This window comes from Alteribacter populi, assembly GCF_002352765.1.
Taxonomy (GTDB): domain Bacteria; phylum Bacillota; class Bacilli; order Bacillales; family Salisediminibacteriaceae; genus Alteribacter; species Alteribacter populi.
In genome coordinates, this window is sequence record NZ_KZ293963.1 from 3,756,615 (window position 1) to 3,987,300 (window position 230,686).

195 protein-coding genes and 3 pseudogenes (2 of these 198 only partly in view) are annotated in these 230,686 nt (G+C 40.5%); 131 read left to right on the top strand and 67 right to left on the bottom strand.

Features of this window, described 5'->3' with window-relative positions:
• The 3 genes from neuC to CDZ94_RS17385 form a co-directional block, all read left to right on the top strand.
• On the top strand, positions 1–193 hold the end of the coding sequence (gene neuC, locus CDZ94_RS17375; RefSeq protein ID WP_096440966.1) for a UDP-N-acetylglucosamine 2-epimerase. The gene continues 926 nt to the left of window position 1, outside the view; 193 of the gene's 1,119 nt are visible here — the last part of the coding sequence; its start codon lies off the left edge, out of view; its stop codon occupies positions 191–193.
• 626 nt (positions 194–819) lie between these two features.
• The gene (locus tag CDZ94_RS17380) at positions 820–1,959 is read left to right on the top strand and encodes an NRAMP family divalent metal transporter (RefSeq protein WP_096440968.1); all 1,140 of its coding nucleotides are present in this window, start codon (positions 820–822) and stop codon (positions 1,957–1,959) included.
• A 441-nt stretch (positions 1,960–2,400) separates the two neighbouring features.
• Positions 2,401–3,804 carry a sodium:solute symporter family protein gene (locus CDZ94_RS17385; protein ID WP_096439223.1) on the top strand — a complete coding sequence of 468 codons (1,404 nt, stop codon included), beginning with the start codon at positions 2,401–2,403 and terminating at the stop codon, positions 3,802–3,804.
• 349 nt (positions 3,805–4,153) lie between these two features.
• Here CDZ94_RS17385 and CDZ94_RS17390 read toward each other — a convergent pair whose 3' ends face one another.
• Both CDZ94_RS17390 and CDZ94_RS17395 read right to left on the bottom strand, forming a co-directional pair.
• Positions 4,154–4,528 (bottom strand): hypothetical protein, encoded by a 375-nt coding sequence (locus CDZ94_RS17390; protein ID WP_096439225.1) that lies wholly within the window; start codon positions 4,526–4,528, stop codon positions 4,154–4,156.
• A gap of 401 nt (positions 4,529–4,929) precedes the next feature.
• On the bottom strand, positions 4,930–5,652 hold the full coding sequence (locus CDZ94_RS17395) for a sigma-70 family RNA polymerase sigma factor (RefSeq protein WP_096439227.1): 723 nt from the start codon (positions 5,650–5,652) through the stop codon (positions 4,930–4,932).
• A 513-nt stretch (positions 5,653–6,165) separates the two neighbouring features.
• Between CDZ94_RS17395 and CDZ94_RS21435 the strand changes: the two genes are divergently transcribed.
• The 5 genes from CDZ94_RS21435 (at position 6,166) to CDZ94_RS17420 (ending at position 15,035) form a co-directional block, all read left to right on the top strand.
• Positions 6,166–8,721 (top strand): S8 family serine peptidase, encoded by a 2,556-nt coding sequence (locus tag CDZ94_RS21435; RefSeq protein ID WP_100832242.1) that lies wholly within the window; start codon positions 6,166–6,168, stop codon positions 8,719–8,721.
• A gap of 357 nt (positions 8,722–9,078) precedes the next feature.
• Entirely contained in the window at positions 9,079–10,773 is a 1,695-nt protein-coding gene (locus CDZ94_RS17405) for a glycerol-3-phosphate dehydrogenase/oxidase (protein WP_096440970.1), read from the top strand.
• 504 nt (positions 10,774–11,277) lie between these two features.
• Positions 11,278–12,129, top strand: coding sequence for an MIP/aquaporin family protein (locus CDZ94_RS17410; RefSeq protein ID WP_096439229.1), 852 nt, complete (start codon positions 11,278–11,280; stop codon positions 12,127–12,129).
• A 12-nt stretch (positions 12,130–12,141) separates the two neighbouring features.
• The gene (glpK, locus tag CDZ94_RS17415) at positions 12,142–13,650 is read left to right on the top strand and encodes a glycerol kinase GlpK (protein ID WP_096439231.1); all 1,509 of its coding nucleotides are present in this window, start codon (positions 12,142–12,144) and stop codon (positions 13,648–13,650) included.
• Between the two features lie 218 nt (positions 13,651–13,868).
• Complete coding sequence (locus tag CDZ94_RS17420) at positions 13,869–15,035, top strand: DUF418 domain-containing protein (protein WP_096439233.1); 1,167 nt, start codon at positions 13,869–13,871, stop codon at positions 15,033–15,035.
• 57 nt (positions 15,036–15,092) lie between these two features.
• On the opposite strand, the gene CDZ94_RS17425 is transcribed toward CDZ94_RS17420, so the two are convergent.
• The gene (locus tag CDZ94_RS17425; RefSeq protein WP_096439236.1) at positions 15,093–16,139 is read right to left on the bottom strand and encodes an NAD(P)/FAD-dependent oxidoreductase; all 1,047 of its coding nucleotides are present in this window, start codon (positions 16,137–16,139) and stop codon (positions 15,093–15,095) included.
• Positions 16,140–16,446: 307 nt separating this feature from the next.
• On the opposite strand from CDZ94_RS17425, the gene CDZ94_RS17430 reads away from it, so the two are divergent.
• From CDZ94_RS17430 to CDZ94_RS17450, 6 genes are all read left to right on the top strand, one after another.
• Positions 16,447–17,289, top strand: a complete 843-nt coding sequence (locus CDZ94_RS17430; RefSeq protein WP_096439238.1) for an ABC transporter ATP-binding protein — start codon at positions 16,447–16,449, stop codon at positions 17,287–17,289.
• Positions 17,243–18,145, top strand: a complete 903-nt coding sequence (locus CDZ94_RS17435) for an iron-hydroxamate ABC transporter substrate-binding protein (protein WP_096439240.1) — start codon at positions 17,243–17,245, stop codon at positions 18,143–18,145. The genes CDZ94_RS17430 and CDZ94_RS17435 overlap by 47 nt, the downstream gene beginning before the upstream one ends.
• Before the next feature lie 110 nt (positions 18,146–18,255).
• Positions 18,256–19,266 (top strand): FecCD family ABC transporter permease, encoded by a 1,011-nt coding sequence (locus CDZ94_RS17440; protein ID WP_096439242.1) that lies wholly within the window; start codon positions 18,256–18,258, stop codon positions 19,264–19,266.
• Positions 19,263–20,270, top strand: a complete 1,008-nt coding sequence (locus CDZ94_RS17445) for a FecCD family ABC transporter permease (RefSeq protein ID WP_096439244.1) — start codon at positions 19,263–19,265, stop codon at positions 20,268–20,270. The genes CDZ94_RS17440 and CDZ94_RS17445 overlap by 4 nt, the downstream gene beginning before the upstream one ends.
• A gap of 587 nt (positions 20,271–20,857) precedes the next feature.
• Entirely contained in the window at positions 20,858–21,013 is a 156-nt protein-coding gene (locus CDZ94_RS21440; protein ID WP_157812045.1) for a hypothetical protein, read from the top strand.
• 5 nt (positions 21,014–21,018) lie between these two features.
• The gene (locus CDZ94_RS17450) at positions 21,019–22,254 is read left to right on the top strand and encodes an amidohydrolase (protein ID WP_096439246.1); all 1,236 of its coding nucleotides are present in this window, start codon (positions 21,019–21,021) and stop codon (positions 22,252–22,254) included.
• A 295-nt stretch (positions 22,255–22,549) separates the two neighbouring features.
• Here the strand turns inward: CDZ94_RS17450 and CDZ94_RS17455 are convergent, their stop codons facing one another.
• The 5 genes from CDZ94_RS17455 to xylE form a co-directional block, all read right to left on the bottom strand.
• On the bottom strand, positions 22,550–23,095 hold the full coding sequence (locus CDZ94_RS17455; protein ID WP_096439248.1) for a class D sortase: 546 nt from the start codon (positions 23,093–23,095) through the stop codon (positions 22,550–22,552).
• A 59-nt stretch (positions 23,096–23,154) separates the two neighbouring features.
• Complete coding sequence (locus tag CDZ94_RS17460; RefSeq protein ID WP_096439250.1) at positions 23,155–25,038, bottom strand: M14 family metallopeptidase; 1,884 nt, start codon at positions 25,036–25,038, stop codon at positions 23,155–23,157.
• A gap of 395 nt (positions 25,039–25,433) precedes the next feature.
• Complete coding sequence (locus tag CDZ94_RS17465; RefSeq protein WP_096439252.1) at positions 25,434–26,120, bottom strand: FadR/GntR family transcriptional regulator; 687 nt, start codon at positions 26,118–26,120, stop codon at positions 25,434–25,436.
• Positions 26,121–26,930: 810 nt separating this feature from the next.
• On the bottom strand, positions 26,931–27,989 hold the full coding sequence (locus CDZ94_RS17470) for a M14 family zinc carboxypeptidase (RefSeq protein ID WP_096439254.1): 1,059 nt from the start codon (positions 27,987–27,989) through the stop codon (positions 26,931–26,933).
• Between the two features lie 514 nt (positions 27,990–28,503).
• Positions 28,504–29,904 (bottom strand): D-xylose transporter XylE, encoded by a 1,401-nt coding sequence (gene xylE / locus CDZ94_RS17475; protein WP_096439256.1) that lies wholly within the window; start codon positions 29,902–29,904, stop codon positions 28,504–28,506.
• 690 nt (positions 29,905–30,594) lie between these two features.
• Between xylE and CDZ94_RS17480 the strand changes: the two genes are divergently transcribed.
• Positions 30,595–32,196 carry an AMP-binding protein gene (locus CDZ94_RS17480; protein WP_096440972.1) on the top strand — a complete coding sequence of 534 codons (1,602 nt, stop codon included), beginning with the start codon at positions 30,595–30,597 and terminating at the stop codon, positions 32,194–32,196.
• A 64-nt stretch (positions 32,197–32,260) separates the two neighbouring features.
• Here CDZ94_RS17480 and CDZ94_RS17485 read toward each other — a convergent pair whose 3' ends face one another.
• Positions 32,261–33,613, bottom strand: a complete 1,353-nt coding sequence (locus CDZ94_RS17485) for a Na+/H+ antiporter NhaC family protein (protein WP_096439258.1) — start codon at positions 33,611–33,613, stop codon at positions 32,261–32,263.
• Positions 33,614–33,898: 285 nt separating this feature from the next.
• Here CDZ94_RS17485 and CDZ94_RS17490 point away from each other — a divergent pair, with 285 nt between their 5' ends.
• Together CDZ94_RS17490 and CDZ94_RS17495 are read left to right on the top strand one after the other, a co-directional pair.
• Positions 33,899–35,668: a M4 family metallopeptidase gene (locus tag CDZ94_RS17490; protein ID WP_096439260.1), complete on the top strand. Its 1,770-nt coding sequence runs from the start codon at positions 33,899–33,901 to the stop codon at positions 35,666–35,668.
• Positions 35,669–36,063: 395 nt separating this feature from the next.
• Positions 36,064–37,077, top strand: coding sequence for a sigma 54-interacting transcriptional regulator (locus tag CDZ94_RS17495; RefSeq protein WP_096439262.1), 1,014 nt, complete (start codon positions 36,064–36,066; stop codon positions 37,075–37,077).
• 88 nt (positions 37,078–37,165) lie between these two features.
• On the opposite strand, the gene CDZ94_RS17500 is transcribed toward CDZ94_RS17495, so the two are convergent.
• From CDZ94_RS17500 to adh, 3 genes are all read right to left on the bottom strand, one after another.
• On the bottom strand, positions 37,166–38,815 hold the full coding sequence (locus CDZ94_RS17500; protein WP_096439265.1) for an acyl-CoA dehydrogenase family protein: 1,650 nt from the start codon (positions 38,813–38,815) through the stop codon (positions 37,166–37,168).
• A 74-nt stretch (positions 38,816–38,889) separates the two neighbouring features.
• On the bottom strand, positions 38,890–39,240 hold the full coding sequence (locus CDZ94_RS17505; protein WP_096439267.1) for a DUF779 domain-containing protein: 351 nt from the start codon (positions 39,238–39,240) through the stop codon (positions 38,890–38,892).
• Positions 39,241–39,272: 32 nt separating this feature from the next.
• Entirely contained in the window at positions 39,273–40,793 is a 1,521-nt protein-coding gene (gene adh, locus CDZ94_RS17510) for an aldehyde dehydrogenase (RefSeq protein ID WP_096439269.1), read from the bottom strand.
• A 251-nt stretch (positions 40,794–41,044) separates the two neighbouring features.
• Here adh and CDZ94_RS21750 point away from each other — a divergent pair, with 251 nt between their 5' ends.
• The 17 genes from CDZ94_RS21750 (at position 41,045) to CDZ94_RS17595 (ending at position 62,291) form a co-directional block, all read left to right on the top strand.
• Complete coding sequence (locus tag CDZ94_RS21750; RefSeq protein ID WP_245415755.1) at positions 41,045–42,382, top strand: hypothetical protein; 1,338 nt, start codon at positions 41,045–41,047, stop codon at positions 42,380–42,382.
• 204 nt (positions 42,383–42,586) lie between these two features.
• A complete protein-coding gene (locus CDZ94_RS17520) occupies positions 42,587–44,317 on the top strand; it encodes an ABC transporter ATP-binding protein (RefSeq protein WP_096439271.1) in 1,731 nt (576 codons plus the stop codon).
• The gene (locus tag CDZ94_RS17525; protein ID WP_096439272.1) at positions 44,310–46,160 is read left to right on the top strand and encodes an ABC transporter ATP-binding protein; all 1,851 of its coding nucleotides are present in this window, start codon (positions 44,310–44,312) and stop codon (positions 46,158–46,160) included. Before CDZ94_RS17520 ends, CDZ94_RS17525 begins: the two co-directional genes overlap by 8 nt.
• Positions 46,161–46,623: 463 nt before the next feature.
• Positions 46,624–47,346 carry a GntR family transcriptional regulator gene (locus CDZ94_RS17530; protein WP_096439274.1) on the top strand — a complete coding sequence of 241 codons (723 nt, stop codon included), beginning with the start codon at positions 46,624–46,626 and terminating at the stop codon, positions 47,344–47,346.
• A gap of 350 nt (positions 47,347–47,696) precedes the next feature.
• On the top strand, positions 47,697–48,836 hold the full coding sequence (gene ald, locus CDZ94_RS17535) for an alanine dehydrogenase (protein ID WP_096439276.1): 1,140 nt from the start codon (positions 47,697–47,699) through the stop codon (positions 48,834–48,836).
• Between the two features lie 47 nt (positions 48,837–48,883).
• Positions 48,884–50,242 (top strand): aminotransferase, encoded by a 1,359-nt coding sequence (locus tag CDZ94_RS17540; protein ID WP_096439278.1) that lies wholly within the window; start codon positions 48,884–48,886, stop codon positions 50,240–50,242.
• A gap of 182 nt (positions 50,243–50,424) precedes the next feature.
• Positions 50,425–51,906, top strand: a complete 1,482-nt coding sequence (locus tag CDZ94_RS17545) for an APC family permease (RefSeq protein ID WP_096439280.1) — start codon at positions 50,425–50,427, stop codon at positions 51,904–51,906.
• A 384-nt stretch (positions 51,907–52,290) separates the two neighbouring features.
• The gene (locus tag CDZ94_RS17550) at positions 52,291–53,490 is read left to right on the top strand and encodes a YeiH family protein (protein WP_245415756.1); all 1,200 of its coding nucleotides are present in this window, start codon (positions 52,291–52,293) and stop codon (positions 53,488–53,490) included.
• 254 nt (positions 53,491–53,744) lie between these two features.
• Positions 53,745–55,508: a sulfoacetaldehyde acetyltransferase gene (xsc, locus tag CDZ94_RS17555; RefSeq protein ID WP_096439282.1), complete on the top strand. Its 1,764-nt coding sequence runs from the start codon at positions 53,745–53,747 to the stop codon at positions 55,506–55,508.
• Between the two features lie 99 nt (positions 55,509–55,607).
• The gene (locus tag CDZ94_RS17560) at positions 55,608–56,525 is read left to right on the top strand and encodes a selenium metabolism-associated LysR family transcriptional regulator (RefSeq protein WP_096439284.1); all 918 of its coding nucleotides are present in this window, start codon (positions 55,608–55,610) and stop codon (positions 56,523–56,525) included.
• A gap of 463 nt (positions 56,526–56,988) precedes the next feature.
• Positions 56,989–57,228 carry a BhlA/UviB family holin-like peptide gene (locus tag CDZ94_RS17565; protein WP_096439287.1) on the top strand — a complete coding sequence of 80 codons (240 nt, stop codon included), beginning with the start codon at positions 56,989–56,991 and terminating at the stop codon, positions 57,226–57,228.
• 234 nt (positions 57,229–57,462) lie between these two features.
• Positions 57,463–58,419 (top strand): nucleoside hydrolase, encoded by a 957-nt coding sequence (locus CDZ94_RS17570; RefSeq protein ID WP_096439289.1) that lies wholly within the window; start codon positions 57,463–57,465, stop codon positions 58,417–58,419.
• A gap of 141 nt (positions 58,420–58,560) precedes the next feature.
• Positions 58,561–59,496, top strand: a complete 936-nt coding sequence (locus CDZ94_RS17575; RefSeq protein ID WP_096439291.1) for a ring-cleaving dioxygenase — start codon at positions 58,561–58,563, stop codon at positions 59,494–59,496.
• Positions 59,497–59,506: 10 nt separating this feature from the next.
• Positions 59,507–60,121: an alpha/beta hydrolase gene (locus CDZ94_RS17580; RefSeq protein ID WP_096439293.1), complete on the top strand. Its 615-nt coding sequence runs from the start codon at positions 59,507–59,509 to the stop codon at positions 60,119–60,121.
• Between the two features lie 5 nt (positions 60,122–60,126).
• Entirely contained in the window at positions 60,127–60,735 is a 609-nt protein-coding gene (locus CDZ94_RS17585; RefSeq protein ID WP_096439295.1) for a flavin reductase family protein, read from the top strand.
• Positions 60,736–61,081: 346 nt separating this feature from the next.
• The gene (locus tag CDZ94_RS17590) at positions 61,082–61,861 is read left to right on the top strand and encodes a class I SAM-dependent methyltransferase (RefSeq protein WP_096439297.1); all 780 of its coding nucleotides are present in this window, start codon (positions 61,082–61,084) and stop codon (positions 61,859–61,861) included.
• 142 nt (positions 61,862–62,003) lie between these two features.
• Positions 62,004–62,291, top strand: a complete 288-nt coding sequence (locus tag CDZ94_RS17595; RefSeq protein ID WP_096439299.1) for a VOC family protein — start codon at positions 62,004–62,006, stop codon at positions 62,289–62,291.
• Positions 62,292–62,640: 349 nt separating this feature from the next.
• Here CDZ94_RS17595 and CDZ94_RS17600 read toward each other — a convergent pair whose 3' ends face one another.
• The 8 genes from CDZ94_RS17600 to CDZ94_RS17635 form a co-directional block, all read right to left on the bottom strand.
• On the bottom strand, positions 62,641–62,955 hold the full coding sequence (locus tag CDZ94_RS17600; protein WP_096439301.1) for a hypothetical protein: 315 nt from the start codon (positions 62,953–62,955) through the stop codon (positions 62,641–62,643).
• A 110-nt stretch (positions 62,956–63,065) separates the two neighbouring features.
• A complete protein-coding gene (locus CDZ94_RS21755) occupies positions 63,066–63,320 on the bottom strand; it encodes a DUF4871 domain-containing protein (protein ID WP_232735811.1) in 255 nt (84 codons plus the stop codon).
• Between the two features lie 20 nt (positions 63,321–63,340).
• Positions 63,341–63,550: a hypothetical protein gene (locus CDZ94_RS21760; protein WP_232735810.1), complete on the bottom strand. Its 210-nt coding sequence runs from the start codon at positions 63,548–63,550 to the stop codon at positions 63,341–63,343.
• A 21-nt stretch (positions 63,551–63,571) separates the two neighbouring features.
• Positions 63,572–64,012: a GNAT family N-acetyltransferase gene (locus CDZ94_RS17610; protein WP_096439303.1), complete on the bottom strand. Its 441-nt coding sequence runs from the start codon at positions 64,010–64,012 to the stop codon at positions 63,572–63,574.
• An 805-nt stretch (positions 64,013–64,817) separates the two neighbouring features.
• Complete coding sequence (locus CDZ94_RS17620) at positions 64,818–65,096, bottom strand: hypothetical protein (RefSeq protein ID WP_096439307.1); 279 nt, start codon at positions 65,094–65,096, stop codon at positions 64,818–64,820.
• 65 nt (positions 65,097–65,161) lie between these two features.
• Entirely contained in the window at positions 65,162–65,350 is a 189-nt protein-coding gene (locus tag CDZ94_RS17625; protein ID WP_096439309.1) for a hypothetical protein, read from the bottom strand.
• A 438-nt stretch (positions 65,351–65,788) separates the two neighbouring features.
• A complete protein-coding gene (locus tag CDZ94_RS17630; RefSeq protein ID WP_096439311.1) occupies positions 65,789–67,489 on the bottom strand; it encodes a hypothetical protein in 1,701 nt (566 codons plus the stop codon).
• 658 nt (positions 67,490–68,147) lie between these two features.
• Positions 68,148–69,059: an EamA family transporter gene (locus CDZ94_RS17635; protein WP_342587635.1), complete on the bottom strand. Its 912-nt coding sequence runs from the start codon at positions 69,057–69,059 to the stop codon at positions 68,148–68,150.
• Between the two features lie 415 nt (positions 69,060–69,474).
• On the opposite strand from CDZ94_RS17635, the gene CDZ94_RS17640 reads away from it, so the two are divergent.
• Both CDZ94_RS17640 and CDZ94_RS17645 read left to right on the top strand, forming a co-directional pair.
• Entirely contained in the window at positions 69,475–70,863 is a 1,389-nt protein-coding gene (locus tag CDZ94_RS17640) for a YjiH family protein (protein ID WP_096439313.1), read from the top strand.
• 26 nt (positions 70,864–70,889) lie between these two features.
• Entirely contained in the window at positions 70,890–72,206 is a 1,317-nt protein-coding gene (locus CDZ94_RS17645; RefSeq protein WP_096439315.1) for an aspartate aminotransferase family protein, read from the top strand.
• 262 nt (positions 72,207–72,468) lie between these two features.
• On the opposite strand, the gene CDZ94_RS17650 is transcribed toward CDZ94_RS17645, so the two are convergent.
• On the bottom strand, positions 72,469–73,134 hold the full coding sequence (locus tag CDZ94_RS17650; RefSeq protein ID WP_096439317.1) for an SIMPL domain-containing protein: 666 nt from the start codon (positions 73,132–73,134) through the stop codon (positions 72,469–72,471).
• A 172-nt stretch (positions 73,135–73,306) separates the two neighbouring features.
• On the opposite strand from CDZ94_RS17650, the gene CDZ94_RS17655 reads away from it, so the two are divergent.
• Positions 73,307–74,968 carry a M20/M25/M40 family metallo-hydrolase gene (locus CDZ94_RS17655; RefSeq protein WP_096439319.1) on the top strand — a complete coding sequence of 554 codons (1,662 nt, stop codon included), beginning with the start codon at positions 73,307–73,309 and terminating at the stop codon, positions 74,966–74,968.
• 170 nt (positions 74,969–75,138) lie between these two features.
• Positions 75,139–75,585, top strand: coding sequence for a PaaI family thioesterase (locus tag CDZ94_RS17660; RefSeq protein ID WP_232735809.1), 447 nt, complete (start codon positions 75,139–75,141; stop codon positions 75,583–75,585).
• Between the two features lie 166 nt (positions 75,586–75,751).
• Here the strand turns inward: CDZ94_RS17660 and recQ are convergent, their stop codons facing one another.
• On the bottom strand, positions 75,752–77,899 hold the full coding sequence (gene recQ / locus CDZ94_RS17665) for a DNA helicase RecQ (protein ID WP_096439321.1): 2,148 nt from the start codon (positions 77,897–77,899) through the stop codon (positions 75,752–75,754).
• Between the two features lie 38 nt (positions 77,900–77,937).
• Entirely contained in the window at positions 77,938–79,494 is a 1,557-nt protein-coding gene (locus CDZ94_RS17670; RefSeq protein WP_096439323.1) for an ABC-F family ATP-binding cassette domain-containing protein, read from the bottom strand.
• Between the two features lie 112 nt (positions 79,495–79,606).
• Here CDZ94_RS17670 and CDZ94_RS17675 point away from each other — a divergent pair, with 112 nt between their 5' ends.
• A complete protein-coding gene (locus CDZ94_RS17675; RefSeq protein WP_198520889.1) occupies positions 79,607–80,737 on the top strand; it encodes a DEAD/DEAH box helicase in 1,131 nt (376 codons plus the stop codon).
• An 87-nt stretch (positions 80,738–80,824) separates the two neighbouring features.
• On the opposite strand, the gene helD is transcribed toward CDZ94_RS17675, so the two are convergent.
• Positions 80,825–83,158: an RNA polymerase recycling motor HelD gene (helD, locus tag CDZ94_RS17680; protein ID WP_096439326.1), complete on the bottom strand. Its 2,334-nt coding sequence runs from the start codon at positions 83,156–83,158 to the stop codon at positions 80,825–80,827.
• A gap of 513 nt (positions 83,159–83,671) precedes the next feature.
• Positions 83,672–83,890: a hypothetical protein gene (locus CDZ94_RS17685; RefSeq protein WP_096439328.1), complete on the bottom strand. Its 219-nt coding sequence runs from the start codon at positions 83,888–83,890 to the stop codon at positions 83,672–83,674.
• Between the two features lie 514 nt (positions 83,891–84,404).
• Here CDZ94_RS17685 and desB point away from each other — a divergent pair.
• Entirely contained in the window at positions 84,405–85,523 is a 1,119-nt protein-coding gene (gene desB, locus CDZ94_RS17690) for a Delta(10) desaturase DesB (RefSeq protein WP_483414907.1), read from the top strand.
• A 157-nt stretch (positions 85,524–85,680) separates the two neighbouring features.
• Here the strand turns inward: desB and CDZ94_RS17695 are convergent, their stop codons facing one another.
• Complete coding sequence (locus CDZ94_RS17695) at positions 85,681–86,208, bottom strand: hypothetical protein (RefSeq protein WP_096439330.1); 528 nt, start codon at positions 86,206–86,208, stop codon at positions 85,681–85,683.
• On the bottom strand, positions 86,198–86,551 hold the full coding sequence (locus CDZ94_RS17700; RefSeq protein ID WP_096439332.1) for a PadR family transcriptional regulator: 354 nt from the start codon (positions 86,549–86,551) through the stop codon (positions 86,198–86,200). The genes CDZ94_RS17695 and CDZ94_RS17700 overlap by 11 nt, the downstream gene beginning before the upstream one ends.
• 120 nt (positions 86,552–86,671) lie before the next feature.
• Between CDZ94_RS17700 and CDZ94_RS17705 the strand changes: the two genes are divergently transcribed.
• On the top strand, positions 86,672–89,704 hold the full coding sequence (locus tag CDZ94_RS17705; protein WP_096439334.1) for an efflux RND transporter permease subunit: 3,033 nt from the start codon (positions 86,672–86,674) through the stop codon (positions 89,702–89,704).
• A gap of 453 nt (positions 89,705–90,157) precedes the next feature.
• Here CDZ94_RS17705 and CDZ94_RS17710 read toward each other — a convergent pair whose 3' ends face one another.
• A complete protein-coding gene (locus tag CDZ94_RS17710; protein ID WP_096439336.1) occupies positions 90,158–91,444 on the bottom strand; it encodes a TraB/GumN family protein in 1,287 nt (428 codons plus the stop codon).
• 392 nt (positions 91,445–91,836) lie between these two features.
• Here CDZ94_RS17710 and CDZ94_RS17715 point away from each other — a divergent pair, with 392 nt between their 5' ends.
• Together CDZ94_RS17715 and CDZ94_RS17720 are read left to right on the top strand one after the other, a co-directional pair.
• Positions 91,837–93,753, top strand: a complete 1,917-nt coding sequence (locus tag CDZ94_RS17715; protein ID WP_096439338.1) for an ABC-F family ATP-binding cassette domain-containing protein — start codon at positions 91,837–91,839, stop codon at positions 93,751–93,753.
• 530 nt (positions 93,754–94,283) lie between these two features.
• On the top strand, positions 94,284–97,529 hold the full coding sequence (locus tag CDZ94_RS17720) for a DEAD/DEAH box helicase (RefSeq protein ID WP_096439340.1): 3,246 nt from the start codon (positions 94,284–94,286) through the stop codon (positions 97,527–97,529).
• A 250-nt stretch (positions 97,530–97,779) separates the two neighbouring features.
• Here the strand turns inward: CDZ94_RS17720 and CDZ94_RS17725 are convergent, their stop codons facing one another.
• A complete protein-coding gene (locus CDZ94_RS17725) occupies positions 97,780–99,177 on the bottom strand; it encodes a Glu/Leu/Phe/Val family dehydrogenase (protein ID WP_096439342.1) in 1,398 nt (465 codons plus the stop codon).
• Positions 99,178–99,325: 148 nt separating this feature from the next.
• Here CDZ94_RS17725 and CDZ94_RS17730 point away from each other — a divergent pair, with 148 nt between their 5' ends.
• Together CDZ94_RS17730 and CDZ94_RS17735 are read left to right on the top strand one after the other, a co-directional pair.
• A complete protein-coding gene (locus CDZ94_RS17730; protein ID WP_096439344.1) occupies positions 99,326–99,571 on the top strand; it encodes a hypothetical protein in 246 nt (81 codons plus the stop codon).
• Between the two features lie 8 nt (positions 99,572–99,579).
• Positions 99,580–99,876 carry a spore germination protein gene (locus CDZ94_RS17735; RefSeq protein ID WP_096439346.1) on the top strand — a complete coding sequence of 99 codons (297 nt, stop codon included), beginning with the start codon at positions 99,580–99,582 and terminating at the stop codon, positions 99,874–99,876.
• Here CDZ94_RS17735 and CDZ94_RS17740 read toward each other — a convergent pair.
• Both CDZ94_RS17740 and CDZ94_RS17745 read right to left on the bottom strand, forming a co-directional pair.
• Entirely contained in the window at positions 99,864–100,193 is a 330-nt protein-coding gene (locus tag CDZ94_RS17740) for a hypothetical protein (protein WP_096439348.1), read from the bottom strand. The two genes, CDZ94_RS17735 and CDZ94_RS17740, sit on opposite strands and share 13 nt — an antisense overlap.
• Before the next feature lie 10 nt (positions 100,194–100,203).
• A complete protein-coding gene (locus CDZ94_RS17745; protein ID WP_157911779.1) occupies positions 100,204–100,419 on the bottom strand; it encodes a spore germination protein in 216 nt (71 codons plus the stop codon).
• Between the two features lie 75 nt (positions 100,420–100,494).
• On the opposite strand from CDZ94_RS17745, the gene CDZ94_RS17750 reads away from it, so the two are divergent.
• Entirely contained in the window at positions 100,495–101,028 is a 534-nt protein-coding gene (locus tag CDZ94_RS17750) for an Hsp20/alpha crystallin family protein (protein ID WP_096439352.1), read from the top strand.
• A gap of 6 nt (positions 101,029–101,034) precedes the next feature.
• On the opposite strand, the gene CDZ94_RS17755 is transcribed toward CDZ94_RS17750, so the two are convergent.
• Positions 101,035–101,499 (bottom strand): Hsp20/alpha crystallin family protein, encoded by a 465-nt coding sequence (locus CDZ94_RS17755; protein WP_096439353.1) that lies wholly within the window; start codon positions 101,497–101,499, stop codon positions 101,035–101,037.
• Positions 101,500–101,766: 267 nt separating this feature from the next.
• Here CDZ94_RS17755 and CDZ94_RS17760 point away from each other — a divergent pair, with 267 nt between their 5' ends.
• The 7 genes from CDZ94_RS17760 to CDZ94_RS17790 all read left to right on the top strand — a co-directional run bounded on the left by CDZ94_RS17760 (position 101,767) and on the right by CDZ94_RS17790 (position 107,832).
• Positions 101,767–102,093 carry a hypothetical protein gene (locus CDZ94_RS17760; RefSeq protein ID WP_096439355.1) on the top strand — a complete coding sequence of 109 codons (327 nt, stop codon included), beginning with the start codon at positions 101,767–101,769 and terminating at the stop codon, positions 102,091–102,093.
• A 286-nt stretch (positions 102,094–102,379) separates the two neighbouring features.
• Entirely contained in the window at positions 102,380–103,930 is a 1,551-nt protein-coding gene (locus CDZ94_RS17765) for a glycine betaine uptake BCCT transporter (RefSeq protein ID WP_096439357.1), read from the top strand.
• A gap of 169 nt (positions 103,931–104,099) precedes the next feature.
• Entirely contained in the window at positions 104,100–104,324 is a 225-nt protein-coding gene (locus CDZ94_RS17770) for a hypothetical protein (RefSeq protein ID WP_096439359.1), read from the top strand.
• A gap of 157 nt (positions 104,325–104,481) precedes the next feature.
• A complete protein-coding gene (locus CDZ94_RS17775; RefSeq protein ID WP_096439361.1) occupies positions 104,482–104,706 on the top strand; it encodes a hypothetical protein in 225 nt (74 codons plus the stop codon).
• Positions 104,707–104,774: 68 nt separating this feature from the next.
• Positions 104,775–105,791 carry a WD40/YVTN/BNR-like repeat-containing protein gene (locus tag CDZ94_RS17780; RefSeq protein WP_096439363.1) on the top strand — a complete coding sequence of 339 codons (1,017 nt, stop codon included), beginning with the start codon at positions 104,775–104,777 and terminating at the stop codon, positions 105,789–105,791.
• A gap of 264 nt (positions 105,792–106,055) precedes the next feature.
• On the top strand, positions 106,056–106,655 hold the full coding sequence (locus CDZ94_RS17785; RefSeq protein ID WP_096439365.1) for a DUF4352 domain-containing protein: 600 nt from the start codon (positions 106,056–106,058) through the stop codon (positions 106,653–106,655).
• A 178-nt stretch (positions 106,656–106,833) separates the two neighbouring features.
• Positions 106,834–107,832 carry a helix-turn-helix transcriptional regulator gene (locus tag CDZ94_RS17790; protein ID WP_096439367.1) on the top strand — a complete coding sequence of 333 codons (999 nt, stop codon included), beginning with the start codon at positions 106,834–106,836 and terminating at the stop codon, positions 107,830–107,832.
• 25 nt (positions 107,833–107,857) lie between these two features.
• Here CDZ94_RS17790 and ytvI read toward each other — a convergent pair whose 3' ends face one another.
• Together ytvI and CDZ94_RS17800 are read right to left on the bottom strand one after the other, a co-directional pair.
• The gene (gene ytvI, locus CDZ94_RS17795) at positions 107,858–109,000 is read right to left on the bottom strand and encodes a sporulation integral membrane protein YtvI (protein WP_096439369.1); all 1,143 of its coding nucleotides are present in this window, start codon (positions 108,998–109,000) and stop codon (positions 107,858–107,860) included.
• A 333-nt stretch (positions 109,001–109,333) separates the two neighbouring features.
• Positions 109,334–110,131 (bottom strand): hypothetical protein, encoded by a 798-nt coding sequence (locus CDZ94_RS17800; RefSeq protein ID WP_096439371.1) that lies wholly within the window; start codon positions 110,129–110,131, stop codon positions 109,334–109,336.
• A gap of 251 nt (positions 110,132–110,382) precedes the next feature.
• Between CDZ94_RS17800 and CDZ94_RS21890 the strand changes: the two genes are divergently transcribed.
• Positions 110,383–110,484, top strand: a complete 102-nt coding sequence (locus CDZ94_RS21890; RefSeq protein ID WP_280951887.1) for an RAxF-45 family protein — start codon at positions 110,383–110,385, stop codon at positions 110,482–110,484.
• A 137-nt stretch (positions 110,485–110,621) separates the two neighbouring features.
• Positions 110,622–112,493 carry a ribosomal protection-like ABC-F family protein gene (gene abc-f, locus CDZ94_RS17805; protein ID WP_096439373.1) on the top strand — a complete coding sequence of 624 codons (1,872 nt, stop codon included), beginning with the start codon at positions 110,622–110,624 and terminating at the stop codon, positions 112,491–112,493.
• Positions 112,494–112,558: 65 nt separating this feature from the next.
• Here the strand turns inward: abc-f and CDZ94_RS17810 are convergent, their stop codons facing one another.
• The 3 genes from CDZ94_RS17810 to CDZ94_RS17820 form a co-directional block, all read right to left on the bottom strand.
• Positions 112,559–112,936 carry a hypothetical protein gene (locus CDZ94_RS17810; RefSeq protein ID WP_096439375.1) on the bottom strand — a complete coding sequence of 126 codons (378 nt, stop codon included), beginning with the start codon at positions 112,934–112,936 and terminating at the stop codon, positions 112,559–112,561.
• Positions 112,937–113,052: 116 nt separating this feature from the next.
• Entirely contained in the window at positions 113,053–114,180 is a 1,128-nt protein-coding gene (locus tag CDZ94_RS17815; protein ID WP_096439377.1) for a glycerate kinase, read from the bottom strand.
• Between the two features lie 18 nt (positions 114,181–114,198).
• Positions 114,199–114,717 carry an NUDIX hydrolase gene (locus CDZ94_RS17820; RefSeq protein ID WP_157812042.1) on the bottom strand — a complete coding sequence of 173 codons (519 nt, stop codon included), beginning with the start codon at positions 114,715–114,717 and terminating at the stop codon, positions 114,199–114,201.
• A gap of 287 nt (positions 114,718–115,004) precedes the next feature.
• Between CDZ94_RS17820 and yjcZ the strand changes: the two genes are divergently transcribed.
• From yjcZ to CDZ94_RS17935, 22 genes are all read left to right on the top strand, one after another.
• Complete coding sequence (gene yjcZ / locus CDZ94_RS17825) at positions 115,005–115,136, top strand: sporulation protein YjcZ (RefSeq protein ID WP_096439381.1); 132 nt, start codon at positions 115,005–115,007, stop codon at positions 115,134–115,136.
• 328 nt (positions 115,137–115,464) lie between these two features.
• Complete coding sequence (locus CDZ94_RS17830; RefSeq protein WP_096439383.1) at positions 115,465–116,136, top strand: hypothetical protein; 672 nt, start codon at positions 115,465–115,467, stop codon at positions 116,134–116,136.
• Positions 116,137–116,242: 106 nt separating this feature from the next.
• Positions 116,243–117,040, top strand: a complete 798-nt coding sequence (locus tag CDZ94_RS17835) for a DUF2935 domain-containing protein (RefSeq protein WP_096439385.1) — start codon at positions 116,243–116,245, stop codon at positions 117,038–117,040.
• Positions 117,041–118,030, top strand: coding sequence for a nucleoside hydrolase (locus CDZ94_RS17840; protein ID WP_096439387.1), 990 nt, complete (start codon positions 117,041–117,043; stop codon positions 118,028–118,030).
• 829 nt (positions 118,031–118,859) lie between these two features.
• The gene (locus CDZ94_RS17845) at positions 118,860–119,213 is read left to right on the top strand and encodes a DUF192 domain-containing protein (protein WP_096439389.1); all 354 of its coding nucleotides are present in this window, start codon (positions 118,860–118,862) and stop codon (positions 119,211–119,213) included.
• On the top strand, positions 119,207–119,899 hold the full coding sequence (locus CDZ94_RS17850; RefSeq protein ID WP_096439391.1) for a hypothetical protein: 693 nt from the start codon (positions 119,207–119,209) through the stop codon (positions 119,897–119,899). Before CDZ94_RS17845 ends, CDZ94_RS17850 begins: the two co-directional genes overlap by 7 nt.
• Entirely contained in the window at positions 119,900–120,661 is a 762-nt protein-coding gene (locus CDZ94_RS17855) for a hypothetical protein (RefSeq protein ID WP_096439393.1), read from the top strand. It begins immediately after the preceding gene.
• A 38-nt stretch (positions 120,662–120,699) separates the two neighbouring features.
• Positions 120,700–121,416, top strand: coding sequence for a Flp pilus assembly protein CpaB (gene cpaB, locus CDZ94_RS17860; RefSeq protein WP_096439395.1), 717 nt, complete (start codon positions 120,700–120,702; stop codon positions 121,414–121,416).
• Between the two features lie 21 nt (positions 121,417–121,437).
• Positions 121,438–122,700, top strand: coding sequence for a CpaE/TadZ family protein (locus tag CDZ94_RS17865; protein WP_157812041.1), 1,263 nt, complete (start codon positions 121,438–121,440; stop codon positions 122,698–122,700).
• The gene (locus CDZ94_RS17870) at positions 122,697–124,088 is read left to right on the top strand and encodes a TadA family conjugal transfer-associated ATPase (protein WP_096439399.1); all 1,392 of its coding nucleotides are present in this window, start codon (positions 122,697–122,699) and stop codon (positions 124,086–124,088) included. Before CDZ94_RS17865 ends, CDZ94_RS17870 begins: the two co-directional genes overlap by 4 nt.
• Entirely contained in the window at positions 124,085–124,993 is a 909-nt protein-coding gene (locus CDZ94_RS17875) for a type II secretion system F family protein (RefSeq protein ID WP_096439401.1), read from the top strand. Before CDZ94_RS17870 ends, CDZ94_RS17875 begins: the two co-directional genes overlap by 4 nt.
• A 12-nt stretch (positions 124,994–125,005) precedes the next feature.
• Positions 125,006–125,890, top strand: a complete 885-nt coding sequence (locus CDZ94_RS17880; RefSeq protein WP_096439404.1) for a type II secretion system F family protein — start codon at positions 125,006–125,008, stop codon at positions 125,888–125,890.
• Between the two features lie 29 nt (positions 125,891–125,919).
• Positions 125,920–127,914: a phage tail tape measure family protein gene (locus CDZ94_RS17885; RefSeq protein ID WP_096439406.1), complete on the top strand. Its 1,995-nt coding sequence runs from the start codon at positions 125,920–125,922 to the stop codon at positions 127,912–127,914.
• A gap of 12 nt (positions 127,915–127,926) precedes the next feature.
• The gene (locus tag CDZ94_RS17890; protein WP_096439408.1) at positions 127,927–128,643 is read left to right on the top strand and encodes a hypothetical protein; all 717 of its coding nucleotides are present in this window, start codon (positions 127,927–127,929) and stop codon (positions 128,641–128,643) included.
• Between the two features lie 23 nt (positions 128,644–128,666).
• On the top strand, positions 128,667–128,834 hold the full coding sequence (locus tag CDZ94_RS17895; RefSeq protein WP_096439410.1) for a Flp family type IVb pilin: 168 nt from the start codon (positions 128,667–128,669) through the stop codon (positions 128,832–128,834).
• Positions 128,835–128,858: 24 nt separating this feature from the next.
• Complete coding sequence (locus CDZ94_RS17900; RefSeq protein ID WP_096439412.1) at positions 128,859–129,347, top strand: prepilin peptidase; 489 nt, start codon at positions 128,859–128,861, stop codon at positions 129,345–129,347.
• Positions 129,347–129,748: a TadE/TadG family type IV pilus assembly protein gene (locus CDZ94_RS17905; RefSeq protein ID WP_157812040.1), complete on the top strand. Its 402-nt coding sequence runs from the start codon at positions 129,347–129,349 to the stop codon at positions 129,746–129,748. Before CDZ94_RS17900 ends, CDZ94_RS17905 begins: the two co-directional genes overlap by 1 nt.
• Positions 129,749–129,761: 13 nt before the next feature.
• A complete protein-coding gene (locus CDZ94_RS17910) occupies positions 129,762–130,166 on the top strand; it encodes a TadE/TadG family type IV pilus assembly protein (RefSeq protein ID WP_096439416.1) in 405 nt (134 codons plus the stop codon).
• Positions 130,167–130,199: 33 nt separating this feature from the next.
• Positions 130,200–131,765, top strand: a complete 1,566-nt coding sequence (locus CDZ94_RS17915; RefSeq protein ID WP_096439418.1) for a hypothetical protein — start codon at positions 130,200–130,202, stop codon at positions 131,763–131,765.
• A gap of 13 nt (positions 131,766–131,778) precedes the next feature.
• Complete coding sequence (locus CDZ94_RS17920) at positions 131,779–132,288, top strand: hypothetical protein (RefSeq protein ID WP_096439420.1); 510 nt, start codon at positions 131,779–131,781, stop codon at positions 132,286–132,288.
• Positions 132,289–132,870: 582 nt separating this feature from the next.
• A complete protein-coding gene (locus tag CDZ94_RS17930; RefSeq protein ID WP_096439424.1) occupies positions 132,871–133,176 on the top strand; it encodes a hypothetical protein in 306 nt (101 codons plus the stop codon).
• A gap of 8 nt (positions 133,177–133,184) precedes the next feature.
• Positions 133,185–134,315: an OmpA family protein gene (locus tag CDZ94_RS17935; RefSeq protein ID WP_096439426.1), complete on the top strand. Its 1,131-nt coding sequence runs from the start codon at positions 133,185–133,187 to the stop codon at positions 134,313–134,315.
• A 66-nt stretch (positions 134,316–134,381) separates the two neighbouring features.
• Here CDZ94_RS17935 and CDZ94_RS17940 read toward each other — a convergent pair whose 3' ends face one another.
• From CDZ94_RS17940 to CDZ94_RS17955, 4 genes are all read right to left on the bottom strand, one after another.
• Positions 134,382–135,851 carry an aldehyde dehydrogenase family protein gene (locus CDZ94_RS17940; protein ID WP_096439428.1) on the bottom strand — a complete coding sequence of 490 codons (1,470 nt, stop codon included), beginning with the start codon at positions 135,849–135,851 and terminating at the stop codon, positions 134,382–134,384.
• Positions 135,852–135,913: 62 nt separating this feature from the next.
• A complete protein-coding gene (locus CDZ94_RS17945) occupies positions 135,914–137,026 on the bottom strand; it encodes a class II histone deacetylase (protein WP_342587636.1) in 1,113 nt (370 codons plus the stop codon).
• Positions 137,027–137,089: 63 nt separating this feature from the next.
• Positions 137,090–138,475: an aminotransferase family protein gene (locus tag CDZ94_RS17950; RefSeq protein ID WP_096439432.1), complete on the bottom strand. Its 1,386-nt coding sequence runs from the start codon at positions 138,473–138,475 to the stop codon at positions 137,090–137,092.
• A gap of 144 nt (positions 138,476–138,619) precedes the next feature.
• Positions 138,620–139,201 carry a TetR/AcrR family transcriptional regulator gene (locus CDZ94_RS17955; RefSeq protein WP_096439436.1) on the bottom strand — a complete coding sequence of 194 codons (582 nt, stop codon included), beginning with the start codon at positions 139,199–139,201 and terminating at the stop codon, positions 138,620–138,622.
• A gap of 260 nt (positions 139,202–139,461) precedes the next feature.
• Between CDZ94_RS17955 and CDZ94_RS17960 the strand changes: the two genes are divergently transcribed.
• The 11 genes and pseudogenes from CDZ94_RS17960 to nhaC all read left to right on the top strand — a co-directional run bounded on the left by CDZ94_RS17960 (position 139,462) and on the right by nhaC (position 151,283).
• Positions 139,462–139,788, top strand: a complete 327-nt coding sequence (locus CDZ94_RS17960; RefSeq protein ID WP_096439439.1) for a thioredoxin family protein — start codon at positions 139,462–139,464, stop codon at positions 139,786–139,788.
• Positions 139,789–139,855: 67 nt separating this feature from the next.
• Positions 139,856–140,062 carry a hypothetical protein gene (locus CDZ94_RS17965; RefSeq protein ID WP_096439441.1) on the top strand — a complete coding sequence of 69 codons (207 nt, stop codon included), beginning with the start codon at positions 139,856–139,858 and terminating at the stop codon, positions 140,060–140,062.
• Positions 140,063–140,153: 91 nt separating this feature from the next.
• A pseudogene (locus CDZ94_RS17970) lies at positions 140,154–141,220 on the top strand (nitric oxide synthase oxygenase).
• 372 nt (positions 141,221–141,592) lie between these two features.
• Complete coding sequence (locus CDZ94_RS21090) at positions 141,593–141,733, top strand: lmo0937 family membrane protein (RefSeq protein WP_106408551.1); 141 nt, start codon at positions 141,593–141,595, stop codon at positions 141,731–141,733.
• A gap of 719 nt (positions 141,734–142,452) precedes the next feature.
• A complete protein-coding gene (locus CDZ94_RS17975; RefSeq protein WP_342587637.1) occupies positions 142,453–144,135 on the top strand; it encodes a SulP family inorganic anion transporter in 1,683 nt (560 codons plus the stop codon).
• A gap of 34 nt (positions 144,136–144,169) precedes the next feature.
• A complete protein-coding gene (locus CDZ94_RS17980) occupies positions 144,170–144,802 on the top strand; it encodes a carbonic anhydrase (RefSeq protein ID WP_096439445.1) in 633 nt (210 codons plus the stop codon).
• Positions 144,803–144,817: 15 nt separating this feature from the next.
• Positions 144,818–145,381 (top strand): class I SAM-dependent methyltransferase, encoded by a 564-nt coding sequence (locus tag CDZ94_RS17985; protein WP_096439447.1) that lies wholly within the window; start codon positions 144,818–144,820, stop codon positions 145,379–145,381.
• 294 nt (positions 145,382–145,675) lie between these two features.
• Positions 145,676–146,764 carry a YheC/YheD family endospore coat-associated protein gene (locus tag CDZ94_RS17990; RefSeq protein ID WP_096439449.1) on the top strand — a complete coding sequence of 363 codons (1,089 nt, stop codon included), beginning with the start codon at positions 145,676–145,678 and terminating at the stop codon, positions 146,762–146,764.
• Entirely contained in the window at positions 146,765–147,877 is a 1,113-nt protein-coding gene (locus CDZ94_RS17995) for a YheC/YheD family endospore coat-associated protein (RefSeq protein ID WP_096439489.1), read from the top strand.
• Between the two features lie 297 nt (positions 147,878–148,174).
• Entirely contained in the window at positions 148,175–149,323 is a 1,149-nt protein-coding gene (locus CDZ94_RS18000; protein WP_157812039.1) for a YheC/YheD family protein, read from the top strand.
• 514 nt (positions 149,324–149,837) lie between these two features.
• Positions 149,838–151,283, top strand: a complete 1,446-nt coding sequence (nhaC, locus tag CDZ94_RS18005; RefSeq protein ID WP_425352546.1) for a Na+/H+ antiporter NhaC — start codon at positions 149,838–149,840, stop codon at positions 151,281–151,283.
• Positions 151,284–151,684: 401 nt separating this feature from the next.
• Here nhaC and mreBH read toward each other — a convergent pair whose 3' ends face one another.
• Positions 151,685–152,692 carry a rod-share determining protein MreBH gene (gene mreBH, locus CDZ94_RS18010; protein ID WP_096439494.1) on the bottom strand — a complete coding sequence of 336 codons (1,008 nt, stop codon included), beginning with the start codon at positions 152,690–152,692 and terminating at the stop codon, positions 151,685–151,687.
• 261 nt (positions 152,693–152,953) lie between these two features.
• On the opposite strand from mreBH, the gene CDZ94_RS18015 reads away from it, so the two are divergent.
• The gene (locus CDZ94_RS18015; protein WP_096439496.1) at positions 152,954–154,129 is read left to right on the top strand and encodes an acyl-CoA dehydrogenase family protein; all 1,176 of its coding nucleotides are present in this window, start codon (positions 152,954–152,956) and stop codon (positions 154,127–154,129) included.
• A gap of 226 nt (positions 154,130–154,355) precedes the next feature.
• Here the strand turns inward: CDZ94_RS18015 and CDZ94_RS18020 are convergent, their stop codons facing one another.
• On the bottom strand, positions 154,356–154,637 hold the full coding sequence (locus CDZ94_RS18020; RefSeq protein ID WP_096439498.1) for a DUF3221 domain-containing protein: 282 nt from the start codon (positions 154,635–154,637) through the stop codon (positions 154,356–154,358).
• A 177-nt stretch (positions 154,638–154,814) separates the two neighbouring features.
• Here CDZ94_RS18020 and CDZ94_RS18025 point away from each other — a divergent pair, with 177 nt between their 5' ends.
• Positions 154,815–155,465: an MOSC domain-containing protein gene (locus CDZ94_RS18025; RefSeq protein WP_096439500.1), complete on the top strand. Its 651-nt coding sequence runs from the start codon at positions 154,815–154,817 to the stop codon at positions 155,463–155,465.
• 57 nt (positions 155,466–155,522) lie between these two features.
• On the opposite strand, the gene CDZ94_RS18030 is transcribed toward CDZ94_RS18025, so the two are convergent.
• Positions 155,523–156,737, bottom strand: a complete 1,215-nt coding sequence (locus CDZ94_RS18030) for a NupC/NupG family nucleoside CNT transporter (protein WP_096439502.1) — start codon at positions 156,735–156,737, stop codon at positions 155,523–155,525.
• A 246-nt stretch (positions 156,738–156,983) separates the two neighbouring features.
• Here CDZ94_RS18030 and CDZ94_RS18035 point away from each other — a divergent pair, with 246 nt between their 5' ends.
• From CDZ94_RS18035 to CDZ94_RS18065, 7 genes are all read left to right on the top strand, one after another.
• Entirely contained in the window at positions 156,984–157,283 is a 300-nt protein-coding gene (locus CDZ94_RS18035) for a YhdT family protein (RefSeq protein ID WP_096439504.1), read from the top strand.
• Positions 157,280–158,725, top strand: coding sequence for a sodium/pantothenate symporter (panF, locus tag CDZ94_RS18040; RefSeq protein WP_096439506.1), 1,446 nt, complete (start codon positions 157,280–157,282; stop codon positions 158,723–158,725). The genes CDZ94_RS18035 and panF overlap by 4 nt, the downstream gene beginning before the upstream one ends.
• A 29-nt stretch (positions 158,726–158,754) precedes the next feature.
• Positions 158,755–159,069, top strand: a complete 315-nt coding sequence (locus CDZ94_RS21590) for a hypothetical protein (protein WP_198520873.1) — start codon at positions 158,755–158,757, stop codon at positions 159,067–159,069.
• Positions 159,070–159,245: 176 nt separating this feature from the next.
• Positions 159,246–160,241 carry a DUF4003 family protein gene (locus CDZ94_RS18050; protein ID WP_096439508.1) on the top strand — a complete coding sequence of 332 codons (996 nt, stop codon included), beginning with the start codon at positions 159,246–159,248 and terminating at the stop codon, positions 160,239–160,241.
• A 439-nt stretch (positions 160,242–160,680) separates the two neighbouring features.
• Entirely contained in the window at positions 160,681–161,007 is a 327-nt protein-coding gene (locus CDZ94_RS18055; protein WP_096439510.1) for a nucleoside triphosphate pyrophosphohydrolase, read from the top strand.
• The gene (locus CDZ94_RS18060) at positions 161,000–163,447 is read left to right on the top strand and encodes a DEAD/DEAH box helicase family protein (protein ID WP_096439512.1); all 2,448 of its coding nucleotides are present in this window, start codon (positions 161,000–161,002) and stop codon (positions 163,445–163,447) included. The genes CDZ94_RS18055 and CDZ94_RS18060 overlap by 8 nt, the downstream gene beginning before the upstream one ends.
• A 368-nt stretch (positions 163,448–163,815) precedes the next feature.
• The gene (locus CDZ94_RS18065) at positions 163,816–165,096 is read left to right on the top strand and encodes a helix-turn-helix transcriptional regulator (RefSeq protein WP_096439514.1); all 1,281 of its coding nucleotides are present in this window, start codon (positions 163,816–163,818) and stop codon (positions 165,094–165,096) included.
• Positions 165,097–165,291: 195 nt separating this feature from the next.
• Here CDZ94_RS18065 and CDZ94_RS18070 read toward each other — a convergent pair.
• The 4 genes and pseudogenes from CDZ94_RS18070 to queC all read right to left on the bottom strand — a co-directional run bounded on the left by CDZ94_RS18070 (position 165,292) and on the right by queC (position 168,727).
• Positions 165,292–166,846: pseudogene (locus tag CDZ94_RS18070) on the bottom strand (IS3 family transposase).
• A gap of 97 nt (positions 166,847–166,943) precedes the next feature.
• Entirely contained in the window at positions 166,944–167,432 is a 489-nt protein-coding gene (gene queF / locus CDZ94_RS18075) for a preQ(1) synthase (protein WP_096439516.1), read from the bottom strand.
• A complete protein-coding gene (locus tag CDZ94_RS18080) occupies positions 167,422–168,078 on the bottom strand; it encodes a queuosine precursor transporter (RefSeq protein WP_096439519.1) in 657 nt (218 codons plus the stop codon). Before CDZ94_RS18080 ends, queF begins: the two co-directional genes overlap by 11 nt.
• Entirely contained in the window at positions 168,071–168,727 is a 657-nt protein-coding gene (queC, locus tag CDZ94_RS18085) for a 7-cyano-7-deazaguanine synthase QueC (RefSeq protein ID WP_096439521.1), read from the bottom strand. The genes CDZ94_RS18080 and queC overlap by 8 nt, the downstream gene beginning before the upstream one ends.
• Before the next feature lie 366 nt (positions 168,728–169,093).
• Here queC and CDZ94_RS18090 point away from each other — a divergent pair, with 366 nt between their 5' ends.
• The 3 genes from CDZ94_RS18090 to CDZ94_RS18100 all read left to right on the top strand — a co-directional run bounded on the left by CDZ94_RS18090 (position 169,094) and on the right by CDZ94_RS18100 (position 173,066).
• On the top strand, positions 169,094–171,076 hold the full coding sequence (locus tag CDZ94_RS18090; RefSeq protein ID WP_096439524.1) for a bifunctional 2',3'-cyclic-nucleotide 2'-phosphodiesterase/3'-nucleotidase: 1,983 nt from the start codon (positions 169,094–169,096) through the stop codon (positions 171,074–171,076).
• Between the two features lie 241 nt (positions 171,077–171,317).
• A complete protein-coding gene (locus CDZ94_RS18095) occupies positions 171,318–172,259 on the top strand; it encodes an alpha/beta hydrolase (protein ID WP_096439526.1) in 942 nt (313 codons plus the stop codon).
• A gap of 18 nt (positions 172,260–172,277) precedes the next feature.
• Positions 172,278–173,066 (top strand): DUF4037 domain-containing protein, encoded by a 789-nt coding sequence (locus CDZ94_RS18100; protein WP_096439528.1) that lies wholly within the window; start codon positions 172,278–172,280, stop codon positions 173,064–173,066.
• 495 nt (positions 173,067–173,561) lie between these two features.
• Here the strand turns inward: CDZ94_RS18100 and CDZ94_RS18105 are convergent, their stop codons facing one another.
• The 5 genes from CDZ94_RS18105 to hutU form a co-directional block, all read right to left on the bottom strand.
• Positions 173,562–174,290, bottom strand: coding sequence for a coiled-coil domain-containing protein (locus CDZ94_RS18105; protein ID WP_096439530.1), 729 nt, complete (start codon positions 174,288–174,290; stop codon positions 173,562–173,564).
• A 342-nt stretch (positions 174,291–174,632) separates the two neighbouring features.
• Positions 174,633–175,904 carry a YjiH family protein gene (locus CDZ94_RS18110; protein ID WP_232735842.1) on the bottom strand — a complete coding sequence of 424 codons (1,272 nt, stop codon included), beginning with the start codon at positions 175,902–175,904 and terminating at the stop codon, positions 174,633–174,635.
• Positions 175,905–175,996: 92 nt separating this feature from the next.
• Positions 175,997–176,986, bottom strand: coding sequence for an agmatinase family protein (locus tag CDZ94_RS18115; RefSeq protein WP_096439534.1), 990 nt, complete (start codon positions 176,984–176,986; stop codon positions 175,997–175,999).
• The gene (gene hutI / locus CDZ94_RS18120) at positions 176,983–178,254 is read right to left on the bottom strand and encodes an imidazolonepropionase (RefSeq protein ID WP_096439536.1); all 1,272 of its coding nucleotides are present in this window, start codon (positions 178,252–178,254) and stop codon (positions 176,983–176,985) included. The genes CDZ94_RS18115 and hutI overlap by 4 nt, the downstream gene beginning before the upstream one ends.
• A gap of 2 nt (positions 178,255–178,256) precedes the next feature.
• Entirely contained in the window at positions 178,257–179,924 is a 1,668-nt protein-coding gene (hutU, locus tag CDZ94_RS18125) for a urocanate hydratase (protein WP_096439538.1), read from the bottom strand.
• A gap of 252 nt (positions 179,925–180,176) precedes the next feature.
• Between hutU and CDZ94_RS18130 the strand changes: the two genes are divergently transcribed.
• The gene (locus CDZ94_RS18130; RefSeq protein WP_096439540.1) at positions 180,177–181,118 is read left to right on the top strand and encodes a nucleoside hydrolase; all 942 of its coding nucleotides are present in this window, start codon (positions 180,177–180,179) and stop codon (positions 181,116–181,118) included.
• A 107-nt stretch (positions 181,119–181,225) separates the two neighbouring features.
• On the opposite strand, the gene CDZ94_RS18135 is transcribed toward CDZ94_RS18130, so the two are convergent.
• Complete coding sequence (locus tag CDZ94_RS18135) at positions 181,226–181,738, bottom strand: GNAT family N-acetyltransferase (RefSeq protein WP_232735808.1); 513 nt, start codon at positions 181,736–181,738, stop codon at positions 181,226–181,228.
• 52 nt (positions 181,739–181,790) lie between these two features.
• Positions 181,791–183,272, bottom strand: coding sequence for a helix-turn-helix domain-containing protein (locus tag CDZ94_RS18140; RefSeq protein ID WP_198520872.1), 1,482 nt, complete (start codon positions 183,270–183,272; stop codon positions 181,791–181,793).
• A 200-nt stretch (positions 183,273–183,472) separates the two neighbouring features.
• On the opposite strand from CDZ94_RS18140, the gene CDZ94_RS18145 reads away from it, so the two are divergent.
• The 5 genes from CDZ94_RS18145 to CDZ94_RS18165 all read left to right on the top strand — a co-directional run bounded on the left by CDZ94_RS18145 (position 183,473) and on the right by CDZ94_RS18165 (position 188,830).
• On the top strand, positions 183,473–184,207 hold the full coding sequence (locus tag CDZ94_RS18145; protein WP_096439546.1) for an SIS domain-containing protein: 735 nt from the start codon (positions 183,473–183,475) through the stop codon (positions 184,205–184,207).
• A gap of 12 nt (positions 184,208–184,219) precedes the next feature.
• Positions 184,220–185,392 carry an N-acetylglucosamine-6-phosphate deacetylase gene (gene nagA / locus CDZ94_RS18150; RefSeq protein WP_096439548.1) on the top strand — a complete coding sequence of 391 codons (1,173 nt, stop codon included), beginning with the start codon at positions 184,220–184,222 and terminating at the stop codon, positions 185,390–185,392.
• Positions 185,393–185,394: 2 nt separating this feature from the next.
• Positions 185,395–186,141, top strand: a complete 747-nt coding sequence (nagB, locus tag CDZ94_RS18155; protein WP_096439550.1) for a glucosamine-6-phosphate deaminase — start codon at positions 185,395–185,397, stop codon at positions 186,139–186,141.
• A 186-nt stretch (positions 186,142–186,327) separates the two neighbouring features.
• A complete protein-coding gene (gene nagE, locus CDZ94_RS18160) occupies positions 186,328–187,701 on the top strand; it encodes an N-acetylglucosamine-specific PTS transporter subunit IIBC (RefSeq protein ID WP_096439552.1) in 1,374 nt (457 codons plus the stop codon).
• 211 nt (positions 187,702–187,912) lie between these two features.
• Positions 187,913–188,830 carry a DUF7916 family protein gene (locus CDZ94_RS18165; RefSeq protein WP_096439554.1) on the top strand — a complete coding sequence of 306 codons (918 nt, stop codon included), beginning with the start codon at positions 187,913–187,915 and terminating at the stop codon, positions 188,828–188,830.
• A gap of 275 nt (positions 188,831–189,105) precedes the next feature.
• Here CDZ94_RS18165 and CDZ94_RS18170 read toward each other — a convergent pair whose 3' ends face one another.
• Together CDZ94_RS18170 and CDZ94_RS18175 are read right to left on the bottom strand one after the other, a co-directional pair.
• On the bottom strand, positions 189,106–189,480 hold the full coding sequence (locus CDZ94_RS18170) for a cytochrome-c oxidase (protein WP_096439556.1): 375 nt from the start codon (positions 189,478–189,480) through the stop codon (positions 189,106–189,108).
• 116 nt (positions 189,481–189,596) lie between these two features.
• Positions 189,597–190,421 carry an aldo/keto reductase gene (locus tag CDZ94_RS18175; protein WP_096439558.1) on the bottom strand — a complete coding sequence of 275 codons (825 nt, stop codon included), beginning with the start codon at positions 190,419–190,421 and terminating at the stop codon, positions 189,597–189,599.
• Positions 190,422–190,721: 300 nt separating this feature from the next.
• Here CDZ94_RS18175 and hutH point away from each other — a divergent pair, with 300 nt between their 5' ends.
• The 5 genes from hutH to CDZ94_RS18200 all read left to right on the top strand — a co-directional run bounded on the left by hutH (position 190,722) and on the right by CDZ94_RS18200 (position 197,822).
• Positions 190,722–192,203: a histidine ammonia-lyase gene (gene hutH, locus CDZ94_RS18180; RefSeq protein WP_096439560.1), complete on the top strand. Its 1,482-nt coding sequence runs from the start codon at positions 190,722–190,724 to the stop codon at positions 192,201–192,203.
• A 260-nt stretch (positions 192,204–192,463) separates the two neighbouring features.
• Complete coding sequence (locus tag CDZ94_RS18185; protein WP_096439562.1) at positions 192,464–193,408, top strand: ornithine cyclodeaminase family protein; 945 nt, start codon at positions 192,464–192,466, stop codon at positions 193,406–193,408.
• Positions 193,409–193,752: 344 nt separating this feature from the next.
• A complete protein-coding gene (locus tag CDZ94_RS18190) occupies positions 193,753–195,537 on the top strand; it encodes a sensor histidine kinase (protein WP_096439564.1) in 1,785 nt (594 codons plus the stop codon).
• Entirely contained in the window at positions 195,509–196,249 is a 741-nt protein-coding gene (locus CDZ94_RS18195) for a LytR/AlgR family response regulator transcription factor (protein WP_096439566.1), read from the top strand. The genes CDZ94_RS18190 and CDZ94_RS18195 overlap by 29 nt, the downstream gene beginning before the upstream one ends.
• A gap of 127 nt (positions 196,250–196,376) precedes the next feature.
• Entirely contained in the window at positions 196,377–197,822 is a 1,446-nt protein-coding gene (locus CDZ94_RS18200; protein WP_096439568.1) for a carbon starvation CstA family protein, read from the top strand.
• Positions 197,823–198,069: 247 nt separating this feature from the next.
• On the opposite strand, the gene CDZ94_RS18205 is transcribed toward CDZ94_RS18200, so the two are convergent.
• Entirely contained in the window at positions 198,070–198,627 is a 558-nt protein-coding gene (locus CDZ94_RS18205; protein ID WP_096439570.1) for a hypothetical protein, read from the bottom strand.
• 168 nt (positions 198,628–198,795) lie between these two features.
• On the opposite strand from CDZ94_RS18205, the gene CDZ94_RS18210 reads away from it, so the two are divergent.
• Positions 198,796–199,914, top strand: coding sequence for an alanine racemase (locus CDZ94_RS18210; RefSeq protein ID WP_096439572.1), 1,119 nt, complete (start codon positions 198,796–198,798; stop codon positions 199,912–199,914).
• Between the two features lie 75 nt (positions 199,915–199,989).
• Here the strand turns inward: CDZ94_RS18210 and CDZ94_RS18215 are convergent, their stop codons facing one another.
• Together CDZ94_RS18215 and CDZ94_RS21895 are read right to left on the bottom strand one after the other, a co-directional pair.
• Positions 199,990–200,490 (bottom strand): small multi-drug export protein, encoded by a 501-nt coding sequence (locus tag CDZ94_RS18215; RefSeq protein WP_096439574.1) that lies wholly within the window; start codon positions 200,488–200,490, stop codon positions 199,990–199,992.
• A 25-nt stretch (positions 200,491–200,515) separates the two neighbouring features.
• Positions 200,516–201,103, bottom strand: a complete 588-nt coding sequence (locus CDZ94_RS21895) for a TetR/AcrR family transcriptional regulator (RefSeq protein ID WP_157812038.1) — start codon at positions 201,101–201,103, stop codon at positions 200,516–200,518.
• A gap of 208 nt (positions 201,104–201,311) precedes the next feature.
• Here CDZ94_RS21895 and CDZ94_RS18225 point away from each other — a divergent pair.
• The 3 genes and pseudogenes from CDZ94_RS18225 to CDZ94_RS18235 all read left to right on the top strand — a co-directional run bounded on the left by CDZ94_RS18225 (position 201,312) and on the right by CDZ94_RS18235 (position 204,814).
• Positions 201,312–202,498: pseudogene (locus CDZ94_RS18225) on the top strand (MATE family efflux transporter).
• 306 nt (positions 202,499–202,804) lie between these two features.
• Positions 202,805–203,296, top strand: a complete 492-nt coding sequence (locus CDZ94_RS18230) for a M50 family metallopeptidase (RefSeq protein WP_096439579.1) — start codon at positions 202,805–202,807, stop codon at positions 203,294–203,296.
• Between the two features lie 144 nt (positions 203,297–203,440).
• A complete protein-coding gene (locus CDZ94_RS18235) occupies positions 203,441–204,814 on the top strand; it encodes an aldehyde dehydrogenase (RefSeq protein WP_198520871.1) in 1,374 nt (457 codons plus the stop codon).
• 327 nt (positions 204,815–205,141) lie between these two features.
• Here the strand turns inward: CDZ94_RS18235 and CDZ94_RS18240 are convergent, their stop codons facing one another.
• Both CDZ94_RS18240 and ade read right to left on the bottom strand, forming a co-directional pair.
• Positions 205,142–206,341, bottom strand: coding sequence for a GNAT family N-acetyltransferase (locus CDZ94_RS18240; RefSeq protein ID WP_198520870.1), 1,200 nt, complete (start codon positions 206,339–206,341; stop codon positions 205,142–205,144).
• Between the two features lie 222 nt (positions 206,342–206,563).
• Entirely contained in the window at positions 206,564–208,315 is a 1,752-nt protein-coding gene (gene ade, locus CDZ94_RS18245; protein ID WP_096439583.1) for an adenine deaminase, read from the bottom strand.
• Positions 208,316–208,713: 398 nt separating this feature from the next.
• On the opposite strand from ade, the gene CDZ94_RS18250 reads away from it, so the two are divergent.
• Positions 208,714–210,033 (top strand): lysine N(6)-hydroxylase/L-ornithine N(5)-oxygenase family protein, encoded by a 1,320-nt coding sequence (locus CDZ94_RS18250; protein ID WP_096439585.1) that lies wholly within the window; start codon positions 208,714–208,716, stop codon positions 210,031–210,033.
• Positions 210,034–210,128: 95 nt separating this feature from the next.
• Here CDZ94_RS18250 and CDZ94_RS18255 read toward each other — a convergent pair whose 3' ends face one another.
• Positions 210,129–210,782 (bottom strand): hypothetical protein, encoded by a 654-nt coding sequence (locus tag CDZ94_RS18255; RefSeq protein WP_096439587.1) that lies wholly within the window; start codon positions 210,780–210,782, stop codon positions 210,129–210,131.
• Between the two features lie 46 nt (positions 210,783–210,828).
• Positions 210,829–211,101 (bottom strand): acylphosphatase, encoded by a 273-nt coding sequence (locus CDZ94_RS18260; RefSeq protein ID WP_096439589.1) that lies wholly within the window; start codon positions 211,099–211,101, stop codon positions 210,829–210,831.
• Between the two features lie 153 nt (positions 211,102–211,254).
• Between CDZ94_RS18260 and CDZ94_RS18265 the strand changes: the two genes are divergently transcribed.
• Positions 211,255–212,001 (top strand): lysophospholipid acyltransferase family protein, encoded by a 747-nt coding sequence (locus tag CDZ94_RS18265; RefSeq protein WP_096439591.1) that lies wholly within the window; start codon positions 211,255–211,257, stop codon positions 211,999–212,001.
• Between the two features lie 155 nt (positions 212,002–212,156).
• Complete coding sequence (locus CDZ94_RS18270) at positions 212,157–212,486, top strand: SCP2 sterol-binding domain-containing protein (RefSeq protein ID WP_096439593.1); 330 nt, start codon at positions 212,157–212,159, stop codon at positions 212,484–212,486.
• 79 nt (positions 212,487–212,565) lie between these two features.
• On the opposite strand, the gene CDZ94_RS18275 is transcribed toward CDZ94_RS18270, so the two are convergent.
• Complete coding sequence (locus tag CDZ94_RS18275; RefSeq protein WP_096439595.1) at positions 212,566–212,727, bottom strand: FbpB family small basic protein; 162 nt, start codon at positions 212,725–212,727, stop codon at positions 212,566–212,568.
• A gap of 177 nt (positions 212,728–212,904) precedes the next feature.
• Here CDZ94_RS18275 and CDZ94_RS18280 point away from each other — a divergent pair, with 177 nt between their 5' ends.
• The 7 genes from CDZ94_RS18280 (at position 212,905) to CDZ94_RS18310 (ending at position 222,202) form a co-directional block, all read left to right on the top strand.
• Entirely contained in the window at positions 212,905–213,384 is a 480-nt protein-coding gene (locus tag CDZ94_RS18280; protein WP_096439597.1) for a ferritin-like domain-containing protein, read from the top strand.
• Positions 213,385–214,143: 759 nt separating this feature from the next.
• Complete coding sequence (locus tag CDZ94_RS18285; RefSeq protein ID WP_157911781.1) at positions 214,144–215,118, top strand: MBL fold metallo-hydrolase; 975 nt, start codon at positions 214,144–214,146, stop codon at positions 215,116–215,118.
• Between the two features lie 123 nt (positions 215,119–215,241).
• Entirely contained in the window at positions 215,242–215,703 is a 462-nt protein-coding gene (locus tag CDZ94_RS18290) for a hypothetical protein (RefSeq protein WP_096439601.1), read from the top strand.
• Between the two features lie 1,056 nt (positions 215,704–216,759).
• Positions 216,760–218,418, top strand: coding sequence for an ATP-binding protein (locus tag CDZ94_RS18295; RefSeq protein WP_245415757.1), 1,659 nt, complete (start codon positions 216,760–216,762; stop codon positions 218,416–218,418).
• Positions 218,411–219,109 carry a response regulator gene (locus CDZ94_RS18300; RefSeq protein ID WP_096439603.1) on the top strand — a complete coding sequence of 233 codons (699 nt, stop codon included), beginning with the start codon at positions 218,411–218,413 and terminating at the stop codon, positions 219,107–219,109. The genes CDZ94_RS18295 and CDZ94_RS18300 overlap by 8 nt, the downstream gene beginning before the upstream one ends.
• A 248-nt stretch (positions 219,110–219,357) precedes the next feature.
• Positions 219,358–220,689, top strand: a complete 1,332-nt coding sequence (locus tag CDZ94_RS18305) for a CitMHS family transporter (protein WP_096439605.1) — start codon at positions 219,358–219,360, stop codon at positions 220,687–220,689.
• Positions 220,690–221,407: 718 nt separating this feature from the next.
• Positions 221,408–222,202 (top strand): VLRF1 family aeRF1-type release factor, encoded by a 795-nt coding sequence (locus tag CDZ94_RS18310; protein WP_096439607.1) that lies wholly within the window; start codon positions 221,408–221,410, stop codon positions 222,200–222,202.
• A 303-nt stretch (positions 222,203–222,505) separates the two neighbouring features.
• On the opposite strand, the gene CDZ94_RS18315 is transcribed toward CDZ94_RS18310, so the two are convergent.
• On the bottom strand, positions 222,506–223,711 hold the full coding sequence (locus CDZ94_RS18315; RefSeq protein WP_280951870.1) for an MFS transporter: 1,206 nt from the start codon (positions 223,709–223,711) through the stop codon (positions 222,506–222,508).
• Positions 223,712–223,880: 169 nt separating this feature from the next.
• Between CDZ94_RS18315 and CDZ94_RS18320 the strand changes: the two genes are divergently transcribed.
• The 3 genes from CDZ94_RS18320 (at position 223,881) to CDZ94_RS18330 (ending at position 226,590) form a co-directional block, all read left to right on the top strand.
• Positions 223,881–224,264, top strand: coding sequence for an OsmC family protein (locus CDZ94_RS18320; protein ID WP_096439609.1), 384 nt, complete (start codon positions 223,881–223,883; stop codon positions 224,262–224,264).
• Between the two features lie 49 nt (positions 224,265–224,313).
• Positions 224,314–225,666 carry an MATE family efflux transporter gene (locus CDZ94_RS18325; RefSeq protein WP_280951871.1) on the top strand — a complete coding sequence of 451 codons (1,353 nt, stop codon included), beginning with the start codon at positions 224,314–224,316 and terminating at the stop codon, positions 225,664–225,666.
• 114 nt (positions 225,667–225,780) lie between these two features.
• Positions 225,781–226,590, top strand: a complete 810-nt coding sequence (locus CDZ94_RS18330) for a YfkD famly protein (RefSeq protein ID WP_096439611.1) — start codon at positions 225,781–225,783, stop codon at positions 226,588–226,590.
• Between the two features lie 223 nt (positions 226,591–226,813).
• Here CDZ94_RS18330 and yfkAB read toward each other — a convergent pair whose 3' ends face one another.
• The gene (gene yfkAB, locus CDZ94_RS18335; RefSeq protein ID WP_096439613.1) at positions 226,814–227,944 is read right to left on the bottom strand and encodes a radical SAM/CxCxxxxC motif protein YfkAB; all 1,131 of its coding nucleotides are present in this window, start codon (positions 227,942–227,944) and stop codon (positions 226,814–226,816) included.
• Between the two features lie 162 nt (positions 227,945–228,106).
• Between yfkAB and CDZ94_RS18340 the strand changes: the two genes are divergently transcribed.
• The 3 genes from CDZ94_RS18340 to CDZ94_RS18350 all read left to right on the top strand — a co-directional run.
• Positions 228,107–228,298 carry an SE1561 family protein gene (locus tag CDZ94_RS18340; RefSeq protein ID WP_096439615.1) on the top strand — a complete coding sequence of 64 codons (192 nt, stop codon included), beginning with the start codon at positions 228,107–228,109 and terminating at the stop codon, positions 228,296–228,298.
• 1 nt (position 228,299) lies between these two features.
• The gene (locus CDZ94_RS18345) at positions 228,300–228,938 is read left to right on the top strand and encodes a histidine phosphatase family protein (RefSeq protein ID WP_096439617.1); all 639 of its coding nucleotides are present in this window, start codon (positions 228,300–228,302) and stop codon (positions 228,936–228,938) included.
• 397 nt (positions 228,939–229,335) lie between these two features.
• Positions 229,336–230,686 carry the 5' portion of a fumarate hydratase gene (locus CDZ94_RS18350; protein WP_425352570.1) on the top strand. Its footprint extends 167 nt past the window's final position, so 1,351 of the gene's 1,518 nt are visible here — the first part of the coding sequence; the start codon lies at positions 229,336–229,338; its stop codon lies beyond the right edge, outside the window.

Consider the following 230,686-nt stretch of genomic DNA (forward strand, 5'->3'; position numbering starts at 1 on the left):
TATTAGCGTGGGAAGTCGTCAGCAAAGCCGCGAACAAGGAGGAAACGTTATCAACGTTCCATATGATGCCACCGTCATCGAAGAAACGATAAAAGACACGCTTCAACAAGAGAAACAAAAGATCGAAAATCCCTATGACGTATTAGACTCTCCAGCTGAAGAAATCGTAAAGCAGTTGAAGCGGTGGTTGTAGTAGGGAGATGTCACCCTTGAAAGATCCCGAAGTCGACTAAAATCCGGGCCTGTTAACAGGTTCGGATTTTTCATTGAAAGATAAGGGTTTATAAGTGGACAGCTACCTTTACGCTGCTCTCCTCAAAGGCAAAGCATCCTTGAGACTGTAAAACATACGGTGGAAGCTACCGCTGTTCTTAATAAAAGACCGCTATGCGTTTTTTCTTAAAGAAAGTTTAACTTCTCTAAAGGGATAAAGTATAGGCGCACTAAGTCTTGGCGGTAAGCTAAGTTTTCTTTAAGGGAAAGTATAGAAATCTAGGTTTCGATGTCTAGCTCCAGGCGCCAACAGCTCGTGTCATATAACTTGCTCGATTAAAAGTAAAAAGCACTTTTTATCGGGCAGAACATTTGCATTTCGCTGATAAGCGGGCGCCTTATGCTTTTCTTATTTTATACATAAAGAGCTGCCAAAGGTTGAAAGGAAAAAAGAGGTAAAAGCCTAAACTTTGGATATCCTAAGTTTAGCCATTTAAACAATTGACACGAAAGGATGACTCACTTTTGAAAAATGACTCACTTGAAGACAAACAACAACTGACGCCGAAACAGCGCTTGAGTGCTGCTACCGGCGCTGCTTTTTTAATGGCCACATCTGCTATTGGTCCAGGTTTCTTAACACAAACAGCCGTTTTTACCGAGGAATTATTAGCTAGCTTTGCTTTTATTATTCTTGCATCGATTGTTTTGGATGTTGGTGCTCAGGTCAATATTTGGCGGATTATCGCAGTCTCAAAAATGCGCGGGCAGGAAATTGCCAATGCCGTCTTTCCAGGCTTAGGATTTGTTGTTGCTTTTTTTATCGTATTGGGTGGACTGGCATTTAATATTGGTAACGTGGCTGGAGGTGGATTAGGCGTCAATGCCTTACTCGGGTTTGACCCGCGAGTAGGTGCCGTGATGACGGGTGTCATTTGTATTATTACGTTCTTATTTAAAGAAGCCAATGTAGCGATGGATAAGATTGTCCGTTACTTAGGAGCCATGATGATTCTCTTAACAACCTACGTCATGATCGTCAGCAGTCCGCCGTATGGGGAAGCGGCGATTCGTACAGTGGCTCCGCTAGAAATTGATTTTTTAGCGATTATTACAGTTGTCGGTGGAACCGTCGGAGGATATATTACGTTTGCTGGAGGTCATCGTCTTTTAGATGCTGGGGTATCTGGGCGTGAAAACCTTCGTCATGTTACGAATACGGCGGTTACAGGAATTGTCGTTGCTTCTATTATGAGGTTTATCCTGTTTTTAGCTGTTTTAGGTGTAGTGTCAGCAGGCTTTGCGTTAAATGCTGATAACCCTACTGCCTCTGTGTTTCAGATTGCTGCAGGAGAGGTAGGATTTCGGATGTTTGGTCTAGTCCTCTGGGCGGCTGGAATTACATCGGTCATTGGGGCAGCGTACACATCCGTATCATTTTTAACTACCTTTCACCCAAATATCGAAAAGAATAAGAATTACTGGACCATTGGATTTATTACGTTCTCGACCATTGTTTTTGCCGTCATTGGCGAACCTGTCTTGCTGTTAATACTAGCAGGAGCATTCAACGGACTCATCCTCCCGCTAACATTATCTTGTATTTTACTGGCCGCTCATCGCTCTAATATTGTTGGCGAGTATAAACACCCGATGTGGATGACGATTTTTGGTACATTTGTTGTTTTATTAACGATCTATTTAGGAGTACGTACGCTTATCCAAATGATTCCGCAAATTTTTTAAAAAGGGTTAATGCAGATTTTCTTTTTTGCAGAATCGTCTTATTACGAGGCCATTTATACCTGATAATATCACCTATTTAAGCACTGTGTTTAGGACTTTCGACTTATTTTTGTGAAATAAAATGCCCTTCATATGCGGCCATTGTCGAAATGTTCATAAGAATGGTGCAATATGGCGATCGTATGACTTAATGGGGAAAAAGCTACTTTGTGAATACTTGAATAAGTGTTAAAACCCTTATTAATTCTGGGAAAAGTCAGCTTTGTGGTGATTTTAAATATTTTCTGAAGTGTGATAGGTTTAATAACGTTGTACTGAAACGGAAGCAAGTAAAACGTGTGTCGTGTCTTTGTATAGTGGAATGATTTTAGGTGACACTATTGTTTGAAAACTTCTAAGTACCGTACAGCGTATGAAATAACTAGGAGCTGATTTTTTGTAATGGAACTTCAACACGATCCGACGTTATTATGGTTTATTGCTGCTTATGCCGTCGTTATGATTGGTATCGGGATCTTCATGTCGAAGAAGGTTTCAGGCAGTGAGGACTTTGTCCTAGCAGGTAAAAGTCTTGGCCCCTTTGTATTAATGGGGACACTCCTTGCCACGTGGGTAGGGAGCGGCAGTATTTCCGGCGGAGAAACTTCCATGGCTTATACCTATGGGATTATTCCAGCATTATTATTGATGCTGCCAACCTTAGTTGGGATTCTCGTTCTCTATGTGATCGCACCAAAAATCCGTGAATTCGGAAAGTTCACCGTATCGGGAATTCTAGAATCGAAATACGGGACAACCTCTCGTAACATTGCTAGTGTGATTATTATTCTTGCTTACGTAGGAATTGTTTCTTACCAAATGCAAGGTTTGGGCTTCATTTTAAATTTAACAACAGGGATGGCAGTCGAAACAGGCACGATTATCGGTGCTGCAATGATTATCTTTTTAGCGATGATCGGCGGTCTTCGATCTGTATCCCAAACGGATGCTATTAGTGGGTTCTTAATGGTCGGTGGACTTATTATTGCCGTTCCAACGATCTTAGTAGTAGCAGGCGGTTGGGACCAAATTGTTGCCAATGTGCCTGAAGCTCACATGACAACGACTGGAGGCCTTACAACCTTACAGCTGCTCGGGTACTTGTTGCCATCATTATTCCTATTGCTCGGTGACCAGAATATGTACCAGCGTCTTGCATCCTCTAAAGGAGATCGTTCTGCTAAGAGCGGTCAAATTGGTTGGTTTGTTGCGATGCTAATTATTTCACCAGCAATTGGCTTCATTGCTTTTGCCTCACGCTCCATTTTCCCAGACATTGATCCGGGAATGGCGTTAATGGCAACAACATTGGTTATGCCAGTAGTCGTAAGTGGCCTCTTATTAGCCGCAGCTGCATCTTTCATTATCACAACAGGAAACTCATTCTTGTTATCTGCAGCAACAAACTTAACGTACGATGTCTATAATAACTATATTAATAAAGACGCCTCTGATGCTAGACAGCTTTGGATGACGCGGATGTTCATTGTTGTGTTAGGTGTGCTTTCATTTATTTTAATTAACTTTTTCCCAACAGTATTAAGCGTACAAATGTATGCCTACACCGTTTACGGTGCTGGTGTAACACCTGCAGTATTGGCCGTTTTCTTCTGGAAAAAGGTTAATGCGATCGGCGGAATATCTTCAATGGTTGCCGGTGTTGTTACAACACTTACTTGGGAAATTATATTGGGACAGCCATTTGAATTAAATGCCGCAGTTATTGCCGTTCCAGTTGCGTTTATCGTACTAATTGTCGTGACACTTATGACACAAGGTCGTGGACAAAACAACAGCGGAAAGTAATCTGTTGTTAAATATAGTTAGAGAGAGGCACAGGGCACAAGCTCTGTGTCTTTTGTCATAAAAGTGAAAAAGGCAGATGAGAATAGCAGAAGTAGCGAAAACCAACTCAGACGTCTAGTTAATAGTAAAGGAAAGTGTGAACCCTCTTCCTACTCGAAATATCGTTCTCTTTCCATAATAAACGCTTGTTCCTTTCGGTACGGGTTTATTTGAGAGGTTCAAAATAATTAAACACAGACTAAAACGCAAGCAAAATCACAGTATAATTCACATTAAAAGAAGGCATGGAGAGTTTCCATGCCCTTCATTTAGTTGTAATGGGATTTTTTATTTCTTTCTGTATTTCGATTTATGCATAACGTAATATAGCTTTACTCGTAAAAATGTTCACATGGAAAAATAGCCAAAATCCTATCCCGCCAAATAATAATAATTTATTAATATTCATAACGGATGTCCCTAAAAATAAAAAAATGAAGACGCCAGTAATTAAAGCGCCACCAACTATATAAAGTACATTTGCAATTATGTATTGATTGGATTTGATTTTTTTAATTAGCAGTACATCTATAAGCTTTGAATAAGGTAAAACAACTGTCCAAAATACTAGTAACGAAAACCAAAGTATTGAAAAAAACGACCAACTAGCAACCGTAAAAGATAATACAAGTGACGTGATCGTTGCACAAATTATACCTGTAATTATTTTTTCTAAAAACCTCATTATTTCCTCCTTTTATCATCACTATTTTGACATTATTCTCCCACTTTAGCACAAAATCAAATTGATATAGAGTATTTTTTCCATAATTCTACTTGTACTAATCGCTCTATAGAACCGCAAAAGAGGAAGAATCTGTAATGCATTTCATTCCACAGGTCATAGAGGCGGAAACAATACGTGTCGATATATCTTTTTTGCAGGCTGTTTAGAGAGGATAAAAATTCACGAAGTATTGAAGGGCGCTGTTGAATAGGGCTTCCTATTAATATATGTTTTCTTTGAGACACTGTTTGAAACCTCCTCGAGCGATATTTTCACGCCGGTGGCTGGTAAACAGTATATGCTCAGTATTTTGCTATATGGCTTTCTTTTAAGAAAGGTGTACCTGTTGATTATTAAGTTTAGACAGACTCCGAGTGGTAGGTTCTCTTAACAAAATGCCGTAGTGGATAAAGCTCTTTCTCAGTCAAAATGAGCAAATAGGCAATAATAAAAAGCCGGTGGTTTTCAATCGTCTTTCTAGGAACGTTGGTAAGCTCTGCGATTTTATGGATTGGTAATCGTCTTCTCTGCTGTTTATAGGAAACGATCGCTTGGTTTTTAATGGTTTCTTCAATAATAAAGGCTAACATTTCTTTTGTGTCACGGTGCTGTGGACTTTTCTCTGCCAAAACATGAGGTTCAATCTTATAGTGATTTAACTTTTCAAGGAAGACCTCAAAAGCATGATGTATTCTCTCATTTTCTTTCTGAGCAAACCATTCTTGCTGCGCTTTTTCATAATCGGCCGGTGAAAAGCTGTCACCGTCTTCTCCTGCAATTTCATATGGACTATGAAGATGTTTACTTTCTCTTTTTACATAATCCAATAACCTAAACCTGATATGCGTTTTGCAAAAGCTGTAAAAAGAGGTGCCGAGGGTAGGGTTGTATTTATCAATCGTTTCGTTAAATGCGACTAACGCTTCGCTATACAAATCATGACTTGAGTCAACGTACTGCTTAAGAAAATGTTGAACAGTAGACAAAATAAAAGCTTGATGAAGCATGATAAACTGATTGCGCTTTTCGATGTCTCCTCTTTGAGCTCCAAGTAACAATGTTTTTACCTTAGTAGATAGCACAAATTTCACCTCAAAGCTTTATCGGTTCTTTGGTGTAGTCCTGTGAAAGGGATGATTAGAGGATAGTTTATCATAGAAAAAAGTCGTTTTATCATAAAAAGGAAAAGTCAATTCATTTAGCGTACTCCTTATAGTAATAAAGTTTTAACAATGTAGTTCTAAAGAAATATTTAATGTTGCTTACTCTTTAGATTTAAGTGGTATTTGAATCACTTTCATAATTCATTTGTTTAAAAAAGCACACAACTTCAAAATAATATTCTCTCGCATTTTTTTGATTATTACTTATTGTAAAAAGAGTAACTTTATGTAGCTCCGTAGGGGGCTAAAAGACTTTCTTGTCGTACACTAGACGTGAATACGGGACATATGACCTAAAATAACATTTCGAAAGGTACATCCATATGACTAATTGTGTGAAAATTTAAAAAGTGGCAGGATCCCCCTGAAAATGAGTGGGGATTTTCTTATGAATGAATGTAAGCATACAAATGATTAAATGGAGGGAATTGAATGAGAAAGGCTAAAATCTTATTAAGTTTCGTATTAGTCATGGCTTTATTTGTTTCATTTTTGCCAGGACAAGCAATCGGCTCTCTATTAGGGGATACGACTAAATCACTTAAAGAGACGTTGCAAGAGGTAGGTGTAGAAACAACAGTTGACCCATTATTAGATGAAGCCTTGAAGGCAGCGGAGGGTCCGGTGGAAGTTATCGTTACATTTAATAGTGACGAAGGGCCTGGAGCATCAGAAATCGGTTTATTAGAACAGTTAGGGATTGAAACAGGGGTTGCTTTAGAATCTTTACCTATTGCAGGTGTTTTAGCAACAAAAGAGCAGGTGATAGATTTAACTCAATTGGACGAAGTGCGTTCGGTTTATTTAAACAGTGAACTTGAATATGAAAACTTTGACTCGACAGCGCTAACAGGCGTTGACCGCATGCGTACAGACAACACAATCCGTACAAGAAATGGTGGGGTTCCTGTTTCAGGACAAGGTGTAGGTGTCGTGGTTAATGATAGTGGGATTGATGGCACCCACGAGGATCACAAATTTGGAAATAACCTTGTTCAGAATGTCATGGCAGCAACGAACCTAAATGCGCTCAGCAGTTTGTTGCCAGTTTCCTATGTTGAAGATGTTCCGAATACAGATTCAGACTCTGGTCATGGAACTCACGTTGCCGGAACCGTTGGAGGAACGGGGAAAAAGTCCAGTGGTAAATACGAAGGGGTTGCGCCGGGCGCAAATTTGATCGGATATGGTTCTGGTGCCGGCTTATTCATTCTTGATACTTTAGGTGGCTTTGATTACGCGATTACTCACCAAAATGACTATAACATTCGTGTCATTACAAATTCTTGGGGCTCTCCAAGCGATGTAGGAACTGATTTTGATCCTGACCATCCTACAAATATTGCCACTAAGGAAGCAGCAGGACGAGGAATTACCGTTATTTTCTCCGCTGGTAACTCCGGTCCTGGTGAAGATACAATTACAGGTAACTTTAAAAAAGCACCTTGGGTTATTACAGTTGCTGCCGGTGATCGCAATGCCAATCTTGGAAGCTTCTCATCACGAGGATTGGAAGTACGCGGTGGCACGGTTGATTTTTGGGGTGAGGAAGTGACGTGGGAAGACCGCCCGACTGTAACAGCACCAGGCGTGAATATTGTTTCCACGCGTACGACAGATCCATTATCGGTCGCAAATGCAACGGATGATGCAGAAGTGATCGAAACAGGCCACCTTCCTTATTATACGATTAAAAGCGGAACATCAATGGCAGCTCCGCACGTAGCAGGTATTGTCGCTCTTCTTCTGGAAGTGGACCCTTCTTTATCGCCTATAGAAATTCAGGAGATTTTAGAAGAGACAGCGACGAATATGCCAGGGTACAGCCCATCTGAAGTAGGGGCAGGATATGTCAATGCCTATGCAGCAGTAGATCAAGCTTTTGAAAGACGTGACTATGGTGAAGTATTAAATATGAATCGGGAATTTAATAGTGAAGTGCATGTCGATTCACAAACAGAAGAGATTACGATTGACTATAATCCTGCCGCGTCTGCTGAAGATAACCAATATACTTTTGATGTGGAAGAAGACTTAACACAATTAGCCGTTCGAGTAGATGGTCATGGTTTTTTTGAAAGTGGAAATCCGATAAACCTCGTATTGATTGCACCTGATGGAACGGAGTACAGCTCAGGAATCTCCCTATTATTCACCTTATTTACAGATCGTACAGTGATTGTAAATTCTCCAGATTCCGGTGAATGGGCTGTAGAGATTCGTGGATTGCATGGAGATGAACTGAATCCTATTGGGACTGCTCTTCCGGAAGAGGTGGAAGGAACGATCACAACGAGAACCTCTGATGGATACTCGGGGTTAAACGATATCGAAAATCACCCTGAAAAAGATGCGATCATCATGGCTGTATACAATCGTCTTATTGACGGAAATTCCAATGGTGAGTTTAGGCCAGATGATCACCTCACACGTGGAGAGCTGGCTAAGTATTTAACAATGGGCGCAGGTATCCGTCAGTATTTACCATTAGACGGTGCTGATTCTTTTAAAGATATAAACAAGCATTTAGCACCTTACGTAGAGGCTACCACGGCACGCGGTTCTGCCTTACTAGATCGTAAACAGCAACATGACGGGGTAATCCTGCCGACTAGCGATGATAAATTCTCACCAAATGGATCCGTAAACCGCGCTGAATTGGCTTACTCTCTTGTTCAAAGCCTAGGATTGCAAGAGGGAGCAAAAGAACTTCAGTTTGAAGAAGACGAGAAGCTCACGGTTTATCTCAAAGGAGAAAGCATTGCTATTGAAGATTCTCACCTGATTCCAGATGAGTTGAAAGGGTACGTCCAACAGGCTCTAAATTTAAACCTTATGAACGCCTACTTTGAATTAGAGCAAGGCGGAACATCCATCGAACCGGAGTTTACAGCAACCTTTGAACCAACAAGCGATGTGACACGTGCAGAATACGCTGCGTACATTAATCGGCATTACTCTCATTATTCTAGCTTGAGAGTTCGATAATAGGTTACATCCATAGAAAGGGTGTTTCAGAAGGTATGTGTTTTGCCTTTTGAAGCGCCCTCTTTCTATTATGGATTAGCTTTCTCTAAAACCCAAGTAGGTCGACGTTAGAAAACCAGATCCGAAGCTTGTTTGACTAGAACTTGTGCTCAATTGACTAGATCTTGCCAGAAGTTGACCAGATCCCCGCCCGTCCCCTAAGTTTCCCTTTCTAAGTTAACAAATCTCTGATATACTAAAAATAAGTTCATAAATTGGTCGGAGAACAGGAGAGACCGCAACACTCCATACTTATGCGTTTTTTTAGCGTTAAGGATGGAGCTGTTGTGGTCTTTTTCTTTTCTCAAAAAAGAAAGGATGTTCAAATTGGGTAAACCATTCTCAGCAATACAACGAAATACCTACTTGGAAGAGATGGAAAATAATGAGCTCGATCTTCTTGTTGTCGGAGGCGGGATTACAGGAGCCGGTATTGCTCTTGATGCGTCGGTTCGGGGGCTGTCGACTGGAGTAGTGGAAATGCAAGACTTTGCAGCCGGAACATCGAGCCGATCTACGAAACTCGTACATGGGGGACTCAGATATTTAAAGCAGTTTGAAATCAAGCTTGTGTCAGAAGTAGGGAAAGAGCGAGCAATCGTATATGAAAATGCACCTCACGTCACCTCACCAGAATGGATGCTTTTGCCGATTATTAAAGGGGGGACTTTTGGAAAATTTGCCACCTCTGTCGGGTTAAAGGTGTATGATAGACTGGCTGGAGTTAAGCGCAATGAACGTCGTGAAATGCTTAGTCGAAATGAGACGCTCATAAAAGAGCCGTTGCTGCGAAAAGAAGGGTTAAAAGGTGGCGGCATTTATGTTGAATATAAAACAGATGATGCTAGGCTCACGTTAGAGATTATGAAAGAAGCGGTTCATCGCGGAGCAAGAGCTGCCAATTATGCAAAGGCAGAGTCCTTACTTTACCGTGATGGTCGTGTAATCGGTGCAAAAATAAAAGATTTAATTTCTGGTAAAACGTATAACATTAAAGCGAAGCGTGTTGTGAATGCCGCAGGTCCATGGGTCGATGAATTGCGGGAAAAAGACGGTTCGAAAAAAGGGAAGTTCCTTCATTTAACGAAAGGTGTTCATCTTGTCATTGATCAGTCGCGTTTTCCACTTAAGCAAGCGGTTTATTTTGATACGAAAGATGATGGCCGGATGGTGTTTGCGATTCCACGTGACGGCAAAACTTACGTTGGAACGACAGATACGTACTATGATGCTGAAATTGCCAGTCCGCGAATGACACAAGAAGATATGGACTATATTTTGAATGCAGCAAACTACATGTTCCCTAGTCTCAACCTGGAAGAAAGCGATGTAGAATCGAGCTGGGCAGGGCTTCGTCCGCTAATCCATGAAGAAGGAAAAAGCGCATCGGAGATCTCCAGAAAAGATGAGACATTCGTTTCTCAAACGGGATTGATTTCGATTGCAGGCGGGAAATTAACAGGTTATCGTAAAATGGCAGAAAGAATCGTTGACATGGTAGCGAAAGATATCGGAAATGAAAAGAAGTGTACCACAGACAAAATTGTCCTTTCCGGAGGCGATGTCGGCGGTTCCGCGAATTATAAAGATTTTATCGAAAAGCAAATAAAAGTCGGTGTTGAGTTAGGTCTTACAGCAGATGAGTCTCGTAAACTAGTGAAACTTTATGGCTCGAATGTTAAACGAGTTTTTGAGATTATTGAAACAACCGGGGAAGAAGCTAAGCAATTCCAGTTGCCAAAAAGCGTATTCGCTTCACTCGTTTACGGGCTTGAGGAAGAAATGACAGTGAAACCATCAGATTTCTTTAATCGTCGTACAAGTGCCTTGATTTTTAATATTGACTGGGTTAAAGGATGGAAGACGCAGGCCATTCACTATTTAGCATATCGATTACAGTGGACGAATGAACAGCGTCGTGATTTTGGAGAAGAGCTAAATAGAGAAATCGCCTATGCAATGCAGCCAGAAGAAAGAGTCCAACAGTCATCACCGAGCAGTATGGTTTTATGATTATTGTTTGGTAGAGGAGGATGGGACAAAACCCAGCTAAAAAGAATGGCCCTCACCGTTGGTGAGAGCCATTTCTTTTTATTTGATGTTTACATGAGTGAATCAACTGATTCACCTTCAAGCTTGAAATTATATACAAAAAAAGATACCTTCTGAAAAAGTTAATTCATTACAACATAACAAAATCGGAGGTGTAAAAACTTTAGTAACCATTATGCGAATCCAAATTAGCTGCGTATCTCTTTTCTAGTACAGATATTCATTATTAGCCCTTTAAAACGACTACCTGGTAAGGCAAACTGGATTAGGCCATAAAATGACTGCGACTAAAGTTGTTTTTTTAAAGTATTGACAACGTTTTCATAGTCTGTTTTAATAGTTTACAAGTTAATATATTTTCTGATTGAGACTTTGAGACTAACGGAAATCGGCCTAGGAGCGTGCTAGGTTTGCTTTCTGTTGGTCTTTTTTTTGTCTCTGGAGCATTTAAAGGAGGACAAAGGGATGTCGCCATTTATTGGAGAATTGTTTGGTACGATGATCTTAATTATTTTCGGTACCGGTGTTGTAGCAGGAGTTGTGTTAAAAGGAACGAAAGCAGAAGGAGGTGGCTGGATTGTCATTACGATGGCTTGGGGTCTTGGTGTCGCTTTAGGCATTTATGCCGTAGGTGAAATTAGTGATGCCCATTTGAACCCGGCAGTTACCGTAGGCTTCGCTTTAATTGGAGAGTTTCCGTGGTCTAGCGTTCCTGCTTATATTATTGCCCAACTTCTTGGTGCGTTTATCGGAGCAACGCTCATTTGGTTTCAGTATTACGCACACTTTAAACAAACAGACGATCAAGGGGCAAAGCTTGGTGTATTCAGTACAGACCCGGCGATTAAACATACGCCTTCAAATTATTTCAGTGAAGTTTTAGGGACATTCGTTCTTGTAATCGGCATACTTTTTATTGGAGCGAATCAGTTTACAGAAGGGTTAAACCCACTCATTGTTGGGTTTTTAATTGTAGCCATTGGTCTTTCGCTAGGTGGAACAACAGGATACGCGATCAATCCTGCCCGTGACTTAGGGCCTCGAATCGCCCACGCAATTTTACCGATAGCCGGAAAAGGCAGCTCAAATTGGCAGTATGCATGGATCCCGATTGCTGGTCCGTTAATTGGTGGGGGCTTAGGAGCGCTCGTTTATGCCGCATTATTTGAAGGAATCATTTATAATGCATTATGGGTATTTATCGGTGCCTTCTTTGTCGTTTTAGTTATTTCATTGCAAATTCATAAGAAAGACTTGCAAACGTTACCAAATGAGGAAGTTTATCATAACCCAACTCAAACTCAAACAGAAGCTTAGGAGGAGAATACAGTGGAAAAAAAGTATGTACTTGCACTAGATCAGGGGACAACGAGCTCAAGAGCGATCCTTTTTAACAAACAAGGGCAAATCGTCGACACAGCTCAGCAGGAATTCACGCAAATTTTTCCTCACCCAGGGTGGGTAGAGCATAACGCCAATGAAATTTGGTCTTCTATTTTAGGCGTTATTGCAGAAGTATTAAATAAACAAAATGTGCAACCAAAAGAGATTGCTTCGATCGGAATTACAAATCAGCGCGAAACGACGGTTGTCTGGGACAAGGAGACCGGCAAACCGATTTATAACGCACTCGTTTGGCAGTCCCGACAAACAGACCCGATATGTGAAGAGCTCAGAGAAAAGGGGTACCAACCGCTGTTTCAAGATAAAACAGGACTTTTAATTGACGCTTATTTTTCCGGGACGAAAGTAAAGTGGCTCTTAGACAATGTAGATGGGGCTAAAGAAAAGGCCGAGCAAGGGAAGCTTCTTTTTGGAACGATCGATACGTGGTTGATCTGGAAGCTTTCTGGTGGAAAAGCTCATGTCACAGATTATACCAATGCTTCGCGAACGCTTATGTACAATATTCACGAGTTAAAGTGGGATGAAGAATTACTCGATATTCTTGGTGTGCCAAATTCAATGCTGCCTGAAGTTAAACCTTCATCAGCTGAATATGCAAAAACAATCGATTATCACTTCTTTGGTGAAGAGATTCCAATTGCCGGCGCTGCAGGGGACCAGCAGGCTGCTCTCTTTGGTCAAGCGTGTTATGAAAAAGGGATGGCGAAAAACACGTATGGCACGGGTTGCTTTATGCTGATGAATACGGGAGAAGAGGCAGTAAAATCTGAGCACGGGTTACTGACGACGATTGCTTGGGGGCTTGATGGCAAGGTTGAATACGCGCTAGAAGGCAGCATTTTTGTTGCTGGATCAGCCATTCAGTGGCTTCGCGACGGGTTACGCATGCTAGATTCCTCTCGGGAAAGTGAGAGTTATGCGACTAAAGTAGAATCAACTGATGGTGTTTATGTGGTCCCAGCATTTGTAGGACTAGGAACACCTTACTGGGATAGCGATGTCCGAGGCGCCGTCTTCGGTCTAACGCGAGGAACGGAAAAAGAGCATCTTGTGCGGGCAACGTTAGAATCACTCGCTTATCAAACAAAAGACGTGTTACATGCGATGGAAGCAGATGCCAAGGTTGACCTTAAAACCCTCCGTGTAGACGGCGGTGCTGTAGCCAATAATTTTTTAATGCAATTCCAGAGTGATATCTTAGGCGTCCCGGTTCAAAGACCGGATGTCCAAGAAACGACCGCTTTGGGAGCCGCGTATCTCGCAGGACTTGCCGTAGGATTTTGGAAGGATAAAGAAGAAATCGCCCAGCAATGGCACATCGATCAGACCTTTGATCCTAAGATGGAAGAGGATGTGAAAGAAGACCTCTATGATGGCTGGAAAACAGCAGTAGAAGCGACAATGAGATTTAAAAAAGGGAAGAGAATTTAACCAAAAATGAATAAACCATCGTGTGAAACGCATCGTTTTCTTAACGGAAGCGATGCGTTCCTTTAATGGTATATTCGATTTATAAAACGAAATCCTGATATATTCAAATTTATCCTAATAAAACAAACCTTCTTCTCCTCATCCTCCGAAACCTTTACCATTTTTTTACGTACATCTAAATGGGAAGCGATCACTAACCAGGCGGAGGAGACAATTTTATGAAAAATCGTATTCAAGTGCTCGATGTTGCAAGAGGAGCAGCTATTTTAGGTACTCTAGGCACGAATATTTGGATCTTTGCATCACTCGGGGCCTATGATTTCCTTCTTGGGGAAGAAGATTGGCTTTATACATGGGAAACCATCGTAGAATGGATTTTTCTTTTCTTTATGAATGGGAAATTTCTCGGCTTGCTTACGATTCTGTTTGGTATGGGCTTGGAAATTAAACGTAGATCCTACATGAAAAATAACCAGGAGAATTTATGGCCGTGGCTTTATGTATGGGGAATGCTGCTCCTGTTTATTGACGGCTTTCTTCACTACTTGTTTGTTTTTGAATTTGACGTGCTCATGAGCTATGCCGTAACGGGAATGATTGTTGCGTTTTTGATCAGATGCAAAACGAGTGTGATCAAAACAATCGCGATTATACTCGGAGTCATTCACCTTTTAGGAGTAACTCTACTAGCCATTACGGTAGAAATACTGTTCCGAATAGAAGAACTACGAGAAGAGCTTTTCATTGAAATGCAGGAGATGTCCGCTGTCTATCTAACTGGGACGTACTTGGACCAAGTACTCTACCGGTTCAACGACTTTTGGGCAATGAGAACAGAAGCCATTGGGATTATTCCAATGAATATACTACTCTTCCTGTTTGGTGTTTACCTTGTAAGGAGTGGTCTGTTCGACAAAACGGATGAAAGCAAACGAAGAAGAAAGAAGTTTCTGTTTTGGGGACTTGGTATCGGAATCCCTCTTAATGCACTCGTCTTTTTGCCCCTTTACTCCATGGGTGTCTTTGTCAGATATACGTTTGCCCCGCTCATGGCATTAGGGTATTTAATGCTGTTTCACTGGATCATAGAAAAGAAGGGAAGCGGCTTTTTATTTAACAGACTTTCTGAAGTAGGAAGAACGGCCCTAAGCTGCTATATCCTGCAAAACATCGTCGCTTCCTTGCTCTTTTACAGTTGGGGCCTGAGACTTGGAGGGAGCTTAAACTCCGCTGAAATCATTGGTGTATGGGCGTTTATTTGTATCGGTATGATGGTATTTGCCCACATTTGGCTGAAAAAATACACTACAGGTCCTGTTGAAATCGTCTGGAAATGGCTTACCATACTACCTGTAACCATCAAAGAAAAACGAAATGCAGCATAATGCTCGAGAAAAAACGCATGGGTTTCCATGCGTTTTTTCCATTCCTCTTTGAAGGCCTTACACGTGATTGGTTATTAGCTCCTTGTTTCGTTCTTTGAAAAGGTCATTATGTGATGAGACCATACCTGTTTTTTTTGCATCCGGTTCAATGAATCGTTTAGCCTGGTTGACTGCGTTAGCAGCGTCCTGAAAGGCTCCCGCAATAAGGTGCAGTTTACCGTCATGCTTTAGTATATCCCCAGCCGCGTAAAGTCCTTCTACAGATGACGTACTGTTTGCAGCTCCTGCAATAAAATGGTCATCCTCGAGCGTTACTTTTAAACTGTGATTTTTCAATAGTGCGGTATCGCGTTCATACCCGTGATTGATAATCAAGTCATCTACTTTAAGCGTAATCGTTTCTCCTGAATTTTCATGGCAAAGCTCGACATGTTCAATCATGTCCTGGTCCCTGTTAGCCGTCAACTTAGAGATGGATGTATGAAAAAAACATTGTACTGAACTGTTTAATAGCTTACTCACTTCTGATTCGTGTCCTTTAAGAGCTCCTTTACGATAGGTGATATAGACCTTTTTGGCAATTGGCTCAAGCTCATTGGCCCAGTCAATGGCTGCATTTCCTCCACCTGAAATCAGTACGCTTTTCCCTTTAAATCGTTTAAGCGATTGGATTGTGTAATGCAAGTTCGTCACTTCAAATCTTTCTGCTCCTTTAATATCAAGTCGCTGAGGTGTAATGATACCACCTCCGACGGCTACAATCACCGTTTTTGATAGATGGACTTCTCCTTTATTCGTATGTACTCGAAAGGTTCCGTCTACAGATTTTGATATTGATGTCACTTTCGTATTCAGCTTCACAGTCGGCTTGAAGGTGAGACCTTGTATAATGAGCTGTTCCATAAATTTTTCTCCAGACGTAGGTGGTAATCCTCCGACATCCCAGATGATTTTTTCTGGATAAAGCTGGACTTTTCCCCCAAGAGTCGGCTGGTATTCAATGATTTTTGTCTTCATTTCTCTAACTCCGCTGTAAAAAGCTGAATAAAGACCAGCTGGGCCTCCTCCGATAATCGTTACGTCATACATGTCTATAGCATTCATTTTTTCACCTCATTAGCAAAAGTTTGTGGCTTTCTAAAATTCCATTGACAATGAGAATTCATCATCTTATAGTTATTATTGTAGATGAAACTGATAATCATTATCAACTGAAATTTTGAAACTTGTTAAAAATGACTTTAATTTTCAAAAATCCATAGTGAAAACTTCAGGAAATGTTTGAAGAAGCTAAAATTAAGAGATATGAAAGCTACCTTCACGGCGCCCGTCTCAAGGGAAAAGCGTCCTTGAGACTTTAAATGGATGCTGCGGAAGCTAACGCTGTTTTTAATAAAAGGAAGGTGAAACGATGAACCGTTTATTTGTAGATAGTATGACTGTCAGCTATGGGGAAGAGCTCATTATTAAAGATTTGAGTATTTCCATTCCGGATCAACAGATCACCACAATTATTGGTCCTAACGGATGCGGGAAGTCTACGCTTCTAAAAGCAATCACACGCATTATTCCTCATGCTTCTGGCTCCGTAATTCTCGATGGACAGCATATTTCTAAAGAAAACACAAAAGAACTGGCGAAAAAAATGGCGATTCTACCTCAGACGCCTGAAAGCTCCAGCGGACTGACAGTTGGAGAACTTGTATCTTATGGACGATTTCCTTATCAACAAGGATTTGGCAGACTCACAAAACGAGACCGGGAAATGATTGACTGGGCACTTGAAGTTACAGGTATACAGGAATTCAAGTATCGTGCTGTTGACGCCTTATCAGGAGGGCAGAAACAAAGAGTCTGGATTGCAATGGCACTTGCACAGGAGACGGAGATGATTTTCCTCGATGAGCCAACAACCTATTTGGATATGGCTCATCAGCTCGAAGTCCTTGAATTACTAGAGGAACTAAATCGTGTAGAGAAGCGGACTATCATTATGGTTTTACACGACTTAAATCAGGCGGCGCGCTTTGCTGATCATCTCATTGCTATGAAAAGAGGCCGCATTATGAAAGCGGGAAATTGTGAAGAAGTCATTCAACGCGATGTGCTAAGAGACGTCTTTCACATTGACGCTCTGATCGGCCGAGACCCTTATACGAATAAACCGATGTGTATGACTTACCATTTATTAAAAGGAGATAATCACCATGAAAAAAATAATCATGCCGTTCACTCTATTATTGCTCATTCTTAGTGCTTGTGGAGGTGGCGAATCGAGCGGACAAGAATTAAATGGAAATGACACCATTACTTATGAATCAGAAAATGGACCAGTGGAAGTTCCTGCTGATCCACAGCGCGTAGCTGTTTTATCCTCGTTTGCAGGTAACGTTATGGCACTTGATGTAAACCTCGTCGGTGTGGATCCTTGGTCGAAAATGAATCCACGCTTTGAAGACGAGCTACAGGACATTGAAGAAGTCACAGATGAAAGCCTTGAAAAGCTAATTGAATTAGAGCCAGACTTAATTATTGGATACTCAGACATTAAAAACGTAAGCAAGCTCGAACAAATTGCCCCTGTTGTAACTTATACATACGGCAATGTCGATTACCTCACTCAGCATATAGAGATTGGGAAACTACTAAACAAGGAAAAAGAAGCGAAAGAATGGGTCGATGATTTCAAAGAACGAGCCCAGGTAGCAGGAGAAGAGATTAAAGATGTCATCGGCGAGGATACTACCGTGTCCGTTTTTGAAAACTTTGACAAGCAGCTTTATGTCTTTGGTGATAATTGGGGTCGAGGCACAGAAGTCCTTTATCAAGAAATGGAACTAGCCATGCCTGAGAAGGTAGCGGAAGTCGCTCTTGAAGACGGATATTATGCCCTTTCTCCTGAGGTGCTTTCTGAGTTTGCTGGTGATTATATGGTTTTTAGCAAGGTAGATGACGCCGATCTTTCATTCGAGAAAACCGACACGTACCAGAACATTCCTGCCGTTCAAAACGATCAAGTGATTGAAGTAAATGCTGCAGAATTTTACTTTAATGATCCTATCACGCTAGAGTATCAGCTTGAAACTTACCATGAACGTTTTCTTGAGTAAGAGATCACGAGGAGGAAGGCGCTTGTATTTGGAGCTCTTCCTCTTTTGTTTGTCTCTACTGGCGACCTATATTAAATAAAATCTAGCAGTTGTAAAAGAAGAGGGTGCTTATGAATAAGACCAGCTCAAACACCATACCTGTTTCACTTGTATTTTTAATAGGGTTTATATTACTCCTTCTAATGTTTGCGTTATCACTCATATTAGGTAGTGCGAAAATTCCTGTGCGTGATATTTGGCTAGCCGTAGCAACAGCTCAAACGGGAGAATCATTATCTATTATAAGAGAAATCCGATTGCCACGAGAAATCGGGGCGGTCTTTGTTGGGGCCGCATTATCTGTGTCTGGGGCAGTGATGCAGGGAATGACAAGAAATCCACTAGCTGACCCAGGGCTTCTGGGACTAACGGCGGGAGCAAACGCGGCATTAGCTGTAACGATCGCGTTTCTTCCTGGGACGAATTATTTCTGGATGATGATGGCCTGCTTTATAGGGGCTGCGCTTGGTGCGGGGCTTGTCTTCGGGATCATCCGGATGAAAAAAGGGAGAATGTCTCCGTTTCGCATCGTGCTGGCAGGTGCGGCTGTCACTGCGTTTTTACAGGCGGTTGCTGAAGGAATTGGTTTAACGTTTAAAATTTCTAAAGAGGTGTCTATGTGGACGGCAGGAGGACTTATCGGAACAAACTGGATGCAACTTCAAGTCATTGTACCTTTTATTACAGTTGGACTGATCACTGCTGTGATTTTATCAAGGCAAGTGACCATTCTCAGCTTAAATGAAGACGTAGCAACCGGACTAGGTCAAAAAACAGAACAAATAAAGGTTGTCCTAATTGTTGTCATTATTCTCCTCACTGGAGCAGCCGTTGCTCTCGTTGGTAACATCGCCTTTATTGGGTTAATGATTCCTCATATAGTACGCTCTGTCATTGGAACAGATTACCGTTACATCATTCCTATGTCCGCTATTGTCGGAGCAACGTTTATGCTATTGGCAGACACGGTAGGTAGGGTCATTCATGCACCTTACGAAACACCTGTGGCCGCTATTCTGTCTATTATGGGACTGCCTTTCTTTTTATGGGTAGTGCGAAAAGGAGGAAAAGGGTTCTCGTGATACATCCTAATCTAGTAAAAAAACAATACCTGCTTATCATTTTCTTCTTAACCCTTATCCTGCTAACGATGTTGATCAGTATGGGGATCGGCTATGCCAAGTTATCTTATGACAGGCTGATCCCGGTTTTAGTTGGAAAAGGAACGTTCCAGGAAACGTTTATTCTTTTTTCAGTGCGGCTACCACGGATGATCATTACACTTTTAGCTGGTATGGCACTGGCGTTATCAGGAGCGATTTTACAAGGGATTACCCGAAATGATCTAGCTGATCCTGGGATTATTGGTATCAATTCTGGAGCCGGTGTGTCCGTGGCTATTTTCTTTTTATTTTTTCCGATTCAGGTTGGTGCGTTTGTTTATATGCTTCCAGTGGCAGCCTTTGCAGGGGCACTTCTCACTGCTATAGCTATTTATCTATTTTCTTATCAAAAACAGGTTGGCTTTCATCCGGTTCGATTTATATTAACTGGGGTTGGCTTTTCCCTCGCTTTATCCGGGGTCATGATTGTCCTTATTTCATCTGCTGATCAGACAAGAGTCGACTTTATTGCCACTTGGCTTGCCGGCAACATTTGGGGCACAGACTGGCCGTTTATTTTAGCCCTTCTCCCTTGGCTCCTTGTTCTAATCCCTTTTTCTCTTTATAAAGCGAACCGACTAAACCTTCTTAGTCTTGGTGACTTGGTAGCCACCGGAACTGGGGTGGCCGTAAAAAAAGAACAAATGACCTTGCTTTTTACCGCAGTAGCTCTTGCTGCTTCTGCGGTTTCCGTCACAGGTGGGATCGCCTTCGTCGGCTTAATGGCCCCTCACATCGCAAGAGCTCTTACCGGCCCAGTGTATCAACGAATACTCCCGCTCGCTATATTAATTGGCGGATGGCTTCTGCTTGTCGCTGATACGATCGGCAGAAATCTCACCGACCCAGACGGACTTCCAGCAGGCATTATCGTATCCATTATCGGTGCTCCGTATTTTCTTTATTTGTTGTTGAGGAAGTAGGGTGTGTACTTACATCAATCTAGTGAAGAGTTGAAAAAAAGGGGTTTATCTTCCTGTTGGTTGCTATTATTTTATAGGCTCTGTTAAAGGTTGTTAATGATATTTGAAAAAGACGAAACATTTGTCCTTAGTAGAGGGCGAGCTCGAATGATGCATCGGACTGGATTGTTGGATACGGTCATTCTAAATCAAAGAGGGAAGATGCGATGGAGACAGACCCCTCCCTTTGTAACTTACTAAAAAACATGGTTTCCAAATGATTGCTACAAAGGCTATAGTAATACGTATAGATTAACAAAGTTTGTTGACATACTTTGAGGAAATTCTCTGAATCATAGTGTGAGGGGGAATCAAAGAAGTGACGGATAAAAAATACTGGTTAACAAATGTCAGATTGTAAACCGAGTTCCGCTATGAAAAAGATATTGAACATGGCTTACTACGTAGCAATTCTGTTCCATTCGTTAGAGAATCTTTGCGCAGTACAGCCTCCTTAAAAAGCAGGGATACTAGCGGAGCGTTATTGCTTAAATGTTGAACGTCAACTTGGACAAACGCTAGGGTAGATAACAGGAGGTGTAACTCCTTTGAATAAACGAAGGGAACGTGTTTGGTCCAATGTAGGAGACGATGCAGATTTCGTTGATGCAAGTTGTTCAACTGAAGCTGTTGCTAGGTTAGTAGAATGGCCGCTTTCTTTAAAAAAGAACCTGTTGATGGAGTACTTTAAAAGGAAAGGATAGATCATATGAGTTCTACTTTTTGGCTAACAAACACCACATTAGAGAGTGGATACCAGATTGAGCATGGCGTGATTTCAGGAACCGAGACAGAATGTTGTCATCTGTTAATTAGGGATGGGAAAGTTGCGAAAATTATACCTTCTAGTAAACCTATTACAGACAATTCACCACAAAAAGATGCGGAGGGGTTATTAGCTCTTCCATCATTTATAGAAAAACATTGTCATCTAGATAAAACATTGCTTGGTGACCGATGGCGTTCCGTCACACCTGTTAAAAGTATTTTTGAACGCCTTGAAATTGAAAAAGAAGTTCTTCCTTCTTTGGAAACTACAACGAAAGAACGTGCGGAAAAGTTACTTAATATTTATTTGAAATCCGGCGTGACTCATGTACGAACGCATGTGGATGTATATCCTGAGGTTGGATTGAAGAATTTAGAAGAAGTCCAAGAAGCATTGCAAACGTTTGAAGGAAAGTTATCTTATGAAATTGTTGCATTTCCGCAACATGGAATGTTGCGTACGAAGTCGAAAGATTTAGTTAGGGAAGCCCTTCGTCAAGGTGCAAATCTTGTAGGTGGTGTTGATCCAGCTAACGTGGATGGAGATATTGAAGCCTCTCTACAAGAGATGGTTGAACTGGCTGTCGAAGAAAATGCAGGAATCGATTTGCATTTACACGACGCGAATCATCTAGGTATCTTTACAATGAAAAGATTGGCTAAGTTAACGGAAGAAGCCGGTCTTCAAGGCAAGGTATCGATTAGCCATGCATTTGGCCTTGGGGATATCCCCCTATCTCAAGCAGAAGGAATGGCAGAACTACTGGCCGATGCAGGAATCACCATCATTACCAGTGTGCCGATTAATCGAAAGTTCCCACCTGTTGGCTTATTGCACGAAGGAGGTGTATCGGTTGCTGTCGGATGTGATAATATTTTTGATGTTTGGTCACCATTTGGAAATGGAGATATTTTAGAACGCGCAGGTCGTTTAGCAGAAATTTCAGGACGGGTAGACGAACGGTCATTATCACAAACGCTCTCATTTATTACCGATGGGAAAACACCACTTAATCATGAAGGAGAACAAATTTGGCCAAAAATTGGGGACGATGCAAGCATCGTCTTAGTTGAAGCATCTTGTTCTGCTGAAGCGATTGCAAGAAGATCTAAGCGAATTATTACGATGTTCAAAGGAGAAATCGTTTCAGGTTCTCTTAGAAAGAAAAATGAATAGAATGTTTTATATCTCTACAAGTAGAATGATCAAAGAAGCCGTTATTTGGAGTTAATGCAACTAGTTGAAAAGTTTGTGTAAAGTCAAAAACCTATTTCTTCGATAGATGCTCTTTTTTAGCTATTAAGCATTCCTATGCATACAAAACAGAGGGGGAAGGGGAGGGCATGTGGAAATCTTGAGATGAAATATTTAATATCAATCGCATGTAAGTTATTATTAGTACGCATAAATACCAACTTTAAGAGGTTATGAGTATTATAAGTTTTAAATGTTGTTGGTGTTAATTATTCCGTTAATGATTTTTTTCAGCCTGAATGACATAGCGTTCCGGCGCTGTACCGATATAGTTGAACGGGTAACAGGTGGTTAACGTGAGTGTAGGCTGGTCTTTCTCCACGATAACAGTGAGATCATCTGCATCTGTAATCCAAATATCCTGAATTTCATATTCATACAACTCAGCATTATACTGTACTTGCAGGATGTGACCCTCTTCCAATGTACCGAGTTCTGTAAAAACCGTATCACGATGACCGCTTAACACAGTATGCTTTTCTTTATCGGGTGCTGTCGTATACTGACTGTCAAACATGCCAACCCCTCGATTTAAGCTATCTTCGGCAGTCCCCCAGTATACCTTAAACTTTTTTTCCAGGGCAGGGATCTTAAGGTCTGCGATGTACTCCCCTTCGTGGGTGGAAGATATATCTACCGATAAAGGAGGGTGAGAAGCAGCATCGATAGGCAGAACACTACTTGATCCGATCCACCATTGATATCCGCTCAAAATAACCAAAGTGATTCCCACAGTAATACAGAGCTTTAGCAACACGTTCATCGTTTTACCTCCTTGAGGAAAAGGGGACAGAATAACCTGTCCCCCTACTTAATAATCAATTAAATTAAAGTCTTTTTACGAAAGAAGAACAATCCAACGGCAGCTAATAAAAAGCCGGTTAAGACCATGAGTGGATAGTTGGTAGCTGTATCAGGCATAGCCGCACCTTCTTCTTCAACAATTTCTTCAGCCTCATCACCAACGATCTCGACATCGAGTTTTTCTTCACTCATATACCGGTATACCGGTATTTCATCCCCAACATTAACAGGTATTGTGTTAAATGTGACATAACTATCTTCAGCTTCAGGTTCTAGTGCCAAAGCGATGATGTTAGCTGAAGTCTGGTTCATTTGAAAAACATAGCTACCTTTTGGGAAAAAGATCGTTTTCTCTTCTATTTCCGTTTCGACATGGTTTGTTACGTGACCTTCAACGACACTGTCAGCTATTTCCTGATCGGTAACCATGTAACGATCCACCGTCAACTCCATTGATTCGTTCAGTTTGTTTACTTCAACTCCATGTATCTTTAACTTCTCGGCAACATGGTGGTAAGCTGGAGGCAAAATATATGCTGTTGGGCGGACGCGTTCTAAGGTAGGTTCGGCTTCAGCATAACTGATGTATGTTGTTGGAACATCCACAACTTCTCCGCTAGCTATGTCAAGGACTTCATACGGTCTCTCATCGGGAAGTGTTTTAGCTTCGCTTGTTATGATGACTTTATCATTGTCATCTATTGTTTCACCGTTACTGATGATTTCTTCTCTTGCTTTGTCAACAGTCGATTTTACTTCTGTTGCATTTTCAACCGTTGTTCTAAAAAAGCTCTTTATGGTTTCCACTTGTGAGTGTACTCTGCGTTCAAAGCTCTCTCGTCCAATGCGGTCCCCTCGACCTTCGATTAGGAAGCTCAAACTTGGCGAAAGACCTTCGATATTGGTTTCGAAGCGTGGCGCCGATCCAGCTTCTGAAATTGTGAATTCGCCTGTGACTTCACTTTCGTCTTGACCAAAAGAAAAGTACGTATCAGTGGAGTAACCTATTTCCTCTAAATCATCAAAAGCATTATTGATAAACAAGTCATCCGCCATCTCTCGGACAGATTCGGGAATGTTTAGATTATATCCTCGCGCAAGAAGAATATCGTGGTATGGTGCTCCCCCCTCATCCCCTAAATGAGAAAAAGTATCCCAGTTTCTATGCCCGTACTCATGTGAAGTCATGGCTACCTCTGGGTTAAATCGATTGAACGCTTTGTTAACTGCTTTAGTTTCCGGAAGGTCTAATTTCATATGGTCACGGTTAATCCATAACCCGCGTGCACTTCCAACTTGATAATAATAAGAGCCATCTGGGTTCAGTCGTGGTAATATAATGACGTTAATATCGTCGAGCACTTCTTCACCAAGTTTATCTGTTGCAAGTTTTTGGGCTGTCACGAGAGCAGCCTCACCTGACCCTGCCTCATTTCCATGGACCTGTGCTTCTAACCAAACTGTTGGTTTGCTTTTAAAATCATCTGATTCCTCACTGTCACTTGTAGTAAAAATAAGTAACGGAATCTCACGCCCCTCGAGGGAGTAACCAGCCGTTTCCATCTGCATAACGTCGCTGTTCCTATCTAATTCGTTTAAGAACTCCATCATTTCCTCGGTTGTCGTGAAGTTCCATTTCCCGTCTTGAAACCCAGGAGTATCGTATCCAACACCGGGATCTGGATATAATTCCTTGATATGTTCAGGTTGCTCGATGCTTTGACCAAAGTAAGGTACATATGCTTCTGGTATATAGGAATCAGGGATTTGTCCAGCTGCAGGAGGTGCGTCGTTGACATCCGCTGGAGGGGAATCATCATTTGCTTTAACCTCTGCGATCCCCATTGACGGTATCATAACTACTATAGCTAGGAAAAAAATGACTACCTTATTTTTGAACATGTAATATATCCTCCTTCGATAAATTAAGGTTTTCTCCAGAATGATCCTGTTGAACTCTACGAAAATAATCGGGCCTGTGTCTTACCAGGCTATGAAACATGATTTAGTTGATGGAGTCTTGCTACTGTAAATAAAACATTGGATAAGATATTCATAAAAAAATAATGAGTATTGCTGTAGAAGTTAACGATGTCTTCTTCATTGAAGCGAGTTTTTTCGCAAAATCCTTTATCTTTATTCCACCTCCTTTATCTAGAATTTGTTAAAAGAACTTTATCTGGCAGGTTAACGACTCATTTTTGCAGCTGTCAGTTAAACACAATCTGCACGCTCTTTTTTAGAGGGCTTGATAGCAAGGTTATAACAATAAAAAGCTAATGAAGGGTTCCCTATGGTTATATGCCAAACTCTTTTAACATCTCATGATAGTTTCCTTCAACATCTTCGATATGTTCCCGCATCAGTCTGGAACATTTTTCTGCTTCTCCTTTGTTAATAGCTTTTATAATTTGTTGATGATAGTAAAGTGCATTTTTGACATCATCATATACAGCCATCTCGATTCGAACTCTTTTGAAAAAATCGGAAATAGAATTGTATGTTTGAATCATCACATCATTATTTATCGAGCGAGCCAATGTTCCATGAAACACAAGGTCAGGTACAACAATAGATGATTCCATTTTGATACACACTTCCAGGTCGATGAGCGATTTTTCGAGAATTTGTATGTCTTTGGACTGAATTCTTTTTGCAGCTAAATAAGCGATTTCCACTTCAATAGCTTTACGAAACTCCAATAAATTAAGTGAATTGTTAATATCCATCGACAACATTAACGACTTGGAAACCCCTACATCTTCTACAGATAGATTCTTTTTTACAAAAGCCCCTTTCCCTATTCTCTTTTCAATAATTCCTTTCTCAGAAAGAGACTGCAAAGCCTCCCTTATTGATGACCTGCCCACGTTTAACCGGTTGGCTAGCTCTCGTTCAGAAGGAAGCAGGTCTCCTGGCTCAAGATTTTTACTTTGAATTAAATCACACACAAATTTTTGAACAGTTTCACTTACAATAGCCATCGCAAACTTCTCCTTGTTTGGATTAGAAATCAGACCGGTCAGACCAGTAAGACCAGTAAGAGTGAAAGTATGAATGATTATTTTTAAATGTGAAGCCCTCTCATCATCTCTTACTATATATTTGTACCTTTTTTTCTAACTTAAAGTCAACCGAAAACTCAGAATTTTATAATAATTATAAGGTGAAATTTCAACGATTCTACGTTTTTGTTAAGCGGTTTTGAGAATGCCTATCTCAGATTAATCTTGGAAAGAGTTAATCAGATGCGGTGTGTATTACATTGTACTTCAAAAGGTGATTTATATTTTATTGATCACTTGAAGTAAAACTGAAAGTTGGAAAGTGAAATTGGTACAACTTCAAATAAATAACTGAAACACACGGTGAACAAAAAAGGTTAATATGAGTATGTCATTAGCTCAGAAATCATTCATATGAGAAGCATATTATACTTCCGTAGAAGTGTCGTGGTGTCTTCGGGCCTTGATAAGTAAGGCTGTTTTCTAAAAGATTGTTGTTCTTGACACAAAATATATAAACTGCGACATAGAAGTAGATTGATTTCCGCTCCGGACAGTCGCTTTCCGCGGAAAGCGTAGTGTATTTCCGAAGCGGTAGGTGATGTCGCAGTTTAATTCAGCTGCGAAGATTAAAAGCAACAATACATACGAAAAGAGCCATAATTAAAAGTGAAGTAGTAAACATGTCTGATGCCTTCATAATTCTGAGCAAAGGGGATAATCATTAAGGTTAATAGTAAACCTTTTTTGTTCACCCCTTACTTTAAATAAGCGGATTTATTTGCCTGTTTATTCCCCTTCTTCTTCAGATGGTCCGTACTGTTGGTAAGGGAGCTCATCCCAGAAGGTAGTGTCGGCTTCTTCAATGGAGCCATCGGCAATCGCATGCATGGCTGCTTCCATGGCAACGACGGCTTGTTGAATGAGGTAGCCATTACTTTTTTGTCCAAGAACCGCTTCTTCACGGCTGTTATCTGTCATGCCGCGCATTTCAAATAGAAGTGTTGAGAAGTCATACGTGTAGGCTAAGCCATTACGCGCAATCGTGTTGGCTGTCCCGCCTGGGTATTTCGCAAGATGTCCCCATCCTTTTGCTTCAACGGCATCATAAATGACACTGCCCAATTGCTTTGAACCTTCGACTGTTTCAGGATTTACTCCAGGGTTTGTCGGATAAAGCATTGAACCGGATACGTAGCGGTCATCAAGAATTGGAGACGTTCCTTGGTGGTGGAAGTCAATTAAATAATCAATGTCATACTTTTGTAAAACATTTTCATGCAACGCAGTCGTTTCTGGTTGAGTTAAATCGTTGTGGTCACGGTTTAAATCAATCCCGTTCGCATTAAAGCGAGTGGAGATGCCACCAGCAGTATAGTCACTAATATCGAAGTTAACATCAGCTTCTGCACCATCTGGATTAATACGCGGTACGAATAACACGTTTACATTGTCTGCAAGCTCACGTACTGCACGGCTGTTTGTGCTTAAGTTTTTAATTACATTGAGAGCACCTTCTGTGATCAATTCTTCGTTACCATGTTGCTGAGTTAAAAACACAATCGTTGGATTTTCAGGGTTGTTACCGAATTTAACTAAAAATAAGTCACGTTCTTTCACCGATTGCCCAATGACTTCAAGCTCAAGACGATCAGAACGGTCCGTTACATGATAGAGAAAATCAGACATTTCTTCATACGTTTTTACACGTTCTTTTTTTATCGTTTGGTTATCGTTTAAATTTGGTCCGTTTCCGACTGCACTTGTTTGCTGAAATGGAACGGCAGCAAAAAGAAGTGCGAAAGTCAGCACGCTTGCCAGTGTCAATCTAAGTAGATTTTTGTTCATGTATGAAACCCTCCTAAAATTTTTGTCACAACACTTTTTCCATCCTCCGACAAAAAAATCCTTCGGGAATCGAAAAGACAGGAAAATTTAACTAAATATAATTTTCGTTTGAGAGAAATTAGTAGGATAAATTAGCTGGATATAAATGCTGAATAGGTGGATTAGCATAGTAAAATATAGGACTAAGTTTGTGGAGAATCTAGGGTTACAGTATTGCGAATTAACGGGCTATTTGTCGGGTGTCATCATTACAGTAAAAAAAGCGTCCAGTGGGAAACTGTACGCTTTTGTGTCTGGGATTTTAAAGCATGGTTATTTACTGAATAACGGTAGTATGACAGAAACTATATACCTACTTTAATTAGGAAGAAACACGATAAAATAAATAGTATCTGCCGAAAAGAAGACGCTCTTTTCAATATGCTGTTTTCACTGATATGCACCAAGGAATGAAAGGCGGCGACTCGAGTTGAAAAAGCAACAATCTCTTAGAAAAGAGCCTTTCAATAAAGGTCTATGCTGATGTAGTTTTTTTCCAAACACTTTCCATTTGCTCAAGGGTCTTTCCTTTGGTTTCAGGAACAAACTTCCAAACAAAAATAGCTGATAGCACACTCATGAGACCGTAGAAACCATAGGTTAAACCACCGCTATAATCCATCATCATTGGGTAAGTAGATGAAATCAGATAGTTAGCAGCCCATTGTGCAGCTACAGCAACGGCTACAGCTTGTCCACGAATTTTGTTAGGGAAGATTTCCGAAATCAATACCCAACATATTGGGCCCCATGACATCATGAATGAGGCTGTGTATATAATAATGAATAGTAAAGTACCAATCCCGATAACATTTGAAAACGCCAAACCTGCTACACCAAACATACCGATAGCCATACCGATGGAACCTACGATTAATAAAGGTTTACGTCCCCATTTATCTACTGTCAAAATGGCAATGACAGTAAAGATAACATTGGTGAGCCCCATAACAATTGTCTGTAACATCGAAGCATCTTTTGCGGCGCCCATGCTTTCAAAAATTCGAGGAGCATAATATAAAGCAACGTTAATACCAACAAACTGTTGGAATACAGAGAGCAGGACTCCAATAACGATCACTAATTTCCCGTAAGCAAATATTTTCTCGGAAGAAATATTTACCGATACTGTTTGTTTAATTTCACTTAGGATGGTTTTCGCTTCAGAGGAACCATTAATTTTAGTAAGAATCGCTAGAGCTTTATCATCTTGATTTTTTATAGCTAAGTATCGAGGTGTTTCGGGAACGAAAAATAAAAGTATACCAAACAATAGAGCGGGAATAGCTTCCGAAGCAAACATATATCTCCATCCCACATCGTTTATCCATTCTAATGGTTGGCCGCTAGCGATGCCCCAGTTCACAAAATAAACAACTAACATCCCAAAAATGATTGTAAATTGATTGAACGATACCAATCGACCACGAATTTTAGCAGGTGCAATTTCACCTATATACATTGGAACAATCGCTGAGGCCAAACCAACACCAATTCCACCTATGATTCGATACAGGTTAAAGGCAAGTAATAGAGAAATTGATTGTTCGTCTTTTGTGAAAAATAAAAACTCAGGATAAGCAGACCCTAGAGCTGATAAGAAAAAAAGTGTAGCTGCTGCGATAAGAGAATTCCGACGACCAAATTTTGAAGCGAAGTAACCAGATAGTAAGCCTCCAATGATACACCCGATTAATGCACTTGAAATTGTTGCACCATGTGCTAACGATCCTAACCCTAAAGGTTCAATAAAGTAGGCTTCTATCGACCTATCAGCCCCAGATATTACAGCCGTGTCATATCCAAAAAGTAAACCACCAATACAAGCAATTAGCGTAATTAAAATAATATAAAGTGAGTTTTGTTTTTGCTTCATAGTTTATTAAAGACAGGTTTTAATAGCCAAATAAGAAAGGCTTTTTGAGCCCGAAAAAACGCTCTAAAAAGCAACAATTTTTACGAGAACAGCAAAAAATTAAAATCTGTCTTTACACTCCCTCCTAGCTTTAAAATGTTTTTAAAGATCTTACTCCTTAGGAAATATAATACTGAAAAGTCGTTTGCTATCTAATAAATTTATCCATACCTACTAGTTTTGGATGGATATACTTGAAGATTGATAACCAAGACTGTTACCGTTTTCATTTCTATGAATAGATTGTATCAGCACAAACTTAGTTTGTCTATTGAATTAACTAAGTTTGTGCTGTGTGTAAAAGTGACACAGAACTAGGTTTTTATAATGAAAGACGAGCGTTGTCTGAATAGTCGTGCCATGGAAAACTGGTGAGGGGATAGTTCCACTAAAATTATTCTCTTCTTCAAGTTCAAGAAAGAAGCGACAATAAATTCTTAAAAACGTAATCATTTGCTTGAATAGGGCTGAAACCCCCGAAAAATATCCGACAATTTTCGGCTGGTGACACGTGTTGTTACGCGAATATTCAGAATTTGGATTGACTGAGCGTTTACTCAACCGATATAATCACAGTAGTTAGATAAAATAAAGGAGGTATTCATTTTGGCAGAACAGATTCATACAACCGTTGGAAAGCTATTAGAGGATATGGCAGCAAAACAACCTAATCACGAAGCGCTCGTTTACCCGGATCGCGGGTTGCGTTATACATATGAAGAGTTTGATCACGAGTGCCGGAAAGTGGCGAAAGGGTTAATGAAATTAGGCATTGAACGTGGAGAACATATGGCGATTTGGTCCACGAATAAGCCTGAATGGGTAACGACCCAATTTGCGAGTGGGAAAATGGGCGGTGTTTTAGTAACGGTAAATACAAGCTACCGTACATCAGAGCTTGAATACCTGCTCAAACAGTCCGACTCGACAACGTTAATTTTAATGGATTCATTTAAAGGGGCTTCTTACCTAGACATGCTGTATGAAATTGCTCCTGAGCTTCGGGACTGCGAACCAGGACAACTGCAATCAGAGCGGCTGCCATTTTTAAAGAACGTTATTTTCATGGGAGCAGAAAAGCATCCGGGCATGTGGAGCTGGCCTGATCTTCTAGAAAAAGCCGAGCAAATAGCCGATGCAGAATTAGATGAAAGAATGGAAAGTCTTGACCCCGAGGATGCAATTAACATGCAATACACATCCGGAACGACAGGGTTTCCGAAAGGTGTTATGCTAACTCACAATAACCTTGTGAATAACGCGGCGAATATTGGAGCTTGCATGAACCTTTCATTAGAGGATCGTTTGTGCATCCCAGTACCGTTTTTCCATTGCTTCGGTTGTGTAATCGGAACGCTCACTTGTGTTAATGTAGGCGCAACGATGGTTCCAGTAGAGGAGTTCAATCCGAAACGGGTACTCGAAGCGGTCGAAAAAGAGCGTTGTACAGCACTTCATGGTGTTCCGACGATGTTTATTGCCGAGCTAAACGAAAAGGACTTCGATCAGTACGATTTGTCCAGTCTTAGGACAGGCGTTATGGCTGGCTCCAACTGTCCAGTGGAAGTGATGAAAGGCGTCATCGACAAAATGGGTGCTGATGAAGTGACAATCGCTTATGGGCAAACGGAATCATCACCGGTTATTACGCAAACGAGAGTAAATGACTCACTCGTGAGAAAAACAGAAACAGTTGGACGTGCGTTACCGAATGTCGAAGTAAAAATTGTTCATCCAGGTACCGATGAAGAAGTCGAAAGTGGAAGGCAAGGAGAGCTTTGTACACGTGGCTACCACGTAATGAAGGGCTATTACAAAAACCCGGAGGCTACAGCTGAAGTGCTAACAGACAATGGCTGGCTTCATACAGGTGATCTTGCGGTTATGGATGAAAGCGGTTACGTTAGGGTCACAGGACGTTTGAAGGATATGATCATTCGTGGCGGGGAAAACATTTATCCGCGCGAAATCGAAGAGATGATGTATCAGCATCCGAAAGTTCAAGATGTACAAATCGTAGGGGTTCCAGACACAAAATACGGAGAAGAAGTTGCGGCATGGTTGATCTTAAAAGAAGGAGAAACTGCCACAGCAGAAGAGATGAAAACGTATTTTAAGAGCAAGATTTCACAGCACAAAATTCCGCGTTATTTTGAATTTGTAGATGAATATCCGATGACGGCCTCTGGAAAAATTCAAAAATTCCGTTTGCGGGAACAGGCATTAGAACGAATTGAATCGGTACAAAAATAAAGAAGGGGTGTCTCAAAAGGTTTTTAGGGGACCTCGAAGCGTTACCACCTAGATAAAGCCGCTCCTATGACGAATGGGAGCGGCTTTGTTGTTTAGAAAAAGAAGGTTCGTTTTTATTTTGAGATTGTGGTTTCCAATAGCTGTAAACGAATGTAACGACAGGAGAAAGCCAGAGAAAAATGGCGAAGGGCAAATAAACAATAACCGGCATTCCTAAAATCGTACTACACAAAATGGCAAGTAAGCTCCAAGGCACTAAACCGGCGAAAACGACCGTGGAATCCGCCAACGTTCTAGACAAGTCCCTTCGGTGAAAATGAGCTGTCCAGTGGGGCAGAAGGGCTCGCCCTGTAAGGAGAATCGGAAATGACTGATTAGGGGAGATAAGAGAAACCCCAGCTGCAACTCCGATTGTTTGCGCCGTGTTTTTTGGTAATGACTTCTTATTCGAAAACAAACGCTCTAAAAATGGCTGAAGCATTTTTGTATCCTCAATTATTTGGCAATAAACGCCAACGATGAGAATGAACAAGATGAACGGAATCATGCCTACGAGGCCATTGACTGAGCCAACGCCAAGCATCGCCCCTTCCAACCATGCATCAAGAGAAACACCTCGGGATAACAGGACGCCTCCAGCAGCAACAATACTTAAAGAAAAGCACGTCTTCATATTTTTCCCGAGTAATATCATCAACAGTAACAGAAGCGGAGGAAGTAACGAAACGAGCAAATCCCCCCATACGATAGCTGAACCTGCTGTACCTGCACTCGTTTGCGATACACTCATGGTGAGATCAATGATCAAAAAAAGAAGTGTGGTTAAAAAAACCGTGATCCCCATCGTTGGAGAAATCGTTCGTAAATGCTCTTTTACAGACAACTCCACTGAAAATGCAAGCAGCTGAAAGGAGCTTGATAACGGTGAGGAACGGTCACCTACAAAGGCACCTGAAACAAGCGCACCACCAACAAGGCCTAGAGGGATTCCGAGAAGTTCTCCTACTCCGATTAAAGGAATTCCTACAATACTTAAGCTTCCAACTGCTGAACCAACGACAAAGGACATCAGTGCCGTCACGAGAAAGGCAATCGTTAAATAGTATTCAGGTGTGATGAATAATAGGAATAACGCATTTAAATCATCAATCGTCCCGGCTAAAAACCAAGTAGGTAAAATGAGTCCAATGAACGTTAAGAGCCAGGCGACATCTTTGTTTCGTTTCATTCCCGTAAAGGATGAACGGATGATTTCTTTTAGTGTGATTCCTTTTCGAAAGCTAAAAAAGCCGAGCGCAAATAAACCAGGAAGGATTGCTAGAAATAGAGGATAGCTTTGGGCAATGGCAGCCATTAATAAACCAATCGTAACAGTAAAAATAAAGACAATCTCAGCTAACGAGAATCGGGTATTCATTTCGCTCCACCTCAGGTCAAGTATGCATTTATTCTATCACAAACCGCGATCCTCTTAGTTAGAAGTTCTCTCCTCAAAAATTCAAGGAGTGGGTGAAAATCATACTTTCCCAAACTAGCATATTTGGAGTAGCCCTTCTGAACTGAAATGACCGATTTCGACAAGAACACTTAGAAATATTGCGTGGAAAATAAAACCATTGGAAGATGTAACTGAATATTTCGTATGCCAAACTAAAAGAGGATGTTCAAAAAGTACTCTACATACGAAAGGATGATGAAATGAATGTTGAAAAAAAGCGTTGTTTCAGCGATGGCTGCCTTACTTTTAGTTACACCGTTTACCTCGTATGCTGCTAGTGATGATCGTGTCATGGAGCAGGATAGCGAGCAATCAAGAGTCCTCTACACAGCAAAAGGTGATTCAGAAAAGCTCTTTACAACCTCGGGAGCTGAATTAACGAAAATGCAGCAGGCCACTTCATTTTTAAGTCAACACCAAGAAATTTTCAACATTAATAATCCTAACGAAAGCTTACAATTAGATTCAGAGAAAACCGATGACCTAGGGATGACTCATATCCGTTTTCAGCAAGTTAAAAACGATATTCCAGTAGAAGGTCACGAAGTTATAGTTCACTTTGATGAACAAGAGTCAGTCAAAAGTGTAAATGGTCACTATCATAAAGATGTAGAAACGTTAAAACTGCCAACGCGACCTCAATTGGTCGAAAGGGAAGCAGTTGACGCAGCAAAAGTCGCAGTAGAGGCGCCGGAAGAATTGGAAGATCCCCCTTCTGCTGAGCTCGTTTACTACCCGATTGGTGAAAGTGTGGAATTAGCGTATAAAATAAATTTGAACTACTTTGCTGAAGAACCGGGGAACTGGTTTGTATACGTTGATGCAATCTCTGGAGATATCCTCGATCAATACAACACGATCCACAACTTGGCTGAAGCAGCAGGGCTAAAGGGGAGTAATATCGGTGCTGGAAATGAGGCACTAGCTATAGAAAGCGAAGTCTTTGCAAATCCGGATGAACTGAATCCAGAAGATTACCAAAGTGCTTCTGGAGCAGGTGTTGGAGTTCACGGAGAAGACCGCGTCATTAAAATCTCTCATAAAGCAGCAGAAGATCGCGGTCGTTTATTCCAGTTGTTTGATTTTTCCCGCCCGGATTTAGATGGGATCCTCACGTATGACTTTCAAAATCAGTGGCGTTCCGATGACTTTGATTTACCCGGAGTTGCATTTTCGAAGCGTAAAGCCGCATTTAAAGACGAGTACGATGCACCAGCAGTGGATGCTCACTATAATTCTACGAAAGTATACGAATATTTTTTAGAGGAGCATGGACGAAACTCGATTGATGATGATGGGATGTCGATTGTATCATCCGTCCATTACGGAGATAACTACGCAAATGCGTTTTGGAATGGGAGTCAGATGACTTATGGCGATGGAGATGGGGAGTTTTTCATTCCATTATCCGCAGGTCTGGACGTAGCGGCTCATGAAATTGCTCATGGCGTTACGACTCATACAGCAGGTCTTGTATACCGTGATCAGTCTGGTGCCGTAAACGAATCGATTTCTGATATTTTCGGTGTACTTGTTGACACAGAATCGTGGGACATTGGTGATAACGTGATGGCTCCACCTGCGATTGAATCTGGCAGAACAGCATTAAGAAGCTTAGAAGAGCCAGGGAAGTTCCCGGTAAACGAAGCTTATTGGGATTACGGAGACGGGTCTTACCCTGCTCATATGGACGAATACTATGATCTGCCTATTAACCTTGATAATGGTGGCGTTCACGTTAATTCGTCGATTATAAATCATGCAGCATTCCTAATTGGTGATGAGATTGGCCGTGAAAAACTTGGGCAAATCGTTTACCGCGCTCTCACTGTCTATTTAACACCACTATCAGATTTCCAGGATACACGCTTTGCATTCATCCAAGCTGCAGAAGACATTTATGGAGATGACTCCGAAGAAGCAGCTGTAACAAAAGCTGGATTTGACGGTGTCGGAATTTACGAAGAAGAGTAGGTTAGTAGTTTCAAAGGCTCTTTTATAAAAGATTGTTGCTATTTGTTTTTTTGAGCGTGGAGGACAAATTCATTTGACATCATTTGAGCCAAAAACGCTTAAAAAGTAACAAACTTTATGAAAACAGCATTTTTAAATGATGAAGCCCCAACGGAGTAACCCCTGTTGGGGCTCTTTTAGTTTTTAAAAGCAGGAACAATTCTACATAAAACTTAATCTATTGTACACAAACTAAAATTTATTCTACAAAAAATAACTGAATCCTACGCAAAACCTAAACTATTCCACATATGAGAAAAAAGCCTAAGATCAAAAGGAATACTGCTATCTTCATCGAATATTAACGAAAGCACCTACTTTTCGTTAATTTGATACCGAGATAAGGAGTGGAGAGTTTGAATGGAGTCGAACGATCACTACTTGAACGAAATCCTGCCGATTTTGCTGAAAATATCGGTTTATACATAGGAAAAAGTGAAGCAATGTCTAACGTAATTGAGCAAGCCGTTCGTTGGGCAAAGACGGATTATCACCTTCTCATTGAAGGAGAAACGGGGACGGGAAAAGAATTGATGGCTCGATTGGTTCATGAGATAAGCTGTCGTGCTGGTGGAAGGTTTGTCGGTATTAACTGTGGAGCCTTATCGGAGACGCTTTTGGAAAGTGAATTATTTGGTCATGAAAAGGGAGCTTTTACGGGAGCGCAACGAGACCGTAAAGGGGTTTTTGAGCAAGCTTCGGGAGGAACGTTATTTTTAGATGAAATCGGTGAAGCCTCCTGGTCAAACCAAGTGAAACTTTTACGGGTTCTGGAAACAAAAGAGTTTTACCGGATCGGCTCAGAAATCAGCACAATAATGAATGCGCGAATGGTGACCGCTACCCACCAATCTCTTCGAAAAAAAGTAGCACAAGGTGGCTTTAGAGAGGATCTGATGTATCGGTTAGACGTGGGGCGATTGACCATGCCTCCTTTACGAGATAGAAAGGAAGATATTCCAGGACTTATTCAATGGCTGTTTCAAAAAGAAGGTTTCCCTGTGCGTACATTAACTGATGAAGCGCTAAAAAAACTTTATGACCATTCATGGCCAGGTAATATTCGCGAACTTAACCACGTGATGATCAAAACAGCAATACTCTTATCAGAGGAGGTCAAAACGATCCACGCTGATGACCTACAATTTGATGAGAGTGTGGTTGTAAAACCTAATGACGTGCTGCAAGAAAAGCTGAGGTACATCGAGACATTACCCGAAGCTCTCGAAGAAATTCGGTTATTTGAACGGAAAATGATTCGGGAAAAAATACAACGGACGTTAGAGGAGACATTCGGGAATCGTCGGGAGGCAGCGAGGAGGCTTCAGGTTACGGAAAGAAAGCTTCGGTATTGGCTTAATGAAAAATAGGGATAAGAAAAACCGCGTGAGCTCGCATGTTTTTCCCTTGGGACGAGCGGCGTAAAGGTAATGAAAGGGGTGGTGCCAGGCACCACCCTTACAGAATTTCCAACCCATCTTCCAACGGCCATAATTGACCTTCGATTCCCCAAAGTGGGACAAGTTGATCTTCAATGAAGAGGCGAGCGATACGATGATCTTTTTTCTGCCCATTCAACGTTGCTTTGACTAGTGTTATCGCTTCAAACAAGGTGACCATCTTTTTTTGAAGAGTTTTTATCTGCCTTGTTTTTTCTATGTCTCCTAAAGACAGAAGGAGTTCGATCTCATTTTTTAAGTTATGAAGACAAGGGGCGATGCGATCCGTTAACTCACGCTCGTTTTCTGAGTACCGTTCTAGTTCTTCCGTCATTTTTTCAACAAACACTCGCCCGATATCAAACTTTGAAAACAGGCGAAGAACCTCAAGGCCGAGAATGTTTGCTGTCCCTTCCCATACGGTGAGAACTTGCGCATCTCGTAGCAGACGAGGGGTGACGAAATCTTCAATATAGCCGTTTCCACCATGCATTTCGATGGCTTCATGGGAAAAGTGAATCGCTTGGTCCGCCGATTCAGCTTTGATTAGTGCAATGAGCAGCCGTAAAAGACCGCTGCTTTCAGGAGAACGTTTTCCTTGGTACCACGTATCATATTCCTGGATTAACTCGAAAGCCGCGCGTGTCTCAGCCGTTAATTTGACCTTCATTTTAACGAGAGAGTCTTGTATCATTGGGTAATTTATAAGCTGCTGACCAAATGCGTCTCGCTCTTCGGCATAATTCTTAGATTCTGTATAAGCACGACGCATAATCCCAACCGATGCTACAGCATTACAAATGCGAGAAAGATTCAACGCTTCCATCATATAGTAAAAGCCTCTTTCTTGTTCACCGATCATAAACGCTTTAGCTCCGTCGAGTTCGACTTCACCTGACGGGACGGCTCGAACACCAAGCTTATCTTTTAACCGTCGTATAGAAATACCATTTAAAGAACCATCGTCTTTTTTCCATGGCACGAGAAAAAGAGACAAGCCCTTTGTTCCAGACGGTGCGTTTTCTGTTCTTGCTAAAACAGCTGCTACGCCACACATACCGGCGTTACTGGCAAAATACTTCTCTCCATAAAGACGGTAGCTGCCACTTTCTTTATCAAAGACCGCTGTTGTTTCATTCGCTCCGACATCTGATCCGCCTTGACGCTCAGTCAAAAATGTAGCGCCTTCATAAAGCTCTTCCTCTCCAGTAGACAATATGTGAGGGAGAAATCTCTCCTTCAATTCATTACTCGCGTATTGTTCAATTAAATAAGCGGTCGCCATTGTTAATGTGACCGGGCAGTAAAACCCAGGCTCTGACTGAGAGAGGAGATAGCCTTGAGCAAATGAATAGAGGTAGTTTCCTTTCTGGTTCAGTTCAGGAATGTCTTTATGAATATAGCCGACAATGCCGCGACCGTATGTTTCTTTTACAGTCTGTTTATATCCTTCATTAACCCAAACATAGGATTGATCATTTCCGAGTTTATCGTATTTGGTCAGACGCGGTTGTCCTTCCCTGTCTGTATGTTTTGCTCGCTCATCGATAGAAGTAGCACAACGTCCACCGAATTCCTCTAGCTCTTTGTTTGCCCAATCAAAAAACCGCTCATCTAGCGATTCTCGTAAAATGTCTTGGATTAACGTGTCCTGCGAGTAAAAATTCACTTCTATCACCTGCTCAACTTATTTACACAAAGCACCCCGTATCTTCTACAAGATACAAGGTGCTCATTTGTGATTTATAATTCTTTTCGTTCTTCTTCGGTAAATACTCTTGATCGTGTTAAAAATCGTTTTCCTTCAGGCCCTTCAAGTGAAAACATCCCTCCACGTCCGTTAACGACATCAATGATTAATTGGGTATGTTTCCAATACTCGTATTGATCTTTTGACATATAAAACGGACTATCCCCAATTTCACCAAGCTTGACGTCGGACTGGCCGATACGGAACTCACCGTCCGGGTAACACATCGGTGAGCTTCCATCACAGCATCCTCCTGACTGGTGAAACATGAGTGGGCCGTGCCGACTTTTAAGCTTTTCAATGAGTTCCAAAGTGGACTCTGTTGCGATCACTCGTTCTACCAATCCATCACCTCCACTTTTGTAGGAGTTATCTTCTAAAAGAATCCGAGAGCATCTTCACCATAGCTGACGAGAAGATTCTTCGTTTGTTGGTAGTGGTTTAGCATCATTAAGTGGTTTTCGCGTCCGATACCGGATTTTTTATAGCCGCCAAACGCCGCATGAGCAGGGTAAGCGTGGTAACAGTTTGTCCATACGCGTCCGGCCTCAATGTTACGGCCAAAACGGTAAGCGGTATTTATATTTCGTGTCCAAACGCCGGCGCCTAGGCCGTATAACGTGTCGTTTGCAATCGATAACGCCTCATCCGCGTTAGAAAACGTCGTAACCGATACAACTGGACCGAAGATTTCTTCCTGGAACACACGCATTTTATTGTCTCCCTTAAAAACAGTCGGCTGGACATAATAACCGTCCTTAAAGTCGCCTTCTAATTGGTTGCGTTCACCACCGACGAGACATTCAGCACCTTCTTGTTTTCCAATATCTAAATAAGAAAGGATTTTTTCAAGCTGCTCTTGGGAAGCTTGAGCACCCATCATCGTTTCTGTATCAAGTGGATTGCCGACTTTAATTTGCTTCACGCGTTCAATCGCTTTCTCGATAAACCGGTCGTAGATCGATTCATGAACGAGCGCGCGGGACGGGCACGTACACACTTCTCCTTGGTTTAGCGCGAACATGACAAAGCCTTCAACTGCTTTATTTAAAAAGGCATCGTCTTCATCCATCACGTCAGGGAAGAAAATGTTTGGTGATTTACCGCCGAGCTCAAGTGTGACCGGGATTATGTTTTCAGACGCATATTGCATAATGAGACGTCCGGTTGTTGTTTCTCCGGTAAAAGCAATTTTTGCAATGCGATCACTGGACGCAAGCGGTTTACCAGCTTCGACGCCAAAACCGTTGACGACGTTTAATACACCCTTTGGAAGAAGATCTTGAACGAGCTCAAGCCAGACAAAAATTGACGCAGGTGTTTGTTCAGCAGGCTTTAAAACTACGCAGTTCCCCGTTGCTAATGCAGGAGCAAGCTTCCACGTAGCCATTAACAGCGGGAAGTTCCAAGGAATGATTTGCCCAACAACGCCAAGAGGCTCATGAAAGTGGTAAGCAACCGTGTCGTTGTCAATTTGACTATTTGTCCCTTCTTGCGCACGAATCGCGCTTGCGAAGTAGCGGAAATGATCGATCGCTAACGGAATATCGGCATTGAGTGTTTCCCTTACCGCTTTTCCGTTATCCCACGTTTCGGCTACTGCAAGCTTTTCGAGATTTTCTTCCATACGATCAGCAATTTTTAATAATATGTTGGCTCTTTCAGTCGTAGACGTTTGCCCCCAGCTTGTTTTCGCCGCATGAGCTGCGTCCAAAGCTTTATCAATATCGTCAGAGGTCGAACGTGCGATTTCACAAAACACCTGTCCCGTTACGGGTGAAATATTCTCAAAATACTCCCCTTTAACCGGTGGTGTCCACTCTCCATTAATATAGTTTTCATAACGCGATTTGAATTCTACTTTTGCACCTTCAGTGTTTGGATTGCTGTAAATCATTCGATTTCCCTCCTACAAGACTTTTGTTGTAATCGCTTACATTAATAAATAATATGCAAACTTTGTGCCAAGCCGTAAAAAGGAAAGCGTTGTTAAAAATCAGCTATTTTAATCGTAATATTTACTTATTTCAGACAATATTAGCCGTTTTAACGGTAATGTCGGCCGAAATAACGGCGATAGATTCATTCTGTTATATAAAGGAAAATATTGTATAATAAAGTAACCATGATAATTAGGAGGAGAAGAGCTTGAAAAAATCGGCTTATGGTTTCTATGAAAAAAGAGGGGATTATGTTTTTAGAAAGAGTGCCTATATTCAATGGGGTGAATCAGAAAAATCATTGGGGAGTTGTTTGCTCTTAAATCCTGGAGGTGCTTATCTAATAGATGCACAATTACTAGAGAAGGAGGGCAAGGCTGAAGGAGAAATCACCCTGGATCCAACGATGAAACAGCTTGTTAAATTGATAGAAAGAATCTATGAGATGAAGCCAATAGAAGGCCGTCTTTATATTTACAATCTGTTTCCTCTGCAACATACGAAAAAAGGCGAGGCGATTCGTCGGTTCACCGATCTTGTAAATAAGAAGACGGTTTCAATCGAGGAAAGCTTGCCTAGTATAAACGAACTGAGGCGCCATCCGTGGGTATTGTTAGGTTGGGGGATCCTTTCTGAGAATCTTACAAGCTTAAATCTTGTAAAAAATCGTTGGCTTTCTCATATTGAAGAGGCTGGGGTCCCTTCATTTGGAAAGCTCCATACAAATCAACGAGACTATTATCACGTACGCCCTCAACTTGCAGCTGATGCAAACGAACTTCTAGATGAATTGGTTAACCTTTATCAAGAGAACATCGCTTTGAAGCAAGCGTGTATTCAGTTTACGGAATCGGCTTGTTTTCCGAATATCTTCGTTCCTTCCTCATATGAGCATCTGTATGACTTGCCACAAGGGTGGTCTATCTCACAAGGCAATCCAGAAACCATTATTCAAGGTTATTCGCACTTAAACGTTAATCCAACCTATCAGTTAAAAGCCTATCAATATTATTCAGGTGGAAATGGAAACGGTGTGATCTGGGCGATCCCGAAAAATAACGATTTTCCTCAGCCTGAAAACTGTGAAACGATGTTAAACGATCATTTTCTCAAGCCTCCGAAACCATTGACAGCTTTGGATGATTATATGAAAGCCATCCAAGGAGATCATACTCCGTTATCCTACTTGCAAGCGGCTATTGTCTATCATGAATTAAGTGAATATGGCGCAATGTGGCATGGCTGCTCGTGGGATCGAGACACGATAATAAGCTTTGAGAAAGGAGATGAAGAGGATGAATTCATGCCAACCATTGCCGACTATTTGTCCTTCCAGCATGACTGGGAAGAGCTGAAAGAAATTCCACGTCCGTTAAATCCACACTATTATTTAGAAAACAACCTGCCCGTTATCGTTTTTTACACGATCAATGATATTGGTCAAGTCACTTTAAACCGTTATAAACATACGTTTTCACCGAACGACTATACTTTTAAACTAGAGAAAGAGATCATTGGTCATGCTGGAGCGGGAATTATTTTTTAAATAAGGTCTTGTAATTTATAAGATGACAGCTACCTTCACGCTTTTCTTATAATTTCGAAACTCGAAGCACCCATTTTCTCGTCTATTTATGATAAAGTTAGAGAGAGGTTTCATAGGTAACCGAATTACTTATAATGAATTCTGAAAATTGCCATTACACAATAAATATGTATGAAATGTTTCGTTTCGTTGGAGGATGACAACATGAGAAAGCTCTTTCCCTTTTTACGTCCATACCGGCTCCCGATTGCTGTAGCTTTAACGCTCACTCTCGTGGAGCTGGCTGTTGAATTATTACATCCTTATTTTATGTCACGCATTATCGATGATGGTATTATGCAAGGTGACCTTTCTACAGTTATTTACTGGGGAGCGATTATGATTGCCTTCTCGTTAATTGCGTTTGCCGCGGGGATTACGAATTCCTTTTACGCGGCGCACACGAGTCAAAGTACTGGTTACGACCTTCGAAGTAAGCTCTTCCAGAAGATTCAAGCCTTCTCATTTTCAAACTTCAGTAAATTTCCAACGTCGTCATTAATTACCCGGATGACAAACGACGTTACCCAACTGCAAAATACACTGTTTATGAGTTTACGGATCATGCTACGTGCTCCTTTACTCGTCATCGGAAGTGTCGTGATGGCGTTTGTCGTAAATCCGACGTTGGCTCTTATCCTCGTGATCGCCGTTCCACTTTTATTAGCCTTTTTACTATTCATTATGAAACGGGCAGGTCGTTTATTTAAGGCCGTGCAAAAGCGTGTGGACAATGTCAACGGTGTGGTACAGGAAAACCTCGCTGGAATGCGGTTAATTAAAGCTTTTACCCGGAGACATCATGAAGATGAGCGGTTTACTAATGCAAGCGGAGACCTTAAAGATCGAACGGTTTCAGCGTTACGTACTGTTGAAATTACCATGCCGATTATTCTATTGATCATGAACCTTAGTATTATGGCGATTTTGTGGTTTGGTAGCTTTCAAGTGAATACAGGGGGCGCGACTGTTGGTGAAGTAGTCGCGATTGTGAACTACACGACACGGATGTCGGGTGCGATGACGGTATTTTCAATGATTATTATGATTTTTTCCCGTGCAAAAGCGTCAGCTCAGCGTGTATCTGAAGTTCTCGAAACTGATATTGACTTAGTCGATACTGACCATGCAGATCCTGATAAAAAAATTCAGGACGGAAAAATTGCCTTTGATCGTGTATCGTTTCAATATCCAGGTACTTCTGCTTCTGTCATTAAAGAACTTTCATTCGAGGTGAAGCCTGGAGAGAAGGTGGCCATTCTAGGTGCAACCGGCTCAGGAAAATCTTCGTTATTTCAGCTGATTCCGCGTTTATATGATGTTAGTGACGGTTCGGTATACATTGATGGCGCAGATATACGAAACATGACGCTGGAGCGTCTTAGAAAACAGATCGGCTTTGTCCCGCAAGAAGCGATGTTATTTACCGGATCGATAAAAAATAACATCATGTGGGGGAAAGAAGATGCCTCGATGGGGGAAGTTATCTCAGCAGCGAAAAGTGCACAAATTCATGAAACGATTGAAAGCCTGCCTGACAGGTACGACACGCTCCTCGGCCAAAAAGGTGTAAATCTATCGGGAGGACAAAAGCAAAGGCTGTCCATTGCCCGTGCACTCGTACGTAAACCGAGAATCCTTCTCTTAGACGATAGTACGAGCGCTCTCGATATGAAAACGGAAGCAAGGCTCTTAGACGCCCTTGATACGTACAAGTGTACGACTCTTCTTATTACGCAAAAAATGAGTACAACGATGAATGCTGATAAAGTACTGTTATTAGAGGATGGCGAGCTGATCGCCGAAGGATCTCATGAGAAACTGCTCGAACACTCCAGTTTGTATCAAAAAATATATGCATCCCAGCTTGGAGAGGGGACGAGAAACAATGCTTAATTCATTAAAAAAACCTTTCCAATATAAAAAGCTCGACCTTGAACGAATGGATACAGAGAAAAGTGGTGCCTATTCATTTCAAAAACCGAAAACTGAAAATTTCTGGGGGACAGTTAAACGAATCGGAGGGTATTTAGCAGAAACAAAAGGGATGCTGATGTTTGTTATTTTCATGATTGTTGTCAGCTCAGCGATGGCTTTACTCGGTCCGTTTATTGTCGGCATGTCTATTGACAACTATATTGTCGATCAAGATCCAAACGGCCTTGTCTACATGCTTATCGGCTTAGCCATTGTTTACCTCTTCCACTCCCTATCCGTTTGGCAGCAGCATATGTGGATGATTCGGATTGCTCAAGAGACCGTTTTTAAAATGCGGACACAGCTGTTCCGCCATTTACACAAGCTGCCGATACCGTTTTTTGATAAACGGCAGCACGGCGACTTAATGAGCCGGGTGACCAATGACATGGAAAACGTCAGTAACACGTTAAACAGTTCGATGATTCAGATCATCTCCAGTGTGCTAACTCTTCTGGGGACGGTTGTTATTATGCTTTGGTTAAGTCCGCTGCTTACCGTCATTACGATGCTTATCGTTCCAGCTATGGTACTTGGGATGAAGTGGATAACGAAGCGGACGAGTAAGCTGTTTAAAGCCCAGCAAAAAAACCTTGGCGACCTAAACGGGTACATTCAAGAAACGATGAGCGGTCAGCGAATTGTAAAAACGTTTTCTCAAGAAGAGAAAGTGATTGCGGAATTTATGGAAAAAAATGAAAAGCTGAGAGGGACAGCGTTTTGGGCGCAAACCTTCTCTGGCTTCATTCCAAAGCTGATGAACATGTTAAACAACTTAAGCTTTGCAGTTATCGCCTTCATCGGTGGGGTTCTTGCTTTAAACGGGATGGTATCGATCGGGGTCATCGTTATTTTTGCCGAATACGCCCGTCAATTTACCCGCCCGTTAAACGACCTTGCCAACCAATTTAACCTTCTGCTCTCTGCCGTGGCAGGTGCAGAGAGGGTGTTTAACATCATCGATGAGGATGAAGAGATGAAGGATGAAAAAGGTGCGAAGGAACTCGGTTCAGTTACAGGTGAGGTTCAATTTTCTCACGTGTCCTTTTCTTATGAAGCAGACGGAGACACGATCAACGATTTAAGCTTTCAAGCTACACCTGGTGAAACAGTCGCTTTTGTTGGTCCGACTGGGGCTGGGAAGACGACGCTTATCAATTTACTATCTCGTTTTTATGAAGCCGAATCCGGTGAAATTACGATTGATGGACAGGACATTACAGAAATAAAAAGGGAAAGCTTACGGCAACAGATGGGATTCGTGCTGCAAGATTCGTTCTTATTTGAAGGAACCATTCGCGAAAATATTCGCTACGGACGCCTTGATGCAACCGATGAAGAAGTGGAAAAAGCAGCACGGCTTGCGAATGCTTTTTCCTTTATTGAAAAAATGCCGGATGGCTTTAATACAAAGCTTTCTGTAGATGGTGGCGGGATTAGTCAAGGTCAACGCCAGCTATTAGCAATTGCCCGGGCACTGCTCGCAAATCCAGCAATTTTAATTTTAGATGAAGCGACAAGCAGTATTGACACTGTGACAGAAATCAAGATCCAAGAAGCATTGCATCGGCTGATGAAAGGACGCACAAGCTTTGTGGTCGCTCACAGGTTGAATACGATTCAAAGCGCAGATCAAATCATTGTCCTTGACCAAGGCGAAATTGTTGAAAGAGGTTCCCATGAAACGTTGCTACAAAAAGAAGGGTTCTATTACAGTCTCTACCATAGTCAGCTCAAGCAGGAAATGCAGCCAATATCATAACCGAAGCGCTCTACTTTTTAGTAGGGCTTTTTTTAAGAAGTAAGCTAGGTATTAGCGGAGGGTACCTAGGGTGACGTATATCTTTTTTGAAAAATAAATTGTCATTTTATGATTGCGTTCGTTTAAAGGTCGACTCACAGTGAAAAACATGAGGCATCTGATCCAACATAAGTGTGTGAAAATTAATTTTCACATTCCATTTATTACATTTAGGTGCTTTATGAATAATTCAAGCTATCATATTAAAAATTTCAATTCATTTTATAGGAAAGTATAATAGGGTTAAATCTTCAGAATTTATTGAGTATTTAAAAATCATGTGATTTAATTAATTTATACTACTTGGAAAGTTATGACCTGCTTTTTAATACAAAGGGCTAATCCCTTTTTGAGGAAGGAAATAGCTGTTTGTATTTTAATGATATCATGGAGTTGAATCACCGATTAAAGGAGGATTAAAGAGATGGAATTTGACCATAAAGATTCAATTCCTTTACATGTACAATTAAGAAATAAATTAGAAAAACAAATCCTTAATGGCTTTTATGAAAATAAGATTCCTAGTGAACGTGAGTTTATGGAAAAGTATTCTGTTAGTAGGAGTACTGTAAGAGAGGCCATTTCACAACTGGTTCGTGAAGGCGTATTAGAAAAAAAACATGGTAAAGGTACATTTGTTTCCATTAAGCCTATTCAAGATTGGCTTGGCTCTCTTAGTAGCACGACCGATATTATTTATAAAATGGGAATGAAGCCTGGTGCAAAGTTACTTGACCATGGTATTGTACGGCCACCCAAAAACATTGTGAATGCAAGTGGCTTTGAACAAGCTTACTTTATCAAAAGAGTACGATATGCAGATGAAACACCCATTGCAATCGAAAATCAATACTATTCAGTAGAAACAGGGAATAAGTTGGCTAAACATGATATAGACAAAGGCACATTATATGATCTTCTTGAAAAAGAGTTAAGCATCAAGTTTACAGAAGCTGAACAAGTCATAACAAGTGGACATTTATCAGAAGATGATGCAAAGCATTTAGACGTTCCCGAACAATCAAGTGTATTAATTACTGAAAGAAAGACCTATGACACAGAAGGAGAGTTGATCGAATATTATGAGGGTTATTTTCGCTCGGATATGTATTCGTTCAAAATGAAATTATCACGGAGGTCTATTTAAAAGGTTAGAAACTTGCTGATTTGATTGAATCGCTTATAGGTAAAACAACACGGACATATCACTCGCACAAAATAAGGAGTTGATCGTGTTCGTGTTGAATATAAGTCAAGGTTAAATTGAGTTAGAGTATATCTACAACTTAAAAAATGAACACGCTTTCAAAGAAGATTAATAAGAAGGAGGGAATGCTATTTAAACTGGTACGGACGACAGGATGTTCGGATGTAAATGGGATGGGCAGAGTTGATGAGTGTGTAAGCATTATGAGTACTAAGTTAGCTGATTTCCTACGTAAGCCATAGAGTAGGAAAAGAGTTAAAGCCATTATGAATAGATGGGGTGTGTTTATAATGATTATCGGAATTCCTAAAGAAATTAAAAATAATGAAAACAGAGTGGCCATAACTCCCTCAGGTGTAACAGCTTTTGTGAACAACGGTCACCAAGTGTGGGTTGAACGCGACGCAGGAATTGGAAGCGGGATTACTAATGAAGAATTTATTGAATCTGGAGGGAAAATCGTCGAAACAGCAACAGAGGCTTGGTCAGCTGAAATGGTAATGAAGGTAAAAGAGCCACAGCCAGAGGAATACCAATATTTTCGGGAAGGGATCATTTTATTTACGTATCTTCACTTAGCTGCAGAACCAGTATTAACGCAACAGTTGATTGAGAAAAAAGTGACTACTATTGCGTATGAAACGATTCAACTCGAAAATGGTTCCCTTCCTTTGTTAATACCAATGAGCGAAGTAGCGGGAAGAATGTCGGTTCAAATAGGAGCCCAATATTTAGAGAAATCAAAAGGTGGAAAAGGAGTTCTCCTTGGTGGCGTTCCAGGGGTAAAACCAGCAAATGTCGTGATTATAGGCGGAGGAATTGTTGGAACCAATGCTGCAAAAATGGCAATAGGGCTAGGGGGAAATGTAACCATTTTAGATGTTAGTAATGCTCGATTACGCCAATTAGATGATCAGTTTACAGGAAGAATTAAAACCGTTATGTCAAACAGCTATAACATTGCTGAAGAAGTAAAAAAAGCTGATTTATTAATTGGTGCTGTCCTTATTCCAGGTGCACGTGCTCCACGTTTAGTCACAGAGGACATGGTTCAGCAAATGGAACAAGGCTCAGTTGTAGTAGATGTAGCTATTGACCAAGGGGGATCTATTGAAACTATTGATCGGATAACAACTCATGATAAGCCGACGTATTTGAAACACGGTGTATTGCACTATGCAGTAGCCAACATACCTGGCGCAGTTTCTCGTACGTCAACTTATGCACTAACAAACGTTACTAGTCAATATGCAGTCTCACTTGCTAATAAGGGATTTAAGCAAGCGGTCACAAAAAGCTCAGCGTTAGCTAAAGGAGTGAGCACATTAAATGGATGTGTCACCTATCGAGCCGTTGCAGAAGCGCATCAATTGAACTATACATCACTTGAATCGGTTTTAAATAATGGTCCGGTTATGGTTTCAAAATAATAAGATCAATATAAGCAAGCTCAAACCATTTAGGAGGTTGATTGTTTATGAAAGTTGGAGTAGAGAAAGATGTGTTAGTTCAACAGGATAAAGACCACTTGTGGCATGCAATGTCTCGTCATTCAGAAAATTCAAGCCCTTTGATTGCAGTATCAGGAGAGGGTTCATGGTTTACTGACATTGATGAGAATAAATATTTTGATGGTGTTTCTGGATTATGGTGTTTAAATTTAGGCCATGGTAGAAAAGAAATTGTTGAGGCTGCTTCTAAACAAATGATGGATCTAACATACTCTCCATTAACGTTAAGCCATACCCCTGCTATTAAACTATCATCTAAAATTAGTGAGTTACTCGGAGGGGCGTATACGACATTCTTTTCAAATAGCGGTTCGGAAGCAAATGAAACGGCATTTAAAATCGCGCGTCAGTATCACAACCAAAATGGGAATCCAGGAAAATATAAATTTATTTCACGATATCGTGCGTATCACGGTTCTACATTAGGTGCTTTAAGTGCGACAGCACAAGCGAATCGTAGAGTGAAGTACGATCCTACTATGCCGGGGTTCCTTCATGTCCCGCCACCATACAGTTACCGAAATACTTTTGGTGACGATCCATCTAAGGGTGATCTTATTGCTGCTGACCTGATCGATCAGATGATCGCATGGGAAGGAGCTGAAACCGTTGCGGGAGTTATTATGGAGCCGATTATCTCTGGTGGTGGTGTCATCATTCCTTCAAAAGAGTATTTAAAGCGCGTCGCAAATATTTGTAAAAAACATGATGTATTATTGATCATTGATGAAGTTGTTTCTGGGTTTGGACGTACAGGAGAGATGTTTGGCTTTATGCATTCCGAGGGAGTTCAACCGGATATTGTCACGATGGCCAAAGGGTTAACAAGCGGTTACTTACCTTTAGGTGCAACGGCAGTTAGTTCAAAGATTTATTCGAAATTTAAAGAGCCAGGTAAGGATAATCACTTTAGACATGTGTCTACTTACGGAGGACACCCGGCATCATGCGCGGTCGCATTAAAAAATATTGACATCATCGAAAGAGAAAATATTGTTGACCGAGTGGAACAACTTGGAGAAGCAATATTGGGAGAGTTAAGAGAGTTGATTGAGCATGATCATGTCGGCGAGGTAAGGGGAGTAGGGTTTCTATATGGGATTGAACTGGTAGAGGATAAAGGATTAAAGACACCTGCATCTGAGGAATATATGGGAAAAGTTATTGCGGAGTGTAAAAGTAGAGGGTTAATTATTGGTCGCAATGGGGATACGGTTCCTGGATATAACAATGTACTGATCATTGCACCGCCTTTATCTTCAACTGAGGAAGATTTAAGATCAGTTGTTCATACTATTAAGACGGTACTTTATGAATTAAGGTAGTAATCTAGTAAAAAGAAATCAGTTGCTAGTGATCAGATACAATACAAAAGGAGGAATACATAAAAATTCCTCCTTTTTACAATTTTATGGAGAAAGCGCTTACAGTATCGAATGGTATAGTTGTCCTTTAGGTATATATATTTTCTGATTATTCAAATTTTTATAAGTGAGAGGAGTTAATCATGGAAGAGAGGACACAGCTAAAAAAAGTCCTAAAACCACATTGGGTATGGGCAATAGCTTTAGGGTCGGCTGTCGGTTGGGGATGCTTTATACTCCCGGTAGTATGGATGGATCAGGCAGGTCCATTAGGGGCAATACTTGGACTAGTTATAGGGGCATTATTAATGATTGTAATCGCTGTCAGCTTTGGTTTTTTGATCAATAACTTTCCGGTATCTGGAGGAGGATTTGCCTATGCATACTTAGGTTTTGGTCGCAATCATGCTTATATTTGCGGATGGTTTTTAACACTTGGATACATTTGTATCGTTGCTTTAAATGCTTCTGCACTCGCTTTATTAGGCAAATTTTTGATTCCAGATCTTGTAGAAGTAGGCTATGTTTATAGCATTAGCGGATGGGAAGTCTATGCTGGAGAAATTGTGATTGCAAGCTTGGCATTGATTGCTTTTGCATTTTTCAATATTCGCGGAACAGAAATCTCGGGAAGAATACAATTTATTTTTTGCGCTACCTTAGTTTTAGGAATTGTTACCCTCACAGCAAGTATGTTACTTCACTCTTCCTCAACTCTAAGTAATATTGAACCATTATTTAATCCACAAATACCAGTTTGGACTGCGGTTATTTCAATTGTAGCCATTGCACCTTGGGCTTATGTCGGTTTTGATAATATTCCCCAGGCGGCCGAAGAATTCGATTTTTCACCGAAAAAAGCGTTTATGTTAATCGTTTTATCGATCATTGTTGCATCCCTTTTGTATTCATTAATGATTATTGCAACAGCGGTTGCGATGCCTTGGCAATTGTTAGTTGGAGAACAGCCTATATGGGGAACAGGTGATGCTGTATCAAATGTTCTCGGTATCACTGGCGTCCTTTTGTTAGCACTTTCTCTATGTATGGGAATATTTACAGGATTAAATGGATTTTATGTTTCTTCAAGCCGTCTATTATTTGCGATGGGTCGTGCCAAAGTTTTGCCTCACATTTTTACAAAGCTTCATCCAAGGCACGAGACGCCATATATAGGAATTCTTTTCACCTGTTTGTGCTGTCTTATTGCACCATGGTTCGGTCGAGAGGTCCTTTTATGGGTTGTTGATATGACCGCAACGGGTGTAACCATTGCTTATTTTTATACTTGTATTGTTGCATTTAAACTCTTTAAATGGTCGGAAAAAGATTCTGTTAATAGTGGAGAACTCAGTAAATTAGATGGTGCTGTGTCCCCTTTTAAAAAGAGCTTATCTTTACTAGGCGCTTTATGTGGCCTTACATTTTTGAGCTTATTACTCATACCAGGATCTCCAGCTTTCTTAGGTACCCCTTCATTGATCGCCTTAATTGTTTGGGTTCTTCTAGGTACCATTTTTTATCTATATAACGGAAAAAGGTATAGACAGGTTTCTAAGAAAGAACTTGACTACTTCATTCTTGGCGACGCTGATCCTAAAAGAAAAAAATCAATTAATATTTAAATCAAGGCTGTTTCGCAAACTTTGTTGTTCTTAGCAACTTAGCATTAGAAGCGAAAGGCGGAGAATGAAGCGTTGCCTGCAGCAAAGAAGACACCGTGAATCTGAACAAAGTGAAGGAAGAACGGATGTCGCACTTGTCCCCTGGGGTGAAAGCGTCCGCCTGTATCGACTTCTAACAGATAAAAGCCACAACCTTTTAGAAAAGAGCCTTAAGAAAAGGATTCTGACTTGACGATCATTTTAGTGCGTTTGTAATACTAGTGAATATAAACCAACAAACAGATAATAAAAATCTTTAATAAACCGCATTATAAATCGCGATGACTCTTACCCTCTTCTACATGATACTGTTTAAGTAGAAAAGGAAGAGGGAGGAGATGTGGAGTGGGCTCTTCAAGTGCCGAGCAAGTAAAGGAACTAGAACATCCAATAAATAAGGAGAAAAGTAAAAGTAAACAAAGTGCGTTTCGAGTTTTACCAGGAGTGGCCCTATGCTTTTCTATCATGTTGATTGGCGTTTTTTTAGCGGAATGGTTAGGTCAAGCGATAAATCAATTACGAGGACTACCAAGTACGAATCATAGTCCAATTTCTAGTATCTTTGTTGCGGTAATTTTAGGTTTACTCGTTCGCAATGTTTTAGGACTGCAAGAAATATTTAGAGATGGCGTTACGTTTTCAATCAAGTTCATCCTGAAGTTTGGAATTATTTTACTTGGCATTCGTTTAAGCTTTATGGACGTTGTGATGTTAGGAGCTTGGAGCATACCGATTATACTTGCTTGTATTGTTTCTGGACTCCTCATAACTTTATGGATAACCCATAAGATGAAGCAATCCCACAGATTAGGGACGCTTGTAGCGGGTGGAACAGGGATATGTGGGATTACAGCCATTGTAGCTATTTCCCCTGGAATAAAAGCGAATGACGAAGAAGTAGCTTACGCTGTAGCGAATATTACTTTTTTTGGATTAACAGCAATGTTTGCCTATCCGTATCTAGCTTTTTACTTATTTCAAGATGACCCAATAAGAGCAGGACTATTTCTAGGGACAGCACTCCATGATACAGCGCAAGTAGCAGGTGCGGCTTTGATTTATAACCAACTGTTTGACATACCTCAAGTCGTTGATATCGCAACGATTACAAAGCTTACTAGAAATGTTTTCATCGTGGCTGTCGTTCCCCTTTTATCTTATTTTTACTTAAGAAATGTAATGGGGAGAGCTAGCGAAAAAGAAACCTCCCATAAAAAGTGGTACAAATTAATTCCTTTATTTGTGTTAGGCTTTTTATTTTTGTCCATCGTTCGATCGATTGGTGATGTAGGAGTTTCAAACAATGGCTTAGCTTTTGGCGTATTACATCCTGAGAAGTGGAAGTCAACTTGGACAAATCTCAGTACGGTAGGTTCTCAATACATGCTAGGCATTGCAATGGCGGGAGTAGGGCTCTCCACTAGCCTTGGTGTTTTTAAAGGGTTGGGAATGAAGCCCTTTTATATTGGAATGGTTGCCGCATTAGCTGTTAGTCTCGTTAGCCTTATCATGGTTTATTTATTAGGTGGTTTGATTACATTATAGAGGTTGTTGATAGAGATCTCTAAAACTAGCTGCAAGGTTTAGTGAGCGAATCAATGAATGATTAAATTTAATAAAGAGTGTTATTAATTTTTAAAATAACAAACTTTCCGAATCTTTAGAATATAATGTTGTTAAATTATTTTATTCATGATTAAATTGACTTATAAATCCAATAGCTTTAGCCGTCATTAATTTAACTGGTACGGACGTCGTGACCAATTGGGTTTTATTTTTATTATTTAGGAGGGAATTAAATGGCTAAACTTGCAAACGAAGTAAAGGTTAATGTAAAAGTAAAAATGACCACAAGTGAAGCGATTGTTGAAACGTTGTTAGCAGAAGGAATTGATCATATCTACGGGATATTAGGCTCTGCATTTATGGATATGCTTGATTTACTTCCGACTGCAGGTATCCAATTTATACCTGTCCGTCACGAACAAAGTGCAGCTCATATGGCTGATGGGTATACACGTGTGACAGGTAAGGCTGGTGTTGTCATTGGACAAAATGGACCTGGAATGACAAATATGGTGACTTCAGTAGCAGCTGCTAATATGGCTCATACACCAATGGTGGTTATTTCACCTTCCGCTGGTACACCGACGATTGGATGGGATGGATTCCAAGAATGTGATCAAGTATCTGTATTTGAGTCCATTACAAAAGAGACGGTAAGAGTTCCTCATCCGAGTAGGGTAGCCGACTGCTTACGAACGGCATTCCGTATTGCCTATGCTGAAAGAGGTCCTGTTCTATTTGACATACCGAGAGATTATTTCTTTGGAGAAATCGAAGAACAAATCTTGCAACCGCATCAATATCGAGTAGATAAACGAGGATATGGGGATTCTGATTCGATTGATGATGCAGTTCAATTATTAGCAAATGCAGAGAACCCTGTCATTATTTCAGGTAGAGGGGCTGTAGATGCGGATGGTATTGATCAAGTTCGAGAGATTGCTGAATATCTAACAGCTCCTGTCGCTGTGTCCTATATGCATAATGATGCTTTTCCTTGTGACCATCCATTAGCTGTTGGACCTATGGGGTATATGGGGTCCAAGGCAGCCATGAATACGTTAAAAGAAGCAGATGTTTTGTTAGCGATTGGAACGCGACTTTCTGTATTTGGTACATTACCTTGTTATGACATTGATTATTTCCCGAAAAATGCGAAAATTATTCAAGTTGATATTAATCATAGAAATATTGCAAGAACTCATCCAATTGAGGTGGGGATTATTGGAGATGCAAAAGAGGCTACTACTGAAATGACAAAAAGATTAAAAGAGAAGAAGCGTGAAATGAGCACAAACCACGACCGTCTCGCAAGGGTAGCAGAGGAGAAACAAAAATGGCAAGAAGAGCTTGAAGCGCTTGCTATGGTAGATGGTGAACCTATGAATCCACGTCGGGCCTTGTTAGAAATTTCGCGACTAGTACCCGAGAATGCGATTGTTACATCTGATATTGGTAATACTTCCTCAACATCCAATTCCTACTTGAAATTTACTCAACCTAGAAAGCATATAGCAGCTTTAACTTTTGGAAACTGCGGCTTTGCTTATCCAGCAGCTATGGGGGCAAAGAGAGGAGCACCAGATTGTCCTGTTGTTTCAATTGCGGGTGATGGCGCATGGGGAATGAGCTTACATGAGGTCAGCACGGCGGTAGAGCAAAATCTACCTGTCATCGCATGTGTTATTAATAACGGTGCTTGGTGTGCTGAAAAGAAAAACCAAGTTGATTTTTACAATAACCGCTTTGTTGGTGCTGACATTGAAGGACCTAATTTCGCTGAAGTTGCACAAAGCATGGGAGCTAGAGGTATTCGTGTCGATAACCCAGAAGACTTAAAATCGGCATTTGAGGAAGCATTGAAGTCTGGAAAACCAACTGTATTAGATATTCAAGTCGATGGCACTCAACTAGCTCCACCGTTTAGAAAAGATGCTTTAAAAATGCCAGTACGACTGTTGCCAAAATATGCCCATCTTGATCATAAAAATTGGTAAGTATTTTTTATTTTCATCTCCTTAACTATACAACTTATAGTTAAGGAGATTCTCTTATCATTTTCTACATACATTTATATAAGAGCTGGGGGTATATAAGTGAACTATGAACAATTACGAACGTTCTTGTCGGTCGCAGAGAAGAAAAGCTTTTCTGAAACAGCAAAATTACTATTTTTATCACAACCAACAATTACCTCACAAATTAAATCCTTAGAAAAACATTTAAATACAAGTCTTTTTGAAAGATCAACGAAACAAGTTGAACTTACTAAATCCGGGGAATTACTTTATAAATACGCAAAAGAAATTATTAAGATCAGTGAATCTGCTGAAAAAGAGATAGTAAAGTTGCATGGTGAAATCCAAGGGCGTTTAATTATTGCTTGCAGCTTAACAGTTGGTGAGAATGTTCTCCCGCGGTTATTAGGAAGTTTCAAAAAGAACTACCCATTAATTGATTTGAGTGTAGACATTACGAATACGAACCAAATTTTACAAAAAATAAAAGATCATGTATTAGATTTAGGGTTAATTGAAGCCCCTGTGGAAGACCCTCAGCTCGTACTTGAACCCTTTATGGAAGATGAGCTTGTACTTATTGCAAAACCCGGCTTTTTTGAAAAGGAAAAAATGAATGTTTCTATAGAAGAATTGGTTAAATTACCTTTAGTGTTACGTGAAAAAGGGTCAGGGACTAGAACGGTGATGGCACAACATTTAATAAGTGGTGGATTAAATCCTGCCCATTTAAACATTGTTTTCGAGCTAGGGAGTACTGAGGCTATTAAATCAGCAGTTGAAAATGGTTTAGGCGTGTCTATTATTTCTAAAAGCGCAATAAAGAAAGAACTACGATTGCAATCATTAAAAGCGTATTCAATTAAAAATATTTTACTTTCTCGCCACTTTTATATTGTTTATCATCGCGATACCGTGTTAAAACAGACCGTCGAACCGTTCATTCAGCTCATTAAGGATTCAAAACCTGACCACTTTTGTATACAGGAGATGTAGACCTCAATTATTCATAAAGCATCTAAATGTAGTAAATGGAATGGAAAAATCAACTTTCACACACTAATGTTGGATCAGATGCCTCATGTTTCACTGTGAGTCGACTTTTAAACGAACGTGACATACGTCACCCTAGTACTCTCTAGAGTTTATATTACATTTTGGTACTCGAATCAGCTACAGGCGGACGCTTTCATCCCAGGGCAATGCTTCAGACCATAGCCGAGATCATAACCGAAGCGCTCTACTTTTTAGTAGGGCGTGTTTTTGTGCGCAAGGCATTCATTTTTCCGGAAAATTAATTTTGGCTATACATTTGTAAGTCATTTGGTTTAGAAAATGAGCTTCAAAACGAATAAAAAAACAGCACTTTGACTCAGACGACAAGCCCGAAACAAATACGTCATAATGCATAGTCTATTACTATTAATTGAAAAAGAGAGAACCAGGAGGGAGTAAACAAATGTGGGAAGCGCTAATAGGTTATGGAATACAAACCAATGTCGGGATATTCGGATTGCTTTTTATTATATTACTGGCGACTGTGATATGGGGTGTTCGCTGGGTAATGGCAATGAACAATGAAAGAGAAAAGCGCTACATTCATGTCATTGATAAACAAGCAGAAAGTTTGAAAGCTTTAGCCGAAATTCAAAGAGACGTAAAAGAGATTAAAAAGTATATGTATCATAAGAAGGAGTGAGTAAGACCGATTGTAAACGATGGGAGAAATGAAATTTGACTAGAACCGAAGCCAAAATTGACTAGAAGAACCTCAAATATGACTAGAACCCGAGTGAAGCAGGCTAGACCGGCAAAAATTTAACAAACCAAGTTTTGATAAAAAAGGAATAAAGTAGCATACTGATTTTTTTATCCACACGATATAGTAAAATACCAAATGATTTTATAAATCGTGTGCGAAGAGGTGACTAGAATGAAAAATGTTCTACTATTCACTGATCCCGGGATCGATGATGCATTCGCCATTCTTTACTGTGCCCTGCATCCTGACATTAAATTAGTGGGAGTGGTCGCCTGTTATGGAAATGTAGAACTAGAAGTAGCTACACGCAATGTTCATTATATCCTTAGTCTTTTAGATCTCGAGGTTCCTGTGTTCACTGGGGCACACCAGCCTTTGTCTCAAGTGGAGACGGAATTTTTCCAACACATCCATGGAGTAGCAGGCCTTGGTCATAAGGAGCCAGAAAAAGAAATGGAGGACATGCTAACGAATTTTAGTGACCTGTTCCAGAAAATCGCTGAGTATGATGACCTTATTATTATTGAAATTGGTCGACTCACCAGCTTAGCTATGGCCTACATGTTAGGAAAACGATCAATGAGTAATGTGAAAGAAATTTATGTAATGGGTGGGGCGTTTCACGTTCCGGGAAATGTTACTCCTATTGCTGAAGCGAACTTCCATGGTGACCCTATTGCTGCAAATGTCATTCTTCATAACCTTCCTATAAAACTTTTCCCACTAAACGTAACCTCAGATGCTGTGATTACAGAAGATATGGTTGATTATATTTTAGCTCACTCCCCCATTGAACAAATCAAACCGTTAATTAAATCAATGTATACTTTTTATTATGATTTTTATAAAGAGATTGACCCTTTAGCATCTGGTCCCTCCATTCATGACCTTATTCCTGTTATGTGTTTGACTTCTCCAAACATCGTTGATTTTGTGAGTAGGCAAGTGACAGTTGAAATTAGTACGGGTCCTGGAAGAGGGGTCAGTATTGCTGATTTTCGCCCTAGAAATGAAGAACAAGAACGGGAAAGTGGGGATGAGATTTTTCATGAAATTGCAGTTGATCTTGATTACCGGGAATTTTTCTATTTATTTTTAGAGACAATGGTTTTAGGGGAAGGACGATAATCGGTAAAGGTGTTCGTCCTGATTCTGTTGAACGGAGAAAATAAACAAATGATTTGAAAACTACGCCAAATGGGTATATGATAAAAGTACTAAGTTACTTACTTTTTGAAAGCAACAAATGTTCGAATAGAGGAGGGTATTATGGATAAACCAATACAAGGAATTCACCACATTACTGCCATTGTCGGGAACCCTCAGGAAAACGTTGATTTTTATGTCGACGTATTAGGGTTGCGCCTCGTGAAAAAAACGGTAAACTTCGATGATCCGGGAACTTATCACCTTTACTTTGGGGATAAAGAAGGATCTCCAAGTACGATCATGACGACCTTTCCTTGGGACAGTGCCCGGCAAGGGAAAATTGGTACAGGCCAAGTAGGGATCACGTCGTTTGTCGTACCGGTTGGAGCATTATCTTTTTGGGAAGAGAGATTGACGCACAAACAAATTCAGTATAAAAAACATGAGCGCTTTGGCGAGGAATATCTTTCATTTGTTGATTCGCACGGCTTAAAGCTTGAAATCGTCGCGCGAAATCAAGGCGAGCCAAGTCAGTGGGCCTATGATGACATTACACCAACTGAAGCAATTAAAGGCTTTGGTGGTGCCGTACTGTATACAGCGAATCCTGAAGCGACAGGGGATCTACTTGTCGATGTGATGGGATTAAAGAAAGTCGGTGAAGACGGGTCACTTATCCGTTTCGAAGCTGAAGGAGATTTAGGTAATCTCATTGATCTTGATTCATCAATCACAGAGTATGGCGGCTTAGGTGTTGGCACTGTTCACCATATCGCCTGGCGAGCAGCAAATGATGAATCCCAGCTCGAATGGCAAAGTCATCTAAAAAACCACGGCTTTCAACCGACAGAAGTCATGGACCGCCAGTATTTCAAATCGATTTATTTCCGTGAGGCGGGAGGCGTTCTTTTTGAAATTGCTACAGATCCGCCTGGATTTTTATGGGATGAACATGTCGAAGAGCTTGGTAGCGAATTGAAGCTCCCTCCTTGGTTAGAACCGGCTCGCAAAAAAATTGAAAATATCGTACTACCTATAACCACTCCAAAATCATGAGGTGATTAAAATGAAAAGTATTTTTGAAAAACGCAGTGAAAACAATCCATATACATTGCTTCTATTACATGGAACGGGTGGAGATGAACGTGACCTATTACCAATCGCAAATATGATTGATAAAGAAGCTTCCATTTTAAGCGTGCGAGGAAATGTCTTAGAAAACGGGATGCCTCGCTTTTTCCGAAGACTGCGTGAAGGTGTATTTGATGAAGAAGATTTGATTTTCCGAACGGAAGAGTTGCATACCTTTTTAGATGAAGCAGCGAAAGAGCACGGCTTTGACCGGAGAAAAGTGGTTGCAGTCGGCTATTCGAATGGGGCGAACATTGCAGGAAGCTTGCTTTATCAATATAAAAACGCACTTCGCGGAGCAGTTTTGCTCCACCCAATGGTACCGCGTAGAGGTCTTGAGCTTCCAGATCTGTCGAATACACCTGTTTTTATCGGTGCCGGGGAAAATGATCCGATTTGCGCTCCTGAAGAGACCAAGGAACTTGAGGAAGCGCTCACCCAAGCAGGTGCTAATGTTGACGTGTTTTGGGCTAATCAAGGTCACCAGCTGACTCGTGATGAAATCGATCACGCGACGCGCTGGTATGAAAATGTCACGAAAGGGGAGTAGGAGAAATGAAGCCCTTAGACCCGGGAAAACTTTCGAAAAAAGAGAATTATACATTACTTACTGAGTCGGTGATTCCAAGACCGATTGCCTTTGTAACTAGTCAATCAGCCGACGGTGTGTTAAATGCGGCACCATTTAGCTTCTTTAATGTTGTTTCAGCAGATCCGCCACTGATTATGGTATCGATCGGAAAGCGTGGCGCTGAAAAGAAAGATACGTCACGCAATATTGTCGAGACAGGGTCCTTTGTCGTTCACGTAACCGATGAGGAAAACTTAGAGGAGATGAACGCTACAGCGGCGAATTTGCCGCCTGACGAAAGTGAAGTTGAGAAGGTTGGACTTACTCCGGTGAAAAGTTCGGCTGTAGAGGTTCCAGGTTTAAAGGAAGCCCGCATCCGCTTTGAATGTAAACTTGAAAAGCACCTGAGTTTTGAAGGAAAGGAAGGTGCAACCGACGTCATCTTTGGCCGGATTGTCCACTACCATGTGACAGAAGATCTGCTCGATGCAGACGGTCATGTGAATGCAGAAAAACTAAAGCCCATCTCTCGACTCGGTGGAAAAGACTATACAAACTTAGGAGAGATCTTCTCTCTTGAGCGACCAAAATAACAAGAGACATTGAAACGTAGGTTTTTATACCTTCTGAACTCTCTTAGAAAAGCTGTTGAGAAGCATTGCTCTCAACAGCTTTTGCATTTCGATTAAAAGGTCAGAAGATATAAGCACGGCTGGTGACTAGATTCTGACGAAAAACCAGATCTTCCAGTTGTTTGACTTCATTCCGCCAAAAAACCAGGCCTTCGCGCTGAATGACCAGATTCCTCCGCTCTTTTAACAGGAATTTACTGTATTTTGTCGAAGTATAATAAAGATACCTAGTAGGTTAATGGACGTTGACACGTGGTACTTTCCGATGAAAATTCAACAAAATTAATGTTATAGGAGTTGTCGTTACATGGAAAACGAAAATGTGAAAAATAAAGTGGTTGCTCAATTCGGTAAGAATGCGGAGAAATATGTAACGAGCGAATCTCACGCTAGAGGAGGAGATCTTCCTAAACTGGTTGAATGGCTACAACCTCAAAGTTATTGGACAGCTTTAGATATTGCAACAGGTGGTGGCCATGTATCAAAAGCTTTATCACCACATGTTTCACAAGTCTTTGCTACAGATCTGACAAAAGAAATGTTAGCTAACACAGCAAAACATTTGAATCAATCCTATCACAATATTTCTTATGTCATTGCCGATGCCGAAAAGCTGCCGTTTCTTGATCACACGTTTGACATTGTAACCTGCCGTATTGCGCCCCATCATTTCCCGAACCCCCATCATTTTATAAATGAAGCTGCAAGAGTGTTAAAACCAAACGGCTTATTTCTCATGATCGATAACGTCGTGCCAGAAGAGAAGAATCTAGCAGAATTTATGAACAGACTGGAAAAATTAAGGGATGAAAGTCATTCACAGTGCCTTTCTATTGAAGAATGGAGGCATCTGTTTTCTAGGGCAGCCTTGCTGGAGACGAAATCAGAAATTCGAAAAAAGACATATTCTTTTCCTGCGTGGGTGGAGCGTACAGCAAATAATCAGAGTCAAATAGAGAGTGTCAATCAATATATTGCGGAAGGAAGCGAGGAAATCCAAAATTATTTTAACGTTTCCTTTCTCAATAAAAACATTGAATCACTTCAAATAGATGAATGGATGGTCCTCTGTAAAAAAGAGAGTTAGATGAATGCATACGATGAACTTGGATGAAAATCAAAGTGAGTTAATAAAGTAAAACGGAGTCATTCGTTCAAATAAATATATTGCCATTACATACACCACTCACCTGGAACTTACATGCATATTTGAGGGAGATCATAACGCAATGTTATCCTTTCAAAACAGCAGTCCGACGGTTTTCTTAGTGGAAACGGAAAAAGTAAGTCATCACTCCTTTTTAAATACGCGAACAGGGGTGGAACATAGTACCCTTGATTTTTATACAGAAGACTTGGAAGGGTGTTATAACGATTTAAAATCAAAAAGAGTTAAAGTAGGGGCCCTAAATAAAAACGGTTTGTATGGTGGATTTGGCTTCTACGATCCGGACGGTCATTTGCTTAGTGCGACAAATGTTTTACATGAGGGGCAAGAGAAATTTAAGCAAATATAAAGTATCAGATCCGAGTGATATTTATGAAGGTTTGATTGCGGATGCCATTCCAGAAAACATTGGTGTTTATGTGATAAAAAAGCTTTGTTCAGATGTTAAAAAAACAGATTTCGTTCATTTTTGTTACGTGAAAAATCGGTAAAAAAACCCATGCTCAGAAAAGTAACGGGTTTACTTGTGAGGTGCAAAACGGCAAAACACAGACAAATTCACACTCTAAATCACACAACTTTCACAATCGAAATCATAGTATAATTCGCATATTAAAATGGCACGAAGAATCAGTTCTTCGTGCCATTTTTTCATATTTGCTTACCGAACTAACGCTCTCCGTTTGTTCAACAAGGTGTCATTTAGTTAAAAATTTATCTTTTGAAACTATACCCCATTTATTTGCTACAAGTTTATCTATATATTCGCTAACACTAATTTCTTCCAACTCCATTACAAGTGGTTGTAGAGATACATAACATTCATTTGTCTCATAATTTATCGTGACTTTTACAACCTCATATCCATTATGAAATCTTGAATCAAAGCCTGGGTCATCAATAATATCTCCTTTAACAGGACGAATATTTGATTTAAATGTTTTCATTACTATTTCCGAATTACCATTTTCTTCTTTTGTAGATGTTACAAGCATAATCATTTTGATTTTCACAACTTTCCCTCTCTTTAACCATGAATTATTCTCCTCGAACAATAACAGTAGGAACTGTCATTACAACAATTCCTCAACAAAAGCTCCCCGATAACTCAATAAGAATGGTTTTATTTCTCTTCTACATCCACAATAACATTTCCCAATAATCCCTCGCCAAAATATACTTCTAACTTCCATATCCCTGCACTTGGTAACATCATAGTGGAAGGAATGTGATGGTCTGCTCCGTTGTTAGGTGAAAGAAAAATATTGGTAGAGTGCTCACGCTCAAGAACAGTTATTTCTTCACCTGCTTCTTTATTGATTCTAATCACCTTAAATGGTTGTGTTAGTATTTCCTGTTCACCCCAAAAATGCCACATATATTTTTGGGGTTCGCCTGCTATAAAAGAACCATACTCTCCAATTCCAAGATTCCATTATCTCCAATGCGGAAAATAAAATCACCCGTTTGCCCATCATCCGTAATTATGACTTCCCTAACAAGTGTCGGACTTTCTTCCCAGCTTTCCTCGGTCTTTTTAATTGTCTCATTTGAACAAGCAATAATACTAATAACAACCAAAAATACAATTAATAAAAATCTTTTCACTTATTTCCTCCCCCAATCCGATTATTTGATGTTCTTATGCAAGAAAATGATTCTTTCTATTTCTTCAAAACCATTTTTCTTATAAAATTCTTCAGCAGGTATACCTCTATCTGTGAGAAGTGTAATGTTACTTATATTACTGCTATGAAGCTCTTTTATTAAATGATTTAACAACTCTCTTCCAATACCCTTATTTTGACATTTTGTTTTTACACACATTTCATTAATAAAAAACTCATCTCCGCTCCACCATACTCTATTTGCACCAAAAATAAAGCCAAGAATTTCGTCGTTTTCTACCGCTAAAACACCTAAAAATCCAGGTGTCTGGTAAAAACTCAGTAAATACTTTTTAGCCTTTGTAAATGTCCATTCATCATTCCAAGGCTCATCATTGAATACTTCAATAAATGTTTCCGTACATTTAATTAAATCATTTTTTGAAATTAGCTTAAATTCCAATGTAAATTCTCCTTATCGTTAAATGTATTACTAAAACCACCTTAATCGTTTTTTTATTGGTTATTCTACACAAAAAACAAAATTTCTTATTGGCTAACCTGCTCGTTAGTTAAATAAAAACTGGCATCTCCTTATCGAAGGATTCTCCCCATTAGCACCTCAACAGCCACAACAGCTTCTTGAAGTATTGCTTCCGTTACTTTAAGTGCATCTTTTCACAATAACAAAGTCCAATTAGATATTCAGGTTTGTTTTCGCTCTTTTATCTGAGCATTGAGGTTCAGGTAGATACCGTAGCCTCCTGCTATGATTAAAAATATTTGTCCATAACCAAAATTTAGATTAAGCCAGTATGTGAATAACATTAGGGAAATAATCACAATAAAGATTATGGTAATAATAATTCGGTAATATTTATTCATTGTTAGTCTCCGGATACATTATTTAATTTGAAAATGATTTTTATAAGCATAAAAAGCGACTGCCTTGTTATACAATCCTGCGACATTAACGCTATAGACGATTTAATTATTTTGTTAAATCCACCCTTTACTTTAAGTACCTCATTTCACAATCTCCGACTAAAACACTTTTCTATTTTTAACCGTTTTAATGTCTTTAGTAATTTGTATGATTTGTTTCTTTAGCCATTTAGACTTTTTAAAACTAAGCAAGTACAACATTTTAAATAAATATAGGTCAAATTTAGAAGTACCAATCTTATCTTGATTAGCAATGATATTCATAAGCTCACTTCCCAAAATAATTAAATAATATTACCGATTGCCCTTTTGATTAAGTACACTTATTTACCTTCAAATTTTAAGGCATCAATGTATTGTTTAGCTTCTACTAATGACATTCCTAATGTTTCTTTTGCTACTTTAACTGCCTTTTCATCTTTTCCCTCTTTTATGAGACTTCGTAATTCATCATTTATCGGTTTATCAGATACTTGTACCTTGTTTGCTATTTGTGCCAAATTGTATTTGATACCTTTGATGCTGTTATCTATGCTAATAACTTTAAAAAGTAAAATAATAACCCCAACAAATATCACTATTTCTAAAAAAGAATATTCCATTATTTAATCCTCCTTTTTTGCGACTGGTCCTGTAAACAACAATCGCACCCCTTATTTAGATTTAATTATTTATCTTTACTTCCATTATAAAAGTTTGAAGCAATCAATAAAATTACTCCAATTATAATTAAAGGCATTGAAAATGCGGAAAAAGGCTCTGGGGCATCTTTAATAATTTCAAATGCTATACCAAATGCACTTAAAAATGTTCCAATAAAAAATAACACTCTGCCTACTTTATTATGCTTTTTCACGTAATCACTCCTTTTCAATACCACACATTCTAATTTTAACAGAAAAAAGTATTGTGTTTTCTTGGTAAATTTGTTTAACTATTCTGCCTCGTTAGGTTAAGTAAATCATTTCACAAAGTCGATATATTTCTTTCTACTATTTTAACATAAATATCCAAATCCTTCTCTTTCACAGTAAAATTAACATGGTAAATCACACTCAAATCACACAAGGGAAATATTTATTTCCACCTATGTGAATTACTTTGTGATTTCATTACTTTTATCCATAAAACACTGATATAACAACAAAAAATCACATGTGATTTCTGTTGTGAAATCGCATGTGATTTTGCTTGCAATTGGCTTGTTTGCACCTCTGAAGTAAACCCGTTATCAGAAAAGCATGGGTTTCTTGATAGCAGTTGAATGGATCTTAACAGCTATCTTGTATAAAATCTACCTCTCGATTGAAAGGTTTTCATAAGCGCGGATGGCAATCGTGTCCTCTTCTGTATCAATATACTCCACACGTAATTCGTCACCCGGTTCGATGAATAAAGCGAGCTGAGATCTGTTGACAGGAATCGTGAAAACTTGGTCTCTTCCTTCAAACAAGATAAGAACGATTGTTCCATCTTCGTCACTAGCCTGCGTAATGCGGTCAACAACCAGCGTCTCCTCAACCTCATTCGTAAGGTCGGTTGGCACATCTTTGTCGGAATCTAATCCAGTAGCGAGGAAGTTTTGATATTCATTAAACACTTCTCTTCGTGAATCTGCGTGTACCACTCGGCCTGAATCAGCGTGAACGAGTGCGATTTCTTGGAATCCGTTATTACGGTCTACGACTGGGACGACCCACGTATATTGTCCGTAGATCGAATATAATACAGGTTGAGTACCGACCCATTGTTCTCGCTCAAAGGCACGGTCTACACGGTCGCGAGCAGCATTACCGTTAAGAATACCACGCGCATCCTCGCCTCCATAATACGTCATTTCGCCTGTACGAGCGTTAACCATCGAGAAACCAACCATTGTGTTTCCGGAACCCCGCGGACGTTCATGGTCAACAAACCAGTGCATATCTTTATCGGCTCCAAATACACCGATCATTTCATCTCTGCGCGGTTCGTGTACACCGTCCCGGCCAATAAATCTGTTCCAGAAGCCGCCACCGTACTGGCCATACCAAGTAGCGTAATCCAGAGCGGTACTTTCAGCCACACCTTGATCGATAAACTCTGGTAACTCATTTAAGGAATACTGTTCCATTTCACCGGATACAGCATCTAAAATAACCACTCCGTCAGCTTTGTTTCCATGACGGAAAAACTCATAATGCCCGTAAGCAAATACATAGTACGGATGCCCGTTGTCATCTGGCTCAAATGATTCGCTTACAATAATAATGTCGCTATATTCACTCCGAACTTTCCGTTTAGCATTTTCGCCTAAGTAAGCACTTGGTACATATTTCATTTCATATTCGTCTACTAGCTCTGCTTGATCGTTTGGGTCTTCAGCAGAAATTTTAATGTATCCTGGCACATGATCTGTACTGAACCATCTGTACAACCCATCATATTCAATCGGACTTACCCAAAACAGTTCGTCGTCAATTTTTTGGATACTTGACGCACCTAATGAATAGCGTGCCGAATTATCTAAGTCCCCGAAGACAATCTCTGATCGGTAACGAGCGTTTCCGTGCGGGACGACTCGAATGTTTTGTTCATCGGCACTTTCCATCACTTCTAACTCGGTTTCTGCCTCTGGAAGCTCATGTCGCTCTGAAGCTGTCTGTAACGGATAAACAAACCACATGTAGGAGATACCTACCGCAAATAAGCAGCCAATGATAAATGCCCCTGTGTTTGATACGGTTGTTTTCTTTTCCATGTAGTACGACAGTAATGATGAAGCAATGAGATTAATGATAATGATTACAGCAAATGAATGAAGAATACCGTGCCATGTCACATCGATTAACCCGACATATAAAACCATGAAACTCAAAATTAAACCGAAAACATACCTTACACCATTTTCGGCCAAAAAGTACTTGGCAGTTTGTCGATTCTTTAAAGCCTTTACCCACATGCCGAGCACAGGATTCAAAAATAACAGTGCTGTTAATAAAATGTAAATAAACATATGATCCCTACTCCCCCTTAATATTCTTTGAAAATAATTTTAACTAGTTTTTCATATGAATGAATTGCATAATTCTGAGCCCAGGCGGCTCAACGGTTCTAATACATGAAAAAGGAGCACCTCCCAAATGTCGAATTTAGTGAGTGACCAAACAAACGAAATGAAATGGGAGGAAACCCGTCGTGTCTATAGTACGACAAGAGAGTCTTTTTAGCCCCCTACGGAGTAGCATAAAGTCCCCCCTTAATTTAACACCAAGCAACAACCCAAAAACTCCGACAAAAGCCTGAAACTAGTAAGTGAACGATTCATTTTCAATAAAACGAGTTGGAGACCGTAGCCTAGTTGAATTGAAGTGTTTACAAGGTCTCGTATTAAAAAAGATCTTCTGCGCAGTTGGCCGGAATCTGCGAGACTCCAGCGGAAAAACGGACTAGCCGAGACCCCGCAGGGCGCATTTCCCGAGGAGGCTTGGCGGTTCGTCCGCGGAAAGCGAGCAGATGCAGGCCAACGGAGCTGCAAAAAGATACGCTTTTTACAATAAGTACTAATCAAAAAAATGGGAAGAGATATTAATTTGAAGTTGTGTGCTTTTTTAAACAAATGAATGATGAAAGTGATTCATATATCTCTATGTTTCTAATAAACTCCATAATTATTATGACACTGCTCTCTCTTTTGTGCTATCTGTTTGTGTGGATTTCAATTTTAAATTGCCAATCATAATACCTAATAGAATAATAACGACACCGATCCACTGAAGAGGGTGGACGATCTCAGATAGAACCACGGCCGACAGAATCACGGCAACCGGTAGCTCAGATGCAGAAAGAATTGTTCCAAGCCCCGTACCTACCCTAGGCATACCGATGGCGAAAAGGAAGGGGGGAAGCGCAACACCGAACAAGCCGAGAAACAGTCCGTACGGCGCAATGTCAACGAGTTTCCCCGTACTTTCAAATACCGCGAACGGTGGAAATAGAATAAAAACAAAAATAAATCCTCCTGTAGCTAATATCGTGCTTTTTTGTACGGGTGGAATGTGTTTTCCGACGTTACCGCTAATAAAGAGGAAACTCGTAAATGTAAAGGCCGAAAGCGTACCAAAGATGGAACCAGACCAGGTGAGGTTACTGAACCCATTTGTGACGAGCCCAGCAGCTAACCCAGATCCTATAATTAATACCGCAATAGCCATCCATTGAAGCTTCGTGGGTACTTTACGGTAAAGAATATATTCAAACAGCGAGCCAATCCATACGAACTGGAATAAGAAAATAATCGCAAGAGAAGCGTCCAATGTTTGTAAGGAAAAGTAATAAAAAGTCCCCGTCAAGCTCATCGGAATCCCGCATAGCAAGAGAATACCCGTAAATTTCAAGGATACTTTGATTCTTTTACTAAAAACCGCAACACTCCACAACAAAACCGTACCAAATAAAAACTGGCTAATCGTAATTTGAGGGATAGTAAATCCGGCTTCATATGCAAGCTTTACACTTGTCGATAAGGCACCGAGAAAGCAACCTCCAATAAAAACAAATAAAGCATAATACCATGACTTCATCATGCTTCGCCTCCGTATTAATAAAGTCCATAATAAAAGCCACACATCAGTATAAGATGTGTGGCGAAAATAAAGACACTTCTGCCTTTAGAAAAATCCACGTCCTCATTGAGAGTTTTTAACTGCAAAAAATGATCATGTTACCTTTTATTGTATGAAGTCTTACCGGTCCTGTCAAGAGGTTCAAACGGTGCTTCTATAGAGGATACTCCTGAGTTATGCGAAGAGACGACCGGCATGGATCCAAGTTCCCGCTATACTTTTCTTAACAAGAAACCTTTTTATTTCGAGTGGGAAATAAAATAATAGGGTTGTATTTATATGCAACAACATGATAATATTATAAACTATCAAAGCGATTAATAAATATTACTTATCTATTATAAAAATACAATTAAGTTCATTGGAGGAACGCAACATGAAAGTGAATCAAACACACCAAAACTACGTAGATACGTATGAGAAAGGTTATTCAATTCAAGATTATGCAAAATTTATTATTCCATCTCTTATTGGTATTTTCCTATTCCTTATTCCATTATCGGTAAACGGCACTGTCACGATCGGCTTAGGGGTGATGGCTGACGGTCTTCAGCAAGCAGCTGGCGGTTATTTACCCATCGCACTCGTTTTAGTTTTAGCCGGTTCGGCTTTAGTTAGTACTATCGCTTCATTACTACCTAGTAGTTTAATAGAAAAATATCCTGCCTTTTCAACGGTCTTTCGTGTCCCACCATTCTGGCTAACCTTAAGAATCGCGGGTGCAGCATTTGCAATCATGACACTGTTACAATGGGGGCCGTCAGTGATCGGTCATGAGTTTACAGGAGAAGTCGTACTGTATGATTTGATTCCTGTATTAGCTGTATGGTTTTTATTTGCAAGTTTATTCATGCCGATGCTTTTAGAATTCGGTTTGATGGATTTTATCGGAACCCTTGTAAGGAAAGTGATGAAACCAATATTCAAGTTACCAGGAAGATCATCTGTTGATGCAATGGCTTCTTGGATGGGAAGTGGCACAGTCGGGGTGTTACTTACGACAAAACAGTATGAAAGTGGCTACTATTCAAAGCGTGAATCTGCCGTCGTTGCGACGAACTTTTCAATTGCTTCGATTGCTTTTAGTCTAGTCATTGCTAATGTAATAGGCATTGAGCATCGTTTCGTTGAATTTTATTTCACTGTTATGGTGGCTGGTGTCGTTGCAGCGATCATCTGTCCGCGTATTCCACCGTTATCCTGGAAAAACGACACGTATTACGAGCCAGTTGGCCAACAAATTAATGAAGAAGTCCCATCAGATATGTCAACGTTTAAATGGGCTGTCACACAAGGCGTTGAAAAAGCGTCAGGAGTAAAAAGTGCCCAAGCTGTTGCAATGAAGGGCGTTAAAAATGTTGTTGATATTTGGGTCGGCCTGCTCCCATTAGTGATGGCACTTGGAACGGTTGCCCTCATTGTTGCAGAATTTACACCGGTGTTTAATTATTTGTCATACCCACTTGTTCCTGTTTTGGAACTGTTACGAATTCCAGAAGCCCAAGCGGCAGCACCAGCCATGATTGTCGGGTTTGCCGATATGTTCCTGCCAGCCGTAATCGGAAGCAGTATTGAGTCAGAGCTTACTCGTTTTGTCATAGGCGTACTATCGTTAACGCAGCTCATCTACATGTCTGAAATTGGAATTTTACTCATCAAATCAAAAATTCCACTAACGTTGACAGAACTAATTATCATTTTTATTCAACGTACGATCATCACGTTACCGATCGCAGCATTAATGGCTCACATGTTATTCTTCTAAAAACCTGCATCAAGGAGCGAATCCAAATGACCTATCAATGGAAATCACGATATGAAAACATGTCAGACAAACTAGCCCCAAGCATGGCAAAAGATCATCCGAACCTTCCTGTTGTAAAAGAAGAAGGCTGTTATTATTACGGCGCAGACGGGAAAACGTATCTCGATTTTACATCGGGGATTGCAACGACCAATGTCGGTCACCGTCATCCAAAAGTCGTTGAAGCGATTCATAAGGGAGCGGACGAGCTCGCTCATGGGCCGTCCGGCGTCATTATGTATGAGTCGATTTTAACGTTAGCTGACCGCCTCGCTAATGCTTTACCAGGGAACTTGGACTGCTTCTTTTTTTCAAATAGTGGAACAGAAGCAATTGAAGGGGCGATGAAGCTAGCGCGTCATGTTACTGAAAAACCTTACATCATCTCGTTTACCGGTTGTTTTCACGGACGATCTCTCGGAGCGATGAGTGTATCGACTTCAAAAAGTAAATATCGAAAATATCAGCCTCATACCGGAACATTCCAAGTTCCTTTTGCTGATTCAACGGACTGTCCTTCTGGAATTGATCCGGAACAGTATCTGATTGAAAAGCTCGAGCGCGATTTCGAACAGGTTTTCAAACACCAGGTCGCTCCGGATGAAGTAGCTGCGGTTATTCTTGAACCCGTTTTAGGAGAGGGAGGCTATATCATTCCACCAGCTTCATGGTTAAAAAAAGTACGGGAACTCTGTGATGAGTACGGCATGCTGCTTATTTTTGACGAAGTTCAGACAGGGTTTGGAAGAACGGGTGAAATGTTTGCGGCTCAGACGTTTGGCGTCACCCCCGACATTATGGCAATCGCAAAAGGCATCGCAAACGGCCTACCGTTAAGCGCCACGGTAGCGTCAAAAGAATTGATGCAAAAATGGCCGATGGGAAGTCACGGCACAACATTCGGAGGAAATCCAATCGCCTGTGAAGCAGCCCTTGCCGTATTGGACGTGATTGAAGAAGAAAACCTGCTCGAAAATGCAAAAGAACTCGGTGCGTATGCAAAAGCTAAATTGGAAAAAATGAAGGACAAACACGAGCTAATTGGTGAAATAAGAGCCGTCGGGTTAATGATTGGAGTCGAGGTTGTCGATCCGAATACAAACAAAGCAGACGGCGATGCGCTATTTAACATCCTCGAAAAAGCACTCGAGAACGGTGTCTTGTTTTACTTTTGCGGAAATGAAAGTGAAGTAATCCGCATGATCCCACCACTCACCGTATCAAAAGAGCAGATCGATGAAGGATTGAAGATGTTAGATACGGCGATGCTCGCCTATGAAAATGAAGTGAAAAGTACGGTATAAGTAAGATGTTCTGGAAAGAGGCTTCTCAAAAAGAGGGAGTCTCTTTTTTAGTGTAAAGCTGAAGAGGCACGGCACTGTATGACCAAGTCTAGTTCCGGTGATCAGATCCCATTCCAGAAAGCCGAGGACCACCTCGTAAAACCAGAAAAGCCTCCAATATGACTAGTTCTGCTCTGTGGACGATCAGATCCCATCACAAAAACTTCCTGTTTGACCAGATCCTGTTCCAGAAGCCCAGATCCACCTCGAGTGACCGGCGCCTTCACCCATAATAAAACTCCGCTTCGATCTTAGCGAGAATTGACAATGTGCCAGGTTGGATGGGGGTACTTTCCGCTGCTGCATACAAGGCCGTTTTATATGGGATGGGGGTAGTCTCAGAAGTTACTTCTCTTATTGATTTTGGGGGAGTGTCAAGGTTGACCCCAAGCTCCTGAGCAATCGTTTCCGCTTTCCTTTGTGCATCCTGAATGGCGAGCTCAAGGGCCTGGTTATAGATCACATGTGGGTTTGTCAATGAAAATTGAATTGATGAAATGGAGTTTGCTCCTGCTGAAACGGCAGTGTCAATGATTTGGCCGGTGAGTTCAATATCGTCAATTGTGATATGAAGTAAGTGAGTTACACGATACCCTCGGAATACTTGTTTGCCGTCCACGTAGTCATATTGTGTTTCAATTCGGTATTCAATCGTTTGAATATCATCTTCAGGAATGCCTAACCCTGATATTGAGCTTGTGATTGCACCAATGATTCCGGCATTTTCTTGTTGAGCGGTGCTTACTGTAGGATCTTCGGTTACAGCGCCAATGGTAATTTCAGCTTGATCAGGAGAAGTAGAAATCGATCCCTCGCCTTTAACCTTCATAGTATATTTGTTGTTTCTTTGAGAAGACACATGACGGTGAAGTGGATGATAAGGATACATAATGAAGAGCCTCCAATCGTCGTTATCTTTAAGCGCTACTAAACATCATATTAGCGAAAGGAGGTTCATATTCCGCTTGGGAAGACTCTTTATAACGTTTTATATCGCAACAGGAGTGATATACTATATTTATTTGGTCACGTATGCGAATTCAACATTAGGGGGATTATCCATGTATCATCAATTAAAAACGATATCCATTTCACAACAAATTGAGTTTATGACACGGGAACTTATGAAAATTGAGAGTATTAATGGAACGGGTGGGGAAGTAAATCTTTCATACGCCGTAAAGCAGTGGCTTCAAACGTTTCCTTATTATAAAAGAAATCCTTCGTACGTTTGGGAGCAAGTTGTCCCGAATGATTCACTCGAGCGAAAAAATGTATACGCTTTCTTAAAAGGGGCGTCTGGTTCAAATAAAACCGTTATTTATCATGCTCACCTAGATACAGTTGGCACCGACGATTTCGGTAGTGTGAAAGAAGATGCGCTAAATTCTGATGCATTAGAAGCGTTTTTTAAATCTTATCCATATAATCAAGATGTTCAGAAGGATGCTTATTCAGGTGAGTATTTGTTCGGAAGAGGCTCAGTAGATATGCAAAGTGGGATAGCTGTACACCTTGCAAACCTACTGTATTTTTCAGAGAACCCAGAGGAACTCCCAGGCAATATTTTATTTATGATTAACCCAGATGAAGAAAGTCAACATAAAGGAGTGACATCATCGATAACTGAGCTTAACCGATTAAAAGCAGAGGAAAAACTTGACTATGTCGTGGCAGTCAATACTGATTTTATTACTCCAATGTATGAAAATGACCCTCATCGTTACATTTATACAGGATCAGCAGGTAAATTGCTTCCAAGCTTTTATATTTACGGCCGTGAAACACATGTGGGGGATACATTATCAGGTATTGACCCGACGTTAATTTCTGCAGAGATTAACAGACGTATTAACAATAATTTAGATTTAACAGAGGAGATACGAGGTGAACTAATTTTGCCACCTTCCTGCTTATATCAAAAGGATACGAAGACAGATTATAATGTGCAGACAGCGAAAAGCAGCTATTTATATTTTAACTACTTTATCTATGAAGCTACGGCAAAAGAAGTAATGGATAAATTGGAGAACATAACGAATGAAGCATGTAAAGAAGTTGCTGAAACTGCGTCGAGTCAATATCGGGAATTCGCGAGGCGCTCGAACCTTCCTGAGCGAGGACGGAATTGGAAAATTGAAGTGACCAGCCTTGAGAACTTTATTATAGAATTAGAAGACATGGGTTTTAACCCACGTGAGGTATCCAAACAAGTTATCGAAAATTACAGCCATCTAGAAGAAAGGATGCTATGCTTTAAAATTTGTGAGGAGTTGCAGCAATTAGATCCAGACAAAAAGCCGAGAGTAATTATTTTCTATGCTCCTCCCTATTTACCACACAATTTTTTAAATGAGGAGTATCCAAAAGATCAAAAACTTTTACAGGTCATTCATGAGTCAATTGACAGCATGAGCAAAAAAACAAGTGAAGAATTTGCTATTAAAAAATTCTTCCCTTATTTAGCAGATGGAAGCTTCCTTTCTTTACATGAGACAGACGAAGAGATCGCCACTCTTGTGAACAACTTTCCTGAAATGGATACATTATACCCCATTCCATTTCATGAGATTAGAGAGCTAAATGTTCCTTCTATTAATATGGGGGTCTACGGAAAAGACGGACACAAATGGACGGAGCGTGTATATAAACCGTATTCATTTAAGGTTCTACCTTCCCTCATTCGTGATACTACTTCACGCATTTTAACAGCATTTCAATAGGCTTACTCAATATAACCAATTTTATAAAGGTATCTGGTGAATCGATAACGAAGTACAAATCAAGCAGGCTCATGGCTTTAGAAGGATGCTTCGAAAAAAACGTGTTTTATAAGAGGGGGTCAAAATTTCGGATTCCCCTTTGAGCATGTACTATACGAGGAGGAACTGACTTGAAACGAGTAATCGATGAAACCGAGGTACATCACCAGTATAAAGAAGAGATTTTTGAAGTAATGAAAAACGAACCTTATGCTAACTTTTTGGGGATTGAGTTAAAGGAAATCAGTGAAGGTACCGCCGTTGCAGAACTTGATGTGGTAGAGCATATGTTAAATTCCCATGGGACAGTTCATGGAGCTGTTACATTTGCAATTGCTGATTATGTCTTCGCAGTAGCGTGTAACTCATACGGAAAAACATCCGTTGGCCTCTCTACTACAGTTAACTATATGGCAGCAGGCAAGAAAGGGTCACGCCTGAGGGCAATAGCCACTGAAGAGAAAAAGAATCATCGAACATCCTGGTATAAGGTAAGAGTCGAAAGCGATGATGAATTAATTGCAACCATGGAAGCAGTAGCCTACCGCAAAAACCACTACTTTGTCTCAGTTGAATAAAAAGGGCACCTCAAAAGGGCGGTCTTCGCCCTTTTGAGGTGCCCTTGAGCAATGAGCGAAGCCGATGCATGTTTTAAAGCCAGCATCGAGTGTTTTTTCGAAGCTGGCGAGCATCGAGTGAAGCCATTGCCCTAAAATAAGAGGTCTTTGCCCTTTTGAGGCGCCCTTACGATTTTTCAACTAACCCTTGCAGAACCGCTTTAATTTGAAAGTAATCAATTTCTTCAGGCAATGCCTCTTTCACCGGTTTTAACCCTTCAGAAAGATCAACGGTTTGGATCACTTCTTGAATCGCAGTGGTCACTTCCTCAGGAATGAGACGGGAAAAATCAACAGAGAGCCCTTCATCGGCACAGCGAAGAAGATGCTCCCCTGCTGTTGACACTTTGACGTCACGTTCCTCGGCAATGTCTTCAAGAGACTGGTCGGACTGGAACATTTGCAAAGTAACTAGATGGCTTGGTGTTTTGTCTTTTTTTCCGATCGCTGAACGACGTGAAGACCGGCTTCCAGTCACAGTAGTACTGGTAGATGCCATGGTAGGATTTTCCTCGCGATACGTTCTGATTTTCTCCAAAAACGCTTCCCCATACTTTTCAAACTTCTGTGCCCCAAGTCCTTTCACTGCAAGCATTTCCTCTTCATTTTTAGGAAGTTTATCGCAAAGTTCTTTGAGCGTTTTATCTGAAAATACCATATACGGTGCGACGCCCGATTCTTTAGCGAGTCCCGTTCGCAGTTCGCGGAGAATAGCGAAGAGTGGATGAGCCTCTGAAATCGTTTCTGCACGCTTCTCTTGTTTTTTCTCAACCTTTTCCTCACCCTTTAACACAGGTACTGTCTTTTCCGTTAATGTAAGTACAGGATAAGCACCATCGGTCATACGTAAATATTCCTCTGCGACGAGGTAGTCGATAAATTGAACGACTTCTTTAATCGTATACTGTTTCATTAATCCGTATGTTGATAGGCGGTCGAATGACATATCTTTTACCTTTTGGTTTGACGAACCGGTTAAGACTTGAGCGACCATTGTTTTGCCGAATCGTTCATTCATTCTCTTAATACATGAAAATACCATTTGTGCGTCTTTCGTTACGTCTTCCGTTTCCCTATCATCGGTACAGTTGCAGCACTGACTACAACTTTCTGCTCCTGAGTCGCCGAAATAATCGAGAATGTAAGACTGAAGGCAACCTTCTGTATGGCAATAGTTCACCATCTGATGGAGCTTTCGGTACTCGTTTTGCTTACGAGCATCGTCACTATCAGATTGGTCGATTAAAAACTGCTGGACGCGAATATCTTGGGGGGAATATAGAAGCACACATTCACTCGGCTCTCCGTCACGCCCTGCACGCCCCGCTTCTTGATAATAGCTTTCGACGTTTCGAGGCAGTTGATAATGGATGACAAAGCGAACGTTCGATTTGTTGATTCCCATACCAAAGGCGTTTGTGGCAACCATCACTTGGATTCGGTCGTACACGAAATCCTCCTGACTCGCTTCACGCTGGAGTGCCGTCATTCCGCCGTGATATTTTCCTGTATCCACGCCTTTTGCTTGTAAAAAATCATGGATACGCTCTACCTCTTTACGAGTAGAGGCGTAGATAATTCCTGGTTCACCAGGGTTTTTCTTGATGTAGTTGAGAGCGTAACGGTCTCGGTCTTGTCCTTTTAAAACGTGAAATGACAAGTTGTCTCTTGAAAATCCCGTCTGAACAACGCGGTCCTCAGCAATGCCAAAGGCCTGACAAATATCATCACGAACAGCAGGCGTAGCTGTTGCGGTTAACGCCAAAACGTTCGGTTGTGACCCAAACTGCTGTAGTACGGAAGGAATTCGCATGTAGCTTGGACGAAAATCATGTCCCCATTGAGAGACACAGTGAGCTTCATCCACAGCAACAAGGGAAACAGATAAACTTTTAAGCAGAGTAACAAATGATGGGACCTCAAAACGTTCCGGGGCTACATACAAAAGCTTAATGTCGCCATTTCTGATGGCAGAAATTCGCTCTTCGACTTCCTCATAACTCAACGAACTGTTAATAAACGCTGATCCGATTTCCGCTTCACGCAGTTCATCAACCTGGTCTTTCATCAATGAGATCAACGGAGAAATGACAATCGTTAGCCCTGGGAGGAGGAGAGAAGGGATTTGGTAGCAGATCGACTTTCCTCCTCCGGTTGGCATGATTCCCATGGACGGGACACCCTCAAAAACGTGCTCGATAATTTGTTGTTGTCCGGGGCGAAATGATTCATATCCGAAGTGTTGTTTTAATTGGTGTTCGGCTTGTGTGATCATCTATTCTCCTCCTTTTGAACATCGGTTAATGCGAGTGATTAAAATACTTTTGTCGCCCAGTCTTCACAATTCCAAACGTCAGTGACGATGTCTTCGTAAAATTCAGGTTCGTGACTAATTAACAGAATGCTGCCTTTGTATTCTTTCAACGCACGCTTCAATTCTTCTTTTGCATCGACGTCTAAGTGGTTTGTCGGCTCATCGAGTACGAGAAGGTTTGTTTCATTGTTAATCAGCTTACATAGACGTACCTTTGCCTTTTCGCCACCACTTAACACTGCTACTTTACTTTCAATGTGTTTTGTCATGAGACCACATTTGGCTAGAGCAGAACGTACTTCATATTGATTAAAAGCAGGAAATTCATCCCACACTTCTTCGATACATGTTTTGTTATTCGCAGATTTAATCTCTTGCTCGAAATATCCGATATGAAGGTGCTCGCCACGTTCAACCGATCCGCTAATCGGCTTGATTTCACCTAATATACTGCGAAGAAGCGTTGTTTTCCCGATTCCATTTGCACCTACTAGAGCAAGCTTCTGCCCACGTTCCATACGGAGGTTGAGCGGCCTAGATAGCGGCTCATCGTAACCGATGACGAGGTCGTTCGTTTCAAAAATCAGCTTCCCTGGTGTACGGGCAGCCTTAAAATGGAACTCTGGTTTCGGTTTTTCTTGAGCTAGCTCAATGACATCCATTTTATCCAGCTTTTTTTGACGAGACATCGCCATGTTTCGCGTTGAGATTCGTGCTTTGTTTCGAGCAACAAAGTCCTTTAAGTCTGCGATTTCTTGCTGCTGTTTCTTATAGGCGGCTTCAAGCTGTTGCTTTTTCACTTCGTATACTTGCATAAAATGGTCGTAATCACCGACATAGCGGTTCAACTCTTGATTTTCCATATGATAGATCAAGTTAATGACACTGTTTAAAAACGGAATGTCATGAGAAATCAAAATGAACGCATTTTCATACTCTTGGAGGTACCTTTTTAGCCACTCGATATGTTGCTCGTCAAGATAGTTTGTCGGCTCGTCCAACAGCAGAATGTCCGGCTTTTCGAGAAGAAGTTTCCCGAGTAAAATCTTCGTGCGTTGTCCGCCGCTTAATTCGCTTACATCGCGCTCAAGCCCAATTTCATCGAGTCCTAAACCTCGAGCTATTTCTTCAACTTTTGCATCAATCACGTAAAAGTCGTTGTTTGTAAGCATGTCTTGCATCGTACCGACTTCTTCAAGGAGTTTTTCAAGCTCTTCAGGAGTTGATTCTCCCATTTTTTCGTATAGGGCATTCATGTCATTTTCAATATCAAATAAATACTGAAAGGCACTTTTTAAAATGTCACGAATTGTGAGCCCTTTTTCAAGAACGGTATGTTGGTCGAGAAAACCTACGCGGACACTTTTAGCCCATTCGACTTTACCTTCATCAGGCTCAAGCTTTCGAGTAATAATGTTCATAAACGTTGATTTACCTTCACCATTGGCGCCGATCAATCCGATATGTTCGCCTTTTAGCAGCCGAAACGACACGTCGTGAAAAATCGCCCGATCACCAAAGCCATGGCTTAAATTTTTAACAGTTAAAATACTCATTTAGACACACCTCTATTTTTACTTTCATATACGTACTCCCATTTTGCTCAAAAGGGAAGAGTAGGGTACACTCTTCAATAGACACTTTTAGATTAAAAAAAGGAGAAATATGATGACAGACTATATAAAATCAATGCAGCCTTTTATTCAACAGGCTTGGGAAAAAGCTGGCTTTACAGAGCCTACAGCTATTCAGGAAGAGGCAACACCGCTTATTTTACAAAAAAAAGATGTGATTGCGGAATCACCAACAGGCACGGGGAAAACAATAGCGTACCTCTTGCCGATTTTACAGCAAATTGACACAGAAAAGAAGGATGTCCAGGCAGTTATTTTAGCGTCCTCGCAGGAACTCGTGATGCAAATCCTGGAACAAATTCAAGAGTGGTCTCAAGGAAGCGGCATGAAATCAGCCTCTTTTATCGGCGGAGCGAACACGAAACGCCAACTGGAAAAATTGAAGAAGAAGCCGCATATTATTGCCGGAACGCCTGGCAGGTTAGCTGAACTCGTGAAAATGAAGAAGCTAAAAATGCATGAGGTGAAGACGATTGTGTTAGATGAAGGAGATCAGCTGTTAATCCCGGAGCACGAGCAAACGATCGAACAGATTATTAAATCAACATTAAAGGATCGCCAACTCGTATTATTTTCAGCCACCGTCCCTGAGCAGGTTGAAAAGAAAGCAGCATCGCTAATGAAAGAGCCTGAGAAAGTAAAGGTAAGTCATGATAAAAAAGCTCTTGGGAAAGTGGAACATCTGTATGTCGTTTGTGAGGAGCGCGAAAAAATCGAAGTCGTAAACAGTATTGTTAAAAACCAGCAGATCAAAGCATTGGCGTTTGTAAATGACATCGGGGAAGTCAATGTGATCGGGGAAAAGCTTAGCTTTAAAAAGGTTGACGTTGGTGTATTACATAGCGAGACAAAAAAACAAGAGCGTGAGCATGCGATTAAACGGTTTCGTTCTGGAGATACCTCGTTGTTAGTAGCTACTGACTTGGCATCTCGCGGGCTGGATATTCAAGAGTTAACGCATGTCATTCAGATGGACGTACCAAGAGATGGAAAGCAGTACATTCACCGGGCAGGAAGAACGGGCCGAAGCGGTGCAGAAGGTACGGTCATTTCTCTTGTGGAACCAAGGGAAGAGCGTTCATTAAAACGGGCGGCAAAAGAAGCGGGTGTAAAGCTTGATGAGCGTGAATTAAAAAGAGGCCGTTTAGTGGAAATAAAAAAATAACTAAAAACACAGCAAGGTAGAGAGGTGTTTCTCTTACCTTGCTGTGTTTTATTTTACCAAATGAACCTACAGTAATAAAGTGAAAATTCATTCTTTTATTTCGTAAGTGTCAGCTTTTGCTTGGTCGATAAACGGACTTTTTTCACCTGACGAGACAAGATACAATTCGTGCATCGCTCGAGTACACACAGTATAAAAGAGGTTCCGTTCAGATTCTTTGTGATAATGGTCTTTCGATGCGTCATAAAGAATCACAGTGTCAAATTCAATTCCCTTGGCTAAGTACGAAGGAATGACGACGAGACCTTTTTTGTACGTATAGGTTTCTTTATCAATAAGTTGGGCTGAAGTGTGCTGTGCCAAAATATCATGCACAGCTCTGCTTTCGTTTATCGTTTTGCAAATGACAGCAACGGTTTCCATATTATTTTCAGTACAAGAAGTGATCAATACCTGGATCTTGTTATTCATTTCTTCTTTGGAGGTTGTTTCTATATAAACAGGTTTTTTACCGTCTCGGTTAAACGGGATGATCTCATCACCACCTTCGATGAGCTGAGAAGTAAACGTCACGATCGGAGCAGTAGAACGGTAGCTTCGCATTAGTGTAATCCGTTCTGTATTACTAGTCGAATCTTCATTTGTCTCATCCAACGGTGAAGAGTTCGTTAACGTATGAAGGTAAATCGACTGATGGACATCGCCTAATAAAGTCATACGCGCTTGTGGAAACAGCTGTTTTAGATAAGCAAATTGAAACGGTGAGTAATCCTGAGCCTCATCGATAAACACGTGACGAATGTGGGTAAGCGGGCGTCGTCCTTTGATTTTGTCTTGTAAATACAAATAAGGCGTTGCCTCTTCCCAAGTAAGTTTTTTGTTTTGCAGGCTATTGATCGCCTCGTTACAAATATTGTGCCATTCAGCGTTATCCGTTTGTACGTCAGTTTTAAGGTAGTAATAAAACTCACGATACGTCTTAACGACATTTACAAACGCGAGGTTTTTGATTTTTCGTTTTAATGGAGCAAGCTGTTTTTTTACGACTCGTTTACTCAACCATTCTTCTTCACGGTCAAAGTCGTCAAACGTATCTTCAGTAAACCGTTTATTTTTCTCTAGTTTGTTAAACCCTTCTAAATACTCTTCCTTGTCAAGAAGCTGGATCGCTTCTTCCACCCAAGGCTTTTTCCATTCCGAACGCTGTACGGCCTTTATTTGTTGCAAAAGCCATTCCGATGTAAGTTCCATTCGGTTAGGGATTGAAATGGCTGAATCGAGTCCATAAAAATAGGCGGAAATCTCATTAGCAGAGACGAGTGTCTCTTTACGAAAACGAATGTTTTGAAAATGAAGACCTCCGTGTTCCAGCTTGGAAACAAATTCGTCAATTTGGTTTTTAAAAGAAAGAGATGACTTCATCTGAACAGCTGTGTTTCGTTCTTCATCTTGGGTAGAATCATCGGACTCGAGAAACCATTCCATTTGTTCAAACGGATCTTCAACATCAAATGTTTCTCCGAGCTCTTTTTGCACGTATTCATTGAATGTCGTTTGCCACATGTTTTCTTCACCTAACTCGGGTAAAACCGTAGCTACATAACTATTAAACAGCGGGTTAGGAGAGAAAAGCACCATGTTTTCGGCTGTTAATGATTCGCGGTGGGCATAGAGTAAATAGGCGACACGTTGTAACGCGGCTGATGTTTTCCCGCTTCCGGCTACTCCTTGAACGACCAGATAACGACTACGTTCATTCCGAATAATTTGATTTTGCTCTTTTTGAATCGTCGACACGATCGTTTTCATTTGCGGGCTTGAATGGCTACCAAGTAGATTCTGAAGTAAACGATCACCAATGGTAATGCCGGTATCAAAGAGCCCTTTGATTTCACTATTTCGGATAATAAATTGCCGCTTTAAAGTCATCTCCCCTTCAATCGAACCGTCCATCGTCTCAAATTCGGCTGGACCGGGTGAGTAGTTGTAATACATGCTTGAAATCGGCGCACGCCAATCATAAATGAGGAAATCCTCTTCCTTTTTATCCATGAGAGAAGCAATGCCGATATAGGCCACTTCGGTATTTGTTTCGCCATTCTCTTGAAAGTCAATTCGACCAAAATAAGGAGAATCTTCCAACCGAAGGAGTGTTTTTAATTTCTCGGACTGTTGCCCGTGACTTCGTTCCCGTTCTGACAAAAATTCTGCCTGTTGTTTAATGCTGGCTTGAGTTTCAATAATGTCGTCGGGATCATCGATATTAACGGTGACATCATCCCAAAAGCTTTTTCGGAAGTGAATAATGTCTTTTTTTAAATCACTTGAGCTTTCTTGGAGGATTCGCTGTTTTGTTTTAATCGTATCGAGCACAAAGTCAACGCGATCTTGTTCTTCAGTCCATTTGTTATTTTCGCTCACAAAACCACTCCCTAAAAGATAGTTGACAAACTACATTTTGTGTAGTAAGATATAGTTGGGTTAAAATTAAATATTTAAAATAAAACTACACAAGTGTTTCTAGTGTAGCATAAGCTGTGTATTGAAACAATTTATTTTTACAAAGTAGAGCATCTCTTTTTGGAAAGAGATGCTCTTTTTTACTAGTTGAATGAATTTCATAAATCTCAACGGATTTCAAACATTAAAGCCAGCTATTTTTAACTGAACATGTAATATAAAGCACACCCATTTTAAAAAGGCTCATCTGCGCAGTTGGCCGAAATCTGCGAGACTCCTGCGGAAAAACGGACCAGCCAAGACCCCGCAGGGCGCCTTTCCCGAGGAGGTTTGGCGGTTCGTCCGCGGAAAGCGAGCAGATGCAAGCCGACGAAGCTACAAGTAGATACGCTTTTAAAAAAATGGGAGGGAAATGTTGTGCTGAAATAGTATGCAATTTTATATATATGAATGATGAAGTGGTACTAATATGAGTTAGTCCATCGTGTTGTTACCGTTTTGCTGCTCTAATTCTTTCTTAGCAAAATCGTGATTTCCTTCTTCGATGTTGGATAATTCATCAACAGCGTCACCTCTGTAGTTAGCATCCGTTACACTAGTTTCTGGGTGCTGTGGATCTGTATTTTCCTCATTCGTTCTCGCATAAGGTTGTTTATCATGGTTAGCATACTCTCTATTTTCTGGTTTTTTCACCTTTAACACCTCTAATTCTTTTTTTAGGACTCTTCCTTGTAGTATGAATCCGCAAGATATTCTTTATGCTACGTGTATTAATAAGGAAGGGGAAAGTATAATATAGTACCTAGGATTAGTACCTGGTAATAAAAATGGTTGCAAGAGCCAACTAACACTGATAAGATTAAAGGAATTACTAATAGAGGATGTTCAAAAAGTCCGCTAAAAAAAGCTGTCGGAGAATAGGCACTCCTGTTAAATACCGCCACCCTGTGGCGAACGCAGAAGTCACCCCGTCCTGGGGAAGCTCGTTGGCTTGTTTCTCGCTCCTCACATATTAACAACAGATATCTCTTTCTCTGCGAGTTAGTATCGCTACGATGTTTTGCTCGTCGCTCTGATGCTCGAAAACTTCGCCGCCTCGACCTACTCGGCTCTTTTTATGCTCCTTTTTTGAACACGAACTAATAAGCAAGATGGACAGGCCAAAAAAATACGAAAGATCTATGTCAAGAAGAGGAGTGGATGAAAAGTGTCACAAAATCGTACGGGGTCTGACCCCGAATATCACACGTTTGGATGGTATGCGGCGAGAGTATCGCCTCATATGCCTAAAAAAGCGTTTAAGGCAGCGCCTGGGAGGTTGTGGGGAGGCTTGATTTACGCCCTCATCGCAATTGGAGGCGTGTTGTCAATCGGACTGTTCGACTTAAATATATGGTTGAAATTTCTCATTGCGGTCATCCTTGGCTCGTGTTTTGCTTCACTAGGGTTCCTAGGACACGAAATTCTTCATGGAACTGTAGTTCGTAAACGCTGGCTGCGAAATCTTTTGGGGGCGGTGGCATTTTGGCCGTTGACGACAGGACCTGAGTTGTGGAAGAAGTGGCATAACATGGAGCACCACCAGCATACTCAGGATGAACATAAAGACCCTGATGCCTGGCCGTCTATTAATCAACTTGCGAAAAGTCGCCTTTTACGATGGTTGTATAAAATCCCGTTTACTATTCGTGCACTGTCCAGTTTTGTAGCATTAGCGTTCACGTTTACAGTTCACTCTACTCACATGTTTGTCACTTACATCAAAGATTTTAATAAAGAAAAGCAAATGAAGGCTTGGATGCAGTTCATCCTTCCTTGGGCAACATGGATTGGACTCCTCGTATGGATTGGCCCAGTGAAATGGCTATTTGCCTTTTTCATTCCACTGCTTATTGCTAATTTCATTGTAATGGCTTACATTGCGACCAATCATAGGTTGAACCCACTCGTTCCTGTAAATGATCCATTAGCAAATAGTCTGACTGTAACGGTACCGAAATGGGTCGATGTCCTTCACTTTAATTTCTCTTACCACACGGAGCATCATTTGTTCCCAGGAATGAACCCGAAATACTATCCGATGGTAAAAAGAAAAATTAAAGAAATGTGGCCCGAGCGTTATCATGAAATGCCAATGGCGAAAGCAATGATTGCACTATGGAAAACGCCTCGCGTCTACTTTGAACAAGATCAGCTCGTAGATCCAAATCGCGCTGCGGCATATGGCTCGTTAGGTAACGGATTAGATCCGAATAACATTAAGCATGAGGATGCTGACTTATCAGGCACACCATTTCTTAATCAAAAATCTAATAAAGAACAATAAATAAGTAAGCTGACTCCCCGATAAGGATGAGTCAGCTTTTTTGCGTTTGCACGGTAGGTGAAAAATCGGGAGGAACTGTAGCTATGAAATAAAGTTTGATCAAAATGGATTCTAGGTCCACCTTTGCATTCTCCAAAGAATCATTGCTACATTCAATTTAATCCATTCGATATCGTTTACTTAACATGTACATGGTAATTGAACTTAAGATCAGAGCAATACCGATGTTAATTCCAGTAATAAGAAGATTCCACCACAAATAATCAGATATAACAAAGAGGTGAAAATCAAATGCATAACCTGGTGCAAGTACAGGAGTGAATGTTAATACTGTGAAAAGTTGAAGCACCAAATAAAAAATCCCAGCCACTAGAATGAAAAAGATTGACCGTTTGATTGGGAAAGACTTTTTCTTTTGATGTTTAGCTTCTTTACTGTTTCGATGCATCGTGTTAATAATCTGCTCTTCTTTTGTCGTTGCGGCATCCATAAAATGCAAAGCAAAGCTTTCCGGTGTGCCAAGACTTTTACTAAAGTCTTCATTATTAAATCGAGCTTCGTGAATGTATTCTACCAATTGTTCTTTCGCATCATCTCTGTATGTTGGTTTTACCCCGTTGGATTTTAGTATCTCGATAATTTCATTGACATAGCGTTTTTCATTGGGTAATAAATCAGCGTTCATACTCTTCCTCCTTAAGGTCACTCGCTTTTTGGCTTAAAAGAGAGTGAATGTCATGTTGAATGTCATACCACTCTTTCATTTCACTCCTTAAAAAGTTAATGCCTTCCTCATTCAGTTCGTAATATACCCGAGGTCTTTCATCCTCCGCGAATTCTTTCATTACATTGACAAGATTCTTTTCCTTAATTCGAGTAAGGATCGGATAAATACTGCCGACTCCTTTCAATTTGATATTAAATTTCTCCAGTTCTTTCATGATCTCATAACCATAACTGCGTTTTTTGTAAAGAATACTCAGTACACAAACTTCTAAGCTTCCTTTAATCGTTGTCATTCTATCCATAAGTGTATTTTATCACCACCATATATTTTAGTCAAATATATTTTGTGTTGAATTATATCTCATTAAAATATATACTTCTTGTAAAGTGTTAACCTAATAAAAAATGGAAGAAGGGGAACTATGGGGTGGCTTAAAGTGTTATTGGACAGAAAGCAGATTGTTGGTTTTTCATTGTTAGGAATGATTGTTTTAAGCCTGGTCTTTATCGAATCCATGGATAGTGAGTTTTACCCGGAGGTCAGTGAGTTTGCCATAACGATCTCTGCTGAATCTCCAAATGTCCCAGCTTTAGAGGTTGAAGAAAATGTTACAAAACCAATTGAAAATGCCATATCAGATGTAGAAGGAGTTGAATCATTCTCATCTTCTTCAGTAGATGGCCTAAGTACCATTACAGTAAACGTAATGGATGACAAGGCTTATGAAGGTGTAAGAACTGTTGTAAGTGACGCTCATAACGAAATTACTGATGTTGATGAAATTGATGTTTCTCGCAGCACATCAGGTTATGAATTTTATATGGATCTATATGGTGGAGACCTAAGTGAGATGTCCACCTTTGCCGATCATATCTTAAAACCTAGATTAGAAAATCTAAGTGCTGTCAATGAAGTCCGGGTAGTTGGTCAAAGTGAATTGGGTGTTTTAGTAGAATTAGACACCGAAAAATTAAATGATGCTGATTTAGCATTTGATGATATTGAAGAAGTGCTGACTCAACAGAATGAGAATATATCTGTTGGAAGAACGAGCAGTGATACATCCGATAAGCCTTTATTAACATGGAATACTCAGTTAAGTAGCATTGATGATGTGAGAAATATCCTTATACCAACCGAAAATGGAGCTGTACTCCTTGACAATATAGCTGATATTAGCGTTCAAGAAAGTCGCAATCAGCAAGATATGTGGCGCAATGGGGATAACAATTATGTCATGGTTTCTGTTTCGAGAACAACCGATGCTACTCAGGTAGAAATGACCGAAGCTGTCCGTGGCGAGTTAGAAGCATTAGATAAAGAAGGACATACTGAAGGATTCGTCCTTGATCAGACGATTGTACATTCTGATTTTGTAGGTGAATCTATTGGAGGACTTCAGACCAATGTAATGATTGGTGGCATTTTACTTATTATCGTTCTCTTTGTGACTCTTAAAAATGTTGTTGCAGCAGTTATCATGGGCATTTCTATTCCTGTTACAGTATTGGTTACTTTTTTCCTAATGTCATTGTTTGATATAAGCATCAACTTAATCAGTATTCTTGGTTTAGGTATTGCTTTAGGTATGATCGTTGACTCATCGATCGTTATTATGGAGTCGATTTATAAGAAAAAAGAACAAGGGTTATCTGATCGTTCCTCAGCAGTGGAAGGCACAAAAGAAGTACTTACTCCTGTATTTGCTTTGTCACTTACAACAATGACGGTCTTTTTGCCGATTGGGCTTATTAGTGGTCAGATTGGAGATTTCGCAAAGGTCGTGGCTATAGTGATTGTGTTCAGTCAGCTTACAGCCTTGATTGTATGTTTTACTTTGATACCAGTAATGGCGGAAAAGTGGTTAAAGGTGAAGCAGAGAAAAGAAAAATCAACAAAACCTAATGCGTTGTATGAAAAACTGAATAATTATGTTGATTGGATGGGTAAAAAGGCGATAAGAAAAATTGGAGTCATTGGATTATTTTTTGCTATATTTGTAAGCTCTCTTTTTCTAACATTCGGAATACCGGTTGCTATTTTACCTGATTTTTACAATCGGCAAGCTGAGATTTATATTGGTTTAGAAGATCAAACGACTTCCGCAGATCGGGAGGGGATTTCTCAAGGAATTTCAGAGTTCCTTAATGAAATTGAAGACATTGAAGGTTACAGTGTTCGTGCTTTAGATCCAAATCGAATGTACCTTTATGTGGAAATGACACCTGAAGAAGATGCAATCATTGCACAGGGTGACATTAATTCATTAATCAATAATCAGTTAGAGACAATGAGTGAGGAGTATCCTATAACAGCTTCAGGTTCTGTGACTTATCCGATACAAATTTCAATAACTGGTGAAGAGTTAGATACACTTCGAGGCATATCGGAGGATTTGAGTGAGGGTCTCTCAAATATTGAAGGTATTCAAGGGATTTCATCTAGTTTTGAAAACAGTAGGGAAGAACAAAGGATTGTACTTGATCGCAATAGGTTAGTCTCTGACGGGGTGACGCCGGTTGATATTAAAAAAGAGCTCGAACTTATATCCTCAAAGTTAGAAGTTGGAATCGTTACTACAGAAAATAGCCACTTACCTCTATTGTTAGCGTATGGAGATGATGTTCAAGGTGCTTCACCTCTTAGTCAAAATACAATCGACACCATAAATGGAGAGAGGCCACTAAGTGATTACGTTAACTTGGAAGATGCTCTAACACCACACAAAATCGAACATGAGAATGGTGAGCGCGTAATTCAATTAGTCGGGGACGTTGATGGTAGAGGTTTAGGAGATGTAGGTATTGAGATCAATGCACTTATTGAAAACTACGATATTGAATCAGGATATAACGTAGAGGTTGGAGGAGAAATTGAACAGCAAGATACCGCATCAAAAGAGATGCTACTTGTCATATTATTTGCAATAATACTAGTGTATGCGATTTTGTCTGTACAATTCAATAGCTTAATACAACCTTTAATTATTATGAGTATTATGCCATTAACTTTGACAGGAGTATTAATTGGTTTATTTACTACTCAAACTGACCTTAATTTGTTATCTGTAATGGGAATGTTAGTGTTGATGGGGATTGTCACAAACAATGGAATCTTGCTCATTGATAGTATAAATAAACTTAGATTATCAGGAGAAAAAAGGTTTGATGCGATTAAAAAAGCTTGTAAAGATCGTATTCGTCCAATCTTTATAAGTCTAATAACGACCGTTTCAGCAGCAATACCATTGGCGATTACTACAGGTCACGCGAGCAAATATCAGCAACCAATGGCTATTGCACTCATCTTTGGTTTCTTGTTTTCATTTTTTATAACGTTTCTGTTTTTACCAGTTGTGTATCTTCTTTTTGAAGATACCGCATATAAGGTGAAGACGATTTTCAAAAAGAAAAGAATGACGGAGGGTACTCCTAGAACTAAACAGCCATTTTAAAGCATGGAGTTGATCAATTGATCAACTCCATTTTTTTACATGTTCTCTCAAATCATTCGGATATTGGATGATCTTTTTTTTTTTCGTTTATAAGGTTTATGCTTCTAAATGTATAGATTAAGAAAAAGGGTCAAATTATGTAAAATTATATGATTTCTTTTGAACAAGTAACCTCTTCATAAGCTAAACTGTCGTTCAAGAAGACCTCTGTTATTCAACTATGGCTTGTTTGTTGAAGAGCCAAGATATTAAAGGTCTTATTTGCAAAATAAACATCTATTTTCCGAAATAAAGAACATGAACCGTTATAAAAACTTGCTGATTAATATTCCATCCCTGTGTCGAATCCACTAAAGTCGGGAGGAAGAGCCCAAAAGTCGGGAGAAACCGTCCAAAGTAAAAAAGCTCTCCTGCAATACAGGAGAGCCGCGCCGATATCTATAAACTATTTTGTTAATCATCCGTCGACTGTGCGCCTTGTTCTATTTCATAGCCTCTTGCCTCTAATAAATCAATGATGCTGTTTTCACCAACCAAGTGAAGCGCACCGACTACAACAAAATAAGTGTCTTCCTCATCGGAGTGTAAAAATTCTTCAACTTTTTCTGTCATTGCTTCATCACGTTCGTCTGTTAAAGCTTGATAGTAAGCAAAGTAATCTTCGGGTAGATCTTCTTCTGCTTCTCCTTCGCGAAGTTCGACCAAACCTTCAATATCCCCCATGCGCCACATCGTCATAAGATCGATCAGTTCATCGCCCATGTCGTTATATTCTTCTAAGGTTCGACTTAGCTGCATGGCTTGCGTTTCCAATGTTAAATGATTCTGGAGGGAAAGCTGACTTTCAATGGTTTCTAATCCGATGATGTCTTTTCCATCTTCCTCTGCGCGTTCGATAAAATGCATGTCAATTCCGAGTTCGGGCATGTAGCCTGCTGTCATAGCAGAGACAGATGTCAGTGTTTCCTGTACAAACCATGGTTGCATTTGTGTGAGGACTTCTTCGTTTAAACCAAAAGGGCGTAGTAAGAATACTAAGCGATTGAACTCTTCTTCGGAAATATAATCTTGAAGACTATGGTGGTCACTTAGCATTCCTGCTTCCATCGTCATTTCCATGACGTCATTTTCTTGGATTGAAGTAAAATCAATTTCAAATGCTGTTTTAGAAGAATCTTCATAGGCAGCTTCTATGTCTTCGTGTAATGGATATAGCTCTTCTGAACCAATATGAATTGACCCGAGTAGATAAACGGTATTGTCACCCTGTGAGACTTCGTAAAAAACCCCTTTAGATGGTTCTGTATCCAGTGTGAACCGCTCTTCATCAATAAAAATGAATACATCATCTTCAGTGAGCCTGCGAATAACATTGTAAGCATCAGAGCCTACAGATATGTCAAGAGGGTTGTTTTCCAAGTCGACATTCTCTATATTTGGTAATTCCAGTAAAGGTGATATATCTTCAATTTCATTCCCGAAAATTAAAAGTTCCTCGAGGGATGGGAGGAATTCGATTCCTTCGAGGCTTGTGATTTCTCGCTCGAACGCATGTAATGAAACAATTTGTCCGAGACTTTCTTCTGATAATTTTCCTTCGGGTTGTGCGAGTGTTTCGCGGACTGCCAGTTCGAGGTTTTCGTCTGCAAATAGTGACTCTTCAGTTTCAGTAGGAGTCGTGCAACCTACGGCTAGTATAAATAAAGCAAGAAAAAGCTTCGTATATAAAAATGATTTCATAGAATTCCCCCAAGAATAATAATGAGATGTTATGTAAAACTGTGGAACATTTTCGTTTATTTGTGGTTAACTATCATCTTACTAAAAAATGTAAGAGTTGAGAATAGGCCGAATTAAATGTTTTGAAATTCGTCTTAAAGTTCAATAAGAATAGCTGTCGTACTAAAGGGACTTCTACTAAATATAGCCAGTCGTAGTGATTTTACGATGTAACGATAGGGTATCTGTTTAAAACGATTGACTTGACCGATTTTTGAACTTTCTTCTCACCATCCAAGTAAAAGAAATTTTAACAACGGTGCTATATAAGATACAATAAAGACTTAAAGGTATTTAAAAAGCTTGAATGACTGGTTTTTGCTTAGAAAAACCAGCAAAGGAAGGGTACGCTTATGACGATTTTATCAGTGGAAAATTTAACAAAGACATACGGAGAAAAAGTTCTCTTTGACCATATCCACTTTTCGATATCCCATGGTCAGCGAATTGGGCTGATTGGTGTGAATGGAACTGGGAAATCAACCCTGTTGAAAGTCTTGGCAGGAGTAGAAGGATCTGAAGAGGGAAAAATTACACATGCCAACGATTTTCATATCGAATATTTGCCACAGGAGCCTGACTTATCTCCAGAATTAACCGTACTCGAACAAATTTATTATGGTGAATCAAAGATAATGCAAGTGATGAGGCAATATGAGAAAGCAGCTCAGCAATTGGAGAATGACCCTTCCAGTGAACAGCTGCAAACGCGACTTTTAACACACCAGCAAAAAATGGACGAGCATGAAGCGTGGGAAGCTAGTACTGTGGCGAAAACAGTGCTTACAAAGTTAGGCATTCACGACTTCACAAAACAAGTGAAACATTTATCCGGAGGGCAAAAGAAACGTGTAGCTATTGCAAAAGCATTAATTCAGCCTGCGGATATCCTTATTCTTGATGAGCCTACAAACCACCTTGATAACGAAACGATCGAATGGTTAGAAGCTTTTCTTTCACAATATAAAGGTTCGATTATCATTGTTACTCATGACCGTTATTTTTTAAACAGAGTAACGAATCAAATGTTTGAGCTTGACCACGGTAAGTTGTACTCGTACGAAGGGAATTATGAAACATATCTGGCCAAGCGTGCGGAGCGTGAGCAGCAGGAAGAGCAGCAGGAGGCGAAACGGCAAAATATTTTAAGAAGAGAATTAGCGTGGCTTCAAAGAGGAGCGAAAGCGCGAACGACAAAACAAAAAGCACGAATTCAGCGAGCGGAAGCATTACAAGAACAATCTTTTGAGCGTGAAAAGAAGGATCTTGATTTTGCTATAGGTTCTAATCGACTTGGTAAAAAAGTGATTGAATTAAATGGTGTTTCTAAAAAATTAGGAGGCGCCTCATTATTTCACGATCTTGATTACTTGGTTGTTCCTGGGGAGAGACTTGGTATTATCGGGCCAAATGGAACAGGAAAATCAACGCTTCTTAACGTTTTAGCAGGGCGTATCGAACCGGACAATGGAACAATTGATATGGGAGAGACGGTGAAAATAGGCTATTATACACAAGATCATCAAGAAATGGATGAAGATTTAAGAGTTATTGAATATATTAAAGAAGTTGCAGAAGTAGTCCAAACGGTGGGTGGAGATGTGATTACCGCAGAACAAATGCTTGAGCGGTTTATGTTTTCGCGCGCGGTACAATGGAATGTGATCCACCGCCTTTCTGGAGGAGAGAGAAGAAGGCTGTATTTACTGCGCGTCCTCATGTCAGAGCCTAATGTCTTGTTTCTCGATGAGCCAACAAACGATTTGGACACACAGACGCTTAGTATTTTAGAAGAATATCTTGATCAATTTCCTGGAGTCGTCATTACCGTGTCCCACGATCGCTACTTTCTTGATCGTGTCGTCGATCGGCTCCTTGTTTTCCGTGGAGATGGGCAAGTGGAGAGATTTCAAGGTCATTACTCTGATTATATGGAGAAAGAAATCAACCAGGGGCCCGAGGCAGTGTCCGGGAAAAAATCTGAGGAATCCCAAGCGTTCAGAGCTTCTAGTGGTAATCGAACAAAAACAAAGAAGTTATCGTACCGTGAACAACAGGAATGGGACACGATTGAAGAACGCATCGCTTCACTTGAAGAGAGAAGTGAGCAAATTGAGCAAGAAATCATCGATGCGGGTAGTGATTCAATGAAAGTTCAAGAGTTGTTTAGCAAGCAACAAAAAGTAGCTGAAGAACTTGAACAAGCCATGGATCGCTGGACAGAGCTCTCCCTCTTGGTTGAAGAAATAGAAGCAGAAAAGAAGAAGTAAGAGAGCTTTTGCTGTAGCTTTTAAAGCCCGTTATGATGTTTTCATAGCGGGCAGGCAGCTAAAGCTAAAGAAGCCATTCGTATTTATTCAAGTAGTCTTGCTAAAGGCTCTATGTGGTCTTCCGGGAGGAGATGCGTTTTATCACTTTGGAAACGACCCTCATAATAAAACTGTATAGCACTAGACGAAAAATTCTCCGTAATATAAAACCCATTTTTTTCTCACCTCTCCGATGAATGTGCAACATTTCTTTTATTATGGTTAATCACCCTTTATGATATCCAACCAATAACCATACAAAAGGAAAAAAAGCTGATAAAATGGAAATCATGTAGAAATAAGGGCTGAAGCGTTTTTCTCAATAGTTCAGAACGTATAAAAATCTACGTTTCGGTGTCTAGCTCCAGGCGTCATCGGCTCGTGTCAAATAACCTGCCCGATTAAAAGTAAAAAGCACTTAATATCGGATAGAACATTTGCATGTTGTCGGATAAGGGCGCCTTGCGCTTTTCTTATTAGGGGGTTGTGTAATGTTTAATGTCATATCTGAAAAAGAAATAGAAGGTTATTGTAGTTCACCAACGGTATTTTCTCGAGGAAAAAGTTATTTCGAGGAAGGGGCAGTGGAAGAGTTATCTTATGATCGCGAGCTGGGTCATTATCACGCCATTGTTAGTGGTATGGCTGATTATCATGTGTTTATTGATTACGATGAAACCTCCGGAGAGTTGGATTTAACAGGAGTTCAATGTGATTGTAAAGCCTTCGATAAGTACCCGGGGCTATGTAAACACATTGCCGCTGTCGCTATTACAATAAATAATGACCATCAACCTAAAAGGAAAAGATTCTCTAGTGAAGGAGCGGGTGTGATGCGGTCTAATGATGGGGCTCTTAGCTTGATTGATTCCTTTCATCAAGTATATGAACGAAAAAAAGAATCTCTGAGTGAAAAAGAAACCTTACACGTGGAGTTTATCCTCTACCTTTCTACGTCCTGGCACGGATTAACAGGATCTATTGATCTTGAGATGAAAATTGGACCGAAACGTAGGTACGTAGTAAAGGATATTGGAGAATTCCTGGATGCGATGGAGTATGGAAGTGCCCATCGTTTTTCAAAGCTGTTTACCTATCATCCTTCTGATTATCTTTTTTCACAAGCGGACATGCGAGTATTTCATATCTTAAGAAAAATTGTTCAGCTGGAAAAGGATTTTACAACATTCTCTTTCCGGGCAACGCGTACAAAAGATGACAAACGGAAGGTGACAATCCCGAATCCGTTTTTAATGGAGCTGCTTCAAGTTTTACAACAGTGCACCGTGACCATTGAAAATGACATTGAATTTCATACATACTACAATTCATTTGAAGTTTATGAAAACCCAGAAAAACTTCCCTTACAGTTCGAATTATCTTATGACCCTCACAATCAGAGCTTATTTACCTTAAAGTGGACCAACTATGACCGAACACTGATGATGGGGAAAAATTACAATATTTTGTTTTATCGAGGGGCATTTTTTGCATTAACGGATGAGGAGAAGCAAGTTATCCTCACACTGTATTCAAGTTTTGGAGACCAAGCCCAATCAGTCATTTCTATTCCGAAAGAGCAGATGATGGACTTTTCTTCTGTCGTTCTTCCTCAGTTAATGACAGTAGGAAACGTCGATGTTGATTCAGAGATCCGCCAGCTAATAAAAGCAGAACCGCTTGTTGGAAAGCTTTATGTCGATGCAACAGAAGATGCGGCTACGGCTAAGCTGTCCTTCGTATACGGCGATGCGACGATCTCTCCGTTTGAAAATTCCCCTTCAGAAGGGGAAGAAATTGTCGTCCGTGATATGGAAAAAGAAATGCTGCTTCTTTCTTTTATCGAAAAAATTCCGTTTAAATATAACGGAAACGAATTGTTTTTAGATGACTGGGAAGAGGTGCTGCAGTTTTTATTAGTAGACGTTCCTTCGTTATCCGAAGTGATGGAAGTCTACACAACGTCTCAAGTCAAGCAACTGATTTATTCACCTGCAGAGCAGCCGCGTGTTCATATTGAAGCGAATGAACGGATGAATCTTCTTGACGTTACGTTCCAATTTGAAGGTATAGATGAAAGTGAAATTGAAGCAATGATGACCGCGTTAGCTGAAAATAAGAAGTATTACAAATTGTCATCAGGCGCTTATTTAAACTTACAAGACGACCAGTTTTCAAACGTCAAAGAGCTCATAGAACAAATGCCCACCCCTGCTGACGGTCTTTTTGCACAAGCGCAAGTCCCGTTGCTACAGGCCTTCCAATTAGATGAAGCGTCAGGAAATATGGTTAGAAAAGGAAGAAGGTTTCGGGAACTCCTTGAACGTATGTATCATCCTGAAGATGTAGAAGCCGTAGTACCTGAAGACCTTAATGCGACCATGCGTGAATATCAAAAGGTCGGATTTCGCTGGTTAAAAACGTTGTCCAACTATGGGTTTGGGGGAGTTCTTGCAGACGATATGGGGCTTGGAAAAACGATTCAAACCATTGCTTTCCTTCTTTCAGAAAAGCAGGAACAAAAAGGTGATCGTGCATTAATCGTTTGTCCATCGAGCCTCATTTACAATTGGGAAAGAGAAATACAGCGATTTGCACCCGCATTGTCGACGGCTGTCATCACAGGACATTCAGCTGACCGTGTAGACCTTCTCGAACAATCTAAAGCAGTGGATGTTGTAATTACCTCTTACCCATTGTTACGACGAGATATGGCATTGTATCAAGGGGACGTGTTCTCAACCTTTATTTTGGATGAAGCACAGTATATCAAAAATGATTGGACGCAAACTGCGAAAGCGGTCAAATCCATTCGTACAAAGCAAGCATTTGCTCTAAGCGGAACACCGATTGAAAATTCTTTAGACGAATTATTTTCGATTTTTGAAGTCGTTATGCCTGGACTTTTCCGCGATAAAAAAACGTTTAAAAACTTGAAGGAAAACGAAGTAGCTAAGCGTGTTCGGCCGTTTGTTTTACGAAGGGTTAAAGAAGATGTCTTATCCGACCTTCCTGATAAAATTGAAAATGTTCAATATACGGAGCTTAACGAAGAACAAAAAGCCGTTTACCTTGCCCAGCTTCAGCTCCTTCAAAATGAAGTGAAGAATGTAATCAAGGAAGATTCATTTCAAGAAAATCGAATGAAGATTTTAGCAGGACTAACAAGGTTGCGCCAAATTTGTTGTCACCCGCAGCTCTTTATGGAAAATTATCAAGGGTCTTCTGGAAAGCTTGAGAGACTTCTTGAATATTTGAAGGAAGCTATCCCGTCTGGAAAAAGGGTGGTGATTTTCTCACAATTCACCAAAATGCTCGGGATGATTCGAGAGGAACTTGAAAAACTCGGCTGGGAATACCATTACCTTGACGGGAAAACACCTTCTAATAGGCGTTTGGCGATGACAGAAGAGTATAATGAAGGCGGAAAACCTTTATTTCTCATCTCGTTAAAAGCGGGAGGAACTGGGTTAAACCTTACCGGCGGCGATACGGTTATTCTGTTTGATTCATGGTGGAACCCAGCAGTCGAGGAACAAGCAGCCGACCGCGTGCACCGCTTTGGTCAAAAGAAGGTCGTCCAAGTTCTTAAGCTTGTCACTGCCGGAACGATCGAAGAAAAAATTCATCAGCTCCAAGACCAAAAACGCGAGCTCATGGATAAAGTCATCCAAACCGGAGAAACCTCCATCACATCTTTAAATAAAGACGACATTCAAGAATTGTTACAAGTGTAAAGAAGTACATCAAAAAGGTCAGTATTTGACCTTTTTGAAATGAATTTATAAGAGGACAGCTACCTTCACGCCGCTGTTTTTAATAGGCTCTTTTCTAACGATTGTTGTTATTTGTTTTTAGAACGTTAGGCAAGCGCATGCTTGCCTAACGCTCTAAAAGCAACAAACTTTACGAAAACAGCCCCTTTAATATAAGACCGCTATGCGGTTTTTCTTATGTATCTCTATAATTTCATTTAAAGTACGTGTCTTAAAACAACTTTCCATGTCTGTATAAGAGGTTTGTGAGTCGCTCTAGTGCTAGATAGAAGCAACGGTAGCGCATTGTTGCAGAGTCAGTGTAAAAATATTCATCATATACGCGCTGCAACGTTTCAATCATTTGCGCTGACATTTCATCGATTACTTTTTCTTCCCCATAATGCTCAGTAATTCTGCTTTGCTTCCATTCTAAATAAGACACAATCACACCACCCGCGTTGACTAAGATATCTGGAATTACGATTTTCCCTATACTTTCAAAATAGTCATCGGCGTCTTGAGTTAAAGGTGCGTTCGCTCCTTCAACGAAAACCTTTGCTTTTACCTCTTTCATATTTTGTTTATGAATTTGATCCTCGACAGCAGCGAGGACCATGACATCTGTTTCTACTGTCAAAATGTCTTCTGCCTTCAGAATTACTGCATCAATGTGAGTTTCATCTAACTCTCCTTGAGTGAAAGGGAGTCGCGCATGGGTTCTGGCAAAAGCATTAAGTACATCAATATCGAGTCCATCTTTATTATAAAGTGTCACATCTCGGTCTGAAACAGCCACTACATGATGAGTGATGCTTTCATATTGAATAGCCTCTGTAGCAACTACGCTTCCGACATTTCCGAACCCTTGGATGGCGACATCAATATGACCTTTTTCTTCACGAGTTTGCAAAAGCTTTTGCAACGTTTTCCACTGTAAATTACGCTTTACTTCCCCACGATCCGCCGATGTATGAAACCAGTCCTGTATTAACCAGCGGTAGCTTAAAAAAGTTCCCTTTCCGGTTGCTTCACGTCTTCCTCTAGCCCCGCCATTTTCTACGCTTTTTCCAGTAAATGAACCAAGGTAGGATTCACCTGGGTGAATCGTTTTATATTCGCCTACCATCCAATCAATCACACGTTCATTTGTCCCTAAGTCGGGGGCAGGAATATCGTGATTTGGGCCAATATCGGGTTTAAATCTCTGTACGTATTTTTTGCTGATCAAGTTAAGCTCCTGATCAGAAAAATTCTTCGGGTTTATATGGACGCCTCCTTTAGCCCCGCCAAACGGGAGACGATGAAGCGCATTTTTGATTGTCATAAGTATCGCGAGGTTTTCAACTTCTGCTTCAGTGACGTTTTCATTAAATCGAATCCCGCCCTTATAAAAACCGCTAATGTCGTTATGTTGTACACGGTATGCTGGAATTCGCACAATGCCATGCTTTTCTCGTGAAACGCGTATGTAACTCTTAATAATTTTGTCTGTTGTTTTTAAGATTTCCTTTGCTGATGAGCATACTTCTTTACGGTTCTGATCGTTTTTGATCCCGAGAAATCCCTTTTCCTCAGACAGTTCGTCCATTACATTCTCGATTAAGACTTGAGTTTCTTCTCGCTTCATTTAAAATCCTCCTTATGTATTCCTTCTAAATACTCACTTTCCCGAAAAGGAACACTCAAAACGATACTAACATATTTTAGAATTCACACTCTAGCGTTGGGTTCATACCTTATAAAAGAGAATATTCATGCGATAAGGTTGTGACTACATGCCTGTATCCGTTATCTTCAACCAAATTAACGTAAACTCAGTTGGACCGAATTCATCCATTGCGAGTGGTCAGAATAACCAAGTAGACTGGGCCTTGGAAGGGAAGGTTTTATTAGCGGGGGGAATTCAGGTAGGAGCTGTATTTAATACTAATGTAGTAAATACAATTATCGATCCAGATGGAATTGATATGCCATTTAATCAGCCAGAAATTGTGAACCCAATCCCGAATATTCAATTTTAGGAGGACTTATGAACGATAAAACACCTAAAAATATTATGTTTGACTCGATTAACGTTCAATCTATTTCTGCTTGCTCGGGAATTTTTATTGGGGAAAATGTTCAATATGAGTGGGAGACCCAAGGAAAGGTTAACTCTGGCGCCGGGTCGATGACAGGTGACTACAACATTATGGTCCGTGTGTTTAACGTCGTTTACGATAATGACTGGATTGACTTTCCTAAATTCGGAAATGGGAACGGAAATGGAAACAATGAGGAGAACGGAGAGAATAGTTCTCCAGCATCACCTCCTTATTTTTGTTGATGATGAATAGAAACCGATTGCTCCTCATCCTCCTGGTTTTTTTGTAGTTGATACTCAAGCAACTCTTTTACAACTTGAGGTAACTCCTCTGCTTGTGAACCTTGGTTGAATAAATCAATGACATCTGGATCGGATAAAATAGACCGGAGTCCTTCCAGTGAATTATGGTCACCGCTAATCGATCCGAACCCTTGATTGTGTTTTTTGTGGTTTTGAAAATTGGTAGGATAATTGTTTCCCATATTCATGCAGGATGCACCTTCAATAGTCCCGATTCGAATATTACCAATAAAAAAGTTCGGTGAAAGAAACGTCATTGAATCACCTCTATTTTTCATCTTTACCAACAAAATCGCAGGTATCTTGGTCCATCACTAAGTGCCGGTTGTTTACAGTCACAGTTACATCGCCAGTGGAAGCGCCCATACCCTCATTTACTTTTCGGGTATTCTTAAAACCGATCTGAATATTATCCCCTGTAAAAACTCCAGAAGAATTAACCACATTTTTGATTGATAAGTTGTCAAATTCAATACGAACCAAACGAACTCGAACCTCCTCTCTAAGTACACGTACTTTTAGAGACAATTGATTGCTAATAATAGGAGTGTCTACACCATGTTATTTGACATTTGGAAAGTGTTTAATCCTTTGCAGGGTGGAGGGTTCAACCCATTTCAGCAAAGTGATAAAAATGGCTTCGACCCGTCGAACGTCTTAGGTAAAAGCGGCCTTGGCCTCCCATTTGACCCGAAAATGCTAGGAAATAGTGAATGGGTTAATGACTATGTTCAAAACATCATAAAGGAGTCGATGCCAAATCAAATGGCGCCACATCAGGCTGATCAAGACTCCTCTAATCCAGTTGAAGATTCAAAAACGATAAAATACGACTTGTTTGAAATGCACGACTATATTATAGTGAGAATTTATTTAACGGAAGATGTGAATGAGGAAAGTATCTCGATTTCTCTTGGTCATAGCCGAATTATAATGAAAGGACATCCTCAGCAAGATCCGTTTATTGTTTCATTGCCTGAGCACCCGAGCGATAAAAGATTCGGTGCTACGTGTAAAGATGGGGTCATTGAAATGAGACTTCGAAAACGGAAAAATGAGCCAGTGAAGCCGATCACGATTCGTTTTGATTAACCTTGCTTATTCAGGATTGAAAGATATATCTACGTGCTTTTCTTGATGGATTTTTGGTATTTTTAATACTAAAAGTCCATTTTTATAGTTAGCAGTGATGTGTTCCGGTGAAAACGAAAAGGGCACGGGTATAGTTCGCTTAAATTTTCCATAAAACCGCTCGCTAATTTTGAGTTCTTCTTTAGGGAGCGGATAAGGATATGGAATATGACCTGCGAGGATTAGCTGATTTCCAGATACATTAACTTGCACATGATTTTGAGATTCAAGCCCAGCTAATTCAACAACGACAACACCTTCTGACGTTGTTTCAAAAAAATCAATAGTAGGTCCTCTTTTGGGTACAACTTTCATAATATCTGCCCAAAAGTCTTCTCCGAGCACACCTTCTACTTTTTCCTGCATATCTTCCCAATCCGCTTGATTGCCGTTTTTCATGACCTTTTTCATAAAAGGATCCTGATTGTTCACCACTATCCCCCCGTTCTCCTCCTTACAAATTCTATGCAGTTTCTCCTCCTCATAGAAGATCAGTATTCTCTCAAGCAATGGACATACTTTTAATCATACTGTCGTATTTTTTTAAAGATAAGCGAATTTATAGAGCGGATAGCTACCTTCACGCCGCTCGTCTCAAGGGTAATGCTTTAAAACATGCGGCGGAAGCTAACGCTGTTTTTAATAAAAGACCGCTATGCGGTTTTTCTTAACTAATAGATGGGACGGAGGTCGCTACAAATGGATGAAAAAAATGAAATGAAGCAGAAAATCCGTTCGCTGGAACTTCAAGTGGCGCAACTACTTTCAAGTTTAAACACTACTGAGAGAGATGTTCACATTGAAATTCATCAATTAACGGTAGAAGATTTCAGTTTAGAAGACTTATCTTTTCGACTAGATACTTTGGATATTAAAGATTTGAGCGGGACGCTAAACTTAGGAAATAACTTTGCAGGAGGCGTGCAAAGAAATAAAAAACATGCATCTGTATCTAAGACCGATGATAAAACTGTTGTATTAATCAATGGAAAAAAGATACCTTTTCAGTGGCATAACGTAGATTAAATGAAAAAAAGTTCCTAGAGGAGTAAGAAATTCCTCGAAATTTGTCTTATGTACTTGGAAAACTACAATTTTTTCTGATGGTTAACTCTCGAAAGAGTAAACTCTGTAATCTGAGGAGAAATGGCCCTGTTTCCGTTTTTCTTTTTTTATGCTGGCGTGGTTTAATGATAAAGTCTCTTCAAAATTCGAACTTTTGCAGGAAATAGAGTGCGAAGTTGGAAGAAGAGCCCGACCTCGGTAGAAAAAGTCCGTACTCGAGAGAAAAACGCCGAACTCGAACAATTCTATGAAGGAAGTGTATATTATTTTTGGAAAAGGTGACAGGTCCATTTTTAAAATCTCTGTAGCTATTGCTGTTGTTTTCGTATTGATTGGGGTTTTGATACCCGAGCAGCTAGGGGTGGCTATGGAGTATGCACAATCATTTACGCTTGAAACTTTTGGATGGTTTTATCAGTTAGTAGCAACTTTCTTTCTCGTATTCGCGATCTATATGATTTTTAGTAAGTACGGAAAAATTAAGCTCGGGAAAGCCGAGGATAAACCTGAATACAGTCGTCCTACATGGTTTGCCATGTTGTTTTCTGCTGGAATGGGGATTGGTCTCCTTTTTTACGGGGTATCTGAACCTATTTCTCACTTTTCCGCTCCGCCAATGGGAAGTGGGGGTAGTGAAGAATCAGCCATTATAGGGTTACGGTATACGTGGCTCCATTGGGGACTACACGCATGGGCGATCTATGCCATGGTAGCTTTAGCCCTAGCTTATCAAAAATTTAAGAAAGACGCGCCAGGTTTAATGAGTGCTACACTCTATCCTGTGCTTGGTGAAAAGGTGAAAGGGCCTATTGGACAAGCAATCGATGTTGTTGCAGTATTTGCTACTTTATTTGGTGTTTGTGCATCTCTAGGACTCGGGGCACAACAGATCAATGCAGGTCTTGAATATTTAATTGGGATTCCTAATAACTTCGGTGTGCAGATGCTTATTATGGGAATCATCACGGTACTTTTCATCATCTCAGCAAACACAGGAATTTCAAAAGGGATTAAGTATTTGAGTAATATAAATATGTCCCTTGCTGGTATTTTATTTGTTGTCATGCTTATTGTCGGTCCAACGTTATTTCTACTGAATATGTTTACAACAACGCTTGGAAGCTATGTGACAAACCTTACTAACATGGGGCTTCGACTTTCCCCTTTTGATGAAGGTGAGGCGGCTTGGACACAAGGCTGGACGATCTTTTACTGGGCATGGTGGGTTTCATGGACGCCGTTTGTCGGGATGTTTATCGCCCGTGTATCGAAAGGGCGAACCGTTCGTGAATTCACGGTTGCTGTTTTGTTAGTGCCATCACTCGTTTGTGCGATTTGGTTTACGATTTTTGGGGGAACAGGAATCCACTTGGAACTTACTCAAGGACTTGAAGTCTCAGGTCAAGGGTTAGAAACGGCACTGTTCTTTGTTTATCAGCAGCTGCCATTCGGTGGACTGCTATCGGTTGTGACAGTCGCTTTGATTACAACGTTCTTTGTGACGTCCGCTGACTCGGCAACATTTGTACTAGGTATGCAAACGACGGGAGGAAAACTCAATCCTTCTAACCGAGTGAAGGTTACGTGGGGAATCATTTTAGCTTCCTCAACAGCTGTCCTCATGTATTCCGGGGGCCTAGCCGGGCTGCAAACTGCGATCATTGTCAGCGCCTTACCACTAACCTTTGTCGTTTTAGTCATTTGTTACGGGATTATAAAATCGTTCAATCAAGAACTGAAAGAAATGGAGAAACTTGAACGATCGGAAACGAAAGTGAAAAGGAAAAAAGCTAGTTAAATAAATGACGAAGTACCTCTGGCGTGCATTTGGACTGCGGAGGTACTTTTTTTATGATTTTTTAGGCATGCATGTATTCGATTTCGCTCCTATTTTCATGATTAACTTGTCTACAATGTGGGAATAGCGGTGGTAGCAAGGTGACTTTATAAAAAGGAGTTGTTTGTCCATGGCTGAAACAAAAGAGATTGTGCGCACCATGATTGATGAGTTGACTGAAGAGCAAGCAGAAGCTGTTTACGAGTATTTGCAGGAGTTATCCGATACAGAAGCGATGGAAAAAGCAAAGAATAAAGGCGATGGCGTACATGAGCAAGACCTAAAAACAAAAGAGGCTGGTGTCAGCGTGAGTGACGATTTGTCGTATCGCGATCGCAAGACGAAAGAAGATTAGCAAGAGAGCAGCCCGCATTGCAAATGAAGTGTGGGCTTCTTTCTGAGTAGCTCGGGACTGACGAAATCGAGAAAGTAATAAAATTGGACCCTTCTATCCTCCTTTATTTTATGGTAGGATAGGGTTATCCTGTATTTACCAGTTAGGGGTGGTGACAATGGCAAAGAGCCGGGCAAAAAAATATCGTGATCATCGGGAGAGAAATGGCATCCATGATGTGACGCGATCGCGTGGAAATCTGCCTCATTTTAGTACACATGTAAGAAAGACAAAGACGAAACAAGGGAAATGGAACCAACTTCATACGAAGCATAAGAAACGATCTCTTCATCAACGACAGGATGAAGGATCGTTTTTGTTTTTGGATTTAGCAGTCGTTTAAAATCATTTTTTGAATACCCTTTGATATGAGAAAATATTGAAGACTAAATTGGAGAAGGAGAGAGTTTGATGAATCTTTTCATTGCTTCATTGTCGACTATCATCCATATTTCAGGAGAAGAAAATGACTGGCAACTTCGAGAGTTGGAACTGAACGAAGGAGATATTCAGTCACTTACGGTTGATCCATACAGTGGTGCCATTTATGCTGGGACGTTTGACCATGGACTACACCGCTCCGTGGATGGAGGAGAAACGTTTAAACGAATTGGCAAAGATGATCTGCACAGTCGTGTTATGGCTCTTCATGTGAGTCCGTCAAAACCAGGAGGAAAGTTTGGAACGCTGTATGCAGGAACGGAGCCGAGTGAGCTTTACCGGTCTATAGATGGAGGACGAACGTGGACATCTTTACCCGCACTCTTAGATCTTCCGTCGAAATCGACATGGAGTTTTCCGCCAAGACCTTATACGCACCATGTAAGAGATATTGCGACAGGTTATCATGATCCTGAGTTTTTATTAGCCGGTATTGAGCTTGGTGGTGTGATGCGGTCTACAGATAAGGGTGTGTCATTTGAAGATCGAAAAGATCAGTCGCAGTTTGATTGTCATAATGTCATTTTGCATCCTATAGATAAAGAAAGGATTTATGAAGCGGCGGGTGGCGGCTTTGCGATAAGTAAAGATCAAGGTCGCACGTGGAATACAGATAACGAAGGATTAGGAGACTTTACGTATTTGGTACACGTAGCAGCAGATCCAGGGGATGCTAATATCGTAGTTGCAGCTGGGGCACAAGGACCTCGCTCGGCTTATACACCTGAAAGAGCAGAAACACGACTATTTCGTAAAGTAGGATCAGCGCCATGGAAGCCTGTACAAGATGGCTTGCCAAAAGCGGAAGGGTCGACTGTTTTTCATTTGCATACGCATAAAGGAGAGCCTGGTGTGTTTTATGCGGTGAATAATAAAGGGGTGTACAGATCTCGTGATCAAGGAAAGTCGTGGCATCGATTACCTGTTAAATGGCCGTCATATTTAACAGATAGAAGGATCACCAATGTTTGTATAAAGGAGATTTAATAAGAAAGGGGGGCGTAACGCCTTCTTTTTTTATAGGCTCTGTTAAAGCCCGTTGTTGGTATTGTGATTCGCTTTCGGTGCCCGTTGGAGTCGCCACCTTCGCTCACCAAAAACAACAACTCAGCGTTAACTTCTTTAGCGGACAGCTACCTTCATAAAAAAAATTCCCCAAACGTATATTCGCTGACAGACTTTGTCATTCTCATCGTTATAGTAGTAAATGTAGTTAAACAAACATCACGCAATTCGAAAGGGGAAAGAACAATGAAAAAAGGATTAGGGTTAATGGTTGGATTGGTTTTAGCGATTGGGTTAGTAGCATGTGGAGAATCATCTGTGGAGCCTGTAGAAGAAGAGACAACGGCTGATGCAGCGACCGGAGAAGAAGAGGAAGCGACTGAATCCGATGATACGAACGAAGAAGAAGGGCCGGATGATTCCGCTGCGAATGAAGAAGAGGAAGCCGTCGATGAGGACGATCTTGGGGTTGGCGATGCAGTAAATTTTAACGGTCTCCACGTAACTGTAAATGAAGTGCGTAAATATGAAGGGGACGGAGATTGGGAAACACCTGAAAACGACTTTTTCTTCATTTTAGACGTAAGCATTGAGAATACGACAGATGAAGGGGCTAATATTTCTACTATGATGCAAATGGATCTCGTGGATCCGGATGGTTATTCTCAAGAAATGGATATTTTCGTTGATACGAAAGGAAGCTTAGATGGAGAGGTCGGAGCAGGAAGAACGATGGCAGGAGAAATTTCATTCGACGTGGAAGAAGCGGACTTCTTTGAATTTATTTTTGAAGATCCGTTTATGAGCGGTCAGGCGATTTGGAAGCTCGAAAGTTCGGACTGGTAACAACACAACACCGGATCAGGTAGTGCCTTATCCGGTGTGTTTTAATAAAGGCTCTTTTAAAAAAGATTGCTGCTATTTGTACGTTACACGCAGAAATACTTTTGCTTTTCTTGTTTTTTGAACTTTCTCTAGTAAAATGAAAGCAGGAAGAAGAATGGAAATGTTGGAGGTATTTTGAATGAGTCGCCCTAAAGGATTAGCACGTGTGGAGAGGTTATTTTATATTTTGCAGTATTTATCTAATCACGAGACAGCAACGGCAAAAGAGCTGGCGGATCACTGTCAGACATCGACCCGTAGCATTTACCGAGATATGAGACAGCTTGAAGAGCTAGGCTTTTATTTTAATAACGAAGCTCATAAAGGCTACAAGCTGATTGAAAAACCGGTTCGCACTGGAGGTCGTCTTACGTCCGAAGAATGGATGGCATTAACATTATACCCTATGCTTTCAGAAGGGATCACATCAGGAGAGCATCCTTTCCATCATGCCTATCGTAAAGGGCTGGAAAAAGTGATGAGTCACGTTCAAATAGGGGATGAACTTTCTGGAGCAGGTGCAGGGCTAGGGGAAAGGATTCGTTTGCACGCGCGTCCGAAAGATCCGTCTCAATTTAACGTAATGCCCACTCTATTACCAGCCATTGCTGAAAACAGAACCCTTAAGGTAAGCTATTATTCGATTCACCGTGACAAAAAGACCGAGCGAAAACTGGACCCCTATTACCTTGTACCTCGGGAAGGTCATTTATATGTAATTGCGCACTGTCATTTAAGAGGTGTAGTCCGTGTATTTCGCTTAAGTCGTTTTCACTCTGTAGAAGTGACGGAAAACAGGTTTAAAATTCCGAAGCAGTTTAAAATTGATGATTATTTATCACAACGGTGGTCAATTATTTCCGATGACACAGAGACGACGTTCCTCGTGCGCTTTGATGCTGAAGCCGCCCGTTACGTCCTAGAAGACGATTATCATGTAGACACAGAACGGATGCCCCAGAAAGACGGGTCACTATTAATGCGGACGACGGTAAAAAGTAAAGGTGAATTTTTGCGCTGGATTCGCTCGTATGGCTTAAGTGCTGAAGTGTTAGAACCTAAAGAAGTAAGGAAAGAGCTGGCAAAAGAATATCGACATTTATTAAAACAATATGAAGAAAAAGCGAGAAGCATTTAAAGAGTCTTCTCGCTTTTTGCATAGATTAGATGTTTCGCTTTTGAGTTTTGGTGTCACTAAAGCCTTCGACAATGAACTGCTTTATGTCTTCAATAACGCCAATGTCTTTTAAAATGACAATGATGACGAGGAAGAAAGGCCCAAGGAAAAGCCCGACTGCCCCAAAAACTTGTAACCCAGCAAATAATGAGATGAGTACTGACAGTGGGTGGAGGTTCATACTTGACGAAAGTATTTTCGGCTCAAGTGACTGGCGGGCAACGAGGGTGACTCCATAGACAATAGCAACACCGATCCCTAACGTAAAGTCACCTGTAATAAATAAATAGATTGCCCATGGAATGAGGATTGTTCCGGAACCCAAATAAGGAAGGATTTCTGCAACCCCAACAACAATCGCTAACGTGAGTGCTTGATCGACGCGGATGATGGACAGCCCGACTAAAACAATAACGCTTGTAAGACCCATTAAGATAAGTTGAGCACGAACAAACCCAAACACACGAACTCGGAATGCTTTTCCAAACAAACGAACTTTTTTAAGAACTGGTGCAGAAAACATATCATGCACGTAGGTTTTCATTTTTCCCCAATCCTTTCCGATAAAATAAACGGAAAGGACGATAAAGAGAATGATGATAATCCAAGATGGAACGGCGATAAGAAGCTGTCTTAATCCATCCGCTAGTGCTTGCCCTAGTTGACCGAGAATCTCTCCGGCTTGTGTACCTAAACCAGTAATCCCTTCTTGTAGGGTTTGTTGTTGTTCAGGTGTAAGAGAAGCTGCTATCCCAATCACTTGTTGCCAGATAGGAAGAATGGACTGATTAAAGAAATCTTGAATATGAGCAGCGGCCGTCTCGAACCATTGAGGGGCGTGTTTTGTAAACTGCTGAACTCCATATATCGCAAGAAACGTCAGTCCCGTGAAGATCCCTGCAATCGTCGTCATTCCGATAAGTAAGGCAGTGAGGACAGCTAAACCATTTGGGAATCTCGTTTTCGTCTTTAATAATTTGATAAGAGGTAACAGAGGCCAAACGAGAAAAGCGGCAATTAAGAAAGGGTATGTAAGTCTAAGCAGATGACCGAATAGCCAAATCGTACCGAAAAGAACGACCGCGACCACGACGGCTCTGAAAAAAATGAATGCTTGTTGCTTTGTCATAAGGCTCTCCACCTCCTTCTTTAGTACAAATAAAAATCGAATTACCTTTCATTTTTTCCGAAAATTAGAGAATGAAACCATCTGCCCCTTAATATTCGACTTCCATCGAGCTTTTCCTTCCATAATTGAACCGTAGTTTCTCTAATATTATGTAAATTTTCTGGTAAATAGGTTATATTCGGTACTGCTAGAATAGAAAAAACAAAGTCGCGTGAAGTTGGGAGAACTGCGCAACCCCTCACACAAAGGTGAGGAGGAGGGCTCCGAACGTATCTGATCGGCTCAGTTCAGGCTCATCAAAAAAAGCTCCCGATTTCAGGAGCTCAAAAACGATTATTCTTCAGTTTCATTCTCCTCTTCAACCTCTTCTTCTATTTTAGGAGCAACGAACGTATTTGCGATAGCTACGGCTTTTGCTTCGTACTCTTCATCTGCTGTCTCTTCAGGGAACATGATTGAAACAGTATCCTTCCCAGTTGGTGTCATTTTCACGAAATCGTATGCACCATAAAGGTTTCCGCGAATTTCTTCAGACCAGCTCCCTGGATTGCTTGCGTCCCCTTCGTATTTAAAATAGAAGTCAAACTCAGCTCCACTTTGCATTATATAAGGGTGAAAAGATTCGACATGGCCCCGGTTCTCAAACATACGCTGTTCCATTTGGATTTCACGATCCATATCAATATCACGAGCCATAGGTTCACCAGCAGAGTCTTTGATGGTCGATTTTTCAATCATCAGTGTCAGACCAAAAAGCTCATGATCTTCATTTTCCACGATGACTTGTGCTGTCGAAGAGTTAGGTTCTATATGCTCAATCTCCATTCCTTCGAGAAGTTTGATGGTAGCTCCAAATTCTGTTTTATGAAGTTCTGCGTCAAGCGTCGTCTCTTGCCCGTTAACAGTATAGACGACCTGGTCATCAGCAGCACCAATAAGGGTAATCTCACTTTCAGCAACACTGCTTTCATCACATGAAGCGTCGTCCTCTTCCGTCGTTTCAACTACTGATTCTTCAGTATTATCGTCTGTACCTCCACCAGTCGTATCGTTCTCCTCTTCGGTACTGCCGCAAGCAACAAGCGCCCCAGATAGCGTGCCTAAAAGAAGCATCTTAGAAAATAATTTCATTTTTGTTTCATCCTCTCTATATAACTAGGTCTTTATTATTAAACAATAACAATTTTTTTACGATTTCGAAAGTTTTAAAAGGTTTTCGTACTTAACTAAATTATCTAAAAATATTTAGGTAGTCGAAATGTTATCTTTTATTTTTAGAAAAGTAGCAATGTTTGATTTGTGTTAATGAATTCTTTATAATGATAGTTGAACTCTACTCAACAAATGTAAGGAGGTGTGGAAGAATGAACCGTTCTCTGAAAATGCATGTGCAATTACGTACGTTTTTATATCTTTGTCGTGCAATTTTTGGTGTTGCAGTCTTCAACGGGACAAGTGTGTCCTTTTTTAGAAGAACTGTATAGCGTAAATGAACGGTAAAATCTTTCACCCAAGTAAAATAACCGCACAAAATTGAGATCATTTAATTGGAGTGCGAAAAACCACGGGTAAAAAGGAAACTTTACCTGTGGTTTTTTATGTTGAGAAAGGAGTACAAAGCATGGTGATTTGTCAACTTCATGTAATCAAGAAAACATATATAGGTTCAGAAATTTTAAGTGGTATATCTTGTACACTCAAGTACGGTGAAAAAGTTGCTCTAGTAGGACGAAATGGATCAGGAAAAACAACGATATTAAAAATAATCGCAGGGGAAGAAAAGGCTGATAATGGTGAAGTCCACATAAAAAAAGGGAGCAAAGTGGGTTATTTAAGTCAAATTCCCTCTGTAGAGGATAATAAGTCAGTAAGAGATGTTCTGTTGGGGGCTTTTTCTCAAACGCTTCACATAGCAGAAAAAATGCGAGCATTTGAAGATTTGATGATAAGCACTACGGTTAGCAAGCAACAGCTTGAGGAGTATGGTAAATTACAAGAGCAATATGAGCGGTTTGGTGGTTATGAAATCGATTCTCATGTTGACGGTGTTGCGAAAGGGCTGGGTGTTTATCCTTTTCTCGATTCACCTTTTATATCTTTGAGTGGCGGTGAGAAAACAAAAGTGGCTCTTGGTGTGCTTTTGCTAACAAAACCGGATTTACTCCTATTAGATGAACCGACGAATCACTTAGATTTAGATTCGTGTGAGTGGTTGGAACGGTTCATCCAGGAATATGAAGGAAGTGTGCTCATCGTTTCGCATGACCGGTTCTTTTTAGATGAAGTCGCTACCAAAGTTCTTGATTTAGAAGCAGGAGAATGTCATTGCTACGAAGGAAACTATTCAGCTTTTTCTATCGCAAAAGAAAAAGTGCTCCTTAAAGAATTCCAGCAATATCAAGAGCAACAGAAAAAGGTCAAAAAAATGAAAGAAGCGATCAAGCGACTTCGGGAATGGGCAAATCAGGCTAACCCTCCAAATGAAGGGCTCCATAAACGAGCACGAAACATGGAGAGGGCTTTGGAACGGATGGAAATAAGAAAAAAGCCTGTTTTGGAAGGAAAGAAAATGGGACTTCAGCTCGATCATGGCGATCGTAGTGGAAAAGATGTGTTGAGAATGGTAGGAGTATCTAAATCCTTTCAGCAAACAAAAATCATGGCCAATGCTTCTTTGCACTTGCGTTATCAGGATCGAACCGCCATTGTCGGTAAAAATGGGGCAGGAAAATCAACGTTGTTAAAGCTTGTAACAGAAGAAATCATGCCGGATGGAGGCGAGATTTACTTAGGATCTAATGTAAAAATCGGGTACCTCTCACAGCAAGAACCTGTGCAAGACAGCAACAAAACAATTCTTGACGTGTTTAGAGAACAAGCAAGGATAACAGAAGGGCAAGCAAGACATGAGCTGGCGAGATTTATGTTTTATGGAGCGGATGTTTTTCGTTCTGTTAAAAATCTAAGCGGCGGTGAACGCATGCGGCTGCGACTCGCACAATTTATGCATCAAGAGATTAACCTTCTGATTTTGGACGAACCGACGAACCATCTCGATATTGACTCTCGTGAAGTGTTGGAAGATGTGTTAGAACGTTTTTCCGGAACCATTTTAGCTGTTTCTCATGACCGTTATTTCTTAAATAAACTTTTTGATAAAACATATTGGATCGAAGAGGGGACACTGTCGTTTTTCCCTGGGTCCTATCATTGGGCGAAACAGAAAAAAGCAGAGCGTTACGCGGAAGAACATGTACAAGTGGAACAGGCACCATTTAAGCAAAAGCAGCGCGGTGTTGTAAACCCTGGTATAAGTTGTTCTCGTCTCGAAGGTGAAATTCAAGTCCTGGAAACTGAGCTTGAAAACCTCGAAAATCACCTGGGAAATGAAAAAGATTTGGATCAACTTCAGAAACTGTATAATAAAAAACAACGATTGGAAGAAAGACGAGAAAAGAAATATGAGGAATTACTTCATTTAGAGGACTTTTGAATTATAACAGACCTGCTTCTCCACCGTGGCAGGTCTGTCTATTATTGATTGAAGGACTATCTTTATTATCTGTGAAGGGGCATGCGCATAATTTTGTCGGCAACGGCTTGGGGCGGATAGGAATACAGCAGCGCTCCAGTGTGCCAAGCGCCTACAAGATCACCTTCTTGAAAGGCGTCAAAAGGGACTAATTCTCCTTTTTCGTCAATAATATTAGTACCTTCGTTAATGGTGTACCAGATAAGGGAGGGCTCTTCAGACGCTTGGAGCGGGAGAGCTTCTTCAATAAGAATCCGTCGATTATCTGTGTTGATCTCAATGATTTTACCTACGTGATCGGCATTGATCCCCGCAGCAAAAGGTTGAAATGACTCCCATTCTGTTTTTCCGCAGGCTATTAAAAAGAAGAGTAGGATACTAAATAACGCCACCACTTTTTTCATCTATTCCCCTCCCAGATACGATAAAAGGTAGCTATGCTTAAAGGTATTACGTCTATAGCTTGTTTATGAGCAAAGGAAAGGGATGTTATTGCGAACTCCTATCTTGGTGGAGGTGTCTAAAGTTGTATCGTCTTTATTAGTCGGACCGTCGCATCAAATAATAAATCTTCACCGTTTGCCATGGCTTGCTCTAATGGCATCGGACCTGTGACGATCGGGTGGACGACCGACACCCCTTCTCGTTCCAGCTGTTCAATCCCTTCACCAATGGAGCCTGCAAAAGCCACCACGGGAATGCCGTATTCTTTCGCTAATTTTCCTAAACCAACAGGAACTTTTCCAAATAATGACTGACCATCCACTTTCCCTTCTCCGGTAATAATCAAATCCATAGCGGGAAGGAGTTTTTTTAAGCCAGTCAATTCAACAACAAGGTCTAGTCCGGGACGAAACGTGACGTTTAGTAATGAATGAAGTAGAAATCCAATCCCGCCCGCGGCTCCGCTCCCAGGCGTGTTGATTTCATTTCGGTTTGTATGTTGGATAACGACAGAAGAAAAGTGATCCATGCCCGATTCTAAAGGAGAAATCATGTCTGGTGTGACACCTTTTTGCGGTCCGAATATAGAAATTGCACCATTCGGTCCGAGCAATGGATTGGTGACATCAGAAGCAACAATGACATTGACCCTTTGCAAACGAGGGTCTAATGCAGAAGTATCGATACGGTGAATTTGTTGAAGAGATCCCCCTACTCTATCGATAAGTACATCGTTTTCGTCAAACACGTTTAGTCCCAATGCTTGAAACAAGCCGACACCAGCATCCACAGTAGCACTTCCTCCAAGACCTAAAATAATAGTTTCAGCACCTAAGTCGAGAGCTTCTTTCAGCAATTGACCGGTTCCATATGTAGTTGCATGTAAGGGGTTTTGCTCATGGGTCGTGAGAAGTGGTAATCCTGAAGCGGCAGCAGTTTCAATGATGGCTGTTTTTTCATCTGGTAACCAGCCGAAGCCAGCTTCAATAGGACGATCAAGGGGGTCTCTTACCATCCGCACTATTCGCTGGCCACTTGTACTCAGAAGGATCGCGTCGACTGTTCCTTCTCCCCCATCTGCCATCGGGAAAGTAGAAGTATCGGCGGAAGGTAGCGCCTCTATAATGGCTTTTTCAATTGTATTTGCAGCTATGACACTTGATAAGGACCCTTTAAATGAATCAGGTGCAATTAGTATTTTCATAGCGAGTAAACCTCCATCTCATAAATTAGATTGAGTAACTAGCTGACCTTTTTTCACAGACGTATTGTTAAGTAAGTTTCGTTCATAGTTGGTGATTTGTTGATTATGAAAGCTTATGTGATGGTGATAGGGCAGTCCTTTTGCCAATAGCGTTGGGAGGAAGTATCTTGTGTGTGGTGGAACTCCCTGGTTTTCAGGGTCGAGGACCCAGTCTATTTCTTTCCAATCGAGGATTCCTTCCTGCATTTGGAGAGGTGTTTCCAAAGCGGATGTAGTTGAAATGTTGCTGTAAAAAAGATACATGCCACCTGATAAGAGGTTATCAATGGTCCAGGTTACTTTTCCTCTGAATTGGACGTCTGGTACGACTAACCCTGTTTCTTCGAGGATTTCTCTTCGTACCGAATTGTCAGGCGTTTCATTATATTCAATTTTTCCTCCAACACCATGCCACAGGCCCATAAGCGGCGTAGACTGCCTGTTGAGCATGAGTAACTTTTCATTTTGTTCGAGATAACAAAGAGTGTACTTAATCACGAAAATAACCACCATTCTGAAACAAAATATTAAATCGAGTGAATCTGTTAATAGTTTATCATCTTCTTTCCTTTATAGAGAACGTAATCTTCCTATGAAGGATGTTAAAAAAGCAAAAAGAAAATCCATACTTTCTGTTGCTACATGCTAAGCCTCTTTAATCTTCCACCGATCATTGTTGCCCGAGCAGATGTTTGTCTATTTTTTTGTAAACCATTGCAAAGGCCTGCCCCTCACTTAACTTTCCATCATATTGTGTAGAGAATCCACTAAAAGGAGGGAATTAAATGAGTCATTCAACTTTCGGTGCCGGTGCTTCTACTATTCTCGTATTATTTATTTTGCTTGTAATTGTAGGATGTGCCTGTGACTTCGGTGGTCGAGTTCGTGGTGTTGGATACGGCGCATGTGGCTATTAATTAGCAATTAAAACTGTCAACATATGTTGGCAGTTTTTTCAGTGTTTAATTATTGTCTTGAAAATAATCATATCTCATTTCCTTTGCTAGTCAAGCTACGAAGAGTATCGAGCCTAGCACCTCATCGTGATTTATCGATGAAGCGCTTGTCCACGATCTACTTCGACAATCTCTCTTATTTTTCTATGAAGGATACGTCTTGAGTTAAAAAGAACTGTATAAGAGGATGTTCAAGATTTCCGAGAAAATTCTCGGTATTGTTGTCTCATTTTAAACACGCAAAAAAAATAGCACATCACGGTAATTTTACTTAAGGAGGAATATTACAGTGGTAGAGTTTATTAAAAAACACGGCATTTGGGGTTTGTGCTTCTTAGGCTTTTGCGCTTTTATTGCATTGATGACTTTCAATTCCGATCAAGATCAAGACGCGATAGCTGAAGAGACAGAAAATGAGATGGCTGAAGAAAGCGGAAATTCAGAAGAAGATAAGGATATGAGTGCAGAGGAACAGGAGCAGTCAGCTAAAGAGGAATTGCTTTCTGAAAAGGAAGATAGTCAAGCAGCTCAAGCGGTCGCCGTAGATTATCAGGAAGGCATGGAAGAAAAGACGAAGACAACATTAGCAAATGTTCACGAATACTTAAATCAACTCACGGGTTGGGGACAAATTGAAAGTATCAATATGGAACTATTGATCGTCGGTGAACAATGGAAGAAATTCAAAGATGATCTACGTTTTTTAGAACAACAAGGATTTGCTCCATCTCTTACTCACCAGGATATTGTCACAGCAGGTGAACTCGTGGAGGCTGCCGAAGAATCAGGTGATCGTGAAGCTCTACGGTTTATACATCGGATTTTTCATGACTTAGATATTCACATAAATGAGACAGACGGTGACACATGGGGAACAACGGAAGCTTTCGGTTCTGAAGAGAGAGTCGAAACAGTCCATTTGTACCTCATTGAAAACATCGAAGGCACATCGTTTGAATAGCCCTTATTTCCTAAAATTGTAAAAATGAGGTTTTTTCTTCATATCTCTCTTGTCTAGTGAATAGAGTAAGGTGGGAAGGTATCATATACAAGGGGGAGTGTCGATTATGTACGAACAATCGGCTCATTTTGAACATACGTTTTGGCTTCAAGTAATGGGAGACCACGCAAGGTTTATAATCGATTCATTGCCTATAAGTGAGGAGAACGATATTGGAATTGCTAAAGAGTTTAAGGAACGCTATGACGATCTTTTAGAAAGGCTAGAAACAACGACAGATTACCGGGCATTTACAAAACAAGCAGAGCGGCTAACAGACCAGTTTCGCGAATACAAGCTTTCGATAATTAGACGACATTTAGAAGGAGAAATCAGAATTAACCTTCCACCGACGTTTATCAATCATATGGTGAACGAACTTGAAGAGTATCAATTGGTTATGACTTACTTGGCAAAGGGTGAAACACCCCCTATCTTTCATGAGCTTCATCACCACCTCGTTTGGCTGTTAGATGCAGCTGGTCACGCATCTGCGATCACAGGAAGCTTGGACATGACAGAAAAACAGATGCAGGAAAAAGGAGATAAGTTTGTCGGTAAATTTGAAGACTTTTATATAAAAGCTGTCGAGATGGAAGGATTCTTGCGGGCAAATATTGACTCTTTTCCAGCGTTAAAAAAGATGAACAAAGATGTTCGCCTTGAAATTGAATTATTTAAAGGATTCCTTCATGAGATTGAAGAGCTAGAATTAAATGATGAATTGCTTAGTACGTTTTCTCCCTTAATGGCTGACCATATGGCCAGAGAAGAATGTTATTACTTAATGAAAGTAGCCCAAGCAGCGAGTATGGACCAGCCCGATTGCGATCCGGCATCACCGAGAATTCAGGGTGATATGTAAGTGAATTGTAAAGAAAGGCCTTCGGCTAAACGGAGTACTAAAAAAATCCTCATTTTTTGTGATCCGGGCATTGATGATGCTGTAGCCCTCTTATATGCTCACATACACCCTGAAATTGACATTGTCGGTATTGTAGCCTCTTACGGAAACACGACGAGGGAAAATGCGATTCGAAATGTCATCTATCTTCATGAACTGTTTGACATGAAGCATGTGCCGATTTTCTCAGGAGCAGATGGTCCTTTTACAGGAAAGGAAGTCGTTGAACACATTGAGATTCACGGTGTATATGGTCTGGGGAAAATGAATATCCCAGCAATGATAGATGTTGAGCCTTTTGAAAATTTTTTTGACGTGATTGATGTAATAAAAAGATATAAAAATGAACTTACAATACTTACGACAGGTAGACTCACGTCACTAGCAACACTGTATGTTTTTTATCCTAGGCTAATGAAATTGAGTGTTAAAGAAGTTGTCTCAATGAGTGGAGCTTTTTTTGTACCTGGAAATATCACTCCGTTAGCTGAAGCAAACGTTTATGAAGACCCGATCGCTGCGAATTTAGTTATTTCTCTCGTACCGAAAATAACGATGATTCCATTAAATGTAACAAATGAACTATTAGTTCCTATGGAAATCGTCCATGACATTGCCTTTACAAATGGATTTGGGATCTTTGAAGCATTATTAGAATATTACTATGCTTTTTATCAAGCCTCGACAGAAGATGAATTAATAGGTACCCCCATACATGACGTCGTTGCAGCTAGCGCCCTCGTCAATCCACACTTTTTTGAATATAAAAGTTATCGTGTTTATGTGGAATCAATGAATTCAGAAACAGCAGGGACCACATTTCCAGACATCCGCCGCCTAGCAGAACTACCACCAGCACCCGAGCACCTCGTAGCCGTCGACGTAGACAACGACGCCTTCCTCGAAGACTTTATCCGAATTTTAACGCTAAACAAAAATGTAAATATGTAAAAAGAAGCCCGTTCCCATTTGAACGGGCTTTTCGTATGCATCAAAATAAAATCCCACAATTGTTCGGGGGACTGTCCCCCGAACTTTTTGTGAAAAGATTCGACAAATCGGAGGAGTCTAAAGTCCTGTTTATACTTTTTGATTAAACAGTTTTAAGAGAAAAGTTTTGTGATGGAAGATAAATGAATTGGCGTATTGATTTTTATGGTTTTTTAATCAATTTGGAAATAGTTAGAGTAAGTATTCGTGTAGGTATTTTGGGTTGGGTGAAATCCCTACCATGTTAAATAAGATCGAAATACCTATGACCTCAGCTCTTGAAGATGTCGAATTTTGTTACTAAATCACCCCTATTGTACTAAAGGTCTAAGAAATTTTTGTGTCGATCTCTTTTGGAAGGCTCATTAAATCGTTATATTACTGATTTCAACCGTTTATTAAGCTATTTTTAGATTTTCCCGATGTAAAAACAGAAAACCCTGGTTGTAAGACTTTTATCACTGTCTAAGGGATTTTGTAAATTGTGGTTGTTTTATTAAGTGTATTGGGGCCTTTATGACTAATTCTTATATCCTGGTTCGTGATTTGCTGAAATTAGCAATGAAGATTAGACTATGGTAAATCATAATAGGGGATATGAAGTTCTATCCTTATCCTCTGTATATAAGAAAAGCGCAAGGCGCTCTTACCCGACGACATGCTAATGTTCTGTCCGATAAAAAGTGCTAATCGGGTGGGTTATTTGCTACGAGGCGATGTCGCCTGGAGCTAGATACGGAAACGTAGATTTTTATACTTTCTGCTTAACTCTTAAAAAAGGCGGTCAATAATGCTGATCAATAATGAAACAGGTCAAACAATAGTCCTGGAGGTCAAAATTGCCGATACCAAACTTTCTAGAACGTTGGGCTTGATGGGGAAGAGCGAGTTTCATAGAAAAGTGTTGGTTATTAAAAATTGCAGTCAAGTTCACACCTTTTTTATGCGCTTTCCGATCGATATTCTCTTTGTAAGTGAGAAGGGTGTAGTAATTCACAAGGTCATTGGGTTAAAGCCTTGGAGGGTGACTAAAAAAGTAAATCACTCAAGTTATGTGATAGAGGCGACTTCAGGTAGCTTTACGTCACAAATCAATGTAGGTGACAAGGTCTCATTTCAAAAATCGGAGGAGAAAACATGGTAGAAGCAGGACTAGATCATTCAGCAATACAAGAAAGTAAACAACCGAACTATTTAAAGCGAGTAATTATAATACTCCCAGTTTTGTTTCCACTTCTTTTGGTCATTTATGCGATTTATACATATGGGTATAACAGTTTACTTAATGGAACTTCAAATGAGCTAACTGAAGCTTGGATATTAACATTTGCTTCGATGATATTTCTTGCACTAAACGGTTTTTTATTTGCATTAGTGGCAGGAGCAGATGAAAGTCAGGAAAAAGGGTTTGCCAAACTCGGGGCTGGTATACAAACAATAAAAGAGAACTTTGCCAATTTACTAACTACTTCTATTCTGTTTTTTGTTGTTACGACCGTTGGGTTATTTATGCTTATTATCCCCGGACTCATTGCGGCCATTGCCTTTTATCTCTATCCTTTTGTTGTTATTAAAGAAAAGAAGAAGAATTTTGGTGCGTTAAAACGTAGTGCGTCTATCGTTAAGAAGGGCTGGTTTCGGACGTTAGTTTGGATTGGCTTTTATTACCTATTGTTTATTGTTATAGGCGTCACGGTTTATATGGTGATTCCTGCAATAGGAGAAGCAGCGGGAGAAACTCTAGCAGGCGCTTTTGTTTTACCTTTTGAAGCTATGACGTTCTATCTTTTGTATAAAAAGCTTAAGACAAAACTGGCGGAGGGGTTATAAATGGTCATTAATGATCAAGCGTTACAACCTCGTCCAACCAATGAATTGCTATCTGAAGGGGTAAGGACCGGAGCAATGACATTTAGGTGGTATTCTCCACTGTTTTATCTTTTGACACTGCTCTATTTTATAGCACTGCATTTTATCTCGTTTTTTATATCAATACATACAACTGATATTGCAGCTACAGTTGTGATGAGCTTTGGTAATATTTTATATGGCTTTTTTATTTTTGCTTACATAACTGTTTTATTGCTGATTCCAGAAAGTGAAGGGAACAAAGAGAGGCGACGTTTAGCTAGAAAACCGTTTATCCGCTTAATTTTCCCTATTTTCGGTACAGGCTTCCTATTTTATATATTATTTCTTGGAGGGAGCTTATTGTTTATTTTGCCGGGGTTAATTGTATTTGTGTTTTTTCTACTTTTTCCGCAAGTGCTTACTCTGGAAAAAAAATCTGCTTTTTCTGCTTTAAAAAGAAGTGGTGTATTAGTTAAAGGGGCATTCTTTAAAGTAGCCCTTTTGTATTTTATTTTTTTAGGTACTCAGGCATTTTTTGCTATTATTGTTGCTCTTTATGTATCTGAGAGTGCCTTTTATATTACTGGCGTTATTGCAGCGATCGCACATATCTTAATTATCCCATTTCAAGCGGCAGTTATGAGCCTTTTATACTTTGATTTAAGGTCAGATTATGAAGCATTTGACTTAGAAGTACTAAAGTATGAAGCACAACAAACAATCGAATTCAAAAAAACTTAACGAAGATTTTCGTAGGAACCAGGGCAGGAGGATCATCAATGGTTGGAAAGGTTAGCTGGCGAATCATCTTAATTTTATTTAGTGCTATAATGATCGCATTTTTTACTTATCAATATTTAAATAGTTTAAAAGATACGACTACGGTCTTTATATTCTCTAAAGATATTCCAGTTAGAGGAGAAATAACTGCTGAACATATTGAGGAAATAGAAGTCGAGCTGCAAGCTGCTCTGTTATTAGCACAAGAAAATATTCAGTCTCCTGATGAAGTTATAGGTGGAATAGCGCTTCGTGAAATTGACCAAGGTGAAATTGTCAGATTAGACGAGAGGTCAATGGTCTTTCCAGAAGATCGTCAAATGTATATGGAAGCTTCAGGGGAATTGGATTTATCAGCCTTTGTTCCGAAAGAAAAAAGGCTGGTAACAGTAGCGTTACAACCTGAATCGGCGGTAGATAACTCGCTTAAAGCGAACGATTGGGTCGATGTTATTTATACCTGGACTGACCCAGTTAGTTCGGAATTTGTTTATACAGATACCATCCTTCAGCAAATTGAAGTTTTCAATGTCGAGAAATTAAATATTGAATCGGACTTAGGGAAAGAAGGAATAGTACAACACGTAACATTACTTGTAACGCCTCAGGAAGCGATAAATTTAACGCATGCTAAGCGGAATGGAGCTATTGATTTAGCTTTAAATCCTTGGAATGGGGAGCAAGAAGAGGTAGAGCGTATTAATAACAATCAATAACGTCAGAGAAGGAGAATGGACATGAGTACAGAGATTGCTTCAAAAGATCAAACCCAAGAACGTATTAGGATATTAGCTTGTGGTCTTGATGATTCCTTTTCCCACTCCTTGAAAAGCTATGTCGTTCAGCACTTGGAATTCATTGATTATGATAAGAAGTTTGATAGTTTAGTTGAATTACAAGCATTTTTAGCTACTGAACATGCGGAAATTGCTTTTGTACATATCTCTATGTTTCAAGACCTAGAGGAAGAGCAAAAGGCACTTTCAGAAACATCCCTAGCTAAGCTTATGATAATAACAGACAAGCTGGAACCTTTTAAGAAAATCCCTACATTGATGGAGCCTTTTACAGAGCTTGTTTATCAGCACACACCTGTACGTATTATCACTGAAAGAATGCTGACTTTTGAAACGAAGAAGAATTTAAGGCTTTATACACAGGCTCATCCTGAAACAAAGACAAAAGGCCAGAAGAAAACTGTTCTCGTTTATTCGGCAAAGGGCGGTGTTGGAAAAACGACGATTGCGATCAATATTGCTTGTCAGTTAGCCAAAAAGGATAAGAAAGTTCTTTTAGTAGATTTCGCTACATTCGGGAATGTCTCTGTCTCTCTGAGCTTACCAACAAGTGTCAGAGGGATGGCAGAAGCAATTGGTGTGTTAGAACAACCAGCAAGAGAAGAGTCTGAATTAATACAGTACCTCCAACAATCAATCTATACGATGCAATTTCAAGGGAAAAAACTCGATGTACTTGGAGCTGCTTCGGCAATGAAAATGACAAGCTTGGATTTGGAAAAAACAGATGAACTGTTATTATCTGTTCAAAGTCTAGGGTATGATGTCGTCATTTTGGACACGTCTTCCGATTTATCCGAGAAAAATGTTTCCTTGATGAGTGCAGCTACAGATATTTTATTTGTGAGCACAACAGATATTGCTGCTAGCTCATCGTTACTATCAACTATTGAATTAGTAGATACACTGAACCGCCCATTACAGAATCGTCATTTAATAATTAATCATTATAACGACACACTTGGTTTTCCGATAAATGAATTAGAATCGATCCTTTCGATGGATGTTTCCGTTGTTATTCCGGATAAATATGAACAAATTCAAGGCTATACGAACCGCGGTGTGTTACTTGCAGAAAAACCGAATTTAAAGCTAAACAAGTATTATCGTCAGGCCTCCCACCTTATTGATCCTGTTTTTACGGATAAAGAACTCGGAAAGAAGAAAAAGTTGTTCTTTAAAAAAGGTGGTGGGCGTAAATGAGCATCGAGGAAGCAATAAAGAGAAAGCTTTATTCAGGAGAAGAAGAGGATAACAATTCCTATTCGGGAATGAGCCACCAAGATGAACGAGTTGAAGAATTAAAGAGGACTGTTCGCGAGCACAACATGAAAGAAAGTAGCCGCAACAAGCAGCTTCTCTTGCAGAAGCAAGTCCTCAATTCAGCTATATGGCATTATCTAGAGAAAGAGTCCGAAACCCAATTTCGCGACTTGTTATTAACTAACGAAGAGAAACGCTTTATTGGGGAAGAAATTCGCCAGCAAATGGTAGGGTTTGGCATTATCGATCCATTAGTCAAACAATCTAATATTACAGAAATCATGATCAATGGTACTGAACAGGTCTTCATTGAAAAAAGTGGGAAATTACAATTAGCTTATGATGATGATGGTGATCCACTTAAGTTTGGCTCTGAAGACGAGCTGATGAACCTTATCGAAAAAATTGTATCTCCTATCAACCGAAAAGTAGATGAAAGTGACCCAATCGTTGATGCAAGGCTACCAGATGGATCGCGTGTAAATATTGTCATACGCCCTGTATCGTTAGAAGGTCCCATCGTTACTATACGTAAATTCCCGGAAAACCCGTATCCAATGGAAAAGCTCATCGAATTTGGAGCTTTGGATAAAGAAATTGCGGATTTCTTAAATGACCTTGTTCATGCAAAGTACAATGTTGTTATTTCCGGCGGTACAGGTTCTGGTAAAACAACTTTTCTAAACGCATTAAGTATGTTTATTCCTGGGGGAGAGCGAATCATAACGGTTGAGGACTCAGCTGAATTAAAGCTGACACAAATCGCTAACCTTGTACGATTGGAAACTCGTCCTGCTAATATTGAAGGTAAAGGTGACATTCCAATGCGAGATCTTGTCCGAACGGCTCTTCGAATGCGTCCTGATCGAATAGTTGTAGGTGAGGTACGAGGCGGGGAAGCACTGGATATGCTTCAGGCGATGAACACGGGTCATGATGGCTCTTTAACAACCGGACACGCCAACTCGGCAGTGGACATGCTCTCTCGACTTGAAACAATGGTGTTAATGTCAGGCCTTGAACTTCCTATTCCGGCTATTCGCAGGCAAATCTCTTCCGCAATAGAGCTAATCGTCCATCTTGGTAGATTACGAGATGGATCGAGAAAAGTGCTTCAAATTACTGAAGTACGGAACCTTAAAGACGGGGAAATCGAAACCGTGGATTTATTTAACTGGAAAATGAATGCTGATCAAAGTACAAAAGAGAAGCTTGTTGGCCGATTGGAGGCTACAGGAAATCAGATAATGCAGACTGGAAAGTGGGAGGCGGCAGGTCTTCATCCCCCTAAAATAAGAAATATTTCTTTGATGGAGGGATTACAATGACCGGTACTTGGACACTGTTCGGCTTTATAGCTGCGACATTTATTCTTCTTACCGCGTTTGTTGATCTCATTGCATTACTTACAAAAAGGCGCTTGCCGTTAAAAAAAGGGATCGTTAAAAAGTGGAAAAAACAAGGGATCTCAGCTAAAGAAGAGGTTAGTACAACTAAATATAAGAAACGAGAACTAAGTTTTTCAGAAATGATAATTACCGTATTTTTAGGCTTAGCTTTATTTTTTATTGGTCTCGTATTTTTTAGAAGTTTCTTGTTTTCACTATTGTTCTCGCTACTAGCCTTTTTTTATCCGCGTATAAAACGAAGGTCAGCAATCGAAAAAAGAAAGAAAATCTTTTTAACTCAATTTCGGGACGCAATGAATTCGATATCGAATTCATTAAGAGCGGGATCCTCTCTCCAAGTATCACTAAAACGGTGCGAAAGTGATTTGAGAAAAGAACTAATTACTCAAAAGGATAAACCAGTATTAGAAGAATTTGTGAAAATAAACCACGATATCGAGTTCGGGATGTCTGTAGATCAAGCCTTACGTCAATTTAAAGAACACATGCAATTAGAAGATGTCGACCAGTTTGTCGATGCAATTCTCATCACCCGTGCAAAGGGAGGAAATTTAACACAAGTCACCCGGAATACAGCTGAAAGAATTTCAGATAAAATAACCATTCAACAGGAAATTCAGCTGGGAACCTCCCAAAAAAGAATGGAAGCAAAAATATTAACGATTTTCCCAGTCGTCATGGTGCTGATCTTAATGCTTACAAATCCGACGTATATGCAGCCAATGTATGATTCATTTCTCGGAACCTTCTTCCTGTTTTTGGCAGCAGTATTGCTTGTAGCAAACTACTTTATCGGAAAAAAAGTGACAAATATTGATTTATAGGGGGATGCCACCATGGAATTAATTATTGCTTTTTTCATTTTCATATTTATCGTGGCTCTCTTGTTTCCATCAAAGTCTTTTAGAGCGATGATGATGCGTAAAAGGCTGCTAGCTCCAAAACAGGGAGAACGCGTCAAGCGAAAAGGAATTTTGGAAACCTCTACACCAATCGTATTAGCGGGCATGACCCTTCTAAATATTCGAGTAAGCCATGAAAAGAGAGAGGCGATCGTTGACCGTCTTCAAAGAGCAGGATATGAAGAGAGGATGAGTGTTGACCATTTTATAACGTTTAAGGTGCTATGTGGATTTGGTGCTGCAGCTTATTTTCTTTTCTTAGGTGCAGCCGGTGATCATTTCCTTTTCTTCTTTGCTCTCATTGCTCCTGTACTCGGTTTTAGCCTGCCAGACTTCTGGCTGAAACAAAGAGTCAAAGCGAGACAGGAAAAAATACGTAGAGAGCTTCCCTATGTCTTAAATTCAATATCGATTTTGTGTGATGCTGGAATGAATTTATTTTCTTCTATTCGAGAAGTTTCAGAAACAAAAGAGGGAGAACTCCCACAAGAACTTGAACGCGTCATTAAACAGGTAGGAATGGGTGTATCACAAATGCAGGCATTAGAAAATATGTCCATTCGTTGCCAGGTCGATGAAGTTAGCCGCTTTATATCTGCAGTCACTCAAACGATAGAACGAGGAAGCTCAGGTGTGACGGCTGTACTGAGACAACAGGCCGCAGAAGTATGGGAAGCGAGAAAAAAGAAAGCGCAACAACTTGGTGAACAAGCTTCTTTGAAACTTTTCTTTCCGCTTGTCTTACTTGCATTCCCGGCCTTAGCCATTTTCATCCTCGGGCCAGTAGCTATTAACCTTCTGGACTTTATTAGAGGATAAATAACTCAGGTAAAGAAGGGAGGGAAAAAATGAAAACGAAACATATTCGAAAAATTGCTTTAACGCTCGCATTGTTCATCCTTCTTCAGCCTTTCGCTATGAGCTTAACGATCATCATGGAGCCAGTAGCGGCAGCTGAGAGTGAAGAAGACGAAGAAGAAGAGCGAAAAAGCCCGCGCCCGGGTGTAAGAAACGCTGATGACCGCAGTGACAGGGCATCAAACTTTAAACCTGGCTCTGGCGGCTCATCAGACTCAGGAATTAACCGGCCAGGTACTCCAGGCGGAGAAGGTGGCAGTCCTGATGGAGGAAGCGGTGATCCAACCGGAGGAAGTGGCGACCCTACTGGAGGAAGCGGTGATCCAACCGAAGGAAGTGGCGACCCTACTGGAGGAAGCGGTGATCCGACCGGAGGAGGCGGCGATCCTACTGGAGGAAGTGGTGATCCGACCGGAGGAGGCGGCGATCCTACTGGAGGAAGTGGTGATCCAACCAGAGGAGGCGTCGATCCAACCGGAGGTGGCGGTGACCCTAATGGGGAAAGCGATGATCCAACAGGAAGAAATAGCGATCCAACGGGAAGAAGTAGCAATCCTAATGGGGAAAGCGGCGATCCAACCGGTGGCAATGGTGATCCGACAGGAGAAAATGGTGAGGGAGAAGGAGCCAGTGGCGGTCCTAAGGAAGTATTTGAATTTTTGGTTAATACTGATGAGGTCTTTCAGTCTGTCTCTAAAACGAATAGTCCCATCGGAACTCCAGGGGCTAGGCGAGCTGTTTTGTCAAACATTGAGCTTTTTGATGATGAAAAGCAGCAAATAGCATATGAAGATAGTTTAAGGGCGGCTGGATACCTATCGTCTTTACATTCAGAAGTGGGCCATGTACATCGATTTAGAACAGGGAAAGACTTAGTAGCAAGAGATTGGTTAACTGGAACACCTTATCAGAGTTCCTACCAACATATGAAACATATTAGTTCTACTAATGCATACGTAACTCGATATTATCAAAAAGGATTTAAAGTATATCAAGATGTAAGGTATGTCAATGAAGCACGACATTCGTTGACAATGTCCAAAGCGATCAATCCAGTTAGTTGGATGTCTTCTCAAGCGAAGAACATTACAACTAGTATGTATAACAATATTGCTAATGTTGCAGCTGGTACGATGAATCATATAGATAAAGGGCTACAAGGTATAGGTAGAGTAATAAACTCTTCGGGTAATTGGATAAGCGGAGTTACTAAGAATTTTGCTAATGAAGTTAGAGCAACTTCAAATATTGTTACTTCAGTAAAAAATACCATGAAAAGTGCACCAGGTTATTTAGGGATGTCTATACTGGATGATGTATCTAGAAAAGTTGATGGTGTAATAAGCGGCTTTAATACTGCTGTCCAAACTACCCATAATTTCACAAGCAGAATTGCTCAAACTTTATCGGACTCTAATTTAACTTCTCGTTTCCAGTCTATGGCAACTACAGTGGGTAATTTTGTTTCTAATTCTTACGATAAGACAAGAAATATAATGTCAACTGTATCTAATAGTAGGGTAGGAAATGTGATCAAAGGAGTCGCCTCTTCTCCTATAGGAAGAGCTGCAGGCGGTATATTAAATGGTTATGTAATAGCTGATGGATACAACGCACTTACTGGTTCTGGTCCAATAAATGAAAGGATCGGAGGAGCTATTAACATTGGTAGCGGTGTTCTTGGTATAGGTGCTGGGATAGCTTTATTTGCCGGTGCCACTGCAATTGCTCCAGCTCTAATAGCAGGTGCTGCGGTGACTGGTTTAATAGCACTAGGTGTTACCTATGGTCCGCAAATTGTTAATGGTGTAAAGAGAGCCGGGAAATGGGTTGGTGAACAAGGGAGGGCCTTCATGTCAGACCCTGGTGGGTATGTCAGTGATGTAGCCTCAAAAGCAAAAGATACAGTGTCTAAAGCAAAAGATACCGTATCCAATGCATTAGACTCAGGTAAAAACTTCGTAAGTGGATTGTTTGGTGGTTAGGAGAGGGATGATATGAAAATAACTTTATTTACAAATTTTGCTTTTTTGTTGCTGGTTGCCGGATGCGGCACCAGTAACCCCTCTTCAGAAATAAGTTCAGAAAGTGAAATGACTTTAAATCAAAGCAATGAAAAACTTATCCATAGAATGGAACAACGAGGGTATAGCTTTGATGAGAATGAAGAGGATGAAACTGCAAAAAAAGTGGAAGTAGAGATCCCTTCCCCGATAGAAGAGTTAAGTAGTCATGAGAATTGGGCTAGTGTAGAATTACAATTAGACGACTTGGACTTAGGAGCATACACTCGTGAGGAAATTAACTATTTCATTGAAGACCATGAAGAGAGATTTCCACCGCCAAAAGTAAATAGAATTGATGCCATTGCATCTGTGATATATGAGGAAGAAGAATCACTGCTCTTGGTTGGGCTCTTACGTAATGGCTTCTCTGATGAATCTTTTAAACAAGAACGCTTAGAAGGTTCAACACTTAGACTTGTAGATGCTAATCTTTCTCGCTGGGCTGAAACGAGCTTTTCAGCAGAGTTAGCCCGTGATGTGCTTGAACCTAACCAAGTTGTACCTTTTCGTCAAAGTATACCTATAGAAGATATTCATCACCCGGAATTTGATTTTGATTCGTTTCATTATTTCTTATCCTTTCATTTAAAGCCTGAGGAAGAAGATGATGACGAAGAGGAAGACGAAGATGAAGATGAAGATGACTAAAAAATTTTTTGGAGGAGATGTAAATGAATTTATTAAAATCATTTTGGGACGATGAAAGTGGACAAGCATTAAGTGAGTATGGTGTAATATTAGGCATTATTCTAGTTGGTGTCATCGGAGTCATTGTAACGTTTAGAGAAACGATTATGGGCGTATTTCAATCCATTGTTGAACAACTTGGTAACATCTAATTTTGTTTTGAGAGGGTTTAGAAAATGATATTTTACATTACAATCTTACTTCTAATCATTACAGCTATCGATTTTAGAAAAAGGAAGATTCCAAACCCTCTCATTCTCATTTTATTTTTTAGTATTCTAGCTTATCAATTAACCGTAAATATACATTTCATTGGGCATTATGCCCTTAGTTTTTTTATAACTTTCATTTTGTTTTTCCTATTATATCTTGTTCGTTATCTCGGTGCTGGAGATGTGAAGTTAATTGCTTCATTATCCCTATTTTTTATTTTCCCTTTAACTCTTTATTACTGGCTACTTATAATTAGTTTTGGGGTTATAACTTCTCTAGCCCATGTAGTGTATAAAAAAGGGTGTCAGAGAGTGTCCCAGTTAATAACTAGGGTTTTCTTATTTAATGGAAAGGGGTTACCTCACACGGAGAAAGAAGAGCAAGTGTTATCATTTCCATTTTCAATAGTTATTCTAATTGCTTGGGGAGTGGCGGTAGGATGGTTTCTATAATGAAGAAATTTAAAAAAAATCAGGGTGGCCAAGCTGTAACAGAATTTGCGATCGTTTTACCTGCACTTATTCTTTTAATTGTCGGTGGATTAGTTCTTGGTATCGCAGTATACAATCAGGTAGTAGTAGTAACAGCCGCGAATCAGGGCGCACGACTTGGAGCTGCATTATCAGCAGATGAAGATATCCCGATGCATGTTGCGGCTAGTCGTGCCAAGAACTCTACAGAAAGTGCATTATCTACTACGACTGGTCAGTGCAACCCAGCAAGCGCCGGACCTAGTGCGAATGGTCAAAGCTTTGAGGTTGATGTTACTTGCCAATACGCTCTTCCGATTCCTTTCATGAATACGAGTCCGTTGACGCTTCAACATCGAGCTAGCTATCATATCTTTGAGTGAGTGTGATCAATATATGTTAAATGAAAAAGGATTAGTAGTTCCTTTAGTTGCGGTTTTAATCCCTGTATTCTTAGGTGTGATAGGATTAATGGTGGATGTTGGGTTTATGGCAACGAACTATTTTAAATTAGCTAATGCCGTTGACTCCGCAGCATACGCTTCTTTAGATGGCTATGATCGGGAAGCATGGGAAGAAAATGAAATCATTGTCATTGACGGCCAAGGTGCGAAACAATTAGCCGAAAGATATTTAAATGAGAATATGGCAGAAGCAAAGTTAACCTCCTTTGAAGTGGATGACACTTCAGTAACCATTGAAGCAGAAGCGACTTCCCCTGTTTTCTTTATGAAATTATTTGGTTTTACAGATCGATCGATAACTGCGTTAGCAGGAGCTGATTTAACTGATCCCAATTAAATTCTTGTGTCAATGAAGGAGCGTGAATAATTAATGAGTTCAAATCAAAGTTTGGCTTCAAATGGATTAGATCAAACATTCTGGCTTTCAAAACCTCCAAAGAAATTGGAGAAACAATTTAAAAAACATGCTATACCGGTTTTTCCAATCAATAGCTCAATCCCAATAGAGTTAGATGGAGAGAAATACTATATTGTTGGGAATGGCCATGACTATGACTACGTATTCTACCCTTTATTTGATATTTATCGCGAAGATGGCACTATAGAGAGGGATGAAGGGAAAGCACAATTTATTCATAAGACAGTTGCTATTTTACGTGCTTGTACAGCATTAGAAGTTGTGAGTACCGAGTGGGGAAAGCAAGGCAATAGTTTACCTCAAAAACATAAGGTCGTAGAGAATGTTAGCTCAAACCTTTCTGAAGGAACAGATTTGCTAGACCCTTTAATCGAACTTTTTCAAGATCAAAAAAAATATCAAGAATTGCTATCTTTTCAAAAGATGATGACAATTGCCAAAAAGGTTAAAGATAAACAAAATGTGAACAAAGAAGATGCTGAATGTTTAATTCAAGAGTTTAAGCAGTTTTGGAAAGAGTTTCAGTGTCGAGCAAAACATCTTTACTTACTTTTTGAAATAAACCCATCATTATTACATCAATGCAACATGATTGAAGATTCTCCAGAAAAGGAGTGGCTTTTAAGTGTAGCTAAAGAGTCAGGGTATTTACATCCACTGTTTTTTAGTTTTAGTGATATGATGTCAAATAAACGAGAAACGCGCCCTTTTTCAAGTGATCTCTTAACGATGATTGATTGGCACTATCAACTCATGCGTTCAGATCGAATTCAAATTAATGATGTTAAACTTTCAAAATTAGAGCAGGTAATTTATCCTGTATTTAAATGGTTAATGGCTTTTTGCAAATGGTTTGTAATCCCTGTTGCACTGTTAGGGTTTTTAGTCACAGGCTTCAACTTTGCTATTCTAGTGTTTCCCGGCCTTTTTCTCTTTCTTTATTTACCGATATATCGTCAATTTAGTAAGCGGTTAAAGATTAAGCTCTATTACCGTTACGTTGAAAGTCACCTTTACAAACATCTGAAGGATGACAATATAAAGCAAGATGATTATTTACATACAGAAACAATGAAAGACGAATTTGAACCTTTTGAAGTAACTGGTAGCACTATTAATGAATCAGTTGGAATTATCCTATTTGCTGGTTTACCAATGACTGTTCTAGGCTTATATTTCGTTTTGATTCAGGGAAAATCATTAAGTGGAATAGAAGGTGTTTTTGTTTTTGGAGGTTTAGCAATTACGATCTTCTCAGTTATCATGCCTTATTTAAAAATGAGTCAACGTACACTTCGATTTAAAGAGCAGTATGTTATCTATAACCGTAACGAGGTATGGCCACAAGAACTAATTAATGTTACTTGGAAGCCTGAAAGTAAGGCGTTAGCACTTGAAACTATTAATAAAGTTACTTACAAATTTGTATTAAATAAAGATCAAATACCTGGTTCTATAACTAAAGTTAAAGAATGGGCAGAAGGTAATAACGTGCCTTTTGAGATAGATGAGAAATAGAGGAGTATGTGCTATGAAAAAATACCTTTTTACTTTCAGTTTAATTTTACTTATTGTTGGCTGTTCAACTAAAGAAACTATGGAAGAAGAGTATACTTTATTTTGGGATACGCGTGAAGAAGTGGACCCGTACCCTACTTACCGTTTATTTGTAGACAGCTTCATGGAAGAGGGAGATTTAGAAGAGGTCGAAGCAAATTACCAAATTGCATTAGAGCAATTAAGCGAAGCTATTCGAATTATTGAATCTTTAGAGTTTGAGACATCTGAAGTGGTAGAAATAAATGATCTCTATGTTAAAAGCTTACAGGAATATAAAAACAGTGTTCAATTATTTGAAGATAGCCTTCAAGAAGCGATTAATGATAATTCAGATGATCGAATAGAAGCCTTCAGAGAGCATACTTATAATGCGAATGTTTATCAGGCTAGGCTTTTGAACCGTGAGATAGAATCGGGCATCCGAGGTGAAGACCACATAACACCTGAAATGGAGAGTTTCATAGATGAATATCTTGAATAACTAGGTAGAAGGCAGGAGCAATCCTGTCTTTATTTACTGTTTTTCATTGTTCATAAGGGATGGATTTGGGCACTTCTACCATGTCAGGTTTCTCTTCAAGTTACGGTTCGTTTGGCAATTACGTCACTGCAAGGGGATGTAACGGCGACTGGGATTTTAGTTATATCCGTTATTGTTGTTGTGCGAGAAGGAAGTTTATGAAACCAAGTCATTGACAGGAATGTTACTACTTTTTCCTGGATTTTGGGGAGGAATTGCTTTGACCACCCCAGAATGGAACGAAAAATTTACAAGTTTTACGGTTGTAATCACTTCGGTTTTATTAATTTTCTTTCTATATTTTTGTATATGGAAAAAATACACAGACCCAAGGTGGTATGCATTATTTTAGCTTTATGTGGAGATTTATCCGCTATTTTTATGTTGATCCTTTCCTGGAGACTAGCAGGTGAGCCTCAGTGGTTAGTTCTTATTCAAATAAGGGAAATAGCATGAGTGTTATTCCTAAATTAATACAGTGATTTAAAAAAAGTGAGACTATAGAATAGTTAATTCGTACATTACATATAAGGAGAAGGTATTATGAAGGGGAAATTATACTACGGGATTATGCTTGGAATGTGCATTGTTTTGGTAGTCGGCTGTTTGAATGACGAAGCAGCTGATACTGTTGACTCTTCTAAAGAAACTGAAGTAGATGTACAAGAAAATGGAGGAGATTCAATTGAAGAGGATGAGGAGCAAGGGGAAGGTAATGAGGACGATGCCAAGGAAGAAGAAAAGCTTGGTGTATTCCGTGAAGATGTGATGATAGAGGGAACGATAGAGGTTACTGATGATAAGATTGTGGTGATGGAGAGAGTAATCTTGTTGAGGGGACAGTTGTAATAGGACAGATGTACTATAACCCATTTCGGGTTCGAGCGCCGATTGGACCACCGGGAGAGCGGGTGGAAGCAGAGAGTGACGGTTCATTTACGATCGAGTTCAACCATCCAAATGGAGATTGGCGATTTATAGATGTAGAGCTGGAGGTTGTCCCTTTATCCCAGACTACCAAATTAAGAGAAGTGTATGGAGACAGGGGAGAACATCTAAGTGGTCCTTTAGTTTACCAGGTAGATACAGGAGGAAGTACATATTCACAAAAAGCCATGATCTCCCAGATAATTGCCTATGGAGAAAGTGAAGAATTTGAATTTGATATTGTTCAGACGGAAAGAAAAGAGGTACCGGATGATTACGGTGATCCCGAAGTTTGGGTCGAAACGGAATTTACCAATGATCATGAATATTTTTATATAAAGGGTGAGTCGAACTTATTTGAAGGGATGCCGATTAGAGCATGGTACTATGAATCTCCTGATGCAAGACTGCCGCAAATAATAGGTCCGCCTTACTTCACAATAGTAGAACCGGATGGAACGTTTTTATTGATCGTTCGATATACAGGTCTCTCGGAAGAAGGGTTCATCTTGGTCGAAACCGATGGATACTCTAGGAATATGAGAACGAAATCACAAGAAGTTTATGGAGGTAACTTTGAGAAAATGAGTGGGGAGCATGTGGTAAAAGAAGACGGGAGAAACAATATTCAAATAAAGTTGTACCCGGATGTGCCAGATGTAAAGGCTCCTGAGGAAGTAGAGCTTTCCACAGATGAAGATGAAACAAAAGTTCAGGTACCAGACGATGTACTCTTTGAATTTGATGAAAGTGACCTTAAGTTGGAAGCCGAGAACGTTCTAGATGAAATTAATAATATACTAGAAGGGTTAGAAGACGAGACTGAAATTAAAATTAACGGTCATACTGACAATCAAGGCGATCCGGACTATAATCTTAACTTATCAGAAAAACGGACCCAATCGGTTAAAGACTACTTAGATGAAAACGGAGATATAAGTAATCTTGTTATTGAAACAGAAGGATTTGGAGAAACAAAGCCGCTAGAATCGAATGAAGATTTAGATGGACAAAAGAGAAACCGGCGTGTCGAGATTGTGGTTAATACTAAGGAAGATTAACTATTAGGCTTTCACTTAAAGGTGCCTGACCCCCACCGCATTAACGCGGTGGGGGTCAGGCACTGTTTACCCATACCAATTAAAATGTTCATCGTTTAAGTTAACCCATACGCTCTTTGTTTCTGTGTACATGTCTATTGCTTGTATGCCTAGCTCTCTGCCAAATCCGCTTTGTTTGGTTCCTCCAAACGGTGCAACGCTATCTAGCATACTGAAGGTATTTACATAGACTGTTCCTGCTTTTAATCCTTTTGCCATTCGATGTACTCTTTTTAGGTTCTCGGTCCAAACTCCGGAAGCTAAACCATAAACGGTGTCGTTTGCTTTTTTCAAAGCGTCCTCTTCGTCTTTAAATCGAATAACGGATAATACGGGGCCAAAAATCTCTTCTTTTGCAATTGTCATATCGCTCGTGACATTTTCAAAAATGGTTGGTGTAAAGAAATACCCGTTTTCGTTAGTTTTACACCGCTCGCCACCAAGGGCAAGGTGAGCTCCTTCTTCTAACCCAGTTGCTACATATTGTTCAATACGTTCTAATTGTTGTAATGAGACTTGTGGACCCATTTGTGTTGTTTGGTCCAATGGGTTTCCAACCTTAATGTTTTTTGCTTTTTTAATAAATTCATCCATGAATTGATCATAGACACTGTCCTGTACAAACATTCTAGAGCCCGAAGCGCATACTTGCCCTTGTCCAAAATAGATGCCAAACATTGAGCCGTTGACAGCGTTTTCAATATTAGCATCATCAAAAATGATGTTTGGAGATTTTCCTCCAAGCTCTAAGCTTACAGGCTTTAGATTTTTACTTGCTGCTTGCATAATTAATTTCCCTGTATTCGTTGATCCAGTAAATGCAATTTTATTTACATCAGGGTGTGAAGAAAGAGCATTTCCTGCCTCGCTACCATAGCCCGGAACGACATTTATAACACCATCAGGGATACCGGCTTCTTGAAAAATCTTCACCATTTCTAAAATACTAACTGGTGTTTGTTCTGCAGGCTTAATAACGATTGTGTTTCCAGCAGCTAGTGCAGGAGCTAACTTCCACATTGTTAACATAAGTGGAAAGTTCCATGGCACGATTGCACCGATGACGCCTAAAGGTTCTTTTAGTGTGAAATTAAACCGATCACTAGGAGAAGCCAAGGTCTCTCCTTGAACTTTATTGGCAAGACCCGCATAAAACTCTAGGACATCAATCATAGCAGGAATAGCAATAAATTTAGTTTCCTTAATAGGAAGACCGTTTCCTCTAGACTCTATTTCAGCTAAATCATCTGCTTTTCTCCATAATTCTTGAGCAACCTTATTTAATAAGCGTCCCCTGTCACTAGGAGACATTTCATGCCAAGGCCCAGATTCAAAAGCTTTTCTTGCAGCTTTGACTGCTAAATCAATATCATCCGCTCTTCCTTCAGCAACAATATCATTTACTTCTCCTGTAGCAGGATTAAATGAATTAAAGGTTTCTCCAGATACAGAATCTACCCATTTTCCGTCAATAAATAACTGGTATGAACGATTCATAGCATAGATTTCTCCTTTTCATTAAAAATAGTGTAGAGACTCTAGTAGTTATCCCTGTAGACCTAGGTTACTTTTCGGTATTCAGTCTGTATTCTACTAACCTTATCAACGGCTTCTTTTTGGTTATTAGCCAAAACATCGGATGGAAGACCTCGGATTGCTTCACTAAATGGATCTTGACTTACTTTACTCTGTAAACCACTTAATGACTCTATTATTCTGAGAGTGCAAAACGGTACGTATGAGGGACTATATCCACCTTCATGGCAAGCGACTAATCGTCCATCACAATGGCGCTCGGCTAAATGTTTTACAACTGACGAAATCATACCGAACCCATCTGCAGTTACCATCATTTGAGCAAGAGGGTCAAAAACACTTGCATCTTGTCCAGCTGACACAATGATGAGCTCTGGTTTAAAATGATCAGCTATCGGAACAACGACAGTTTCTAACGCATATATGTACCCTGCGTTTCCGGTCCCTGCCGGTAAAGGTATGTTAACATTGTATCCCTTTCCTTCACCTTCACCTATATCTTCAGCTGACCCTCTATCAGGTGGGAAGTTATATTCTTGGTGAAGAGAAACGAATAGTATATCAGGGTCATTATAGAATGCACTTTCTGTCCCATTGCCATGGTGAACATCCCAATCTAAGATCATGATTCTTTTTAACCCATATTTTTCACGTGCATAATTTGCGGCAATGGCTACATTATTAAATAAGCAAAAACCCATCCCTTGTTCTTTTTCAGCATGATGGCCTGGTGGCCTTGTAAGTGCATATATATTATGAACCTTTCCTTCCATTACCTGGTCAACAGATGTAATGGCTCCTCCGGTAGATAAAAGAGCGATTTCATAGGATCCTCTTCCAACAAGTGCTAGTTCCCCTGCATCTCCCCCAGTCAAATTACTTAATTGTTTCACCTTGTCGACATAAGAGGGTGTATGATTTAACTCAATTTCTTCTCTTGTAGCTTGCCGGGGGGTGATCACTGATAAATGTTTAATGAAACCGCTTCGTTCTAATAAGTTTTTTACGCGTCGTTTGCTTTTAGGGTTTTCGCCATGTTCATCAGCTTCTATCCACTCACCAGGAGGAAGAAATAAAGCTCCGTTACCTGTATCATGCCAAAAGTAGCTTTCATCATATAAAAATCCGGTTTTCACTTTGATAGACTCCCTTCTAAACTAATCTGAAATCATAACAAGTGTTCAAAAATAGCGGTTACCTTATAACACTTTCGTTTCAAATGCATGAATGGAGTCAGAAAGTCTTTCAATGATTGTTTCGATATCTCCTTTAGTAGCGATTAAAGGAGGGGCAAGTGCAACAGCATTCATTCCGCCAAAGGAAAGAGGTCTTAAAATGAGATTTCTGTTCAAGCATTCTTCTACAACTTGTTGTGCAGCATGTAAGGCCGGGTCAAATGCTTTACCGGTGTCACGATCTGCAAACAGTTCGATGGCCCCTAATAATCCTGTTGTTCTAGCTTTTGTTGTCACCTTGTGTTTCTCTTCAAGATACTTTAAGCCTGTTAATAATTCTTCACCCATGTTTTTGGAGTTATTAACAAGGTTTTCATTTTCTAAGATTTCAAGGTTTTTTAATGCAACAGCACAGGCAGTTGGGTGTCCGCTGTAGGTAAAGCCATGGAAGAATACGTCGTCTGACATTTCTGCTAGTTCGTCCCTAAGTTCTGGTTTAAGCAGAACGGCACCAAGCTGCATATATCCACTTGTGATTCCTTTAGCGACGGACATTAAGTCCGGAACAACTTCCCAATGATCTACACCAAACATTTTTCCCGTTCTACCAAAACCACAGATAACTTCATCTGCTATCATAAAAATGCCAAACGTATCACACAATTCGCGAACCGCTTTAAGGTATCCTTCAGGGGGAATGTTAATTCCGCCTACTCCTTGAATAGGCTCTAAAATGACGGCAGCAATTGTTTCTGGACCTTCTTTTTCGACAATGCCTCTAATACTGTTTTCAAATTCAGGATGGGAATGGTCTCCTTTTTCACAAGCAGTTAAATAAGGTTTCGCGTGCAAAAAGCCTGGAGCTGATGAAGTAATCATATGGTCAAATTCACGGACACCTGTTGCACTCGTAGCTCCCATCGTTACGCCGTGATAACTCAAGTCCAGGGCAATAATTTTAGTCCGTTCTGGCTTCCCTTTTAGTTTCCAATAATGCCGAACCATTTTAAAGGCAGTTTCGTTAGATTCAGATCCACCAGAGGTGAAAAAGCTTACATCGAGGTTACCAGGAGTTAGATTGGCAAGCTTCTCTGCGAGTTGGATGACCTTATCATTAGAGTTATTGAAAAATGAAGATCCGTAAGAAAGCTTCATGATTTGTTCCTTAGCGACTTCAGCCATTTCTTCGCGTCCATAGCCGATATTTACATTCCATAATGAAGAGACACCATCGATATAAACGTCATCGTACACATCTGTTACATGAATACCTTTTCCTTCTTTAATGATCAATCCAGGGCCAGTTTGTTGATGCAATTTTAGTGGGGTCGTTGGATGAAAATAGTGTGCCGTATCTAACTTCTTCAAGTGTTCAGGTTGACTTGTTTTTTCTACAACATGTTTTTTCACTTCACATTCTCCCCTTTCGAAAATTTTAACTGACGAACGTCAGTCAGTTTTGATTGTACAAAACTTTCTGAATATTATCAATATAAAGTTGATCTTTTTATTCCTTAGGGAGAATGTCTTCAATTAGGAGTATGATGGAATTTTCTACTTTACGATCCCGCGCCAATAAATTTCCCAAGATATTTTAAATCTTTTTTCAAAGCTTTCAAGGCTGGAGTAAACTAATTCAACTAGCAGCCCGTCAATAAAATTGAGAAAAGAAATCGTTCCACTTTCTGCATCTGTCATTAAACAATCTTTACGAGAAACAAATACTTCCTCTATATAATGATGTAACTGTTCATAGTAAGTAAAAACTCTTGAAATTACGATTTCTTGCAAGTGGTTTGGAGGTGTAAACATCATTTTAAGCAAAAACTTTATATTACTTTCTCCATCAGATATATATCTTTCTTTTAAATGAAGAATAAAATGATACAAGGTGTGATAAAGCGATTCATTTTTTTCACGGGAAAAATAATCACTTAACTCGATTATTTCGTCGTTTATGACTTGGTTCATCACTTTTAAAAATAAATCATCTTTATTTTTAAAATGGGCGTAAATCGACTGCTTTTTAATCCCTACTTCATTCCCAATAGCGGTAAGGGAGGTGCTATCATATCCATATTCAACAAAAAGAGTTAATGCGCTCTTTTTAATTTTGTTTGCTGTTATATTCGTCATTGTTTCCCTCCTAATCGTGCTAAATCCTATATGAAGATAGTAATATAAGAAATAATTACGTTATAGCTCGTTACTTTCAATTTACCATTGAATGCGAGTGATATCTATCCAAACAAATAGAAAATTCTCGATTGCCCGATAACCAAAGGATGTATATTTTGACACCGTAATATAAAGTGAGGCAGCGCAAATGTTTTACATACAATCTTCTTTTAGTGTTTAATTTAATTGGATGATGTAGTGTAGGAGGTCATTAAAAAATGAAAACCATTCAATCTCTTGAGCATGCAAATTCAATCTTAAAAGAGGAAAGGGCAGTTCTTGTGCTTTTAAAATCTTATAACTGCTCTGTATGTGATGCCGTACAAGTTCAGTTAACTGAGTGGTTGAAAGGCCGAGCAATGCTTACCGTGTTGAAAGCACAGATTGAAGATGTTCCGGAAGTGTCAGGGCAATGGACTGTTTTTACAGCACCGAATCTTGTTTTATTCGTTGATGGGAAAGAAATATGGCGTGGTTCTCGGTTTATTCGCTGGGAAGAGCTTGACGATGTTGTGGGGTGCTATATTGACAGCGGTAAGAAATGACTTACATTTGATGAAAACATTGTAATGATAAAGGGAGGTAGTCATTTTTAATGAGGTGAGTGATAGAGTGAATTTTATACACTGGTATGATTTCATAACACCGACAAGTCCTTTTGCTGCGATGTTTTTTGGTATTTTACTTACGATGATCATTGCTTTGAGCATGTGGTTTGAGTCGAAGAGCGCGAAAACGTTTCTGTTTGCTGCGCTAAGTGGTTCGGGTGCGACTGTTTTATTTGTTTTCCTATTAACTGCGTTTGGTGCTTACGGCTAAATTCCGTACTCCATTTTCTTTTCCTTGCAGGGCGCCTTCAAGTATAATACGTATTAATGAAGTATTGAACGGTGGAGATAAGAGAATGGTTATGGAATACCTCAGAGAAAGTGCACGGTCTTTTTTGACTCAGTGCTATTATGAATTGGAAAAAGAAGAAAGCTTGGCTGTTCGGTTAGAAGAAGTGGAACAGGAAATTCAAGAGACAGGTACGTACACTCAGACAGCTGAGGAAATGAGCTATGGCTCAAAAATGACGTGGCGTAACAGCAACCGATGTATTGGTCGATTGTTTTGGAGCATGCTAGATGTGTTTGATGCGATAGGCCTTGATACAGAGGAACAGGTTTTCCAAGCTCTTTGTCAACATATTGAATACGCTACCAATGATGGACGGATTCGCCCGACGATTACGATTTTTCCCCAACGAAAAATGGCAGAGACCGGGTCCGAATTTGGAATCATCAGCTTATTCGTTATGCTGGATATGAAACGGATGGTGGTGTGATCGGTGATTCGTGGTCGATCGAATTTACGAAACAATGCCTGGCGTTAGGTTGGAAGAGCGAACGAACTGATTTTGATGTCCTGCCAATGGTAATTCAGGTCGATGGGGGTGACCCAAAGTGGTTTGAAATTCCTGAAGACTTGATTTTAGAAGTGCCCATTCGTCATCCAGAAGAAAAAAGGATGGAAGACTTGAACGTAAAATGGTACGGAGTCCCGCTTATTTCGGACATGCTTCTTGAAATTGGTGGAATACAATATCCGGCAGCACCATTTAACGGCTGGTATATGGAAACTGAAATCGGCGCACGCAATTTAGCTGATACCGATCGTTATCATCTACTTCCAAAAGTTGCTTCGATTTTTGACTTAGATACGTCTACGCTATGGAAGGATCGTGCTTTAGTTGAATTAAATCGTGCTGTACTTCATTCTTTTAAAGAAGATGGTGTGAGCATTGTGGATCACCACACAGCAGCAGAGCAGTTCCGCCATTTTGAAAACAAAGAGAATGCATGCGGGCGTGCGCTTACGGGTAAATGGGATTGGCTTATCCCACCAGTCTCGCCTGCAACGACACATATTTTTCATAAAGAATACGATGACCGTATTGTCACGCCAAATTACTTATATCAAGAGAAGCCTTATTGAGTTGTGTCAATAAGGTTTTTTGGAAAGAATTTATAAGAGGACAGCTACCTTCCCATCGCTCGTCTCAAGGGAAAAGTATCCTTGAGACTTTAAAACATGCGAGCTGGCGCTGTTTTTAATAAAAGACCGCTATGCGTTTTTTCTTAGAAAGTCTCCAGGCGTCATCGATTCGTGTCAAATAGCTGCCCGATCAAAAGTAAATGCGTTTTTATCGTCAGAACATTGGCCTGTTGACGATAGGCCAGCATCTTGCGCTTTTTTTAAAGATTCATGACGCACCGGTAGCGCGGTTTTAAAAGCTTGTCAGAAGGGAATGATAGAACTACCTGAAACCCTTTATTTTCTAAGTGTCTAATTAAGGAGGTCAAATAAATGCTATGGACAATTATTGGTATTTTGATTGTACTTTGGTTATTCGGCCTGTTACTTGATTTGGCGGGCGGTATTGTTCATCTTCTGCTTGTGATCGCGCTTATTGTATTGATCGTAAAAATGATTCGCGGAAGATCATAGTAAATTCATTATAAAAATGAGGCATGAGATCCAAAAGGGTATAACCTGTTTGGGTCTTTTTATTTGTAGAGAGTAAATCCTAGAAGAGAAGTAAATACTGCTTTGATCGCATGAACGAAAAATCATTTAACCTTCCTGAGATGACATCGTTTATGTTTCTATTATTTCCTAACTCCAAAATGAGAGTTCATCTTTCCTATACATTTGTGCAGTCACAAGTCGGACATGTTGAATATGCTAATGGAAGAGAGCATGTTCGGAGGGATACAAAGTGATAGGGAGAATCATTTGGTTGATTCTATTATTGTGGGCTGTTGCGATTTTAGTTAGTGTTATTGGAGGATTTGTGCAAGTAATAATCGTGATCGCACTTCTCTACTTCATCTTTCGAGTCTTTAGTCATGTGGGGAAGTAGAGCCTGAAGGTACAGATATTAATCACCTTGTATACAGGTGGGGGTATATTGACAAACTAAAAACAGTGCTCTAACATACATGTAGGGGTATCTAAATTGAGATCCCCTATTTTTACAGCCGTAAATATCCCCCTGTAGGTATAAGGGTTCGAGGGACAAAAGTTCAAGGGACAGTCCCCGCACAATTAAGCAGCAAAAGTTCGGGGGACAGTCCCCGCACAATTTTGGATAGACTAAATTGTGATTGATTTTTTTGTTAAGGTATTTTATTTAATTAAGTAAAGTGATGAGAGGGGGAGTTTATTTGAAGAGGTTGAAGCATTGGTTTCCTTTATTTGATACGTTATCATCATATAATATTCAGCGTGATTTACGAGGAGATGTGAATGCGGGATTGATTGTGGCGATTATGCTGATTCCTCAAGGGATGGCTTATGCGATGCTTGCGGGATTGCCGCCTGTAATCGGCTTATATGCATCGACAGTTCCAATTCTTATTTATGCCTTGTTCGGGACGTCGAAACAGCTGGCAGTTGGTCCTGTGGCGATGGTTTCTTTGCTCGTTTTTTCTGGTGTTTCTGGATTGGCCGAGCCCGGATCAAGTGAATACGTATCGCTTGTCTTTCTGCTGGCTCTCATGGTTGGTGTGATCCAGCTATTAATGGGGGTATTGAAGCTTGGCGTTGTGACGAAATTCATTTCCCATGCTGTTATAAGTGGATTTACGTCTGCTGCAGCAGTGATCATTGGCTTTAGTCAAATGAAGCATTTATTAGGGATTGAGTTGGCGGCGTCAAACAATGTCTTTCTTATTACCGGAGAAATAGTCACCCGGCTAAACGACATTCACTTGCCAACACTCTACATTGGGTTAGGAAGTATTTTGTTATTAGTTGTACTTAAAAAAAAGCTAAAAAACTTTCCAGGTCCATTAGTCGTTGTTGTTTTAAGTATGGTTACAATTTTTGTGTTCAGCCTTGATCAAATAGGTGTGGCCATTATTAGAGAGGTGCCAGCGGGATTACCACCACTTTGGTTCCCCCCTTTGGAGAGCACTCTTGTTATGGCTCTTCTCCCGACTGCCATTGCGATTTCGATCATTGGTTTTGTCGAGTCTTATGCGATGGCAAATGTAATCGCTACAAAAGAAAAATACCACGTCCACCCGAATCGTGAACTATCAGGGCTAGGATTATCAAACATTGGCGCTTCGTTTTTTTCTGGATATCCGGTTACAGGAGGCTTTTCACGTTCAGCTGTAAACTATGAAGCAGGGGCAAAAACTCCGTTAGCATCTGTTATTACCGCTATTCTTATCTTGATTACGCTGCAGTTTTTTACGTCTTGGTTTTATTATTTGCCTCAAGCAGTTTTAGCTGCGATTATTCTAGTTGCAGTGTATAATTTAATAGATGTAAAAGAAGCCGTTTATCTTTGGAAGGTGAAACGGATGGATGGGATTACGCTTGCCGTTACCTTTTTTTCGACTTTATCTTTTGGTATTGAATGGGGAATAGGGATCGGTGTGATTTTCTCACTCCTCGTCTTTTTATATCAAAGCAGTAACCCTCATATTGCAGAGCTTGGGTACGTACCTGAACTGAGGAGTTATCGAAATGTAAACCGTTTTAAGGAAACGATACGTGAAGCCCACATAATAATCATACGTATTGATTCTCCGCTGTATTTTGCTAATATGGAAGTTATTAAACGTTTTCTTCGTAATCAGTTACAAAAAAAGCCTAGTGTGGAACAGGTTGTCCTTGATTTTTCCGGAGTCAATAACATGGATGCTATCGCTTTAGTTAAACTAGAAGAGTGGATCCGTACAGAGAGAGATCATCATCAGAGATCCACAACGCTAGTAAATGTGAAAGGTCCGGTGCGAGATATGCTGAGTAAAGCAGGATGGACCTACAAATTTGGTGAACATATACAATATCCAACGCTTGAAATGGCGGTGGATGACTTAAGAGCAAAATTTTAATGTTAATTATCAAAAGGTGAAGGAGAGGTTTGGCATGGAGTTAAGAGATTTGAAACAAAAAAATATTAATTTTCAAAAGAAATGGCTAAAAGATGATCCTCATTTTTTTGAAAAAATGAAGGAAGGACAGGACCCAGATTTTCTCGTAGTCGCATGTAGTGATTCACGTGTGTGTCCGACAACGATTACAGATATGCCACCAGGGCACATGTTTATTCATCGCAACATTGCAAATCAAGTCGTTGAAAGCGATGAGAGCTTCGAAGCAAGTCTTTATTATGCGCTTGTTCATTTGAAGGTAAAATATATCCTGATTAAAGGTCATACAGGCTGTGGTGGAGTACAAGCTGCTTGGGATCATAATGAAGAAGACGGATTGAAAAGTTGGCTTGCCCATGTGAAAAACAGTCTCCCAACCGACCGTGAAAGCCGCGATTGGACTCCTGAGAAGCTGTCTAAATTTAATGTTCTTCATCAAGTGGAAAAACTAAAAGAACATCCGGTTTATCAAAAGTATGGAGAAGGTGTTCCTATTATTGGTGCTTTGTTTGATTTAGGTAGCGGAGAGCTGGACGTGTTCGATCTTGATACGTTGACTAACGATTCCTCAGCATTGAACGAAGTAAAAGATCGTCTATCGAACAACGCCACACGTGAAGCTAGGTAGTCAGGAGGAAGCACGATGACTGGAAAACGATTTAATCCAGAAAAAGCAGATCGACTTCTCGACCCGAAACGAAAAGCGTTAATTGATGCAGAATGGGTCGCGGAGCTACTATCATTAAAAGCTGATGATCCAGCAGCAGATCTCGGAGCGGGAAATGGTTACTTTACCCTGCCATTGGCAAAACGAACCTCCAATGATGTTTATGCTGTCGATGTCGAGCCGGAAATGCTCGGACTCCTTGGCGTACGAGCTCAGGAGGCAGGCTATGAAAATATCGGATTGATTGAGTCCGACCTAGAGGAAATCCCACTTCCGGATCAATGTATAACGGGTTTAGTTGCGGCGTTTGTCATGCATGAAGTTCCAGATCGGGTAAGAGCCTTCAAAGAGATGAAGCGATTGCTAAAAACTAGCGGAAAAGCTATTGTTATTGAGTGGAAGAAAGAGCAATTTGAGATGGGGCCACCGCTGTCTGAACGTCTTGAATCAGACATCTTAATTCATGACATCGAAGCAAGTGGGATGACTGTAAATAAGGTCCACAATCTTGATCACGTCTATGTTATTGAAGCTAAATAAGGAACAGCCCAACCTCCCAGTAATTATGCTGGGAGGTTTTTGTGCTACAGGCAGTCGCTTTCCCTCCCTGCTCTCTTATTTCAAAGAAAGTCGTAAATCTACCTTCACATAGAGCATAACCAAAAAAGCTTGAGTCTGCCGACTGCAAAATGTTCATCTTACCCAGATTACCTATTAGTACTAACGTCCATATAAATACGAAATCCTCTTATCTTTAGGGAGTTTGCCGTGTCTTACGGACAGCTGTCACATACATTAACACTAGCGACAAAGTAATCTAAAGGAGTAGGGGAAATGGCGAATAACCAGTTGGGCATTTTTGTTACGCACAATATCATTAGGAAAATGCTAGATCAGTCCGCTCCGGATCGGGATATGGATATCGTGAGGGCAAATGAAGGTTTTGGAATGAACATGATTTACTTTTCAAGAAAAGATATTGATTACGAAAAGAATAGAGTGTTAGGGACTTATTTTAATCAAAATCAGAAAAAGTGGGAGCAAAGAGAATTTTCTTTCCCAACCTTACTTTATCGAAGGGTAGGAGGTTTGAAAAAAACACAAAATAAGAAGCTGCAAGCGTTTCTTAGAAAAAACAACGTTCGCTTTGTTAATTACATTGACGGCTTTAACAAATGGGAGATGTATCAGGTTCTAAGTAAGAATTCATCGCTGAATGTACATCTTCCTAATACTAAGCTGTATCGAAATCCTATAGATTTAAGCGTGATGATCGCAAAGTATAAACACGTTTATTTAAAAGGGGTCAAAGGCGGAAAAGGGCGACAAGTCATGAGTGTAAAAAAAGTAGGAAGAAGCTATGAATGCTGTTATTTTCGTAAGCGATTAAGAAGAATTCGCCTGAGGCATTTTCATTTACTCATTCGAAAAATTAAGCAATTTTACAAAGGTCAACCGTTTATCATTCAACAGCCGATTCAACTTTTGAAACTCAAAGGACGCCTGTTAGACATACGAGCGGAAGTGCAGCGTGATGGAAAAAACAATCTTCAAGTAGTAGGCGAGTGTATGCGGTGGGGTAACGCGCGTTCACCGATTACCACTCATGCAAATAGTTATCCATTAGAAACGTTTTTAAGAAAAAACTTGCGATATAGAGAGAAAGACGTGAAGAGGCTACAAAAGAAAATCAAGCGGGTGGTTACGAATGTGAGTCGCGAATTGGATTTGAAATACGGAAGTGTTGGTGAAATCGGTGTGGACTTAGGCTTGGATCGACGTGGAAGGCTTTGGCTTATTGAGTGCAACTCCAGAAGTTCGAAGGTCTCTCTTGAAAAAGCTTACGGCCGTGAAAAGAGACGTGAAGCCTATAAAATGCTATTAGCATACACGCAACGGATGTTGAAAGGGGGGACGGTGTAAGTGACTACAAAGCAATACAAACCATTGATTGGTGCATTCATTACTACAAAAGGGATTCGGCGGTTAAATAAACAAAAAGCGTCAAAGAAAAACCGATTGCTTCTTCGTGCTAGTAGAATAGCAAAAGTAAATTTATATTATTTTTGTTTTCGAGACATTGATATGAAGACAAAAACGATTGAAGGAACTTATTATAACGAGCACTTAAAAAAATGGAAAAAAGCTTCTTTTCCATTTCCGGACTTATTTTATAACCGAAAAAGAAGAGGATTAGAGAACAGGAAATACCATACTCTTAAACGTGCACTACTTAAAAGTGGAACACAGTTTATCAATACAAGAGACGGGTTTGATAAATGGGATGTGCATAAGAGATTAAGCGAAAGCAGTGAAATAAAGGAACACATTCCAGCTACGAGTCTCTTCTCTTCCAAAGAAAAGCTAAAAGAAATGCTGAATGAAGAGGAGGGCTCAGTCTATCTTAAGGGCGTAAATGCAAGCCTCGGAAATGAGATCATGAGAGTTGAGAAAACCACTTCAGGTACTTATACGATAAGTACGTATGTAAAGCAGGTTTTCACAAAAAAAGTAGATAATGACTCGTCTCTTATTAAAGAAATTCATCGTTTCTTTGGACCTTTTTTACGACATGTGATCATTCAAAAAAGAATTGACCTCTTTCAAGTAGAAGGGTGTCTTGTAGATTTTCGGGCAGAAGTTCAAAAGAAAAAGAATGACTCGATCGTTGTTTCCGGAGTTGTTGCAAGAATAGGGAAACCCGGATCCCCGATTACTTCAAAGACGAGCGAGGACCACTATATGACAATCGAAGAGTTTATTAAACGCTATTATTCTCATGATCATAACTTAAAATCCCAAATAAATGGTTTTCTTAAAAAAGTCTATGAAGCAGTAGAACAAGAATATGGTCGTTTTGCTGAGTTGGGGATCGATATCGGTCTAGATCAAGAAGGTCGGCTCTGGCTGATTGAATGTAATGGAACATCTGGAAAATCGGCCTTTTGCAACGCATATGACGGGAGAAAAAGACTTCGAGCCTTTACTCGACCACTGTTGTATGGAAAGAATGTATTGAAAAAAGCAAGGGTGTAACCTCGTAGGACACTTGTTTCAATACCTTTGGTTACTAGAAAAACAATAGTAGAGGATGTTCAAAAAGTCCGCTAAAAATAGCTGTCGGAGAACAGGATCTCCTGCTAAATAACGCCACGTCCTGTGGCGAACGCAGAAGTCACTCCATCCTTGGGAAGCTCGTTGGCTCATTTCTCGCTCCTAAACGTATTAAAACCATACGATTGGGTGCTCGAAAACTTCGCCACCTCGACCTACTCGGCGCTTATTATGCTCCTTTTTGAACACGCAATAGAAAGGAAGAGAGGAGTTTGTTTGATGGATTCAACGAATGAAGAAAAGATTTCAATCGGAGTTTTCGTTAGGAGGGGAGTCATTAAGAAGTTTCTGCAACAAACCCCGATTGCCAAATATGCAGAATTACATGAAGCAAATGAAGTCGTAAAGGCAAATCTTTTTTTCTTTTCTAGAGATGGACTGAAGGGGAAGGCTGGAAAAATTCTCGGTGTTTTTTTCAATAAACGGAATGCCAAATGGAGTATGAAACAATTTTCATATCCTCATGTTGTTTACAGTAGAAAATCTGGGGGGTTAGCTGGGAAAAAAAACAGACAGTATCGTCGGGAGTTCCAGATAAGAAAAGTGATTTGGTGGAGTTCTCACCGACGGTACAACAAGTGGGATGTCTTCGAAAAACTAGCAAATGATCCAAATATCAAAAGATACCTTCCTATTACGAATAAGTATAAAGAAATATCACAGTTAATACCCATGTTTAAAAAGTACAGTTCTGTTTACTTAAAATCAGCACGTGGGACAGGGGGCGGAGGAGTCATAAGAATTCGTCCGGAACCTGGTGGGGGTTATGAGTGGAGTCAGCACGGTTCAGAATTAATTACGAAAAAATTGCTTACGTTAAAGGAATTATCTCAAGAAATAGCACGATTTTACCGAAAAAGAGAAATCATTTTTCAAGAGGGTATTAATCTTTTGTCAATGGGCGGAAGACTAGTTGACTTTCGGGGAGATCTTCAGAAGAATGGGAAGAATCAATTGTACTATAGTTATATCAATGCTCGCATTGGAGAAGAGGGCTCGCCTATCGCTTCCCGTACAACAGCGGAACGCAAGGTGTTATTTGATGAATTTATCGAGCAATACATGAATGGAGATTGGGGCAACAAAGAGAAATTAAGAAGAAGAGTGCATCATTTCTTGCGGACAACCTACACAACGATGGAAAAATATTATGGTCCTCTGGGAGAACTGGGCATTGACTTTGGAATTGATCATAATTGGAAGATTTGGCTTATCGAATGTAATAAAACACCTCATCGAAAGAATTTAAAGTATTTGTACCCGCGTGATCAACGAATTTCAGTGTGGGTAAGAGCATTGGAGTATTCGAAGTACCTCTACCAACGGCAATTGAAGAGTAAAGCTGTGGAACGTGATAAGGTAAAATAAAGAAGTGCAGTGAATGAGGTTGACAAACAAGAAGGATCTGATTACAATATTAATTATCAAAGAGATTACTTTATTGCTTAAAAGCGTTTAAGTGAAGAAGTGCGAAAAAGAAAATAATAGATTATCGTAAAGCAACGAAGTAATGTAGGCAAAAGCAGCATCAGAGACTGAGTGGAAGCTGAGAACTCAGGCTAGGCCGTACATGAATTACACTGCTTAAAGTAACAATACGGTAATCGACCTGATTGAGTGGACAAAGACAGTGCTGAACAGAAGAGCTGAGAGTAGAGTTTAGGTTTTTGATTAGAAGAGAAGAGGACGTGGCAAACCTCCTCTAAGTGAGAAAGGTAGTCAGCTAATGTCTTGTCAAATAGGGTGGTAACGCGGAACTTCTCCGTCCCTAACGAGGACTGAGAAGGTTTTTTGTGTTCACCAAAAGTTCAGGGGCCTGTCCCCGTAACAAATTGTACGGGGACAGGCCCCTGACAATTTCGGAAAAAAGGAGGATTTTGAGATGACTAAGGAGACGGATGAGAACGTGGAGATGTTATCGAATGTTCGACGTTGGGAGGCTGTGACGGTTGTTGGGATGATTTTAGCAATAATTGGGGTATCGTTAATTTATTTGGACGCACAGCCTCATGTCCCGATTTTCTTATCGATCATTTTCCTTGTGATATTTAATATGTGGAAAAAACAACCTTGGTCCCTTGTAGAGGAAGGGATGGTTCGAGGCGTTAAATCAGGTATTATACCAATTATTATTTTTATTCTTATCGGGATATTAATCGCTGTTTGGATGCAATCAGGAACGATTCCTACATTGATTTTCTACAGTTTCCAAGTGATTTCGACAGAATACTTTTTGCCAAGTGTATTTGTCGTAACAGCGGTTGTCGGTATGGCAGTTGGGAGTTCATTTACCACTGCATCTACAATCGGGATTGCGTTTATGACGCTCGGCAGTGTGTTAGGCATGGATCTTGCCATGACAGCCGGAGCAGTCGTATCTGGTGCGTTACTTGGCGATAAGATGAGTCCGCTATCGGATACGACAAATTTGGCATCATCCGTATGTAAAGTTGATTTATTTGAGCATATTCGTCATATGATGTGGACGGCGATTCCAGCCTTTTTCATTAGTTTGGTTCTATTTTTCTTAATTGGCCGTACCCAGCAAACGACGGAAACAACGGAAGTAAATGCATGGCTAATAACGTTAAATGAAACGACACATGTTCACTGGGCAGCCCTGATCCCGGCTGTTATGATGGGGATACTAGCGATTCGAAAAAAACCAGCAATTCCTACGATGCTAGCAGGAATTGTAGCAGGATTTATTATCGCAATAATTTTTGATGGGCAGCTTGCACTAGCAGATTGGATGGTAACAATCCAAGACGGCTTTACAATTTCAACGGGAAACGAAGAATTGGATAGCCTATTGAACCGCGGTGGGATTCAAAGCATGATGTGGGCAGTATCGCTATTACTCTTAGCCCTCAGTATGGGAGGGGTTCTTTCCCGTTTGGCGATTATCGAAAATGTCATTGGCGCAATCCGTTCTCTCGTTAATACGAGAGGAAAAGCCGTCTTGTCAACAGTTCTTTCAGCGATCGGCATTAACGTCAGCCTTGGCGAGCAATACATGAGTGTTGTGTTAACAGGTGAAGCCTATGGCAAGCACTACGAGAAGCTTGGGCTCAAAGGCAAGCATTTATCCAAAACGTTGGAATCTGGCGGAACAGTGATTAACCCTCTTATTCCATACGGTGTGAGTGGTGTATTTATGGCAAGTGTTCTTGGTGTTCCGGTCCTTTCCTTCTTGCCATTCGCATTTTTCTGTTTGCTTTGTCCAATCATCACAATTATTTATGGATTTACAGGGGTTAGCATGAATGATGGAGGGCCAAATGATGCATTTGTAAATAAAGACGTTGAAGAAAAGAAATATGCTTAAAAATCCGTGGGGCTTATCCCACGGATTTTTTTTATAGTAAAAACGGATGAGTCGCTCTACTTTTGAGTAGAAACAGAAATGAAGAATGTTCTGTACTTTTTGCAAAATCGCCTAATTACTATTAGCAGGGTGAAGGTTAACCACCATCAAAATAAAAGGCTCTTTTCTAAAAGATTGTTGCTATTTGTTTTTTGAGCGTTAGGCAAGCGCATGCTTGCCCTGTCACGCATAGCGTGACAGCTTTTTCAAGTCAAATGATAGTGGAGGACAAATTCATTTGTCCGTAACATCATTTGACTTGAAAAAACGCTCAAGAAGCAATAAATTTTACGAAAACAGCCAAATAAAACAACCTGAAAATGAAGAGTTAACTTCACTTTCAGGTCACGATTAAAAACAGTTTATCTTGCTGCTTTTTGCAGTTTGTGGATAACGTTTAACGAACGTCCAGTTCCTATTGCGACTGATTCGAGAGGGTTTGGAGCTACGTGAACAGGTACAACAATTTCATCACTTAGCCAGTCCTGGATCCCGTTTAAAAGGGCACCGCCCCCGGTTAGGATGACGCCACGGTCAACAATGTCACCACTGAGTTCAGGAGGACAGTCTTCTAATGTGGCACGAATTGCTTCCAAGATTGATAATAACGACTCTCGAATGGCTCCTTGAATTTCTCTGGAATGGAGTGTAATTGTTTTTGGAAGACCTGTAACAAGGTCGCGACCGCGAACATCCATCGAAAGCTCTTCATGGTCAAGGAGTGCATAAGCGATCGTCATTTTAATTTCTTCACCGGTTCGATCACCGATTAATAGATTGTAGTTTTTGCGTACATAGTGAACAATATCTTCATCCATCTGGTCACCACCAACGCGAATAGAATTACAGGACACAACACCACCGAAGGAAATAATTGCCACTTCAGTCGTTCCACCACCAATATCCACAACGACGTTAGCGATTGGCTCTTCGACAGGAAGGTCTGCACCAATTGCAGCGGCAACAGGTTCTTCAATTAAATCTACATGCTTGGCACCACAGTTCTTTACAGCATCATGAATAGCTCGTCTTTCTACTGAAGTAGAGCCAGAAGGAGTACAAACAACTACACTTGGCTTGCGAACTGAAAAGCCGAGTTTTTTGCTTACTTTTTTCATGATTTCCTTGAGCATACTCGTTGTTACTTGATAGTCAGCGATCACGCCGTCTTTCAATGGACGAATCGCAACAATATTCTCAGGAGTTTTGCCGACCATATTTTTTGCATCATTTCCGATAGCAAGTACATTTTTGGTTTGCAAGTCTATAGCAACAACAGATGGTTCGTTAAGTACGATCCCTTTGTTTTTTGTATATACTAATATGTTCGCGGTTCCTAAGTCGATCCCGATTTGTGTATTTGAAAACATGTGAAATCCTCCAAGTATCTTAATTTACATTTATTATATATCTTCTTTGACTCTACCAGATTTGTAGGGGTTGAAAAGACATTAAATTATGGAAAAATGTCAGAGAGTATGTCATTTCCCGGGAAAAGAATGATGCTTTTTCCACTATTTTGTAACACTATAATATATATGAAGAAATATTGGCAGAAAATGCAGGATATTGGAATAAAGCCGACTTTTTCGATATGATTTAAATATTAAAATTTCTAAGTAGGTGGTCACATGTGCGGAAAACGAGATACATTTTTGTTAAATGCTGAGCAAAAAGAACGAGCTGAAGTCATTGAAGCCTTACTTCCTAAATTTAGAAAACGAGCCGACAAGCTTGACGAAAATGCAGAGTTTCCTTTCGAAAATTTTGCTGACCTGAAGGCTGAAGGGATCTTTCACCTTACCGTACCGAAAAGGTTCGGTGGAGATGAAGTATCGCTTTACGATTACCTTTTAGTTCAAGAACAAATTGCCCAAGGAGATGCTGCTACATCTTTAAGTCTTGGCTGGCATAATGGAATTATTATGCAGCTGAAAGATACACAGAAATGGGAAGAGGAAAGGTTTCAATTTATTTGTGAGGAAGTGGTTAAAGACGGCGTACTTCTAAATAGTGCAGCGACTGAGCCCGCTACTGGAAGTCCTGCAAGAGGAGGGAAGCCGGAAACGACAGCAAAACGAGTTGGAGAGAACCAATATGAAATTTCCGGCAAGAAAACGTTTACTTCACTAGCACCTATTTTAGATTACTTTATCGTTACGGTGAAGATAGAGGAGACGGATGAAGTTGGAGAGTTTCTAATTCCGAGAAATAGTAAAGGACTTCGTATTGAAGAGACGTGGGATACTCTTGGAATGCGGGCGACGCGTAGTGATGATCTCATTCTTGACCGTGTAAAGGTTAGTGCAGAGGCTTGGGTGGCCACTCGTCACCCGGGACATGGCAGTGGACCACAAGGCTGGCTCCTCCACATACCTGCTTGTTATTTGGGAGTGGCAAAAGCAGCAAGAGATGATGCTATCGAATTTGCGAAGACATATCAGCCTAGCAGCCTCAATCATCCTATAAAAGATGTGCCAGAAGTCAGAAGAAAGACCGCGGAAATGGATATTGAGCTTATGAAAGCAAGACATTTTATGTATCACATAGCTGAATTGTGGGACCGTTATCCTGAACAAAGAAGCCATTTGGGAGCAGAACTAGCAGCGGTTAAAACGGTGGCAACCAATGCGGCAGTTCAAGTAGTCGACTTAGCGATGAGAATCGTCGGAGGCCAAAGTTTATTCAAATCGAAACCATTTGAGCGCTATTATCGTGATGTTCGGTCGGGACTACACAACCCTCCATCTGATGACATCACGACCATGATTTTAGCCAATCGAGCATTTCCAAAAGAAGGTCATTAACTTGAGAAAGGAGCTGATCCGATTAGGCAGCTCCTTTCATTATTAAGATATATGAGTATGTCATTAGCTCAGAAATCATTCATATTAAAAGCAACAATACATACGAAAAGAGCCATAATTAAAAGTGAAATAGTAAACATGTCTGATGCCTTCATAATTTTGAGCAAAGGGGATAATCATTTTAAGATAAATAAAAGGCCGGCCGTTACACTGTTTCTCTGATCTGTTACTCATCCAAAGCCTCAATGGATTCAGCTTCCGCTTGAGCAGGATAACTTTCCATAATAGTGGAAGTGCTGACACGAACGAGCTGTCCTTCTTCATATTGCTTTGTATGTTCTACCCCGCTAAACCAGTAAGCACCGCCAACATCGGCATTGAGAATGTTTTCTCCGCTTATTTCAACCGCTTCCTCTTTTGAAATATTTTCGACTACTAAGAAGGATTCATCTGAGATCTCAACGATTCGACCTTCAATACCGGTTTGATCTTCGGGTTCAATTTTCATGATTCCCGTTTTCTAAACCACAAGCTCCTAATGTAAAAAAGCCTAATAGAAGTATGGTTGGTTTCAACAAAAACCACACAAGTCATCAGCTCCTTTGCTTCTTTGATGGTAAATGTGTGATTGTTGTTTCAACTCTGAAGGTATAAAATAATTATAATAAGGAGGAGATTTCGCAGAATGATAAAAGGCAAAGTACGATCTTTAAATGTCGGGAAAGCGAAGACAATTTCAAGGGACGGAGAAAAAGAAATACTGTCTGCCATTGTAAAAAGACCTGTATCTGAAGCGTTATTTTTGTCTAAAGTCAAGCTTCTTGGAGACGAGCAAGCCGACCTGATTAACCATGGTGGAGAAGATAAAGCGGTGTGTGTTTATTCCTACGAGCATTATAATTATTGGCACAAAAAACTTAATAAATCTATGGAACCCGGGGCATTTGGAGAAAACATTACAGTGATGGATTTGTTAGAGACAAATGTTTGTATTGGAGATACCTTCAAGTGGGGGGAGGCTGTAGTACAGGTATGTCAACCACGTCATCCGTGCTATAAGTTAGCGAAGCGTCATCAAGTAAAAGAACTTCCCCTTTATGTTCAAGAGACCGGTTATTCAGGGTTTTATTTACGGGTGTTAAAGGAGGGAACCGTCACAGTTGACGATCCCCTATTGCTCACTGATCGTCAAACAGAAACGACGATTGCTCAGGTGAACAGACTTAACTTTCAAGATCAAGACAATGTTGAAGGATTACAAGCATTAGTAGAACTTCCTCAGCTTGCCGATAGTTGGCGTAGTATTGTTGAGAAACGTCTACAAATGCTAATCTGAAATAAATGAAGACAGGTGCTACCGCGGTAGCACCTGCCCATCGTTCAAGCTTCGTTCTTAAATCAACATTCCTGCAATCGAGGCACTAAGAAGTGATGCAAGCATACCCGCAGTAATCGCGCGAATACCCATGCGTGCGATGTCTTTGCGTCGTTCAGGTGCAAGTTTTCCTAATCCGCCAAGCAAAATGCCTAAACTAGATAAGTTGGCAAAACCGCAAAGCGCAAATGTGATAATGGCTACGGATTTAGGTGAGAGGTTTTCAATTTCTGGTGCAAAAGCTAGGTAAGCGACAAATTCATTTAAAACAAGCTTTTGACCGATAAAACCACCAGCATAGATCGCTTCATCAAAAGGGACGCCAATGGCTATTGCAAGTGGGGCAAATGCGTATCCTAAAATTTGTTCTATCGTAAGACCTTCGACATTAAACAAGCTGCCAATACCCCCAAGAATGCCGTTGGCTAAGGCAATTAGCGCGATGAAGGCAATTAACATCGCACCGATATTTAGTGCAAGCTGTAAACCAACACTGGCACCTCGTGCGGCAGCGTCTATCACGTTAGCGGAATCCGTGTCTTTTTCCATTTCTAAGTTTTCTGCTCGCTCCTCGTGATTCGTTTCAGGCACCATTATTTTTGCTAAAATTAATGCTGCAGGTGCAGCCATAAAGCTTGCAGCTAGAAGGTAGTCAAGTGGAACGCCAAGGATCGCATAACCAACAAGAACAGAACCGGCAACCGAGGCTAACCCCCCGGTCATAATGGCAAAGAGCTCGGAATTTGTCATTTTAGCGATGTATGGTTTGACGACGAGCGGTGCTTCTGTTTGCCCTAAAAAGATGTTCGCAGCAGCGGATAATGATTCTGTTTTACTCGTTCCTAATATTTTGGCTAAAAAGCCACCTAATATTTTAACAACCCATTGCATTAAGCCGACATAATAAAGGACGGATAAAAGAGAAGAGAAGAAGATAACAACCGGTAATACTTCAAACGCAAAGACCATACCGACATTTTCTGCTTCAAAAATCCCGCCAAATAGAAAGTCGATTCCCTCATTTGCATACTCAATAACCTGCGAAACACCATACGTTAACCATTCTAACGCGGCTTTTCCTGCTTCCCATTTTAATACGATAAATGCAAAGGTGATTTGAATCGCCAAACCACCTAAAACAGTTCTTAAACTAATGGCTTTTCTATTTGTTGAGAGTAGAAAAGCAATCCCTAATACAACGAAAATACCAAAAATACCCCATAATATGTCCACTTCGTTCACTCCTTATGTATAATAACTCAGATCATAACTCTCCAAAAGTAGGCTATCCTCATTGCATTCATACTTTAGTTATTGAATATTTTTAGAGTACGTAAAAGCCCTTACATAATAAGGTCTACAACTTCAGGCGTTTTTATGTCTGAAAAAAATGCACAAGTTGAATCGTACCAAACGATTGAAACTGTGTAAATGTTATAATAAAAAAATATAGATTCCTGTTAAAAAGGGAGGATTACATTGAAATATAATGGTAAATATGGATGCCCGGACCATGACCCCCGGTTTAAAATTGCCAATCGTGAAGCAATCATCGGTGTCATTCTCGTCATAATAAATTTTGCTTGGTGGTATGGATTTGCTTATGGTATGGGCTCAAAACCTGTAGAGGAATACACATTTATTTTTGGGATGCCTGCATGGTTTTTTTACAGTTGTGTTGTAGGCTTTTTGTTAATGGTCGTCCTTGTGACGGTCGTTGTGAAGTTTTACTTTAAGGATGTTTCGTTTGATGAAGAAGAGGAGGGTGAGGATCGATGAATACTCCGGTAATCACAGCCCTCTTCGGGTTTCTTATCCTAATTTTTGCAATTGGATTCTGGTCATCAAAGAATGTGAATCGAAAAGGAAGCGGGTTTTTGCAAGAATATTTTCTCGGAAGCCGTGAGCTTGGCGGGTTTATTTTAGCGATGACGATGATTGCTACATACGGCAGTGCCTCAAGCTTTGTTGGTGGGCCTGGAGTTGCCTATACTCAAGGACTTGGCTGGGTGCTCCTAGCGATGGCTCAAGTAGCAACAGGGTACTTTGTCCTTATGGTTCTTGGTAAAAAGTTTGCGATTATGGCGAGAAAGTATAAAGCTATTACTCTTGTTGACTTTTTAAAACATCGATATAACAGTAAGTGGGTCGTCCTATTTTCGGCTTTTAGCATTATTATTTTCCTATTTTCAGCAATGGCGGCTCAGTGGGTAGGCGGCGCTCGATTAATTGAATCTTTAACCGGCTTAACGTATACGTCAGCATTGTTTATTTTTGCGGTCGCCGTTCTTCTGTATGTGATTATCGGCGGATTCCGAGCTGTAGTGGTGACAGACACTGTACAAGGCGTGGTCATGTTTGTCGGAACATTGATTATCCTAATCGGGACGATCATAGCCGGTGGGGGGATTACCAACATCATGTCTGATTTGATGGCAGAGAATCCGAACCTCGTGACGCCGTTCGGTCATGATGGCAGTTTAACGCCTGCTTACGTGTCTTCGTTTTGGATCCTCGTCGGTGTCGGAGTTGTAGCCCTTCCTCAAGTAACTGTTCGTGCAATGTCGTATCGAAATAGTCAGGCGATGCATCGAGCGCTTATTGTCGGGACAATTGTGGTTGGCTTTATTATGCTTGGAATGCACTTAATCGGTGTGTTCGCGCGTCCAATTCTTCCTGGTGTCGATGTTCCTGATCAAGTGATGCCGATGATAGCGATGGAAGTGCTTCCAGCTTGGCTTGCTGGAATTGTGTTAGCAGCACCTTTGGCAGCTATCATGTCCACTGTCGATTCACTATTACTTATTGTTAGCTCGGCCGTTGTGAAAGACGTCTATTTAAACTATGTAAAACCTGATGCTTCAAATGAACGAGTAAGAAAAATCAGTTTTGGCGTGACAGCTGTGTTAGGCGTCCTTGTTTTCGGATTAGCTTTAAGCCCACCTGACCTTCTTATTTGGCTTAATCTTTTTGCTTTTGGAGGTCTTGAGGCTGCTTTTATCTGGCCTGTCATTATGGGTCTCTATTGGAAACGTGCCAATAAATACGGAGCTTTGTCTTCCATGGTCGTTGGAGCTACCTCTTACCTACTCATCCATCAATTTTGGACCGATCCGTTTGGGATGCACTCCGTCGTTCTTCCAGTCTTGCTGTCGTTTATCTGTTTTGTCATTGGAAGTCTTGTTACGCAACATAAAAATGTAAGAGAGCTTGCTCTTTAAAACTCCCCCTGAAAAGGAGAACGTATTTTATGGAACGCAACCTTCAAAAGTCAGCCATCTATGGTTTTTTACTCACACTCGGCTTAGCGATCTTATTTGTCGATTATAAAGAAACATATAGCAATGGATCTTCAGTGGTTACGACTTATGTTCCCGTTTATGATTATGTCATTTCTCTGCTTCGCTATAGCGTGGTTGGTAGTTTTATCGGGCTCGTTGTCGGCTGGTGGCATCAGAAGTCTAAGGTAAAAAAAGAAGGCAAGTCTTACTATCTAGAAGTGTTTGTCGCTGTATTCGTATTAGCGATAGCAGCAAGCCTGCTTTTTTCAATGCTTGGGATTTGATAAAGGGATATAGATAGGGGCTTGTTCTGGCACCCATTTTTTGAACGTGAATGAACGTCATCATTCACGTTTTTCTTGATGTATTGCTTTTCGGTTCCACGATAAAGGTTGAAACTTAACCAAAAGCTCAATCGTAACCAATCATAACGAATCACAAAAGAGAGGAATGAGCAGTATTGACAGCATGGTCCCCTACTAAAAAGATCGAACAATTGTCATTTAATGAGCATTCACTGAAAAGAGCAACGGCGTGGACATTTTTAGATACGAAAACACGTCTATTAATTGCGGCAATGTATGCAAATCAGGAACGTAAATTAGATGGCAAAGCCTTTAAAAAGTTTGCCGATTGGATTAAAAAAGAATCGTCAGCCTGGTCTTATTTACGATCTAACCTTCGTTTCTCTGTCGCAGCGAACTTAGATTTACAAACGGAAGATCCGAAACGAGCCTTCAAAACGATGATGAAAATATACGATCAACTCGTATCAGCAGGCTTTCAGCGTCATAATGGAACGTATCTCGGAGCACTCTCTTTTACGCTTCAACATCCGGAAGCTGACCAGCCATTTATCGATGAACAGTGTGAGCGAGCAATCACTCTTTTTCGCGGCTTGAAAAAACAGCAATACCTACTTACCAACACGTATGATTATCCACTCATCGTTCTACTTGCACTATCACGAGAAGCTGATATTGACAAGATCGTCGATGAAGTATCGCTGAAATATGATGCATTAAGACAGGGGAATTGGAAGCGAGGAAACGACTTGCAAGGGCTAACTCACATTTTGTCTCTTGATGAAGAGTCGCATGATAATGAAATGATTCAAAAGGTCAATCACCTTTATGAAGATTGGGAACGCATCATGGGGAGAGTTAAGCCCGCATATTACAGTGAAATCGGTGTACTCGCCGTGAGAAAAGCTGTGCGTGAGGATCTTGTCACCGTCCAAGAAACACGGGATCACATCCTTTCTCTTAAATCCTTCCGTTGGCACAAAGATCTTTCCACGCAAATTGCGACTCAGTTTATAGCGGGAACAGATCTTGCAGAGTCACCGATAGAAGGACATATGGTTACAACCATGGCCATTTTGCAACAAGCTGAAATGGCGGCAATGATGGCTTCAATTACAGCAAGCACCGCAGCAACAAATAGTAACAATTAGCATGGGATACTCCATAATGGGGGAGAGTCAGGGATGAAAGACTCTTTCATTAAGGCTGTTTTCGGAAAGTTTGTTGCTTTTTGAGCGCTTTTTCAAGTTAAATGATGTTACGGACAAATGAATTTGTCCTCCACTATCAATTGACTTGAAAAAGCTGTCACGCTATGCGTGACAGGGCAAGCATGCACTTGCCTACGCTCTAAAAACAAATAGCAACAATCTTTTAGAAAAGAGCCTTTATTAAAGCTTTTTGCTATTAGAGCGTTGCTAGGTTTTCTACGATTATGCAAGCATCAGTGAATGGTGGAATAGAAGGTAGAAAATTGAAAAATAGAAGGGCTAAATAACTAATAATAGAAAAGGAATATCTCTATAATTGTCGAAGAAGGTAAATTTAGGACGTTATTATAAAGGAAGATGATATTTGGAGGGATGACTTATGCCTGTTTACAATAAACTTGTTCGTGATCGTATTCCAGAGGTGATTGAAAGTACTGGAAAAAAAGCAAACTTTATGACTTTAAATGAGGCAGATTTTGCTCAGCAAGCAAAAGAAAAATTAAAAGAAGAGGTAGAAGAGTATTTCAACGCCGAATCTGATAGAGATTCTATTGAAGAATTAGCGGATATTATGGAACTTTTACATAGCCTTGCTGGAATTCATGGAGCAACACCAGAAGAACTGGAAAAGGTGCGCGTTCGAAAAGCAAAAAACCGAGGAGCATTCAATAAATGGTTATTTTTAAAAGAGGTTGAAGATGAGTAAGGTAAAGCTTATAACAGAGCAATTAATCGATGATATTACGGATGATATTGAGAAGGCAACAGCGGTTTACATGCTTGTATCGTTTTCGATGAAATCAGGGGTGAGTCTCCTTGCTCCTGCTTTAAAAAGAGCAGCCGAACGAGGAGCTGAAATCAAAATCTGCACTGGTGACTATATGTATGTGACACAACCCGAGGCGCTCAAGATGCTTCATTCCATTCATCCGGACATCACGATTCGCTTGTGGAAAGGAAAAGGAAGATCTTTTCACCCAAAGGCTTATTTAATGAACTTTGAGCAGGAAGAAGGAGTACTTTATGTAGGTTCTTCTAATTTATCCGGGTCAGCGCTAACGAATGGAATAGAGTGGAATGTATCTGTAGAACGTTCAGCCGCAGAGGAAAGCTTTGATCTTGCTCTAGAAAAATTCATGAATATTTATCTTCACGAACAAACGGTACCAGTAAATAGCGAAACGATTTCGACTTACGAAAAGGATTATGAAGAAGCGCACCAATCCTTACCTGACCATTTTAAAGAATGGTTAAAAGAACAAGAAATTCCCCTTATGTTTAATGAACAAGCAGTCGATCACGAGAGTGTTGTGCAGGAAGAAAGAGAGTCTTATGTAAACAAAAAAGAAATTTCTCCGCGACATGCACAATTAGAAGCATTAGAATCGCTAGAGCGGACAGTGGAAGAGGATTACTCAAAAGCGATGGTCGTTATGGCTACTGGGCTTGGTAAAACCTACTTAGCAGGTTTTTTTGCACAAAAATATAAGCGAGTACTCTTTGTCGCACATCGGGAAGAAATCCTTTATCAAGCAAAGAAATCGTTCGATCATATTATGCCAGACAAAACTAAAGGAATCGTCAATGGTCAATTCAAAGATAGAGATTGTGAACATGTTTTTGCCTCAATATTTACGCTTGCTCGTGATAAGGAACTGCACAAACTTGACCGACAAGACTTTGATCTTGTCATTGTCGATGAATTTCATCATGCAGCAGCAAATTCTTATCAATCTCTATTAGAGTATTTTCAACCGAAATTTCTATTAGGTTTAACCGCTACACCCGACCGTATGGATGGAAAAGATGTTTTTAATTTGTGTGATGGAAATGTTGCCTATCAATTACATTTTATCGATGCTATTCAAAAAAAGTGGCTAAGTCCTTTTCATTACTACGGAGTTTACGAAGACACAGACTATTCTCAAATAACATGGTTAGGGACAAGATATGATGAGGAGGAGCTTTTAGCTGCTCAATTAAAAGAAAGTATGGCAGAACATATATTTAAGTCATGGAAAAAACATAAACAATCCAGAACACTAGCTTTTTGCTCTTCTGTCAAACAGGCAGAATTTTTAAATCGTTATTTCCGTTCAAAAGGAGTCCGGTCTGTAAGTCTTACTGCTCAGTCAAGAGAGATGACACGGCCTGAAGCGATAAAAAGGATTAGTAACGAGGAATTAGAGGTTATTTTTACAGTTAATTTATTCAATGAAGGTACAGATATTCCTTCGATTGATACACTTCTTTTTGTTCGCCCTACGGAATCACTTACTGTATTTACGCAACAAGTGGGAAGAGGGCTCCGTTTATTTGATGGAAAGAAACATTGTGTAATCATTGATCTGATAGGAAACTATCGAAATGCAGATATTAAGCTCCAACTATTTAATGTGGAGCGAGAGAAGGAAACTAAAACGAGTAAAGCAAAGGTGTTACCGGAAATACCGGCAAATTGCTATCTCGAATTGGATACCACAGTCATCGATTTATTTAAAGAATTAAAACGTAAACAACAGCCTCGTAAACAAAAGATTGTGGTTGCTTACGAAGGGTTAAAAGAAGAATTGGGCAGAAGACCAACCTATTTAGAGTTTCACAGACAAGCGAACGAGGACAGTAAAGCTATTAAACAAGAGTTTGGTTCTTATCCTGGCTTTCTTAACTGGGCAGACGAACTTACTGATTTGGAGAAAGCGGCTTTCTCTGAAGGGACAGACTGGTTGGAGGAAGTCGAGAGAACGAGCATGAGTAAGAGCTATAAAATGGTTGTTTTATTTTTTATATTGGAAAGAGGGCAACAGGAATGGTTGAAACCAGTCAAGCCAGACGAAGTTGCTCCATTTTTCATCGATTATTTTATGGCGAAAGAATATCGAAAGAGAGTCGATTTTAATGATAAAACGACGCGTTCTTTAACAGTCAATAAGGCTGCTAAATTAATCCGATCGATGCCTATGACAAAGTGGAGTGGATCAAGTAAAGGGTTACTTTCATTTGAGGACGATGTCTTTTCATTAAACTTTCAATTATCAGCTGAAAGTGAAAGGCATATTTATGAATGGACTCTCCAAATTTGTGAATTCCGACTTGAGAGTTATTTTGAAAAGAAAAATCAGCGGTTGGAAAACAATCGTCATTAGGATTGGCGTCTGTTTTCTAGTGATTATACCGACAAAACTCGACAATTAGATCCGGTGACCATTTCCTATCCGCTTCCTTTTTAGCTCAATTATCGGGGTTTTTAGAGATTATTTTCTTGAATTAGGAAAATAGAGGGAAATCATTGGGTCTGAATGACCGTGTTGATGGAAATTTTCGCAAGTGAACTTGTAAGTTATCAATTTATTATTGAGTCATAATACTTTAAGATAAAAGTAGGTGTTCAATAATGGATAAAAAACTCTAATAGACGAGTGAGGGTTTCTTATCTAAGTCTAGCGAATGTGGAAAAGTGTGGTTGAGACCTATCGCTGACTTTTTTACCAAGGGCGTGTTGGGAGATGAACGGATGAACGGGAAGATACTGAAATATCATCGTTTGAAACAGCGGAAGAAGCAGGATGAAGTATGTAAGGGGATATGTTCTGTTTCTTATTATAGTAAGATTGAAAATGATCAAATTGATGTGAGTCAGGATTTAATGGAACAATTAATGAGCCGGTTGGAGATTCATGAAACGGGTAAATCTGTTCATGATGAAAATCAGCTCAAATCTCTCATCCATCAGTTTAATGAGTTGGTGATCGACAGGGAAGTACAGAAAGCAGATAATTTAAGCTTTCAACTTCATGACCAACTCCAGTATTCACAAAATCCTCATCTTCTTGTGTTTTATGAAATCGTACTTGCTCGCTTGAATTTCTTGAAGAATGAATTTGCGAGTGCGGAAGTTCTAATTGAGAAGAATGAAGTTTTCGTAAAGGAAATAGAAGAGTCGGAGCTTAGATTCCACTTCTTAAAAATGAAAAGTGTATACGTGTATTTTAATCAGGATTTTCAACAATCACTCAAGTACCTTCGGCAAGCAGATGAGATACGGATGACTCTTCATCTACCTCATAAAGATGTCGTTGATTTGTATTATATGTTGGGTTTAACCGCGTATCGAGTGAATGATATTAATTTGAGTATGTTTTATGTAAATGAAGCTGTAAAAGTTTATGATAGTCACTACGATTATCATCGAAGTGGTGACTGTCGGTTATTGTTAGGTCTTTGCTATAAGGGATTGAAGAAGTATTCGGAGGCCGAAAAGCAATATGACCTGGCTATGAAATTAGCAAAAAACATCCAGCAGGTGCATCTCGAGTCAAAAGTGATGCAAGCGAAGGGGGAGCTTTATGCTGCCATGGACAGGTCGTTGGAGGCGATCCATTTGTTTCAGATGAGCTACCGTTTGCGTCAAGGAACAAAGCGTCTCATTTGTGTCCATTCGATTCTGGAAGAGTTTTATAAGTTGGGGCTATATAGTGAACTGACAAGCTGGATTGAACATGGTTTTGAAACCTTGAAGGAAAACGAAAAAAAATCTGGAAATTTTTTAATAATGCAATATTACTATCATTTTATGTTTTATAAGCACATTGCTTCTCAAAGTGACAGCGATGAGTTAGAAAAAGTTTTAAAAGATGAGATTGTGCCATTTTTTGATGAAAATTTTCGAGATGAGTATATTTATAAATATGGGCGTTTCCTCGCTGAAGTGTACGAACGGAAGCAGCACTATCGAAAGTCAGTGGGCTTCTATAAGAAGGCGATGAGGGCACTTGAGAGGTTAAACCATGATTAAGTGATTATAGGATTAGGTAACCTGGCTTTTTGCTGGGTTATTTTTATGTCGATTTTTTGGGATATTGATTTCTTAAGATAAAAGAACACCATTGAGACTTAATAACATGCGGTTCTCCTTAGATTATACTAAAAAGCCCCGTTGAAGCGCTGAACTGCCCCCTGTCAAGTAGACAGTGGAAATAATAAAAATGATTTAAGCGGCTTTAGCTCTATATTCCTTAGGGCTAAGGCCGTTTAATCTTTTTTGGTATCTTTCATGATGATAAAAATGGATGTACTCATCTATCGCAGTAGTAAGTTCCTCAAATGTCTTATATTTATGTAAATAATACTTCTCACATTTCAATGTCCCAAAAAAAGACTCCATTGGTCCATTATCAATACACCGACCAACTCGTGACATGCTTTGTGTCATCTCTGTCGCATCTATCTTACGTTTGAACCCTTTAGAGGTGTATTGAAATCCACGATCACTATGGATAAGAGGATGTTCTCCATTCAATAGTACTGTGGCTTGATCAAGTGTCTTGAATACGAGTTGATTATTATTGGAGTGTCCTAGAACATAACTTATAATGGATCCGTCATAAAGATCACGAATCGCACTTAAATAGGCCTTTTTTGATTGGCCATACTTAAATTCTGTAACGTCCGTTACCCATTTTTCATTTGGTTTTTCGGCTGTAAATTCACGATTTAATATATTGTCTGCCACATGTTGAGGTGTAGAGCGTTTATTTGCTTCTTCTTGACACGAATGACAGAGCGTAATCCAGCCACTTTCATCAACCGATAGATTCTTTTATGATTAAGCTTCTCCTCGAACTTTCTATTCATGTGAAGGGTCATTTGACGATAACCAAATATGCCATCAACTTTTTCATGGAGTGTTTTCATCTCTTTGATGATTTCCTTATTCAGTATTTCTCTGGATGTAGGAGTACGATTTATCCACTTATAGTATGCAGATCGTGCAATATCAGCAATTTCACAAAGTAAACTAATGCTTAAATTCTCTTTTTCATGAAGCTCCTGAATAGCGATATACTTATCCTCAAATCGGATTTGGCTTATTTTCGCCTCCTTTCGATCTCCTCTAACTTTTTTAAGAACAAATTCTCCGCACGTAACCGTTCATTTTCTCTTTCTAACCTTTTCATTTGAAGGTTGATTTTCTCTTCTGGAGTTAGCTTAGCTTCTTCTTTCTTATGACCACGTTTATCTTTTAGCGCTTCATCTCCGCCATCTTCGTACTTCTTAACCCATTGATAGACTTGTTGATAAGAAACATTATAAGTATTAGCTGCTTCTTGATAGTCTTTTCCGTTCCCCAAGCAATCAATTACAATTTGTATGCGTTCTTCCCAAGTCGTTTTTCTTCCCTTAGTCATAGAGCTCGTCCTTTCTTGTGACGTATCCTTTAAATCTCTATGACTATTATACTTCTTTACTCAACCTCTGAGGACCGAAGCATCCGATATTTCATACAATCTAGCAACCTCACGTATGGAATACTTCCCAGACAGACAATCTCTAATGGCAGCTAGCTTCAATTCCTTAGAATACTTTTTCCAAGTAGAAGACTCTTTTAGACCTTCCAAACCATACTTATCAAACTTGTGTTTCCAGTCCAAAATCGTTGAATGGTGCACGTTATATTTTGACTCAAGTTCATATGTTGAACAATGCTCATCTAATTCCTTTAATATCTCGTATTTCTCCTCTGCAGAGTAAGATCTTTTGGACATAATAAATACTCCCCCATAAGCAGCCAGATTTTTATTTTTTAATCTGTCTACCTAAAGGGGAGCATATCACGCAAAGCTTCAGTGGGGCATATTTATATTAGCGATTATCAATCGTTTCCGGATATAGGTCGTGTTGTACGAGACGTTGTTCGGCAAACCTTTCCCATTTTGTTTCAGGCTTTCCGTAATTTACGTACGGATCGATGGAAATGCCACCACGTGGAGTGAACTTCCCCCATACTTCAATGTAACGAGGGTCCATAAGCTCAACCAGGTCATTTAGAATTTTATTCATACAATCTTCGTGGAAATCTCCGTGATTACGAAAGCTAAACAAATATAGCTTCAAAGATTTACTTTCGACCATTCTTTTATCTGGAATGTAGCTAATATAGATGGTCGCAAAGTCTGGTTGTCCTGTTTTCGGACAGAGACTCGTAAATTCGGGACAATTAAATTTTACAAAATAATTACGGTAAGGATGTTGATTTTCAAAAGCCTCCAATACCGATGGGTCATAGTTCTGACTGTATTCAGTATGCGTACTTCCTAACTGGTGAACTTCCTTGTCACGTTCATGATGCATAGTTTTCTTCCTCCTTTATTTTTGCAGAGCTATCGTTTTTCTTTAACCATTTAACCATTAAATAAATGAACGGGGTGTCAGCAGCGGCAATGGCTATTTTTACAAAATATTGAACACCAATCATTGCAAGTAAAGCAGAAGTCGGCATCGTTCCGTAAAAGGCCACAACAACGAAAATCGTAGAATCGAGCAGTTGACTGGCAAACGTGCTTCCATTGTTACGGAGCCATAAATGCTTGCCCGCGGTCCATTCCTTTAATTTATGGAAAAAGTGTACATCAAATAATTGGCTCACAAAATAAGCAAGAAGAGATGCGGCCACAATTCGTGGAACAGCCCCTAGGATCATTTCAAATTCCTGCTGCATCTCCCAAAAGCCAGCCGGTGGTAAGGCAATGGCCATGTAGAAAAACGCAATCATGAGTAGGTTAGTTAAAAGTCCAATAATGACGACTCGTTTCGCTGTCTGCTTTCCGTATACTTCAGAAATAGAGTCAGTAATTAAAAAGGTTAACGGATAGGTTAGAAGACCAGCTGTTAACACTGCTGACCCAAGTGTAAAAAGCTTAACTGAAATAACATTGGAAACAAATAAAGCAGTAAAAAAGACCCCGGCAAGCAGAATTAATTTGTCTTGCTTATTCATCGCTTGCATCCCCCTTTTCGGCGAGGTATTCGTCCAATCCTCGCGCTCGGAGCTTACAAGCAGGGCACTCGCCGCAACCATCGCCGACAATGCCTTCATAGCAAGTGAGTGTATTGTAACGGACAAAGTCGAGTCCGCCAAGTTCATCAGCCATTTTCCACGTTTCTGCTTTCGTGAGAAACATAAGTGGCGTATGAATCACAAAGTTTTCGTCCATGGACAGGTTTAAGGTGACATTCATCGACTTTACAAACGTATCCCGGCAGTCCGGATACCCGGAAAAGTCTGTTTCACAAACGCCGGTGATAATATGTTTGGCGTCGATTTGTTTTCCAAAAATCCCTGCCATTAATAAGAACAGATGATTTCGGCCATCCACAAACGTTGTCGGGTAGTTTTCCCCTTCTTCAATCTCAATATCGTCCCGCGTGAGAGCATTGGCAGTTATTTGGCCAAGCATGCTCAAATCCATCACATGATGAGCGACATTTAATTGATTAGCAATTTCTTTTGCGTAGTCAAGTTCACGTTGATGCCGCTGTCCGTAATCGAACGATACTGCAACGACTTCATCGAACTTTTTCAATGCCCAAAGAAGACAAGTTGTACTATCTTGCCCTCCGCTAAATACAACGATCGCTTTATTCAAAAGTCTTCACTCCTAGTTTTGATTTATAGAGCGGAGGATGGTTACGAACTCCGCTACCTTAATACTCTAACAAATTTACAATGAAAATGTTAGTGAAATATTGTTGGTAATTGTTCGTATAGAGTGAAAAAAACAGAGGCGGTAGGTTAGTTTGAAAACGCTCAAAAATCATCATCATAAGTAAAAAGACCTAATTATGGTGCTTCTCTTATTTGGTTAATAGAAGTGTTATAAGGAAAATATGCCCATTAATTCTCGTATTTTTGACAAAAAATAATAACTATAGTTCTGTTTGAGTTGTCAGACCTTTACGACAATTTACAAGGTTGCTATGATGAAAGCGATTACAAAAAAGGAGTGAGATTAATGGAAGGAATGCTAAAAGGCAATTGGGTAATAGGTTGTCTGATGACAGTCTTCTTGTTCGCGGTAGCAACACCGATGGTACAAGCTGATGATGCAGAAACTGAAGAAGACACCGAGAAGCTCGTCATAATGGGAACGACAGATATTCATGCTCATATGATGCCTTATGATTATATGAATAATGAAGAGGATAACACGTTTGGTTTGGCAAAAGTACATACGTTAGTTGAAGAGATTCGCAGTGAAAATGAACACACGCTCTTATTAGATAATGGGGATACCATTCAAGGGAGTATTTTTGGAGACATGTTAGCTCTAGTTGATCCTGTAGAAGCAGATGAGCCACATGCGATTATGGATGCTATGAATTTAATGGAGTACGATACAGCGACACTAGGTAATCATGAGTTCAACTTTGGACTTGATTATTTAGATGAAACGATTGCAAAAGCTGACTTTCCTTGGTTGAGCGCAAATGTTTATAACGAAGGAACGGATGAGCTACGCTACGACCCGTACTCAATGATTGAAAAAGAAATCGATGGACAAACGTTAAATGTTGGTGTGATTGGTTTTGTTCCTCCACAAATCATGACATGGGACCGGGTACACCTTGAAGGAAACATTTACGTTGAAGAAATTGTTGAATCAGCTGAAAAATACATTCCGCAAATGAAAGAAGAAGGAGCTGACCTTGTCGTTGCGGTTGCTCACTCTGGGATTAACCCAGCTGAAGATGCCAGTGAAAACGCTGCTTATCAACTGTCCCAAGTTGATGGAGTTGACGCGATGATTCTCGGTCACCAGCATAACTTGTTCCCTGGGACCGACGATTTTGCTGGTATTGACAGTGTTGATGTAGAAAATGGCACTGTAAACGGTGTTCCAACAGTTATGCCTGGTGCATGGGGAAACCACCTTGGTGTCATTGAACTAGATCTCCGTCACACAGGGGAAGCATGGGAAGTAGCTTCGTTTGATAGTGAAGCTAGAGAAACTGCTAATTATGAGCCGCACCCTAATATGGTAGAGCTCGTCCAAGAAACACACGAAGAGACCATCGAGTATGTAAACAGTCCTGTAGGGGAAGTCGAGAACGATTTGAATACGTACTTCTCTCGAGTAATGGATAATGAAGTCGTACAATTAGTAAACGATGCGCAATTGGATTATATGGAACAAAATTTCTCTGGTACAGAATATGAAGACATGCCAATGCTGTCAGCAGCTGCTCCTTTCCGAGCTGGGCGCGGCGGAGATTACACGAATGTGGAAGCAGGAGAAATTGCGATTCGTGATGTAAATGACATCTATGTTTATCCAAATACTCTACATGTTGTTAAAGTAAACGGTACTGAGCTTGACAAATGGTTAGAGCACTCTTCAGCGAATTTCTTGCAAATTGATCCAGATTCTTCTGAAGATCAATACTTAGTCAACACTGACTTTGCAAGCTACAACTTCGATACAATCGAAGGAGTCGAGTATAAAATGGATGTCACGCAACCTGTTGGTGAGCGTGTAGTTGACCTCACTTATGAAGGAGAAGAAGTAACAGAGGACCATGATTTTCTCGTTGCTACAAATAACTACCGCGCAGGCGGAGGTGGAAACCACCTTGATGACGTGGAAACTGTACTTGCTTCAACAGATGAAAACCGTGAAGTAATCATCGACTACATCCGTGATTATGAAGGGGCAGTGAACGTTGAAGTATCCAACAATTGGTCCATTGTACCATTTGAAACCGAGGCGAATGTCGTATTTGAAAGTGACCTTCGTGGGGAAGATTTGGCAGAGCAAACACCCTTTATCTCTTTTGTAGATGCGGTGAATGATACGACAGGGCTCTTCCAATTCCACCCTCAAGTTGAAGAGGAAGATGACGACTCAAACGGAAACCGTCCGCCACACGCCGGTGAACCTGGGCCACCACCACATGCGGGAGAGCCAGGACCACCACCTCATGCATACAATAATTAATCATTAGATGATGTAGGCAAGGAGTGAATGCTCCTTGCCTGTTTGTCGTTTTAGAAAATCGATTTTTGCAAACTTTTGGATGGGAAAACGGCAACGATTGCGGGCTCGAGGATATTATCGCTTTGCTTTTTATGCAGAATCGTCTCAAAGATATATGTACATCTCAAGAAAGGATATTTTTTGGTCGGAACCGAACTATAAATAGTAAAAGTGCGGTAATTGAATAAGGGAGGTTCCACTTATGAAAAGTCAGTCTCACCATTCTTTCATTGACCTTCAACATGAAGCATTTAAAGCGGTTAATAACAAAGATTTCCGAGGTTTTGGCGAATTAATCGAACTGATCGAGAACCGTTACCCTCAGAAAAAGTATAAAACGGTGATGTGGAAAATGTGTCATTTAGCTACAACCAGCAAAAAAGAACAGGCATTCAAGGCAGGGTTTAAGGGGTTGGAGGATGGATTTTGGTGGAACCCGGACGGCGTAAGAAACGAACCAGGATTGAATCCGTTGAAGGAAGACCCCCGTTTTGACGATTTTGTTCAAGCATGTGAAGAGGCTTATGAACGAGAGAAATCTGCCCATCAACCGGCTTTATGTACGATTGGAAATCCGCAAAGTTCAAAACGGCTTTTTTCTATTCATTGGCGAGGGGACAATGCCGAAGATTTCGCAGAGAATTGGGAAGAATTATCAATATTAAATAACTGGCATATCGGTTTTCCACAATCTTCACAAGCGTACGGCCACAGCAGGTTCTGTTGGGATGATCCTGCAATTGCCATACATGATTTACAGGAAGCACATGCTGCTTTCGATGAAATAAGTGTATCGGAATCTTCCCGTACAATTTTAAGTGGTGCTTCCCAAGGAGGAAAGCTTGCGATTGACCTCGCTCTTAAATGGCAGCCGTTCTCTTATCCACACTTCTTTGCTATCGTACCGTCAATCAAAGATCTAGGTTCTTATGAAGAAATGCTCAAAGAAGGTGTATCTACAAAAGTGAAAGGGTACATTGTCACCGGAGAAAAAGACCCGTTTCTTCAGCAAACTAGAGCCCTACATGAGCTTTTTCTCGACTACGATATCCCTTGTCAATTCGTGGTCATTGAAGGAATGGGTCACTATTTTCCAAAAAACTTTTCCACCATTGCAGCAGAAGCAGTGTCATTTTTGAGATAGAGGAGATTCGATTGTTAAATGAATAAACAACTAAAGCAAAAAGCAATAGACATCGCCAGGTATTATAATAAAAATAGCAACACAAAAATGATCTGGCTGGCAGGCTCAGTCTCAAGAGGCTGGGCTGATCAATTTTCAGATATAGAAATCAATGTGATCTGGGGAAAACCTCCGTCAGTAGAAGAGAGAACACAAGTTGTAAGAGATCATCATGGTGAGCTTCTTTCTCTCCATCCCTACGAGGAAGAAGAGTGGTCGGAAGCCTATGAGATTGGTGGAGTAAAATATGAGATTAGTGGATTTTTAGCTGATACTATAGAAGGCTTGTTCGAGTGTTGTTTGCAAACAGGTGAGGCAACGATTGATGAGCAGTGCATTTTAGCTTCAATACAGAATGGATCGCCATTAGTAAATGAAGTCATGTATAAGAAATGGAAGTCGCAAATTGAACCTTATCCTTTTATTTTACAGAAAACGATGATTGAAAGGTTTGGTGATCCGGGAACGCGCTGGAAAGACCGACACGTCATGCTCGCCCGACAGGATTACTTTATCCTACAGGATACCATACAAACGAGTTTAAAACGGCTTTTTTGTGTTCTCTTTGCCCTTAACGGAAGGTATATACCTCATCCAGTGTTCAAGTGGGGATTGCGTGAAATGGAGGAATCGATCCATATTAAGCCAGAAGGGATGAAAGAAAAACTAACGGTATTGCTATCCCATAAGCAAAGCTATGAGACTAAAATTTATACGTTAGAAGAATTATGGAAAGAAATAAATCAGTTAATGGAATCACTTTCATAATTCACTTGTTTAAACAAATGAATTATGAAAAAGTATTTTCTTGATTATTACTTATTGGAAAGCGAGCAGATGCACCTCCGTAGGCCTGCATCTGCTCGCTTTCCACGGACGAACCGCCGAGCCTCCTCGGGGAAAAGCGCCCTGCGGGGTCTCGGCTGGCCCGTTTTCCGCAGGAGTCTCGCAGATTCCGACCAACTACGCAGAAGATCTTTTATTATCAAGAGACCAAGAGGCCTTATACAATTCAACTAGGCTACCGCCTTCAGACTTCAGGCAATGTAAACGAGGGCAACCATATCAAAATGAACTTTTGCCCGTTCCCCTATGCTCTAGAAGGAGCTTGATCCCTTGCTCTAAGTGTCTACCATCGATGGCCAGTCAGGTACACTATAAACTTAGTTGTTTATATTTTGTAGCACGGTGCCAATACATGGCAGACTGTGGTGGAAATTAAAACGACCTGGATGTTATTTCAGATCCGGGCCGTTGTATTATTTAATCCGCTTCTTCAAAAATCACCGTAATCCCAGAAATCTCAATTTCATCCTCTTCTGAGAGAGTAAAGGTTACATCAGTCACTCCCCAATCGCCATCGCCTAAAATTTCATTAACTTCAAGCCGACCCGAGGAGCTGAAAACGATAAAGTTACCAGAGCCACTCTCCGCACTCACAGTATACCTCCCAGGAGCAATATGCTCACCCGCTATCCATTTACCCGCTCCTAACTTAGAAGTTGATGGAGGAGGAGGGTTCTTTAATTCAGATATTTCTTCATTTTTTTCCTCAATTTGTTCTTTGAGTGCTGATATTTCCTCGTCCTTTTCATCCATCACTTTAGTTTGTTTTTCTAAATCGCCTTCCAGTTTTGAAATCCGCCCCTCGGTTTTTTCTTTTTCAGAGGTGAGTTGATCCAGCTCTTCCTTAAGAACATCTACTTCGTTTTCACTAATAAATGCCTCCAACTCTTCAATTACCAACTCAAGCTTGTCAATAGAGTTGGACGACTGCTCTTTTTCGTCATCAAGATGGGCTTCAAGCTCTGCAATAGTCGTCAGCGCTGCATCCTTATTCTCTGTTTCTTTTGCAAGAGAAGCAGCCAGCTTTTCCGTTTCATTGGAAGAATTTACTGCAGAAACCATCGTTAACACAAACAACAACATTACAAAAAAAGAAACCCCTCTCCAAAACCAAAGACTTTTCCAAATCCCTTCGAAAAACTTCATTTAATCCCTCCTCCTATTTGCTAAAGAGAGCAATGATCATTGCAGCGAAAGGACTATGTAAAAAGTTTGGTCTATTTTCCTTTAGCTGGTTTATCGTCATTATATACAGACATAACCAAACTTTTTCCTAAATGCTAAAGAGAATTTTTCTACAACTTTAGTATGGGTTCTACATAGTGGGGGGATTATGTCAGAAAAAGATGGAATGTAGTCAAAGAGAGTGGGGATCTGGTCAATCAGAGAAAATCTCGTTTTCAGACAGAATCTTGTCAACTAGCGGGCAGATCCCAACCCCAACCAAAAAAAGACCCGGAGACTAATCCGGGTCATCTACCAACTTGCCTAAATCAATATATGAGCAAGCGGAATCACAATTAACAACGTAAGTACAACACGTTCAAACCAGATAATAATTAGCTTTGGAATGCTGACTGGAATCTCGGTTGATAAAATACAAGGAATGAGTGCCGAGAAAAATAAAATCGCAGATACCGATACAACTGCTACGACGAATTTCGTAATCAGCGGTGCCTCTACTACTAACAAAGCAGGCAAAAACATTTCCGAAATTGAAATCGAGGCAGCCTTTGCGGCAAGCATCGCTTCTGGAAGCTGGAACAACGATGTGAACGGGTAGAAAACGTAACCGAGAACATCGAAAACAGGTGTAAACTCAGCTAAAACCAACCCGATTAACCCTACACTCATAATCGAAGGCAGAATGCTCATCGTCATCACAAATCCATCACGAAAATTACGCCAAACATTCATACCGAGGCTAGGCGTACGGTCCACAGCTTTCATCGCTTCCTTCCAAGCAAACGCCACTCGGTTCCCCTCTATCGTTTCTTCAGGACGAGCATTTCCACCATAAAACTCCTCGCTAACCTTACTCAACGGCCAAATTCGAACCGTGATAGCGGTTACAAGGAATGTCACAAAAATTGTCGTCCAAAAATAAGTGTTCCAAATGCTCATCAAATCAAGCGTATTTGCCACCACAATCATAAACGTGACCGATACAGTCGAAAAGCCTGTCGCAATAATCGTCGCTTCTTTAACCGAATACTTCCCTTCCTTGTATACCCTGTTGGTGATCAATAATCCAATTGAGTAACTCCCCACAAAAGACGCCACCGCATCAATAGCCGAACGCCCAGGCGTTTTAAAAAGAGGACGCATCACCGGCTGCATCATCACACCAATAAACTCTAACAACCCATATCCAACAAGCAGCGCCAGAAATACCGCCCCAATCGGCACAAGAAGACCGACAGAAGCTACCAAGTTATTAAAAAGAAACGGTCCCATATCCGGATTAAACAGCCAAGCAGGACCAACATTAAACAAAAGCATCCCCGCAACAACAAGACCAAGCACCTTGAACCCTGTAAAAACCGTATTTACACGACCCTTATTCCATGATCCATTAAAAAAAGGATAAATAGCACCAAGCATAATCACACCAAAAGCATAATAAGGAACCGCATCAGTAAAGTTATTACGAATCCACGTCACGATATGATCGAGCATAATTGAGGACGTATCATTCACCGTAATCGGAATAAAAAACATAAAGACCCCAAGAGCGCTAAATAGGAAAAATTTCAGCATGTTTATCCGCGACTGATGAGACGGTGCTGTATTTAGGCTTTCCTCCCGCCTTGACTGTATCTCTGCCATTTTACTCCCCCTTATGATTTGTCTTAATTACGGGATTGCTGCTCACGTATGACCAAGCCGGTTAAAAACGACAGCATGACATGTGTCCCAGCTTTAACTGTCATTTGCGCCACGTCTTTTTCAGGATCGAGGCACACAATGTCCATGGCCCTGACCTTTGAATGCTCTCCAGCGGACAAAACGGCTTCAAATAACTCGTCTGTTCGCATCCCACCAGGCGTTGTTGCAGGAACTCCGGGAGCAAAAGCCATATCAAGAACGTCCATGTCGCACGTAAGGTAAATCAAATCGACTTTTTCCGAAAGGTTTGCTATGGCCCGTTCGACCGTTGTGACAACACCTTCCTTTCGAGCCTGTTTCAGCGTTGTATAATGAATGCCGTGGTCATCAGCATATGCCTTTAGATCAGGGGTGTTAAAAAATCCGTGGAGGCCGATGTTGTAGATATGATCTCCTTTGACGAGCCCTTGTTCAATAACGTTTCGAATGGGAGTCCCGTTTGCGGGACCTAGCTCTCGTATATCACGCAAATCAAAGTGAGTGTCGAGTTGAAGAATGCCGATGGCTTTGTCCGGTTCTGCTTCTTTTAACCCTTTAATCGTCATTGCGGTAATCGAATGGTCACCACCAATGGCAATTGGAATACTGTTAGGGTGTTTTTCGCTAATATCACATGCAGCTGAAACGATGTTTTCATGACACCTCGAAATATCTGTTACATGCTGCTCCACATCACCAAGATCGAGCACATTCAATGTATTCAAGTCCACGTCTTCGTCAAGGTTGTATGTCGTAAATCCTTTCCATGCTCGTCTACAAGCTTCGGGGAAAGCAGAAGCAGCTGATGGACTAATGGAGGAGCGGGAGAGAGGGACGCCGTAAATGACAGCGTCCGCTCGTTTCTCTTCCCCAGATCCAATTGGCCTGATCCATTCATGGACTTTTTGCGGATGTTCTTTGGACTGATTCCATATGAACGGTGGTGATTGAAGTCCTTTGTATGGATAGGTCACACGAGAACCCCCTTGTCGATGACTCGCTTTCCTTTTTTAATCACGGTATCAGTATGGTTAACTCCGTAATGATAGGAAAATTGCATATGGTTCGGCAGGTCCCAAATGACAAGGTCCGCTTGTTTGCCTGCTTCAATACTGCCAATTCGGTCACCGCGTTTAATTGCATGGGCCGCATTAATTGTAGCTGCAACAATCGCTTCAGCCGGGGTCATCCCCATTGTTAAGCTGGCGAGGTTAAGCATAAATGGCATAGACGTACTCGGTGATGAACCGGGATTGCGGTCAGTGGAGAGGGCAACGGGTACGCCAGCATCAATCGCTTTTCTGCCATCAGCGGATTCAGTCATGAGGAAAAATGCTGTTCCTGGAAGAAGAACGGCAACGACACCTTTGTCAGCCATCATTTCGAGACCTTGATCGGACACTTTTAATAAATGGTCTGCTGAAACAGCGCCAACTTCAGCGGCAATTTCTGCACCGCCATAAGGTTCGATTTCATCGGCGTGGATTTTCGGTGTTAGATCATATTCACGCCCCGCCTCGAGAATGCGCTTGGATTGCTCTGGAGTGTAGACGCCGCGCTCACAAAAGACATCATTAAATTCAGCAAGACCAAGCTCCGCTGTTTTTGGGATCATTTCATTAATGACGATATCGACAAAACGGTCCGGGTTTTCTTTATATTCTTGCGGAATGACGTGAGCGCCCATAAATGTACTGACAATATCGATCACGTGATCTTGATCGAGTGTTTTAGCTACTTCCATTTGTCGCTTTTCAACATCCCAATCCATACCGTAGCCGCTTTTTGCTTCTACGGTCGTTACCCCATGCTTAAGAAAGGAATCGAGACGAGGGTAGCTCTCTTTATACAGCTGCTCGGTTGATGCTTCACGTGTGGCACGGGTTGTCGCATGAATGCCACCGCCTTTTTCCATAATGTCCATATACTTTGCCCCTTGAAGTCGCATGTTGTATTCGTTTTCGCGACTTCCAGCGAAGACAAGGTGGGTGTGGGGATCAACAAGTCCAGGTGCTACGACCCTTCCACTTGCATCAATGACTTCAGCTTCACCTATTTGGTCGGCATATTTCTGTTCAAGCTCTTTCGTTGTGCCAACGTCTACAATCGTGTCATTTTCAACCCACACTGCTCCGTCTTCGATAATATGAAGCTCGTTCATCGCTTCTTTAATAGCCGGTTTTTCTGAGTGTCCTCTAACAGTTAACAGTTCGTTGGCGTTTTTGATAAATAAACGTGTCATTGTTATTCTCCTTTATTCTTTAACATTGGAATATGAATGTCTTTTTCTTTCGCTGTTTCAATCGCTTTGTCATAGCCTGCGTCCACATGGCGCGCTACCCCCATCCCAGGGTCGGAAGTAAGGACTCGCTCGAGACGTTTTTCTGCTTCCTTTGTACCATCAGCAACAATGACCATCCCCGCGTGAAGTGAGTAACCCATGCCAACACCGCCTCCGTGATGAACGGAGACCCAGCTCGCGCCCCCAACACTATTAATAAGCGCATTTAAAATCGGCCAATCTGCAACAGCATCACTGCCATCCTTCATTGCTTCGGTTTCACGGTTAGGAGAAGCGACGGATCCTGAATCGAGATGGTCACGACCGATCACGATCGGTGCTTTAATTTCCCCTTTTGCCACGAGATCATTGATGATTTTTCCAAAGCGGGCGCGCTCTTCGTAGCCGAGCCAGCAAATTCGTGAAGGAAGACCTTGGAACTGAATTTTTTCCTGTGCCATTTTAATCCAATTACAGAGATGTTCATTATCAGCAAATTCTTTTAAAATCACTTCATCAGTCTTATAAATGTCTTCAGGGTCGCCGGAAAGAGCTACCCAGCGGAAAGGTCCTTTTCCTTCACAAAACTGTGGACGAATGTAGGCAGGGACGAACCCAGGGAAATCAAAGGCATTTTCTACACCTTCATCAAATGCTACTTGGCGGATGTTATTCCCGTAATCAAAAGTTATCGCGCCTTGTTGTTGCATCTCTAGCATCGCGTGAACATGATTTGCCATACTAGCTTTGGACTCCTTTGTATACTGATCCGGCGCTACTGTTCGTTGTTTCAAAGCTTCTGTTAATGAGAGTCCTTCCGGCACATAACCATTGAGAGGGTCGTGAGCGGACGTTTGATCGGTTAACACGTCAGGGATGAACCCTTCAGCAATCATTTTTGGTAAAAGTTCAGCGGCGTTTCCTAAAAGCCCAATAGAAAGAGGTTCACCTAAACTTTTTGCTTGTTTTGCTAAATGAACGGCTTCTTCTAATGAATCAGTAGACTTGTCTAAGTACCGTGTCTCGATTCGTTTTTGAATACGCGTCTCATCGACATCAATGGCAATACATACACCATCGTTCATTGTGACTGCAAGCGGCTGGGCACCACCCATACCGCCTAGTCCTGCAGTAAGGGTAATCGTTCCTTTTAAAGAGCCGTTAAAGTGTTGTTTAGCAAGCTCTCCGAATGTTTCATAAGTTCCTTGAACGATTCCTTGACTGCCAATGTAAATCCAGCTTCCCGCCGTCATTTGCCCGTACATCATCAGCCCTTTTGCATCGAGTTCATTGTAATGCTCCCAGTTGGCCCAAGCAGGCACTAAATTTGAATTGGCGATCAACACTCGAGGCGCATCTTCATGAGATGGAAAAACAGCCACTGGTTTTCCTGACTGCACGAGTAAAGTCTCGTTACTTTCAAGAGTTTTTAACGTATCAACGATCGCATCAAACGACTCCCAGTTGCGAGCAGCCTTTCCGATTCCTCCGTAAACAACGAGATCTTCAGGGCGTTCTGCCACTTCAGGGTCTAAGTTATTTGAAAGCATGCGGAGTGCCGCTTCTTGAATCCATCCCTTCGTTTCTAATTCTGTTCCGTGTTTACTTTTAATTGTACGTACTTTTTCCATTTCTTCACCTTCCCAAATGTTTTGATAGTTTAAGTATAAGAATCTACTGAGTGTGAAAATAGACAAATGATGTTGGAATTTTCGCATAAATAAAAGTGTAAAGAACCCACCAAGTTAGCACAGTAGCATTTATATTAGGTCATAGAAAAAATATTGGGTGCCTGACCCCCGGTACTGCACCGCGGTGCAGTACCGGGGGTCAGGCACCGAAAATTCAAACAAACATAAAACTATATTGGGAGGGGAGATAACATGCTGAAGGTGTTATTGTTTGCTGATCCAGGTATTGATGATTCAATGGCCATTATGTATGCTTTGCTGCACCCGGAAATCGAAGTGGTGGGAATTGTGACTGGATACGGGAATGTCGATCAGGAGCAGGCGACAGATAATGTGGCATACTTGCTTTCTCTGGCAGAGGTTGAGGATGTTCCATTGTTTTCAGGTGCAAGATACCCTCTTTCTGGTGAGATCGCCAGGTTTTATCCGGAGATTCATGGTGAAGAAGGGTTAGGGCCGATCGAACCACCAGTTGAGGTTGAGGGAGAGTTGTTGAATTTTACTGATATATTTGATCTGATTGATGAATATGAAAATGAACTAACGATCATTGATGTAGGACGCCTCACTTCTCTTGCCATGGCGTTTATTTTAGGCGGAGAAGAAATGGAAAAAGTAAAAGAGATCTTTGTTATGGGCGGTGCTTTTTTAATACCAGGGAATGCGACTCCGCTTGCAGAAGCTAACTTTTATGGAGATCCGATTGCCGCAAATTTAATCATGGAGCGAGCAGAAAACTTAACGATCATCCCGTTAAATGTATCGCAATATGCTATTGTGACTGATGAAATGATCGCGGACATTACAAAAGAAGACTACAACTCGTTTACTTTTCTCATTGAACCTATTTTTGATTTCTATTCTGAAGCTTATGAAGAGTTGGTTCCAGGACTTAACGGTGCCCCATTTCATGATGTGCTCACGGTTGTTGCTTCTGTAAATCCTGAAATGTTTGATTTCATCGAAAAGGTAGTTTCGGTTTCTACTGATCCAGAAACAAGAGGCCAAAGTATTGCCGACTTTCGACCGGATGAAAATGAAGAGGAGCCTGCCAACATAAGGATTGCTATGGATTTTGTTTATGACGACTTTGCTGATAGTTTTCGAGAGGTTATGAAAATACGAAAGGAATAGCGGATTGAGGGGATCATGAGCGCATTCTAGGAACAAGGTTGCCCTGTAAAATGCGCCTCAATGGTTAAGATCTACGCCTCCCTTTCAAAATCTACCTAAACCAACGATCATACCATCCAACATAATGCAACTTCTTCTAATATTTTTCCACCAATTTCCTCTGATTTTCGTCCGATTGGCTTACCACCTATATGGGTGTAAAAGTCAACAGCCGGATTATCTTCCAACACCCAAACCATGACAGAGTGATAATCTCTTTCGCGGAGAAACGCTGTAAACTGATCATTTAACTTTTTACCAACACCTTGTTTTTGCACCTTTTGCAAAATATAAATGGCATACAGCTCGGCGTCATGGTTAGGGAAAGCATCTTTCTCCCGATTTTCACCACCGGTTAAAAATCCGACAATCTTTCCATTTGAGTCTTCCGCTACCAAAATTATTTTATCCGTTGTTATTTCAGGTGAGAATGCTCCTTTCCACATTTTTTCCTGTTTTTCATACGTGCGACTTTCTAATACGGAATTAGGGATGATACCTTTATAGGTTTCCTTCCAGCTATCGACGTGCACGCGAGCAATACCTGTTGCATCTGAAAGCTTTCCTTTACGAATTATCAAGGCAATCATTCCTCTACATAAGTTTATTTTCAGTACTATAAAAATACAAAGTTTATAAGACGCGCGTATTTTCACGAAACTGTTTAGGCGTGGTTCCTTTATGTTCTTTAAAGGTACGGCTGAAATAGTTACTCGTTTGAAAACCGCAGACAGCTGCGATTTCTTTGATCGTCATGGATGTTTCCAAAAGAAGTTTTTCCGCTTCTCTCAGGCGAATCTTTGTTAATAGAGGACGAAAACCAAACCCTTTTTGCTTATTTAACAAATGACTAAAGTAAGAAGGGTTACGTTCAATCGCTTCCGCTACTTTTAACAGTGTCAAATCAGGATCCCAGTAATGAGATTCAATATAGAGGACCCCCTTTTCAACTGCATCCATACTGCCTTGCTGGCGATTTTTTTTCACATTTTCCAGGATAGATTGAATAAACAAGTAAAGGTCTTGAACGATACGGTACAAATTTGTACTGTAAATAATATTTTCAAAGAGATTTTGGTAACTTGCTTCTGTCTCACCGTGATCCAAGTAATACGTACGCATATACCTTCTTATTTGAGCTAAAATACTCGTTAACCTTGTTCGAATGATACTAGGCTCAGGATAGGGAGGTTGGATATGCAAGAGATGTTCGTAAAGCCAATCTTTTATCCGCTTGTTTTCACCGTGATTTAACATATCAATCCATTCCCGCTGTTCTTCAGAGGTGAGGAAGGGATCAATTTTTTCCCACTTGATCGCCTCTGTAAAGGTAAAGACTTGCTGGTAGCCTTTGTAAAAGGTCAGATGCAGCATGTTTTTCGTTTCCTGATATAGCTGCTGAACCGACATTTCACTAGATGAGCCTTCGTTCACGACCGCGGCAATGGGAGAAAAATACTGATTATGCCAAAATTGAAGAAGTTTATTCGTTTCTGCTGTAGCGTTGAAGCTGGCTTTTTCACTAAAACAAATGACAAAAGAACTCAATGTAAAGATTTGTACTTGAGCAGGAAACGAATAGCTCCGAATAAAGGTTGCAAGTTCTTGGAGTTGCTCTTCGTTTTCTGGTTGAAAGGCCATAACGTCGAAAGCGTGTTGAACCTCTTTCTTTTTTATAAACAAATCTTTATATGTGAGAATCTCTTTATCAGATGTGTCTGTTTTCAAATTATCATTCGCTCCCCCTTCACGCAGCGCAAAGGAAAGCAGACTTTGCAGACGGGCGGGGGAATGAGGTTTGATTAATAAATCTATTGCCTGAATTTTTAAGGCATTCATCGCTTTTTCATATGTCGCTTCAGCTGATGTCGCAATCACTTTCATTCCAGGAGAGGAAAGGATTCTAGAATAAACGGCTTGATAACAATGATGATCGAGCATATCGAGTTCAAGAATGAGAATGTCAGGAAGTGATTGATCAAGAGTTTGTAGCAAGCTGTCACTTGAATGAACGAGAGTAATCAAATCCACTTCACTTGAAGAGCGCTCAACAAACCAGCGAATTCCTTTACATTCTTCTTTATCCCGATCGGAAATGAGTAAAGAAGTTGTCAAAGTCATAACCTCCTAAATGGCAGGGTAGTATAAATTTCGAGTTTGATCGAGCTATTTCCTTCATTTAAAAATAATTTCTTTTAAGGTGGTATAGACAACTTTACAACCTTGGTGTTATGATAAAGTTAGATAACAGCGTTTTCATAAATTGGAACAACAAGAGCATGATAATAGTAGAGGCATTCGAGGAGGAACCCGTCATGATCCGTAACTATATCGAAGAAATCCAAGAGAGGTTAACAAACCTATTAGAAAATCAGCGCTCACAATTTGAAGAAGCAGTGGATGCTATAACACAGGCCATTGAAAAGGGTGGCGTCATTCATTTGTTTGGAGCTGGTCATTCTCATCTGTTAGGCGAAGAACTTTTTTATCGTGCTGGAGGTCTCGTTCCCGTTAACCCAATATTAGAAGAAAGCTTAATGCTTCATGAAGGAGCTGTCCGCTCATCAGAGCTTGAAAGGAAGAGAGGCTATGCAAGGACGTTCATAGAAGAAGAAGATATTCGAGATACGGACGTTGTCATTGTCTCTTCAACTTCCGGTCGCAACCCGGTTCCGATTGATGTGGCTCTCTACGCCAGAGAACAGGGTGCTTTTACCATTGGACTAACATCGGTAGCTTTTTCAAAAAGTCAGCCCTCTCGTCATGAAAGTGGCATAAGGCTGCTGGATGCAGTCGACCTTACTTTTGACAATTTAAGTGTAGAAGGGGACGCGGTTCTTCGCCATGACCAAGTGGACGTTCCATTTGGACCTACCTCTTCTGTAGTGGGGATTACGATCTTAAACGCTATTTTTGCTGACGTTATCACGAATTTAGCTGAAAAAGGACATACACCGCCTGTTTTCTTAAGTGGAAATGTTGATGGCGCTGATGACCATAATCAGAAACTTATTAATCAATATAAAAATAGAATTCCGAGATTAGGTTAAAGGATGAGCGTGATGAAAAAAGTTTTATATAAAGGTTGTACGTTATATGCCAAAGAGGAAACGATCCAAGATCCGGTTGTAGAAGTTGAAAACCAACGATTCGTTTCTGTTCGTCAGAGCGATGGTTTAACAGAAGAGGATTGGGAAGTTATCGAGTTTCCAAAGGGGACTTTAATTGTCCCCGGTTTTATTGACATTCACATACATGGTGCTTATATAGCAGATGTGATGGATGCTAAAAAATCTACGTTTCCAACAATGGTTCGCCATCTTCCAAAAGAAGGGACGACGGCATTCTTAGCGACAACAATTACACAAGAGGTGGCTGAAAAACAGAAAGCACTCGAAAACGTTGCTGCTTATATGGAGGCGCCAAGTGAAGCAGGAGCTGAGCTTTTAGGTGTTCATTTAGAAGGTCCATTTATTTCAGCAAAAAGAGCTGGAGCACAGCCGTTAGAACACATTTATAAACCAGATGTTACTGTATTCCAACAGTTTGAAAAGGCAGCAAATAATCAAATTAAATTAGTCACTTTAGCACCTGAGGAAGGAATGGAATTGGTAGACTACTTACACTCGAAGAATATTATTCCGTCTATCGGTCATTCCGATGCACTTCATGCTCAAGTGATAGAAGCGATCGATCACGGGGTTTGTCATGCCACGCATCTTTTTAACGGGATGCGCGGGATTCATCATCGTGATTCAGGTGTTGCAGGAAGCGTGTTTTTATACGATGAACTTAAAGCGGAACTGGTCGTAGATGGCATACACGTTTCACCTGAAATGGTCAAGATGACCTACAAAAACAAAGGGGAAGATGGGATCATTTTAATTACGGATGCGATGCGTGCCAAAGGATTAGGTGACGGGACTTATGACTTAGGCGGGCAAGATGTTACTGTCAAAGGAGAACGTGCTGAGCTTTCTAACGGGACGCTTGCAGGAAGTGTCTTAAAAATGAATGAAGCCGTCCGTAATATGGTTCAGTTCAGTGGCTGTTCTTTATATGAGGCTGTGAAAATGGCCAGTTTAAATCCAGCAAAACAGCTCGGAATTGACGATCGAAAAGGGAGCATTGAAGTAGGAAAAGACGCTGACTTCACGATTTTGAATGAGAACTTTGAAATTTTTGAAACCTACTGTAAAGGTCAATCTGTTTATTCAAACAGCGAGGAGGAATAGGATTGAATATTATATCTGTGAAAAATTATCAAGAAATGAGCAAAGTGGCAGCTGAAATGCTGATTGAAAAGCTTTCCGCTACTGGTGTGAATGTCATGGGGTTAGCGACAGGTGGTACACCTGAGGGCATGTACAAACAGCTCGTGAAGCTAGCAAGTGAACGAAACTTTTCATTTAAAGATATTCATACCGTCAACTTAGATGAATATGTAGGACTTTCTGACGAGCATCCGAACAGCTACCACACGTATATGCGAAACCATTTGTTTGATCACATCGATATTCCTGACGCGAATACTCATTTACCAAATGGACTCGCAGAAAACCTTGATGGTGAATGTGAAAGATATGAAAAAATGATCACAGACCTTGAGCAAGTAAATATTCAGCTTCTAGGTATTGGAGCGAATGGTCATATCGGATTTAATGAACCAGGGACTTCCTTTAACTCTAAAACGCAAGTTGTCCAATTAGCGGAATCAACACGCGAAGCCAACGCCCGCTTTTTTGAAAATGAAGCAGAGGTTCCAACCCATGCGATTACGATGGGGATTCAGACGATTATGGAAAGTAAAGAAATTGTCTTGCTTGCTTCTGGATCAAGTAAAGCTGAAGCTCTTTATGAGCTCATTTGTGGTAAGCAAGTTACTGAAAAAGTACCTGCAACTGTTTTGCAGCGTCATCCAAACTTAACGGTTATTGCCGATGAAGAAGCCCTTCATTTAGTAAACAGTGTACAACATTCTTAATCCGTACTTTAGGTCATCGTAAAAACGATTGACCTCCCTTTCTGGGTGATGTGTAACCGTTAACAATGGATTGTTGAGAGGAGGAATGGTTGTCTAGAACACTGAATATGAATGTTAGAGTCGGTCGGTTTTATTATCTTTTATAAAGAAATACGCACTTAAAACTATGATTAGGGAGATGAAAAAATGTTAGGTTTTTTACAACGAATCGGTAAAGCACTCATGCTTCCGATCGCTGTGTTACCTGCTGCAGGGCTTTTACTTCGTTTAGGACAGGAAGACCTTTTAAATATTCCATTCATGGCAGCCGCAGGGGATGCAGTGTTTGCAAATTTACCATTACTTTTTGCAATTGGTGTTGCGATTGGTTTGGCGAAAGATAACAACGGTGCAGCCGGACTAGCCGGTGCCATTGGGTTCTTCATATTAAATGAGGGAGCCCAGACGATTAACCCGGACATTGACATGTCATTTTTAGGTGGTCTTATTATAGGTGTCGTTGCAGGTCTCTTATATAACCGCTACCATGATATTCAATTGCCTGACTGGTTAGGCTTCTTTAGTGGAAGGCGATTTGTACCGATTATCACGGCACTTGTTACAATTTTACTTGCATTTATTGCCGGTTATGCTTGGCCACCAGTTCAAGCAGGTATTGATGCACTAGGTCAAGGGATTATTGATTTAGGCGCTGCTGGTGCCGGGGTTTATGGGTTCTTAAACCGACTTCTCATCCCAGTAGGTCTTCATCATGTATTAAATAGCTTTGTTTGGTTTGAATTTGGTTCATTTAACGGCGCTACAGGTGACCTACACCGTTTCTTTGCTGGAGATCCAACAGCAGGTGTTTACATGGGAGGATTTTTCCCTATTATGATGTTTGGTCTGCCAGCAGCGTGTCTTGCGATGATCTTGGCTGCAAAACGTCATCGTCGTAAAGCAACAGCAGGTATGCTTGGTGGCTTGGCGCTAACTTCCTTCTTAACAGGGATTACTGAACCGATCGAATTCTCGTTCATGTTCTTATCTCCACTATTATACGGAGTACACGCGGTTCTTACTGCAACATCTATGTTTGTTGTTAACACCTTAGGCATTTTGCACGGTTTCACCTTCTCAGCTGGTGCATTCGACTTCTTCTTAAACTTTGGTATTGCAACGCAACCACTGTTATTAGCGATCATTGGTTTGATCTATGCAGCCATTTACTTCGTCGTTTTCTATTTCTTAATTGTAAAATTAGGCTTGAAGACGCCGGGGCGTGAAGATGATGACGAGGACGAGGAATTGGCTACTCAGGAAGGCCATTCAAAGGATGATAAGTACGAAGCTCGTTCTGAGTCATATATCGAGGCATTAGGCGGAAAAGAAAACATTGCTCAGCTCGATAACTGTGTCACTCGTTTACGTTTGAAAATGGATGATATGAGTAAAGTTGACGAAGCGGCGCTCAAAAAAGCAGGAGCTCGCGGTGTTATGAAACTAAACAGTACAGATTTACAAGTGATTGTTGGCACTGACGTTGAATTTTTAGCAAGTGCTATGAAAAAGAAACTTTAAGTTTAAAAAAGAAGCTGTGACCCATGTGGATTACAGCTTCTTCTTTTACTAGATACCATCTCGCCGGTCTTCTCAAGGGAAAACATCCTTGAGACTTAAAAGTATGCGGCAGAGTGTCGCTATTTGTTTTTTTAGTTGAAAAAAACTCTCAAACAACAACAACTTTCCGAAAAACAGCCTTTTAATAAAAGTAGAAAGGGTGGACGCAATAGTGAAGCGCTTATTGGATTGCCGTGCATCAGATTTTGAAAAGATGACAAGTAAAGGTTTTAAGCAAGCTATTCTTGCCTCTGAAGGACGGACGGTTGTAGCAGAAGTGGTCGCACCCGCGCCTCCGTTATTTAATCAAGTAACCAATGGTGAGCTTGTTGCAAGCTTTGGAGCCGATATTATTTTGCTAAATCTATTTGATGTCTTTGAACCGGTTGTAGCTGGACTTGAAGATGTGGACTCTTTTGAGGTCGTTCGTGAGTTGAAAAAACTTACTGGGCGTCCAATTGGCATTAATTTAGAGCCAGTAGATACTGGAAGTCGTTCATTAGAAGAATTAGAGGAAATTAGTAAAGGGCGAATTGCTTCCAAGGAAACAATCACAAAGGTCAAAGAGCTCGGCTTTGATTTTGTGTGTTTGACGGGGAATCCAAAGACTGGCGTGACAAACAGTGAAATTGTAAAAGCTGTAGGTCATGTTAAAGAGCAGCATGGCAGCGATCTTCTAGTCATGGCGGGAAAAATGCATAGTTCAGGCGTTGCAGGTGAAGAGGGAGGAAAAATCTATTCAAAAGATACACTCACTCAGCTCGTTGAAGCGGGAGCTGATGTCATTTTGCTTCCATCACCAGGGACTGTCCCAGGGGTGTCAATCGAGCAAACGCAAAAAGATGCAGCATGGGTGAGAGAAAAGGGAGCCCTCTCGATGCTAGCGATCGGTACTTCACAAGAAGGCGCTGACGGAGGAACGATTCGTCAAATCGCACTTCAAAATAAAATGGTAGGTGCAGACATTCATCATATCGGTGATGCAGGCTATACAGGAGTAGCCGTACCTGAGAATATCATGACGTTAAGTGTAGCGATCCGCGGCAGAAGACACACGTACGTAAGAATGGCCGCATCGATCAGAAGATAAATTTAGCATCTCAAGCCGAGTGATGAGTTCACTCGGTTTGTGTTTTTTTAGAGGTAATGTCTTGTTAAAGAGCAGATTGGTGGGGGAAAACCGGACGTGTGGGAGTTTGATTGTATCCACATGCTAAAAAGACCAGATCTAGGCGTTGGGTGACCAGAAAAATAGGGAGTAAGACTAGACCAAATGCCGAAAGACCAGAAAACTACCGTCGTTGACTAGATCGTCAGTCCCCTCAGCTTCCGGCAACTCCACTTCAGTTTTATAGGGCATTGATTCTAATAAACCCTCGTCCTCACATTTTTTAGAACATTTATAACAAATATAAATATGCTTAGTGATACTAGTATCGTGCCAAAAGGAACGAGCGGGGAAAACGCTTCATAGCCGAGGATGACGAAGAACAGGCTCACCATCATGACGGGAAGACCAATGGTATGGGCCCAAAAGTGAAAGGCAGCAAGCCGGTTTTCACCAGCACGTGGAAAAAGGTGATAGATGATTCCTGCTAAAGCAAATGAAACCCATCCGAGTAAATTAATGTGCGTATGAACGCCTCTTAACGAGTAGTCATGTGCCATTGACATATACAAGCCGAGAGCAACACCAACCGCAAAATATATGACAGCTACCTTTAAAAAACGAACTCCCATCTCTTTGCCTCCTCGTAAGACTTAGTTGTCACCTTTCATTCTATGCTTAAGGAAGGGAAGATAGTGTAAGGTCTTAAAATCAACAAAACCAGCGAGATATCCCCCGCTGGTTTCCGTTATCTTTTGTTCATCTCTTTTGGTTCAGGACCTTTTCTTTCGCCTCGGTCTAGTTCATCCATATGCTTCATTTCTTCTGCAGTTAATTCAAAGTCAAATACATCAAAGTTTTCTTTAATTCGAGATGGTGTGACGGATTTCGGAATGACAATGGAATCGTTTTGCAGGTGCCAGCGAATGATCACTTGAGCTGGTGTTTTTTCGTGCGCTTTCGCGATTTGCTGTACTGTTTTATTTCCTAACACGTCTCCCCCTTGCATGAGTGGGCTCCACGCTTCCACATAAATATCGTGCTCTTTACAAAACGTTTTTAGGTCGTTTTGTGAGAGGTATGGATGACATTCGACTTGATTTAACACTGGCTTTACATCACATTCATCAAGTAAACGCTGAAGGTGATCGATATCAAAGTTGCACACACCAATAGCTTTCACTTTTCCATCTTTATAAAGCTTTTCCATTGCTTTATATGTATCTACATACTCATCAAATTCAGGTGTCGGCCAGTGGATGAGGTATAAGTCTACGTAGTCGATGCCGAGTTTTTCCAAGCTTTCGTCAAAGGCTTTTAATGTGTTGTCATAGCCTTGATCTGAGTTCCATACTTTTGTTGTAATAAATAGTTCTTCACGTGGAAGGTCCGTTTTGCGAAGAGCCTCTCCAACTCCACGTTCATTTTTATAAATGGCAGCAGTGTCAATGGAACGATAACCGACTTCTAAGGCATTGAGTACAGCGGTAACGGCTTGGTCTTCTTCGACTTGCCATACGCCAAAGCCAAGTTGTGGCATCTTAAGTTCGTTATTTAATGTTACGTGTTTCATATGACATTCTCCCCTCATATCTAGAATTCACGATTTAGTATAGCATAACTTATTGAAGAACACTCGGTTGAAGTGAAGTTTTTATTGAATGTTCAGAATAATGTTTGGCATAATAGGCTTGATTAGATATAATGGAAAAGAAAGAATCTCTAAAAGTGGTGATGCCCCATGCTAGGGCTAATAAGGTTTGAAAATTGCATTCAAATAATCGAGAGGCAAGGACGAAAAATCTGACCGGATTTTTTGTTCCTTGTCTCTTTTTAATGCTTTATTTCGGTGCTATAAGAAAGGTGGAAAATTGTGATGATTTTAACAGGAGAAAATTTAACATTAGAAGATTTTGACCGAGTAGTTAACAGAAATGAGAAGGTGAAGGCTTCAGAAGAGGCAGTAGAAAGAGTAGCAAAAGGTCGAAAAGCGGTTGATACGATCGTTGATAATGGGAAAACGATTTATGGCATTAATACTGGGTTTGGAAAATTTAGTGACGTAAGCATTGAGAAAGAAGATGTGCTTCTTTTGCAAAAAAACCTGATACACTCTCATGCGTGCGGAGTTGGAGATCCCTTTTCCGATAAAGTGTCGAGAGGAATGTTGTTACTTAGGGTCAATACGATGCTAAAAGGATATTCGGGAGTGCGAATCGAGGTGGTCGATCAGATCATTGGATTTATTAATGCATCGATACATCCGGTTATTCCTCAGCAAGGATCCCTTGGTGCAAGTGGGGATCTGGCTCCATTAGCTCATCTAGCATTAGCGCTTCTTGGAGAAGGAGATGTAGTATATGAAGGAGACAAAATAGCTGCTCAAGATGCGTTAGCACGTGCCGGATTGATCCCTCTTACGCTTCATGCAAAGGAAGGGCTCGCACTTATCAATGGAACACAAGCGATGACATCAGTTGGTGCTCTTGCTTATTTAGAAGCAGAAAGATTAGCTAATCAAGCCAACCTTATCTCGGCGATGACTTTGGAAGGACTTCGGGGGATTATCGATGCATTTGATGAAGATATTCACAAAGCAAGAGGCCATGAAGAACAAATCACGGTTGCAAAAAAAATTGTAGAGCATTTAGCTGACAGTAAATTGGTGACAAAGCAAGGAGAGTTGCGTGTACAAGATGCCTATTCACTTAGGTGTATACCTCAAGTCCATGGTGCAAGTTTTGAAGCGTTAGCGTATGTTAAAAAACAGCTTGAAATCGAAATGAATGCGGCTACTGATAATCCACTTCTTTTTGAAGATGGTGGAAAGGTACTTAGCGGTGGTAATTTCCATGGTCAGCCGATTGCATTAGCGATGGACTTTATGAGTATTGCACTTGCAGAGGTGGCTAATATTTCAGAGCGAAGAATTGAAAGGCTGGTAAATCCTCAGTTAAATGACTTACCTGCATTCCTAAGTCCTCGACCTGGGCTTGAGTCAGGAGCAATGATTATGCAATACGTAGCTGCTTCTCTTGTATCAGAAAATAAAACGCTGGCTCACCCATCAAGTGTTGACTCGATTCCGTCATCTGCTAACCAGGAAGACCACGTAAGTATGGGAACGACCGGTGCTCGCCATGCAGATCAAATTGTCAAGAATGCCCGAAAAGTGGTTGCCATCGAAGCGGTCTGTGCGATGCAAGCCGTTGAATACCGAGGGGTTGAAAAAATGGCGACAGTAACGAGAGAGTTTTACGACTTAGCAAGGAAAGTGGTTCCATCCATTACAGAAGATCGTGTGTTTTCAAAAGATATGGAAGCGATGGACGAGTGGCTCCAGAAATATGAATAGATCATGAAAAGCTCGGTTTGAACCGAGCTTTTCATTTTTTATAAGATGACAGCTACCTTCACGCCTTTCGCAAATGAGGAGGCTAAATCGTTGCCTGCGGAAAGCGAAGCCATGGAAGCGGGATCCTTTGTATGTGAGTTCTAGAGTTATTCAGCAATCCCAAGGTAAATGATGGATTTAATTCTGCACTCTGCTACAATAGTGAACCAATAAAGAAAACTTTCTTCGAATGATTTATAAAAAAATGGAGGTCTTTTACGATGCAACTGCTAGACAGTAAAAAAATTCATGATTTGATTTCAATGAATGACGTGATAAAAGCCATTGAGGATTTTTATTTAAAGGGTGATCAATCCAGTGTGAATGTGCCAGAGCGTATGCACGAAGAAGACGGAGAGAACACGATTTTACTAATGCCTTCATTTTTTGAAGAGTACTACGGTACGAAGCTAGTGGGGGTGGCGCCAAATAATCCATCAATAGGGAAATCTACGATTAATGCTCTTATGATTTTAAATGATCGCAGAACGATGGAACCGTTAGTGATGATGGATGCTCAGGAAATTACAGCTCTTCGTACAGGTGCTCTCGGCGGAATCAGCATGAAGTATTTAGCAGATGAAGAAGCGTCAACTGTTGGGATTATTGGCACAGGCGTACAAGGATTCAGTCACTTACAAGCGGCATGTGCCGTCCGTCCAATAAAACGAGTCTTTCTTTACAGCCGGAACGTAGACAATGTGAATCGCTATATTGAAAAAGTAAATCGAGTATTTCCGAAGCTGGAAGTAGAATACGTAGAGGCGGCGGAAGTTATGAAAAAATCAGACATTATTGTAACAGCAACGAGCTCGAAAACATCTGTTTTACCTAAAGTACCTAAGGAAGAATTAAATGGAAAACATATTGTCGGCTGCGGTTCATTTCGACCGTTCATGCAGGAAATTCCAGACTATATCTTTGAACGAGTCGACGAGGTGTATGTCGATACACGAACAGCTTTAAAGGAATCAGGTGATCTGATCCGGGCTCAGGAATTGGGGATTAAAAAGAAGAATACCATCACATTAGAAGATTTAATTTTAAACCAGAGTCAATTTCAAGCAAAAAAAAATACGTTTACTGTTTTTAAATCAGTAGGGATGGCGATCTATGACCTTGTAACTGCAATTTTGATTTATCAAAAGCTGAAAGAAGAGGCGTGAACAAAAAAGAAAGGTGAGCAGCGCTTGATAGCACTATTAATAGGAATAAAAAGCGTTTAAACGTAAAACGGTTCGATCTAGTTTTAGACACCGGTTCTAGGATGCGCAAAATTGGCTGTAAAAGCAAATATAAATAAACGAGCCTAGCTAAGTGGTTTCTTTAAGCTAGGTTGGTTTAAGTGTCTCCAACTGAGTAAAAAGAAACTTAGGTTAGTAGGACCGTGTTGTCACCTACCGGAGATTAATAAAAACAATCCATTTTGCAAGAGCGTTATTTCGAGGTTAATCTTAGTTAGCAAGGACATAGTAAATGTAAATATACACTATGAAAAGAGGTGACTTCCATGTGGGAGTTACTTGTACTCATGCTCGAACGCCTTGGTATCATCGTCATGGTTGCTTTTATTATGACGAGAATCAGTTATTTTCGAGAGCTTCTTGATCGCTATGATGTGACGTTTGCTGAACGTTTAAAAATTACGCTAATATTCGGCTTATTTGGTATTATCGGTACATATATAGGATTAGAAGTAAACCCGAATGAGCCTACTTATTCGGTATGGACGTGGAAAGTTGGGGAAGATGAGGCGCTTGCCAATTCGAGAGTAATCGGTGTTGTGGTGGCTGGATTACTTGGTGGTTGGAGAGTAGGTACTGGTGCAGGGATAATTGCTGGCATTCACCGGTATTCTCTCGGTGGATATACAGCGTTTGCTTGTGGAATTTCTGCAGTGATTGCCGGAATGCTAGCAGGGCTTATTCATCGTCTCGTCAAAAAGAATCGGATCATAACACTACCTGGTACATTTATTATTGGAGCATTATGTGAAGCAATTCAAATGGGCGTTATCCTTCTTGTTGCTGATCCCTTCGAGCGTGCGCTGGCGCTCGTTCAAATGATCGGTTTTCCGATGATTTTAGCCAATGGTATAGGTGCGATGATCTTTATTCTCATAATTCGAAATGTGATTCGAGAGGAAGAACGTATTGGTGCAGCTCAATCAGAAAAAGCTTTGCGTATTGCTGATCGTACCCTCGGTCATTTACGAAAAGGTCTTACCCCTGAATCAGCAAAAGCGACGTGCGCGATTTTAGTAAAAGAAGTGGGGGCCGTAGCGGTCTCTATTACAGATAGAACAAGGATTTTAGCTTTTGAGGGACAGGGAAAAGATCATCATCCTGTTGGAAGTGAGGTTCAAACACCTGCAACGAAGCGGGTGTTAGAAATGGGAGAATTGGTTGATGCCACGGAAAAAGATATCGCTTGTGAGGAATCCGGTTGTCAAATTCGTGCAGGCATAATCGTACCGTTAAAGCAAGAAGGTGCGACAGTTGGGACGTTAAAATTTTACGTGAGATCGGAAAAAGAACTTACACCTATAAAACGTGAGCTTGTTAAAGGAGTCTCTCGCTTTTTAAGTAACCAACTAGAGCTAGCAAGGGTTGATGAACTACGAGAGTTAGCCAATCAGGCGGAGGTTCGTGCACTGCAGGCACAAGTTAGTCCTCATTTCTTGTTCAACGCATTAAATGTTATTGTTTCGCTGATTCGTATTAACCCAGGGTATGCTCGAAAACTTCTTTTACAGCTGTCTTATTATTTGCGGCAAAACTTAACGAGTACGAAAAGAGGTACGTCGACATTACGTGAGGAAATCGATCATGTGAAGGCTTATTTATCGATTCAGGAAGCCCGCTTTCAAGACCGTTTACAGGTCGAATATCAAATTGATGAACGAGCTCTGTCATATAATGTTCCATCAATGACACTACAGCCTCTCGTAGAAAACTCAATTAAACACGGCTTTGAAGGAAAAAAACGTAACGCTGCTTTTTATCTTTATGTGCACATCGAGAGCATAGAAAATGACAAAGTCCGAGTTACAGTAAAAGACAACGGTGTTGGCATGGATCCCGATAGGCTTGAAAGCTTGAAAAAGAATCCTCTTGATTCCAAAGATGGGACAGGTCTTGGTGTGTTTAATGTGTCAAAACGTTTAAAGCTCATGTTAGGAGAAGAAAGTGAATTGCATATTGAAAGTGAAAAATCAAAGGGAACAACGGTTTATTTTTACATGACTAATGGAGGAACTGATCGAGATGAAAACGATAAGAACGTTAATTGTTGATGATGAGCCATTAAGTCGGGAAGAGCTACGGCATCTTTTATCCGAATACGAGGACTTTGATATTGTCGGTCAAGCTAGTTCTGGAGAGGAAGGACTTGAACAAGCGTTGAGGCTACATCCGGATGTGTTGTTTTTAGATATTGAAATGGCAGAAATGAATGGTGTGGAGCTCGCCAATGCCCTCCAACAGTTAAAGAAGGTTCCGCATATTGTTTTTGCCACAGCATATCCAGACTACGCGGTAAAAGCCTTTCGTCTTGAAGCGGTGGATTACTTATTAAAACCTTTTGATGAAGTCCAACTTGTAGAGACAATCAAAAGAATTCGTAAAATCGAATCGGGGAATGGTGGAGAAAACCAGCCCGCGCAAAAAGCCAATCACCTTGGGAAGCTTGCCGTCGAGAATGAGGAAACAATTATCTATTTGAGCCCTCAAAACATTGACTATTGTTTTCGTGAGGGAAAAGAGACTAAAATCTGTGTTGGAGAGCATTGTTATTCCAGTAAACAGACGTTAAAAGAGCTCGAAGAAAAGCTCGCTGATTACTCTTTTTTTCGCACGCACAAAGGTTTTTTAGTTAATTTGAAACGAGTTTCTGCATTAGTTCCTTGGTTAAATGGAGCTTATCAACTGAAAATTCAGGGAGGGAGGGTGGAGATTCCCGTAAGTCGTAATTATGTCAAAGAATTGCGTCACCGGTTAGAGTTGTAAGCGTTGTATTTTAACCTCGTTTTTTAGCACGTGAGGGTGAATTTTCGACATGTTATGACGGAATTCATTCTCCGTCCCTTTATCACGCTATAATGAAAGCGTATTCAAAGAGGCGAGGTGAAGCTTGATGGTGACATTTATTGTATCGATCATTTTATTAGTCATTGGTTATTTCACATATGGGAAGTTTGTTGAACGAGTATTTGGTGTAAAAGAAGCACGACCCACCCCTGCTTATGCAAATCAGGACGGCATTGATTATGTACCGATGGGAACGAAGCGAAATTCATTGATTCAATTATTAAATATAGCTGGTGTCGGTCCGATTTTTGGCCCGATTTTAGGTGCTCTATATGGACCGGTTGCATTTTTGTGGATCGTATTAGGAGCTATTTTTGCCGGAGCAGTTCATGATTATTTAACCGGGATGATCTCCATTCGTAACCGGGGCGCTCACTTACCTGAGCTTGCAGGAAAATTTCTCGGAAACGTTATGAAACACGTTGTTAATGGCTTCTCAGTCCTGTTGTTACTGTTAGTGGGAACTGTTTTTGTGACAGCCCCTGCTGCATTAATCGATAATTTGACGCCAGGGTGGCTGACGATCGGTATGATCATTGGTCTTATTTTCGTTTATTATATTGTTGCTACAATGCTACCGATTGATAAAATCATCGGTCGTGTCTATCCGATCTTCGGTGCATTACTCGTGATTAGTGCCCTTGGAATTGGGGGAGGTCTTGTTATTACGGGAGCACCGATTCCAGAACTGTCATTTACGAATATGCACCCTGAAGGACTCGCGATTTTTCCATTGTTATTCTTAACCATTTCCTGCGGGGCGTTAAGTGGATTCCACGCCACTCAATCACCGATCATTTCCAGAACGACTCAAAATGAAAAACAAGGACGTAAGATTTTTTACGGCATGATGATTACAGAAGCTGTCATTGCGATGATTTGGGCAGCGGCAGCTATGAGTCTTTTCCATGGAACGGACCTAAACGCCATCCTTAATGGAGGTGGACCGGCTGCAGTCGTAAGTGAAGTATCTATGGTCATGCTCGGTGCAATTGGTGGTACGCTGGCTGTAATCGGGGTTATTATTCTCCCAATCACATCTGGAGATACAGCATTTCGTAGTGCACGTATGATTATTGCCGATTACTTTAAAATTGGTCAAATCAAACGTCGCAACCGATTATTTATTGCTTTTCCATTGTTCGGACTTTCGGTAGCATTAACGCAAATTGACTTTACATTACTATGGCGTTACTTTTCATGGGCGAATCAATCCACAGCGATGATTGCACTTTGGGTCGGAGCTATGTATCTAGCGTTACAAGGTAAAAATCATTGGATTTCCAGTATACCGGCGACCTTTATGACGATGGTAACGACGACGTATATTTTAAACGCAGACATTGGTTTGGGACTGTCGATGGATGTATCTCTAATCGGGGCAGCTTTTGTAACAATCATCGCTATCATTCTTTTCTCTGTAAAATTAAGAAAAGAACTAAGAGCAGATCAACCGTTTAAAGTAGATGAAGTAGAGAGAAAAATTGCTTGAGAAAGATGTTATCGTATTTGATGCTTTTTGAGCGGTAGACCACAGTGATTTGGCTAAAAACTTAAAAAATAAGCCTCTGACCATAAATTGGTCGAGGCTTACTTTTGCTGGAAGGCTGTTTTCGTAAAGTTTGTTGCTATTTTACTTGAAAAAGCTGTCGCGCTAAGCGTGACAGGGCACGCATGCGCTTGCCTAACGCTCTAAAAACAAATAGCAACAATGTTTTAGAAAAGAGCCTACTGGAGAACTATTCCTTTTCTGTTAACCGTAATAAATAATTAATGGCAGCTAATAAAAGTGGGTCTCGTGAAGAATGGTGAAGTGTAACCGTATGGGCGGTCGTGATGCCATTACGGATGTAGTCGCTGTCTGCTTGTAATACAAGCTCCACTGAACCGTCTTCTCCACCTTTCTCTTCCAAAGTTCCTTGTTTTGAAGAACCTTTAATATGTCCTTTTTTCGCTTCAATTACCTGTTCACTATTAAAAAAGGTTAAAGAATGTACTTGGGCTTGAGGTGTCAGTTCTTCCTTTATTTTGCCAATGACTTGGTTCCCGTTAAGAACAGTCCAATGGCGCTCTTTATAAGGCAGGTAACCATTTGCTTGGATGATGCGAAGTTCATTCCCGTCTGATGTTTCAACTTGCAAGTGAGCCCATTGCCCCGAGATAAACTGATTCATAAGCTGATGTAGTTTAGTTGGATAAAATAAGGAAATAGTTCCAATCGAATTGCCGTCTAATTGTATAGTAATTTGCTGGTTTTCAGCCTCTTTGGGCGGTTGACTGTAAGTAAGCTTTTCCATGTGACCAGCCTCCTATTGCGTAATGATGTAAAATGAAAGAGAGAAATACTTTACTCTGTGGAAAGGTAGTACATCGAAAAAATCTACTAGAATTCAGTTGAAGTGTCAATGAGATCATGAAAAGTTACATATTTTTCAACGAAACTGCGAAAAAAGGGAGGAATCATTATGAACTTATGGAAAAGTGAACCAACGCCGTCGCTTCTTTTGGACATCAATCAAATGAAACGAAACATTGAGCGGATGGTCTGGTCTGCAAATAAAAACGGTGTCAATCTTCGGCCGCACATTAAAACGCATAAAAGTGTGGAGATTGCGAGACTTGAAATTGAAGCAGGAGCTTACGGAATCACGGTTGCTACATTATCAGAAGCAGAATTGTTCGTAAAAGCTGGTTTTAAAGATATTCTTTTGGCATTTCCACTGGTCGGGAAACAGAAAGTGGATCGTTTGGCAGCGTTATGTCAAGAATCTAAAGTCATTGCTTCGGTAGACGATGAATATCAGGCATTCCTCCTTCAGGAATCGGCAGAAGCAAAAGGAATTGAAATCGAAGTTTGGATGAAAGTGAATTCCGGTCTCAATCGTTGCGGAGTCGAGTCGGGGAAAGAAGCGTTGACATTAGCTCAAGGGATACGACAATATGGCTCTCTAAAACTAACGGGGATCTATACTCATGCTGGTCATGCCTATGGTTTTACTGAAAAAACAGAACGAAGCCGTATTGCACAAGAAGAAGCGAAAGCGGTCTTGGAATCTGTACGATTATGTGAAGATGAAGATATTTCAATTCCAAACCGAAGTGTTGGCTCGACACCTACCTATGAGGAAGCAGGAAAGTTTGAAGGAATTACTGAGGTGCGCCCTGGGAATGCCGTTTTCTTTGACGGTGTCCAAGAAGGTCTTGGCGTTTGTGAAGTAACAGAATGTGCTCTATCTGTAAGTGCGTCGGTCGTCTCGATTAAGGAAGACCGGATTATTTTCGATGCTGGGAGCAAGTCGCTGACATCGGAAAAAGGAGCTCACGGAAATGAAAGTGTCAAAGGGTTTGGTACCATTGTTGAACCAGTGGAGCTTCAAGGGTTCTCTCTAACAAGGTTATCAGAAGAACATGGAGTTTTAGATGGAAATGGGAGCCCATTACCGTCAATTAAATTCGGTGAGACCATTCGGATCGTACCGAACCATGCGTGTACAGCTGTGAATTTGTATGATACGTACACGGTTATTCAAGATGAGCGGGTTGTCGATCGTTGGAAAGTGGATGCTCGCGGGTGTAATGTGTAAGTTAAATCAAGCGGCGTTGGTTAATCTAAAAATAGAAAGACGCTCGGATTTAAGGATTTTGAGCGTCTTTTCTTTTTACAATATAAAATCAAAACCGTAATAAGAAACAATTGTTAGAACAATCGTCCATGCAATAAGGCTAAGGCCCATCCATACGGAGGTTGCAAGCTTGCTAGCTTTAAGCGAAAGTGCAATAACAGCGGCCAAGTGGATGCCGGTTACGATAGGTCCCATGATGGCAAGACCGGGCAAACCATACTTTTTAAAGATCGCTGCAGCACGTTGGTTACGGCGTTGTTTCTTCTCCAGTTTTGTAAGATCTTCATTCGTTTCCTCGGCTGCTTTCTTTTGCTCTCGTTTTTCTTTCCAACGCAAATAAAAGTTCGTCGTTTGAAACCATTTCATTAGAAATACGATGAGGAGAATAGGAAAGAAGTTTCCGAGGAAAGAGACAACCCCGACTCCCACTGGATTAAGGCCAATTCCAATGCCGATTGGAATTACAACTAATATTTCAAGCCACGGTAAAGCAGCCATGACAAAAATCATCATATATTGCCATAGAGTTTCAAACATGGTGGTACACCTCTTTATTTTAGTTTTATCGTTTTTTAATTCCTTGCCAAAAAACAGTCCAAACATGTTGCTTTCGTGCATTAATGGTTTCTTCAGGGTAGTAAAACATCTGGGTAGAAATACCATCTAGAAAGCAGTAATAGGCATTAAGGAACATTTTCGCATCGCGATTCTCAATCTCCCCTGCTTCAATTCCGTGACGAAAGATCGGTAAGAAAACGTCGTCTAATTCTTCTTCAAAAGATAGAAAAAGTTCTCTAACCGCTTCTTTTAAGTCTGCAGGCGGGAACATCGCATAGTGGAAATAAAACTTACCAATGGCATCATACCTTATAAAATCAGTTGTTTTAATAAACGCCGAATAGAGCACGTTTTTGGTTGAATGAGAATGTTGATTTTGGACGACCCCTCTCAGTTCCTCGGCAAAACGTTTGTAAACATCCTCTACTAGAACCATGAATAAGTCTTCCTTATTGGCAAAATGATTATATAAAGAAGACTTACGAATCCCAACGCGCTTTGCAATTTTTGAAAGGCTGGCCCCGTCATAGCCTTCGTTGGCAAACAGGAGTAAAGCTTCTTCCTTTATTCGATCTACTGTTGAAGCAGGCATAGAAATTCCTCCAAACATAATAAAAACGAACGATCGTTAGTTAATAGATCACTTGCTATTATATTCTCTTTTGAAAAAAAAATCAAGAGAAAGTAAAAAGTTCGGGGGACAGTCCCCTTTGCGTTAGGGAAACTTTTTTGCCCTTTTTTTAAGTTGACATTAAGGGAGCCTGAGTCTATGGTGTTAAGGGCGAAAGGAGGCGGTTTGTGTGTATGAAACATCAACATACAGAGAAAAAATACGTCTCTTATTGATTATTATGTGGCCGATACTTGTTACACAACTCGGTCTGTATTTTATGAAATTTGTTGATACAACAATGTCTGGCCAGGCAGGTGCGGAAGATTTGGCTGGTGTGGCAATCGGCTCTAGCTTGTGGCTGCCGGTGTTAACGCACTTACACAGGAGGTCCATCATATTGCAGAGCATTATTTGATTGGTTTGTCCTTTGGTATGCTTCCGCTCTTTGCTAACAATGTTTTCCGGTGTTTTATCGATTCACTAGGTCAGACGAGAATTACGATGTTCATTATTCTCTTAGCTTTACCAGTCAATTTTGTCTTTAATTATGTACTGATTTTTGGGAACTTTGGTTTTCCAGCCCTTGGTGGAGTTGGAGCAGGCTACGCTTCGGCAATAACGTATTGGTTTATCTTTTTTGTTGGGCTTTATTTTGTCGCTCGCGTACGGCCGTTTATGAACTATCGTTTATTTAAAACGTTTTTCAGGGTATCGTTAAGATCGTGGAAAGAAATTCTCGTGCTAGGTGTTCCGATTGGGATGACGATCTTTTTTGAAACGAGTATCTTTGCTGCGGTTACGCTGCTTATGAGTCAATTCCCAACTGAGGTAATAGCTGCTCACCAAGCTGCAATTAACTTTTCATCATTATTGTTTATGATTCCGATGAGCATCGCTTTTGCCCTGACAATTGCAGTGGGGTATGAAGTTGGCGCTTTTCGGATAACGGATGCCAAACAATATGGGGGGATCGGGGTTATATTTGCCCTTCTACTCGGCGTTTTTGCCTGTGTAGCAATTTATGTTCTGCGTGGTCCTGTTTCATCACTTTATACAACCAGTCCTGAAGTAGCTTTGCTAATTCAGTCGTTTTTGATCTATGCAATCTTTTTTCAGTTTTCTGATGCGCTGAATACACCGATACAAGGGATTTTGCGAGGATATAAAGATGTGAATGTTCCCTTTGTTCTTGCCCTCATATCCTTTTGGGTGATTGGACTTCCTGTCGGGTATTGGATGGCGCAAAATACTGGATTTGGTCCGTATGGGTACTGGTTTGGGTTAATTGTCGGTCTTGCTGCTGGTGCGATTTGTTTAACGTGGCGGCTGGTTTATATTCAAAAGCGGATGGAGAATAAAGTAGAATTTGTGTAGAATTAATTCGTCTTTAAGTAGAATGCGTTTACTTTTGTGTAAAATCCTTCCTAATTTATTTGCTTAAACAAGCACCAACTTCAATCTGCTCGCTTTCCGCGGACGAACCGCCGAGCTGCCTTGGGGAATGCACTCTGCGGGGTCTCGGCTAGCCCGTTTTTCCGCAGGAATCTCACAGATTTCGTCCAACTACGCAGAAGATCTTTACAATTCAACTTATAAAAGATTGATGCTATTTGTTTATTAATGAACAAATAAGGAAATAGGAAAAATATTAAAAGTGCGGTATAAAAAGGGGGCAGTCTCTTGTTTGGCTGGAGTGATATCCCAACTTTTATCTGGGCATTATTTGTAATTTTACCGATCGTTTCACTCATCCATGAGCTAGGTCATTTTCTGTTTACACGATTATTTGGAGGAAAACTAGATTTTTCATTAGGAAGAGGAAAGATTATTTTTAAGCTCGGTGAATTTGAAATTCGTAGAGTATATTTTTTAGATTCCTGGTGTCAAATAAAAGAATTAAAAGTAAATAACCGCTGGTCCCATGCTATTGTATATTTAGGAGGGCCGTTATTTAATATTGGTTCAGTCGTGATCATTAATTCTTCCATTCATGCAGGGGTGCTTCCAGCGCATATTTTGTTTTACCAATTTGTTTACTTTTCCCTATATTTTGCTTTCTTCTCCCTATTACCGGTGGAGTACGGTGAAGGTCAACCAAGCGATGGGAAGGCGATTTACGATGTATTGCGACATGGGACGAGTAAGGATTCCAGGAAAGATCCTTTATATTAGTTGAGAGAACGTGTCTATGTGACCTATTATAGAAATAAGCCATTCGACAAATGGGGAGACTGGTTATAGAAACAATCATAGAATGGCAGGAAAAGCAGATGGTTTCCCCTTCTAGATGGAAGGGGAAGTGAGGAGGAGAGACGAATGATAAACGATTATCAATCACTTGTAGAGAAGCAAAAACGTTTTTTTTACAGCGGAAAAACAAAGGATATTTCGTTTCGAATCGAGCAACTGACGAAATTAAAAGAAGCCATTAAAGAGAAAGAAGATTTGATTATTGAAGCTGCCTACAGGGATTTAGGCAAATCTAAACGAGAAGCTTTCTTAACGGAAATCGGCTTTTTATATAGTGAACTTAAAGATATGATCAAAAATGTACCCACATGGTCTCAAATAAGAAAAGAGAGAACAGCTCTGACTCATGTTGGTTCAACGAGCTATATTTATAAAGAACCTTATGGTGTAGCGCTCATTATCGGACCGTGGAACTACCCATTTCATCTCGTTATGGCTCCGTTAATTGGTGCTATAGCGGCAGGGAACACAGCGATTCTCAAGCCCTCAGAACTAACCCCGTTTACGAGTGCGGTCATTCGAGAGATAATTGACGAGACGTTTCAGGAAGAGTATATCGCAGTAAGAGAAGGTGACGCCGAAGCAGCGAAAGAGCTTCTTGATTTAAACACTGATTATATTTTCTTTACTGGGAGTGTTCAAGTCGGGAAAAAGGTGATGGAAGCTGCGAGTAAGCACCTTACACCTGTGACACTTGAGCTCGGTGGAAAAAGTCCAGCTATTGTCATGAAGGATGCAGATGTAAAACTTGCAGCCAAGAGAATAGTTTGGGGAAAATTTATCAACGCAGGTCAAACATGTGTCGCACCGGACTATATTCTTGTTCAAGAAAAAGCAAAGCGAAAATTATATAAATACCTTGTTAAATATATTAAAAAGTTTTACGGACAAGATGTGTCTCAGAATAAAGACTATCCACGTATCGTCAATGAAAAGCATCATGACCGGATAACGGCCCTTTTAGACGAGGAGAAGATTATGTATGGCGGAGAGCACGATCGGGATGAGCGATTCATTGCTCCGACCATAATGGACAATGTAACCTTTGACGACCCGGTTATGGAAGAAGAAATTTTCGGTCCAATTTTACCTCTCGTAAGCTTTGAAGAGGCACATGATGTCATTGATATGGTACGCCAACGCCCGAACCCGTTAGCACTCTATCTATTTACCGAGAAAAAACAGACGGAATCGTTAATTTTTAGCAATTTATCTTTTGGAGGTGGCTGTGTGAACGACACGCTCATGCACATTACATCACCTCACCTTCCTTTTGGAGGCGTTGGTGAAAGTGGTATGGGGGCTTATCATGGAAAGGCGAGTTTTGATACCTTTACCCATGAAAAAAGTGTACTCAAGCAGACGAACAAGTTCGATATACCTCTTCGCTATAGTCAAAGTAATCGTTCCATTAGTGCGTTGCGAAAGATGTGGGAATAAAAGGTTAGGATAAGAAAAGCGCAAGGCGCCCTTAACCGACGACATGCAAATGTTCTGTCCGATAACAAGTACTTTTTACTTTTAATCTGGCAGGTTACTTGACACGTGCCGATGGTGCTTGGAGCTAGACATCGAAACGTAGATTTTTATGCTTTATTAACTCTTAAGAAAAATCGCATAGCGGTCTTTTATTACTAAATAAGCGAAAAACTCGGCAACCGCCGAGTTTTTTCCTCTTTGAGAGCATGTTCTTAAAGGGGGGCAATGGCTCCGCAGGCTTAAAACGATGCAGCATCTCGATTCATTGCTCCCGATGTGACAATTCTTTTAAAAGAAATCATAAATGAACGGCTTGTGATGAGGAAGAATCGTTGTTAACCGTTCCGCTTCTTTCAATGGACCCATTATTTTCTCTGCTTCATAGAGCACATCAACCGGCTGAGCGTTCATGAAAACAGCGGAGAATGACTGAATGTCCATAGAGAGGCCTCGTTGGGGAGGATGCTGACAACTAGCACCTTCCTGTTTTTGGGTGTGATGTGTCACGTCAAGAGGTTCGCCTCCAGAAGCGTTCGGTTTAATAATATACGTACCCGTGTTCCAGTCGCAGAAACTGTCTTCAAGGTGAAGAATGATCGGTTTTTCGGAAGTAGCTGTGAATGGAAACTGCCGTAAAAACGCTGTGACATCTACTACGCGAGCCATAAAGTAGGAACTCACTTTCTGTTCCACGTGAGGATCGTCAAGTAAAAATATCGTTCCATCATCACTAGGCAAGTTAACAACAGCTTCTTTAATCATCGAATCATGGTTGCTAATAAACGTCCAAAGACCAGTTCGAGCTTCGTGATTAAGCCAGACAATTTCATGTACGGTAAGCACTTCATCTTTTACTTTGTAAATGAGATAGCCCTTTTTCCTTTGCTGTGCATCGTAATAAACAGCGACTTGCCCTTTCTTCCGTTTGAAAATAGAGCGATCCCACCATTCTGAATGTCGCTTAATGGCTCCATTAAATTGACAAGCCCACGTTTCATAAACATCGGCTATTATTTCACTGTCAGAATCGACCCGTTTTACGTACCCCGTCGTTTGCTTTCGTTTAGGAAGCTTTTCTTTAGGAATTGTCACTGAACGTTTTTCAGCAAAAAGCTCCCACCCGAACTTTCGATAAAAAGGGATAGAAAATGGGAAGAGGTAAGAGACAAGTTGCCCATTTTCCTTCATTTCCTTTAAGGACGCGAGTAATAAGTCACGGACGAGCCCAGATCTTCGGTGTTCAGGCCAGGTAGCAACGCCAGAGACTCCTCCCATCGCCCATTCTTTTCCGGCTATGTAAGTTGTAAAAGGAAAGATCGTTACTTTGGAGTACAGTTCTCCGTTTTGTGCTGCAACCCATGTTTCGGCAGGGTTGACCCACTTTCGGCGTTCGTCCCTTTCTTCGTCACTTAGTTCATATTGAAATGCGAATTCAGACATTTTTAAACTAAAGTCTACCTCTTCTTGTTTTAGTTTACGTATCTCCATTGCTCCACCCTCCATCTTTCAAGTTGTGTTTTCCTTATTAAATCATAGCGAAAGATATACATTTGAAAAAGGGAAAGTTTTCATTTTAGTTATAAAAACGCGTAGCGGCCTGTTTATTAAATACAGCGAAAGCTTCCGCTCGTCTCAAAGATGGTTTTATCTTGAGACGAGCGGCGTGACTAAAGAGCCGTAAAAGGGCTCTACGTACGATATTCCAGTTACTTATGATTCGGCTGCCGGAATGGGTATATGCGCCATTTTCGTTGTGTCAAACAGTCCCATGTCAGTAAGCTTTAACGAAGGGATCACCGGAAGAGCTAGAAATGACAGAGTTAGGAAGGGATTAAATTCGGTTCGGCTTCCTGAATTCGTAAAAGTTTCATGGAGTTTAGTGAGATGGTGTGCTGCTTCTTTTACTGAAAGAGGACTCATTAAGCCGCCGATCGGAAGTGGGAATGTGTCGATCTCGACGCCTTCACTTACGATCGTTAAACCGCCTTGATGTTGTTCAATGGAACGAACGGCACAAAGAATGTCAGCTGTGCTCGTACCGACGACGATGATGTTGTGGGAATCATGAGCAATCGTCGTAGCAATCGCTCCTTTCTTTAATCCAATACCTGTAACAATGCCCAAGCCTATATTTGATGTTTTACCATGACGCTCGATTACAGCAAGAGTCAGCTGGTCCTTGGATAGAGAAGGAGTAAAATACCCATTACTGTCCTTGTCCACTGTTTTTATGAGATGATCAGTAATTAGTGAGTTCGGCTGAACTCCGATAACGTGTGCTTTTGTTTTTCCTGCCATATGGATCATAAAGTCATTCTCTGTAAGGTTTGGAATTTTCACGGTCTGCACAATCTGTTCAGGAGGGGTTAACTCATTTTCAGTACTAATGACTAACTGCCCGTTTTTAACGATTTTTTTTCCTCGTAAAAAGACCTCATCGGCTGTAAAGTTATTCAGGTCATTAACGAAAAGAAACGTTGCTTCAAACCCAGGTGCAATCGCTCCCTTTTCCTTTAGATTAAAGCAAGTAGCTGCGTTAATCGTAGCCAATTGAATAACGGTAATCGGGTCGAGCCCGTTTTTGATCGCCAAGCGGATGTTAAAATCAATGCTGCCTTCTTTTAACAGGTCGTCAGGATGTTTATCATCGGTGCAGAACATAAAGCGCCTGCTATTTTTTGCAGTTACAGCTGGCAGTAGTGAAAGGAGGTCTTTGGCGACAGATCCTTCTCTCATCATGACATAAAACCCTCGTTGGGTACGCACTAATGCCTCCTCTGCTGTGGTGCACTCATGGTCCGTTAAAATACCTGCAGTGCGGTAAACGTTTAAAGCCGTGGAAGACAGACCCGATGCGTGACCATCAATGTTTTTACCAGCAGATTTAGCCATATTTAACTTGTTAAGCATATCATCATCTCTGTTCATTACGGCTGGATAGTCCATTACTTCTGCAAGACCAAGAACTTTTGGGTGATGATTGAAATGTGCGAGATCATTTGCGGTTAATGTCGCTCCTGAGGTTTCAAATGGGGTACTTGGAACAGAGGAAGGAAGCATTGTATAAATGTCAAGGTCAGCTTTGTCCGACTCATCAATCATAAATTGAATGGCCTGTTTTCCAAGAACATTAGCGATTTCATGTGGATCTGTAATTGCTGTGGTTACTCCGTGTGGCAATAAAGCATCAGAAAAGTGTTGAGGTGTCATCATCGACGATTCGATATGAACATGAGCATCAATAAGACCTGGCACGATATATTTTCCCTTTGCATCGATTGTTTTTGTACCTTCATAAGGGCCAATCCCGACGATCATCCCATCTGTGATCGCTATACTTTGGTCTGTGATGATGGTGCTATTAAATACGTCAACAATTTTGCCGTTGGTAATAACGATGTCAGCTGGTTCACCATGAGCAGAGGTGATGATTTGACTGGATAACGCTAGTTTGTTGTTCATGGTACTTCTCCTCTCTTTTGGCAGGGGTGGATGAAATAAACAATTTGACTCCATTTAATAGAAACTAGTAAGCGATTTCTAAAGTCTTTCCTCAAATATTACCAGTTATTTTATATCTGCGAAGGATTTTTTTCAAGATAAACCTGAGTGCGCGTTCAAAAAGGAACATAAAAAGAGCCGAGTAGGTCGAGACAGAGAAGCAAGCTAAACGAAGAGATACGATAGCTATTTTTAGCGGGCTTTATAACCTCCTTTTTTAAGGATAGAAAATAGTGAAAAAGGGAATAAAGAAAAATATATCGTGCGTGTTCAAGAATCGAGTAGAAAACAGACGCTACAGCTGATTCGAGCAAGCAACAAATTTTATGAAAACAGCCTAACAGAAAGAGGGGATAGAGATGACTGCGCCAGCAACATATGATCTAATCGGAATCGGAATTGGCCCATTTAATTTAGGAATGGCGGCATTATTAGATTCTGTTGAAGATGTCAATGCAATCTTTTTTGATGAAACGTCTGAGTTCAATTGGCATCCAGGGATGTTACTTGAAGGAGCTGATCTCCAAGTTCCTTTTTTAGCAGATTTAGTAACAATTGCTGACCCTACAAGCCCTTATTCATTCTTAAACTATTTACACGAACATAATCGAATGCACAAATTCTTCTTTTTCAATCGTTTTGATATCCCGAGAGTAGAATATAATCATTATTTACGCTGGGTTGTCGCTCATTTGGATGATTGCAAATTTGGAAAAAGAGTTGTTGATGTCATAGATCATAATGTGGAGGGTGAGCCTTATTATGAGGTGGTAGTAGAAGGAAACGAGGCGAAAGTAACCGAGCGTTATTTTACTAAACACGTCGTTGTTGGTACTGGAAGTGTTCCGCTTGTCCCTGAAGGGTTTGACCAGTTTCCAGTGGAGGATGTGGCACACACGAGTCAATACTTGTTCCAAAGAAAACACATACTCGATAAAAAAGTGAAAGATATCCTTGTTGTAGGGTCTGGCCAAAGTGCTGCTGAAGTAGTATTGGACTTGTTACAGCGCCAGGATCGAACGGACTTTCATTTGCATTGGATTACACGTTCTCCCGCTTTTTTCCAACTTGAATCAGGTAAAGTCGGTCAAGAAGTATTTTCACCGGACTATGTAGATTATTTTCATAAGTTGTCATTGGAAAAACGAGAAAAGGAGCTGCCTAATTTATCTCACTTACGTAATGGTGTGGAAGAGAAGACCTTTCATGAGATTTATGATTTGCTCTATCATAAGTCAATTGATTCACCGGCTCCGATTACAATCCGTTCATCCAGTGATGTAAAGGACATTGAGGTAACGGAGGGTGGTCGTTACGCGGTAACCTGTCATCAATGGATGGAGGAAACCAATTACCATCTTGAAGTAGATAAAATGATTCTCGCAACAGGTTATCGACCGAATATTCCAGAGTGGATTGAACGCATTCGTGACGAGATCGTGTGGGAAGATGAAAAACGGTTTAAAGTGACGCGTGATTACCGGTTAACTTTTAAAAAAGAGCGAGATCATCAAGTGTTTACCGTAACGAACATCGAACATTCTCATGGAGCAGGAGCGACTAATCTTGGTCTTTCTGTACATCGTAATATGACAATTATTAATAAAATTGCTGAACGAGAAGTATACAAGGAAGCAGAAGATACAGTATTTCAACGATTTGGTACTGAAAAAGAATAGTGTGACAAATGCACTACAGTTGAGGTACATTCGGAATCGGGAAAACTGGTGTGAGTTTTCTTCTAAGCACAAGGTTACACCAGTTTCACCCTATCTTATAATTCTCTTTTATAGTTCTCATCATAGACTTTGATCGGTACATTTCCGATGGAACCACCTAGTAAGTGTGTTTCTTCTAGATTCACCTGAAACGGTAAGTGAACCACTCTTCGTTCCCGAGGGGATAAAGTTAGAGATACTTGAGATAAGTCATTCAATTTAGATAAATAAGGCTCTTCGTTTCTATTATGATCTTTTACGTCAATATAAAATGCGACTTCATTGCGGCTATGATTTTTTAAAGTTAACTCACATGCTCCTTCGACCTTTTCTTCATCAGAATCCGTTTGAAATTCGCATCGCGAATCTTTGGCGTTATAATGAATAGCCCCAACGCCATTCATTTGTGTCTGAACGGCCTCTACAACAATCCCAGGAACCAAAATACAGAAAAGCGAAGCAGAAAAAAATGTCACGAGTTTTTTATTAGGAAATTCGGATATTAATTTGCTTATTGCGAATAAAAATAGGAGGAAAGTTAAAATGCCTACAAAGTTAATACCTTGATAACCATTTGACCAAACTGGAATTCCAAGCTGATAAAACATCAGCTCTCCAAATGAAAAACGATGAGGGTAGGGAAGACTTAAAATCATCACTAAGCTTAATAGACCTAGGGGGAGCAACAATTCTTTCTTCTTCGTTTCCATTGTCTCTTCCTTTCGTTTCTAGTAGAGCAACCGTAGAGACTGCTCGTTAAGGTCGTACGCGAAAATCTTTCTCTTCGTTTAGAACTTGGATGTTATTCGTGACGATCGCTTCTACCTTTGCTGGGAATTGGCCTTTTTTTAGACGTTTTACAAAGGTTTCAACTGCTTTTTCATCACCTTCAGCTTCAAATTCTACAGTGCCATCAGGTAAATTCCGAACCCATCCTTTCATGTTTTCTTCGGCTGCTGTTTGCTGAGTAAAATTTCGAAAGCCCACACCTTGGACTTTTCCACTTACAATCCCCTGAATTCGTTTCATTAAGGTCAACTCCTTTTTGAAAAATCTCTTTTAATTTTATAATACCCTTTCTATACCGCGCAAATCATTAACCTAATTCATTTAAGACGACGAAGAAACAGACCTTTGATATAATAATGGAGATATAATATCGGGAGTTAAGGAGTCTGCAAAATGATAAGAACTGTCATATGGTTTATTTATTTTTGGCTGTATTTACTTAAATCTGTACCTAGTTTGATTAACGTGAAACGGTTGCGAAAGAACAATAAAAATGAGGAAGCTGATGCACGGATAAAATATGAATCTAATAAATGGGCAAGGAGCTTGGTAAAGCTGAGCGGTGCTCGCGTCCACGTTCATGGAAAAGAGAAGATTCCAACAAATGAGACGTTGTTGATTGTCTGTAACCACCAAGGAAACTTTGATATTCCGATCATTCTTGGATATCTAGACCTTAAAATCAGCTTCATTTCGAAAGTAGAAGTGAAAAAGCTTCCGTTAATTGCTTCATGGATGGAAGAGATGAACTGTGTTTTTATGGATCGAAAAAATAAAAGACAATCCATTAAATCGATTATTGATGGAGCTGAAAACTTAAAAAACGGTCATCACCTTGTTATTTTTCCAGAAGGTACGAGGAGTAAAGGCGGACCTGTTGGGACGTTTAAGCAAGGAAGCTTCAAGCTTGCTACGAGGTCAGGGGCTACTATTTTGCCGGTTACGATTAACGGGTCGTATAATATTATGGAAGCAAACGGTAACCTTTTAAAGCCCTGCGACGTCGACGTGACCATTTTAGATCCGGTTCGAATTCATCATCAGCAAAAAGATATGGACGGCATCGCTCTTGCGAACTATGTTCAAGAGCACATAAAAAAAGAACTAAATCCAATTGTAGGTTTGAAAGAGAATGTTTAGTGCGCTCGTTTAGGGGTTACCCGAATCATTTTATGTAACTAAAAGAAAAATGAACTAGTTTAAAGGAAAAACGATGGTATTTGTCGAAATGGATTTGAGTAGAAAATGAATGGTTATTCATTCATTTATTTGAGTTTATTATAGGGGGAATTGTGATGACAGTGAAAGACATGTTTGAAACGCTTACTAGCAGGATGAACAGCAATCCAGAGCATTTGGAAGGGGTAAGTGTTTTATACAAATTTGAGCTTAGTGGTGAGGAAGCGGGCATTTATCAGCTGCAAATTAATGGCAAGAAAGCCGAATACGACGAAAGTGAACCGGAGCAATCAGACATAACCTTGCAAATGAAAGATAAAGATTTTATGAAACTGTCAGAAGGAAATCTCAATCCAACAATGGCGTATATGAGTGGAAAATTAAAGGTGCGAGGAGATCTTTCATTAGCGCTTAAACTACAAACATTATTAAAGCACTATGCGTAAGGTGAAATAAGTAAAGGCTAAAGCCCGCTATGAAAACTCCGATAGCGGGCTTTAAAATGTGAAAAGTTGTCTCAAACTCTTAAAAACGAACCCTTTGTGGTAGCTTCTTGTTAACTTTTTCAATGGCATGTTTATCGTCGACTTTCTTTTCAATTAAATATATAGCTTCTGGGTCATTGAGTAATTGTTTTTTATTTTCACTAACGAGTTCTTCGAAGGTTTTATTGTAACGTTTACGCATAGAATCTTTCACCTCTTTTTAAATCAAATTCTAAATTTTCGATTAATTTAATTATACCCCATTTATTCTAAAAATATGCTGAAAAATTGTTACAATTTTAAGAACTTTGCCGAATAATAATTTTTGAGTGAAAAACATATATATGAGGTATCGATGATATGAAGGTGAGGTTTCAACATGTATGGATATGGGTATGGGCCCGAAAATGGAGGTTACGGGCAATCGACTCAACCTTCGATAAACTGGTCCACAGTCCTTCGAATGATTCGACAAATTATGAGTAGGGAAAGCATTGATGAGCTGACATATGATTATTTAAAATGCCTATCCAATAATGAAAAGGACGAACAGCTTATGGACCAAATGTTGGAAGATGAGCGGAAGCATTATGACACATTAAGACGGATCTATGCTGACATAACAGGGCAGTTTCCCGAATTAGAAGCATCGACCATTACTATTCCTGACAGTTATGAGGACGGATTAGGGAGCTTGCTTGAACGTAAATCTCGTACTGTCCAGCTTTATGTTTATTTGTATTTATACAGCCCAGTACAATACAAAGGGTTGATTTATCCTTTACTAATAGATGAACAAATTCATATGCAGCTTATTAATTATTTACTTATTCGAAAGCTATTTTCACAAATTTTCTGACTTGTACACATAATCCACAACGTTATCCCCAAACAAAACCTTTGATTTATCAGTTTTATAAAAGTTATGAACAGAATCCACAGTAAGGTGGGTAGTTATACACAGTTATTTTATCCCCAATGGGATGAATGGAACAACAATAGATTGATAGTTTTATCCACATTTTTGAAATTCTGTGGATAAAAAACCTGTGTAAAAAGGTTGCGTTTTCCATCGAGGGAACGTTATTTTGTTACTGCATACTAAGAAGAATGAAATACAGAATCACCTGACTGCGATAATAAGTGCAACTAAGCATATAGGTTTTTTATCTGTTTCTATCGAAAAGTGCACAAACAATGACAGAAAGTGAAAAATTGGCTAAAATAAAAGAAAATTGAATGCTTATTCATTTTCTTCACACTGCTCGTCTCAAGGTAAAAGCATCCTTGAGATTTAAAAATATGCAGTGAAAGCTAAACGCTGTTTTTAATAAAGGTTCTTTTTGCATAGTTTGTTGTTATTTATGGATAAATCGAAAAAGCGAACGGCGGCGACTCCAGCGGGAAAAGCAACACTGGTTTTCTTGCGACGAGGACCCTAGGAGCAGCTGAAGACCTCGTGATTCCGAACGAAGTGAAGGAAGAACGGATTTCGCACTTGCGTCCTAAAGCGTCCGCCTGTAGCTGATTCGAGCACTTTTCTTATAAAAAAGCAACAATTATTTGAAAACAGCCTTAATAAAAAACCGCTATGCGGTTTTTCTTAGGAGGCCCCATGTTGGTAAAAACAAAAGTAGTCGCACCCTCGGTTTATGGACTAACCCTCCCGACACCGTTTCTTGTTGGCCCTGTAAACGTGTATCTTGTTGAGGGAGAAGTGTTAACGTTAGTCGATGCAGGACCGAAAACGAAGGAAGCAAAAGAGGTTTTAGAAAACGAGCTTCATGAATTGGGTTATTCGTTAGAAGATATTGAGATGGTTGTTTTAACTCATCATCATCCCGACCATATTGGGTTAATTGAAGAATTTCCACAAGCGAAAGTGATAGCGCATGAAAAAACAAAACCTTGGCTCGAACATGATTTGGAATTTCAAATTAAGAAATCAGCTTTTTTCAAAGAGCTTTATTCTTCACATGGAGTTCCTAACGACATTGTAGCGCTTATTGAAAAATCGAATGACTACTACTTAGGTTACGCAAGTTATGCTCAAATAGATGAAATTGTTAAAGAAGGCGATACGATCATTGGATTGCCCGGATGGTCAGTCATTGAAACACCGGGTCATGCGCAATCACAAATTTCTCTTTATCGAGAAAGTGATGGCGTGCTTCTTTCGGGTGATCATCTCATTGCTCATATTTCATCTAATGCCATTATTGAAGCTCCATATAAAAATGACACGGATCGACCGCGCACCTTGATTCAATACAGGGATTCATTAAAAAAGTGCTCTGAAATGAATTTGTCACGTGTTTTTTCAGGACATGGTGGCCCTGTAAATGAGCCAATACAGCTGATTGAGGAGCGGCTCTTAAAGCAGGTGGAAAAAGCTGAAGCGATTAAGCGCTTGCTCGGCAAGGAAAAACTCACGTCATTTGAGCTTTGTATTCGACTTTATCCACAAATGTATAGTAAGCAGCCAGGCCTTACATTATCAGAAACGTTAGGACATCTCGATCTTCTTGAAGAAAGTGAAGAAGTATCGGTGTCATTGGAAGAAGGGATTTATTATTACCAAGTTGCCGAGTGAATGATCAATCATTTTCTTCGTCACAAAAAAAGATAGGCGATTTTTATCGAAAGTTTTGTTTGTTTTCTCGTTTTGTTGGTAAAATGGAAAGAAGGATAGGATGAAGTAGAGGAGGATTGAACAATGAAAAACGAGAATTCGAAAAAGAGCTGGTTAATCGGTGGCGTGGCTACTGGTTTAGCAGCGGGACTTATCTTTTTTGCAACAAACAAAAATGCCAGATCAAAAGTGACGAACACGTTTGAGGCAGTCAGCTGCCGAACAAATGAGTGGCTTCAATTTATTCGTGATAACCGTGAACCTTTTGTCAATCATATTCGTTCTTCAGCTGAGCGTGTCGCAACCATTGTAGAAGATGCATCAGAAGACATTCAAACAATTGTCGAATCGTCTCAGCAATTAAAGGAACATACTTTTGATATTTTAGGTACGATTCAAGAAGCAAAGGAAGAGTTTGAAGAGTTAGCCACCAAGTTAAAGCATCCAGACGAGCTTGGAGAAGATCTGGCCAACCTTGAAGAGAGTAACCGGAAACAATTCCCTACTTCGGAATCGGATAATGAGGAACCAACAAGCACAACATAGTATTGCGGAAGGGAAACTCACCGTTTCCATTCCTAGCCTGCTTTCTGATGATGAAGCTTTTTAGATCATCGTATCTCTTTTGTTGAAGAGCAAGCGTTGGTTGAAGAAGAAAAGTGGATAGAAGGCAGGGGAAAAGTGATCATACTTATTAAAGGTGTGATCGCTTTTTCAAATATTGTTTTGTAAAGCAGTCGGAGTTATGCTTTATATCTTGGTTCTGATTATGATTGAAGCGGAGGGCGAGATCATGAGCAAAAGCAAGCAAAAGAACAATAATAAGCAAGGTTCCCAAGGAAAACACAAGACGAGCAGTAGTGCGAATGGGAAAAATGGATATCACTCTTCACAAAGTTAACAAAGAAGCACCTCTTATATGGAGGTGTTTTCTTTGTTTTTCGGAAACGATTTTGCCTCAAGTTAAGGTCTTGGAAAACCACCCGTTCTTAATTTGAGCATTTAGAAGAGCGATAGTATAATCTCTGTAGGAACACAACCTGTTTCCTTTTTGCTGAATTTTTTTTTATTGTTGTAGAAAAAACTAACTTTTGTGTAGAATAAATTTACTTTTGTGTTGAATACATACTCTTTTGTGTAGAATTTTATCTCTTTCATGTAGAATTCCACCACTTAGCAGAAGTTATGTTTCCTATTTGCTGAATTTTTTACTTATTGAATTAATTTCATAATTCGTGAAAAGGCAAGTCTGGAGACCGTAGCCTAGTGAAATTGTAGTGTTTAAAAGCCCCCTTAATAAAAAAAGATCTTCTGCGTAGTAGGCCGTAATCTGCGAGACTCCTGCGGAAAAACGGACCAGCTGAGACCCCGCAGGCGTTTTTTCCCGAGGAGGCTTGGCGGTTCGTCCGCGGAAAGCGAGCAGATGGAGGCCAACGGAGCTACGGAGCTGCAAAGAGATACGCTTTTTACAATAAGCAGTAATCAAAAAAATAGTAAGGTTGTGTGCTTTTTAACAATGAATTATGAAAGTGATTCATTGTGTAGAAAAAACTAACTTTTCTGTAGGATATTAGATTTTGGTCGCGTGAAGGGAAGAGAAAAATGGCTGGATTTGATCGTCACCAAATGAAAAGGTACATAACAAAGCCACATGTACGTATGAGCCTTAAACTGAAAATGGTTTTATTAATTGGCTTACTAATTGTCAGTATGCTAACGATTATTGGCGTTTTTTTCTATCAATTTTTGGCGGATTCATTGGAGCAGCAGATTGGAGAGCAGGCGCTAGGTGTTTCTGGAAGCGTTGCGCAAATTCCTGAGCTCCGTGAAGCTTTTTCAAATGAGGATCCAGCAGCGACGATCCAACCACTTATCGAACCGATTCGTGAGGCAGCGGGTGCTGAATTTATCGTTGTTGGGAATACGGAAGAAATACGCTACTCACACCCTAACCCAAATCGGATTGGAAGCAGGATGATTGGTGAAGACAACGAAGGAGCACTTCTTCGTGGAGAATCTTACGTTTCAAAAGCTGAGGGGTCTCTTGGCCCTTCCATACGCGGGAAAACGCCTGTGGTTAATGAACGGGATGAGATCATTGGTGTTGTCTCAGTCGGCTTTCTCGTTGAGGATGTCCAAGGTGTTGTTAAAAACTACAGCGACGAACTTTTTTATGCATTGTTGCTCGTTGTTGCGATCGGCTTTATCGGTGCCATTTTGATTGCGATTTATATTAAAAGGGTATTGTTTGGTCTTGAGCCTGAAGAAATCTCTTATTTGCTTCTTCAGAAAGAGACGATATTGCAATCAGCCCATGAAGGAATTATTGCTGTAAACAGCAAGGGCAATATTACACTAGTAAATGTTGCGGCCCAGCGGCTTCTCGCCAGTGAGGAGGAGCCGGTAGATCGATTTATTGGACTTCCCATTCAATCAGTATTACCTAACTCTAAGCTTCCTGAAGTGCTCGTCCATGGTAAAAGTCAATATGATCAGGAGATGCAGTTTGGGAACCACATTGTTGTCGTTAATCGTGTCCCTATTTACTATGAGGGGGTGCTAGTCGGTGCGGTGTCCACGTTTCGAAATAAGACTGAAATCGAACGCTTAACAAAGGAACTAACGAGAGTGAAGGAATATGCGGACGGATTACGCGCGCAAACACACGAGTTTTCTAATAAGCTTTACACAATATTAGGCTTAATTCAGCTTGATCAAAAGGAAGAAGCTGTTGATTTTATAAGGGAAGAAAATAACGTACAGCAAGAATGGATTCGTCTGTTAATTGAGAAAGTGCCGGATCCGTTGATTAGCGCCATTTTATTAGGCAAATTAAATCAGGCTAATGAACTTCGTGTTCAAATGGACATAGACCCTGAAAGTACACTTACTTTTCCACTTTCTAATAAGAAACGGCATGTACTGGTGACAGTGCTCGGAAACTTAATTGAAAATGCGATTGATGCAGTAAAATCAAATCCTCCAGATGAACGACACGTTTCCGTATTTTTTACAGATATTGGGCAGGACATCGTTTTTGAAATTGAGGACTTAGGAGATGGTGTGCCCGCTGAGGTTGAACAAAAAATCTTTGAACAAGGGTTCTCAACGAAGGAGGGCTCTAATCGTGGGATTGGACTTGCACTGACAAAGCAACTACTTACAAACGTTGACGGAACAATTAGTATAGAAGCAGGGAGCGAAGGTGGCGCTTGCTTTGTCATTACTGTTCCAAAGCAGGAAGGAGGAAACTATGAGTGAAGACATATCTGTACTGATCGTAGAAGACGATTTTCGTGTTGCGGAAATTACCCGTCAGTTTGTCAATAAAATTGAAGGCTTTACCGTAATGGATGTTGCCAAGTCTGCGGCTGAAACAGAGCAATTATTAAAGAACCGTTCGTTGCCTAATCTGATTTTACTTGATGTTTACATACCAGATACTGTTGGGTTGAATCTGTTTTGGCAAATAAGAAAAGCTCATCATAATATCGATATGATTATGGTGACTGCAGCAAAAGAAGCAGCAACAATTGAGGAGACACTTCGCGGCGGAATCTTTGATTATATCGTAAAGCCAGTCGACTTTGATCGTCTTGAGCAAACATTTAATCGTTACAAGGCACAAAGAAGTGCGCTTGTCTCAAAGGATGAAATGGAGCAAGATGAGATTGATAGCCTTTTGAAAGGTGGAAAAGAGCGCTTAAAGAAGGACTTCGATCATAGTGATCTGCCTAAAGGAATTGATCCTTTAACGCTCCATGAGGTAAGAAGCTTGCTAACACAGTTTAAAGAAACGGGAATCACTGCAGTAGAGCTTGGTGAGAGAGTGGGTGCAAGTCGATCTACAGCCCGGCGTTATTTGGAATACCTGGTATCGATTCAGGAGGTTGAAGCAAAGTTGAAATATGGGGATGTCGGTAGACCAGAGAGACGATATATTCCCATCTAGAGGGTTATTAGAAAAGATCCTCTTTGAGTCGCGTTGTGAACAATATGAACAAAACGAATAATAAGGTTGTTATTTACTTTATATGAGTAATCTTTATCCCTCATTTTTTATGTAGTAATGTATTGTTTAACTACTGAAAAGAGGGATTATTCACACAATTGGAAACGTTTTCTTTCGCGTGTGTTTGAATACGCTTACAACAAATCCCTCCTTTTCACCACTCAACTTGTGGAGAGAGGAGAAAAACAATGCTAAGTATTATTGGATTTTTAACGATACTCACCATTGTTCTGTTGCTCATTAGCGGCAGGATCACGCCAATTATGGGGTTAGTACTCGTCCCAATCGGTGGAGCATTACTCGCGGGATTTGGTATGGAGGAAATTGGCGTCTTTTTTAATGAAGGAATTGATTCGGTATTCAGCGTTGTCATTATGTTTATTTTTGCAATCTTGTTTTTTGGTATTATGCAGGATACAGGTTTGTTTGATCCTTTAATAAATAAAATGATTGCGGTATCAAAAGGAAATATTGTTGCTGTTGCTGTAGGGACAGTGGTCATTGCCGCTGTCACTCATTTAGATGGATCAGGTGCTTCGACATTTTTAATTACGATCCCAGCGCTCTTGCCACTTTACTTACGGCTTCGGATGAATCCGTACATGCTATTATTGTTAGTCGGAATGAGTGCGAGCATTATGAATATGGTTCCATGGGGGGGGCCAATCGGTAGGACAAGTGCCGTACTTGGTGTTGATCCGACGGAACTTTGGCGACCACTAATTCCTGTACAACTATCTGCTTTTGTACTGCTTATTGCGCTTGCCGTATTCCTTGGATTAATGGAAAAACGAAAGATCGCTCGAGCTGGGGAAGAGAGACATGAAGCAGATTTGGAAGTAGCTGCGACCCTTGAGACGGCGGATGATGGGCCGCTACCAAAAAAGGACGACTCGCTGGCACGTCCAAAGCTCATATGGCTTAACTTGCTCATTGCACTATCGGTTATTGCTGTACTCGTATGGGGCATTATTCCTTCAGGCTTTGTCTTTATGATCGGCTTAAGTGTTGCACTACCACTGAACTACCCTAAAGTAAAGGATCAGATGGACCGGATTAAGACCCATGCACCGAACGCTCTTACAATGGCTGCAATAATTCTTGCGGCAGGATCATTCCTCGGAATCATGGATGGAACGGGGATGCTAGATTCACTTGCAGCAGACCTTGTCACGATTTTACCAGCGTTTGTCGTCCCATACTTGCACGTCATTATGGGCGTATTCGGGGTTCCATTTGACCTTATCCTTAGCACTGATGCTTATTACTTCGCGATGCTACCCGTTGTTGAGCAAGTTGTCACTGCTTACGGTGTTTCCTCGGTGACAGCAGCATACACGATGGTAATTGGGAATATTATTGGTACGTTCGTCAGTCCGTTTTCACCGGCCCTTTGGCTTGCTCTTGGTTTAGCTGGTCTTGAAATGGGACGTCATATCCGCTATTCATTCTTTTGGATGTGGGGCTTTAGTATTGTCCTCTTGTTTATCGCCTTTTTGCTCGGTGTGATTTCAATTTAATTAAATTGAAGAAGAGCTCTTCGGGGCTCTTTTTTTGTTTAGATTTAAGTATAAAAACCTACGTTTCGGTGTCTAGCTCTAGGCGCCATGTCTCGTGTAAAATAATCTGCCCTATTAAAAGTGAAAATCACTTTTTATCGGACAGAATATTTGCATGTCGCCGATAAAACGCTCAAATCGCAGATATAACGATCAATACCCCCGATGTCACACAAAAAACTGATAATAATCATACCTTTCTGCTTAAGTAGCTTTTGATTAAAAACCAACAAATGAATAGAGAATTTAAGCACATATTCCGACGCCTAGGCGCTTGTTCTTGATAACTAAAGTTCAAGACAATCTGATAACCCCAAGACCAAACTAAAAATTCCTAACATAATGGACAACTTCCTGGAGTACATATAATCACACAGAAAAGGAAGTTTGATTAGTCTGTGTAAAGGATACAGACTAATACGAGCATGTAAACAAGCTTGTAGAGGTTGTTCAAAAAGTCCGCTAAAAATAGCTGTCGTAGAATAGGGGCTCCTGCTAAATACCGCCATGTCCTGTGGCGAACGCAGGAGTCACCCAATCCTGGGGAAGCTCGTTGGCTTACTTCTATGCTCGTCACGTAGTAACATAATACGTTCCGGTGCTCGAAGACGTCGCCGCCTCGATCTACTCGGCTCTTTTTATGCTCCTTTTTGAATACTCACATTTAAGGAGGTTCAGAATGTCACTAGCAAAAGAACTCGAAGCTTTAAAGGAATTTCAATGTCCAGATGGAAAATGTGTTTTGTCTGTTTACTTAAATACGGATCGTGCAAATCAAGATCAGCAAAAAGGGGAATGGAAGATCCGCTTAAAAAACGGGTTAAAAAAACTCGATGAATACTTAGAGGTTAGCGGGAACGCTACGCAATTAAAAAATTACCGTAAGCTTAAAACGAAAGTGAAAAAAGAAATTCTCGGAAATCAGGTAAATTTGCAAAAAAGTGTCGTTATTTTCGGGTCAGAGGAAGGCGACCTGTGGTCTGTTCACTACTTACAGCTTCCAGTTGAAACAAGCTTTTATTGGGAAAACTATGCGGTTGTAGATCAACTGGAATCATTACAAAATGATTTCCCAATGAGTGGAGTTATTTTAACAAATATGGATGAAATAAAAATAATCGACACAGCTTTAGGAGAAGTCAACGAGACAAGAACGTATACGTTCGACCCGAATACAGAGGACTGGACGTTTAAAGAGGGGCTAGCTGCAGCTGAGCATATCGCTTCAGGAGCAAGTCACGTTGACCAGTACCAACAACGTTTTGAAGAAAATATGAATCGTTTCTACAGGAAGATGGCAACGAACATTGAACGGATGAAGCGTGACCGCAAATGGCGTACGGTTTATTTGGTTGGTGAACCTGATATGACAAGGACGATGAAAGCCGAGCTCCGTGTCGATGTGAGTAAGTCAGTAAATAAAAATTTAAACAACGCACGACCATCTCAGGTTTTGGCTAATGTGTTTAAATAATGCTGTTTTCTAAGAGATATTAGCTTTTGGTATGCAATGACATTTAAAAGCTTGTGAATGATAGTAGGAAGAGCAGAATCTTAAAAAAAGAGAGGCTGCTCTTCTTTAGTGTATTTGAGAAAGGCTCTGTTGTTTTTATTGTTAAATCGAAGGAGCAAAATACGGCGATTCCAGCATCGGGAAAAGCTGTCACGCTATGCGTGACAGGGCAAGCATGCGCTTGCCTAACGCTCAAAAAAACAAATAGCAACAATCTTTAAAAAAACAGCTTTAATAAAAGACCGCTATGCGGTTTCTCTTATTTTACGCAACCTGATGGGCTTCACTAGGTTGTTTACCACTCATACGATCAAAGATAAATCCGGCAATGAGCATGAGTGTGAGTACGCCACTAATGGAGTAATAAATAGCACCATCCCCGATTCTTTCGATAAACAATCCGCCTGCTGTAGGCCCGGTCATGCTTCCAAGAGCGAACATAACGCCCATCATCACATTACCAGTCGGTAGGAGAGAACTTGGTAACAAGTCAGCCATATAAGCAATACCGAGTGAAAATAACGAGCCCAGCAGCATTCCCGCGATGATAAAACAGGCAAGAAGGGCCCACATGTTTGCTTCGACAAAGCTCATCGATAAAAAGCTAATCAATCCGAAGAAAATAATAATTCGTAGGACACGGTTTCTTCCGAATTTGTCACTGAGCATCCCAAGTGGAATTTGGGTAAACAAGCTACCGAACACGAAGCTCGTTAATAAGACAGCAGCCCATTCAAGTTCGATTCCAACCCTGAGAGCATAAACTGGATAGTTACCGTGGAGTGAGGCTTCTAAATAACCAAAGCAAAAGCTCGGCAAGAAGGCGAACCATGCGAGTTTGAATACTTTTTTATATCGCCCGATTGTATTCAGTTGGCCGGCTGTTTCGATTTCGTTATTTGGCCACTCATTACGTAAAAACAAAATGAAAATCCATGCGACAACACTTGTCGAAGATGCGATGATAAACGGTAAAAATTCATTAATGTTAAGTAGGCTGGTCATTAGCGGGCCGAGACCAAAGCCCATACCAAATGCGAGTCCGTAGATGGCTAATTGGCGTCCCCGCTTTTCTTTTGTACTTGTGGAGCTGATCCAAACTTGAGTCGAAAAATGGATTAAGTTATCACCAATGCCGACAATAACACGGAGAATAAACCAAAACCAAAATGTCTGCCAAAATGGAAATAAGATAAGCGAGATCGTTACTAGAAATAAGCCGGTTACAATGACCGGTTTATACCCGAATGAACGTACTGGACGTTCAATGAATGGGGAAATGAGTAAAATCCCAATATAAAGAGCAGCTGCGTTTAGCCCGTTGGCAGATGAAGAAATGCCAGCATTTTCAAGCATGACTGCTAAAACAGGGAGGAGCATCCCTTGTGAAAATCCAGCGATAAGCACCATGCCGACAAGTACCCAATAGCGATATACAGGATTGTTTTGTAGTTGGTGAGTATGGTCCACAGCAAGCCCTCCTTTATGTAAACAATTCTAGAAAATTGAAATCCCTTCCTCATTGTAGTCGGTTTCAAAAGTTTTGCAAGTGTTTCACATTTGACTTAAATACGTGACGAATGCTACGAGGAGAGGGTAAAATAAAATCACGTACATATATAAAAGGATGGGATATAAGATGAAATTTACGATGACAGAAAACGCATTTGAGACTGAGGAAAATTTCGGAAAGCTTACCGTTTCGGGCAATGATGAATACGGGTTTCGGCCGTTTCAATTAATGGTCAGCTCGATTGCTGTTTGTAGTGGAGGTGTTCTTCGTAAAGTACTGGAAAAGCAGCGCATGTCAGTAGCAAGTATGACAATTGATGCTGATGTGACTCGGAATCCTGACGAAGCGAACCGGATTACAAAAATTGCGCTTCATTATAATATAGCAGGAGAAAATTTATCTGAGAAGAAAGTTGAAAAAGCGATTCACGTGGCAAGCAAAAACTGTCCAATGGCGCAAACCGTTGTCGGGAGTGTAGAACTCGAGGAAACATTTACGATCAGCGAATAGTGAAGGAAGGGAAATTCCCTTCCTTCTTTGATTAGGAGGAAGAGAACTCGTGCAGACAAATAACCAATACGACTTTACAGAAGGCAGTATTATTAAAAAAATGATATTCTTCTCTTCTCCGATTTTTTTGACCAACCTGTTGCAAACGTCATACCAAATTATCGACAGTCTATGGGTTGGAAACCTATTAGGGGCAAATGCTTTAGGCGCGATTGCGGTCTCAGGCACGGTTGTATTTACGATATTATCGTTTATTATCGGGCTGAATACAGCAGCCCTTACCGTTTTGTCACAACGAAAGGGAGCCAGTGATGCGGAAGGGTTAAAGGATTCTTTAAACGCATTTGTCGTGGTGTTAGGGTCATTAACCATCGTGCTTGGGATTTTAGGTTTTACTTTGTCAGGATCAATATTAACGTGGATGGGAACGCCGGACGATATTTTACCTTTGGCTACGACCTATTTACAAATTAACTTTATCGGAATTTTATTTTTATTTGGATATAATTTTATCGCTACGGTTCTTAGAGCATTGGGAGATAGTAAAACACCGGTCCGGTTTGTGTTAATGGCCGTGGTTTTAAATGCTGCACTCGATCCTGTTTTCATTTATGTTTTTGATCTGGGGATTGCTGGTGCGGCTTACGCGACGATTGTTTCACAAGGAACAGCCTTTATTTACGGTCTCATTTATTCATTAACGAAAGCAGGAGTTCCGTTTTCAAAGCCGCATCTACCTGAAATGAGGTTTTTGAAGGTGATCTTTAAGCTTGGTTTGCCATCCGGTATGTCGATGATGGTCATATCAGGTGGGGTCCTCGCGATTATGACAGTGGTGACGACCTTTGGGGAAGGGGTGGTAGCTGGCTTTGGTGCCGCGCAACGGTTAGATAGTTTGATTATGCTCCCAGCCCTTACACTCGGTTCAGCGGTAAACAGCATGGCTGGACAAAATATCGGTGCCAGGCTTTGGGAGCGTGTGTCAGATATTACTCGAAGCGGGATGTACCTTATTTTATCTGTATCCTTTTCGATAGGTGCCATTGTATTTTTTAGCGCGGAATTTTTAATTTCTCTGTTTGTTGCTGATCCGGAAACAATTGCGTTCGGTGCTGCCTATGTAAAAACTGTGGCCTTCTTTTATCCGTTCCTAGGCATCAATTTTGTGTTGAACGGAATTGTCCGAGCCTCAGGGGCGATGTTTCAAGTGTTCGTTTTAAATACGATTTCGTTTTGGATACTTCGTTATCCATTGACCTATTATTTTTCGAGTGTATTTGGGGAGCATGGGATCCCAATTGGTATGGCAGTCAGCTTTGTAATTAGCAGTGTTATTGCAATCGGTTACTACCGGTTTGGGCGTTGGCGTAAGATTAAAGTGATAGAAGACGAAGAGGTTTGAGAAGAAGATAAGGAAGAAAAAAACAATCAGTAATAAATTCCGTTAGTCGTGTTTGGATAATTTTATTTTTAAGTTGAAAAACTAAGTGCAAGTAAACGACTAAAGGAGGACACCATGAAACGACTGATTTTAATATCTTTAGCGATCCTGTTCTGTTTTCTAAGTTTTTCAACGTATGCATTTGCTGAAGGAGAAGAAGAGCCTAAAACTGAAAAAAAACTCATTCCTGACTCAGCAATGAGCATTTCAAAGGAAAATACGTACCCAAACCCAACGCAGGACTTGCCACGTTTGCATCCGAGTGAATTAGCAGAAGAGCTCATTGATTCCACAGAAAATAAGGTTGAGAATCCAGACCTCATTAAAATGTTCAACGAGTCTTCAATCAAAGGGTCTAAACTTGCTCTTGGAATGAATGTTTCGATTTTCCTTGGTCAGTGGCCTCTAGCCTATGACTCGGACGAAACGACAGTGAACTGGGAGTTTGAAAAAGTGAACACGAACTTTGTTGACAATCGTGGTGGAAAAGAATCAAAGAAAATGGAGTTTAACCAAGAGCAGCAAAAGAAAGTCAAAGGCGGCCTTACTGCAGACATTCTAAATGCAGACATGGTTAAAAAGATGATGATGCTTGAAGCAGCTGGAAAAACGAAGCTGCCATTAAGCTTTGATACGGTTGTTGGATATGGGACGAAAGTAGAGCGGGTTTATAACATTCCAACAAAAAACGTAGGTTACCTTCATGCATACGCACCAGCTGTAAGTGAAAAGGGAAAAGTAACATATGGTGAAGTGTATTTGCGTATGAAAGGTGATGAAAAGTGGCTCGAAGTAAAAAATGTCACACAACAAGGAATTGGAGCATGGATTCCAATTCAAGACTACTTAGACTTTAAATTTATCACCTCAAATCAGCCACACTAAAGAGGATATCTCAAAAGGACGTCGTATTTTGACCTTTTGAGATATCCTTGAATAATGAGTGGAGTGATGTTTTTTACTAGGAACAGTTTTGTTGTAGCTGTTCCTAGTTTTTTTACGGTCACCGGTTATTTTTAAAAATTCTGCGCTCATTTTCTAATACCGTTCTTCATTTGTGGCTGAAATAATATTCAAAAGCGATAGCTACAGCCCCTTTTCAAGAGGCCTACCTTTGTTGGTTACTGTATGCAATTTGCGAGTGGCGCTTTGTAAAATCGATGTCCGAATAATAAGCTTGTTTAACTAAAAGGTTAGGGCCGAGGCACTCAACAGCCGAGCAATGACAGTCAATAGATTTTGAAACCTCGCTCGTGCGCCACGTTTTGTAGGCTTCTTGGAGTGTCGTCGTTTGTATATTACCGAGTGCAGGTGCATCGGCAAAATCAGTCACGTTAATTGTCCCGTCAAAGATGTTTAGATTAACACGCGATCGGCCATCTGGGTCGTTTCGAACGGTGACATTTGATGTATTGTAAAGCCGCTTTAACAACTTAAGATCGTCGTTGTTCTCGTTACATGGATAAAACGGTAATGTTCCGAACAACATCCAAATGTCATCCCGCTTGTGATCGAGAAGTCGATGAATTCCGTTGCGGATGTCTTTAAGGTTCGCCACTTCTAATGCACTAGCGAAATCACTTGGATACATTGGGTGAACTTCATGACGTTGGCAACCCATGTCAGCAATTTGATCATGGATGCTTTCTAAGTGCGGAAGTGTTCGTTTGTTGAGCATCGTTTCTGCAGAGACGATCACGCCTTCAGATGTGAGAGCTTTACTGTTTTCTACCATTTGGTTAAAATACCGCATTCGCTGTTCTTTTGATGGTTTTTTTTCCATCACGGCAAATCCAATGTCAGCAAAATCTTCAGGACTGCCGTAGTTGTGAGAAATATGTAGGACATCCAAGTATGGAGTAATCAGCTCATATCGTTTAAGTGGAAGTGTCAAATTCGAGTTGATTTGTGTGCGAACACCCCGCTCGTGAGCATAGCGCAAAAGCGGAACTACATATTCTTTTACTGATTTCATAGACAGCATCGGTTCGCCGCCGGTTATGCTTAAGGACTTCAAATCCTTTACTTCATCTAAACGCTTAAGAAGTAATGAAAGTGGTAGCGGATCCGGATCTTTCGCCTGAAGTGTGTAGCCGACCGCGCAGTGTTCACACCGCATGTTACAAAGTGTGGTCGTCGTAAGTTCGACGTTTGTAAGCCGAAGCTCGCCATAATCTTTTATGTCTTGGTACGCCTCCCATGGATCAAAGGAAGGGGTAATCGGTTGTAATTTACTCATTTTAAAACGCTCCTTCAAAGAATATCATACATGGTGTGGAGGTAGCTGTCACCACCCGATGATGTCCAATTCTATGGAAGGTTGTTGAGTTTTACATAAAAGCTTTGTTACAATTAGATACTGTTACTAACGGTTTTATGATAGAAAGGAGATCCATAGATTATGGGCGGACCTGTTTACGATAAACAAGAACAGATGAAATATTTACATCAACGAATTGAACTTTTAATGACAATGCTTGATAACATCGACCCGGAAGAAGCAGGCGTCGAAGATATCGACCGCATTATCGAAATGCTCGATGAACTCGAAACAAAAGCAAAGCAATACCGTAACCATTGGGACGGTAAATAGAATGATTCTCTATTTGATTAGACATGGACAGTCAGAAGCAAATGTAAAAGGAATTATTCAAGGTCATGCTGAATTTCCTTTGTCCGAACTGGGGAAAAAGCAGGCAGTACTTGCAGGGGAAGCATTTCGTGATCATCATTTAGATATGATTTTTACAAGTGACCTGGAACGGGCGACGAAGACCGCTGAGGCGATTGCTGAATTTCACCCGTTGGATGTTCTTCCATGGGAACAAGTTAGGGAAATAGGCTTGGGACCTTTGGAAGGTAAAACGCGTGCAGAGATGAAAATTGAATTTCCTGATTTAGAAACAAAATCTCTTCTCACGTCAGGTATTGAAGGGTCAGAAACGATAGAAGAAATAACTGCAAGGTGCGCTCATGTCGCAGAACAGCTACGTGCTGCTTATAAAGGGAAGCGTGTCGCGATTGTGTCTCACGGAGGATTTATTAGTATTTTTCTTATGTACTTAATTGCCGGGGAAAAGTGGTTCGAGTTGTATCGGCCATTCGTGATCGGTAACACGGGAATTACAAAAGTAGAGTGGCGCAATGATGGACAAATGAAGTTCCACTATGTCAACCGCGCCGATCATTTGGAGCGCGAGAAAGATTTAAAAAGTTCTACAGTATTATACTAGAGGATATCATCCGCTTTTAACTTGCAAATGCAGGTCGGAAGCGGTTTTTTCTTTTGGTGTTTGGGGGGCGTTTTGTGGAATCCTCGATATCTGATTGAAAATCGAAACTGCTGAAATCTTAAAGAAAGATGCAAAAATTAAAACAAAACTTGCTAAACTTCAGGCAAAAGTTAAAGAGCGCTAGAATAATGACTAAACTCACTAATATTTCAACAAAAACTGCCAATAAGAAACCTTCCATCTCTTATGTTCCTCTTCCTCGACAACGATTCTGATTTTTCTCCACAAATCTGACCATTTGGAAAGGGTTTCATAGTATAATCGTATGTGTACTAGTATTGAACGAAGATGAACCAACGAATGAGGAGTGTTTACTGTGAACGAATTTAGACAAAGTATGTACAACCTAATCGTCGAAACATCTACTAATTTGCCCCATGATGTGAGACGGGCGATTAAACGGGCTAAACAAAAAGAAAACGCGGGTACACGTGCAGCTTTATCGTTATCTACGATTACAGAGAATATCGGAATGGCTGACGATCATGTTCTGCCTATCTGTCAAGATACAGGGATGCTTACCTTTGAAGTGAAAGTTCCGGTCGGTGCCAATCAATTGACGATGAAAAAAGATATCCACGAAGCTGTGAAACAAGCTACAGCTGACGGAAAGCTCCGTCCGAATTCAGTAGATTCTCTCACGGGAGAAAATAGCGGAGACAATATCGGAGAAGGTACGCCGATTATCCACTTTGAACAATGGGAAAAAGACGAAATTGATGTTCGCCTCATTATGAAAGGTGGCGGATGTGAAAATAAAAATATTCAATACAGCTTGCCTGCAGAAATTGAAGGACTTGGCCGAGCAGGACGCGACCTCGATGGCATTCGAAAATGTATTCTTCACTCTGTGTACCAAGCTCAAGGTCAAGGTTGTAGTGCCGGCTTTATCGGTGTAGGAATCGGTGGTGACCGCATTTCAAGTTACGCTTTAGCTAAAGCTCAACTGTTTCGTGAGGTAGACGATACCAATCCAAACGAAGACCTTCAAGAACTAGAAAATTATGTATTGGAAAAAGCAAATACATTAGGCATAGGTACGATGGGATTTGGAGGGGAAGCGACGTTACTCGGATGTAAAGTCGATGCAGCTAACCGTTTACCTGCCAGCTTTTTTGTGTCAGTCGCTTACAATTGCTGGGCATTCAGGAGGCTCGGCGTGAAGCTGAATCCGCAAACAGGCAACATTAATGAATGGCTTTATAAAGACGGAGAGAAGGTTAGCTTTATTGAAGAAGAGGAAGCTAAAAATTCTCCAGAGCAAGAAGAAAGTCGTGAAGTTGTCCTTGAGGCACCGATAACGGAAGACAAGATTCGTGAGTTGAAAGTAGGTGACGTGGTCGTAATTAATGGGATGATGCACACAGGCCGTGACGCGATTCATCATCATTTAATGGATCATGAAGCACCGGTTGATCTTAACGGGCAAGTGATCTATCACTGCGGACCGGTTATGCTTAAAGATGGCGATGGAAATTGGCACGTTAAAGCTGCAGGCCCAACAACTAGTATTCGTGAAGAGCCGTATCAAGGTGATATCATGAAAAAGTTCGGTATTCGTGCTGTGATAGGAAAAGGTGGAATGGGTCCTAAGACGCTGAAAGCCCTTGAAGAACATGGCGGTGTTTATTTAAACGCCATTGGTGGAGCCGCTCAGTATTATGCTGATTGTATTAAAGGCGTAGAGG

Excerpts from the sequence above, each read along its gene's own strand:
- nagA (WP_096439548.1), top strand. The coding sequence starts at position 184,220 with ATGAAAAAAGTTTTATATAAAGGTTGTACGTTATATGCCAAAGAGGAA.
- CDZ94_RS17730 (WP_096439344.1), top strand. The coding sequence starts at position 99,326 with ATGCCTGTATCCGTTATCTTCAACCAAATTAACGTAAACTCAGTTGGA.
- CDZ94_RS17845 (WP_096439389.1), top strand. The coding sequence starts at position 118,860 with ATGCTGATCAATAATGAAACAGGTCAAACAATAGTCCTGGAGGTCAAA.
- xsc (WP_096439282.1), top strand. The coding sequence starts at position 53,745 with ATGGCTAAACTTGCAAACGAAGTAAAGGTTAATGTAAAAGTAAAAATG.
- CDZ94_RS17670 (WP_096439323.1), bottom strand. The coding sequence starts at position 79,494 with ATGAGTATTTTAACTGTTAAAAATTTAAGCCATGGCTTTGGTGATCGG.
- CDZ94_RS17765 (WP_096439357.1), top strand. The coding sequence starts at position 102,380 with ATGAAGGAAGTGTATATTATTTTTGGAAAAGGTGACAGGTCCATTTTT.
- CDZ94_RS17885 (WP_096439406.1), top strand. The coding sequence starts at position 125,920 with ATGAAAACGAAACATATTCGAAAAATTGCTTTAACGCTCGCATTGTTC.
- CDZ94_RS18015 (WP_096439496.1), top strand. The coding sequence starts at position 152,954 with ATGTGCGGAAAACGAGATACATTTTTGTTAAATGCTGAGCAAAAAGAA.
- CDZ94_RS17385 (WP_096439223.1), top strand. The coding sequence starts at position 2,401 with ATGGAACTTCAACACGATCCGACGTTATTATGGTTTATTGCTGCTTAT.
- CDZ94_RS17440 (WP_096439242.1), top strand. The coding sequence starts at position 18,256 with ATGAATAAGACCAGCTCAAACACCATACCTGTTTCACTTGTATTTTTA.
- CDZ94_RS17720 (WP_096439340.1), top strand. The coding sequence starts at position 94,284 with ATGTTTAATGTCATATCTGAAAAAGAAATAGAAGGTTATTGTAGTTCA.
- CDZ94_RS17700 (WP_096439332.1), bottom strand. The coding sequence starts at position 86,551 with ATGGATAGAATGACAACGATTAAAGGAAGCTTAGAAGTTTGTGTACTG.
- CDZ94_RS17675 (WP_198520889.1), top strand. The coding sequence starts at position 79,607 with ATGACAGACTATATAAAATCAATGCAGCCTTTTATTCAACAGGCTTGG.
- CDZ94_RS17935 (WP_096439426.1), top strand. The coding sequence starts at position 133,185 with ATGTACTATAACCCATTTCGGGTTCGAGCGCCGATTGGACCACCGGGA.
- nagE (WP_096439552.1), top strand. The coding sequence starts at position 186,328 with ATGTTAGGTTTTTTACAACGAATCGGTAAAGCACTCATGCTTCCGATC.
- CDZ94_RS17775 (WP_096439361.1), top strand. The coding sequence starts at position 104,482 with ATGGCAAAGAGCCGGGCAAAAAAATATCGTGATCATCGGGAGAGAAAT.
- panF (WP_096439506.1), top strand. The coding sequence starts at position 157,280 with ATGAATACTCCGGTAATCACAGCCCTCTTCGGGTTTCTTATCCTAATT.
- cpaB (WP_096439395.1), top strand. The coding sequence starts at position 120,700 with ATGGTTGGAAAGGTTAGCTGGCGAATCATCTTAATTTTATTTAGTGCT.
- CDZ94_RS18185 (WP_096439562.1), top strand. The coding sequence starts at position 192,464 with ATGCAACTGCTAGACAGTAAAAAAATTCATGATTTGATTTCAATGAAT.
- CDZ94_RS18240 (WP_198520870.1), bottom strand. The coding sequence starts at position 206,341 with ATGGAGATACGTAAACTAAAACAAGAAGAGGTAGACTTTAGTTTAAAA.
- CDZ94_RS17390 (WP_096439225.1), bottom strand. The coding sequence starts at position 4,528 with ATGAGGTTTTTAGAAAAAATAATTACAGGTATAATTTGTGCAACGATC.
- CDZ94_RS21755 (WP_232735811.1), bottom strand. The coding sequence starts at position 63,320 with ATGTGGCATTTTTGGGGTGAACAGGAAATACTAACACAACCATTTAAG.
- queF (WP_096439516.1), bottom strand. The coding sequence starts at position 167,432 with ATGCATCATGAACGTGACAAGGAAGTTCACCAGTTAGGAAGTACGCAT.
- CDZ94_RS17460 (WP_096439250.1), bottom strand. The coding sequence starts at position 25,038 with ATGTTCAAAAATAAGGTAGTCATTTTTTTCCTAGCTATAGTAGTTATG.
- CDZ94_RS18090 (WP_096439524.1), top strand. The coding sequence starts at position 169,094 with ATGGAAGGAATGCTAAAAGGCAATTGGGTAATAGGTTGTCTGATGACA.
- CDZ94_RS17655 (WP_096439319.1), top strand. The coding sequence starts at position 73,307 with ATGTATCATCAATTAAAAACGATATCCATTTCACAACAAATTGAGTTT.
- CDZ94_RS17960 (WP_096439439.1), top strand. The coding sequence starts at position 139,462 with ATGAAAACCATTCAATCTCTTGAGCATGCAAATTCAATCTTAAAAGAG.
- CDZ94_RS17695 (WP_096439330.1), bottom strand. The coding sequence starts at position 86,208 with ATGAACGCTGATTTATTACCCAATGAAAAACGCTATGTCAATGAAATT.
- yjcZ (WP_096439381.1), top strand. The coding sequence starts at position 115,005 with ATGAGTCATTCAACTTTCGGTGCCGGTGCTTCTACTATTCTCGTATTA.
- CDZ94_RS18100 (WP_096439528.1), top strand. The coding sequence starts at position 172,278 with ATGAATAAACAACTAAAGCAAAAAGCAATAGACATCGCCAGGTATTAT.
- CDZ94_RS17740 (WP_096439348.1), bottom strand. The coding sequence starts at position 100,193 with ATGACGTTTCTTTCACCGAACTTTTTTATTGGTAATATTCGAATCGGG.
- CDZ94_RS17580 (WP_096439293.1), top strand. The coding sequence starts at position 59,507 with ATGAAAAGTATTTTTGAAAAACGCAGTGAAAACAATCCATATACATTG.
- ade (WP_096439583.1), bottom strand. The coding sequence starts at position 208,315 with ATGAACAACAAACTAGCGTTATCCAGTCAAATCATCACCTCTGCTCAT.
- CDZ94_RS18305 (WP_096439605.1), top strand. The coding sequence starts at position 219,358 with ATGCTAAGTATTATTGGATTTTTAACGATACTCACCATTGTTCTGTTG.
- CDZ94_RS18000 (WP_157812039.1), top strand. The coding sequence starts at position 148,175 with ATGGATTCAACGAATGAAGAAAAGATTTCAATCGGAGTTTTCGTTAGG.
- CDZ94_RS17760 (WP_096439355.1), top strand. The coding sequence starts at position 101,767 with ATGGATGAAAAAAATGAAATGAAGCAGAAAATCCGTTCGCTGGAACTT.
- CDZ94_RS17530 (WP_096439274.1), top strand. The coding sequence starts at position 46,624 with ATGGAATTTGACCATAAAGATTCAATTCCTTTACATGTACAATTAAGA.
- yfkAB (WP_096439613.1), bottom strand. The coding sequence starts at position 227,944 with ATGAGTAAATTACAACCGATTACCCCTTCCTTTGATCCATGGGAGGCG.
- CDZ94_RS17985 (WP_096439447.1), top strand. The coding sequence starts at position 144,818 with ATGACTGGAAAACGATTTAATCCAGAAAAAGCAGATCGACTTCTCGAC.
- CDZ94_RS18255 (WP_096439587.1), bottom strand. The coding sequence starts at position 210,782 with ATGGAAACGAAGAAGAAAGAATTGTTGCTCCCCCTAGGTCTATTAAGC.
- CDZ94_RS17640 (WP_096439313.1), top strand. The coding sequence starts at position 69,475 with ATGAAAGTGAATCAAACACACCAAAACTACGTAGATACGTATGAGAAA.
- abc-f (WP_096439373.1), top strand. The coding sequence starts at position 110,622 with ATGGTGATTTGTCAACTTCATGTAATCAAGAAAACATATATAGGTTCA.
- CDZ94_RS18065 (WP_096439514.1), top strand. The coding sequence starts at position 163,816 with ATGAACGGGAAGATACTGAAATATCATCGTTTGAAACAGCGGAAGAAG.
- CDZ94_RS18195 (WP_096439566.1), top strand. The coding sequence starts at position 195,509 with ATGAAAACGATAAGAACGTTAATTGTTGATGATGAGCCATTAAGTCGG.
- CDZ94_RS17525 (WP_096439272.1), top strand. The coding sequence starts at position 44,310 with ATGCTTAATTCATTAAAAAAACCTTTCCAATATAAAAAGCTCGACCTT.
- CDZ94_RS18145 (WP_096439546.1), top strand. The coding sequence starts at position 183,473 with ATGATCCGTAACTATATCGAAGAAATCCAAGAGAGGTTAACAAACCTA.
- CDZ94_RS17540 (WP_096439278.1), top strand. The coding sequence starts at position 48,884 with ATGAAAGTTGGAGTAGAGAAAGATGTGTTAGTTCAACAGGATAAAGAC.
- CDZ94_RS18025 (WP_096439500.1), top strand. The coding sequence starts at position 154,815 with ATGATAAAAGGCAAAGTACGATCTTTAAATGTCGGGAAAGCGAAGACA.
- CDZ94_RS18020 (WP_096439498.1), bottom strand. The coding sequence starts at position 154,637 with ATGAAAATTGAACCCGAAGATCAAACCGGTATTGAAGGTCGAATCGTT.
- CDZ94_RS17465 (WP_096439252.1), bottom strand. The coding sequence starts at position 26,120 with ATGGCTATTGTAAGTGAAACTGTTCAAAAATTTGTGTGTGATTTAATT.
- CDZ94_RS17450 (WP_096439246.1), top strand. The coding sequence starts at position 21,019 with ATGAGTTCTACTTTTTGGCTAACAAACACCACATTAGAGAGTGGATAC.
- CDZ94_RS17705 (WP_096439334.1), top strand. The coding sequence starts at position 86,672 with ATGGGGTGGCTTAAAGTGTTATTGGACAGAAAGCAGATTGTTGGTTTT.
- CDZ94_RS18275 (WP_096439595.1), bottom strand. The coding sequence starts at position 212,727 with ATGCGTAAACGTTACAATAAAACCTTCGAAGAACTCGTTAGTGAAAAT.
- recQ (WP_096439321.1), bottom strand. The coding sequence starts at position 77,899 with ATGATCACACAAGCCGAACACCAATTAAAACAACACTTCGGATATGAA.
- CDZ94_RS17520 (WP_096439271.1), top strand. The coding sequence starts at position 42,587 with ATGAGAAAGCTCTTTCCCTTTTTACGTCCATACCGGCTCCCGATTGCT.
- CDZ94_RS18190 (WP_096439564.1), top strand. The coding sequence starts at position 193,753 with ATGTGGGAGTTACTTGTACTCATGCTCGAACGCCTTGGTATCATCGTC.
- CDZ94_RS17590 (WP_096439297.1), top strand. The coding sequence starts at position 61,082 with ATGGAAAACGAAAATGTGAAAAATAAAGTGGTTGCTCAATTCGGTAAG.
- CDZ94_RS17420 (WP_096439233.1), top strand. The coding sequence starts at position 13,869 with ATGAAAAATCGTATTCAAGTGCTCGATGTTGCAAGAGGAGCAGCTATT.
- CDZ94_RS18295 (WP_245415757.1), top strand. The coding sequence starts at position 216,760 with ATGGCTGGATTTGATCGTCACCAAATGAAAAGGTACATAACAAAGCCA.
- CDZ94_RS17895 (WP_096439410.1), top strand. The coding sequence starts at position 128,667 with ATGAATTTATTAAAATCATTTTGGGACGATGAAAGTGGACAAGCATTA.
- CDZ94_RS18340 (WP_096439615.1), top strand. The coding sequence starts at position 228,107 with ATGGGCGGACCTGTTTACGATAAACAAGAACAGATGAAATATTTACAT.
- CDZ94_RS17455 (WP_096439248.1), bottom strand. The coding sequence starts at position 23,095 with ATGAACGTGTTGCTAAAGCTCTGTATTACTGTGGGAATCACTTTGGTT.
- CDZ94_RS17835 (WP_096439385.1), top strand. The coding sequence starts at position 116,243 with ATGTACGAACAATCGGCTCATTTTGAACATACGTTTTGGCTTCAAGTA.
- nhaC (WP_425352546.1), top strand. The coding sequence starts at position 149,838 with ATGACTAAGGAGACGGATGAGAACGTGGAGATGTTATCGAATGTTCGA.
- CDZ94_RS17905 (WP_157812040.1), top strand. The coding sequence starts at position 129,347 with ATGAAGAAATTTAAAAAAAATCAGGGTGGCCAAGCTGTAACAGAATTT.
- CDZ94_RS21435 (WP_100832242.1), top strand. The coding sequence starts at position 6,166 with ATGAGAAAGGCTAAAATCTTATTAAGTTTCGTATTAGTCATGGCTTTA.
- CDZ94_RS18055 (WP_096439510.1), top strand. The coding sequence starts at position 160,681 with ATGCCTGTTTACAATAAACTTGTTCGTGATCGTATTCCAGAGGTGATT.
- CDZ94_RS17725 (WP_096439342.1), bottom strand. The coding sequence starts at position 99,177 with ATGAAGCGAGAAGAAACTCAAGTCTTAATCGAGAATGTAATGGACGAA.
- CDZ94_RS18320 (WP_096439609.1), top strand. The coding sequence starts at position 223,881 with ATGAAATTTACGATGACAGAAAACGCATTTGAGACTGAGGAAAATTTC.
- CDZ94_RS17435 (WP_096439240.1), top strand. The coding sequence starts at position 17,243 with ATGAAAAAAATAATCATGCCGTTCACTCTATTATTGCTCATTCTTAGT.
- CDZ94_RS17405 (WP_096440970.1), top strand. The coding sequence starts at position 9,079 with ATGTTCAAATTGGGTAAACCATTCTCAGCAATACAACGAAATACCTAC.
- CDZ94_RS17940 (WP_096439428.1), bottom strand. The coding sequence starts at position 135,851 with ATGAATCGTTCATACCAGTTATTTATTGACGGAAAATGGGTAGATTCT.
- CDZ94_RS17910 (WP_096439416.1), top strand. The coding sequence starts at position 129,762 with ATGTTAAATGAAAAAGGATTAGTAGTTCCTTTAGTTGCGGTTTTAATC.
- CDZ94_RS18095 (WP_096439526.1), top strand. The coding sequence starts at position 171,318 with ATGAAAAGTCAGTCTCACCATTCTTTCATTGACCTTCAACATGAAGCA.
- hutU (WP_096439538.1), bottom strand. The coding sequence starts at position 179,924 with ATGGAAAAAGTACGTACAATTAAAAGTAAACACGGAACAGAATTAGAA.
- CDZ94_RS17790 (WP_096439367.1), top strand. The coding sequence starts at position 106,834 with ATGAGTCGCCCTAAAGGATTAGCACGTGTGGAGAGGTTATTTTATATT.
- CDZ94_RS17570 (WP_096439289.1), top strand. The coding sequence starts at position 57,463 with ATGAAAAATGTTCTACTATTCACTGATCCCGGGATCGATGATGCATTC.
- CDZ94_RS17990 (WP_096439449.1), top strand. The coding sequence starts at position 145,676 with ATGGCGAATAACCAGTTGGGCATTTTTGTTACGCACAATATCATTAGG.
- CDZ94_RS21895 (WP_157812038.1), bottom strand. The coding sequence starts at position 201,103 with ATGCCTGCTTCAACAGTAGATCGAATAAAGGAAGAAGCTTTACTCCTG.
- CDZ94_RS17715 (WP_096439338.1), top strand. The coding sequence starts at position 91,837 with ATGACGATTTTATCAGTGGAAAATTTAACAAAGACATACGGAGAAAAA.
- adh (WP_096439269.1), bottom strand. The coding sequence starts at position 40,793 with ATGATTTACAGCAATCCAAACACTGAAGGTGCAAAAGTAGAATTCAAA.
- CDZ94_RS17915 (WP_096439418.1), top strand. The coding sequence starts at position 130,200 with ATGAGTTCAAATCAAAGTTTGGCTTCAAATGGATTAGATCAAACATTC.
- CDZ94_RS17890 (WP_096439408.1), top strand. The coding sequence starts at position 127,927 with ATGAAAATAACTTTATTTACAAATTTTGCTTTTTTGTTGCTGGTTGCC.
- CDZ94_RS18290 (WP_096439601.1), top strand. The coding sequence starts at position 215,242 with ATGAAAAACGAGAATTCGAAAAAGAGCTGGTTAATCGGTGGCGTGGCT.
- CDZ94_RS17750 (WP_096439352.1), top strand. The coding sequence starts at position 100,495 with ATGTTATTTGACATTTGGAAAGTGTTTAATCCTTTGCAGGGTGGAGGG.
- CDZ94_RS17480 (WP_096440972.1), top strand. The coding sequence starts at position 30,595 with ATGGCAGCAAAACAACCTAATCACGAAGCGCTCGTTTACCCGGATCGC.
- CDZ94_RS17980 (WP_096439445.1), top strand. The coding sequence starts at position 144,170 with ATGGAGTTAAGAGATTTGAAACAAAAAAATATTAATTTTCAAAAGAAA.
- CDZ94_RS17880 (WP_096439404.1), top strand. The coding sequence starts at position 125,006 with ATGGAATTAATTATTGCTTTTTTCATTTTCATATTTATCGTGGCTCTC.
- CDZ94_RS18260 (WP_096439589.1), bottom strand. The coding sequence starts at position 211,101 with ATGAAACGAATTCAGGGGATTGTAAGTGGAAAAGTCCAAGGTGTGGGC.
- CDZ94_RS18265 (WP_096439591.1), top strand. The coding sequence starts at position 211,255 with ATGATAAGAACTGTCATATGGTTTATTTATTTTTGGCTGTATTTACTT.
- CDZ94_RS17470 (WP_096439254.1), bottom strand. The coding sequence starts at position 27,989 with ATGAACAAAAATCTACTTAGATTGACACTGGCAAGCGTGCTGACTTTC.
- CDZ94_RS17630 (WP_096439311.1), bottom strand. The coding sequence starts at position 67,489 with ATGTTTATTTACATTTTATTAACAGCACTGTTATTTTTGAATCCTGTG.
- CDZ94_RS17815 (WP_096439377.1), bottom strand. The coding sequence starts at position 114,180 with ATGAAAATACTAATTGCACCTGATTCATTTAAAGGGTCCTTATCAAGT.
- CDZ94_RS17875 (WP_096439401.1), top strand. The coding sequence starts at position 124,085 with ATGACCGGTACTTGGACACTGTTCGGCTTTATAGCTGCGACATTTATT.
- CDZ94_RS18210 (WP_096439572.1), top strand. The coding sequence starts at position 198,796 with ATGAACTTATGGAAAAGTGAACCAACGCCGTCGCTTCTTTTGGACATC.
- mreBH (WP_096439494.1), bottom strand. The coding sequence starts at position 152,692 with ATGTTTTCAAATACACAAATCGGGATCGACTTAGGAACCGCGAACATA.
- CDZ94_RS17920 (WP_096439420.1), top strand. The coding sequence starts at position 131,779 with ATGAAAAAATACCTTTTTACTTTCAGTTTAATTTTACTTATTGTTGGC.
- CDZ94_RS17870 (WP_096439399.1), top strand. The coding sequence starts at position 122,697 with ATGAGCATCGAGGAAGCAATAAAGAGAAAGCTTTATTCAGGAGAAGAA.
- CDZ94_RS17410 (WP_096439229.1), top strand. The coding sequence starts at position 11,278 with ATGTCGCCATTTATTGGAGAATTGTTTGGTACGATGATCTTAATTATT.
- CDZ94_RS17645 (WP_096439315.1), top strand. The coding sequence starts at position 70,890 with ATGACCTATCAATGGAAATCACGATATGAAAACATGTCAGACAAACTA.
- CDZ94_RS17575 (WP_096439291.1), top strand. The coding sequence starts at position 58,561 with ATGGATAAACCAATACAAGGAATTCACCACATTACTGCCATTGTCGGG.
- CDZ94_RS18310 (WP_096439607.1), top strand. The coding sequence starts at position 221,408 with ATGTCACTAGCAAAAGAACTCGAAGCTTTAAAGGAATTTCAATGTCCA.
- CDZ94_RS18330 (WP_096439611.1), top strand. The coding sequence starts at position 225,781 with ATGAAACGACTGATTTTAATATCTTTAGCGATCCTGTTCTGTTTTCTA.
- CDZ94_RS18130 (WP_096439540.1), top strand. The coding sequence starts at position 180,177 with ATGCTGAAGGTGTTATTGTTTGCTGATCCAGGTATTGATGATTCAATG.
- CDZ94_RS17900 (WP_096439412.1), top strand. The coding sequence starts at position 128,859 with ATGATATTTTACATTACAATCTTACTTCTAATCATTACAGCTATCGAT.
- CDZ94_RS17545 (WP_096439280.1), top strand. The coding sequence starts at position 50,425 with ATGGAAGAGAGGACACAGCTAAAAAAAGTCCTAAAACCACATTGGGTA.
- CDZ94_RS21090 (WP_106408551.1), top strand. The coding sequence starts at position 141,593 with ATGCTATGGACAATTATTGGTATTTTGATTGTACTTTGGTTATTCGGC.
- CDZ94_RS18300 (WP_096439603.1), top strand. The coding sequence starts at position 218,411 with ATGAGTGAAGACATATCTGTACTGATCGTAGAAGACGATTTTCGTGTT.
- CDZ94_RS17780 (WP_096439363.1), top strand. The coding sequence starts at position 104,775 with ATGAATCTTTTCATTGCTTCATTGTCGACTATCATCCATATTTCAGGA.
- CDZ94_RS18060 (WP_096439512.1), top strand. The coding sequence starts at position 161,000 with ATGAGTAAGGTAAAGCTTATAACAGAGCAATTAATCGATGATATTACG.
- CDZ94_RS17710 (WP_096439336.1), bottom strand. The coding sequence starts at position 91,444 with ATGAAATCATTTTTATATACGAAGCTTTTTCTTGCTTTATTTATACTA.
- CDZ94_RS17425 (WP_096439236.1), bottom strand. The coding sequence starts at position 16,139 with ATGAATGCTATAGACATGTATGACGTAACGATTATCGGAGGAGGCCCA.
- CDZ94_RS17430 (WP_096439238.1), top strand. The coding sequence starts at position 16,447 with ATGAACCGTTTATTTGTAGATAGTATGACTGTCAGCTATGGGGAAGAG.
- CDZ94_RS18280 (WP_096439597.1), top strand. The coding sequence starts at position 212,905 with ATGTATGGATATGGGTATGGGCCCGAAAATGGAGGTTACGGGCAATCG.
- CDZ94_RS17565 (WP_096439287.1), top strand. The coding sequence starts at position 56,989 with ATGTGGGAAGCGCTAATAGGTTATGGAATACAAACCAATGTCGGGATA.
- CDZ94_RS21590 (WP_198520873.1), top strand. The coding sequence starts at position 158,755 with ATGGAACGCAACCTTCAAAAGTCAGCCATCTATGGTTTTTTACTCACA.
- CDZ94_RS17865 (WP_157812041.1), top strand. The coding sequence starts at position 121,438 with ATGAGTACAGAGATTGCTTCAAAAGATCAAACCCAAGAACGTATTAGG.
- CDZ94_RS17930 (WP_096439424.1), top strand. The coding sequence starts at position 132,871 with ATGAAGGGGAAATTATACTACGGGATTATGCTTGGAATGTGCATTGTT.
- CDZ94_RS18105 (WP_096439530.1), bottom strand. The coding sequence starts at position 174,290 with ATGAAGTTTTTCGAAGGGATTTGGAAAAGTCTTTGGTTTTGGAGAGGG.
- CDZ94_RS17595 (WP_096439299.1), top strand. The coding sequence starts at position 62,004 with ATGTTATCCTTTCAAAACAGCAGTCCGACGGTTTTCTTAGTGGAAACG.
- CDZ94_RS21890 (WP_280951887.1), top strand. The coding sequence starts at position 110,383 with ATGCATGTGCAATTACGTACGTTTTTATATCTTTGTCGTGCAATTTTT.
- CDZ94_RS17490 (WP_096439260.1), top strand. The coding sequence starts at position 33,899 with ATGTTGAAAAAAAGCGTTGTTTCAGCGATGGCTGCCTTACTTTTAGTT.
- CDZ94_RS18205 (WP_096439570.1), bottom strand. The coding sequence starts at position 198,627 with ATGGAAAAGCTTACTTACAGTCAACCGCCCAAAGAGGCTGAAAACCAG.
- CDZ94_RS17800 (WP_096439371.1), bottom strand. The coding sequence starts at position 110,131 with ATGAAATTATTTTCTAAGATGCTTCTTTTAGGCACGCTATCTGGGGCG.
- CDZ94_RS17810 (WP_096439375.1), bottom strand. The coding sequence starts at position 112,936 with ATGAAAAAAGTGGTGGCGTTATTTAGTATCCTACTCTTCTTTTTAATA.
- CDZ94_RS17850 (WP_096439391.1), top strand. The coding sequence starts at position 119,207 with ATGGTAGAAGCAGGACTAGATCATTCAGCAATACAAGAAAGTAAACAA.
- ytvI (WP_096439369.1), bottom strand. The coding sequence starts at position 109,000 with ATGACAAAGCAACAAGCATTCATTTTTTTCAGAGCCGTCGTGGTCGCG.
- CDZ94_RS17585 (WP_096439295.1), top strand. The coding sequence starts at position 60,127 with ATGAAGCCCTTAGACCCGGGAAAACTTTCGAAAAAAGAGAATTATACA.
- CDZ94_RS18345 (WP_096439617.1), top strand. The coding sequence starts at position 228,300 with ATGATTCTCTATTTGATTAGACATGGACAGTCAGAAGCAAATGTAAAA.
- CDZ94_RS18175 (WP_096439558.1), bottom strand. The coding sequence starts at position 190,421 with ATGAAACACGTAACATTAAATAACGAACTTAAGATGCCACAACTTGGC.
- CDZ94_RS18270 (WP_096439593.1), top strand. The coding sequence starts at position 212,157 with ATGACAGTGAAAGACATGTTTGAAACGCTTACTAGCAGGATGAACAGC.
- CDZ94_RS17855 (WP_096439393.1), top strand. The coding sequence starts at position 119,900 with ATGGTCATTAATGATCAAGCGTTACAACCTCGTCCAACCAATGAATTG.
- CDZ94_RS18080 (WP_096439519.1), bottom strand. The coding sequence starts at position 168,078 with ATGAATAAGCAAGACAAATTAATTCTGCTTGCCGGGGTCTTTTTTACT.
- CDZ94_RS17635 (WP_342587635.1), bottom strand. The coding sequence starts at position 69,059 with ATGATGAAGTCATGGTATTATGCTTTATTTGTTTTTATTGGAGGTTGC.
- CDZ94_RS17770 (WP_096439359.1), top strand. The coding sequence starts at position 104,100 with ATGGCTGAAACAAAAGAGATTGTGCGCACCATGATTGATGAGTTGACT.
- CDZ94_RS17785 (WP_096439365.1), top strand. The coding sequence starts at position 106,056 with ATGAAAAAAGGATTAGGGTTAATGGTTGGATTGGTTTTAGCGATTGGG.
- CDZ94_RS18250 (WP_096439585.1), top strand. The coding sequence starts at position 208,714 with ATGACTGCGCCAGCAACATATGATCTAATCGGAATCGGAATTGGCCCA.
- CDZ94_RS18170 (WP_096439556.1), bottom strand. The coding sequence starts at position 189,480 with ATGGGAGTTCGTTTTTTAAAGGTAGCTGTCATATATTTTGCGGTTGGT.
- CDZ94_RS17650 (WP_096439317.1), bottom strand. The coding sequence starts at position 73,134 with ATGTATCCTTATCATCCACTTCACCGTCATGTGTCTTCTCAAAGAAAC.
- CDZ94_RS17735 (WP_096439346.1), top strand. The coding sequence starts at position 99,580 with ATGAACGATAAAACACCTAAAAATATTATGTTTGACTCGATTAACGTT.
- CDZ94_RS17955 (WP_096439436.1), bottom strand. The coding sequence starts at position 139,201 with ATGACGAATATAACAGCAAACAAAATTAAAAAGAGCGCATTAACTCTT.
- CDZ94_RS17485 (WP_096439258.1), bottom strand. The coding sequence starts at position 33,613 with ATGAATACCCGATTCTCGTTAGCTGAGATTGTCTTTATTTTTACTGTT.
- ald (WP_096439276.1), top strand. The coding sequence starts at position 47,697 with ATGATTATCGGAATTCCTAAAGAAATTAAAAATAATGAAAACAGAGTG.
- CDZ94_RS18215 (WP_096439574.1), bottom strand. The coding sequence starts at position 200,490 with ATGTTTGAAACTCTATGGCAATATATGATGATTTTTGTCATGGCTGCT.
- xylE (WP_096439256.1), bottom strand. The coding sequence starts at position 29,904 with ATGAAGCAAAAACAAAACTCACTTTATATTATTTTAATTACGCTAATT.
- CDZ94_RS17620 (WP_096439307.1), bottom strand. The coding sequence starts at position 65,096 with ATGGAATATTCTTTTTTAGAAATAGTGATATTTGTTGGGGTTATTATT.
- CDZ94_RS18235 (WP_198520871.1), top strand. The coding sequence starts at position 203,441 with ATGATAAACGATTATCAATCACTTGTAGAGAAGCAAAAACGTTTTTTT.
- hutI (WP_096439536.1), bottom strand. The coding sequence starts at position 178,254 with ATGACACGTTTATTTATCAAAAACGCCAACGAACTGTTAACTGTTAGA.
- CDZ94_RS18200 (WP_096439568.1), top strand. The coding sequence starts at position 196,377 with ATGGTGACATTTATTGTATCGATCATTTTATTAGTCATTGGTTATTTC.
- CDZ94_RS18110 (WP_232735842.1), bottom strand. The coding sequence starts at position 175,904 with ATGCTGAAATTTTTCCTATTTAGCGCTCTTGGGGTCTTTATGTTTTTT.
- CDZ94_RS17380 (WP_096440968.1), top strand. The coding sequence starts at position 820 with ATGGCCACATCTGCTATTGGTCCAGGTTTCTTAACACAAACAGCCGTT.